Below are 169016 nucleotides of genomic sequence, written 5' to 3' on the forward strand. Positions count from 1 at the left end.
GCGATTTCATACTGCCCTCGTGGAAGCCAAGTGGCCAGGCGCCGCTGGTAGACGGTGTCAGTATCGGGATCTGCATCTCTCTGTTATATCTCACAAAATAATCTCCTGAAATACTAAACTGTCCTTTGAACATGGTCATGTCCAATCCAATGTTATTCGCAGAAATATTTTCCCAACCTGTAGCCTGAGGTAACGGGTTATGATATACGAATTTTTGTAGTGCGTTAGGCGTAAATGTAAAGGTCTGCAAACGCTCGTCATTACTGATAGTATTCCAGCTATTCACATTACCCAGAGTACCCCATGACCAACGTACTTTAAATTCATTGAAGAACGGCAAGGCTTCATAAAACCAGGTTTCATTGTTTAATCGCCAGCCTGCAGAAAAAGAAGGAAATACTTTCCATTGGGTAAGACTTGGATAAAAGTTAGCAGCCTGGTAAAGTCGCGCACCAATTAAATTGGCTTCCAGTAAATATCGGTTATCATAATTATAATTGAGTTTGCCAAAGAGAGAAGTTAAAGAACCCGTAATAGCTAGCTCCCTGGCTAGTTGTGGTGTATTGCTGAATCCTTTATGCGCTATATCATCTGCACTGATATCATAGGATGCTGTGGTATTCTGGGTGGTATTATATGTTTCTTGTGTAAGACCTCCCAGCAGATGAATCGCATTTTTCTCTTTTATTTTCAGATCGTAATCAGCCAGCAGTTGCAGGTTTCCACCTTTTGCATTCAGTTTATTTATCTGCAACATATTATCTGGCTGCACTGCACCGGCAACGCCTACACGATTATACAATGGCACTGTTTGTCTGCCTAGCTCATCACGCAGCGTTTGCAACTGCGGACTATAGATCAACCTAAGTCCGAGGCCTTTTACCAGGCTGTCGGCCCTTAATGTAAATACTGCATCTATATAATTATTTGTTTCTTCTCTGTTACCACCGCTATTAAGTGTAGCATAAACAGGAGCGCCACCGTAAGCATAATTATTGGTGCCAGGAACAAAAACAGGCACGTAGCCAGGGCCTCTGTAAAGACCAGCCAGCAAGCCATTCGGGCCTTCTACCATTTGAGAAGGAGAGAGTGTTTTACTTTGTGCAAACGACATCCTGGTTTCCAGGCTGAAATGTTTATCGAACTTATTATTGATACTAAATCTTGCGTTGGCGCGATTCGTTTTATCGGGCCCGATTGCAAATAGCCCTTGTCGCCCGAAATACCCTACAGACGCAGTAAACTGATTCTTCTCGGAGCCACCTTTTACGGAGAGATTATAGTTCTGTACCGCAGTTTTATTTTTGGTAAGCAGTGCTAACTGGTTGTAGTTGTAATAGTATTTGTAGTAATCAGGGTTGTTATAATCGATGGTGTATTTATTGCCTTGTTGCATCATTGCAATCTCAGCAGGCTGCCATGGTGCTGGAAGTCCGGCGTTTTCCGCGGCGATATTAGCCATGGTGGCGTCTTGTGCAGAGGATAAGCGCTGAGGGAGGCGTATCGGTGTTTCAAAGCCTGCCAGTGTATTAAAATCGATGGCGAGTTTCCCTGGTTTTCCGGTGCGTGTAGTTACTAATACCACGCCGCCAGCGCCTCTGGCGCCGTAGATGGCCGCAGCGGCAGCATCTTTCAGGATTGATACAGATTCAATATCATCTGGATTTAAGACAGCCAGGGAGCCAGGAACACCATCTACAATGACGGGTGTATTGGAACTACTGCCAGAGCTAACGCCGCGTACTTGTACATTGAATCCTTCTTTCCCTGGTTGGCCGTTGCTGCGTGTTACCACCAGGCCGGTGGCAGTGCCTTGCAGGGCAGCCATTACATTGGCTACTGGCCTGCTTTTAAGCCTGTTTCCCTCTACCTGTGCAATGGCGCCAGTGATATTGGCCCTCTTTTGAAGGCCATATCCTAGTACCACCAGCTCATTTAGTTTTTTGAGATCGGGTTGTAAGATGATATTGATATTATGTCGTTCGCGGACTGTGATTTCCTTAGGCTGGAAGCCTATCAACGATACTTGCAGCGTGGCTTGTCCCGATGCCAGTTCCACCTGAAATTGGCCCGATTCATTGGTGGCCGCGCCATTCTGCGTACTCATTTCACGAATAGAAACGCCGCTGAGCGGTTCCATACCGTCCGTTACAATGCCTGTCACCAGCCATTTATTAGGATTTGCCGGACGGTTATTGCCAGGAGGAGGTAAGTTATTGTTGTTGCTACCAACAGGGAATACGATAATCTGTCCGTCCCTTATTTCGAAATTATATTTGGAAGAAGGGAAGAGTTGTGGAAGTACGGAAGATAGAGGCGCGTTTTTAACGCGAATACTAATACCTCTGCGGTTTTCCAGTTCATCTGAGGAGAGTGCGAACGTATATTTTGTTTGTTTTTCTATTTCCCTTAGGATGGATTTAAGGGAAGCGTTTCTATACTGAAGTGTAACATTTTTAGGAATAGAAGATTGGGCAGATGCGTTTGCACCGGCCAATACCAGGATAACAAAAAAGAGGGTAGCAGACGACAGGCTTAACCTGGTAACTGAGCGTAGCGCCTGAGAAATGATTTGCTGCATAGGCAGATTTCACCAGGGCTATTAGTAGAATTGAACCAGGTTATCTTCGTGTTTAATATTTATTTGTAATGCTTTTCTGATGATATCCAGTACTTCATCCAGTGGAAGATTCCTGAAAGTAGCCAGCAGTTTAGCATCCGCGAGTTGTGGATTGCTAATGGTCACTTTTACATGGTAATAATCTTCCAGGGCAGAGGCTACATCTGATAAAGGTGTTTCATCAAATACGAGGCATCTGGTTTTCCAGGCCAGGATATTATTAGATTTTTTATGCAGGGTAGTACTGATATCTGATTTGTTGTGCACCAATAAAGCTTCCTCGCCAGGGGTAAGGATTACGTTTTTGTCGGCGCCTTTATATGCGGCGCTAACTTTACCTGTTTGCACAAAAACTTTCACATCATGATCAGCAGATTTTACATTGAAGGAGGTGCCGAGTACTTTGATGTCAACGTTTTGAGCGGCCACCGCGAAGGGTTGCGCATCATTTTTAGTGACGTCGAAGAAGGCTTCACCTTTCTGAATGGTGATCTGACGATCTTTTTTACCATAATCGCGAGGTACCTTAATGATGGTGTTGGCGTTAAGGTATACCATGGAGCCATCCTGAAGCTTTACACTGTCTATCTGCATTTGGGTGGCATATGTTTTATAATTGCCTGGCCCCAGCAGCGTGAGTGTAGCAGCGATGCCTGCTACAGCGGCAGCGGCCCACCAATAGCGTCCCTGGATCTTTCTTACTTTAGTGGTAGTGGCAGCATTTTTTTCTGATGAAGCTACTGAAAGCGGTGCTGTAGCAGTAATTGGCGCTGCAACACATGCATTCGCTGGTAGTTCGTCCAGTGTGGTGCTGAGTTTTTGCCATTGCCCGTGGGTATCGAAGGCAGAGGCAGCAGGGAGAGGATCTCCGTTCCACATATCCCTCATATCCAGGAAGATGTCGAGATTTGCCGGGTCCTGCTGAATCCAGTCATTGAGCAGTCGCTTGTACTGTTCATTCTCCGGACTCTCCAGGTAACGGATCACAATATCTATGTCGGTTTTGCTATTCATGGCTACTTATTGATAATACAACCAGGGGGCTTGTTACCATTAGTCTATTTCAAAATTTTTTTTTTCTGTCGGATTTACTGCTTATTAATTAGGACAACCCTAAGTTTTTTCAGCGCGGTAGTCAGGTGCGCATATACAGTATTAATAGAGATATCGAGTTGTTCGGATATTTCTGCGGGAGATAAGCCATTAAATCGGCTCATTTCAAATACGCGACGACACTGATCGGGCAGTTTCTCCAATGCATAGCGGTATTGTGTTTCCAATTCCTTATGCTCGAGGAGCTGATGGGTTGTTTCAGCAGGAGTGGCGACATGCATCTGTTCTTTAGTATATGTCTCCTTTCGCTGTTCTTTCTTAATACAATTCAGACAGGTATTCACCGTGGCTCTGGACAGATAGTGTTGAATAGGTGCTCTTTCGTCAAGGTTTTCCGCATTCTTCCACAAGTTGAGGAATACATCTTGTACCATATCATTGGCGGTATCCTCATCTTTTACATATCGCACAGCGATATTGTACATAGAAGGGGCGAACTGTTTAAAAACAGCCTCAAATACATCTTTCTTTCTATTCCTGATGCCTTTTACTATTTCTTCATTACTCAGTTGCAACATGCGCTGATCTTTTGTTTCCGCCGATGCGAAGATAGATGATTATAAAGTTTTTTTCACTTTAACATTTTCTTCACTAATGGTAAGTGTTGTTTCGGGTGTATTGTTATTATACGGCCGCCAACAAGTAGGGCATAGTTACAAAAACCATGCACAACGAAAGCCGTAGGACAGCATCATTATTTTTAACCATATCAAAATTTGAATGCCATGAAAAAAACAATGACAGGAATGTTCGCATTAGCCGCAATGATCTTAGGTATGTCTGCCTCAAAAGGTAACGCTACTCCGGTAAAAGCTATTGACAGCATAGCTGTAATCAGTGCAGATTCACTGGCAAGTGCTGATAGTCTGAAAACTTTTTCCGTTGATTCATTAGCTGGCAAAGCATTTATCAGCGCCGACTCATTAGCTGGGTTAGATACTGCAGCAATGCGTACACACATCAGCGTTAGGCTCGATTCGCTCAAAGGTACTGATTCTCTCCGCGCGGCAGAAGCCGGATCAATCACCGGTAAAATCACTCCCGCAGACGGAGCTACCGAAGTAGAAGCGGTAAATGCAGAAGGTAAACTCAAAGCTGCTGTATCTCAGGGTACTTTTACTATCCCTGGTGCTAAAGCAGGTAACTATGTAATCACCGTAGTAGGCAAACAACCATACAAAAGCGCCATCGTAAAAGATGTGAAAGTGGAAGATGGTAAAGTAACCGATATCGGTGAAATCAAACTCGAACAATAATATTTAAAATACTAGCAACCAACAACACACTCATCCTAACTGAGGACCCTATTGGTTTGATCCATGAGGCTATTCTATTCTTGGAATGGCCTCTTTCTTTTACAGCAATTTACCCTGTATATTCGTAGCTGTAAATTTGTACAATGCGCACCATATTATTACTGATTGTCTCCAACTCCTTCATGACATATGCCTGGTACGGGCATCTAAAACACACTGAAACTGCCCTTTGGAAAGTTATCCTTATGAGCTGGGGCATCGCCTTCTTTGAATATTGCTTTATGGTGCCCGCCAACCGCCTGGGATACATGGAAGGCTGGAGCGGCTTTCAGCTGAAAACTATCCAGGAAGTAATCACCCTTACCATCTTCAGTTTATTTGCCATCTTCTTCCTGAAAGAACCACTGCGCTGGAATTACCTGGTATCTTTTACGCTGCTAATAGGAGCAGTTTATTTCATGTTCAAGAAATAATATACCGCTTCTGTGCCGTTCAACCTTTTTCCTTTGGACAGCCTCTATTAATTATTATTTTTGAAGATCCGTAAATCTCGCAGTCTTACATGTTTCAAAGAATCTATACCGCACTGACGTTGCTGCTGTTGCTGAACAGCTCCCAGGCCTTTTGCCAGCCTTCACCTGTCTGGAACGCTGCTGATATTAAACTGCAGCTCAAAAAACTGGATACCCTCGGTAGTGTGCTCTATTTTGCCGCTCATCCTGATGATGAGAATACACGTTTGCTTGGATATCTTGCGAAAGAAAAATTATACCGTACCGGCTACCTCTCCCTGACAAGAGGCGATGGAGGCCAAAACCTGGTTGGTAATGAACAAGGAGAACTGCTGGGCCTTATCCGTACCCAGGAATTGCTCGCTGCTCGTCGTATAGACGGTGCCGAACAATTTTTTACCCGGGCACAGGACTTCGGCTTTTCCAAGAACCCTGAAGAAACCTTCAGCATCTGGGATTCCGCTAAAATCATCCGTGATGCTGTTTGGGTAATCCGCAAGTTCCAACCGGACGTGATTATCTGCCGCTTTCCGGCGGATAGTCGTGCTGGACATGGCCACCACACTGCCTCTGCAATGATTGCTGCCAAAGCTTTCGACCTGGCCGCTGATCCAAATTATGCGCCCGAACAGCTGGCATATGTAAAGCCATGGCAGGCAAAACGACTCCTGTGGAATACTTTTAGTTTTGGTGGCAACAATACTACTGCTGAAGATCAGTTCAAGATTGACGTAGGCGTTTATAATCCATTACTCGGTAAGGGTTTTGGTGAAATAGCAGCTGAAAGTCGCTCCCAACACAAAAGTCAGGGCTTTGGTGTACCTGCATCGCGTGGATCTGCCCTGGAATATTTCCTGACCATAAAAGGTAACAGTCCGGTGCAAAGTCTCCTCGATGGTGTAGACCAATCCTGGAACCGTCTTCCACAAGGCAGCGCTATTGGCGCCCTAGTTGATAAAGTTATTGCCTCCTATAACATGGATAATCCCGCTGCTTCTGTGCCTGCACTGCTGGAAGTACGCAAAGCCATACAACAACTGCCGGAAGGTTACTGGAAAAATCAGAAACTAAAAGAAACCGAACAGCTGATACTAGCTTGTGCCGGTATCTGGGCAGAAGCCTATAGCAATAATCCCGTAGTGGTGCCAGGGCGCCCGATGACCGCTAGTGTTCAGGTGATCAATCGCGGCAATATTCCGGTAACGCTTAAAAATATTACCCTGCCTGGCAAAGGAGACAATAATGTAGGTCAACAATTACCATTTAATAATCTCTATAACTTAAATACTACGCTGGACGTACCTGCGAATATCCCAGTTTCACAACCATACTGGCTGATTGGCGCACATCCTCTCGGCACCTACAACATTGAAAATCCATTGCTGGTAGGTAATCCCGAGAATACCCCCGCTTTACAGGCCAGCATTCAACTGCAAATAGGTGGACAGGATTTCATCATCCAACGTCCATTCCAATATAAATTTACTGACCCGGTGAAAGGTGAGCTATATGAGCCACTGGTAATAGCTCCCCCTGTAATTGGTAACCTTACCAACCAGGTATTTATTTTTACCGGCAACAACTCACAGGATGTAGCCGTTAAAATGCAGGCGATGACGGATCATGTGAACGGAGAGCTTTCATTGAAACTGCCTCCAGGCTTTACTTCAACTCCTGCTACTATCACTTATAATTTCGATCAGAAAAATGATGAGAAAGAATTTCATTTCTCCATCAAACCAATAAAAGCAGAAAATAATAACCGGGTTGATACCTTTAGCGTAGCTATGACCTATAACGGTAAAGCCTATACGGATGGGTTACAACGTATCAGCTACGATCATATTCCGGTAATCACGCTTTTCCCGCCAGCACAGGCCCGACTCGTTACCGTAGCGCTGAAGCATAATGGTAACAACCTGGGATATATTCCTGGCGCCGGTGACCTGGTAGCCGCCTCGTTGCGTCAGGTTGGATATAACGTTACTGAACTGACAGAAAAAGATATCATGTATGGAGACCTCTCCAGATATGATGCTATTATTGCTGGAGTTCGTGCCTATAATACCATCCCACGTATGAAGTTCTGGCAACCGCATCTGATGGAGTACGTGAAAAATGGGGGGACTTATTTGGTGCAATACAACGTAAATTCGCCGCTGGTAATGACAGATCTCGGGCCTTTTCCTTTCAGTCTTTCCCGCGACAGGGTTACAGATGAACATGCAAAGGTCGAGTTCCTGAACCCTAAAGATCCAGTATTACAATATCCTAACGCCATTGTACCTTCAGACTTTAGCGGTTGGGTCCAGGAGTTGGGACTGTATTATACCTCAGGGGCAGACAAAGCTTATGATAAATTATTTGCCATGCACGATAAGGGAGAATCGCCATTGGATGGTTCTACATTAGTGGCTAGCTATGGCAAAGGCAGATATGTATATACATCTTTGTCTTTCTTTAGACAGCTGCCTGCGGGTGTACCAGGTGCATACAGGCTGTTTGTGAATTTGATTTCAGCAAAAAAGTGATAGCAGGAATATATGAGTAAGGATAAGTATGTAAAGCAAAACAGACCAAGACTGCGCATAGCAGCCATCATGTGTATTGTACTCGGCCTTGTAATCGGGTTTGAAATAAAGCGCATACATATTGGATTGCTGATAGGCATAGGACTTGGTCTGCTGACCGGTAGTATGTGGAGTAAAAGCACGCACGACTGATCAGCTGCTGGCAAGCGCATTTAAAATATTTAAGGACCTGTAATTCTACCTTTCCATGTCACAAAATATGGAGGAAGAAAAGCCACCATTATTTCCATCCTGGAAATATTGGTACATATTGGTAATAGGCTGGTTAGCCTTACTGATTGTGCTTTTCTATGTATTCACCAAAACATTTTCATGAGTTCATTAGACTGGATCGTACTGGTTGCCACGCTAACCATTATTGTGGTATATGGCATTTGGAAGAGCCGTGGTAAACAAAATATGGAAAGTTATTTCCTGGGCAATCAGTCTATGCCCTGGTATATTGTATTGCTTTCTATAATAGGTACACAGGCAAGTGCCATTACTTTTATTTCGGCACCCGGCCAGGCTTATACCGACGGGATGCGTTTTGTACAATATTACTTTGGCTTGCCACTAGCCATGGTGGTACTCTGCATCACCTTTGTACCCATCTTTCATAAACTGAAAGTATATACGGCGTACGAGTTCCTGGAGCAACGCTTCGACCTGAAAACACGAACACTCACTGCCGCATTGTTTCTCATTCAACGCGGATTATCCACCGGTATCAGTATTTGTGCGCCTAGCATTATTTTATCCTCTTTATTAGGCTGGAATCTTTACTGGACCAACCTGATTATGGGAGGCTTACTAATTATCTACACAGTAGCTGGTGGTACCAGGGCAGTGAGCTACACACAGACGTTGCAGCTGGCAGTGATCTTTGCAGGCATGTTTCTGGCAGGCTGGATGGTGATTCACTTGTTACCTCCGGATATAGGCTTTAAAGAAGCATTACAGGTATCTGGTAAGATGAATAAGCTGAATGTAATCGTTACGAAGTTTGATTGGAATGATAAATATAATATCTGGAGTGGCTTGATAGGAGGTTTTTTCCTGGCGCTATCTTACTTTGGAACCGATCAGTCGCAGGTAGGCCGTTATCTTACCGCCAAATCCGTTAAAGAAAGTCGTTTAGGCTTGCTGATGAATGGTCTGGTAAAGATTCCTATGCAGTTTCTCATTTTGCTGATAGGCGCATTGGTATTTGTTTTCTATTTGTATTTCAGAGCACCGTTATTTTTTAATGAGGCACAACTGGCACGGGTACACGAAACAGCTCAAGGGCCTGCTTTACGCCAGCTGGAAGGCAAGTTTGAAGAGCTGAGCACTGTCAAACAACGCCAGGTAAAGCAACTGGCAACAGCATTGGAAAAAGGAGAGGAGAGCAGTATTGCTACTGCACAGCAAGCGTTACAGGCCACAGAAGCACAGGCCCAGCATGTACGTTCTGAAGCAGTAATGCTGATAAAAAATGCTGATCCTGGTGGAGATGCCAACGACACTAACTATATATTCCTTCACTTTGTGGTTAACAGTTTGCCCAAAGGTTTGGTGGGCCTGCTCATAGCAATCATATTCCTTGCTGCCTGGGGCAGCATCGCTGCGGCCTTGAATTCTTTGGCTTCTACTACCATTATTGATGTCTATAAGCGTTTGTATAAGTCAGAAGAGACGCCGGAGAAATACCTGCGTATGTCGAGGGTATGGACGCTGATTTGGGGTTTGTTCTGCATTGCAGTAGCTCAGTTTGCAAGTGGCCTCGGAAGTTTGATTGAGGTGGTAAACGTTCTAGGCTCCTGGTTTTATGGCGTCACATTAGGCATCTTCCTGGTGGCATTTTACCTGAAGCGTATAGGCGGCACAGCTACATTTTACGCTGCTATTATTTCGCAGGTCATGGTATTAGTTTTATTCTGGATGGAAAAAGTAAGTTTCCTCTGGTTAAATGCTATCGGTTGCATATTGGTATTGCTTATTGCTTTAGTTATACAGTCTTTTATTCCTGCTAAATTGAAATATGATGAAATAGTCAGGGATCCTAAGAAGGGTTAGTTTTGGATTGTAAATAACATAAAGGGTAGGTGAACCATCGAGCGGTCAGCATTGTTCCTTGTCTTATCATGTATTTACTCAAATTAACCAATTCCTAAAACTTCATCAAAATGGCCAATCAAATTGTCATCATTAAGAGTGATGGTACTTCCACTCAACCCATGAATCAGGCACAAGCCGAAAGTTATCTCGGAAACCTGATCACTGCTGATCGCATAGCTAATTTAAAACAAGCTTTGAACGATGTCACCGGTGGAAAGGGCAAGCCTACTGGAAAGTATAAGTTCAACAACTTCCCGGTGCTGCATGCTTCCTCTGGTGTTATCGGTGTCAAAAGCGTATCGTTGTTTTTCTATGACAACGGTGGCAACCACCACATCTTCGCGATGGGCGAGCATGTTGCGGCCTCTTCTTACAAATTAACGGACTACGGCCAACCTGCCGGTGATTTCAAGAAAAATGCAACCATTACCATTTAAGGAAGCATCCGTATTTTAACTTACTACCCCATTATTTTCCTCAATTAACCGAACCCCTAAAATTTAAGAGCAATGGCAAACATGTTCATTCTTATCTCTAAAAATAACCAGTACAGCAAACCAATGACGCAGGCTGAAATGAAAAAAGAGCTGGAAGGATATATCAATAAAGAAAGCTTTGGTAATTTAAGCCAGGCGCTTAATGATGTAGCAGATGGAAAGGGAAAAGCAACTCAGCCTTATACCTATCCTCATGGCACCGAAAATTTTCCTGTGCTTCATGCTTCCTCTGGTAAAATAGGCGCTAACGCCAGTATATCCTTGTTTTGGTACGATAAACCCAGAGATAAAGAGAAAGACCATTACATCATTGCAATGGGAGAGCATACAACTTCCACTACTTATTACCTGGCACACTATGGCCAAACGGAAGGCGACTTCAAGTTAAAGAAGACAATAAAGCTTTCCTAGTCAAATAATAAAGATTTTATTGTTACTGACAACAACGGCATCATCACATTTTCGTGATGTGGTGAGCCGTTGTTGCCTGCAAAAGAAGGAACACACCTCACAAATACGTGATGTGAGGGAGAGCGTTTGCTTCAAATTATGGCCGCACAAGCTTAATGTCAACTACAAAAATGTATTCATCGCCAGTGAAAGCAGTCGCTTTCCTTGGGACATATATAATCATAATTATCTTTTTCAACCAAACTTTAAAATTAAAAACAATGGCAGACAAATTTATTAGGATTTACGACAACGTCAATCAAACTGGAGAGATGAACCAGTTTGAAATGCAGGCAGAGCTGAAAACTTATATTGACAGGGAGTTGTATGCCAATTTAAGTCAGGCGCTTAATGATGTGGCAGATGGGAGAGGATCAGCTACCGGAAGTAAGACTTTTAATGGCTATCCTGTCCTCCATGCTTCAGCAGGTAAGATTGGTCGGAGTAGTATTACGCTATTTTGGTATGAGAAAGACCGTAATCACTACATCATTGCAATGGGCGAGCATGCAAATTCTACTACCTATGATTTGACGCACTATGGCCAGATAGAGGGGGATTTCAGATTAAATAACAGGATAACGATTGTTTAATTTAGATGAATCCGGAGGAATGTATTTCCAAAAAAAAGAGGAACCAGCGTAGGTGCATGGTTCCTCTTTTTTATAGTAGCAAGTCTTATTTCAGGGTTGCCAGCAGTTTGTTGTTCAGTGCAATATAGTCATCACTTTTAGCTGCTTTTGAAAGTTCCAGCGACTTCAGTGCTGCTGCTTTAGCAGTGGCATTATCTTTTACCAGGGAGTGGATACGTGCCTTCTGGTAGATGATATAGAAAGCATCTGAATTCTGCTCTGCTGCTTTATCGATATATTCAACCGCTTTTTTCAGGTTGGTATTGAGATCAGCATAGTAGAGTGCTGCCTGGAAATAAGGTTTTTTGTCTGACTGTAATGCTGCATCCAGGTCCGCTTCAATTTTTTTGTCTACATCAGCGGTGATGGTTACAGGAACTACGGTTTTGTCCCAGGCCAGGGTCAGTACCATTGAATTATATTTGATGTTATCAAAGCCGATGGTGAAGCTTTGGAGCGCTGTAGCACTACGTTGAGGCGTCACAGTTACACGCGCAACATCATTCTCTTGTTTGTAATCCGCTGGTTTGGTAACATCCAGGCTGGTGGTGAGGATCACAGTCCATTTCTGTTGGCCAGGGATAGTGAGCAGACCATATTTACCAGCTTTTACAGCAACGTCGCCAAATTTTACATCTTCACCGAAGGTGATAGTGGTTGCTTTATTGGCGCCGGTCCTCCATACTTTGTTATAAGGAACGAGGTCACCCATGATAACGCGGCCTTTTGCATTAGGACGGGAATAATCTATTTCCACACTGGATAAAGCAAATTCCTGTTTAATGGTTTGAGTAGGGCTTGGAGCAGGTACTTTCACGCCTTGAGCCATAGATGCGCCAGCATACAGTAAAAATGCGCAGCTGCTTGCTGCAACAAAAGTTTTCAGATTTTTCATGATTTATGTAGAGAAAATTGGTGGCGTATAATTACGATATTACTCTATCAGGCCGTTTCTGAATGCATAAAGAACAATACCGACACTGTTTTTTACATTCAGTTTCTCCAGTAATTTCTGGCGTATACCTTCCACTGTTCGTGGACTGAGGAATACTTTCTCAGAGATTTCCTGGGTAGTGAACTCGTTACAAATTAGCTTCAGTACTTCCAGTTCACGGTCGTTGAGCTGGACTTCATTTTTAAGCGTAGGCTTGATTTGTTGTTTGGTCTTGTGCAGGACTTTTTTGAGTAAGGCCAGGTTTACATTCTCATTGAAATAAAACCCTTTATCATAGGTAGTGCAGATAGCTTCGTAAATTTCTTCCGGTTCGGCATTTTTGAGCAGATAAGCATTAGCGCCGTTTTCCACCAGGTGTACTATGAAGTTATCATCTTCATACATGGTTAGAATGATCACTCTTACGTCCGGGAATTTCGCTTTCACTTTGACAGTAGCTTCAATACCATCCATGTTGGGCATTTTAAGGTCCATGAGGATGACATCGGGCTGCTGTGTTTCCATGATATCAAGCAGATGTTGACCATCTTCTGCCTCAAAGATAACGCTGATATTTTCGTAAGGTATAAGAGTGTTAATGACTCCACTGCGGAAGATCTTATGATCATCGGCAATTGCCACTTTGATATGGTGTGTCATTGGAGGACAGTTTATAGAGAATTACTTATTAATATAGGATAAAATTGTGTATAAATCGGCTTCCGGTAGGATGAAAATGATAATACCATTTTTATCCTACCGGACGGCAATTTAAGAATAAAACTAAATAAGTAAGCACTATTTCTGCTCAATGGCTTGATAATGTTCTACTTGTATTCGGGCAACGGTACCTTGAGGGCTTCGTTTGTTAAAGGATATTGCCCCACCTATGATGTTTAATCGGCTTTCTATATTTTTTAGTCCGAGGCTGTTGACTTTTTGCCGGGAAACATCCAGGGTCTCGAGTAGCTTACCATTTCCATTGTCTGCTACATCGATAGTAAGCAATGATAGGGTATTTGAATAAGACACAATTACTTCACTAGCTTGTGCGTGTTTTATAATGTTATTAATCAGCTCCTGGACCACCCGGTAAGCATGCAAGGCTTTACTTTTATCAACCTGGAAAGAATCATCCGGGGCTACAAAAGTTATTTTTACCTGCTTATTCTTATTCATCAGATTACAAAAGGAATCCAATGCGTGCACCAACCCAAGGTTTTCGAGTGCTTGTGGATGGAGACTCTGGGATATATATCGCAACTGTTGAATGATGGTATCTGTGAAGTCTTTGGTTTCTTTTAATCGCTCAGTCTCTCCATTTCCTGTTTTTAATAATGGTTGTAACCCGCCGATTGTCAACTTGAGTGCCGACAGCTGCGCACCCACCTCGTCATGGAGATCTTCTGCAATTCTCTTCCTTTCCTGTTCTTGTCCTTCCAATACAGCTACCAGTCGTTCCTGTTGAAGCTGCAGATCTTTGTCCCGAATAATTAATTTATGCTGGATAACTTGTTTCTGTTGTAACATTACAAGGAGAATTACCACTACGGCGAGAACCAGCATAATGACACTCCCGATAATGATGATATCAACTATCCGCATACTGCAAATATTTTGTTTTTGTTAGACCAATATAATACAGAATCATGGACATAGATCCAACAATGAAGTTCATTGAGTACAAGGTTAATACAGCCTGGTAAAACTCTGATTGGAGTGCTTTGGTTGCAGGTGTATATTTTTGAAGGAGGTTCATGCTGATAGAAAAAAGGATAGTTGTGCAAAAGTAAAGGAACAATCCTGAATTATACCAGAAACTTGGCAGAGAATTGATATAAATAGAACGCTCAACAAGAGATTTATCTCCAAGTTGTTGAAGGAATAGGCTTATGGCATAGAAAATCATCAGACCAGACTTTATTCCAGTAGAGATAGAATCGTAGTATTGCCTGCCTTCAAAGCCTATAAAGTCTACCGAAAAAATTAATAGCATCACTAAAGGCAGCCACATGATTATATACCGCAGTCTGGGTGACTGTATACAGGTAAGATAAAAAAAGGAAAGGATTACAAATTGAAGAAAGTGCATGAGGTTAAAGAACCACATGTTATTACCAAAAAGTTTCATTAGCACCCATGAGCCACTGGAAAATATCAAAGAAGTAAGGATGTAATAAAACATCCACTTTGAGGAAGGGTCTAGTTTATTATATTTAAGTAAGAAGGGGATCAGAACCAACAGTTCGATCCCCATCATACTAAACAAAGCTCCGAGCATTGTTGTCGTTCCCACTAGTAGATTTTCTTTTTAATGCTTTATGGGATTAAATCAAGGTTGAACGCTGCCCGGATCATTATTACCGCAGTAAGTAGGGCAAGGTACGCCTTCATCGAGAATTAATCCTTGACCATTTTTTGATTGAATCAGATCGTCGCTGGTAACCCCGGGTGGGAGAATATCGACACCGTTAGCGTCTGTTGCAACTAAAACCATTTTCTTTTCTTTCAGATTCTCATCGTTGAAATGCATGCCATAATAAATACGAAGACCAGCTGCATTTTCCTGGGCAAGTAACTCTAAGACTTTGTCTTTAGAGAAACACATGGCTTTTACAAAATCAGGTGCTTTCTGATCACCATGGTCTTTTGCATAGTTGTCTAACAGCGTGTTCATTCTATCCATGGAAATAAAATTTCCAGCTTGTGTGATAGATGGGCGTTGATTTTCGCTCATACGTGCTAAATTTAAAGGTTACTGATTTAGGATAAAGTATGTGGTAAAATTATTATTATTTTTCTCTCTACCAAGATACATTACTGATTATTTTTTGATTATAAGCTGTGTTTTTTTGCTTGTATACTGCCTGCTGTAGCTAGTTTGAAGGTATATGCCACTGCGCTTTTTTTCTTGTTATGATGGCACAAATACTTAAAAATGCGTATTTATACGCATGCTGATTTTCAGTTTTTCAACGCTTGCCTTGTACCAATAACTTTTATTCCTTTGTAATATCGACCGAAAGGAACTATTCTATTTTATCATTTTTATAAAAGCCACATTAGGGCAGGCCTTTCTACCATGTTTGTTCTAACTGGTAAGCATGCAGCATATAATCTGTTCCCTGAAACGAAAGAATAATAATCCCGTTGACCCCAAACCTAAAAATTAAACTATGAGCTACCTATTAATTGGCAATATCTCGGCGCTGATCTGTGATGATTGTATTGAGCCGCTGGCTAATGCAAGGATCAGGATATATCTCCCGGAAAATAAATTCCAGGATGAACATCTGACAGTGGTGAAAGGCATTTTTAATCAATTAAGGCCGCTATCAGCGAGAGAAGTGCTGATGAAGGCGGATCGCCTACTCGCAGAAACTACACTGGACGAACGCGGTAACTTCCGTCTCAGCTGGGAGCAAGCACATTTATTTACGGAAGCTCTTGAAATAGATCTCTGTCTGGACCAAATGCCTGGTAAAACCGGTAACCTGCAATCCAGAAATTATCACCTGAGCACACTGGTACCTCATTGGAAAAAACAGCAGGCAGGATATGTTGCTGCCTATGCTTATGTTATCCCTGCAGATATTTGGGCTGAAATCTATCGTGGCGCAGGTGCATGGGTAATTACCGGTATCGTAAAACATACCACCGGCGTTGTGCAACCAGGTATGCGTATCGCAGCCTACAACGCACTTACAGATAAAAAAATAGCAGAAACATACAGCAATCCTTTTGGTAGGTATATCATGCACTTTTCACGTCGCGACCTATACGCAGGCCGATTACAACTGGTAAAGGAAGGTAGGCGGAATATGGGTCCTGATGTTTATTTCAAAGTTTATAAACATGATCAGCTGGTATGGGAAGAAGAGGAAATTCATGCTATGGCACCAGACCGTCAGGATATTGGACCATGCGCCAGACTCGATATTATTTTCAAACCAGGAATAATTATCCGTGCCACCAGGCAGATCGCACTCTGGCTAAATGCCGTAAAAGCATTCGGCGATAACAAAAAGGGTACGCTGAAACCCTTGTCTACCACCATGCATCATGGTATGGTATCCAGCAAGGAGCCGATGGCCGAGAAATAATGCAGCCAGTTAATGTTCGATAAATCCTGTAAGTCCGGTTAAAAAGTATATCCTGCTTTTTAACCGGACTTGCTTTTAAAATCTGGGATGGAACCTTGACAGTGTATCACGGAGATATTCCCGGTCCAGGTGGGTATAAATTTCTGTAGTAGTGATGCTTTCATGTCCGAGCATCTCCTGTACAGCACGAAGATCTGCACCACCTTCTACGAGGTGAGTGGCAAAGGAGTGACGGAAAGTATGTGGAGATACGTTTTTATGTATACCAGCTTCTTTGGCAAGTTCCTTAATGACAAGGAAAATCATGACCCTGCTCAGAGCACCACCTCTACGGTTGAGGAATAAAGTATCTTCTTCTCCATATTTAACGGGCATGTGTATACGAATATTCCGCCGGTACATGTCGATTTGTTTCATGGCTTCCTTTCCAATGGGCACCAGTCTTTCTTTATTACCTTTCCCGACAACACGAATAAATCCAACATCCATATGCAGTTGTGTTATCTGCAGGGAAATCACCTCGCTTACACGTAATCCGCAGCTGTACATTGTTTCCAGTATGGCCCTGTTTCGATGGCCTTCTGGCGTGTCCATCTTTATTTGGGAGATGAGCAATTCTATTTCTTCGAATGACAATACATCTGGAAGTTTGCGTTGCAGTTTGGGTGCTTCCAGTAGCTGAGAAGGATCTTCTTTTGCCATATCTTCCAATAGCAGGAATTTATAAAATGCTTTGATACCGGAGATAGTACGAGCTTGTGATGCAGGTGTCATGCCTAGTTTAGCAATCCATTGCACACAATCCTGAAGGTCGTTTAGGGTGATGTCCTGGGGGCGAAGTTTCTCTTTGCCATTTGTCTGGAGGTATTGTTCTAGTTTTTCGACATCGCGTAGATATGCTTCAATAGAGTTGGAGGATAATGATCGCTCCAATTGCAGATAGCCTTTGAATAATTTTCGGAATGATTCCCACATTGTGGCAAGTTAAGTGCATTTTTCAAATGCTAAATCGTTTCTCATTTGATAATGCCTAAATTTTTGCGAAGTTGAAAAGAGCTGCGCAGGATTGTCTATTTTTAATAATAGTACAGGCGTTCCCGTTAGAGCCAACAGGACAGTAAAGTTGTTACCCTCCGTTTTGGGAGCCGATGTAGCGTTATTTAAGTTATGATATCTTTTATTGAAAAAACCTCAATGCCATGTAGAAAAAAAGTAATGTATACCTTTTATTTAGAGTATTTGTTTAGATAGATGATTGTATACTGTTTGTAATCAATAATTTAATGTATTAGATATTTAACCAGGAAAAACCTTTTTATGTCTGTGAAAGGCTTAAAAGATTGAGTTTTGTGTGAAGATATTTATTTTATTAATTATATATAAGTGCAAATCCCCCTTTATTTATAGTTTTACTTTAGATAAAATGATATTATTTATTGTAGATCAATTACTTGTATCTACATTAAGCTTAATTCTTTTCCCTCATCTACATATAAAAAAAAGTCGGGGCTGACAGCCCCGGCTATATGGTATAATCTGTAAGTACAGATTAGAATTTCTCCAGACCACTGAAGAAGAAATCTCCTTCGATCTGAGCATTTTCGTCAGAATCAGAACCATGAACGGCGTTACGACCGATTGATTCAGCATACTTCTTACGGATAGTACCTTCTTCTGCGTTAGCAGGGTTAGTAGCACCGATCAGTTTGCGGAAGTCTTCAACTGCATTGTCTTTTTCAAGGATGGCAGCAACAATATGACCGCTACTCATGAACTCAACCAGCTCACCATAGAAAGGTCTTTCTTTGTGAACAGCATAGAATTCACCAGCTTTTGCAGCTGATAACTGCGTCATTTTCATAGCTACAATACGGAAACCTGCTTCGTTAATCATGTTCAGGATACCGCCAATATGCCCGTTTGCAACTGCATCAGGCTTGATCATTGTAAATGTTCTGTTACCCATAGTTTTTTAATTCCGGATTACTGATTTAGGCCGCAAAAGTAATTACATTTTCTTTAGCGGTAAAAAATTTTGAAATTCTGCACCAATTAAAGAACTTCGCACTTCATTTTCTGTTAAGAACACAGACTTATAAATTAACAATATTACAGTTGAATGAAGCCGATTGAGGAAATTAAGCCTTTACTGGAAAGCCCTAAAAAAGTGGTCATTACCATGCATCAAAAACCTGATGCCGACGCCATGGGATCGTCATTAGCGATGTACCATTACCTGATTCAGAAAGGCCACGATGTGACTGTAATATCTCCGACCAACTTCCCCGACTTCCTGAAATGGATGCCGGCCGCTGACCTGGTAGTCGATTTTGAATCATCGCAGGACAAAGCTATGCAGGCCCTGGAAGGTATTGATTTACTCTTCTGCCTGGACTTTAATGCCTTTTACCGCACCAAAAACCTGGCGCCGTACCTGGAAAAGCTGAACTGTACCACCATTCTGATCGATCATCACCTGGAACCACAGCCCACGTTTAACTATGGTGTCAGCGATACTACTGCCAGTTCTACTGCACAGCTAGTATATGAAACCATCTACAAAATGGGAGAGGAGAAGTACATTAACCTGGATATCGCCTCCTGCATCTACGCAGGTACTGTAACAGATACCGGATCTTTCCGTTTCGCCTCCACCAGCGCCCGCGTTCATCGCATGGTCGCCGATCTGATGGACCGCGGACTGAAACACGAAGTTATCCACCAGAATATCTACGATAACTTCCTGGAAAACCGCCTGCGATTCCTGGGCCATAGTCTGCTCAACCGCATGGAGGTTTACTACGAATACAACACCGCCATGCTGGCCATCCCTTATTCAGACCTGAAACGCTTCGACCTGATGACCGGTGATACCGAAGGCCTGGTAAATTTCCTGCTTTCCATTCAAGGTATTAAATTAGCTGCCCTGATAATAGACCGTAACGTAGAGGTAAAACTCTCTTTCCGCTCAAAAGGCAACTTTGATGTGAATACCTTCGCCCGCAAATATTTCGACGGTGGTGGCCACTTCAATGCCTCAGGAGGCCGCAGTTCAGACTCCCTGGAGAAAACTGTGGAAAGATTTCTTAAGGCTATTGAGGAAAATGAAGAACAATTACAATAACTTACCCGATAGATAGTACTTCAACCTACTAATACAGTCAAATGAAAAAAAACAATTATTTATTAGTCGCGGCACTGGGCCTGTTCGCCGCCAGCTGCGGTACAGGTGTGAAAAAAACACCAAGCGGTATTGAATATATCGTGCACAAAGCCGGTAGTGGCGCTCAGCTGAAAATCGGTGATACCGCTCTGGTAAACGTGACCCAGAAAATCAACGACTCTTTGCTGGGTTCTTCCCGTCAGATAGTGGGTGCGCCTATTCCAGTACTGGTTTCTAAACCAATGGACAAATTCGACCTCATGGAAGGCATCGCCCTGCTCCATGAAGGCGATAGCGCTACCTTTATTATTCCTTGGGATTCATTACCTCCAATGCAACGTCCTCCTTTTGGTAAAAAAGGCGACAAGCTGAAAATCACTTTCCAGGTAGACAGCAAATTCTCTACTGCTGCTCAGAAAGAGAAAGATGAAAAAATCATCAAAGAATACCTGGAGAAAAACAAAATCAACGCTACTAAAAATGCAGAAGGCGTTTATGTGGCTGTAAAAGAAGAAGGTACTGGTGCTACTCCAAACCCAGGTGATACCGTTTTCGTTCACTACACTGGTAAACTGACTTCCGGTAAAGTGTTCGATTCAAGCCAGGATTCTACCCTGCGCCCAGGTATGCCGCTGGAACCAATCAAATTCCCTATCGGTCGTGGTTTCGTGATCAAAGGTTGGGATGCTGGTCTGTCTCAGCTGAAAAAAGGTAGTAAAGCTACCCTCGTTATTCCTTCTACACTGGCTTACGGACTGCAAGGTTCACCTCCTGCAATCCCTGGTAACTCAGTACTGGTATTTGAAGTTCAACTGGTAGACGTTAAGCCAGGCGCTCCGGCTCCTGCTGCTCCAGTAGCTCCAGCACCAGCTCCTGTTAAGAAATAATCTTTCTTACCATAAATGAGAAAAGTCCCGGTATACACCGGGACTTTTCTTTTGTTATAAAGTCTAATACAGTCCTAATTTATAAAACGGCTACGTACTGCCGCCGTCGGTACCATGCATACCGGATTTTTACCCGCCCATCTGTACCTGTTTCTCGCCACCAAATCATACACACGATCACGGATAAACGAAGGTACCACAATAAACAAATATAGTAACCGGACAGGAAAGTTAAGTTTTGCTGCCACTCTTAAAGCAGCCGTACTCTTCGTGTATACATGTCCGTTCTCTATCAATATAAATGTTCCCATATCAAGGGTGGTAAATCCATATTTAGCTGCTAAGTCAGCCGCTGCAGCCGATTGTAATGCCGCAAACCGGAAGTAGCCCTTGCTGTCATGACGGATCACATAATTCACCGAAGAATTACAAAAGTTACAGATCCCGTCAAATAATATGATGCCATGATCCATGCCTTCCTATCGTTTGTACAAAGTTACTGCTTATTCACTAAACCAGATCTGACAGATATCAGCTTAAGCATACACATCTATCAATACTTCATAGAGCTTCACCTTCAGGTCTTCCAGCGATACATCCTGGGTAAGGTTGCCATCCTGCGCATAGGAAACAGTACCTCTTTCTTCCGATACAATAATAGCCAGGTTATCGCTATGCTCTGTGATACCCACTGCAGAACGATGTCTTAATCCTACCCGTGTTGGCAGGTCAGGATTTTCCGATACTGGCAGTATCACCTTGGCAGCAAGCATTTTATTACTTACAATGATCAGCGCGCCATCATGCAACGGACTATGTTTATTGAAAATCGATTCTATCAGCTTGGCGCTCACATTAGCATCAATAGGAATACTGGAGGCAGTGTCAAATTTCAGACGGTAGGTGGTAGCCACTACGATCAATGCGCCCGTATTTGTGCTCATCATACGGCTCACCGCAGTGATAATTTCATTGATGATATTCTCTTCATCTTTATAACTCTTAAACTTATCAGGCAGGAATAACTTGGTCAGGAAGCTATCCTTACTCAGAGGTGTTTTCTTGCCAAGCACCAGCAGAAATTTTCTGATTTCAGGTTGAAAGATGATGATGATAGCAATGATACCTACATTGATAAAGTTTTGCAGGATGTTGGTGAGTATAGGCATTCGCAGCGCCCTTACCAGGAAAAACGCAGCATATACCATGAGCAAGCCAACGAAAATATTAAAGGCCAGACTGCCTTTCAGCAGCCGGTATAGTTGAATGATCAGAAAGATTACGATAACCAGGTCTATTATTTCCAGCCAGCGAAACTCATATCCATAAAATTGTATTACTTCCCTCATAATTGTAAAAATAGCGTGTTAGTTTCCATTCAGTTTGTCTAAAATCCGCACCGCTTCCACTGCGGGCTTAACGTCATGTACCCGGAGTATGTGGGTACCTTGTTGTAACGCAACCGTATTTAAAATCGTAGTACCGTTCAATGCTTCTGCAGGCGTAGTATCCAATAATTTATAAATCATTGATTTACGGGAGATGCCTGTCAGTATTGGTGTTTGCAGTATGTCCGTAAACAGATGCAGGTTAGCCATCAGGCTGTAATTATGTTCCAGCGTTTTGCCAAATCCAAATCCCGGATCAGCGATGAAATCCTTGATGCCTGCTGCGCGACAGATAGCCAGCTTGCGGATCAGATAGTCCAGCACATCCCTGACTACATCGTCATATTGTGGATTGGACTGCATAGTTGCTGGCTCTCCTTGCATATGCATCGCAATGTAAGGCACCTGCAATTTGCCAACAGTCGGGATCATCTGGTCGTCAAGATCTCCGGCGCTGATATCGTTGATAATGCCGGCCCCCGCATGCACTGTTTTCTCCGCTACAGCTGCATACCAGGTATCTATTGAAATGATGGCCTCGGGATATTTATTCAAAATTGCATGAATGGCAGGTAACAATCGGTTAAGTTCTTCATCAGCGCCTATCATGGTGGCTCCAGGCCGGCTACTCTGTGCACCCAGGTCCAGGATAGCAGCGCCTTCTTCCAGATGACGGCCTGCCTTTTCAACAATGTGATGCAGTTCCCTCATGCGGTTACCTTCATAGAATGAATCATCGGTCACATTGATGATTCCCATCACCACTGGCTTTGCAAGGGATAATAACCTTCCCCGGCAATTGATGGATAGTGGTGTGAATGTACTGATATGGTTAGTTTTCATGGTAATTGTGCCGCCTGTTTATCTGAAATTCTTTATTTTGCCCCTGCAATTTACGTAATGTAAGCAAGGTGAACAGGAATATTCCCTGCTTCCTGCCTGCAATTTATGATTTTAGCTTCTGAATTATGGATACATTAGCACAATACCACAAAGCATTTGCCGACAGTAAGGATATTTTTATCAAGAAAACGAAGGACTACGGCACTTCCTGGAGAGTACTACGTACTATCTCCGTTGTGGACCAGATTTTTATTAAAGCACAAAGAATCCGCACCATCCAGGAAACCGGTGTACAGAAAGTAGCAGATTCTATTGAAGGAGAATTCAAGGCCATCGTAAACTACGGCATCATCGGTATGATACAGCTGCAGCCAAACGGTAACCCCTATACGGACTTACCAGTAAACGAAGTGGAAGAACTCTACACTAAATACGAAAAAGAAGTAGAAGAAACCATGCTGGCTAAAAACCATGACTATGGAGAAGCCTGGAGAGATATGAGCCAGGAATCCTTTGTAGACCTCATCCTGACCAAATTACTTCGTATTAAACAAATCCTTCGCAACCAGGGTAAAACGCTGATATCTGAAGGTATTGATGCCAATTACACTGATATAATTAATTACGCGTTATTCGCGTTGATCAAGATAGACGAAAGTCTCCACAGCTAACCTAAACCATTAAATCATGAAGATTATCCTAAACCTGTTTCGCATCCTCGTAGGGGTGCTATTCATCTTCTCGGGACTTATTAAAGCCAATGATCCGCTAGGCCTGAGTTACAAGATGGACGAGTTCTTTGAAGTATTACACCTGACCTTCTTGTCTCCATATTCCCTGGCGTTCTCCATTGTAATGAACGTTTTTGAAATTGTGGCCGGCGTAGCTGTATTGATAGGATACCGCATGCGTACCTTCTCTATTCTGTTATTGTTGCTGATCGCATTCTTCACCTTCCTCACCGGCTACGCATTATTCAGCGGTACTATCCGTGAATGCGGTTGCTTTGGTGACTGTATTAAACTTACTGCTACACAAACCTTCTGGAAGGATATTGCCCTCTTTGTAATGATCCTGCTGATCGTAGTGAAACGTAATGATATCAAGCCGTTATTTAAAGGGACTGGCGTTATTATGTTGCTTGCCACCGTATGCTCTTTTGGCCTGCAGTGGTATACCTTACGCCATTTGCCTTTCTTTGATTGTCTGCCATACAAAGTTGGCAATAACATCCCGGAGAAAATGAAACTGCCTCCAGGTGCCACTCCTGATGTTTATCAGATGACATTCATCTACGAAAAGGATGGCGTGAAGAAAGAGTTTACAGATAAAGATTATCCATGGAGTGATTCTACCTGGGTGTTTGTAGATAGAATTGATAAACTGGTGAAGAAAGGAAATGCGGAGCCAGCGATTAAAGATTTTATCCTTACGGATGCTGAAGGTGGAAATCAGACACAATCTATCCTGGAGGAACCAAAGCCTGTATACCTCTTCCTGGTATTGAATACAGATAAGGCAGGCAGCGGCTGGGACGACAAGCTCAAAGCCTTGCAAGCACGCCAGCAGAAAGGTGAAATCGAAATCTTTGGCGTGAGTGCCTCCACGAAAGAACAGATAGCAGCTTTCAAACAACAGCACGGACTGAATTTCCAGTTCTTCCAGATGGATGGAGTGGCTATTAAAACCGCTGGTCGTAGCAATCCAACCCTGATACTGCTGGAAAAAGGCACTATCATTGGTAAGTGGAGCTATCACGATATTCCATAATGCACTATTTTTAACGGTATGGCGTAAAAGGCCATTCCAGGGCTGACCAAAAAGTTAGGGTGCTGGACCCTCTTTCTGGTCAGCCCTCATTTTATAAACCAAATCTGTATGCTGCGCTTCTTGCTAAGAAAACTAGGATATGGCTTGCTGGTGCTACTGGGAGTGGTAACGCTGGTCTTCTTTTTATTTAACGTATTACCGGGCGATCCTGCCAGACTAACATTGGGACAACGTGCAGATGTCGCCTCCCTGGAAAACGTGCGCAAAGAACTACACCTGGACCAGCCAGTGAGTGTGCAATATATCTTGTATCTCAACGATCTTTCACCTGTATCTATTTATAATAAAGAAGAAGCAGCCGCTAACTTCCGCTATCTTCCGTTGCTACATTTCTCCCAAGGTAAAGCATTATTGCTGAAATTTCCTTATCTGCGCAGGTCTTATCAGGGCAAGAAGCCCGTAGGAGAAATGCTATGGGAAGCATTGCCCGGTACCTTATTGCTGGCCACTGCCGCTATGATCTTTGCTACCATTGTAGGCATTTCTCTAGGCATGTTATCAGCAGTGAAGCACAACACCTGGTGGGATACAGGAGCCGTATTTTCCAGCGTACTAGGTATTTCTGCACCTTCATTTTTTGCAGGTATAGTGCTGGCGTATATTTTCGGCTTCCTGCTGAGCGACTATACAGGTTTGCATATGACCGGCAGTTTGTATGATATAGATCCTTTCAAGGGGCGGGTACTAAATATTCGCAATCTGGTATTGCCTGCCCTGACATTGGGAATCAGGCCGTTGGCTATCATCGTGCAATTGACCCGCAGTGCCATGCTGGACGTACTGCACCAGGATTATATCAGAACGGCTTACGCTAAAGGACTAAACGAAAAGTTGGTATTATGGCGTCATGCGCTAAGAAATGCACTAAACCCTGTCATGACGGCCATCACAGGCTGGTTTGCCGAATTGTTGGCAGGCGCCTTCTTTGTTGAATTTATTTTTGGTTGGAAGGGTATCGGTAAAATTACCGTTGATGCCCTTGATAAATATGATTTCCCCGTGGTAATGGGCGCAATTCTTTTCACAGCTGGCATTTTTGTACTGGTAAATATCCTGGCAGATCTCCTCTATGCCGCCATAGATCCACGTATCAAGCTGGATTAATCTCCCCTGAAAAAAAATTTATAAATTTTTGTAACATCTGAATTAACCAGTCGTCTTCTTTTTAAACAGTGCTATTCCACATGTCATTAGAAATATTCCTTTCCCAGGTAGTACCCGTAAGAACAAAGCTTTTCCGCTTTGCTTACCGCCTGCTTGGCAACGAGGAAGATGCCAAGGATATCACTCAGGATGCACTGATGAAAGTATGGGCCATGCAAGGCAAGATGATGGAATTACAAAACCTGGAAGCCTGGTGTATGCGTGTTACGCGAAACCTGGCACTGGATAAGATCAAATCCAGGCAATACAGGATCGCTGACACGCTGGACAAAGCCATTGAATTGCCAGCCTTGCATCAAAACAACCCGCATGCTGCCACAGAACGGAATGAAGTGATGAATAAAGTTCATACAGCTATCAACTCGCTTCCTGAGAAATATCGCACCATCATGCAGCTCAGGGACATGGAAGGGTTGTCCTACCAGGAAATCGCTGATGCCCTGGACATAGATGTCAATGATGTAAAAGTGAATTTACACCGCGCCAGAAAATCGGTGCGGGAGAAACTACAAAATCAACAGGTATATGGATTATAAAACAATCAGTGCGCTGCTGGAAAAATATTGGAATGGAGAAAGTACGCTGGAAGAGGAAGCTTTGCTGAGAGCTTTTTATGCCGAGCCTCATCCGGATATGCCTGAAGATTTAGAAGAAGCAGCATCGCTGTTCCAGTATTTTGGCGCAAACGATGCCTTTCCTGCGGAACCAGCATGGGACCCGCTTCCCATAACAGCAGCCACAGCTCCTGAACCAACGAAGGTAATACGTATGCGATCTGGCTACAACTGGATGAAATACGCCGCAGTATTACTAATGACGGTGGGTATTGGATACGCATTACGCGAACATCAACATACAAAACAACAGGCAAATCAGCAGCTGGCGATGGAAGAAGAAGAGAGAAGAGCTTTCCAGGAAACAAAAAAAGCCCTGGCGCTACTTTCCCGGAACCTGAATAAAGGTACCGAGAAAATGCAGCAACTGTCTTATTTCAATACCGCAGCAGTTAGATTATCCGGAAATTAATAAACTTTTTTACCAACCATTTTAACTTAAACATTTCAACGATGAAACGATTCCTTTTGTTGCTCACGGCAGTTTTTCTGAGTCTGCAGCTATATGCGCAGCAGGGAAGCCCCGTAGAACGCTTCTTCCAGAAGTATGAGAACGACAGGAGCTTTACCGTTATCAGCATTACCCCGAAAATGTTCAGCATGTTCGGCAAATTCGATAGCGGTGACCCTGATGCCAAAACTTTCATGAAAGTGGTACAAAAACTGAAAGGCTTACGAATCCTTTCCAAAGAAACCACTAAAGATGGTGTACGACTCTTCAAAGAAGCCGCTGCTTACCTCGGCGGAGATTACGAAGAACTGATGACCATCCGGGACAAAAGCAATGACCTTAAGTTCATGGTCAAGGAAAATGCTAAAGGCAACATCAATGAGCTGGTGATGCTGGTAGGTGGTCCTGATCAGTTCCTGGCCATGAGCCTCGTTGGCGATATCGACCTCAATGAAATCTCACAGATAGCCGCCAACGTGGATATCCAAGGGATGGATAAATTGAAAAACGTTCGCAGAAAATAATTCACCCCTAAAATTTTTAACAATGAAATCACTACTATTTGGTTGTGCAATGATGCTCACGGCAATGTCCGCGGCCGCACAGGACAAAAGTATCCGCGAATTCACAGCTAATTTTAAAGGCAAAGCAGATGTAACCAGTGTAAACATTGGCAACTTAGGACTCAGGTTTGCAAACCTGGTTTTGAAAATGGGAGAGAAGGATGACCCAGATGTAAAAAACTATGGCAAGATCCTGAAGCATATTAGCCATCTGACGGTGTATTCTTTTGAAAACCTTGATAGCACAAGCATTTACGCGAATAATATATTGCAGCTGAAAAGATCATTAGAGTCAAAAGAAAATTTTGACCTGTTGATGGAAGTTCGTGAGAATAACAATCAGGTTTACGTGCTGAATAAAGGTAAAAGTGATGAGTTGGGAAAACTGGTATTATTAGTACAGGGAGATAAAGAATTGTCTGTTATCAGCCTGAGGACCAGTCTTAAAATGGCAGATGTAAATGACCTGGTGAAAGAGTTTGCAAGTAAAGACAAAGCAGTAACCATCAGGTGATGCAGTATCGACAGAATTGCCAGCCGGCAGCAATTTTGTTGAGATGTTTGTAACCTATGAAGTAGTTATCGTATACCCCTAACCGTGATCTATGTTATCTGATGATCACTTCCTTCACTACGTTTTCCCCCAGCTTTTCGTTTACCAGTTTGATAATTTTATCTTTAGAGTAGCTGAGTTCCTGCTTGAGCGGGGCCACGGTGGTAGTTATAATGAGTTTACCATCTATCAATTGTATACCAGACGTATATCTTGCAATTGTTTTGCCCATAATTTCTTCCCAGTTTTCCTGGATACGTACTTCTGTCAGGCGTGGTTTCATCCTGCTCTTATTCAAAAATTCCCGGAGGGCATCTCCTATACTGGTAGTTCCATGACGCATAAACGCGAAGGTATTAAAAATGTCTAAGACTCCTTAAATGTTTATCAGTTGAATAGGGCTGCCGGCGGCTTCAAAAGCATCACGCAGTCTTTCAGCATGAGTGTCTGTGATGAATACTTGTCCGTATTCTTTACCAGCTACCAATGCGATAAGTCGCTGTACCCTTTCCTGGTCTAGTTTTTCAAACACATCGTCGAGGAGCAGCAGTGGGGGAAAGGCTTTGAATTGTTTGATTACTTCATACTGTGCTAGTTTCAGTGCGAAGAGAAAGCTTTTACGTTGTCCTTGTGAGGCGCTGCTTTTCATGGGGTAGTCGTTCAGGAGAAATACCAGATCATCGCGGTGTATGCCGGCGCTGGTACGTTGCAGCTGCATATCCTTGAATCTGTTGGCTTGTAATTGTTTCGCAAAATCCTCTTCCTGTAAGGTACATTGGTAGCGGATATTCACGACTTCATGGGTGCCGGAAATATAATCGTATAGCCGTTGTACCTGTGGGATAAAGGAAGTCAGGAAATTGCGGCGTGCCTGGTAAACAGGGATGCCATGCTGCACAAGTTGTATGTCGAAAACATCTAGCAGCTGGTCTGCTTGGCTGCCCGCGGATTCCATGTTTTTGAGGAGGGTATTACGTTGTAATAATATTTTTTGGTAGATGATGAGATGTTCGAGATAATCGGGATATAGCTGAGATAGGAGGGTGTCGAGCCATTTGCGGCGTTCTTCAGAGCCGCCAGTAATGATTTCCGCATCATCTGGGGCTATCATCACTGCAGGAAACTGGCCGATATGGCGGGAGAATTTCTCGTAGCGATCATCGTTGAGAGCAAACTCCTTTTTACCTTCTTTAAGAGTACAAACTATTTTTTCGTCGTTGCCATTCTTTTCTATGGCTCCTTCGAGGCGGAAACCATTGGTCTGGTATTGTGTATTCTGACTTTCCTGTGAGCTGAAATAACTTCTGGTAAAACAGAGATAATAGATGGCATCCAGCAGATTTGTTTTGCCGGAGCCATTACGGCCGGTGATGCCAATGATCCTTTCCTGGAAGAGAAAGTCCCGGAAAGCGTAGTTTTTGAACTGTACGAGCGATATTTTTTTTATATGCAGCAAAGAAAAAAATTATTCGTAATAAATAATATGCAAAAATAGGATGATTTATAACTGATAAAAAACCGTGTCCAATGGTGATCTTGGGGGGATTTTACCCATCCGACTGCAAAACTCACTGAAATTGATGAATTTGCATAATTTAATCACAATTGGAATTCATATTTATATTTTACGATTTTCCTGTTATATTTGCGAACAAATTTAGAAAGAGTGCAAACTAAAACAGACGTGAAGACGAAATTCACCAAAGAGACGTATCTGTACTGGTATGAATTGATGCTTTTGCTGCGCCGTTTTGAAGAAAAGGCGGGCCAATTGTATGGTATGCAGAAGATCCGTGGTTTTTGCCATTTGTACATAGGACAGGAAGCAATTGCTGCAGGTGCAATGACTGCGACAAAACCAGCGGATAAATTCATTACTGCGTACCGTGATCACGGATTGGCGCTTGCGAAAGGTATTTCAGCTAATGCTTGTATGGCGGAATTGTATGGTAAGGCGACAGGTTGTTCCAAAGGTAAGGGAGGAAGTATGCACTTTTTCTCAGTGGAGCACAGCTTTTATGGCGGTCACGGTATCGTGGGTGCTCAGATTGGTACAGGCGCAGGTCTGGCTTTCGCTGAGCAATACAAAGGCACCGATAACGTAGCAGTATGTTTCTTCGGAGATGGTGCTGCTCGCCAGGGTATCCTGCATGAAACCTTTAACATGGCCATGCTGTGGAAACTGCCAGTAATATTTGTTTGTGAAAACAACATGTACGCAATGGGTACTTCAGTAGAACGTACTTCTAACGTACTGGATATCTACAAGCTTTCCAACGCTTATGATATGCCTTCTGATACCATCGACGGTATGAGCTGCGAAGCTGTACACGAAGGTTTCGACAGAGCTGTTAAGCGTGCGCGCGCTGGTGAAGGTCCAACCTTACTGGAAATCAAAACTTACCGCTACCGTGGTCACTCTATGAGCGATCCTGCGAAATACCGTACCAAGGAAGAGGTAGAAGAGTATAAAGATAAAGATCCGATTACACAGGTACTGAATGTAATCAAGAAAAATAAATGGGCTACTGAAGCTGATATTGAAGCAATCAACGAAAAAGTGAAAAAAGAAGTAGAAGATTGTGTTCAATTCGCTGAAGAATCTCCATGGCCATCTGATGACGAACTGCTGAAAGATGTTTACATGCAGCAGGATTACCCGTTCATCGTTGACTAATAAAGCATTATCGCATTAACAGTCCCTTCGGAGAATTTCCCCGGAGGGACTGTTAGTCACTTGCAGCTATTCATAAACCAAGCAACTACAATTACACATCAATGGCAGAAACTACAAATAACGCCACCAAGCCTCAAACCAAAAGTGAATTCAACCTGGAGGCTGGCATGCACAGAGCAGAGGATTTCTATACCAAGAATAAAAATATCATCAATATCGCCCTCATCGCTGTTGTTGCTGCTGTGGGAGGATTTTTCGCCTATAATCGTTTTGTGAAAGCACCTAACGAGAAGAAAGCACAGGAAATGATTTTCCAGGCGCAGAACTACTTTGCGGTGGATTCCTTTAAACTGGCACTGAATGGTGATGGTAACAACTTTGGTTTTCTGCAGGTAATCAACAAATACGGTGGCACCCAAGCCGGTAATATCGCTAAATACAGTGCAGGTGTTTGCTACATCCGCCTCGGCGAATTCCAGAAAGGAATCGAACAACTGAAAAACTTCAGCTCCAGTGATCTGATGCTGCAACCATCTGCCCTTGGCTTGATTGGTGACGCTTACATGGAACTGAACCAGGTAAACGACGGTATCGAGTACTACAAAAAAGCTGGTCATTACAACGAAAATGAAATGATCGCTCCTGTATATCTGTTCCGTGCTGGTATGGCACTGGAAAAAGCTGGTAAAGCACAAGATGCTATCGCTATCTACAAAGAAATTAAAGAAAAATACCCACTGAGCAACGAAGGCAAGGAAATGGATAAATACCTGGCTCGTCTCGGTGATGTAAGAAACTAATAATCGCTAATGTGGCTGGCTTTTAGCTGCCCCTATATAGATCCTGTTTATATTTTGGCGCTAAAAGCTATCCCCTACAGCATGAAAGCAACAGAATATGTCGGATAATAACAAAAGCTTATTAAATGATGCTGGCATTCTCAACCTGGAGGATGCCAGTGTTGTTATGGTCTATACCGAATGGAATGACCATATCATAAATGAACTCGTAGCCGGTTGTGAAAAATCACTGGCACAGTACAAGGTCTCCAAAACCAACAAGATTGTAGTCCCTGGCGCTTTCGAGTTGCCATATGCCTGCAAACAGTATTGGGAAAGCACACAAGGTACGGGAAACCAACCTGGCGCTATTATTGCTTTCGGTTGTGTGATCCGTGGAGAAACACCGCACTTTGACTACGTTTGTAAAGCCGTTACGGAAGGAATCCTCCAACTGAACCTTCAGTTACCCGTTCCCGTTATATTCGGTATTCTGACAGTAGACAACGAACAACAGGCCCTCGATCGTCTGGGAGGTGCACACGGTCATAAAGGTGAAGAAGCAGCTATCACTGCACTGAAAATGATAGCATTGCAAAGGAATCTGGCAAAGAGCTAAAACATAAAGATGAACGTACAGTTATTCATACCATGCTTTGTAGACCAAATGTTCCCGGAAACTGCTTTCAACATGGTGAAAGTCTTGGAGAAACTGGGATGCAACGTAATGTACAACACCGAACAAACCTGCTGTGGCCAGCCGGCCTTTAATGCAGGCTATCACGATGAATGCAGAACCGTTGCTAACAAATTTCTGAAGGACTTCCATACCTTCGACTATATAGTAGCCCCAAGTGGCTCCTGTACTGGTTTTGTAAGGAACTACTACGCAAAACTGTTTGATAACTCTGCTGCACATAATGAAGTAAAACTCCTGAAGAAAAACCTCTATGAGTTTACCGAATTCCTGGTAGATGTTTTACACGTAACAGATCTTGGCGCTACACTCAACGGCATTGGTACTTACCATGATGCCTGTGGCGCGTTAAGAGAATGTGGTATTAAGGAAGGTCCCAGAAAACTCCTGGAAAAGGTTAAAGGACTGGAATTAAAAGAGATGAACGATTGCGAGGTATGCTGTGGCTTTGGCGGTACTTTTTCCGTGAAATTTGAGCCTATCTCCATGGGCATGGGCGAACAGAAAGTAAATAACGCGGTTGCCACTGGTGCCGATTATCTTATCTCAACCGACCTGTCCTGCCTGATGCACCTCGACGGTTATATCCGTAAACATGGTACTAATATAAAAATCATGCATATTGCCGATGTACTTGCCAGTGGCTGGTAATCGGCAAATCATCTACCTAAAAAATAATACGAAATGAACTACTGGCTGGTGAAGTCTGAGCCTTTTAAATATTCCTGGGACCAGTTTGTAAAAGATAAAGTTACCTTCTGGGACGGTGTACGTAATTATCAGGCACGTAATAACCTAAAAGCAATGAAAAAAGGAGATAAGGTGCTCTTTTATCATAGCAATGAAGGATTGGAAATTGTAGGTATTGCCACTGTAGCAAAAGAGTTTTATCAAGATCCAACCACACCTGATCCTAACTGGGTAGTGGTAGACTTAAAACCCCTGAAACCATTTAAAAAACCTGTGACCCTGGCTGCCATGAAGGCCGAAAAAGCATTGGCGAACTTATCGCTGATCCGCCAGGGGCGCCTCTCTGTATGTAATGTTACTCCAGAAGAGTTTGAACAGATCATGGAAATGGGTGAAATGAAGTAAGGGAAGAGCGGAAACATCTTATACCTTAATCCCAAAAATAAAATTTCAATGAAAAAAAGATTGGTAGTACTGACCGGCGCTGGTATCAGCGCCGAAAGTGGCCTGCGTACCTTCCGTGATAGTGACGGATTGTGGGAAGGTCATGATGTGTACCAGGTGGCATCCCCCGATGGATGGCGCAAAGATCCTGCACTGGTACTCGAATTCTATAACCAGCGCCGCAAAGACGTTCTTCAGGCAAACCCTAATGAAGCCCATATTGGGCTTGCCAAACTGGAAGAGCACTTTGACGTTAGGATCATCACCCAAAATATCGATGACCTGCACGAACGCGCAGGATCTTCCAGCGTATTGCATTTACATGGGGAGATCTTCAAAATGCGTAGTGTCAAAGATTTTGATGAACAAGGCATCATGGATATCAAGGGTGATATCAAAGTGGGTGATCTGGGGCCTGATGGCGGACAAATGCGCCCACACATCGTTTGGTTTGGTGAAGCCGTACCAATGATAGAACAGGCGCAGCGAGAAGTGATATGGGCCGATATCTTTGTAGTAGTAGGCACGTCGCTGAATGTTTATCCAGCAGCAGGGTTACTTAATTACGCCAAACTGGATGTTCCTAAGTATATCATCGACAAGAAAATTCCTTCCGTCGATGATTACTATAAAAATCTGCATAAGATTGAAAGCCCTGCTACCACAGGTGTTGCAGCGTTAACTGAACTATTGCTGAAAGATGTTCAATCATAGTGATAGTTTTTCGTATATCCTTACACGTTAATCATCTGCATAAAAATAAAAAGCCCTCCCGGACAAGGGAGGGCATCACAAAATCCTTACGCACTGGTAGTGTTTACCATAGGAAATAATATCTTACTCAAACGTTTCTTCAAAACGTATATCGAATTCTTCCAGTTCTTTTAATACAGGATTATAGATCTCCGGCATCACGGGTATGTGTAATCCTTTCAGGCTGACTTTATCAGAGAGCATGAGTTTGGCCATGATACCCAGCGGGAGGCCCACTGTTTTAGCCATTGCCGTTCTTAAATTATCTTCACCCTGTACGATCATATAAGCATGCATACGCGTAGCCATACTGCGTCTTTCGAATTCAATTTCATGCATCATGACGATCATGTCTTTATCCGTAGGCTCCATGCGGAGTTTTTCTTCCACCACAGATTCGAGTACACCTGCATTTGTTTTTTCCCCAAGGTTGATCTGCTCACCATTGAGTAAGCCAAGGTATTTCAGCTGACGGATCACTTTAGATTTGCTGCTTACGCCCAGGTGTTGTGCGACGAATTCATCATGAGCTTCAGCCGTATTATCACCGTCCAGGTTTTGTGTAGCCCAGTTATAATAGGTGAGATGATCTGTCTGTACTTTTTTCGCATCATCCGTAAGGCCTAGTTTAATGAGTGCATTCCAGCCTTCGCAGAAATCCGGGAAACGCAAGGTGGCTCTCATAAAGGTGGCTATTTCCTGTAGTTTATATATTTCCATATAGGAGAGAGAATCTCTGTTGGGATAGTAGGCGAGTTTGCCTAATCCTGGTACCTGTATGGTTTTATTATGATCGAATAATTGTTCGTAGGTAAGTTCTTTTATTTTCCCCTTTTCTTTATAGGTAGCGCCTGAACTGCCTGACAGTACTATGTTTCGGGCATTCCATGAAATTTTGTATTGCCATGGATTATCGATACTATCCGGAGATATGAGGCCGCCGCAATAAGATTTAAAGGAGAAGATCTGTCCGCCTTTCTTTTCGATGGAGTGAATGAGTTTCATGGCAGACATATGGTCAATGCCGGGGTCGAGGCCCATTTCATACATGAATAACAGGCCTGCTTTTTCGATGTCTTTTTCGAGTTTACGGACTTCGGGGTCTACGTAGGAGGCGGTGAGCAGGTTTTTATGAAACTGCAAGCAGTCTTTGGCTACGAGAATATGCAGTGCAGGGGGTAAGAGTGAAATGACGAGATCAGTTTCCTGGATTAGCTGCTGACGAGCAGCCTGGTCATGAATGTTCAGTTCCACGGGGGTTGCATAATAAGATTTGCCAGTCTTGGACTTGATCTGTAATAAGTCTTGGTCGGCTACCGTCACATGCCATTTGTGTCTGGGGGCATTGGTGATAAGATAGTCGATGAGGCTTGTTGCAGATTTTCCTGCGCCAAACAACAAAATATTTCTCATGGTACGCTTTTCTTGGAAAAAGTGATTAAGAATCAGTGGAATAACATAAAATTTGATATATATGTTCGAATTCCTGGGGAAATTCGGATTTATCTATATAAAAAAAATATTATCCTCTAAAATTATCTCTTGATAATCAATGGTTATGGGGACAAGCGGACTGGTTTTTTCCATTTTTTACATATCAGGTAATTGGGACATATAAGAGATAAAGTAAAATTACATAAATTCGGATTATAACAATTCAGGGGGGATGAATGTAACTCGGTATATTGCTTTTAAACTATATAACGAACTTTAAATATCAGCTTTTATCCCTATGGCGAATTTTATTCACATTTTACTTTTTTCGGGCCGTTATTCGGGCTGAAAATGTTATATTTGCCTCTATTATTTTTCAGCAGAAAAATCTGTAAATCAATACTAAATGACAGAGCATACGGAAAATCAGCAGGAAGGGAAAATTGTTCAGATTAATATCGAAGAACAAATGAAAACTGCCTACATAGATTACTCGATGTCAGTAATCGTAGGCCGTGCGTTGCCCGATGTAAGAGATGGTTTAAAACCTGTTCACCGCCGCGTTCTATTCGGTATGAATGAGGCCGGGAACCACAGTAATAAGCCATACAAGAAGTCTGCACGTATTGTAGGGGATGTAATGGGTAAGTATCACCCGCATGGAGACAGCTCCATTTATGATACCATCGTTCGTATGGCGCAGCCTTGGAGTTTGCGTTATATGTTGGTGGATGGTCAGGGTAACTTTGGTTCGGTGGACGGTGACATGCCAGCGGCCATGCGTTATACGGAGGTTCGTTTGCAAAAGCTGGCAGAGGCTATGCTGGAAGACATTGAAAAAGAGACCGTGGATTTCACGCTCAACTTCGATGATACTTTGGAAGAGCCTACGGTATTGCCTACACGAATTCCGAATCTCCTGATCAATGGAGCTTCAGGTATTGCGGTGGGTATGGCTACCAACATCATGCCTCACAACCTGTCTGAAGTAGTTGACGGTTTGATTGCCGTCATCGATAACAGGGATATCACTATTGAGGAGCTGATCAAGCATGTGAAAGCGCCTGATTTCCCAACTGGCGGTATCATCTATGGTTTCGACGGTGTAAAACAAGGTTTTGAAACTGGTCGTGGCCGCGTGGTAGTACGTGGTAAAATCACTACAGAAACATCTAAAGCTGGTCGTGAAAGACTGGTTATATATGAGCTGCCTTACCAGATCAATAAGGCGGTGCTGCACCAGAAAATTGCGCAGCTGGTAAATGATAAAATCATCGAAGGTATTTCCGATGTACGTGACGAAAGTGATCGTGAAGGTATGCGTTTGGTAATTGATCTGAAACGTGAGGCAATTCCTAACGTTATCATCAACCAGTTATACAAATATTCTGAGCTGCAGACATCTTACGGTATCAACAACGTGGCGCTGGTAAAAGGTCGTCCGCGTATTTTGAACCTGAAAGAAATCCTGCACGAATTTGTTGAGTTCCGTCATGAGGTAGTAGTAAGAAGAACGAAATTCGATCTGCGTAAAGCGGAAGAAAAAGCGCATATCTTACAAGGCTACCTGATCGCACTGGATCACCTGGATGCTGTCATTGCACTGATTCGTGCAGCAGCTACACCTGAAATCGCGAAAGATGGCCTGATCAGTGAATTCGGCTTATCTGAGATTCAGGCGAAAGCTATCCTGGAGTTACGTCTGCAAAGACTGACAGGAATGGAGCGTGATAAGATCCGTGCTGAATATGACGAAATCATGAAACTCATTTCATACCTGAACGAAGTGCTGAACGATGAAGGTTTACGTATGAGAATCATCAAAGAAGAGCTGGAAGAGGTGAAGAAGAAATTTGGTGATGAGCGTAAAACAGAAATTCAGTACCTCGCGAGCGAGATGAGAATTGAAGATATCATTGCAGAAGAAGATGTGGTAATCACCATTTCTCACCTGGGATATATCAAACGTACATCTGCATACGATTATCGTCAGCAGAAACGTGGCGGCCGCGGTGCTATCGGTGGCAGAACAAGAGACGAGGACTACATCGAGCACTTGTTCGTTGCGTCTACGCACCATACCATGCTGTTCTTCACTGAAAAAGGTCGTTGTTACTGGCTCAAAGTATATGAGATTCCGGAAGGCGAGAAGAATGGAAAGGGCCGTGCTATCCAGAATATGATACAGCTGCCTAGCGATGATAAAATCCGCGCTATCATAGATATTAAAGATCTGGGTGATAAAGATTTCATCAATAACAATTATATTGTACTCTGTACTAAGAACGGTATCATCAAGAAGACGTTGCTGGAAGAATTCTCCCGTCCACGTCAGAACGGTGTGAACGCAATCACTATCAATGAAGGCGATCAGCTGTTGGAAGCTAAACTGACCAATGGCGACAGCCAGATCATGATGGCAATCCAGAGTGGTCGTGCGATCCGTTTCCCTGAGGCAACGGTACGTGATACAGGTCGTGGCGCCATTGGCGTACGTGGTATTGAGGTTGATAATGAGAAAGATGAAGTTGTTGGTATGATTTGTGTTGACAAAAACGACGAGTCAAGAACTATTCTGGTAGTATCTGAAAAGGGCTATGGAAAACGTACCAACATTGAGGAATATCGTATCACCAACAGAGGTGGTAAAGGTGTTAAGACGATAAATATTACTGAAAAAACTGGTAACCTAATTGCCATTCTGGATGTAACTGAACAGCATGACCTGATGATCACCTGTAAATCTGGTATCACTATCCGCATGGCAGTTGCAGATATCCGCGAAGCTGGCCGTGCAACGCAGGGTGTGCGCCTGATTCGCCTGGACGATAACGACGAAATCGCAGCTGTAGCACGTCTGGACGAACAGGAAGAAGAAGATATCATCTCTGAAGATATCACTGGAGAAGAAGGTGGTGAAAATACAACTACCACTGACGAAAATGCCAACGAAACTTCCGCAACTGAAGAACCAGCAGCAGAATAATCGTTCAATAATATTTAATTTTTATGACCGCATTCCATTCCTGAAAAGGAGTGAAATGCGGTTTTAAGAAAATTACAGCGCCCGCTTTAGTGGTAGCTGTCTTTCTGATTGTATAGTAATTAATAGCACCATACTCTTACAAAGTAATCAGCAACTTAAAAAAACAAGACATGAAAAAATTACTGGTTTCTTTTCTCCTCTGCTCCGCGACATTTACTGTAATGGCACAACGAGCGAAAGTGAGCAGCGCGGAGGAAAACCTGAAAAAGCCGGATCTGGAGAAAGCTAAAGCCGATATTGATGCAGCGTTACAGAACGACAAAACAAAGAACGATGCTAAAACCTGGCTGGTAAATGGTCAGATCCTGGAAGCAATGGGTACTAAAGCAAAGGATCCTGCTTTGGCATTACAAGCGTATGATTCTTACAAGAAAGCGCTGGAAATCGATCCTAAAATGAAAGAAGCAGTACTGGTGATGAACCAGTCTATGTACAACATCTATGCTGTTGTTGCGAACGCCGGTTATGCTGCCCTGAATGAGCAGAAATGGGAACCAGCTTTCACCAACTTCACCAAAGCAGAAGATGTAGTTTCTTTCTTCAATAGCAAAAACCTGGGCAGTACCATTCCTACGGATACCAGCCTTGTATTCTATACCGGTTACGCTGCAAATCAGGCAGGCCAGAAAGATCAGGCCCTGACTTACCTGCAGAAAGCTGCTGATCTGCAATTCAAAGCTGAACCTGCACTGTATGTGATCCTGGGTCAGCTGTACGAAGAAAAAGGTGATAACGCTGGTTGGTTGAAAGCCATCGAACAGGGTAAAACAGTTTTCCCTAAAGACAAACGTTTCAACGATATGGAGATGATGTACTATACCAAAACTGGTAAAACTACAGAACTCCTTAGCATGCTCGAAAAGAAAATTGCTGAAAATCCTGATGATCAGCAACTGCAACTGGATTACGCTATCCGCCTGGACAACCTCGCAAACCCTCATGATGAGAAAGGTAACGAAGTTGCTAAACCAGCAAACTACGATGAGCTGATCGGTAAAGCAGAAGCAGCGTATAAAAAAGTACTGGCTGCTAACCCTAGCGACGCTATCGCTAACTTCCAGCTCGGTGCACTGTTCTTCAACAAAGCAGTAGTTTATAACAAACAACTGAATGATCTGGATAGCAAACAACAGACTGGCCCTAAAGCAAAAGAACTGCAAGGTAAAATGGAAGAACTGATGAATCAGTCTTTACCTTACTTCGAAAAAGCTGATCAGTCTTTCGCTGCTAAAGGTGCTAACCTCGAAGCAAGTGACAAACAATCTTACGAAAGCTGTCTGTATGCATTGCAGAAAATCTATGCAATCAAAAACCAGACTGCTAAAATGGAAGAAGTGAAAAAGAAATTAGATGCGCTGAAATAACCGCAGCATTCATTATAATTCACACTACGTTATAGGCCCTGCAGCAATGCAGGGCTTTTTTGTTTCTTGTCTCTATCAGTCAGCAACTCATAGAGATGTTTGTTGTCCCAAAGCAGTATAAGATCCAACAATGTAAAGACCAGCACTTTGTTGTTTAAATGGGAGACAGCATAACATCCACTAAAACGAGATCCCAGTATCTATTGTTGCTTATGCTGTCCCTTTTAGTAGAGATGAATTTGTATGGCTACGTTCTTGGCAGAAAACAAAAATCCCGTCCTGGAGACCAGAACGGGACAATTAACTCAAACGCTGTATAAACTTGATTAAGCAGCTTTCTTAGGAGCTGGTTTCTCAGCTTTCTTAGCAGCTGGTTTAGCAGCTTTCTTAGTAGTGTCAGCAGCTGGTTTAGCAGCAGGAGCTTCAGTTTTAGCTTTTTCTTTTTTAGCTGGTTTAGCAGCAGGAGCTTGTGCAAAAGAAGCAGCAGAGATAGTCATTACTGCTACAGCGGCGATCAGGCTTTTTTTCATGATGTCTGTCTTTTAAAAGATTAAATAAAATTAGTTCAGAGTTTGTACAGCTAAATTAAGGCGCGGTACTACCTTTTTATGTGTTGTTTCGGTGAATAGGTTATTACTGTCGTTGAACGCGGGAAAATGAACGGTCATACTACCTGCACATGCCCTGTTCTTTTCAAAACTCCCCATCCTTGGGCGTTTCCCTGGATTGCTTTTTTGATGGAACGGAATAAAACTACGTACATCAGTTGACGGTAGACAAACTTCTGTGGTACCATCCAGATCAGTTTCCTCAAAGGTGCTTTTTCGAATATAAAGGCTACCATGGCCACTAAGATGTCTACAAGGGTGAATAATACGTAGCAGAAAATTATCTTGTGCATGCCCGCAGGATCATGCCTGTTCCAGATGAGACTCCAAACCAGCATGATATCTGCCAGTGGCGCAAGGATTGGCAACAATACCTGGAAGATGACGATATTAGGCAGAGAGATCATTCCCAATGCTTTATAACGTGGATTGAAGCAGGCATCCAGGTTCTTACGGCAGCTCTGCATGATACCATAGCTCCAACGGAAACGTTGTTTCATAAATTGTTTCAATGTTTCAGGCGCTTCAGTCATTGCAATAGCCTCTGTGCAGTTACGGATAATATAACCTCTTCTCAATATTCTGATGGTGAGATCACAATCTTCTGCCAGGGTATCAGTTGTAAACCCGCCAGCTTCATCGATAGCGCTTTTTCTGAAGGCGCCAATGGCTCCTGGAACAACGGTGATACCATTTACCAGATCCAAAGCACGGCGATCGAAATTTTGTGCGGTGATATATTCGATAGACTGCCACCTGGCAAGAATAGTATTTTCATTACCTACTTTCACATTACCCGCTACAGCTCCAACTTTATCATTATTGAAACGGGTCATCAGGTGTTTCACCGCATCAGGATATAACTGTGTGTCTGCGTCTATACAAATTACAAAATCATATTTCGCATAGCCGATACCGTAGTTTAACGCACTGGCTTTACCTCCGTTAGGTTTGGTGAACACCTGTACCTGTGCATGCTTACCATAAGCTTCCTGCATCAAGGTATAGGTATCATCTTTTGAACCATCATCCACAAAGATGATTTCGAACAGTGGATACTGTTGCTGCAACAAGCTTTTTACGGTATTCACCGCGTTGACAGACTCATTATAGGCAGGTACGATGATAGATACGCCAGGGAGTTTATCATCTGCAGGCACCACTACTGGATTTTTCTTTTCCCTGAAATACTGTATGGTAGCCATAATTAGCATAGACAATATTTTCAGCAAACCAAGGATGATGGCCACCCAGAAGGCTGCCTGCAAGAACTGTTGAATACGGAAGAATACCAAAGCAACAGTGCCATTCATTGCAATAACAGGATTCTGTACCTGTGGCATTACGGCTGCACGATTTTTATTGAGCAATGCGGAAACAGTGGTGAACTGTACTCCATGTGATTTGAAATAGTGTATTATTCTTGGTAAAGCCGCTACGGTAGCACTTCTATCACCACCCGCATCATGCAGGAGGATAATGCCTTTTTCTGGATTAGCTTCATACTGATCCACTACGCGTTGATAAATTGTATCAGCGCTCACACCTGGTTCCCAATCTTCCGGATCAATACTTTCACCAATGGTATAGTAATTACTTTTTTTACTCAGCGCCACTGGTTTTAGTTCTTCTGGTGTGGTAGGCTCTGCATCGGCGTTATAAGGCGCACGGAATAAAATAGTACTATGTCCGGTAGCGGCTTCAATGAGCAGCCTGGTGGCATTGATCTCGGTATTTGCCCTGTCTTCACTGATGGCGGCAATATTAGGGTGGGTAAAGGTATGGTTACCAATTTCTTCACCACTATTATAAATCTGTTTCAATATGGGCAGGTTATTTTCTGCGTTGATACCGATTACAAAGAAGGCTGCTGGTACTTTTTCATCTTTTAATATATTAAGCACCTGTGGTGTATAAGTAGCATCAGGCCCATCATCGAAAGTGAGTATCACTTGCTTTTTAACCTGTCCGGATTTGCGGATAACATAGCCGGTTGGGAGTGTCTGGTAGTCTTGTGAGGCCACGAGGTTATGTGCATCAGGTGTAATTTTGATGAGTCCATCATGTGGATCACTAACTACGTTTAATACTTCGCCATCACCGATATAGTCGGGTTTTGCAGCAGCTGCTTGAATACCAGATAAGTTAGTAAAATTATAAGGCTGTTTGGCTAATGACTGGTTATCGAGGCGACGGTCGTAAAAGCTCCACAGACGTGCATCTTCAGAGCCGAGGCGCCAGATAGCGGTACCTGCAGCGCCATATTCATCTGAGAATCTGAGTGTGTTGAAGTTACCTGCAGCATCCATGAACTGAACATGGTGTACTACATTATCTTCATCTGTATAATCAAAGTGACAGTTGTAGGTATCTTGATCAAAATTGATTTTAGCATGATACTGGTTGGCAAGCTGTAAGGCTTCCTGGTAGGTAACAGTAGTACCTTCACTATTGGCAGGCCAATCATAGCCATAAGCTGCGATGCAGAGTACCAGCCTGTTTGCAGGGATTTTATGTGCTGCTTCGTCTAATACTTTTTCTATCCATCTTTCTTCACTAACGGGACCGGCGACACTGGTTCCGAAGTGCTGGTCATATCCCATCAGAAAAATATAATCGTTGTATTTACCTAATTTATTTAGGTTATAGTCTTCGTTATTAGGTGTTACATCTTGGGTAACCAACAAATCTTCTTTATGTAGTTTGTCATACAACTCGTGCTGGAAGCTGATCAGCGGCTCATCGCTTTTCTCAGCATATTCTTCAAAATCGATATTGATACCTTGTAGATGATATTGATGTAATGTGTTGATAATATCAGTGATCAGCTTTTCTTTTTTAGCTGGATTAGTGAGTATGCGGTGTAATATTTTACTATCGAAGTCACCGTTTTCTTTGTCTGCATCTATATTGTTGAGCAGTGGTAATATGGCAACATGATGCTGTTGCATCAGTTGTAATGCAGGCTGGTCGATCTCTGTACGCAGTGTATCTGTTTTCGGATCAATAAAAAACCATTCAGGTACCACTGTATTCATCTTATCAATGTTTGTTTGTAGTGAATAGAATGATTGTGGGTCCCAGTCTACGTAGAAACCGGCGCGGATGGTTTTGACAGCTTGTCCGTTTATAACGGCGTTCATACCGGATTTACGGTTCTTATCGGAAATTATATCTTCGAAACCTTTGTAGGTTTTAGCTTCTTTTTGGTTCAGGGATACCGGCTGAACAGGGTGTTGTAATTTTTTATAGTTAAAGGTGCTATTATCCTGGAGGGTTGGAAGTCCGGGAGTATAGTTATTTCGCAAAGCCAGCCATACGATAATTACCATAAACAGGCCAGCTACCAGGAGTAGTCTGGATACCCACTGAAACGTGCGCCAGCGGAGGGGGGAGGTGGTTTGGAAAATCTGTTTGCTGTTACTCATAATCCTATTTTTATCAATACAAAATTACTTGTAACAGGTGGTGTTGATGGGCGTTTGTCGGTATATAGGCAGGAGCTGTCGGTGAGTGGGCGGTGCTTATCGATTGTTAACATTCCTTTAGCAGTAAGGATTTTAGGCCTTTAGGAATGCTTTAACATTATCAGATCATGATGGCGATTGCTTCCTGAATAGCTTGCATGGAGAGTTGTTTCAGGGATTCGAACTGTTCTTTTACAACAACAGGATCATAGGCAGCTGGTGTGAGGTCTTCCAGCGGCTCGAGGATAGGGTATAGGTGAGATTCCAGGCCAATGAAGCTGACCGTGGTTTTGAGATTATGTGCTGTACTTCTGATACTGGCAATATCGTCGCTTGTAATAGCCTTTTTAAGGCTGCTTAAATCCTCCGGGAGCTGGGATATGAACTGCTCCAACATCGTATTCTCAAAACCTTTATCGCCTTTGGAGAGGTCGTGCAAGTATTGCATATTAAGGAGATGACCGCCGTTTTCGCCATTCAGCAAAGGACTGGTGACACTCGTGTCTGGCCCTTGTAATTTCCCGGTGAATATCTGTATGAGTCGGTAGAGTTCTTCCGCACGAATAGGTTTGGCTATGTATTCGTTCATGCCCATTTGCAGGCACTTTTCTCGTTCTCCGGCCATGGCATGTGCGGTCATGGCTATTACTGGAATATTGGAATGCAGATCGTTCCTTAGTTTTTGAATGGTCGTATATCCGTCCATGTTAGGCATCTGGATATCTAATAATAGCAGATCATAATTAGATTTTTCCAAGGCCTGCAAGGCTTCCAGGCCATTGTTGACGATCTTGTAAGGTAATTTCCAGGTAGTGAGCAGATGGCGAAGTAAACTTTGGTTCAGGCGATTATCTTCAGCTACGAGTAAGCGTACATCTTCGTGGCGTGACTCCAGGTCCTGGTCTGGCGAGAGTTTATCGCTATTTTCAGGAAGCGCTTCGCCAATAGCGTATGGTAGTTCCACTTTAAAGGTGGCGCCTTCTCCGGGTTTGCTTTCTACGGAAATAAATCCATTCTGTAGTTCCACTAATTGTTTTACGATGGTAAGTCCAAGGCCGGTGCCACCGTATTTACGTGTGGTGGAGGCTTCTCCCTGGTTAAAACGATCGAAAATAGACTGCTGCTTTCCAGGCTCTATACCTATGCCGGTATCGCTGATATTAAATAATAAGCGTACGCCCATCTCATCTGCCCAAACTTTAGATACATGAATACTTACTTCTCCACTGTCTGTAAATTTGATGGCATTGCTGGTGAGGTTTACCAGTACTTGTGTAAGTCTGGTTACATCTCCATAAAGGATATCAGGTACCTGGTCGTCTATGGTTGCGTGCAGCGCGAGATTTTTCTCTTCTGCTTTAGGGCGGAAGAGGGTGTATATATTATGTAATACGCCATGGAGGCTGAAAGAACTGCCTTCAATGCGCATCATACCTGATTCGATTTTAGAGATATCGAGGATGTCATTAATGATTTCCAGGAGATTTTGTCCGGCACCTTCGATGGCGGAAACGTATTCTTTGGATTTATTATTGAGTGGCTGGGCTTTTAGTAGATGTGTAAAACCCAGCACCGCGTTCATGGGGGTACGGATTTCATGGCTCATATTAGCCAGGAACTGGTCTTTGACAGCAGTTAGTTTTTTTTCTTTCTGTCTGGCTTCATCCAGTTCATCAATCAATTGTTCTTGCTTATGAATGCGGCTGGTGATATAAAGAAATGCGAGCAAACTACTCAGACATGCGAAGAATACCAGCACGGTGCCCCAGCTTTGGGCTTTCTGGCCACTGGTATCGATGAGGTGTGTGGTACGGTTTACTTCTGATTGCCGGGTAGTATCCAGTTGGTGAAGAATGCTGGTGATAGCCTCTCCAAGGCGTTTACCTTTCTGGTTATTGATCATCTTTTCAGCGGCCCATTTGCCTTTGCTGTAAAAAGTATCCAGCACCTGTACGTTGAAACTGTTTTTCTCATCCACGAGGTAATTGAGTTGGGTGAGCAATTTCTCGGTACTATCATTTCTGACTATTTTATTGATCTCTTTAAGATCAGCTTTGATAACTGCGATCTCGGCCTCAATGCCGGTGATGTGGAGTGTATCCTGGGAAATAACAGTGCCGCGGACTTTACTATCCGTTTTGGCCATATTTGTTTGGAGCTTCTGTAATTCATTTTTTACGTTCAGCTCCTGGAGTAGTTGTTCATTTCCAGAAATAAGCTTCTGAATGTTTTTAGCGGAGTTAAACTGCAATACAATAAATAGTATCATGCCTAGTATGAATAGGCCCAGGAGATAATATTTAATTCGTTTAGGTTGCATGACAGTTTAGTACATATAAACGCTGATATAGGAAAGCAGGTTCAATTTACAAGATAATAGTATAATATTTTAATCCAAAGCTAATCCGGATGATTGACAGACTATACTTGTCTGTTCATCCTGGAAAAGGTGATAATCGCTCCAGTTACAAAGATAAGGCCTGCTGTAAGTAATAATACAGCTTTCAGCAGATGGTGTTGCATTTCGCTGTTCCATTCATACAGTGAGCAGTAAGTACATAACGCCATCGCCGTTATAAAGATGCAGAATAATACCAACAACTTCGTTTTCATCTTGCAGGGCTTTTATAAATGGGTAGATATTTAGTCTCCACTCATTATTTCTAATGGCAGGGACTAAATATCAGGGAGCTATATTGACTGAAAAAACTATTTGGTAGTACCAGCTGGTTTAGCTTCTTTTTTAGCAGCAGGTGCTTTATGAGAAGCTTTATGGTGATGCGCTGTTTTCTTCGCTTCAGCAGGTTTTTCAGTTTTGGTTCCTTTTTTTGCAGGCTCCTGGGCTTGCGCAAATGTTGATGCACTCATAAACAACATGGCAGCTGCCAGCATAATTCCTAACTTTTTCATGATTGTTACAGATTAAATGTGGATCAATTGTTTTAACAACCTAAAGGTACGATCCCACATAAGGCTGATAACGTACATTTGGTTCAACAGGCATTTGCTGTCGTTCAACAGGTGAAATCTGTCGGTGGTGATATAGATTAGTATTATAAACGACAAACGACGTCCGTAGACGTCGTTTGAAAACATAAAATCAGTTATAGCTGTTTATAATAGTTTCAGCCTATTGTTGAGGGCCGATTTATAAGCATCTGCAATAGGTATACTATTTTTCTGAATGAGAATAGTACCATCTTCAATCGCTTCGATCTTATCCAAAGCTACTATATAAGAGCGATGTACACGCATGAATTTACCTGCGGGCAATTTTTCTTCCAGCGATTTTAAGGTAGAATGGATAGCGTGAAATTTTTGAGCGGTAAATAACTTCACATAGTCGCCCATCGCTTCCAGGTACAGAATTTCATCTGTACGGATGCGTTTCAGCACACCATTATCCCTGATGAATACAAACTCCAGGTCGGAGACTTGTAGTTCACGATTATTACTTTCGTAGATCTCTTTTGCACGTTCTATTGCTTGTATAAAACGGGCCGGGCTCACTGGCTTGATAAGATAATCTGCAACTTTTAGTTCAAAGGCTTCAACCGCGTAATCTTTTTTTACCGTAGTAAAAATAATGATCGGGGCTTTGTTGCCAAGGTTACGGGTCAACTCCAGTCCGCTCATGCCGGGCATTTCAATATCGAGCAAAAGGAGGTCAACTTTTTCTTTCTGGAGTAGGTTATAGGCCTCCATGGCGCTACTGCACTCATCCAGCACCTGTAGTTGCTCTACATGGCTCGCTAGCTGACGCATAGCCGTTCTGGCCAGTTTATTATCGTCTACGATCAAACAATTCATGTGGCTAATTTAATAACAAATCGGAAATTTCAAAGCGTTTGCGCAACGTAGATGCAGTTTTTTATTAGTGAGATATAAGGAGTTATCTTTATTTTTGTAGAGATGAAATTATTCGTTTACATATTCAGTATATACATCGTGTTGTTGTCATGCCTGCCATGCAACGATGCTGCTGCAGTAAACGACCAGTTGAAACAGGAGTTGGTGCATAGTACAGATACGGATCATCCACATTCCCAACCAGATTTCTGTTCACCGCTTTGTATTTGCAGTTGCTGCAATGTGCAAGTAATGCCAGTGACTATTCATACATACGTTCCTTATCATATTTCATCTTCTCATATATTTCCTTCTTTCCAATCTGATCTTTACACTGCCAGATCTATGGATGTTTGGCAGCCTCCACGCACCGTTATAGGATAATTAGTTTACTTAATTCTATTACCTATAACCCATCCACATAATGGATAAAATCATACTGTTTTCCGTCAGGAACAAACTTGCTATTGCCATATTTACCCTGGCACTTGCCGCCTGGGGTATTTGGTCGCTGACCCGGCTGCCCGTAGATGCAGTGCCGGATATTACGAATAACCAGGTGCAGGTTATTACACTATCACCATCGCTGGCTGCCCAGGAAGTAGAACGATTAATTACTTTTCCTGTAGAGCAGACCATGGCAGTGATCCCGGAGTTGAAAGAAGTGCGTAGCATTTCCAGGTTCGGACTGTCTGTTGTTACCATCGTTTTTCATGATGATGTAGATATATATTGGGCCCGGCAACAGGTCAATGAAAAACTCACTGAAGCCAAGAGTAATATTCCACCAGGAATAGGAACACCAGAGATGTCGCCTATTTCCAGTGGCCTTGGTGAAATTTATCAGTATGTACTGCACCCGCAAAAAGGCTATGAATCTAAGTTTGATGCCAGAGAGCTGCGTACAATCCAGGATTGGTATGTACGCCGTCAACTATTAGGTACGCCCGGTATTGCTGAAGTGAATAGTTTCGGCGGTAAGCTGAAACAATATGTGGTGGCTATTAACCCGGACAAGCTGCGTAGCTATAACCTCAGTATAGCAGATGTATTCAACGCGATGGAGCGGAATAACCAGAACACAGGCGGCGCTTATATAGATAAAAAACCTAATGCTTATTTTGTCCGCAGCGAAGGCATGATCGGCAGTATTGCAGATATAGAGCAGATAGTGGTGAAAAATACTAGCAACGGTACACCTATTTTAATTAGAGATATAGCCACGGCGCGCTTAGGAGATGCCATCCGCTATGGCGCCCTCACCAGAGATACATCCGAGGCTGTAGGCGGCATTGTGATGATGTTGAAAGGGAAGAACTCCAACGAGGTAGTACAGGCCGTGAAAAAGCGCGTAGCCGAGATTCAGCAAACATTGCCTGAAGGCGTGGTGATAGAGCCATTTTTGGATCGCAGCGACTTTGTAGGGCGTGCGATAGCAACAGTGAAGAAAAACCTGTTAGAAGGGGCGCTGATCGTCATTTTCGTGCTGGTAATTTTCCTGGGTAACTTGCGTGCGGGCCTCATTGTAGCATCTGTTATTCCACTGTCTATGCTGTTTGCCATCGCCATGATGCACCTGTTCGGTGTTTCAGGAAATCTGATGAGTCTCGGAGCCATTGATTTCGGGCTGATCGTAGATGGCGCAGTGATCATTGTGGAAGCCACGCTGCATCATCTTGGCAGCCGACTCAAAGGCGCTAATTCCTTGCAGCTGACGCAAGCCGAAATGGACGAAGAAGTGTTTACCAGTGCCCGTAAAATCAGGTCAGCAGCAGCCTTCGGGGAAATTATCATCCTCATCGTTTATTTGCCGATACTGGCATTAGCGGGTATAGAAGGTAAGATGTTCAAGCCAATGGCGCAGACAGTTTCTTTCGCCATATTAGGCGCTTTCGTATTATCGCTCACCTACGTACCGATGATGTCGGCACTTTGTCTTAATAAACATATATCCGTTAAAGTTACCATCGCCGACAGACTGATGGCCTTTTTCCATAGAATCTATGACCCGGTGATTCGTGGCGCCTTAAAAGTGAAAATATGGGTAATTTCTTTTGCCATCTTGCTTTTCGTAGTGGCGTTACTGTTATTCCGGAATATGGGTGGAGAATTTCTACCAACCCTGGAAGAAGGTGATTTTGCAGTAGAAACGAGGTTACTGACAGGCAGCAGCTTATCAGAAACCATTGATAAAGTTACATTAGCCGCTGGCATACTGAAACAACAGTTCCCAGAGGTAAAAGAAGTGGTAGGAAAGATAGGCGCCGCCGAAATTCCTACCGACCCTATGCCACTGGAAGCCTGTGATCTCACCATATTACTGAAGCCACAAAAGGAATGGACCAGCGCCCGTAACCGCGAAGAGCTGGCCAATAAAATGCAGGAAGCATTGGAAGCCATCCCTGGTGTTAGCTTTGGTTTCTCACAACCTATTCAGCTTAGGTTTAATGAACTCATCTCCGGCGTACGCCAGGATGTAGGTATCAAAATATTTGGCGAAGATCTGAATACACTATCATCACTATCCAAGCAGGTAAATGCGATCGTTTCCAAAACGGCAGGCGCAAAAGATATCTACCTGGAGCAGATGGACGGCTTACCTCAGATTGTGGTTAAAATCAATAGGGACAAGGTAGCGCAATACGGCCTCGATATCGAAACTATTAATCAAACCGTGAACACCGCCTTCGCAGGGCAATCAGCCGGTATCGTTTATGAAGGTGAAAAACGTTTCGATCTGGTACTGCGACTCGATAACAATGACCGTCAGCAGCTGGAAGATGTGCAACGTTTGTTTATCACCACACCTGGTGGTAACCAGGTGCCATTGGAACAATTGGCCACTGTAGAAATGGCGACAGGTCCTAACCAGGTACAACGCGAAGATGCCAAACGTAGGATCATCGTAGGTTTTAATGTACGCGGCCGGGATATCGCCAGTGTCGTGGATGAAATCGAAAAGGCTGTAAAAGAAAAAGTAAAACTGCCACCAGGATACTTTATTCGTTATGGCGGACAGTTCGAAAATCTGCGTGAAGCCACAGAACGACTGTCTATAGCTGTACCAGTGGCGTTGCTGCTGATCTTCGGGTTACTGTATTTTACCTTCAGCTCTGTAAAGCAATCATTGCTCATCTTCACGGCAATTCCTATGGCAGCTATTGGTGGCGTATTCGCACTGCTGTTGCGTGGTATGCCATTTAGTATATCCGCTGGAGTTGGCTTTATTGCCCTCTTTGGGGTAGCAGTGTTGAACGGCATCGTACTGATAGGAGAGTTTAATAACCTGAAAAAAGAAGGTCTAACGGACCTTACAGCCATTGTACTGAAGGGAACGGCTATACGTTTACGTCCGGTATTGATGACAGCCTGTGTGGCATCACTTGGCTTTTTGCCAATGGCGCTGGCCACCACCGCTGGCGCAGAAGTGCAAAGGCCACTGGCAACGGTGGTAATAGGCGGATTAATTACTTCCACCTTACTCACCTTGCTGGTATTGCCATGCCTGTACATCTATTTTGAAAAATTCTTTTCATCCAAAACCCCGCCATCACAATCATGAGAATATTAATAATACTGACGCTGCTGCCTTTTATGGCAGCAGCCCAGACAAACGATAAATGGACTATGCAACAAGCTGTACAGGCGGCATTGTCCAATAACAAAGGGCTCCAGGCCGCTGGTGCTAAGGTGAAATATTTCCAGGAGTTACTGCCAACCAGTGGCGAAATAGGAAAGACAGAGGTAAGTATGCAATATGGTCAGTATAACAGCTATATTAAGTCTGATAACAATTTTTCTATATCTCAGTCTATTCCATTTCCCACCACGTTTGCAGCTAAAAAAGAACTGGGAAAATCACAGGTGGCTGCCGCTACTTTTCTGAAAGCCAATAATGCGAATGAACTGGCTTTCCAGGTAAAGGAAGCCTGGATGCAGCTACTCTTCCTGAAAGATCAGCGGACATTGTTACAGCAGCAAGACAGCCTCTTTGGCACTTTCGCTGGCAGTGCCGACCTCCGTTATAAAACGGGAGAATCTAAAATGCTGGAGAAAACGGCAGCGGATACACGAAAACAAGAAGTGGTAAACCTCCTGCGCCAAAACCAGGCAGACATCACGATTAATCAATCGAGATTACGCGCCCTGTTAGCATTGCCGGAAACAGAAGCATTACCTCTTCCCGCTGAAAGTAGCATCAGCGCCGTACATCTGCAGCCATTAAACGATACGTCTGTGGTAAGCGCACATCCATACCTGCAGTATCTCCGTCAGGAAGTAACTACCGCACAGAAACAGCGACAGGTATACAATGCAGCCATTCTGCCAGATATTACGGTAGGTTATTTTAATCAATCGTTGATTGGTACGCCGGTGAATGCAAGTGGGACGACACTGGCAACAGGAGGGGATCGATTCCAGGGATTCCAGGTAGGACTCGCATTACCGCTATGGGCACGTCCGTTAAAGGCCAAAGCTAAAGCAGAAAAGCAACAGGAAAATGTTGCTGCACTTACCCTGGAACAAAATAGTATTCAGTTTAGAAGCCTTTACCAGCAAGCATTGCAGCAATATGCAAAACAGCTGGATAACCTGCATTACTATGAAAGTACTGCCTTGCCAAATGCAGCCTTGATTTTAAAACAATCATCGCTGGCCTATGGCGCTGGAGAAATTGGTTATGCAGAACATTTTCTGAACATGGAACAAGTCCTGGGAATACGTCAGGGTTATCTGAAATCGTTGCTGGATAACCAGCTGGCAGCGTCTTATATCGATTATCTGGCAGGTCGTCAATAATAAATATCTCAACATGAAAACTATCAAACAAGTTATATATCTCGCTGCAATCCTTTTCTCTGTGGGCTTTTTATCTGCCTGCAATAATAAATCTGAAGCTGGAAAAGCAGCAGAAGAACATGATCATGATGAAACACCTGGCATGGTGGAAATTACGAGTCTGCAATATAAAACGGCGGGTATCCAGACAGGGAAGCTCGAAGACCGTGAAATCAGTAGCGCTGTTAAAGTAAGTGGACTACTGGACGTGCCACCGCAGCAGCTGGTAAGCGTTTCAGTGCCTATGGGTGGTTTTATCCGTCAAACAACCCTTTTACAAGGCATGCCAATAAAACAAGGTCAGGTAATCGCAGTTCTCGAAAATCTTGATTATATTCAATTACAGCAAGACTACCTGGATACACGCAGTCAGCTGGAATATGCTACTGCCGAGTATCATCGTCAGGAAGAACTGGCAAAGGAAAATGTAAATGCACTAAAAACGTTGCAGCTGGCAAAAGCATCCTGGCAGTCGCTTACTGTAAAAGAAAATGGGTTACGCCAGAAATTGGGCCTGTTAAACATTAATATGACTGCTTTGCAAAAAGGAGATATTCAGCGTAGTATCAATGTTTATGCGCCTATCAGCGGATTTGTTACCCAGGTAAATGTAAACCTCGGACAGTTTGTAACACCGTCGGATATACTTTTCCGGATCGTAAATACGGAGCATCTGCACGCAGAACTGACCGTATTTGAAAAGGATGTTCCAAGATTGAAAGTTGGACAGCTGGTACGATTTACACTGGCAAATGAAAGTGGTACCAGAGAGGCTACTGTACATCTTATCGGCAGAGAAATCAGTGCTGACCGTACCATCCGTGTACACTGTCACCTTAATAAAGAAGATACCCAGCTGTTACCAGGCACTTATCTGAAAGCAGTTATTGAAACCGGCGCAGCTAAAGTAAAAGCATTACCCGAAGCAGCTGTAGTGAACTTTGAAGATAAGAATTACGTATTTGTTAAAGCTGAGAGCAGCGACAGTTTGCATACCTTCAGAATGATGGAAGTCACAAGAGGTAACACCGAATCAGGTTATACAGAAGTGGCCTTTGCTGGTGCTATACCAGAGAATGATTTCGTGGTAAAAGGTGCTTATGACTTGCTAGCTAAAATGAAAAACAGCGGCGAACACGAAGGACACTAATAATAATATTTTCAGGCAGTATTAAATCGAGTGTATATGTCAAAAGAATGTTGTGGTAATGAGCAAACGGCTGTTAAACAACAGGCGCATTCACACGGAAAAGAACAACATGATCATGACCATGATCATGATCACAATCACGATCATGGCGGTGGAAGTGTTGCCTGGTACCGGACGTCGGAATTCATCATGTGTGTTGTCAGCCTCGTATTATTGTTGACTGGCATTTTACTGGATCATACCTGGTTGGGCTTTAAAGGCTATATCCGGCTGGGTTTCTATCTGCTGGCCTATATACCGGTAGCATTACCTGTAGTGGTAAACGCCTGGCGTACGGTGATTAAGGGAGATATTTTCAGTGAATTTCTATTGATGACAATTGCCACCGTAGGTGCTTTCTATATCGGACAATATCCTGAAGGTGTAGCTGTAATGCTGTTTTATGCAGTAGGAGAAGTATTCCAGGATGCTGCGGTATCCAGTGCCAAAGGGAATATTAAAAGTCTCCTCGATCAGCGCCCTGATGAAGTGAACGTTTTAGAAAATGGTATACTGGTACGTAAAGCAGCTGCCACGGTGCCTGTTGGTACTATATTACAGCTGAAGCCAGGAGAGAAACTGGCGTTGGATGGTACCTTACTTTCTGAGACAGCCACCTTTAATACAGCCGCTCTTACCGGCGAAAGCAAGCCTGATACCATGGTAAAGGGAGATGATGTTTTGGCCGGTATGATCAACCTGAATACCGTAACGGATGTCAAGGTTACTACACCTTATGCCGATAGTAAACTTTCGCGTATTCTGGAGCTGGTGCAAAATGCCAGCGCACAAAAAGCGCCAACGGAGCTGTTTATACGGAAATTCGCCAGAATATATACACCCGTAGTAGTATTCCTGGCTATTGGCATTTGTTTGCTGCCATATTTCTTTGTAGCCAATTATGTGTTTGATGAATGGCTGTACCGTGCCTTAATATTCCTGGTGATATCTTGTCCATGCGCTCTGGTGATTTCCATACCACTGGGCTATTTTGGTGGTATAGGCGCTGCCAGTCGCAATGGTATATTGTTTAAAGGCAGTAACTACCTGGACGTAATGGCTAATGTCAAAAATGTGGTGATGGATAAAACAGGCACCCTTACCAAAGGAGTGTTTGCAGTACAGGAAGTATTGATACAGCCGGGTTTTGAAGAGAAAGAGCTGTTGCAATGGGTAAATGCCATTGAAGGAAAATCTACCCATCCAGTGGCAACGGCTATACGGGAATATCTCGGGGATACCGCGCAGCCACTGGAAGTAACAGGGCTCACAGAGATAGCGGGTCATGGCCTGCAAGGGCGTGTAGCCGGAAAAGAGCTGCTGGTAGGCAATTTCAGGCTGCTGAAGAAATTCAATGTCAGCTTTGATATCAGCGCAGAAAATATACCATTGACCGTTGTTGCCATTGCTGTGGATGGACGATATGCCGGATTGATCACCATTGCAGATGAGATTAAGGAAGATGCCCAACAGGCTATCAAGGAATTGAATGACATGAGGATCAATACTGTCATGCTTTCCGGTGATAAGTCCAGCGTGGTGAAATATGTTGCGGAGCGATTAGGTGTTGAAGAGGCCTATGGCGACTTACTTCCGGAAGATAAAGTGGCGAAAGTAAAAGCGATACGTGCAGAGAAAGGCAGCGTAGCCTTTGTTGGCGATGGTGTTAACGATGCGCCTGTAATTGCGCTCAGTGATGCAGGCCTTGCAATGGGTGGTCTTGGTAGTGATGCAGCTATTGAAACCGCCGATATCGTTATTCAAAACGACCAGCCTTCCCGTATATCCATGGCCGTGAGAATAGGCCGCGCAACAAAGCAGATCGTATGGCAGAATATTACCCTGGCCTTCATCGTGAAGGGAGTCGTACTGCTATTAGGTGCTGGCGGCCTTGCTACCATGTGGGAAGCCGTTTTCGCAGATGTGGGCGTAGCTCTCATAGCTATTATGAACGCCATTCGTATCCAGCGTAAACAATTTTAATAATTATATCCCCGGTTATCATCGTTATACTAATTAATAAATTTTATATATTTGAAATTATTAATTAGTATAACGATGATAAATAACAGCCGGACATTGGCCCTGTTACTGACTTTTTTAATCCTGGCGGCGATCAAATTGCCAGCGCAGGTACCTATAGTAAAACTGAGCAATGAATTTAATGTTCCCGGCGACGGCTTTGATAAATTATTGCAGCTGAGAAATGGAAATACATGCTACCTGCACTTCGGACAGAAATCCGGCCTGGAAGTAGCCATGTATAACAGACAGCGTGAACTACTCAATCACGATACCCTAAATCCGCAACGCTGGAACAGTACTGATCTTGACAACACCGAAATCGATGCGATCTACCAGATCAATGGTCAACCAGTCGTCTTCCTGCAACAGATCGTAAAAGACACCCCTAATCTATACCGCCTTGTACTGGACCCAAACAATGGGCATATCCTCAAAGAAGATAAACTTGGCGAACTGCCTTCCATCCGCCTTCGTACCATGTATAGCAATAACAATGTAGCCAGTCATGATTGCTATGTAGAAAAGGACACCCGCAGTGATTATTATGCCGTGGCTTTCTTCAATGGTACCGAAATACAATATGGCGATGATCCTAAAAAACGCATTACCATACAACATTATTCTCCCGATCATAAACTCATCAACACTGGTTATTACTATATGCAGGATTCTGCGTATAACTATTTCAGTTATATCAATATGGCGGTACAGGACAAATCACATATCTACCTGGCTACCGTTGGCTTCAATGGAAAACGTAAATCCGGGGAGTCCAGCTCCAAGGTAGTATTCAGTGTATTATCGCCGGATTCCGTTACTTTCTCAAATCACGTTATCGCCTATACGGGAAATTACAGTCAGGTGTCTGGCCTCGTAAAAGTAGTGCCAGCTTATAAAGAAGTGCGTCTACTGATACATGTACCCGACGAGAAACGCAGCGGTAACTCTGGCACCATCTTAAATATTTTTACAGAAGATGGTAAACTGAGAAAACATCCCATCCTTACCAATCCGGAACTGAGCAAGAACGTGGCTATCAATCTTAACTATAAAGATGATTATTCCGGTATCCCACAGAACTGGATTATTAATGATGATGGCAGCAGCACTATTATGTGGGAGACATTGAGTTTCTTTAAGCAAGGCAATAATCAGATAAGCAATCTGCATACGAATATGGGCGATGCGGGTGTAGCGGAATTGGATACCACGGGTAGGGAAGACGTGACCTGGTCGTTGAACAAATACCAGGTAGTAACAGGTGTGGCACAACCATTCTTTCAGCATCGTAGAAGCAAGAGTGAGTGGGTTTTCAGGAATAAAATTGCAGCGTTGAACCTCAGTCCATATGTTTCTTATGACTTCATCAACAAACCTGATGTGACTTTCATGTTATTTAATGATTACCTGCAATACCTGGATTCAGGTGGGGCGGATAAAACAAAGAAACCGCTGAAGTTCGCTGATGACGCCAGTTTTGTATGTTACAGGTATTTGGATAAGCGCATTGAGCGCTTGTATATTTTTGGTATGCCAGAGGTTTCCAAACGTTATTCCTGCATATTGGGCGCCTCAGACTACAATGAAGGATCGCATACTTATGCGACGATATTACTAACCAGGAAAGGAACTGTAAAAACAGCTGCCCTGGCCTGGATTGAGTTTTAGAATTAAAAGGTGGTATAACCTTCTGACAGGGTGCCCAGCCTGAATTGGTTTACGATGGCGTGGGCATGCCTGGTAGGTTCCGGTAGTCGGTATTTGCTAACACATTTCATGATCAGTTCCCGGCTGCTGTTTACATCGCTCAGATGTCCAGGAGATATGAAAACTGGTTTCACGTTGTTCTTCGTTCTTAGCACACTTCCAATCACTGTTTCCTGCTTATCATATAATGGCGTATAGTCGCCAGCGTTAGTGCCCGGTTCTTCATAAATACCGAAGAGTTTTTTCTTTGCGCAGCCTAGTGTCGGTTTGTTGATCAATACCCCGAAATGCGAGGCAATACCCATTCTGCGTGGATGCGCAATGCCGTGTCCATCCAACACTACTACATCTGGTTTGATGATTAATTGTTCCCATGCATCGAGTAGTCCGGGCACTTCCCGGAAAGCAAGGTAGCCAGGCACATAGGGGAATTTTACTTCTTTCTTTATCAAACTACAAGCCACCAGTTTTAAATCTGGGAATGATAGCAATACAATACCTGCAAAGACATGTGTACTGAATTTATCAAAAGAGATATCAGTGCCTGCTATGTAGTTGATTTTTTCGGGAAGTGGCTGCAGCACTACCTGTTCCTTTAATTCTTTCTGCCGTATGGTAGCTTCCGGAACGCTCAGTGTATTATAGTCGATGTAATTGATAGCGGTAAAAATTTATGGTTAAAACAACAAAAGCTGATCGCCGCCTTTTGGCTTTGGAGCCTTACCGAAGACGGTCCTGCCATTATGCCGCCATGAGTTACGTCTTTCTTCTTCGATCAATTTATCAAAATTGGTGTTGGGAATAAAATTTTTTTCTATTTCAGCAGACATTGCGGAGAGTTTACCAATAGCTTCCTTTTTATCGGACTCGCCTATCTTAGCCTTATATAGTGCGTCTTTCAGTGTAGAAATGGTTTCATCATAAATTTTCAATGGCACCGGAAAAGGATGGCCATCTTTACCGCCATGTGCAAAAGAGAACCTGGCTGGGTCTTCAAATCGGGAAGGAGTGCCATGTATTACTTCACTTACGAGTGTCAGTGACTGTAACGTTCTTGGGCCTACGCCTTCCAGCATCAATAACGATTCAAAATCCGCAGGGTTGGTGTCGTGTGCTAATGCCAGCACGCTTCCCAGGCGTTTTAGGTTTACGTTTTCTGCGCGCAGTTCATGGTGGGATGGCATGATCAGGTTCCTGATTTCAGGAAGCAGGTGTACTGGCTTTTCCTTCAGCAGCTCCATGATGCCATCTTTTGTGACATTCGCCGCTGTATCTGTAAGATTGAGGATCAGTCCCTGGTTTTGTCCGTAGATAAAAGTATGTGGAGATTCGGTAAAAGATTTGAATGCAGAAGAATGCCAATGATATCTCCTGGCCATGCTGGTAGCGTCATTCATGCCTTGCTGTACCACGGCCCATTCGCCCTGGTTGCTGAGTACAAAAGAATGCAGGTACAGCTGAAATCCATCTTGTATGGCGGTGTTATCAACCTTCGCGGTAAGTTTGCTGCTATATATCAGCTGATCACCGGGAAGACCTGTTTTATCAGCTATCACCCTGAGTTCATTGGGTGTTTCTTTACTGTGTTTTCCTTTGCCACCGCAGATATAAATACCCAGTTCAGCAGACCTTGGGTTGATGGCTTTTTTCAATGCGCCCATCACGCTGGTGGTGATGCCGCTGGAGTGCCAGTCCATACCTAGTACGCAGCCTAAAGCCTGGAACCAGCATGGGTCGCTCATGCGCCTTAAAAATTCTCCCTGACCGTAATCCAGGATGATGGCCTCTGTAATGGCGCCGCCTAATAAACTCATTCTCCTCGCCAGCCACTGTGGTACATGACCATAGTGTAATGGTAAATCTGCATACGAAGGCATAACTACATCGGGTTATATTGCACCTGGTATTGCCAGATGCTTCGGTTCTTCATCAAATAATCATCCAGCTCGTGCATCCTGCTTTTCGGGCCCCGGATTTCATAATTCACTTCTATCACTTCATCTTTCTTCATTAACAACATACGCCTGATCTGAAGATTGTATTGTCTGATACTCGCCTCCAGTACGGCTTGTGTTAATTCAGCTTCTCTATATTGTATGACGTAGATACGTTTATCGTTTCTTTTCGCCACGAAATGCTCTAGATATTTTAATATTAATAAGACAACCATAGCGCCTGCCAGTGCAAATGTAGCAAGCATATACTGGCTCATGCCTATAGCCATACCGATGGCGGAAGCTATCCAGATACTAGCGGCAGTGGTGATACCATCAATCGCAAATTCACCTTTGAAGATAACGCCAGCACCCAGGAAACCTACGCCAGTGAGGATATTGGAGGCTACTCGGTCAGGACTGCCGGGGTTACCAAGTTCGGCAGACAAGATAGTAAAGACGGTGCTACTCATACAAATCAGTGCCATGGTACGCATACCAGCGGCCTTACGTTTATATTCCCGCTCTATACCAATTACACAGCCCATAACAAGGGCCACTAACACTTTGAGCACCTGGTCTTGTCCAACTATCTCTATGATATGTTTCATCGGTTATCTTATATATGCAAATGTAAGGTTTGGCTCCTGAAATCGTTTAATTGAAAATTTTCTAAAAAAGTAAACTTTTGTGTTATATAAACGTTATAAAGTTGGAATATTTTTTGAATCAACCAATATCCTAAAACCCTTATATGAAACTTATCCTTTATAAAGTTGGCGTAGCAGTATCCCTGGCAGCAATTTTCAGTCTCATAGCTTATAGTTGTGCACTGGCTGCCAATTATTAACCGTTGATAAACATTTTATCTGTGCGAATACAATATATTTGTTTCACAAACGCCTCCATTTTTGTGAAACCAATAGCACTGATACATGGGTAATGAAACCAATTCCACGGCGGAACAGAAGCAGCCGCTTAAATTAGCATCCCTGAAGAAAACATTCCGTCTGTTCAGCTATGTTAAACCATATTGGCCCCAATTTGCACTGGGCCTCGTTTTCCTGCTGGTATCCAGCCTTGCAGGATTAGCCTTTCCTAAATTGCTGGGAAACCTCGTTGATCCAAAGAGTGCTGAAAGCCTCTTTCATGGAATGAACTCCTCTGCGGTATTATTGCTGGCTGTCCTGATAGGACAATCAATATTTTCATTTTTCCGCATCATCCTCTTTGTAAATGTTACAGAGAAAACACTGGCAACACTCAGACAGGCGGTATACAGCCACCTGATCAAACTGCCAATGAAATTCTTCCTGGAACGCAGAGTGGGTGAGCTGAGTAGCAGGATATCAGCAGATATTTCCTCCTTACAGGAAACATTTACCACCACACTCGCCGAATTTATACGGCAGATGATCATTATAGTTGGTGGTATCATTATTCTTCTCAGCACTGCATTACAGTTAACTGGCTTTATGTTGGCGGTATTGCCGGTCATGATGCTGGCAGCAGTATTTTTTGGAAAATTCATTCGTAAGTTTTCCAAACAGGTGCAGGAACAAGTGGCAGCATCCAATACTGTTGTGGAAGAAACGCTCGCCGGAATCCTCAATGTGAAGGCATTTGCCAACGAATTCTTTGAAATCGGCAGATATAAAACCCGAACCAATGAAGCCGCACGTATCGGTATTAAGGGTGGTAAATATCGCGGCGCTTTTTCTTCCTTTATCATACTGGGAATTTTCGGAGCCCTGGTGGCTGTAATCTGGAGAGGGGTAGCTTTAGGTATGGAACCTTCCCAATTATTAACCTTCGTAATGTACTCCGTATTCATTGGTGGCTCTGTAGCCGGCCTGGCAGAAGTTTATACCAACCTGCAAAAAAGTATAGGCGCTACAGAACATCTGCTGGAAATACTGGATGAACCGGTAGAAGATATTACGCCCGTAACGGTTATCTCTGAAGAGAACCAACTGGAAGGCAGTATCAGCTTCAATGATGTATCATTCCATTATCCATCCCGCCCGGACCTCACTATTATGAATGGTGTCAGCTTTGATGTGTCGCCAGATCAGAAAGTAGCCCTGGTAGGGCCTAGCGGCGCCGGTAAGAGTACCGTGGTTTCCTTATTACTTCGTTTATATGATCCTGTTAGTGGAGAGATAAAATTTGATGGTCGCCCTGCGAAGAGCATTCCGTTGTCGGAGCTGCGTTCGCAAATGGCGGTAGTACCACAGGATGTATTCCTGTTTGGTGGCACCATCCGGGAAAATATCGCCTATGGCCGTCCAGACGCCACAGATGCGGAACTGGAATCGGCTGCGCGACAAGCTAACGCCTGGGAGTTTATTCAACGATTCCCTAATGGTCTTGATACCATCGTTGGTGAAAGAGGTATTCAGCTCTCTGGTGGCCAGCGCCAGCGTATAGCCATCGCCAGGGCGGTGCTGAAAAATCCTCGTATACTGATCCTCGATGAAGCCACGTCGGCACTGGATTCTGAATCAGAAAAACTGGTACAGGATGCCCTCGACAAACTGATGGAAGGGCGTACCTCAATCGTCATTGCTCACCGATTGGCAACTGTCCGTGAAGCAGATAAAATTATTGTATTAGATAAAGGACGTATTGTGGAAGTAGGTACCCACTGGGAATTAATTGAGCTGGAAGGTGGGCTGTACAAGACTTTGAGCGAAATGCAGTTCAGTCACTAGTCAATATTCTCCCAAAAGTCCGCAATGCCCGCAGAGAAAAAACCTTCGGCTTTTGTTCCGCCTTCGGCGACCACGCAAAGCAGCATAAGAAGCAAAGCAGCATAAGATCTACATTATATTTGTTAAAAAGGAATCCCCCCGCCATTGGCAGGGGGATTCCTTTTTAATCTTTATTATTATTAGAATATAACATAATCCTTTGCTGCTTATGTTGCTTAGCGAGAAAAAAAGCTACATATACGGCTTCATCTCCTCATCAATATCTTTTCTTAAATCCATCAGCTTTTTAGCGTATGCTTCCATACTGATCTCATTCACCGTTCTGGGCATCCACTTCGGTACAGATGTGGTTTTACCTGTATCATCTACCGCAGCAAAAACCATTACACAGTGCGTGGTCTTGGTTTTTGTTTGCTGACGTGGATTGCCTGCAAATACATCTATGGAAATATGCATGCTGCTGTTTCCTGTATAGATGATATTAGCGGTAATCTCTACCAGGTCTCCAATCTGTATTGGTTTAAAAAAGCGGATCCCCCCAACATAAACTGTTACGGCATATTGTCCGCTCCAATTGGCAGCACAGGTATATCCCGCCTGGTCAATCCATTTCATAACGGAGCCCCCGTGTACCTTTCCACCGAAATTTACATCTGAGGGCTCTGCTAAAAATCTTAATGTTATTGTGTGATAAATGGAGTCCATAGAAATTGAAATAATTTAAGCCGACTCCAAATTACGAATTAATAATTATCTCCACCGCCCATTTCTCCATTGCTATCCTGCTTGCCATTTTTACGTTTGAACAGATGGGTATCCATCTTGCCAAAACGCCATGCAGCATTGAGTCGCAGTTCACGGGTGAGACGCTTGCGATAGTTTTCCTGTTGGGAATAAGCAGTATTTGTATAGCTCAGGTTCCTGTCGCTGTTGAAGATGTCGTTGATACCAAGAGAAATGCTCAGGGCTTTGTTCTTCAGCATGTCTTTCTTGATAGCGGCATCCACAGACCAGGAAGGCATACGCTCACCTTGTGGCAAGATTTGTTTGGATTCATACACGCCATTTGCCTGGAAAGTCAGGTTCCATGGGAGTTTGGTGTTACTATTCAATTTACCGAACCATGTGAAGCCCTGGTTAGTCAGATTGCTGTTATCCTGAGACGCATTGATTTTAGTTTGTGCCAGGTTAGCATTGGCAGTGACATCCCAGAATTTTGTCAGTTGTGTTCTTAATGTCAACTCGGCACCGTAAGAATTACGGGAGCTGGCATTAATTGGATAAGACAACAAGATATGCTGAGATACGCCATTTACAGTCATGAGGGTATCTTTATAGAAATCAGTGATCGCATTAGTGGTGTTACGGTAGTAAACAGACATTAATACATTCACTTTATGGTTGAAATCTTTCAGGTAGGAGAACTCGAATGAGTTAGTAAACTCAGGACTCAGGCTCGGATTACCTGTGCTGGCGCTGGTACCATTCAGATTGATGGTAGGCAGCAAGTCCATAAACCATGGACGACGAATACGACGGCTATAGTTTAACTGGATCTCATGATCCCCTTTGAACTTCTGAGACAAGAAGAGGCTAGGGAACAGGCTTATCGGGTAGTTTACTTTGTAAGATTGATATTGACCTAATAAAGATTCTCCTTTATAAAAAGATTGTTCTGCTCTCATACCCACCTGGTAGCCGAAATTGTTAATGGCATTAGTATAGGTAGCATAAGCTGCATTGATCTGTTCAGAGTAGCTGTAGTTACTGGACAATGATGAATCCAAAAGATAATCCGTAGAAGGATAAGTCAGTCCGAAGGTATTTGTATAGCTGGTAAACTTACGTGTGTTAGTACGTAAACCTGCTTCAATTTTAGATTTTTCTGTCAAGGGATTTACATAATCGATCTGGCCAGTGATATAAGTGGTATTACCACCACCTGTGCCATAGCGCTGTTGCGGCTTAGGATCAAAGATGTTGTCACCATTTTGATCATGGTACTGCAGGCTATAGTTAGAGGAGTTGTCACCGTTAGAACGGTTGTAGGTAAAGTCCGCGGTTAGTTCATGGCCTTCCTTTGCGAAGGTATGTTTATAGCCAAACTGTGTAGCATAGTTACGGAAACCGTTTTTGGAATTATCAACGCCTGTACTGGAATTGACGATGCTGCGATGATCGTCCAGGTTGTTGATAGTTTGATCATTATAACGGTTAAAGTTACCACCAGTAATGTTTTCAGAAATGCTGATGGTATTACGGTTATCAATGAACCAATCGAAACCTATGCGGCCATTCTGGAAGCGGCGATAGAAGTCACCATCTTGTAATTGTTCGGTATAGTTAGTCGTGTCGCTGCTAATATTTTTTCTGAACAGACGGCTGGTCATTGGAGAAACTCTGTTACGGAAAGAGTAGTTAACGAAGAAATTGAATTTCTCCTGACGCATGTTGAAATCCACGCTACCATTGCTACTGCCGAGGTTAGATCCACCAGCGGTGATCATACCATTGATACCTGCTTTCCTGTTTTTCTTCAGTACGATGTTGAGGATACCACTCATGCCTTCTGCATCATATTTAGCAGATGGATTGGTTACCACTTCGATCTTGTCGATGGCATCAGCAGGGATTTGATCCAGTGTAAGCGTGGTTGGGCGGCCATCTACAAAGATAGTGGGCGCACCATTACGAACAGAAACATTTCCGTCAATATCTACATTTACAGAAGGTACTTGTTTTAAAACATCAGTTGCGGTACCGCCAATACTCGATAAATTTTTATCTACGTTGAAGACACGTTTATCTATAGACATGCTGTAGGCAGGCTTTTCACCTACTACATTTACAGCAGCCAGCGTTTTAGAATTTGATTTCATTTTGATATTCCCTACATCTACATTACTGGCTTTAGGTGCCAGCACGGCAGATTTGAAGAAGGTTTCATATCCGATGAAATTGATTCGCAGGATATATTTTCCCATGGGCAAAGTTTCAAAAGCGAAGTCGCCATTGGGTTTAGACAACATGCCCGTGAGCACGGAGGAATCAGCTTTCAATACTGCGACAGAAGCGTATTCAACGGGTTTTCCAGTCTGTGCATCGATTAATTTTCCATACAGCGATCCTTGGTTGTCGCCACTACCTTTGGTCCCTGGTTGCTGGGCAAATAGCGGTGATTGTAACAGCAACATCCATCCTGTTAGCAACAAAACAATTTTTCTCATAATAACTTTTACTAGCTTCCAACATTAAATAGCAGTGGCTAAAATAGTTCATGATCACTTACAAAATCGTTTTTTTAGGATGAGCGGAAGTATGGAAATCAATGCTATTCAGTGTTTTAACTTTGTCATCTCATGAGATTCTTTGTAGTGGCAGGTTTAGGGAGATGATTGCCATACGCTGAAGTAGTGTTAATTAATGTTAACCAGTTATCAGTTATACATGATTATTTAGTCAGATGGATTAAATAATATAAATGTGATATATGTTTGAATAGAGAAAAGAAATTCGTATTGCCTATACCGTTGTACTTGTCAAAGTGCTGAGAAAAAAGCATTTGTGGATAAAAAAGCGTCAATATGGGCTTTATTCTTTTCCGTGATAACGAAGAGCGACGTATCTTTACAGCCAGCTGTTGCGTTATTTTAATTTTTTTATATGCATAAGGATTACCGACCGGACTGGGATATTTACACGTGCCATATTGAAGAAAGTCCAGCAGTAATAGGCCTTGACCTTGATCTGAGACGATTCGCACCATTGAAGGAGAAGCCGAATGCCATATATATAACAGTTTATCTGAACAATCCACGTGAAGACGGATTTCCGCATAACGATGAATTTGCACTCATGGGTGAAATTGAGGATAGATTGGTGGAAGAGCTGCAAAACAAGCTGGAAGCGCATTTTGTAGGTCGTACCTTCTCAAATGGTGTAAGGGACTTTTATTTTTATACGGACAACACCTTGTTGCACGACAAATATATTACGGATGCCATGCAGGCATTCCCGCAGTATCGATATGACTATGGTGTGAAAGAAGATAACAATTGGGAGCTTTATTTCGATTATCTCTTCCCAGATGTTTATGAATTTCAGCGTATCCAAAACAGGAAAGTATTAAGAATGCTGCGTAAGCATGGTGATAATGCTGAATTAGAACGTCCCATTGAGCATTGGATACATTTCAAAACCGAAGAAACCAAAGATATTTACTGGAAGCATATCCAGGAAATTGGATTCACGCTTTTGCATGATCTACGTGTAGAGGATAACCCGGAATATCCATTCCGCCTTTGCATCGTGCGCCCAGATAAAGCAACAGAAGCCGTTATTGATAAAGTAGTCATGACACTCTGGGAAGTTGCACAGCAAGTAAATGCCGAATATGATGGCTGGGAAACCAGTATTATGAAATAACTGACTGCGCTTGTATTCAGCAACAAAGCCTGCGGATATATCCGCAGGCTTTGTTTTTTAGGCTTCCCTCTCTAATTAACAGAGATGGTATACCAGAACGGTTACTATTTTAAATAGTCCGTTTCATCATATCAATTACACAATAATCCAGAAACAAACTTGTTATTATCTCCGCATCATACCACCAATCAGAGAGATGATGAACATAATAAGGAAGATAAAGAACAGAATTTTAGCAATGGAAGTAGCGCCTGCGGCTATACCTCCGAACCCAAAAATAGCTGCAACAATTGCTATTACCAGGAAAATGGCTGCCCATCGAAGCATAACGTACAATTTAGGTGAATAATAGAGTGGCGATCGTTCCCACCTGTTTACATTCTACAACTTTCAAGAATCATTCCCGTTAAGTAAAATAGATACTGCTGTTTACAAACCATTTTTTTTATTTATAATTGTTTACCGGGATTTCATTTGAGGAGGATTTTTAAAATATTATTGACTATAACTGTTACCTGCCTGCTGTACATACCGCCGGCAGGGCTTCTTGCTGCCACTTTTCAGCAGCAACAGCCCCCCGTTTGCCGGCCATTACCCTATATAGGCGACACAGTTATCCCTCATTTAGCGAGTCCTCCGGCAAAACGCCCCCCTTTAGGTGATACTGCGGTTAAAACACATAATGGACTATTCAGGCGCATTTTTGAATATGGTGATTCCTTGAAAAATAAGGCATTCAGAGATTCTCTGATCCGCAGAATGACCAAACAGAACGTTCCAGAACCCAATCCGGTCAATACTGACAGCGCCATCGTAAAAAGTGAGGCATATTTTACACCATATGCGGGCAAAGTGATACGGGATATCCACTATAAGCGTGTGCCGGTATTTGGCCCCAGCAACATTAACGATACAACCTTCACCACTTCTATGAAGCTCCTGAAGTTCGCCAACCGACTTCATTACGACTCCAAGGAATGGATGATACGCCAAAACCTATTCTTCCGGGAAGACCAACGGCTGAACCCTTTTGACATGGCGGATAATGAACGTTACCTGCGTAACAGGCCATTTATCCAGGATGCACGTATCTACGTAATTCCGGGAGATCCCATGTCTGATTCCGTAGATATAGAAGTACTCACCAAAGATGTATTTGAGTATGGTGCGGATGTTTCTCAGGTAAGTGCCAGCGATATCGCAGCAAAAGTATATAACAATAACCTCCTGGGTGCCGGACAAGGGGTGCAGGTAGGCTTCAACTGGCGAAGTAATTACAGCCCTACCTGGAATACAGAATTCCGTTATACGAAAAGTAACATCGCCGGTTCCTTCATTGATTTTGCTGCCGGCTATAGCACGTTGAATAATACCAACCAACTGGATTCCAATGTTTATGAAGGTACCTACTATATAAGTTTTAACAGGCCCCAATACCGCAACTCCGCGAAAATTGTTGGCGGGCTCACTGTCGCCAATAACTTTTCTATCAACATCCATGGAATGAATGATAGCCTGTACCGCGACTACCGCTATTTTATTTTTGATGCCTGGCTGGGATATAACTTTATCAATAACTACGACCATAATGGAAGGTCGGGGCGTAAACCTAATGTGGCAATACTTGCCCGGCACTATAACCTGGACTTCCAGCGAAAGCCTGATCAGCCCCAGTTTAAGGAAGACCCGGTGTATAATAACCATCGTTATTATATTCTTGAATTACAGGCGTATCGACTCGATTATTTCAAGGCTCACTATTTCTTCGGCTTTGGAAGAACAGAGGATATTCCACTGGGATATAATGTCAATATTTCCTCCGGTTGGGAAACCTGGAAAGATCGCCGGCGTATTTACACAGGTACGGAGTGGCAGAAGTTCTGGTTAACAAAGAACCAAGGTCTATTTAATACCACAGTGGGTTTCGGAACTTTTTGGTTGCAAAACAAAGCTGAAGATGCCGTGATGCATGCACGTGTGGAATATTACAGCAGACTACTAAAAATTTTCAAAGGTCGGTTCCGTCAGTTTATAATTACAGATTATCTGAATAGCCCGAATCCGTATTTCTACAAACCACTTAACATTAATATGGAGCAGGGGATATGGGGCTATAGGAATACTACGCTCAATGGCTACCAGCGCCTGAACTTCAGCTCAGAAACCGTGTATTACAGTCCGCTAAAAATACTAGGTTTCAAATTTAATTTCTTTACTAGTCTGCAAGCGAGTATGATCTCCAATAATAGTCCTGACCTGCTGAATAACCCAATCTACTTTGGTGTTGGGGGGGGGATGCGTATCAGGAATGAAAACCTCTCGCTGAATACCCTCAAGCTATCAGCATATTATTATCCGAATGCGCCGCCACCGATGAATAAGCTCCGCATAGAAATTACGACTGTGGTAGATTTCAGATTTGATATCTCTGCATTAAAAGCACCATCGTTTATAAGTTTCCGCTGATATCCGAATCGATTGTCTTAAATTTAGATACAGAAATAATGGAAACTCATGGAATGGAAAAATAACCTCAGCAGCATGTTGGGTATCATTTACCCCATTGTTCAGGCCCCCATGCTGGGCATCACCACACCAGAAATGGTAGCTGCAGTATCGAATGGTGGCGCACTTGGTTCTCTTCCCATAGGAAACATTGCGCCAAGTACTGCCAGGACGCTGATCCAGCAGGTTAGAAAACTTACCACAAAGCCATTCGCAGTAAATGTCTTCGCTTACGATATTCCTATATCTCCGGATCAAACATCATTTGATGCCATGCAGAATATGCTGCAAGGCGTTTATACACGCAATGGATTAGGAGTACCGCCCATTGATCTTAAAACACTTTCTTTCTTTTCTTATAAAGATCTGCTGCCGGTATTGATAGAAGAGAAAATTGATATCATCAGTTTCACCTTTGGCATTCCCGATGCAGCAGGCGTTTCTTTACTAAAACAAAGTAATGCTAAACTCATTGGTACCGCCACCAGTCTGGAAGAAGCGGTATTGCTGGAGCAACGTGGCATGGATGTAATAGTAGCGCAAGGTATTGAAGCGGGAGGACACAGAGGGTCCTTCCTGGCCGATAGTTTCCCGCAAGTGGGTGTAATGGCATTGGTGCCACAAATAGTAGATCGTGTAAAGGTACCTGTTATCGCCGCTGGCGGTATTGTAGATGGTCGTGGAGTAGCCGCTGGCTTGATGTTAGGAGCTTCAGGCGTGCAGCCAGGCAGCGCATTCTTATTGTGTAATGAAAGTCAGGCCACTGGCGCTCATAAAGCAGCTATCGCAGCAGCTACGGACACGACTACACGATTGACGCGTGCGTTTTCTGGCCGCTGGGCAAGAGGCCTCACCAATACATTAATAGCAGCTGTGGAAGATGCTAATGTAGATATTCTCCCTTATCCATACCAGGATGCATTGACGCAGCCAGCACGAAAGGCTTCCAGGGAACAGGATAATCCTTCCTTTGTGGCGATGTGGGCCGGACAAGCCGCTGGCCTGGCGAAAGAGAGACTCGGCGCTGCAGAAATCCTTCAGCAAATGATCTCACAAACGGAGCAGCTGATACCTTCATTAGCTGCTACTACTAATAACGCCGCTGCAGGTAGCCCGGGTAATCATTCATAATTCCATCTTCATCAAAATATAACTGCGCACTGAACCCGCTTTCCAGGTTTTCATATAACCAGGAATCCGTGTTCAGTCTCGTATATCGTTGTTGCATTTTATGGAGCTCAAACTCTGGTAACAAAATATAGATGACGGAAATAACTTCACTCTCGCCATCTTTTAGATGCGCAAGTCTTTTTACGGGAAGCGAATTCGTAAAAGGGGTAAGTGAAATATCTATATCAATACAACCATTAAGGGCGCTGATTTCATTGCCTTCCCGATCGTACCATTCGCCATGAAGATTTGATTGGAGCTTCAGCTCTCGTTTATCTGCACCCTCGGCACGAATCGTGAAAGCTTCTGTTTTCCAATCATTCGTAATTTCTACTTCATAACTAATTGAAAAGGGCGTATCGCGGATTACACCAGCAATATGTCCATGGGCTAACTGAAATACCCCTTTGTTTTCTAAAGTAAAATATTCGGTGGCAGTCCACCGGAGCGCCTGCCATACTGCTAGTTTCATACTATCTGTTTACTATCGAAGGTTTAACTTTAATGATAACAAGTTTTGAGGTGGGGGTATTGCTTTTTTCAGCAACACTGTTTACAGGCACCAGCACATTCGTTTCCGGAAAGTACGTGGCAGTACAGGTTTCCGGAATATTGTATGGTATCACTATAAAGCCATAAGCAACCCTGGTTATATTATCATAATAATTGTACAAATCTACTAAGTCTCTTTCTTTTAAACCAGCTTTTATCATATCGGCCGGATTCATCAGAATTACCCGGCGTTCATGATAGATACCTCTGTATCGGTCGTCAAGGCCGTAAATTGTAGTGTTGAATTGGTCATGACTACGTATAGTCATCATCATCAATTCATCAGCTTCCAGTTTAGTATAAAGTGGATCAGCTACCTGAAAGTTTGCTTTGCCAGTTTGTGTATTAAACTTGCCAACGCGAGAGCCATTTGGCAGATAGAAGCCCCCTGGATGTCTTACGCGTTTATTATAATCGTCAAAGCCAGGGATCACCTGCTGAATATCATCCCGGATATTATCATAATGCACTGCATATTGCTGCCATGGTGTGGCAGTTTTACTTCCCAGCAGCGCCTGCGCTAGCTCACAAACAATTACGGGTTCACTTTTCAGATGCTCTGATACCGGATGCAAGTTACCTTTCGACATCTGTATTACGCCCATCGAATTCTCACAGGTAACAAACTGATGTTCCCCGTTGACCATGTCTTTATCGCTACGCCCCAGGCAAGGCAATATGATGGCCTCTTTGCCATGTACCACATGACTCCTGTTAAGTTTGGTAGAAACATGGACAGTCATTTCACAATTGCGTAGGGCCTGGGCGGTGTATTCGGTATCTGGTGTTGCGGAGAGGAAATTTCCTCCCATAGCTAAAAAGAATTTAGCGTCACCTTTGTGCATGGCCTTAATGGCATTGACAACATCGTAACCATGCTGCTGTGGTGGTTTGAAGCCATATACTTCTTCGATCTTCTGTAATAAGGAAGGAGCAGGTTGTTCGTAAATACCCATGGTACGATCACCTTGTACATTGCTATGTCCACGGACCGGACAGGTACCTGCACCGGGTTTGCCAATACTTCCTTTCAGCAGTAGTAGGTTTACCACCTCACGAATGGTATCAACAGCATTTTTATGCTGTGTGAGGCCCATAGCCCAGCAGGCAATGATCCTACGTTTATTCATGAGCGCTGCAGCTGCGGCCCTGACTTCATCCTCCCGTACGCCGCTGGCTTGTACCAGTTGCTGAAAGTTTTGTGTGCGGAGATGTTCAATATAGGCTTCAGCACCGTACGTGTTGTTTGCGATGAAGTCCTGATCAAAAACTGTCCCGGGGTTTTTATCTTCTTCTGCCAGCAGTAGGATACAGATGGCTTTTATCAAAGCCATGTCTCCATTAATTTTTACTTGCAGGAAGATGTCTGCCAGATGTGTTTCAATATTTAAAAATCCCTTGACGGTTTGTGGGTTCAGGAATCCCAACAGGCCGGTTTCGGGAAGAGGGTTTACAGCAATAATGTGCGCGCCGGCGGCTTTTGCTTTCTGCAAGGCCGTAAGCATGCGTGGATGGTTGGTGCCAGGGTTCTGGCCAAGGATGATGATGATATCTGTTTCGTAGAAGTCTTCCAATGTAACAGAGCCTTTTCCAATACCAACGGCTTCTCCCAGGGCTACGCCGCTGGATTCGTGACACATATTGGAGCAGTCAGGGAGATTATTCGTACCATATTCTCTGACCAGTAGCTGGTAAAGAAATGCTGCTTCGTTGCTGGTGCGCCCCGAGGTATAAAAAACAGCTTCATTGGGCGATGCCAGTGTATTGAGTTTATCAGCAATTTTGCGATAGGCATCTTCCCAGGAGATAGGTGTATAGTGAGTAGCGCCAGGGGCGAGGTACACTGGTTGCGCTATCCTCCCTTTTTTGCCGATTTCATAGTCTGTTAGTTCACCTAGCGACTGTATACTATTAGCGGCGAAGAATTCGGGAGTAAGTTTTTTGGTGGTAGCTTCTTCTGCTACGGCTTTGGCGCCGTTCTCGCAGTATTCTGCAATCGGGGAGCGCTCATCATCCGGATCGGGCCATGCGCATCCCGGGCAATCGAATCCATGTTTCTGGTTAACTTTCAGTAGTGCTTTCATTCCTCTGAAGGCATTCATCTCTTCGAGGATATGTTTCATACTGGATATAACAGCAGGAATCCCTGCAGCTACTGTTTTGGGTTTGCTGAGTTTTAGCCCTGTGAATTTCACAGGGTTTTGATCTCCCTGCATGCTCGAATATTTTTAATGATCAAATCTTAACACGATGTGCGCCTGTATAAATATTGAAGCGGTTTTCCCGGAGGAAGCCGATCAGCGTCATATTCCAGGCGGTAGCCATTTGAACGGCCATACTGGAAGGAGCGCCTACGGCAGCAATAAATCCTATGCCTGCCATGGCGGCTTTCTGTATTAGTTCAAAACCTGCACGTCCGCTGAGTAATAACATATATTGTTGTAGGGGGTATAGCGTTGTTCTTAAAGCTGCACCTATAATTTTATCTACTGCGTTGTGCCGGCCGATGTCTTCCTTCATTAAAATCAGCTCGCCTTGCTGGTTAAACAGTGCGGCGGCATGGATACCTCCGGTGCTGTCGAACAGCGATTGCTGTACCCGTAAGGATTCCGGCATTTTAAGTATGGTAGATGTATTGGCCTGAAGAATAGCATTACTCACGTTAACGCCTGTATGAATACTGCCGATTTCCTGTTTGCCGCATACCCCACAGGCGGCGGTAGCGGCAAAGTTACGTTGACTTCCACTTAACTGGGGAAGAATATTTTCTTTTAATGATACTGTAATGATAGTGCCTGCAGCGGTATCTTCTGTTTTCATATGTGCGATGGCGTTATACTGCTGAATAATGCCTTCTGAAAACAGAAAGCCGGCGGCAAGGTCTTCATCGTCACCAGGTGTGCGCATGGTAACGGAAATACTTTGCTGCCGGCGATTATGCGTAGGGCCGTGAATAAGCCTAATTTCCAGCGGTTCTTCTGCTGCCAGGATATCATCAGTGTCCAACATTTCCTGCTGGTCCACCTTTCTTATGCGGGTATGTATTACAGGCTTTGTCATCCCTAAAAATAAGTAATCTTACTGCAAAAATACCATCATACTTTCACAATCATTTTCCCGCTGTTCTTTCCTGAAAACAGCCCTAACAGCGCCTCTGGTAATTTATCAAATCCTTCTGTCACTGTCTCTGCATTCTTTATTTTTCCTGCCTGTATCCAGGTAGCCAGTTGTTTAATGCCTTCCCCAAACCGTGGTGCATAATCACCAATGGTAAAGCCCTGCATAAGAACGCTCCGGGTAACCATTAATGGTTGTACGCGTGGGCCAATGGGTTGCTCTGTATTATTATATACAGAGATCTGCCCACATAGTACCACTCTGGAATGGAAATTCAAGTTAGCCATTACAGCATCTGAAATATCTCCACCTACGTTATCAAAATATATGTCTACGCCATTAGTACAAACACTGGCAATGGCGCTTTTGATGTCTTTATTGTTCTTATAATCTATTGCTGCATCGAAGTTGAAATTATCGGTCAGCATTTTCACCTTTTCTGCTCCGCCCGCGATACCTATTACTCTGCATCCATAAATTTTGCCAATTTGCCCGACTACAAGGCCGACCGCTCCGGCTGCCCCTGAGATCACAATGGTTTCACCTGATTTAGGCTTACCAATATCTGTCAGGCCGAAATAAGCGGCGAGTCCTGGCATACCGGCAATTCCCAGATAATAGGTCGGCGGCAGGGAAGGGTCCAGCTTACGCAGATTGTTGGCAGGGTATACAGCCGCTGTTGTCCAGGGCATTAATGGACGGCTGCTTTGCAGCATGACATAATCGCCTTCCTGAAAGGCCTTGTCGTTGCTCTGTTCTACAATAGCGATTGCACCGCTTTCAATAGGAGCGCCTACTTCGAATGGAGGGATATACGATTTGGCATCGTTCATGCGTCCGCGCATGTATGGATCCACGGAATAGTAAACGGGTTTAATCAATACTTCTCCGGGCCCTGGATTGGGCAGGTCGGTGGTAATAAATTCAAAAGTGCTGTTGTCGGGTAAGCCATGTGGTCTTGCGGCTAAAATGATCTGCTGAATTTTCATGTCCGTGAATTATAGATAGTTCTGGTGTAACTGTAATTTACAGAATCCGGTCTAACTTGTAAAAATTAAGATCAGGCAGAAGCACATAAATCAATGGCAATAATGTAATTTCGGTTTATTAATGAACATTAAACCCTAACACAACTATGCGTTTAGACGATGAACAAATGAGTGATAACGTCGAGAAGCGGTCTGGCGGAGGTGCTCGCACCGGTATAATCGGCGGAGGTATCGGCGCTGTCATCATTTTTGTTATTGCGCTATTCCTCAAACAGGACCCTCAAACCGTTATGCAGGCCGTACAACAGGTCCAAGGCAACGGCGGCGGAGAGGGCACTTCAGAGCAGCTGACCAAAGACAACAGCAGTGCTATCGAACAGTTTTCTGCCAAAGTATTGCACAGCACCGAAGATGTATGGTCAGATCAGTTTGCCAAAATGGGCATGACCTATTACAAACCTAAAATGGTACTATTCACAGATGCTACTGTTTCTGGTTGCGGTGGTGCTGAATCAGCCATGGGCCCTTTCTACTGCCCGGCAGATAAAAAAGTTTACCTGGACGTTTCCTTTTTTAATGAGCTGGAACAACGTTTCCGCGTACAGGGCGACTTCGCCAAAGCCTATGTGATAGCTCATGAAGTTGGCCATCACGTACAAAACCTGTTAGGCATCAGCAATAAACTTCATTCTTTACGCGGTCGCGTGAGTGAAACTGAATACAATAAATACTCCGTAATGCTGGAACTGCAAGCAGATTTCTTCGCAGGCCTCTGGGCAAACCACGCAGATAAAATGAAGAAAATTCTGGAATCAGGTGATATTGAATCCGGTCTGAATGCTGCCAGCGCTGTAGGCGACGATAAACTACAACAAGCCAGTACAGGTCGTATTGTGCCAGATGCATTTACTCACGGTACTTCTGCACAGCGTATGTCGTGGTTCAAAAAAGGCTATGAAACCGGAGATATCCACCAGGGAGACACCGGCATAGGATTAGGCACTGCTGCAAATGCGAATTAATATTTTGCTATAAATAAAAAGCCATCTCCCTTGACAGAGATGGCTTTTTTTATGTCTTTACACGATCTATTCTATTCCCAATATCTCTTTTGCCAACGCAATCATCCTCGGATCTCCGGTATATTTCCCGCTTACATCGCTTAGTTTAACCACTGGCGTCCACTTTGGTGCATCTTCGGGATGAGCCTCGTACATCTTAATGACGATATTCAATGGCTCCAGTCCTACATCATTCGTGAAGTTGGTGCCAATCCCGAACGATATACCAATTCTACCTCTGCAATAGGCCGCTATTTCAGCCACCTTTTCATAATTAAGGCCATCAGAGAAAATGATAGTTTTACTCAATGGATCTACACCTTTACTTTTATAATGAGCAATAGTATTATCAGCAAACAGCAGCGGGTCGCCACTGTCATGACGCACTCCGTCAAATAGTTTCGCGAATTTCTTATCAAACTGCTCGAAGAAAACAGCGCTGGTATAAGTATCAGACAAAGCAATTCCTAAATCGCCGCGATATACATTGACCCAGTGCTCCAGCCCCAGCATATTCGCCATTTTGAAGCCATATTTGGCCGCATGGAACATGAACCACTCATGTGCATGTGTGCCTACTGGAATAATGCCATTACGCATGGCCAGATGTACATTGCTGGAGCCTATGAAGCATCCTTCGCCGTACTTACGTAGTGTTTGTACAACCAGCTTGTGTACGGCCAGGGAATGCCTGCGTCGACTACCAAAATCAGCGATGGTGATTTTCAGCTTAGCATAGTTCTGAATTTTTTCTTTTGTTATAGAGATGACCTCTTCATCTGAAACTCTTTGCTGACCTGTCTGTTCATAGTATAGCTCACATATGAGCGACATCAAAGGCACTTCCCATAAGATAGTCCTGTACCAATAACCATCTACGATTACCTCCAGCTCGCCGCCATGCTGAGAAATATGTACTTCTTCCTTATTATATCGGTAACCCTGCAGGAAATCGAGATAGGTAGGATCCAGGTAAGGGCAGGTAACACTGAGATATAGTTTTTCTTCTCTGGTAAGATATAACTGCTCCATTTCATCTACTGCCTGACGCAGCACCTGGTCGAAACCAGGAGGGAAAGCATGTTTACCGCGGTTAATAAATTTATATCGTGCCTGTGCCTTGGGAAACAGCTTCACCACGCAATGTTGCATGGTAAACTTGTAAAAGTCATTGTCCAGTATAGAAGTTATTTTCATTCCGTTGCTCATGTCACTGATTTGATTTTTATAGATGATGACCACAGTATTTACAGTATTCGGCATCGTCGTCGAAGGTATCCTTATGGCAGTTAGGACAGTTGCGAACAGCCACACTGGCGCCAGCGCGAATCCTGCTCATCTCTACGGTTACAATGCCGGTAGGTACCGCAATAATAGCATAACCCATTATCATGATGATGGCCGAAAATGCTTGTCCCAGCGGAGTTACAGGTGCAATATCGCCGTAACCTACAGTTGTTAGCGTTACTACTGCCCAGTAAATACTCACGGGGATACTCGTGAACCCTGAATTATGTCCTGTTTCAATGACATACATAATAGAACCCAATACAATGGTCAGTAGTAAGATGAAGAAAAAGAAAACGGCAATTTTTCTTCTGCTTCGCTGTAATGCTAAGGTTAGCTGCTTGCCTTCATGGAGGAATGGCACCAGTTTGAATATACGAAAAATACGAAGCAGTCGTAGTATACGTATGGTGATCAGATAATGCGCTCCGCCTAATAAAAACTCCAGATAGGTAGGTACTATACACAGCAAGTCGATGATGCCATAAAAACTAAGCATATACTTTTGGGGTCTGGGTGAACACCACACCCTGAAGATATATTCAATTGTAAATAAGACGGTAAATACCCATTCTAATATATGCAACACTTGGTGGTACTTTACTTCCAGCTCTTGCACACTCTCCATCATTACGATCGCCACACTGGTAAGAATTGCCAGTAATAGCATCGTATCAAAAAATTTTCCGGCATGGGTATCTGCCAGAAATATTACCCGATAGAACTTCTTCTTTAACCCAGGCTTGGGTTTTAATGATTCGTTAGTCATCCTCCTGATTTCTTAAATTGAAACAAATGCTATATAATATATGTTTAAATTGCATCATTATAAGCGTTAGCTCTAAAAGAAGTCTTATATTAATAGTACCGATATTCTTGATTAAACCCGATGATTACAATGAGTGAACCTGAAATGGCGGACATACTGCGCTCAGCAGTAAGTCGCAATATTACGCGCGCGCACACAGCTTACAGGCTTAAATTGCTTTCTCTGTTTATGGAAAAAGGAGTTGATCTCACCCCAGACATGTACTTTATTCTCCGATACTTATGGAGTGAACGCGATGGTTGCCGGCAACAGGAGCTTGCCGACAAAACTGACAAGGATAAGGCCAGTTTAACAAAGCTGGTAGATAATCTGGAGAAACGCGGACTTGTTACCAGAACCGCAGACGGTGAAGACCGCCGAAGTAAACGTGTTTGGCTGACACCCCATGGCAGACAATTAAAAGAAATAGTATATCCGTTGGCGTTATCTGTTGTAGAACTGGCAGAAAAAGGTATCCCACCAGAAGATATTGTAAAAGTAAAATACACCTTGGAGGCGTTATGCCATAACTTAAGACGATGAACCTTAAATCATATGAATGGCCAGCAACTCACCTTTCTATGAATGGGTGCCCAGACCCCTGGAGGATGTCTGCATCGTAGGCATGCTGCTGGCACAAACGCTTATTAGTGGCGTTTCTTCCTATTCTATTAATGAGGTGACTGCTGGATTAGGCCAGGAAAATGAAATCATCCGTATCGCCTTTTATGGCAGTAGCATCGGATTGGTTACCATGTTACCCATCTATTACCGCCTGCGGCAGTTCTGGATTCGAAAGCGGCTGCTTATGATTTTCCTCACCCTGGAGCTATTGCTCTGCTTTATTGCACCCATGATGCACTATGGCTGGGAATTCGTAGCCGTTAGCTTTTTTATGGGCGTAGTCAAATGTGTCTGCCTGATAGATGGAATTGGGATGTTGATGGCAAGATTCAATAAACAGAACAGCCGTGGCCTGTTCTATGGACTATACTATCCCATTTCGTTTATAGGCGGCCAACTGGCGGGTTTCCTTGCAGCATGGGGTATCATTCACTATAATTGGTCATTTACCTATTATATAGCTATTCCAGGGGTTACCTGTAGCCTGGCAATAGCGACCTTTCTGTTGCATCCCAAACGTGCAGGACATAAGATCCCGCTATATCAGATGGATTGGACAGGATGTTTCTTTTTTATACTTTTCTGCTTTGCTCTCAGTTATGTTTGTGTATTTGGAGAAAGACTGGATTGGTTTGAATCGCCTGATATACGACTGGGAGCCGGGATATTCCTATTTGGGTTTGTATTTTTTATCCTGCGGGAACTTACTGTGAAAAGGCCTTTCATCAAGCTACAAACGCTGAAGTTGTTTTTTCAGGTTAGAGTAGGTGTTGTATTTATGTTGATGTTATACCTGGTATATAATACTAACGCCATCCAAACAGCCTTTATGGAAAGAGTACTGCATTATGACCATGAATACGTAGCCAGTATCATGTTGTATATGATACCATCTTTCCTGATTTTTATACCGCTAACGGGTATACTATTACATAGGCATTATTCCGTCAGAATTATTTTATTTATTGGATTTACACTCTTTACTATCTATTATTTTATTACGGCTCATTTGTTCTATCCAGAGCTGGCAGAAGAACTGCTGATACTGCCACAGCTATTGAAAGGCGCGGCTTATGGCATTACCATTACTACGTTATCCTATTATGCATCTACCAATGTTACCAAAGAATATAATGGCAACAGGGCCTTCTTTAGTGTTGGCGCCAGGTATGTGATTGCATTCCCGATTTCGGCGGCTATTATTGGTGAATGGTTTTTTCATGCCCAAAGAAAACAAGCGATGTTACTGTCTGAAAAAATAGGACTCGACAATAACGCACTAAATAGCTTTTTAGGAGGAATGCGACATACATTTCAAACACGGGGATTTGATGTAGAACAATCTCAGGCCGCCGCAACAGCCATACTGCAAAGCAAGCTACAGCAGCAATGCATTATGCTTGCTGGTCAGGATCTATACACCTGGCTAGGTATTATTTCTCTGATGATGAGTGTGCTGGTACTGTTGATTAAGAAACTGGATGCACATTATGAATGGAACCGGAACAGGTATTCCCTGTTAGACAGCTAGCATCGGTATATATATTCTTCGTATTTTACAAGCCTTAAACCCTAGTTATGCTACAGGAAATATTACCACCACTTTTTAATAAGGAGTTGCTCGCTTTAGCAGAAGAAATTAAAGCTTATAGTTCAGATGAGTTGATATGGAAAGTGCCGGAAGGCGTTTCTAATTCGGGAGGAAACCTTTGTTTGCATATATGCGGAAATATTCGTCATTTCATTGGTGCACAGCTGGGAAACACCGGTTATATACGTGACAGGGATTATGAATTCAGTGCAAAAGGATTACCAAGAGAAACATTACTAGCCGATATTCAGGATACTACCAATGTTATCTGGACCGTTATCCATGGTCTTACACCTGAGTTTCTAGGAACTGTTTATGCAGAAAATCCCTTGAAAGATCCCGGTTTGACTTATGGTGGGTTTCTTACATATATCTATGGACATCTTCGTTATCACCTGGGACAAATTAACTATCATCGCAGGTTAACACATTAATACCTTGAAGACATCATCGCATTTTAACGGGAAGCAATTTGTCAATACGTTACCTACTAATGTAGGTAGCGATAACATGACTAAAACTTTATGGCGCTTCCTAACGGAGAAGGGCAGACGAATTCCCGAGAAGCCGCTGGGACCTTTTACTATTGATCCGATAGCCTTGTCGGCAGTACCGTCGCAGGAGCTGCAATACACCTGGCTCGGGCATTCCAGCTACCTGCTGGAAATGGAAGGCATCCGGATATTGGTAGATCCGGTGTTTACACATAGGGCTTCGCCATTTAGCTGGATGGGGCCAATACGCTTTTTCAAATCTCCTGTAAAGAAAGAAGACCTGCCGCCATTAACGGCGGTGGTGCTGACGCACAACCACTGGGACCACCTCGACAGGCATATGATACATTACCTGGGGAGCCGCGTTCCAAGGTTTATTTGTCCGCTGGGCGTAGAGAAGCACTTGAAAGCCTGGGGCGTGCCGGTAGAGAAAATTACTGTGGTGGACTGGGGGGATGTCACCGATCTGGCCACTGGTATTACGCTAACAGCTACGCCTGCACGACATTTCTCTGGCCGCTGGCTCAGAAGAGATCGTACCCTTTGGACATCCTATGTGCTAAAAGGAAATAGGTATAATGTATTTATTGGCGGTGATTCCGGCTACTTTCCTGGCTTTGCTGATATCGGTAATACTTACGGACCTTTCGATTTGACAATTCTTGAAATTGGCGCCTATGACGCTGCATGGCCAGATATTCATATGGGGCCAGCGAAAGCAATTGAAGCACATCAGGCTTTGAAAGGGAAGATCATGCTGCCTGTCCACTGGGGTACCTTCAATCTGGCATTGCATGCTTGGGATGAGCCGGCAGAAACTATTTTGCCACTGGCCCAAAAGAACAATGTTACCCTATGGATGCCGGAGCCCGGGGCTACAGCCACCTTGCCAAATAAAGAAACGATCAGCTACTGGTGGCGTAAATATCAATAGTACTAACAGACATTTAAAGAAAGGTATATGACACGGATCAAAGAGGTCCTGAAGGAGCTGAAATTATTACTGTGGCTGTTTATCCCTGTCTTTATGGGGATGCTGCTCATTAAAATGCTGTATAGCAGGGAAGATATTTATTTTTATGTCAATGGGCTACATACGGCTGTTGGCGACTGGTTCTTTCCTAAAATCACACAGTTAGGCAGTACCGTTGGTGCGGTGGCGTTAGTAGCTATATTGTTTTTTATCAATAAACGCCAGAGTTTTGTAATGGCTACGGCCTTTGTGTTTACTGCTGTGGTAAATTTCGCCTTTAAGTTTATAGTGGCCTTCCCAAGGCCGCATAGATATTTTGAACAGCAGTTACTTGGCGGCACGACAGATCCAAGGCTGCATAACATTTACTATGTCCCGGGAATAGATGTATTGGATAATTTCAGGAGCTTTCCTTCCGGGCATACGGTATGTGCCTTTACGGCGGCTACGGTATTGTCTTATTATTGCCGGAATAAGGTATGGACGATACTGTTTTTCGTACTGGCGTTACTGACAGGTTACTCCAGGATGTATATGAGTCAGCATTTCTTTGAGGATGTGACCGCAGGTTCTTTTGTGGGCATATTTCTTTCTATCTGCTGGTTAGCGTATGTGCATGACCGTGGGTTTGGTGCAGGTACGGGTCATTTAAGGCCATGATTCCCCTGGAAAGGGTTTGTGCTGAGGGATTTTGTTCATGAAATCCTTATTGAGTTTACGTCGGGCTTCATCGTATATTTCGGCAGGAGATGGGTATCGTTGGCCTTTGGGTTGATACCAGGCTGGTTTATCGGTATATCTGGCCCATAAAATCTCATACCCAATATAGATCTTATATTTTCCTTCCTGGACATCATCTACATGTCCTAATCTACGCTCTTCGCCAGGTGCCAGGTTAGTTATCAGCCTGGTATCCTGGCTGGTGCCAATATCTGTTTTGATAATCTGGCTGATGGCTACTGTCATCCATTTCGTGGTGGAATTATTACGAATGCTGCGCAAATATTTTGATGAGTTAAACATATTATTGTTGACGCCAACGATCCTGGCGTCTTGTAGGGCATCTTCTCCTTCAAATGGCAGGAAACGCTTGTCTGTGCGGCTTAGCTTCCGCAATGCCTGAATCCTGTACAACAGGTATACCGCAAGGCACCCAGCAAGGAAAATAAAAGGTCCGTACATATCCTGGTAAAGTTAAATAATGGCCTACAGCATTAAAGTTGAATGGTTCGGATTGCTACCTTTGGTGGTTTACAAGTGCTCGCACTAAATATATGTTTATTTTTTGGGGCATTCCTTTATTAGATGTTAATGAAACCTGTTTTATTGAACTTTCGATTTGAAAATCTCTAATTAACCAACAGTTTACAAAATATTCCAAATGGTTGTAGGATATTTGCCGAATGCTAATTTTTCGAAAAGGTGTTCATTACCTTCGTTTTACTTTAGGGTGATACAAATTTAGAAGTGTGGATGTGAGAGAACCCCTTAATAAACCAGGCAACAGGACCCCTTAGAATGCCCCAGCATAAAGCCTTTGCGCTTTATTATTTTTTTATACAGCAGTTGTTTTTTGGTTTATGTAGCATGGCTGAATGTGAGATTGCTCACAATCCAAGCAGAAGGCTATGCATTTTTTTAGAAACTTGTCAGCGAAAAACTTAAGCCTGTGCTTTTCCACTGCGCATCATAGTAAGGCAATACCACCATGTCATGTTTAGAAGGAAATAACTTACGCTGAATAAACGGATAGATCCAGTACGCCGCCTTAGTACTTAAAATGCCAATTCCCGCTCCCGCTACCACATCACTTAACCAATGCCTGTTATTATACATTCTTAGTGCACCCGTTGCCGTTGCAGCAATGTATCCACCTACGCCATACCAAGGCGATACATCTTTGTATTCCTGACGCAGAAACTCTGCTGCGGCAAAGGCTGTTGCAGTATGGCCACTCGGGAAACTCAAAGTATTAGAACCATCAGGACGCTCTTCATGGGTCTGCGTTTTAAGCGTCTGCACTGTTCCTCCTGTAATCAATGCTGAAATGCCCAGAATGATTGTTCTATCACGCAGATTATGCTTTCCATGAATACCTGCGGCGTTCAAAATATACACTGCTGCCACCGGGCTGTATTGCAAAAAATTATCTACGCCGGTATTAAAGCGCGGATGATCTTCCAATATCTCAGCTTTGGTACTCCTGTTAAGATCCCGAAGGGAATGATTATTCAACGCAATAAAGCCATAGCCTATCATAGCCGCTGGTACGATCACGCCTGATAACGAAGTATGAAATGGTGGTAAGTTGGTGGCCGTAGGAACCTTAATTGCTGGAACACGAAAAGAGGTAGTATCTCCTGTTTGATCAGCGGTTATATCTCTTGGTAGCTTAGACGAGTCAGGTATCTGTGCTACGGCCATTTGTACGCAGGCCAGGGACAGGCCTGTCATTAGTATCAATTTCTTCATGCAACACTCCTTGTTCATTCAAAACTAAAGAGCAATTCTGGAGCAATTCTGTATTAGGCTTCCTGGTGCGTATCTACCTGATCTACGGTTCGCTGTGTGAATTTGTTATGAAAAATAAATGTGATAACCAGCCCCAATAAGCATCCTGCCACCACAGAGCTCACACGCCCAATGGCCGTATCCCATACATGCAATCCCGCTTCATGTGTCATCACAATGATGGCTGCCGCCAGTGCTGTACGGGTAGCCGCTTCTAGTTTTAACAAATTACAGAGCACAACTGTTATTACCACGGCAATGCTCATCATCAGCAGCTGATTAGGATGAATAGCGATGAGCAGAAAGCCAGATAATGCCCCGATAAGGTTCGCTTTTATACGTGTAACCGCAAGCGTTACTGCATCAGAACCATCAGGAGATAATACTAACATGACGGAAATAAGTACCCATACTATATCTTTGTAGCCGATTAGCCAGGAAAGTAAGCTTACGATCACCACACCAGTGACACATTTAGCGGAATAGATGCTTATTCTTTTTATTCTTTCTTTATCAGGCATGGCGCAATGTTAGTATTTTTTTGAACAATAATAGATATGATGATGACTTTTAGGAATCTATGTGTCGCCGCCTCTCTCATTACAGTGCTGTTTTCTGCCTGTATTAAAGATGTACCATTAAACCCGGAAGCGGATATCGACTCGTTCATCGTGGATAAGAAATATCTTACCAGCGATGTGTTTATTGACCACGCAAATGCGAAGATACTTTTGTATCTGAAGCCTAGCGCATTTAACAGTGGCATCGTGCCACGTATCGTTGTAACGGAAGGCTCCACCATTAGCCCAGCCTCCGGCGATTCGCTCCGTTTTGATAGTACCGGTATCAAACAGTACACGGTTACTTCTCAAAACAAACAATACCAAAAGGTATACACCGTTTCTGTTGTTAACGTTGGTATCTGGGCTTGGGATTTTGAAAACTGGATAGTACAACCCACCAGTAAGTACATGTATCCGATAGAGCCAGACTCCACACAGTTATGGTCTTCCGGTAACCCAGGCGTAGCGCTTGCAGGTGTTACCAAGGATCCTTTGTCCTATCCACTGCGTGATACCACAGATGCCTACCATGGTAGTTACTCCGCACTGCTTCAAACCAGAGGTGGTACTGCACTATCAGGCCTGTTAGGTATTAAACTGTTTGCCGGTTCTCTCTACCTTGGTGTGTTTGAAAGCTCTTTTGCGCTGACAGCTCCACTCAAGGCTACACAGTTCGGACAGCCATACAGAGGCCGTGCATTGCGTTTTACTGGTTATTATAAGTATGCTCCCGGACCTGTATATATCAATAAAGCAGGTACACCACAACCTGGCATTACTGACTCTTGCTCCATATATGCTGTGCTTTACCGCGGAACCACCCGCCTGGATGGTACCAATATCCACACCTCGGACCGCGTGATTGCTACCGCCCAACTGCCTGACGGCTCTGCCAGAGGCAACTGGACAAAATTTGATCTGCCATTTGTATACAATACCAATACACTACCTGACAACATGATGCTGGCCATCGTTATCTCCTCCAGTCAAAATGGGGACAGTTACGCCGGGGCCGTAGGCAGCCGTTTGCAGGTAGATAGTCTTCAGATTATTCACGAATAAAAAGATCAATTGTATATGAATAGCAAAGTTGTAAGTTATATAGCATTAATACTGTTCCTGGCTATTGGCCGGGTACAGGCACAGGATTCAACCACCTTCAAGCCTCATTTTGAACACCGTATAGACGCTGGCTTTAATTTTGGCGCCACCGCGCCAGTAGGTATTCCGGCAACCATTCGTTCTATTGATGCCTTCTGGCCGCTATTTTGCCCGTCGTTGGGTTATGAGCTGAGTTATATGACCAGTCCTAAATGGGGCATATCCGTTGGCGTTAAACTGGATTATAAAGGTATGGGCACCAAAGACCATGTGCAGTATTTCCCTACCATTATTACCGTGCAGGATGGCTCTTCCACCGGTACCTTTGAAGGTATCTTCACCGGTCAGAATAAAACCACTATCAAAAACACCTATTTCACTGTACCTGTTGGCGCAGTATTCCATCCGAATAATAACTGGCGTTTCACTTTAGGTGGTTATGTTGCCTGGAAATTCAGCAGCAACTTCTATGGTGATGTATCCAATGGCTATATCCGTAATGGCGGCCCTACCGGAGAAAAGATCCTTGTTGATCATGCCACTTTCGATTTTAGTAACGAGGTTAGAAACTTTGACTTTGGTGCAAATGGAAGTGCAGAAAGACGTGTAGGTAAAAGATTGAGCGTTATGGGCGACCTCTCCTGGGGACTCAGACCTATCTTCCCAAGTGATTTCAAAGGACTTGATTTTCCACTCTATAACATCTATCTGATGTTAGGGGTGAGCTATAAGATCATGTAATAAATAATCATCTGCATAAAAATAAAAAAGCATTATCTACTCAGATAATGCTTTTTTATTTTGCCCTGCGGGCAGATATGAAAAGGCGCTAATAGCCTGTTAATATTTTGCTGGCTGGCCCTCTTTTGGAATCGCTGCCTTGATAAACGAACGAATATCATCATTTCCCTGGGCCAAATCTCCCTTACGTAGGTACATCATATGACCACTTCTGTAACCCTTCCAGGATAAACGGTCTTTCAGTCTGCCACCTGGGTCCAGCTGCCACATACTATACTTGGCATTGAAATAATCACAGGCGCCATCGTAGTATCCCGACTGTATCATTACATGCAGGTAAGGATTCTGGGCCATCGCCTGGCGCAGACCTTCACCTGTATGATCATTACTGCGGTCCCATGGATGCACAGGGCCAAACATATTATATTTCAGATCAGTTTTAAAGCCCAGTTCATCACGCAGGTAAATATTGATAGCCGGTGTGAATGCATGTAGCCACGCAGTCAATTCCGCATTATAATCCGGACCATCACCTGCCAGTTGCTTGTCTATACCACGATAACGGCTATCGAGGCGGCCTACGGTAAAGCCTTGCTCTCTCAATAATTCTTTCCAGAAGAAATTCGTAGGTATGTCCAGGTTATACTGGAGGATTACTTTATCGGAGATGCCGGAATACTTAGACATCTTAGCAGCGATATCTTTTCTTTTCTGTTCATCAAGGAAGCCGCCCTGGCTAATAGCCGGGATCAACTCATTAACAGTAAAGGATTCTACCTCTGGCAGAAAAGCATTCAGGTCTTTCTGCTGGTACTCTGGCGCCAAGGCTTTATGGTACCAGGCAGTAGCTGCAAAATAGGGGAGTCGGAGCGCCGCATCCACTGGGCCACTACGGTCGATACCCAAATCCGTTGGCGACACCAGAATAACACCATTCAAATACATCCACTGTGCATTCTGCAATTCCAGCGCTAACCCGGAAACGCGCGTAGTACCATAGCTTTCGCCAATCAGGAACTTAGGAGAAGCCCATCTGCTCTGGCGCGACACAAAAGTATTGATCCATTCGGCGAGGTAACGAATGTCAGCATTGACCCCAAAAAATTGTTTGGAAGCATCTTTTGCCAAAACTCTTGAGAAGCCAGTATTTGCCGGATCTATATAGAGGATATCTGCGATGTCAAGAATCGACTGGCTATTTTCGTGTATGCCATAGGGTTGTACGGGATAACCTTCATCATCAATATTCAGGAGGCGAGGGCCTGTATAGGCAATCTGCATCCATACCGAAGGCGTACCCGGGCCACCGTTAAACGAAATCACCAGCGGTCGGGTGCTACGGTCTTTTACATCCGTTCTTTCGTAATAGGTATAAAACAAACCTGCCAGTACTTTGCCTTCTTCATCCCAAACGGGCTGCGTTCCTGTAACTACCTTATAAGGAATTCGTTGGCCCTTGATCGTTACTTCATGGTTAGAGACAATGGTCGTATCCGGATTTAGTCTTATAGACGGGGTGATCTTCTCCGTAGCCACTGGTATAGGTTTCGCGGGCTTCTGCTGCGCCCTGGCCGCTGGCATCGCCAATCCTGTAAGCAGGAGAGGGAACAGCCAGCCCTTTTTCATTGTTGTCATCATGTTTAGACCTTGATTGAAAGATCAAGATCAAATATTTCAATGAGAAATGCAATGGTTTTTATCTGAACGGCAGTATTACAATTCTTCTTCCATGTCTGCATCCATATTCTTATTCAAATGCTGATAATCCGAAGGACGCTTACCCACCAGTTTAAAAAATGTATTACTAAAGGCGGATACGCTGTTATACCCTGTATCCCAGGCTATTTCAGAGATGGTCTTATCTGTCTCAATAAGATATCCCATCGCACGGGCCATCCTGGCAAGTTTCAGGTACTGAAAGAATGAGATATCCATCGTTGAGCGGAATAATCGTGTTAAGGTCCGTTCACTGGTATTAAATTGATGACAGACAGACTCCATCGTTAATGGCTCCGCGAGATTTTCCTGTATAAATCTCAGAATGGGTTGCATACGCGGATTTTCACTGGTAGGGAGCGTAATAGGCAAGGGGCTGGTACTGATATCCGGTAAAATGATTTTCATCGCCTTAAGAAAAGCAAATTCCTTTGTACCTGGCATGATATCTCCTTCCCAATGCGCCGTGTAAAGAATCATTTCCAGCAAAAGATTAGTGACCGGATAGATGCCGGTAGTAGTATAGAATGGGTTCTTTACATCCTCCTGTTCTGAATAAAAATATATACTCCTGACAAAGTTTGCCGGATACCTATGCGTGAAATAATGCTCCACACCAGCCGGTACCCACATGTAATGGCGTGCCGGCAAGAAGTATGTTTTCTCCCTGGTATACAAAAATGCAGCACCTCCCTCAACATACGTTAACTGTCCTTTGTTATGCTTATGAAAGGGAAAGTGATGTTCTGTTTTCCAATGCCATACATAGGCCGATTGTGGTATCGCATCAGTCTGTTCCAGGATCAGGTCATATTCATTTTTTTTCATTTGGCCGGTTCTAACAATTTAATGGCAATTTATAGAAAAAATAATTAATCATCTGAATGGAACTTTGCAGCTTCATTGACACAGGTATGTTTACATTTATTAATAAGTTGCTGGCGGGTGTGTTCATTATCACACTGTTAGGCAGCATGAAGGCTAATAGCCAAAACCCTGAACCTACAAACACCCTAACACTTTCAGAAGTTTGGAAAAAAACGGCCACCTATAATAAACAGTTGCAGATGCAACAATTGAAGGTAGAAAGTTCAGATGAACGTGTGAAAACAGCAAAGACGGAACGACTCCCGGAGGTATCTGCGAAAGGTTCCTATGGTAGATTCTCCAATTTTGCTTTATATGAAGATGGTCTGTTCAAAGCTCCCACACAAGTACCTATAGAAAAAAAGGCTACCTATCAATTTGGTGCAGAAGCATATCTCAATCTTTATAACGGAGGTAAAACAACGCGCGAAATCACCGCTGCACAAACAGAAAGTGAACTGGCAAAAGATCAGAAGAATCTCAGTGAACAAGAGCTGAGATATAAAGCCGCAGCCTATTATCTCGATATCTATCGTAATTACAAATATGAAAAGGTAATGCTCCAGGATATTGCGGAGCGGGAGAAAGAACTGGAAGAGATCCGTCAATTGCTGAAGAACGGTGTAGTATTGAAGAGTGATGTACTACGTGCAGAGCTGAAACTTTCCAAGCAGAAAATGACACTGCTTGAAATCCGCAACAGTCTTAAGATTGCCATGCAACGCCTCAATATTATGATGGGTGATCCTGATTCTGCCATCATCAAAATTGCTGCTGATACAATTGACGCAGCAGCCTTACCCGAACGCACCTACGAAGATTACCTGCATCAGGCATATGATAACTCTTACGAGTTTAAGATTTCTGAAAAAGAAACAAAACTCAGTGAGCTGAAACTCAAGCAGGTAAAAGCTAACATCATGCCTAAGGTAGGCCTCTATGCAGAATATGCATACACCTATCCGCAGATCATTCTGTACCCATATGCGTTTACGTTATATGGACTCGGACAAGCAGGCGTAAAGGCAACCTTGCCCATCTCTCAGCTATATATGAACAAACATCGAAAGGCAGAAGCGAAGATCAACCTGATGCGGCAAGAAGTGGAACATGAAGATACGCAAGACAGAGTAAGAGAAGATGTCAGAGCCGCTTACCTGCGTTTCACCGAAGCCGTTACCAGGATACAGGTGGCTAAAGAGAACATTGCACAGGCACAGGAAAATTTCAGGATTGTCAACAACACCTATTTTAACCAGCTCTCACTGATGACAGATCTGCTGGACGCAGAAACGCAATTACTGCAGTCCCGCTTCGATCTTACAACAGCAGAAGTAACGGCTCAATTACAGTACTATCAATTATTGAAAGCAACAGGCAACCTATAATAATATGAACAAGACTACAAATACAGACACCAGCACCAACAGAACGGATAGAATAATCTCAAGAGTGACCACCATCGTAGCGTCTATCGTGGTTATACTCCTGGCTATATGGGGTGTTAAAACCCTGCTGCGCCAGTCTAAATTCGAAGAAACAAACGATGCACAGGTAGATGAATACATCAACCCAGTTGTTGCCAAAGTAACTGGCTATGTAGAGGAAATCCGCTACGAAGAGAACCAGGATGTAAAAAAAGGAGATACCCTTGTGGTGATCGACAACAGCGAGTATGCTGCTGCTCAGCAAGAAGCGGAAGCGGCCTTGATGAATGCCCGCGCACAGATCGCCGTTATAGAAAGCAGCGTTAAAACAAGTGATCAGAGCTCTAAAGTATACCAATCACAAATCGCGGCCGCCAAAGCTAAAATGGTAAACCAGGAACAGGAATATGATCGTTACAAAAAGCTGTACGACGTGGAATCAGCTACCAAGCAGCAGCTGGACAGAGTTACCGCAGCCCTGGACGTTTCCCGATCTGATTATAAAACGGCTATCAATGCTTACGATGCATCCCTCTCTAAAATAGAGGACGCTAAAGTACAGCTGAAAGCTTTACAGGCAGAGATCCAAAGGAGAGAGGCTGTAGTGAAAAGAAATGACCTCACTGTTTCGTATACTGTTATACTGGCGCCTTACGACGGTAAGATGGGACGTAGGACCATTCAGCCAAAGCAGCTGGTACAGGCAGGTCAGACGCTGGCCTTTATCGTTGACAGAGCATCTGGTAAATGGGTGGTTGCCAATTTTAAAGAAACACAGATCCGCCATATGAAGGTGGGAGAGAAAACAGATATTGCCGTTGATGCTTTCCCTGGAAAGAAATACACCGGTACGATAGAATCCTTATCTGGCGCCACTGGCAGTAGATTCTCCTTATTACCCCCGGATAATGCAACCGGTAACTTCGTGAAAATCGCACAACGTATTCCTGTTCGTATACGCGTGAACGGTAGTGCCGACGAACTGAGAGATCTTTCAGCTGGTATGAGTGCTGTAGTATCTGTAAAAAAAGAGAGGAACTGAGTATATGGCTAATGACGGAACTTTCAGACGCTGGGTACCGGAATGGCTCATACGATTGACAATCATTCTGGTAATGCTGCCTACCGTAATGCTGTTCGCATTGTCTACCGCAAACGTAAACGCTGCCACAGGCTTTTATGGTGTAGAACCTGCAGACATCCAGTTTTCAATGTTGGTATATTATTCCGCACTGGCGGCTTTTACACCCCTGGAGAGGAGATTTTTCAGTCGTATTTCCACCAAGGAATATTTTTTAATATGCCTGGTGCTACAGGTATTTGTCACTTATTGTATCTATAATACCAGGGAATTACCCATCCTTTATATTTGCCGCTTCCTTCAGGGAATACTTAACTGTGGGATCACGAGCATTTGCCTTACCCTGCTGTTTTCCAGGCTGAAATCAAATCATGCGAGGGAGATAGGCTATGCATTTTTCTATGCCCTGATTTTATGCGCATCTTCATTCACTTCCTTAATTACTGCACCAATAATAGATGATTATGAATACAATGTATTATATAAGGTAATGATATACTGCTTTGTTCCAGGTGCAGTTTTGCTGCTGCTACTAATGAACAGGATACACCTGGTGCGTAGGGTGCCGTTGTATCAACTGGACTGGGGCAGCTTTTTCCTATATGCACCGTTGTTGATTTGCCTGGGCTATATCTTAGTATATGGGCAGCAATACTATTGGCTGCAGGATGCAACTATTGTCTGGAGTTTGGTAGCAGTACTTGGATTGGGATTGTTTTTCGTGGTGAGACAGCTTAGCCTTAAACGACCGTTAATACACATGGAAGTCTTCAGGTACAGAGGATTTATTTTCGGTATTGCGCTGGTAGGGTTACTATATATTATACGTGGGGCCTTCAACGTTACTACCACTTATTTCTCCACTGTACTTGGTATGGACCCGCTGCATATCTATGAATTATTCATTTACAATATACTGGGCATTGCTACCGGAACTATTATTTCTGCAAGACTCATCATCAAACAGCGACCTACACAATTCATTTGGCTGGTGGGCTTTTTCCTGATGTTCTTATTTCATGGCTGGATGTATTTCCTGTTTGCATCTGAGGCAGACCAAAGCACTTTTATTATTCCACTATTTATACAAGGGGCAGGAGCTGGTTTGTTGATGACGCCTATTATCTTGTTTACTATATCTTCTGTTCCTTTTGAGTTGAGTCAGAGTGCGGCGGCTGTCGGGGTATTTATCAGGTTTGCGTTTTTCAGTGGTAGTACGGCCATGATTAATTTCTTCAGTATTTACTTTAGTAAGATCCATGGTACGCGTATGAGTGATCATGTGACAGCAGTAGATGATGGATTGCAAACGCGGCTACATACTTATCAATCTGCTTTACAGGGAAGGGGGCTGCCTGCGGATCAGGCGGCAAAAGCTGCTACTGGCTTGCTCAGCAGAGCTATTCAGAAGCAGTCATTTTTACAATATGCCATGGATTATTATGCGCTGATTGCTATCATGATAGCAGTAATAATGCTCATTATTGTGATGGCGCCATTCATTAATCGTACAATCATTAACGTTAGGGCCAAGCAACCAGCAGCTGCTACGTTTTAAGGGCAGTTATTTGCTGTTTCTTTTTAGGATGTAAGAACCGCCTTAGGGCGGTTTTTTTATGAGAATTAATTAGGTAGATGATTGTCGGGAATTATCATGCCACCAATCATTAAAAGAAAGGTATTGTTTATTTAACTGTAGATGCTCGTCTATGGCTGCTTTCAGTTTTTTCTTTGAATGAAGGTAGGTAGATAGATCAATAACTCGTGTTGTTCTCTGATTTTCGAGGCTATTTAGTTGCTGTAGCAACTGTTTATTTGTTTCATGCCATTGATAGTCGGGCGATCGTATGTAATCTTCCCAGGCGAGCAACCTTCTTTTATTATAAGGACTTGTTTCTACGATGGATTCCATCTCGGAGGAATAGCCACGTTGCACCCATTCATTAAATGAATAGGCCAAAATGTAGCTGTCGTCTGTGGAGAGCGCGCCTAACGCTGTCAGATATACGAAATTGTCAGGAGTGGAGCTACACTTTATTAATATGGCATAATCTCCGCTGTCGGAACCTATCATGAGATAATCAGCCATCCATTGCTGGATCTGATAAGCCGAATTCATTTCTTCCAGGTCATGCAGGCCATAGAGGCAGGTCAGCTCATTGAAATATCGAGTAGTATCGAGCTGTTGCTCCTGTAAAAAGGATTTATAATAAGCTGGAAAAGTGAGATGCAGATTGGCCTGCACCTCCTTAATTACTGCATCATTCATGGTCAAAATCAATTGTTAACGTGACGGTACCAACACGACGCCTGATAGCTCTCTAAGAGAGAGTTATTGGTGATATTCAAATTCTACACGAATTGGGCCGATGATGTTAGCATTGAATGCAGGCAAGTCTTCTGCAGGAATCCAATATTCGTTGTGCAGGTCAGCACCAACATTTTCAACGCGGTAATTAGCCAAAAAATCAGCATTCACGTCAAAGGCTGTTACATAGCCGTTACCGTAAGCTGGAACATTCCAATCAACTGTGATCTGTTTGGCGTACTCAAAATTTGTAACGGGGTAGAATATGGGTTGGTCTGGCAAACGGGGAGGAAATCCTTTCCAATTTGTTGCTTCAATTAAAGCCAGTTCCACTGCATTAACAGGACGATATAAGGTAATGGTCTTCATCAAAATATATTTAAGCGATTCTCAGGGGCTGCAAAATAGAACATCTTGAGAAAATGTAACGATCCATATCAACGTGGCGCCGCAAAAGTTTAAACGTACCTGACTATAGACGGGAAGAAGGGTCTTTAAGGATGATTTGTGTAATAATATCTATTTAACATAATATAAATTATAGGACAATCAGAGACACAAAAAAAGACGGATTTTTCCGTCATTAATGCCTCGGGGCGATTGCTAAAATTCCGTCAGTTTCCAAATCCACACCTTTTTATCCTGTTCCAGCCTACGTACAAATATTCCCATGCATTAGAGAGGTTATGTTTAAGCTGCGTGTATCAATAGTGCGTTAGAAAATAGTATAATAATTGAAAATCAGTTACCTAGGTCTTAAACTAGGTCATATACCAAAAGAGGGTTTCCCCTACTAAGGAGCGCGTAATAACTCCATGCGACAAATTTTTATACTGACAATAAATCAAAGAGCAACTAATAAATAATCGCCCCGAATGTATGATAATTTTTTTCCCCGCCAAAAAAAGCACCCTGGCACCACTACAATACCCTACTTGTCCATTTCAGCCTTTTTTACTCAAACTTATCTTGTGTACGGATAAAAATCACTCCTGCAGCCCGATTTTTTCAAGGCAGTACCTGGTCAATTTGCTGACCCCTATCAAGATAAATTTGTAAAAATGTATTTCTATAATTAAATCTGGTGGTATGTTTTAGGGTATCGCACCAGGTGTTGAAGGAATAAAAAAACGCCATGTGGAGACATGGCGAGATCGTAACACAAAAAAATAATTAGATGTTATGTTGTGAAAAGGCATGCACCTGGTCGACACCTGGTACAGTATTTATATTATGGAAAAAGTCATCGCACATACCTTTTATATATGCAGATGAATCGATAAGATAGAAAGGGCAACACAACCGTGCTGCCCTCTGGACTTTACCCCCAGGCCGTTCCTGCCTGTTGTTCTACATCCAATAGTTAGGGTAAAAGCTTGAAAGAACTTTATCATCTCCGTGAACCTGTAAAAAGGGGGCCTGTTGGAAAACAACCCCCCGCGACCAAAAGGCCGCTCGCCTGGCTTGGTGCTTCAGCGTTTCTCCAGTCATCCTACGACCAAATAATTTTTCATTTCGGGGGGAGGGCTGCTGCCGCCGAGCCACTCCCCCTGCGACCCCCTCCCCGGCGGGGGTTTCCAAACAATGGGGGCCTACAATAAATCATATTCCTCGTGTATACGCACGGCGAATGCTTCTATCCCTAGAAACAATTTTTCCATTGCATCCGTACTATCTAAAATATAGCCCGCCTTTTGTGCAGGAGGTCTATTTTCTAAATCAGTCCTAATGTTCTGTACTATCTTCAGTAAATCTTCTAAAGGGAATAAATCAGTAAAGGGCTGTTGCTCGGAACCAACTGTTATAAGAAAGTTGTGAACTTTTCCAGTCTCGAAATAGCGTACTACTGCCATTCCCAGAGTAAGTAAGAAAAGTGAGTTCTCAAGCTGTGTATTTGAAGGTTCGAAGTCAAACTCAACAGGCATAGCAGAAAGATTGCCTATAGCTTGAACGACCTGGCTAGGTTCCAGGTCAGCGAAAAAGACATCGTGATTCGGTTGTTGCTCAGCCGCTGTAGCCATTTAAATAGGGGTTTGGTCACTGAAGAACAACATAGCACCGAAGCACCAAGAGTTGGCGGACTTACACCGCCGTGCCAAACCCCGTAAGTTAATGCTTTGCGGGGCTGGCGGTTCGGTGTGATTATTATACTTGTTGTTCTTCGGGAGCAAATATAGAAATTACACACATCGCAGCAAAATATATTTCCCGCTTTTCTCTACTGTGTAACTTCCTGCCGTTCTGTGTAGTATACTAAAATCCCACGTTCCGGGCCAGCTTAGGCCGCTTAAAGCAGTTATAACATCTTCATTGTCCTGGATGCGTTTAATGTATATGTGTTGATAATCGACGCTATACTGTATATCATCCTTATCTTCAACACCTGGTGGAATATCCAAATCGGGAAAGACGACTCCAAACCTAATTACACCGTGATGCGATTCTCCTTCATTGCCGTGGCTATCGCGGGAGGAATGAATCATTTGAACATAGCCATTCCCTATTGACTCGTACCCCTCCATGTGATGCATATTCCCATCCATGCCCATCGAATCCCAGGCGGTAATACTGTCCGCGATCGCCTCAGGGATAATAAGCCCCTTAACCGATAAGACATTAGGCAAAGCATCTGGAAGTTGCAGCCACATCGTAGCATAGGCGTTATTTATACCATAGCTGGCCAGCTCCCGTTTAAAAATAGTTAAACCTAATTCACTACCTGGGCGCCATACGCCTGGCTTATCTACAAATTCAAAATATACCTTCTCTAATGGAGGAAAAACAGATAGGCTTTTCACATCCGGACTGACTACCTCTAGTTTGTATGTGGGAGCCTTGATGTGTTTAAAAAAGCTATCAGTAAATGTAAAGTTACTCATGGGCTATATAATACAACCTGCAATGTAGTACTAGTTCTATAGTGCAGGTCTATTTATTAAGAAATAGAGTTAATGACTGTTGGATTAATCTGTGCCTGTTCGCCTGCATTTAAGTACTTGCGTACATCCGCCAGAAGGCTGTGACCCTTCGCTTTTTGTGCATAGAATTGACTAGTCAATGCCGCTTCCTGGACAGTATTCAACCTATTCAGATTTGCAATTACTGCATCCTCATCTTCTCCTATACTGTAATCAGAGATGGGAAGAAATCCAAAAGCATCGTGGAAATTCCAGATTGCTTTTTCGCACTTTTCGGCTACATCTTTACATACGGCGATCCTCTCAGTACTTACATTACTGGTTTTCGCAAGTGTTTCCAGCTCCGCAATACTACTTACCGCGTCCCCAGCTGCATTGATGCCTTTGTAAACCTTGTAAATCACAAAGGCTATAGCACCAAAGACCAGGTATTTTTTCCATTTGTCCGATTCTGTACTCCTGCTCATCGTGGCATACTTAAAACGTAATACATAGCCAGGAGGAAAACCGCCAGAGATATAGCTATAAAGCCCCTAGCCGTCACCGTGGTAATAGGAATTTTGGAACTCTTCAGGAGCTTATTAGTAGCCGCTTCCCACTTCTTTTTAACCTCACCTTTGGAAATGGTGCCGTTGTGATCCAGGTCGAAACCTTTATTCCAGTCATAACGTTTGGTACCCTGGACAGCAAAGACTGTATTATCGTCCTGATTGTATAAAGGTGGATGCAACATCAGGGCATACACGTCAAAAGCCGTACGGGGAGGCTTTTTGTAGACTTTCAAAAACTGTTGAAAGTACTTTTCTACGTATACAAGTTGCTCCGTTACTGACATCAACGGTAAGCGTTGATACAAACCCTTTTCAAGTCCTTCGGCTGTACTTTCCAGAAATTGAATTAACCCAACCGCGCCACTGGTGCCGTTCTTAATGGAGGTACTAAACGTACCCCCTGTTTCAAATGCAATGCTTCGCACCAGGGAAAGCTCAGGAAAATTGAGGCGCTGCTCTATTGATAAAATTAAACTCAGCTCGTAGTTACTCAGCATCGGCGATCGCTTTTTTGTTCTTCTCTGGTGCTGGTTCAAACAGTTCCGGATAGTCATCCGATACTTTAGTAACAACGGTTTTAACGGCTTCCAGTACAATAACGGCAACGCCTGCATATTTTAGTAATCGCAATAAACTTTTCATGTTACTTCCTTTTTCTGTTCGTTCCAAAATAGCCACCATTGGGCGCGTTAGGGTTGGCTACCATCTGCAAATCAGGGATGGTTAGCCTTTTGGTGTTTAGGTTATAGAAACCGGTAAATGTCTTTTTACCCGTACTAAACTGGACGGTTACCACCCAATGTTCATTATGTGGGCTGGCGGTTTCTCTCTCCTTCCTGGGGGAAGCAATGAACGTAATAAACCCGCGGGTCATGGATTTGTTCCAGCCAGTGATATAGTTATCATCAACCCTTTCCCCTGTTTTACGGCTTGTCCACCCGGACCGCATCCTGCAGCCTGATTTCTTGCGGGGTTTATCGGAGAAAAATTTTCGCCTCGATGCGGTGCTGTAGCTGTAATTATTTCGTGTATACCTGGTGTATGCCATTATCTACGCTTGTTTGATTTCTTCCAAATAAATACCGCTACCAGAACCGCCGCCAGTGCCGCAGAAACTTTGCCTGGTGTGGTCGTTAAAAATTCTTTTATCTTGTCCATGTTATCGACGACGTTGTTTTTTGTTGTTATAAACTCTATAGATCAGGAAGGCCAAACCCACCACAGGCAACCATTTAAGGTATTGCCACACTCCCGCCTTGTCGGCGGCTTGTTGTGCTTCAAGGCCAGCAATAGCAGTATTAGCCCCTGCGATGGCACCAGCTCCCGCAGTAGCAAGTAAAGTTTGTCCGGCAGAATTAAACACCTGGGGAACACGCCCGTCCTTTTGGACACCATATTTTGCGATGTAATCAGCGTCGGATAAATCGCGTTTATCTGCGTCCTCCTGGCTAATCATCATTGCACCCTGGCCGACAATTTTTGAGGCAACGCCGCCCACGAATGGAATCACCCCAGCAACTGTATTAGCTGTTTTACGCAGGATATTTCCGAGGACAGTACCGCCTGGCTTACGTTTAAAAAGATTTCCTAAAAAAGACATAGGCTAAAAATTTTTGTGTTTTTCCGTATAGATCACAAAGGGGGTGTAATCACGGGGGGTTATTGCCACCTTCATAGCATCATAGCAACTCAATGAAATGTAATTTTCATAGCCTGCGACCACGTTAGTACCAGCGCTGTTAACTGACACCAGGTCATTAATAGCGCGTGCCAGGTATTCCAATTCCTGACCGGAATACTTCACGGTTTTGGTTGGATACATGATGTCAATCTCATCGATTTTGGCAATAGGCAGATGTAGCATAACGCTATCGGCTACGTTCAAATCCTTTGTCTGACCGGTGATAGTAACCGCAGATATGGCCTTATAGGTGGCGGATAAGATTGGCGCATCGATGGAGCTAATGTTTGTTACGGTTGTAGCGCTTGCCCCTTCGAATGCGATTTTGATATATTCGCCTTCTTCCAGGTGCAACGAACCATCCGGACTTAATTTAATTAAACCCTTTACCAGCTTGTCATCGCGCAGGTAAAACCCCTCCTCGAATGTGTTCATTTCAAATGCAGTCGCAAGAGACATGCGCGGGTAAATCTCTTTACTGCCGCGGTTCTTCGAAAAGAAATCGATTTTAATATTGATTTTAGATAAATCAATTGGGGCTGCATCTGCCAACGAAATCCCGATTCCATGTGCGGAAGATTGCAGATAAATGTCATCTTTAGAGGCACCAGTAAAATTTGATAATAGTTTCATGAATGATATTTGATTCAAAGAAACTGTTATCTATCCACCGCCTTGCCCAACCTCCACCCTTTCTTACCCCTTTTTAGCCCTATTTTGCCCCTCTAATAACTCCAAAGGAATTCCATAAAGGGAACACAGGTGATATTGCGTAATTCGCTTTAAATTCAATTCTTTCCTATCGCCTGCTATCATTCGTTTAGCTGTTTTTTCGCAAACAGCAAACAACCGCTGGTAATCCTTGTAGGTAAGCAGCCTAATAATACCTCTCATAGCTAAAAGAATGCTGCTTGTTCGAACTCGTCATTTATTAGCCCCGCCTTTATTCCCAATAAGGAAAGCGCTGCTGAACCTCCCGGAAACTGCTTTAAATACCACATCACCAGATCACGTTTTATAAGAAACTCCATAAGGATACGCGCCCCATATAGGAAGTAATTTTTGTCTATCACCCTAGCAGATTGGTTTTCAGCCTCCAGGCGCTTAACAAAAATCTTGTCCATCCTGGAAGATTCTGCCTTCTCTGTAAGGCGCATTAATACAGTATTGGGTTTGTCAAGATGTAGCAGGCAGACAGGCGTCAGGCGGTCTTTCCGTCCCCCCCTGCCTGATTCGAAAAAGGAAAAATGCTTATGAAAAAGGGTACTTAAAAAAGTGAAAGATTTTTCAGGCTCAATAATAGTCAAAGCCTTTACAGGCGTAATTTCTCCGAAGTCATACTCTATAAGCTCTTTACAGGAAGATTTGAGGCTAAATTCTAAGCGCCATACGGTGGCATCTTCGGCAAATCCTGCCTGCTGCCACATTTCACGTATCCAGGGCTTGTTTTTCCGGGCGTTTAGCTCCACCGTCTTGTTGTACAGGTAATAATTCACCTCACTGGTTTTGCTACCAAACCTGATATAATTAAACAGGTTACACCCGTTCTGATGGCTACCCTGAAGGGAAAAATTAGCCCTATGCTTTTTTACATACTCAGCTGAAAGGAAGCCCTTAATAAAGTCGGCGGGGTTTAAATTGTTTTCGAAGCTCGTAAAATCAATAGCCAGGTCTAAACGGCTGATGGAGTGAAATTTTAAGTGGTACTGACGCAGAAGCTCAATAACAAAGGCTTTCAGCTCAGATTGGTACAAAAACTTGTTTTCTATTTTCAATAATCCCATATCACCGCCGAGAAAGCTCGCATGTGGTTTGCAAACCAGGGTTGCGCATTTTTCAAAGTCTCCGGAAGGCATAAGAACGGAGATTTCGTATACCTCCCGGAATTGCCTTGTCTGATAATCTAATTTTTCTGTGTGATACCTGAAGGTATCAATTGCCCTGATCTCTACCGGGCATTTAACATGAATTTGCAGCCAATCGACCGCGTGTACGTACTTCATTTACTGAACATTCTAAACTTGAATGCTCATGTGATTTGTCAGTGTTACTCCCGTTCTACTTTACGGGAGTTAAAAATCTGCCTCGATTAAACATTTAAGTACGGGAAGGCTAAAATACTTTACCAGCCTGCGATATAGATAACGGCTCTCATAAAATAAAATCCGGATTTCGAAATCTTTACCATCCATAGACACTTTTACAAATCCGTCTTCTGTGAAGTTTAGATGAACAGTGGTACGGGCATTGACATCATCGATTACTGGTACTTCCAGTAAATCAATACCCAGACCATACGAGACATCGTGAGGTACCTTATAACGTCGAAGGAACTTGATAAACGTGCTTTTGTTAAATGCGCGTTTATTATCCCAAGGAATGAGGCTATAAACCGCTTCTAGTCCAGTTGGCCCTAAATCCCAAACATCAATGTTTAGTATCCTTTCGATATTGAGTAGGTGCGGCGGTATCTTCTGCCGCCTGCGTTCTAGGGATTCACGAACCTTGTTAACATCTACTTCTTCAGAATCTGTTGTGTTACTGTTAATCTTACGTGGGTTATTACCGCAGTTTAGGCACACTGCCACTGTGGAAGTAGGCACTAAATGCCTCCATCTCTCGTTTCCGCTCATAAATACAGGTTATTAAAAATCAGTGTTATAACGTTGATTATTAATAAACCCTCTTTAAAAGTATATTGGAGAACTTTTTATATATTCGTGAAAAGTTTTAGACAATAGGATAACTAACTAATTATCAGATTATTATAGTTGCAAATACTTTCTTATTTTGTTAACGTATCGTAAATTATAGGATAATCTGAAACACACTAAACCCAACCTCAAGCGAGTCCGTTTTTAGAAAAATTTTTTTAGGCGCTTCGCGCCGGGCCTGCCAAAATCCCCCTTAAATGAGTGCGCTGAGAATGCGATATTTGAAATCAAATCGACCTATATCCCAGTCAGGAATTTCTCAGCGCGACGCAAACAAGTGAGAATTTCTTTGCGGAATATTTTTACGCTGTGTATACGATTACAGTCAGAAATATTTTCAGTTTATCATCATCAAGCACCTCTCCTGCGATTTAATTCCGTTCAACATTCCGTTCGCCATTTATTCTATCAATAACATAAGTTGTCAGATTTTTTTATCCAGAGATAGTTCAACTTTTTTTCAACCACGCGATTCTCAGCGCCTTCAGATTCAGCTAATCCTACCCACCAGACCAGAATGATACAAAGCTCCCGAGGACATCATATTTGTGCCATTCTTTATAAATCGTACAGCTATTCAATCCTGACACAGCTCAATAATTCCCATTTAACGCAGGATTTAAAAGTTGACACCAGGGGCGCATTGAAATTGTATGCGAGGCACCAGCCGCTTTAAAACAAAGATGCCCCAGGATAATATCCCAGGGCATCAATTATATTGTAGGAGAAAGGAAGTCTATTTATTATCAATACTGGTATCTCTATAGGACAGAATTCTATTTAACATAATCTAACTAGATAAGATAAATTACTCATCGCTTCTTCGGTACCGCCAGTCGCTGCGCACTATAAATCCCCGAATGTCCACTGAAATAATAAGCCGTAAAACAAGCCACCGCAAAATATATCACATGATGCGTACCGAATAACTCGACTCCCATAATTGTACAAGCCAACGGTGTGTTAGTTGCTCCGGCAAAAACTGCGATGAAACCAAGTCCGGCCATCAGGTCTACAGGTGCACCAAGGATATGTGCCAAAGAATTCCCCAGCGCGGCGCCCATAAAAAATAATGGAGTCACCTCGCCCCCTTTAAATCCCATCCCTAGCGTGATAGCGGTAAATAACAATTTCCAGAACCAGCTCATATAACTGATATCGGCATCTGCACGAAATGCATTCACTATACTTGGCGCCAAACTATTCGGGTCTTTTGTAGTGACACCCAAACCAAGATAAGCATCTGTACGGAGTATCCAGCAGAGACCTATTATTATTATGCCACCTACAAATGGAATTAACCATGGTATTTTAATATAGGCGTTGGCGGTAGATTTGATTTTATGCATCAGCCAGGAGAAGAGAAAGCTTGTCAGACCAAATGCAACACCGCCAGCAATTACTTTTGCCAACAGCAATAAATCAGTATGGATAAATGGAACACCAATAGTAGAAGCTACTGATTCATAATCAATATGGTAATGTGTATGTGTAATTCCCCAGGAACTGCAAACAACATCTGCTAACACCGCCGCCACCAGACAAGGTATCAGGGCATCATAACGCATTACTCCAATTGCTAGTACCTCCAAAGCAAATACAGCACCTGTTACTGGCGTCCCGAACACCGCACCAAAACCTGCTGCAATACCTGTCATCAATAATATCTTTACATCTGCCTCACTCAACTTCAATACACGTCCTATCCATCCGGCCATGCTGCCACCAATCTGCACTGCAGTTCCTTCACGCCCCGCAGATCCTCCAAATAAATGGGTGATGATTGTGGTGATCAATACCAAAGGCGCCATACGTGCAGGAACACCACCACCTGGCTGATGTATCTCATCCATGATCAGGTTATTACCCTTGTCGGCCGATTTCCCTGCCCACTTATACAACCAGTAAATTAATATACCAGCAAAAGGTAAGAAGTATAAAATAAAGGAATGCTCCCAGCGTATATGCGTTACCGTATCAAGCAACCATAGAAATAACGCTACCAGAGAACCAGTAATAATAGCAACGGGTAAGATGAGTAATGTCCAGCGAAGCAGCTGATAAACAATCGATAATTGATCTTTAGGGAAGCTCTGTGTTTGTTTCATAATCCTACAAATAAATAAAACATGGAATCAACGATTCCTTTTCATTTAACTATCTGTAGGCGCCATCAGCTCCGGCGATGCGAAACGGTTGGATTATACAGGAAGACACCATTTCCTGTCTGTTGGCAAAAGTAATATTTTATTTTAATAGTTGTGCATAATATGCTGCACCCCAAAGTGCTGCCTTGTCATTATCAACAATATGAAGTGGGACGCTGGCCAGCAATTCTGCCATACGATCGCCCTGAATATAATGATTATAGAACTCCCCGGTTTCCAGCAGCCCCGCTATCTTCGGAGGAATCCCCCCACCGAGGAATAATCCGCCCACCGATTTATATTTCATGGCAAGATCTGCTGATACTCTCGCCAGATATCTCACAAATAACTCCATCGTTTTTTTGGTGATACCTGCATCTCCTGCCAGCGCCGACTGACTGATCACCGCAGATGGATTCCCGTTCTGCATAGCTTCTCTCAAAGTGCTACTTTCTTCGAGGCCTTCCGCATCTCTTAAAAAAGTATAGATGTCATGAATACCTGGTCCTGAAATGACACGTTCCCAACTAACAATTTCATATTTCTCTTGCAGGTACTTTAATAATTTAATATCCAGATCTGTACGCACGGCGAAATCAGTATGCCCACCTTCTGATGCAAACGGATGATGATACTCCCCGTCCCAATAAAGTCCGGCCATACCCAAACCAGTGCCAGGCGCTATAATAGCCATATTGCCAAAATGACTTCCCGAGCCCCGGTGTAAGGTGGTCAGTTCATGTGGAGATAAAGTTGCTAATCCATAAGCCGTAGCCTCCAGGTCATTGATGAGTGCCACCGTCTGAACCCCGGTAGCCTGGCGGATCTCATCCACCGTCAACTCCCTGGATAAATTGGTTAACTCTACTCTCCCATTAAAAACTGGTCCGGCTACGCCAATGCATATACGTTCTACTTTCCTGTCGTTACTCTCCGACAAAAACTTCACGAACATATCTGTTACATTCGCATAATCTCTTGACACATATGTTTCTTCCCTTAATACGTCCAGCTTTCCGTCTTCAGCCATGAATAAAGCCAGATTGGTTTTAGTTCCACCTATATCACCGGCCAAAAGATATACCCGCTGCATACCTGTTGCAGCCTGAGGGAAACTGGGCAAATACTGAAGTCTTTTTACTGTCTGGGTCATCGCATCAAGAATTATCTCGCCAATAAAAGTAATTATTATTCCCCGGTTATCCCAGGGCATGTTTCTCTCCTAATTAATCTTAACTCCCATATCATCAGATACAATATATAATAATACACCTCCTATCAGCCCAAACGGAAACCTGTGCAGCAGTATCAAAGTGCCAATAGTTTTTTATGAAAACCGGAACACGATTTGCAACCATCAAACAATTTGGTAAAATTAACTGTAGTTCATACAAATCATGCTTATGGAAAGACATACTTATCAGACTGGCATTATAGGTAACTGCTCGTTCATTGCGCATATAAACTTAAATACCAACGTCGACTGGCTCTGCTGGCCCCGGATGGACAGCACGTTTACCTTTGGAGGATTGCTGGACACAAAAAAAGGAGGTGAATTTTCACTACTCCCCGACGATCATTATACCTCGCATCAGTACTACCTGGAAAATACCAATGTGCTGTGTACTGAGGTAACGACCGCAGAAGGCAGCTATCGTATCACCGACTTTGCTCCCAGGTTTTATCAGTATGAAAGGTTCTTTAAGCCGCTGATGATGATCCGTAAAGTGGAGCCTATCGATGGCTCGCCGCGTATTCGCGTAAAGTGTAAACCTGTCTGCGATTATGGCGCACGCTTTCTGCATCCGCTCCGGGGAAGCAGCCATATTGAATTTACCGGTTGTGAAGCTGGTATCCGCCTTACTACCGATATTCCCATCAGTTATATTATCGACGAAGAATTATTTGTGTTGAATGATACCAGGTATCTCCTATTAACTTACGGCCTTCCCCTTGAGGCGCCACTACAAAGCACTGCAGAACGCTTCCTGCGGGAAACTACGCTCTATTGGCGTAGCTGGATCAAACAATCCAGTATCGCTAATTACTTTCAGCCCTTTGTTATCAGATCGGCGCTTGCGTTGAAAATCCATCAGTATGAGGATACCGGCGCTATCATTGCCGCCAGCACCACCAGCCTGCCCGAGTTTCCTGACAGCGGCCGTAACTGGGATTATCGTTACTGCTGGATGCGGGACAGCTATTATATATTAACTGCACTTAACCACATCGGCCATTTTGAAGAGATGGAACGCTACTTTGGCTATATCACGGATATCTCCTTCTCCGGCGATTTTCGATACCAGCCACTGTATGGTATTACCGGTAAAAAAGATCTGATAGAAAATATACTGCCACATCTAAGTGGATATATGGGTAACCAGCCCGTAAGAATTGGTAACCAGGCTTATGAGCATATCCAGAATGATATCTATGGTCAGGTGTTGATCTCTATGCTTCCGCTGTATACCGATCATCGGTTCATCTTCTCAGAAAGAAAAGACTCTGACAGATGGATCAACCTTTTGCTAAAAAAGATCGAACGTACCATCGATGAGAAAGATGCAGGCATCTGGGAGTTCCGTAACATGGCTAACATTCACTGCTATACGAATTTGTTCCAGTGGGCAGGATGTTCCGCAGCAGAGAAAATGGCTCGCACCATTCAAAACGACGACCTGGTAAAGAAAGCAGTAGCCTTAAAGGAAAGAGCCGCCGCGCATATCGAAAGCTGCTATGATCCTGAGTTAAAAGCCTATACGAATGCGGCAGGCAGTAAGTACCTGGATGCAAGCACGTTACAGCTGATCATGATGAATTACCTGGATCCCTCGTCGCAACGGGCCCGTGATCATCTGGAAGCATTGGAGAAGGAACTGAAAACAGACGATGGTCTATTCTATCGTTACCTACATTCTGATGATTTCGGGAAGCCTAAAACAACTTTCCTCGTTTGTGCTTTCTGGTATGTAGAGGCGCTAGCCTGTGTAGGCCGACTGGAAGATGCGCAACGGGAGTTTGAAAAAATATTGCAGTTCAGTAATCACCTGCTGTTATTTAGTGAAGATGTTGAATCGGGTACCGGCAGCCAGTGGGGTAATTTCCCGCAGGCATACTCCCATGTAGGATTGATGAATGCTGCCTATCGCATTAGTATGAAACTTGATCTACCTATCTTTATATAAACAATGAGGGCTGTACTCAATGGAGACAGCCCTCTGTTTTATTTTTTCAAGGTACGCAAGAAATGCCGCACCTCATGATAACTTCGTAAATAGTACCTGGCGGCTGAGACCTGGCTACCTACCTTAATTGTATATGCCGATGGTGGCAATGCTTTAAATATATCTTCGTCGGTTACGTCATCTCCCATGGCCATAATAAAATCATAATCTCCCTGATGTAACCAGCTGTCTGCTGCCTTTCCTTTGTTAATCTCTACATTCTTCACTTCTATTACCATATCTCCCGGCAATATCTGTAGCCCTTTCTCCTGTGCATAGTATCGCAGTGTTGCCATCAATTCATTGGCGCGCAGTTCTCCAAGTCCCTGTTCTACCTTACGATAGTGCCACACCAGTGAGTATGTTTTCTCTTCAATGAAAGATCCCGGCGTACGATCGGTGGTAGTTTCCAGGATAGGTCTGATCTCCTGCTTCCATTTGTCGCTAAGGCCCGGAAGCTGGTACCACTCCCCGTCTTTCGTTTTCTGCCAAGCGCCATGTTCTGCTACAAGGTCCAGTGGCAGATGGCCAAACCAGCGGCCAAGCGTATCATGGTTTCTGCCGCTGATCATGACGAGTTTATTTCCGGGAACTGCAGCCAGCTCTCTTAATAGCTGATAAAGATCCGGATCGGGCGCCGCCTGATCTATATTTCCCTGGAAACCAACCAGCGTCCCATCGTAATCGAGGAATATCATACGATTCTTCGCCTTACGATATTCTTGTCGTATATACATAGCCGTTTCTGGACTTACTCGTCTTGCCAGCATATTCTGTTGCATGACATTCACTTCCTGCAGTCGCGTCATAAACAATTTCACCCAGTGGTTAATATTGAATTTAGACACCACCTGACGCATAGCCTTCATGCGGCGTTGCTGCTCTTCCAGTGGCATATTGAAGGCTTCCACAATTGCGGCCGTTATAGCGCTGATATTATTGGGATTGACGATGATGGCGTCGATCAGTTCTTTAGATGCACCGGCCATTTCGCTGAGAATTAATACACCGTCGTTGTTGTTACGACTGGCAACGTATTCTTTACTAACGAGATTCATACCGTCGCGCATAGGCGTTACGAGGCAGATGTTAGCGCAGTTATAGAGCGCCGACAGCATTTCTACCGGGAAGGAACGATAGAAGTATTGTATAGGATGCCAGTTGAGCGTACGGTAACGCGCATTGATATGTCCCACCTTACGGTCTATGTCTTCTCTTAGTTGCTTGTATTGCGGTACCGAATCCCTGGAAGGCACTACGATCATATATAGCACTACCTTGGAAAGCGTTTCCGGATATAGCTGGAAGAGCTGTTCAAAGGCTTCGAGACGTTGTAATATCCCTTTACTGTAATCCAGCCGGTCGATAGATAACACCATCTTCTCCGTATTAAACGTCTCCTTTAACTCATTGATATTCTTTTGTACTTCCGGATCGTGACCTAGCTGGGAGTATTTCTCGTAATCTATTCCCATCGGGAATGTTTCCACTACAACCGCCCTGTCATTATAGGAAACTACATTGGCAGATGTTTGAGCTGGGAGCAATCTGTTTACCGCATCCAGGAAATAGCGGGTATCATCGAAGGTATGGAAGCCCATGAGATCTGCGCCAAGCATTCCTTCCAGGATTTCGGTACGCCACGGAATGAGACGAAACAATTCAAAGGAAGGGAATGGTATATGCTGGAAGAAACCGATAGAGATTTCCGGCATTTCTGCCCTAAGCATTCCAGGAAGTAATAGCAATTGATAGTCCTGTACCCAGATGATATCTCCTTGTTCGGCTACGGATAATACGATATCTCTGAATTTTCTGTTTACCTGGTAATAGTAATCCCAGTTAGTTTGCTCATAGCGGGCATAAACGGACATATAGTGGAAAACAGGCCACAGTGTTTCATTAGAGAACCCCTCATAAAAGTAATTAATCTCGTCTTCGGTGAGGAAAACCGGCATAAGATTCATCTTTCTAAGCTGGGCGGTGATCTTTGTCTGATCCCCTGGGTCACTGATTTCTTGTCCTGGCCAGCCTATCCAGATGTTGTTTCCCTCTCTGTAAATAGATCCTAAACCGGTTGCCAGCCCCCCTTCACTGGTTTGCAACGTATAGTTGCCTTCTTGCTCTGTGATCTTCACCGGTAACCTGTTCGATACAATAATAGTTTTTCTCATAGTCTTATTATATATCTATTTTCAAAATACATGCTAATGGATACTGCACCATTTAATCAATAAATGTACCCGGAGAGCGGAACCTTATAATGCAAGTCTAAAAATGCTGTAATAGCGGTGATGGTTCATCTTAAGGGTGTGGGGCTACAAAACGAAATAGGCATCCTTTCAGAAGGAGCGAGTTTACAATATAAAGAAAATGAATAAGATAGACAAACTAAAGCAGAAAGAGAGGCCAATAAAGTCCGGCCTCTCTCCTTTCTATTAGTGATTGCTGGTCATAAAGGGCGCCTCACCAATATAACTGGCATCAGATAGCATCTGGGTCATTTGAAAGGCTATATCGCCCGCATATACGTAATTGCCCGGGCAATCCATCAGATCTATCCTAAACGCTTGATTACCCGCTTCAAAGCGTATATAGGGTACACGTAGCATTGTCCAGGACAGGCTACTTGATTGTAATAGCTGGACTGAGAGCTGCCTGTCGTGATGTACCAGTGGATAAGTTTGCTGCATCCATAGTGTGGCTTGTAGCGTATCCGGCCCCTTATAGTCCGTAGGCGCATCTACGTTAAGGCCTGCAAGAACTATATAGCGGTCTATATCATGGAAAGCCATTGCACGCAACAGATGTTCGGTAACCTTAGCGGCAACCAGCGGCTCACCGGATCTTTGTCCAATAGTACTCATAACTGCTTGTGTACCTGCTAATAGCGCTTCGATGACTTGATAATCAAGGGCATCGCCAATTACAAATCTCAGATTTGGATGACGGATTAGGCAGGTTGGAGGGTTTCGGACCAGGGCTTTGATATGGTAACCTTCCTGAAGTAATTGCATCAATAAAAATTGGCCTGTACGGCCTGTGCCGCCAAGAACGGCTATAGTGGAGTATTGCATCATTGTAAATATTAAATAGGAAAACTAGCTGTCTGAAATAAGGACAGCGTTTATACAAGCACGTAGTACCTGACTAACTAATATTTACAAGTATCTTTTAATGAGATGAAGATAACGAAACCTAATTCATTTTCCTTTCTTTTGCTTCTGCTGAAACCGGGTTACCTTATTCAGATCGCCACAGGTAGCCATGCTACACCAACGTCTGGAGCTATTCTTACTCTTATCCAGGAAGAGCTTACCACAACGGGGACATTGCTTCACTTGGTTCACCTGCGACGAGGCCAGCAGCCCAGCGGCTGATTGCACTATCTTCCAGATGGGCAGCTCCAGTCCCGGCGCATTGAGCGACAGTTGCCCGTAGCCCAGTTGCTTGTCCCAGGAGAATTCCATATTCGTATAGGCTTCACTGATATAGGTATTGAAAGACAAGAGATCATTGTCTGCCAGTGGCTTACCTAATGTAAGCTGCCTGAAAATAACGTATAGGAGTTCCCGTAGGCGAATGGATTTGTCAAAAGCCTGCACTGCTTTCACCGGGAAATCCTTGGCGAGCCTTTCCAGCGTCTGAATAGTTTTGGGAGAAATGATACCCGTATGCAGACTCCAAATACAGATGTCTTTATAATGCTGAAGGTAGTCCTGCTGGTCCGCTCTGAAACGTTCACTAATGGTGTTAACGAAGTCGAGGCAGCAAATGCCGCCGTCTAATCTAATAGTAGATATGGTCACTGGGGTAGACATAACGATGCATTTAAATCGGGTGTTTTCCTAAGTTAAGCAATTGCCTTTAACCGGTAAAATAAGTTTTGCTGGTTAGTAGTTTCAGCGCGTTTTCAACACAAAATCATTATCTAAAGTGATACTTTATAATAATATGTTTATCTCATTAAAAATCAAATTATTAAAATAGAAAAATATCGTATAAAAAATAGGCTTCCAGTGGCTGGATTGATATAATTTTATCTATTGGAAGAAGTTGAGCGGGGCTTTAAAAAAAATTGCATTCCAGTGGCTAACCGGAATGCAATATATAGATATAATTAATTTTAAAGTTAGAATTTATTTAGATGTGTTTATGTAGATTTCGATAACGGCATTTGTCGGGCGACGAGGCGCCAAAAAGGTATCTACTCGCTGATAGTTCGATTGGAGTACCGGCCTTAAAGCGAACGGATAGAAGTTATTTAACGTTGGTGCATACTCGTAAAGGATCAGATCATAATGGTGGGCTTTGATCTTTTCTTCGAAGGTATGGAGCTGTTTGTTAAACATCCCTACGCCCAGATGGTACCATAACGGATAGTCTGGCCCTGTTTCCAATTGATAAGGCATGGCTTCGGCCAGTGGGGTCAGTTCCGTCATATTCAGGACTTTTAATGCCTCCTTCTTCTCCTTGACTACCGGCAACGCCAACACGCTTTCTATTCCCTTTACCGTACTAACGGGCATATATATACGCTCAAACACCGGCAAATTGGTAAAGGTCCAGTTGCCTACCGGCTCATCTACAAAACTGGTATCTGGCTTAACAACCATATAGTTATGTCTGGATACAATATTCTCTCCTGTGGCTTTCATCTCTGCGGCGATATCATGCTGCGGGAAAATGCGCTGTGTAAGCCTGTCTACATAGCGCCAGTAAGAACCTGACCACCACAACACCACCAAGGCAGCAGTAACCAGGACAAATTTGCCTGACTCGGTATTGAATGCCAGCTTATTACAAAGCTGGTGTGCGATGAATGCGAAACAGAAGGCATGAAAGAAGATGTTATTATCCAGCGGCGTATAGCTGGTTACCTGGAATATGGCTGCTTCGGCCAGAATGCCTAGCGTCAGGATCGCAAAGCTAACTGCCTTACGATCTTGTAACCAGTCCTTCCAGCGGCTAACGCCAGCGGCTATACTAAAAATGACCAGGAGGAAGTACGCTTTGATCCATGCGGACCAGGCCATGATCTCTGTAAAAATATCGTATAGGTCTAACCGTGAGCTATGTGGCGCCTGCCCATGGTTAAACCAGTAGCGGAAGCCACTGCCTAAAGGCACTATGATTAACAGGGCTATAGCGAGGTAGGCCCCAATGAATACCATAACATCCGACCAGCGTTTGGAGACAATAGCATTATATAACAGCAAAGCCAATGCAATCAGCAGTGCCATTCCTCCCCCGTCTTGTTTGGTAAAGAAAGAAAGGAACAGGAAAAATGCGGCAATAATCATAGATAGCCATCCCGCTATCTTGTTCTCCATAAATAAACCTCTTACCAAAAAGCTAATTCCTACCAATTCATATACAATAACAGTATGGTTATACCAAGGCCAGAAGTTGTTCAGGGAATAAGAAATAAGAAATACCAGTAATGCCGACATACGGATGCCGGGTCTTACATCAAAGGATTTCAGTATCGCTATAAAGGAAAGGCCTGCAAGGATATTCAGGAAAGCCTGTGCTTTTACCAATGTAATCATAGCCGGACCAAACAGCTTAAAGAACAATGCTGGCACTATCCAATAGCCATAACCCAGCGGCATACCGAAGTCTTTGTAGGGCTGTTGTCCCAGGTACAGTCTATATGCACCTTCCCACGACAAAAAGATATTCACCCTATAAGGGAAAGTCATAAACAACGGGATACTGGCAAAACCTATGATCAGTAAAATTTCAAGGAGGGCCCATTTACGAGCAGAAAGGGATATTGATGGCATAGAAGAAATTGGGATTCGCTACTTTGTAATGTTATCGTAACATATAGACAATCAAAAATAACTGAATTAATTGTATCTTGTCGCGTCAACTTTAGTTCCCCCCATGAAATATTTGAAATTACTCCGCCCCAAGCACTGGGCTAAGAATGCCTTCCTTTTTATCCCTTTATTTTTTGCAGGGCAGTTGTTTAATCTTGATAAGATCCTTGAACTTATTGTAGCGTTTATATCTTTCAGTTTAGTAGCCAGTAGTATTTATGTAATTAATGATTACCAGGATATTGAGGCTGATAGGAAACATCCGGTGAAATGTAAGCGCCCATTGGCTTCTGGTGAAGTTTCCAAAACGGCAGCGTTGATAATCTTTGCCTTATGTATCATGGTGGGTTTTGCTGCAGCCTGGTATGTGCGTCCTAAGTTTGCTTTTGTAGTAGCGATTTATTTCGTTATTAACCTCTTCTATTCCTTTGGGCTGAAGAACATCTCTATATTGGATATTATCATACTTGCTGTTGGTTTCGTACTGCGTGTAAAGGCAGGTGGCGTAGCAACAGAAGTCGCTATGTCTGAATGGTTGATGATCATGGTTTTCCTGCTGGCATTATTTATGGCTATTGCCAAAAGAAGAGATGATGTACTTATCAAGTTATCCTCCGGACAGGAAATGCGTAAGGCGGCGAAAGGTTATAACCTGGACTTCATGAATGTAATGCTGGCCCTTGTATCCGCAGTGATTATTGTGTCGTACCTGATGTATACCATGGCACCGGAAACGCAGCAACGTTTTAATACTTACCGTCTATATTATACCTCCCTGTTTGTTATTGGAGGATTATTACGATATTTGCAAATAACCTACGTGGAGAACAACACTGGTTCTCCCACCAAGATCCTATATAAAGACCGTTTTATTCAATTAACCATTTTCCTGTGGGTCCTGAGTTTTTATGTATTAATTTATTTACCCACTAACGTTAGATTTTTTGAATAATGCAAAAACGGTTAGCAAACTGGGGGAACTACCCCGCTATTGCCAGTGAAGAAAGTTCCTTTACACAGGAAGATCAGCTGCGCAGCTTTGTAAGCACGAACCATGAGTTGATAGCACGCGGAAACGGCCGTTGCTATGGTGATGCCTCTTTGGGCAAGCATAGCATCTCCATGCTTAAATACGATAAGATACTGGCTTTCGATACGGAAAAAGGTATCATGGAGTGTCAGGCAGGCGTTACGCTGGATCAGCTCCTGGATATCCTTGTTCCTAAGGGTTGGTTCTTACCAATTACCCCTGGTACCAAATTCATCACCGTTGGTGGCGCAGTAGCTTCTGATGTACATGGAAAGAACCACCACGTAGATGGTGCCTTCTCAAACCATATCATTGATATGGACGTGATCATTGGTAATGGAGAAACAATTACCTGCGGTCCTGATCAACATACAGATCTTTTCTGGGCTACCTGTGGTGGTATGGGCCTTACCGGCGTTATCACCCGCGTGAAATTTGACCTGAAAAAAATTGAAACAGCATATATCCGTCAAACACAGATCAAGGCTAAAAACCTGGAGGATGTGATCCGCCTGTTTGAAGAGTATAAACATTATACCTATTCCATGGCCTGGATCGATTGCCTCAAAAAAGGCGATTCCTTTGGAAGAAGTATCCTGATCGTTGGTGAACATGCTACCAAGGAAGAACTGAGTACTAAACAGCAGCAGGCCCCATTAACGTTGCCGGCTAAACGTAAATTGACGGTTCCTTTTAACCTCCCTTCCTTCATCCTCAATACACTGACAGTCAAAATCTTTAACTGGCTGTACTACAATAAAAATCTCAAACGCGAAATCAATAACGTAGTTCCTTATGAGCCATTCTTCTATCCGTTGGATGCGATCCTTCATTGGAACAGAGGCTATGGTAAAGCAGGATTTGTACAGTACCAATTTGTGTTGCCACTGGAGCATAAAGATGGACTTGTAGCTATATTGAAACGCATTTCTGATAAAGGCTGGGGGTCTTTCCTGGCGGTGCTGAAAGTATTTGGTAACCAGGATAGTCTGATCTCTTTCCCAATGGAAGGATATACCCTTGCGCTGGATTTCCCTGTACGTAAAGGTCTATTCGAATTCCTGGACGAGCTGGATGAAATTGTACTACAGTATGGTGGCAGGTTATATCTTTCCAAAGATGCCCGTATGAAGCAGGAAGTATTTTGGAAGAGCTATCCTAATGCAGAGAAATTTGCGGCCATTGTGAAGCAATATAACAGTGATAACCGCTTTACTTCTTTACAGTCAGCACGTTTATCACTGACTAAATAATACACCTGCTAACCAAACACCTTCGCAATCCCATGCCATCCGTACTAATATTAGGCGCTGGGTCTGATATGGCTGTTGCCATTGCCCGTGCGTATGCCTCCCAAAAATTTGATATTTTACTCGCTGCCAGAAGTGGCGCCGCGTTGATCCCTTTTCAGCAGGATTTGCAGATACGTTTCGGCGTACACGCAACTGTTCATGATTTTGATGCCACTACATTTCACAGCCATGCCGCTTTTTATGAGCAGCTCCCCGTTATTCCTGATATCACCATCTGTGTATTTGGCTACCTGGGCGACCAGGAAAAGGCTGAAACCAACTGGCTGGAAACAGAACGTATCATCAACAGTAACTATACAGGGGCTGTAAGTATTCTCAATATCATCGCCGAGAGCTATATCGCCAAAGGTAGCGGCCTGATTATAGGTATCAGCTCCGTTGCCGGTGAGCGTGGACGTATGAGCAACTATATTTATGGCAGCGCTAAAGCAGGATTTACGGCTTACCTCAGCGGCTTGAGAAACCGCCTTTTCCATAAGGGGATACATGTCATGAGTGTACAACCAGGTTTTGTAAATACCCGCATGACCCAACATCTCACACTCCCACCTTTGCTGACAGCCCAGCCCGAAGACATCGCTAAAGCGCTGTTTAGAGCGGCGGCCAAAAAGAAAAATACCATCTTCATAAAATGGCATTGGAAATATATTATGCTGATCATCAGGAATATTCCTGAAGGTATTTTCAAAAAACTGAAGCTGTGATAATTGCATTCTTTGATTTCGACGGTACTATAACGAATACGGATACACTCTGGCAGATTATACGCTACCAGAAAGGTCCCGGGGCCATGTATCGCGGGATATTACGATTGCTACCGGCCTTGCTTCAATTTAAATTGAAACAGATTCCCGCTCAGAAAATGAAGGAGAAAGTATTACGGCATTTTTTCAGCGATATGAAAGAAAGCGATTTCCAGGCAGGGTGTAATGCTTTTTGTAAAGATGCTCTCCCTAAAATGATCCGCATAAAAGCATTAGACGCGATCAGGGAACACCAGCGATCAGGACACGAAGTGGTCGTTGTTACTGCATCTGCCTATAACTGGGTAGCTCCCTGGTGCGAGCAACATAATATCCGTTGCATAGGATCAGTAATGGAAGTAATGGATGAGGCTATAACAGGTAAGCTACAGGGAATCAACTGTAATGGAGAAGAAAAGGTAAATCGGATCAAACAGGTTTATAACCTGAACGACTACACGGAAATCTATGCATATGGCGATAGCAGCGGAGATAAACCGATGCTGGCCTTAGCGGGCAACAAGGCGAACTTCAAGCCATTCCGGAATTAATAAGCTATATTCGCTGTGACTTCTTATATAAACAGAACGACCTGCCAATTGGCAGGTCGTTCTGTTTATTGATACGGATTGATTGTTGGTGTACTTAGGCAGCATTTGCTTTCTTCAGCTGGGCTGGTGTAACCATAGCTGGTTTCAGTTTAATGATACCGATGACATTCAACAGTTTCATTACCTGATAGCTAGGATCCAGTTCATACCATTTCTTAGCGAAGTTAGGGCTGTCTTTAAATTTGTGGTGGTTGTTCTGGAACAGTTCACCCAGGAGAATGATACCCCATGGAGAAGTGTTTTTAGATTTATCACCATTATCGAAATTGCTATAGCCATATTTGTGACCGCACCAGTTAACTACTGCACCTTGTACAGGCCCCATCAGGAAGTGGATAGGCAGCAGTAAATAGAGGTACCACATACCAGTTGGAACGAAGGCTACATAGAAAGCAACATATAAGGCCATCCATGCAAGACGAGTGAAGTTATTATCACCGAATTTGTCCATCGCGTCCCATTTAGGTAATGGCTCCTCCAGGAATTTCTTATCTACCTTGCTGGTATCATGTAAGAATCCATTGTAAATAGTACGGGTATGTACCATCATACTCCATACGTCTTTGAAGAAGTGTGGTGAATGCGGATCATGTTCTGTATCACTGAATTCGTGGTGCATACGGTGCATTACACCATAAGCTCTCGGAACCAGGTAAGAGGAACCCTGGAAAAACCAGGTACAGAAGTAAAAAAAGCGCTCCCAGAATTTACTGGTAGTATACATCTGATGAGAAGCGTATCTGTGTAAATAGAATGTGTGAAAGAACAAAGATGCGAACCAATGCACACAAAAGAATATCAGGATTGCTGTCATTTCTGTTTTTATAAAAGTTGACAATAATCACCAAAGGTAGGCTAATAAACTGTAAGTCAATCCAATTTATCTACTTTAATACCCAACAAAATGTTAAAATAACATTTTTATATTCTTTTCTTGACCCTGCGTAACTCTAGCAGGTTCAATCCATTACTTTTTAATCCTTCCACATTTGGCTGGATAAGATGGATCACCTCGTCATAAAACAGCGGTACCACAGGCGCCTCCTCCACTATGATCTTATCCATATCTTGATATAGCTGATATCTTATACTGTCCTGCTGTTCATACATTGCCTGTACATACAGCTTGTCGTAGTTATTGTTAAAGAACCGCGTGTAATTTGGAGGCGCTGGATTTTGTCCGTAAAACATAGCCAGGTAACTTTCGGCATCTGGATAGTCCGCGATCCAGCTGCCACGGAAAAACATCGCCTGTGATTTGGCTGTCTGTTCCAACAGTAAACTTTTCTGTATAACTTCTACCTGTATACGAATTCCAATCTCCTGTAACTGATTGGCCACATAATTGGCCAGGTCCGCATAAATAGGAATCGATAAGAGCTTGATTACCGGCAGCCCCTGTCCATCAGGGAAACCAGCTTCCTTGAGCAAAGCCCTCGCTTTTGCCGGGTCATAATTATAACCTTTCACTTTTTCCGCATCAAAGGAAGGCAGCCCGGCGGGTACAAAACCAGCAGTGGCCGGCTGGCCGATGCTGTTACGCAGATAAGTCATCATCTTCTCCCGGTCGAAGCCATAGTTAATGGCCTGCCTTACTTTTTTATAACGAAGTGGCGAAGCCTTTACCACTGCAAGAGAACTATCATGTAGTATGCCCAGGTATTCTACATTCAGATAAGGATGTTTATCTAGTATCATTTTTCCCTTCCATTCAGGTTTCAGGTTGCCTGTTTTCGACAGTACTTCATCTTTAAAACTGGCGTCGAGATCGTTCATAAAATCCAGCTGTCCTTGCCTGAATAGTAAGAACTCTGTAGCCTTGCTTTCCAGGAAACTTATCTGTACCGCATCCAGGTATGGCAATTGCTTCCCAAGGCTATCCTTTTCGAAGTAGTGTGGATTTCGATGTAATACCAGCGCCTGACCTTCATCCCAGAGGAAATACTGGAATGGTCCGGTACCACATGGATGGTTACGAAAATCTTTGCCGTATTTCTCTACTGCCTCATGTGGGATCACTGAGCAATACTGCATACTAAGTATGCCTAAAATGGGATGGAATGGCTGGAACAAGCGAAGCTGGAAGGTGGAATCATTCAATGCCACGAAGCCGCTGTCCTTATCCAGGCGGCTATTAAAGATCCAGGCACCCGGTGATGCGGTAACGGGATCCATTATACGACGTAGGCTATAAACCACATCCGCTGCGGTCATCTTCCTACCTTTTCCGTCCGGAAAAATATCATTGTCCTGGAAATATACATCTGTGCGTAAATGGAAGGTAATCACCCTATGATCTTCAGATTCTTCCCAGTGGCTAGCCAATGATGGACGCATCTGTAATTGATCATCTGGTTCTACCAAAGTATTATATACCTGACGTACCGCCCAGATAACAGATTGATTACGGGCAAAGGCCGGATCCAGGCTGGTAATTCCTTCCACCTGGTTATAACGAAATACCTGCTTGCCATTGTTGGCCTGCGGCCCACAACCGGTCATCATGCCCACCAATAGGGCTATAAAAAGAATTCGGACGATAAATGCCTGACAATAATAACTTTTCATTTGGCAGTAAATTAATATCTTTCACCCAAATAAATAGACACAATTATGCGCGGCATTAAATTGCTTTGCCTGGCTTTATTAACTTCCAGTGCTGCATTTGCTCAGAAACAATACACCCACGCCGATACGCTTCGCGGTAGTATCACTCCGCAGCGTGCCTGGTGGAACGTTGAATACTATGACCTGCATGTAACTGTAGACCCTCAGGACAGCACCTTTACCGGTTTTAACACCATTACCTATAATGTACTAAAAGTCGATTCTACCATGCAGATAGATCTGCAGGAACCGATGATAATAGATAGTGTATTGCAGGACAAACATAGTCTGACATTTACACAAGATGGGAATGCCTGGTTTATTAAGTTGAAGAAACCACAATTACTCAAGAAATCCGATAAGATCACTATTTTCTATCACGGTAAGCCTAAAGTAGCTGTGAAAGCGCCATGGGATGGCGGTGTAGTATGGGGCAAAGACAAAGAAAATCGTCCATGGATAGCCACTGCCTGTCAGGGTTTAGGCGCCAGCGTATGGTGGCCCAATAAAGACACACAAAGCGACGAACCAGATAACGGCATGACCATCGCCCTTACCGTTCCTAACGAATTGAAAGCCGTTTCCAATGGCCGATTGAAAAAAACGTTCCCAAATGCTGACGGAACAACCACCTACACCTGGCTGGTTACCAACCCTATTAATAATTACGACGTAGCCGTTAATATCGGCAACTATGCAGAAATAAAAGATTCCTATAACGGAGAAGGCGGAAGACTGGACCTTAGCTATTGGGTGCTGGACTATAACGTGGACACGGCCAAGGTACACTTTGAGGTGGTCAAACCTATGCTAAAATGCTTTGAATACTGGTTTGGTAAATACCCTTTCTATAAAGACAGTTATAAATTAGTAGAAGTACCTTTCCTTGGCATGGAGCATCAGAGTGCCGTAGCTTATGGCAATAAATTCAAGATGGGCTACCTGGGCAAAGATCTTTCTGCTACCGGCTGGGGATTGAAGTGGGACTTTATCATCGTCCATGAAAGTGGCCACGAATGGTTCGGAAATAATATTACAACCAAAGACCTCGCGGATATGTGGGTGCATGAATCTTTTACCAACTATTCTGAAACGCTCTTCACTACTTGCCAATACGGTGTGAAGGCAGGCAATGAATATGTTCAGGGCAGCCGTCATAATATCGCTAATGATGAACCAATAATTCCAGCTTACAATGTAAATGCAGAGGGTAGCGGCGATATGTATTATAAAGGCGCAAACATGATACATATGATACGCCAGATCATGGGTAATGACGAGGCTTTCCGCCAGTTGCTACGTGGGTTGAATAAAACCTTCTGGCATCAGACAGTTACCGGCAGAGAGGTACAGGAATATATCAATAGTTTTGTTGGTATCAACCTCGACAAAATGTATGAGCAATATCTCACTACCACACAAATACCTACCCTGGAATATAGGATTACAGGGCAACAGCTGCAATTCCGTTGGACGGATGCGGTGAAGGATTTTAATATGCCAGTAAAAGTAAAGCTCAATGCCAGTGGCTACACCCTTATCTATCCGGGCACTTTATGGCATACAGCGGTGCTTACATTGGATAAGCCGGAAGAATTTGAGGTCGATAAGAATTTCTATATTAATGTGAAGAAGGTTAAATAGCGTATTCCCGAAGAAGTTATACAGAAGAGGGCAACCGGCGACAAAGGCTGGTTGCCTTTTTTATTGGAGTTATTTTTTGAGCAGTTTAAAAGCATGTTCCCGGCTGTTGTTGAGGAAGGCATAGGCTTCCCAAAGTATTGCCAGTGGCTCAATGTTGCGGCTCATTTCAATGCTACCCATATCTGCCACGTCGTGCCAGCCCATTTGATGAAGCAGGTTTACAACAGTTCTTTTGGCAATATGATTATTACCGGCAATAAACATGGTGGGAGCGCCGTCTTTAAATTGTGGCAGGAGCATATGTTCGTGGCCTATGCAGCTGAGTGCTTTTACTACGGAGGAATCTGGCGGCAGCCAGGCTTGTATTTGTTCCCCTGCGGAGTGATTATGGCCGATGATAAGCGTTATACGCCCATTTTCGTCGGGACCTTTGCCATCAATAGGATTGGTGACATCCACGACCGTTTTATTTTTGAAATTCCAGACGCCTGCAGCTTCAATAGCTTTCTTGGTTCCCGTCCAGCGGGTACATATAAGCATCAGATCCCCGAATTCGGCTGCCTGCCTGAATGTACCAATGGTCGCCTGGTTACCCATGCGTTTGGCCCATTGTTGCAACGACTCTTTAGCCGGGTTTCTGGTACCAATAGTAATATCATGACCTGTCTGAATAAGGCCTTTACCGAGTGTGAGTCCAACAGGACCACTTCCCAGGATGCCGATCTTCATAGCCCGTAAAATATTGGGTGAACCATGAAGTTACTGAAAATTCCTGTACCGGCAAAAGGTATTAACAGGACATAGCAATAGCTAATGGAACACTTACTAGTACCCCATTAGCTAAAAACTAAAATGCATTAAAATCAGGCTGGTTGTTCTGCCAACAGGTAACCAAGGAATTTCTGCATGCCCTGACGCTTAGCCGGGGTCAGCGGATAACTGATATTCTGCACATAATAGGTTGTGAGATCATATACGTCATATGGGTTCTCTGCTACTACAGCAGGAATATTCTGGATACCAATACCAGTGGCATTATTAAAGGCATCCGTAAATTCTTTTGGTAATGCCTTGTTGCTTATCCATGCTGCAAAAACAAAAGGAAGGCTGGTAAAGCGCATCCAGTGTTCTGCCAGGTCATAGATAAATGGAGAGATATGTCTTTGTTTCAGTGCACGGTCTCCTATTACCAGTCCGGCATCGGTGCCTTTGATATTGGACTCATAGTCACCATTGGTGGCTACAAATTCAACATCCAGCTTCCAATACTCACGTACCAGCACTTTCAGGAGTGCTACAGACGTACGGCTCTGGTAATCCAGATAAATTCTTTTTATTTCATGTAATGGCACCTCGCTGTACAAACATACCGAGGCTACCGGTCCTTCAGCGCCGATACAATAATCTGCGATGATATGATATTCCTTGAGTTTAGGTATAATGGCTACTGGTACCAGCGCCACGTCTACGTCTCCATCTATCAGTTGCTGTGCTATCTTAGCCGGATAATCCATGGACAATTCCATCATTTCCAATACAGGATGATTCCTAAATCCAAACAATAAAGGCTTCGTATTCAAATAACTTACAGCCGCTACTTTTACTTTCCGTTCCAATTTCTGTAATTTTGAAGCTGCAAAAGTAACTAATTATGCAATTACAACCATTAACTGCCATTTCTCCGCTGGACGGGCGCTATCGCAAGCAACTGGACGAGCTGGCTAATTATTTCTCTGAATTTGCGTTGATCCGTTACCGTGTGATGGTAGAGGTGGAATATTTTATTGCGCTGTCAGAACAGAAAATCTTTACCCTGCCAAAGGCTAAAGTACCTGCCCTGCGTAAGATTTACCAGGAGTTCACGGTTGAGAATGCACAACTGATCAAAGACACTGAGAAGATCACCAATCACGACGTGAAAGCCGTGGAGTATTTCCTGAAGAACGAAATGAAGAACCTGGGTCTGGAAGACAAACTGGAATGGGTACACTTCGGACTAACCTCTCAGGACATCAACAACACCGCTACCCCACTGTTTTGGAAAGATGCTATTGAGCATGTCTATATGCCTGCTCTAGCAAACCTTGTCCTGGAACTGGGTAAAATGGCTAAAGCATGGATGAAAATCCCTATGCTGGCTCGCACACACGGACAACCAGCTTCTCCTACCATCCTTGGTAAAGAAATCCAGGTATTCGTAGAAAGACTGGAAGGACAAATTAAACTGCTGGGTGAAATTCCTTTCGCAGCGAAGTTTGGTGGTGCTACCGGTAACTTCAATGCCCATCACGTGGCCTTCCCTAAAATCAACTGGGAAAAATTCGGTGAGAAATTCGTAAACAATACCCTGGGCCTTCAACGTATGAAGTTTACCACCCAGATCGAACATTACGATAATATCTCTGCACAGTTTGATGCCCTGAAACGTATCAATACTATTCTGATTGATTTCTGCCGTGATATCTGGACTTACATCTCCATGGATTACTTCAAGCAGAAAATCAAGAAGGATGAAGTAGGATCTTCCGCAATGCCACACAAAGTAAATCCGATCGACTTTGAAAATGCAGAGGGTAACTTGGGTCTGGCTAATGCCATATTTGAACACCTAAGCGCGAAGCTGCCTATTTCCCGCCTGCAACGCGACCTGACCGATTCAACTGTATTGCGTAACCTGGGCGTTCCTTTCGGACATACCCTGCTGGCTACTAAGTCTATCCAGAAAGGATTATCTAAACTGATCCTGAACGAGGCTAAACTCCACGAAGACCTGGAAAATACCTGGGCAGTGGTAGCTGAAGCTATTCAGACAGTACTGCGTCGTGAGAATTATCCGCAACCATATGAAGCGTTGAAAGCACTGACCCGTGGTGGCGAAGGCATTACCAAACAGAGTATGCACAAATTTATCGATGGCCTCAAAATCAGTGCAGCACTGAAAAAAGAATTAAAAGCCATCACACCGCATAACTATACTGGTATCTGGTAAGTATCTGTACAAATTATAATGCTACAAAATAGCAACGGGGCCATGGCTGATGCCTGGCCCCGTTGTCTTAAATAACTCTCGAAAGCAACTGAACAGATTCCTATAACTGTTCTATAACGAATAATTTTTCTTCGGCCCTGTCGGCCATGGTTACACGAAAAATATATTTACCTGAGGGTATACCTGTCAGCTTCACTGATTGCACGGTATACAAACTTCCTGGTGCAAACGGTATGATTCGCACAGGAATCCGCTGCTCATCCAATACAGTCAGCGTTGTTGTCTGCTCTTGATCCCTACCCGCGTCTGAACGAATAAAAAACATACGCTCATTACCACGCTCCTGCCACATTGTACAAACAGTATTCCTGTTTAGCGAAGTTACTGTTGTCAACTGAAATGTCATTAGTACCAGGTTCCAAAAACTCATCATTTATCATTGTTTAGAATGATTCAATATTGTGACGAAGTTTTTCTGAGGAAGATGGATCAGGATGAAGACAGGGTTAAATTTTTTTGCAACGCAAAGATAATATCTCTATCGAATTAAATAAATTTTAAAGATAAGTTTTTTGTTAAGTGTTAGTTAACGTAGATCCTCCATTACACTGGGTTTGCTAACTAATTAAAACACATCCCTTAAGTGAAAGAGTTCCACCTCGTTCCTATTATTTATGACGATGGATATAATGTCAAACCTGATCTCCTTAGGAAATAATTGGTAAAACTCCAGGTAATGTTCCGCAGCCTCCCGGATATGTTCTTCTTTAGATTTATTCACTGCATCTTCCGGATACCCGAAAAATGTCGCTCGCCTTGTCTTCACTTCTATAAAATAAATACAGTCATTACGCTTCGCTACAATATCCAATTCCAGTCTGCCGGATTTCCAATTGCAATGCATTACTTCGCAATACCTTGCTACGTAAGTCAGGGCCATGGCTTCGCCTTGTTTGCCGAGGAGTAGATGGTTAATCATAACAATGTTGATAAATGGGTTAGCAAATCAGTTGGTTATCAGTTGATATCTATTACTTTTGCAGCGCAGCATGCAAATAATTTAATAAACCGAGTTACTCGATATGAAACTATTCAGACTGGACGGAAAAGTTCAACACTATGCCTGGGGCGGATATGAATATATCCCTGCTTTGCTGGGAATTCAACCCTCTGATAAACCTAGCGCTGAATACTGGATGGGAGCTCATGAGAGCGCACCTTCTGCCATCACTACTGCCAGCGGCCAGGTACCGCTGAATACCCTCCTGCAGCAAGATCCAGAAAACCTTGTAGGCAAGGATGTCTGGAATGCTTTCGGGCAATTACCTTACCTATTCAAAATATTGGATGTAAGAGAAATGCTTTCTATTCAGGTGCATCCTAATAAATCTGAAGCAGAAAAAGGATTTGCACGTGAAAACGCTGCGGGCATTCCCTTAAATGCACCTAACAGAAATTATAAAGATGCCAACCACAAACCTGAAATTATGGTGGCATTGAGCGAATTCTGGCTGCTGCATGGCTTCCTACCGGAAGCACAGCTGAAACAAGTGCTGCAAGACACACCTGAATTTACCTCACTAGTTAGTATATACGAAAATGAAGGATATTATGGTTTATATAAAACTGTAATGGAGATGCCGCAACAAGTGGTAAATACCTTATTGCGCCCACTCACTGACAGAGCAGTTCCTTTATATAAAGAAAACAAATTGTCTAAGAGCGATCCTGCTTTCTGGGCTGCCCGCGCGGTTTTGAATGATCCTGCATCCGCTGAAAAAATCGACAGAGGTATCTTCTCTATCTATTTCTTTAACATCATGCATGTTCATCCAGGACAAGCGGTATTCCAGGATGCAGGCATTCCACATGCTTACCTGGAAGGCCAGAACGTAGAACTGATGGCCAATTCAGATAATGTGCTTCGTGGTGGACTCACGCCAAAACATATAGATGTGGAAGAGTTGCTCAAGCATACACGCTTTGAAGCGGTACATCCGCACATTATTACCGGCGATGTGATCGCACAAGGATTGGAAACGATCTATCCTACGCCAGCACCGGATTTCGTGGTAAGCAGCATTCAAGTAAAAGCAGGCCAGCAATACCAACATACTGCTGCTGCACCTGAAATACTGATTGTAATGAATGGTGAATGTGAAGTGAAAGGAGAAGGAACAACATTGGCTTTACTCAAGGGCCAGTGCGTATTTGCGGCTTATGGCGCCAACTACCAGATTACTTCCAACAACGAAGTAGCTATCTATAAAGCTACTGTTCCGGTAAAATAATCATACAGTTATACCGGCCTGAAATGCTTTATTTTATTATAAAGCATTTCAGGCCGGTGTTTTTTATTAAGATGCTATTTCAATTACTGTCTTACCTTTCGCTCTGCCATGCCTGCTCTGTAGAATAGCTTCCGGCACTTGAGACAAGGTAATTCTGGTTTCTACTGGAATCGTCAGATCTCCGGCATCAATGAGCTCAGTTAACTTATCCATGGAAGCAGCAGAGCCTTTGGTTTCGAAATTACCGCCACGGAAGCCTTTGGATTTCATCTCTTCTTCATTAGCAACGAAAACTGTTGTAAGCGCAGCTCCACCAGGTTTCAGCAGTTCCAGATTTTTACTGAAACCAGCGGCCTGACTCACCAAATCAATGAAACCATGAATGCCATTAGGATATAAAGTCTTCACCTGCTCAAACAAAGGCGCTTCTTCATAGTTGATTGTCTTGCTGGCACCCAGGCGCTTCATACGAGTAGCACCTTCTGCACTGGAAACTGTGGCGATCACATTTAACCCTTGTGCAGCGGCCATTTGCGTGGCAAAGGAACCTACGCCGCCGGTAGCCCCATTAATTAGCAATACATCACCTTTGTGCAGTTGCAATGTCTCCAACAGCTGTAAAGCCGTCATGCCGGCGGTTGGCACCGCTGCAGCAGCTACGGCATCAACAGATCCCGGTGCGGTGGTGATCCCTGCTTTTTCCGGTACTACAATATATTCTGCGAAAGCGCCTTCTCCAATTGGTGCATGAATAAACTGACCATATACACGGTCGCCCACTTTAAAGCGTGTCACTCCTTCTCCCACTTCCTGTACCACACCAGCGCCATCTACACCAATGATCATCGGAAACTGATGACGCATGGAACCATCCAATATGCCATCAATCATCTTCCAGTCGAAAGGATTTAAACCAGCGGCTTGCATCTTAACTATTAATGCACCTGGCCTGACATTGGGTTTAGGAAGATCCATGACCTGTGCCGTTTCTTTGAAGGCGTTTATCGCTACTGCTTTCATGTTATTTTGGGTTTATGACTTATTACTTGGAGATAACTTTCTTCTGATTAAATGTAACGAATATTAGTCATTGTCGCCGCGGCCCATTTTTATTTTGACCTTTCCATCAGGCCCATCCACAGCATGTAGGTGTAGAATAATTCCTTTACGGCTCCTCCGCATTCGCTCCTCCTTATCAGTTATGGAAGAGTCTTTGGCAGGATTACGTAATGGCACGTCCAGCTGAATGTTGGTGCCGCCACCAATACCATATACGCCCTGCATATCTATATTCAATGCACTTGAAGCGATACGCATTGGTGGAATGATGATTTTACCACTCTGTACTTTAAAATTATTACTGAGACTTTCAAAAGTAATACTGTCCATTCTTCTTCGCTTAAATAAAAAATCACCGATATCTACCAGCGGCTGAAAATCCAAAAGGGCGCCACGTTTCATGCTAAAATCGATATTTCCGTTCAGCGTTCGGTTCATCACTGTTCCATTATCAAGGATGTTACCCCGGATAATTGTTTTAGCAGTAGCTATACCACGTATATTCTTTGACGTTAGTCCTGTCATACCGAAGTTATCAAAGGCATAGAACAATTGAGAAATATTCACGTTTACGAAACTGGCTGCCAGATCGAAATAGTTATTAACGCTTACCTGGTGAACCTTTCCTTTGACAGAGAGTGACCCACCTGCATGTTGCAGGGAAATCTGGTTTAACAAAATATCAGATGCGGTAAGTGCCACTATTGCTTTTACATTATCTGCTGTAAAATGCCGGAATGTGGTTCTGTTCAATTGCACATTCATGTTTACGTTGCTGGATGCAAGCACATTATCCAGTTGCTTGGCCACTCTACCCATTTTCACCTTTCGACGTGCAGTAGCGACGGCCTTGCTTTGTTTTCTTGGCATCAGGAAAGATTTGAACTCATTCAAATCTACCAATGGACTCTTAATATTCCAGTCCAGCACAATTTTATCAGGTGCGGTAAAATAGAAATTCAAAACATTCTTCATTTTGCCATCCATCGTCAGTGTGCTACTTTGCGTTTGCAGACTGATATTTTCCAAGAGCAGATCTTGCCCTGTAAAACGCAGCGTGGCATTACAGTTTTTGAATTTCAGATCGCGGGGTGTATATGAAAAAGCAGCATTCGTAACTTTCACATCTCCTATCAATGCTGATGGAGTAGGATCGTCTTTCATCAAGGGGCCCGTATAATTCAAGTCTGCCACCGCATTACCACTGGTGAATTCCAGCGGTAAGGGGTCATCATTTTCATTTAGATTCTCCAGTGGGAAAGATGATTGGAAATGTCCATGTAGCAATGGCGCTTTCAGGTTGACAACCCGAATAGTATCTGCCTTCACAGGTACTGCGCCAAACAAGGCAGACAGTCCAAATATATTTACGGAGGAGTTTTCATCTGTGTGCCCTGCGCCTACCAACACTTCATTATTGAATCTGCCACTGAAGCTACAGTTGCTCCATTGGCCTAACCCACTGTTCAATATATTGTTGGTGGTTTTCCATGTTACTACTACATGCGGCGTATCACGGAATTTCATATGTCCGGCGAGGTTAGCCTCTGCGTCCAGTGGCTTTTGCAGATCAATTGTGTTCAGTTTCCCGGAGATATTTGGCGGCAACCAGGTGGCGGCCTCTTTTAGCAGCAGTTGGTTAGCAATTATTTTTAACTGAAAAGCCGGTGGTTTTTCTGAAAACACAAATTGACCGCCGATAAATACTGGCTTGTCATCAATTTTGATAGGCTGCTGCGGCACATCCAATATCTTGGTTTTGCGATTGAATGTAACATGCAGGGGCATGTCCATCTCTTTATCTTTCAGGTAACTACCTTTGACCGTATTGAATTCGAAATGCCGGGAAAACATATGTGCGTAGAGGTTAATATCCATAACATCCCCCACTGTTTTGATTTTGCCAGCCATTTCCCTGATCAGTAGTTCAAAGAGTTTCTGCTTTTGTTGATTTTCTATGGAGAAGACCATATTAGAGAATACCAGCCTGCCTATATCCGCTTTTTTGGATGGCTTCTTTTTATTGATTGGCTGCTCTTTCAGCACATTGGTATTCGTATAGCCGGTGGAGTCAGTGTACAAACAAATCTGACCGTCTTTCAGTGTTACTTCTTTAATATCTGCGTGCTTACGCAACAGCGACCAGCTGTTAAGCCGGATATAAATAAATTTTACATTCAGCAAGGGCCGATGATGTACAGGATACAGGCTGTCTAACAGCTGCACGTCTTTGAGGGCTAGTGATACATTGGGGAAACCGGAAAAAAGAGAAGGTTCAACATCACCAATTTTTAAAGTGCCATTTATCCTTCCATCTATTTTTTCAGTAATCTGCTTCAGCAAATCCGCTTTATTGGCCTTGATGTACCATACAAGGCCCAATAATAGTAATATCCCCAACGCTACCACTGATCCTGCTGCAATAAGTGAAATCCTTAGCCATTTTCGCATTTGATCTTAATGGGTTTATTGGTTAAAACAGATAACAGGTACGGGATGTTTAACCAATATAGCATTAATTGTGCCGGGCGATTTCGCCAAATCGTTTTTCTACTGCTGTAAGTTCAGTGGCAGACATATGTGAGGAGGCTTTTAAAATTTCGAGGAAATGAGCAATTTCTTCAGGCTGAGCGGGACATCCGATATTATGCAGCAGACCATCTGCGCCTTTCATGCGGCTGTCGGCAAGCAGTTTGCCATCGGGCTGAAATACCAACCAAAATGGAATACCTTCTTTCTCACCGTGGTATTTTGTCAGCAGTTCCATTCCACCAGGATTTTCGGTGCTCTTCTTATCGCCATATTCTTTAACGGTGATATGCCTGATGACGTAATTCTTTTCAAAGGCATTTTTACAGGCAGCATCATTCATGGCCATATCCATTTTGTGGCACCATCCACACCAGGATGCATGAAACATCAGGAAAACATTCTTCTGTTCTTTGGCAGCCAGAGCGCTGGCCTCTTTCAATACCTGATCTGCCGGTAACATTTGCTGGGCTTGGCTGGCAAAGGCCAACAGCATTAAAATCATACCCAAAAATAGCTTTCTCATAATATCGATTTTACCAAATATACAAGAAAAAAAGCCGTCTCTACTGAGTAGAGACGGCTTTATATCAGGTAGATAATTTTAGATCTTTTCTGCAACGAAACCAGCTTTTGCTACGATCGCTGCTACTTCTTCTGCAGAAACACCCGCTGCTTCTACTGTTAATACCTTCTGTGGATTTGCAGTATCAACGTTCCATTTTTCAACGCCTTCTGCTTGATTTAAGTGTGGAGTTACTCCTGCCACACATCCGCTACAATTGATATTGGTTTTGAATTTGTAAGTTTCCATATTGATTGATTTATATTATTGTTTATGAATAAAATTGTTTAAAAATTTGTTTAAAGTTTGCTCCATTTTAATCGCAGACTATTTGCTACCACAGATACAGAACTCAGTGCCATGGCTGCTCCTGCGATCATTGGATTTAAAAGAAAACCATTTACAGGATATAATATGCCTGCGGCTAAAGGAATACCTATCAGGTTGTAGATGAATGCCCAGAAAAGGTTTTGACGTATAAGCTTCACCGTTTGCCTGGATAGTTTAATTGCTTTAGGTATCATCAACAGGTCTGAAGAGATGAGCGTCATGCGGGCCACGTCCATGGCAATGTCTGTACCTTTACCCATCGCGATGCTCACATCTGCCTGTGCCAGTGCGTGGCTATCGTTGATACCGTCGCCGGCCATCGCTACCACGTTACCTTGCTTTTGCAGTTTCTCTACAAAGGCCGCTTTATCGGCTGGCAGTACGTTTGCTTTGAAGTGCGTGATACCTGTTTTCTCAGCTACAATTTTTGCCGTCTGTTCATTATCACCGGTGAGCATGTAAACAGTTACACCCATGTTCTCCAGTTTTTTCACAGCGGCAGCGGAGGTTTCTTTAATCTGATCCGCGATAGCCACAGCAGCCAGTGCTTCTCTTTCATCCGCAAACCAAATAACGGTTGCTGCATCTGCTAGCCAGCGGTCAGACTGTGCTTCCAGCTGTGCGCCTACTTTTACACCAAGACTATTAATATAATTTCTGCTACCGGCGTAGTATTTTTTACCACTGTAGGTGGCTTCAACGCCTTTACCTGTAACGCTATTAAAGTGTTCCGGTTGTATGGTTTCATTTACGTTTAAGTATTTAACAACAGCTGATGCCAATGGATGTTCGGATTGTTGTTCGATGCTGTAAAGCAGTCTGGCAGCTCGTTCTGTGTCGATGCCTGCTTTCCATTGGATGCCAGTTACTGCTGGTTTGCCAGCGGTGATAGTACCAGTTTTATCGAGTACTACAGCGTTGATTTTGTGTGCTAATTCAAGGCTTTCTGCATCTTTAATAAGCATACCGTTCTCAGCTCCTTTTCCTACACCTACCATGATAGCGGTTGGTGTGGCAAGACCTAAAGCACATGGACAAGCAATGACAAGTACTGTTACCATGGCCAGCATACCTTGTGTGAAGCCATTGTCGCCACCGAAGATCAGCCACGCGATCAATGTTAGTATAGCCAATCCCGTTACAACGGGAACGAATATACCAGCGATTTTATCTACGAGCTTTTGTACCGGCGCTTTACTACCTTGTGCTTCCTGCACCATTTTGATGATCTGTGCCAGCATGGTATCACCGCCTACTTTCAGGGCTTTGAAACGTAATACACCTTTCTGATTAATAGTGCCAGCGAATACTTCCGCGCCGTTCTCTTTCAGTACTGGTAAAGGTTCTCCGGAGATCATGCTTTCATCTACATAAGAACTACCAGTGGTTACTGCACCATCTACAGGGATTTTTTCACCTGGTTTCACCAGTAATAAATCACCCACTTTTACTTGTGACAGCGGTACTTCTACCGTTTCACCATTGTCCTGGATGAGTTGTACTGTTTTAGGTTGCAGTCCTATTAATTTTTTAATGGCTGAAGAGGTATTTGATTTCGCTCTTTCTTCAAGGAGCCGGCCTAAGAGGATAAAGGTTATCACTACTGCGGCGGCCTCGAAGTATACGTGTGCGTGTAATCCGCGGCTGTGCCAGAATTCAGGGAAGAGAGTGTTGAAAACGCTGAAGATATAAGCGATACTGGTGCTCAGTGCTACCAGCGTGTCCATGTTAGCAGCTCTGTGTTTGGCCTGGCGCCAGGCATTCACATAAAACTGGCGGCCAAAGATCAATACTACTGGTGTAGCGAGTGCCCACATAATATAGTTAGCGTAAGGCATATTCATATATATCATGCCAATGATTACCAGTGGTACAGAGAATATGATAGACCAGATGGCTTTTTTACGCAGTGTTTCAAATTTATTGCGATGCAGATCTTCCAGGGCTGCAGTAGCTTCTTCGGATTCTTCTGTTACAAGGTCATAACCGATAGACTGTATAGCGGCTTTTAAGCCATCAGGGCCTACTACCCATGGTTGATATTCCACGGTGGCGCTGGAGTTGGCGAAGTTAACGCCTACATGCACTACGCCTGGTGTGGCGCTCAGCATAGATTCTGCGCTAACAGCGCAGGAGGCGCAGCTTAAGCCGGTGATAGGGAATGTCTTTTTTATGATTTGTTCCTGTGTTTCCATATGATTCAAATTGATAGATCAAAGGTCGGACACAACAGGTGCGGAATTGTTATACAATCATGGATATGATTTATATAATTATCAGCGGGGATTGGTATGCGGATCGTATTCCTCCTACGGCGCGAGGTTTGAAAAGCGAATGCAACAGCGGCCTTACGGCCGCTGTTGCATTCGCTGACGGCAATAAAAAATGCCCTCTCTGCAAAGCAGAGAGGGCATTTAAATATGATAAAGTGTACTACTTAATCGTCGAGTTTCAGCACTGCCAGGAATGCTTCCTGTGGTACTTCTACGTTACCGATCTGGCGCATACGTTTTTTACCTTCTTTCTGTTTCTCTAACAACTTACGTTTACGGGAGATGTCACCACCATAACATTTAGCAGTAACGTCTTTACGCATAGCAGAGATATTTTCACGCGCTACGATTTTCGCACCTACAGCAGCCTGGATGGCGATGAGGAATTGTTGACGAGGCAACAGTTCTTTCAGTTTTTCGCAGAGCTTACGACCGAAGTCCTGTGCACGGCTACGGTGAATCAGTGCGCTCAATGCATCTACTTTATCGCCATTCAGCAGGATATCCATTTTCACGATATCGCTTTCACGGAAACCAATTGGTGAATAGTCGAAAGAGGCGTAACCACGGGTCTGGCTTTTCAGTTTATCGTAGAAGTCAAACACGATCTCTGTCAGTGGTAATTCAAACATCAGCTCTACACGGGTGGTGGTCAGATAGCTCTGGTTGAGCAGGAGACCACGTTTACCCAAGCAGAGGGTCATGATATTACCGATATAATCAGGTTTGGTAATGATCTGCGCACGGATCCATGGTTCTTCAATGCGAGACATCCTAGTTGGGTCAGGCATTTCAGAAGGATTGTTTACAGTGATCTTTTTGTCTGTGTCCTTATGATCATAAGCAATAAAGCCTACGTTCGGAACAGTGGTGATTACTGTCTGGTTAAACTCGCGTTCCAGGCGCTCCTGGATAATTTCCATATGCAGCATTCCAAGGAATCCGCAACGGAAACCGAAGCCGAGGGCCTGGGAGGTTTCCAGTTCATAAGTCAGGGAAGCATCGTTGAGTTGGAGCTTATCCATACAATCACGCAGCTCTTCGAAATCTTCAGTTACAACAGGGTAAATACCGGCAAATACCATTGGTTTTACTTCCTGGAAACCTTTGATCCCTTCTTCGCATGGATTATTAGCCAGGGTGATGGTATCACCTACTTTTACTTCTTTGGCGTTTTTGATACCGGTGATGATGTAGCCTACGTCGCCACAGAACACTTCATTTCTCGGTTCAAGGCCCAATTTGAGGATACCTACTTCATCTGCCTCATATTCTTCACCAGTATTAACAAATTTGATTTTATCTCCTTTCTTGATACTACCGCTGTATATTCGGAAATAAGCGATAATACCGCGGAAAGAGTTAAATACAGAGTCAAAGATCAGTGCCTGGAGTGGAGCCTGAGGTTCGCCGGTTGGCGCCGGTATACGGCTAACGATTGCTTCGAGGATTTCCTCGATACCGATACCTGTTTTGCCAGAGGCCAGCAGGATATCTTCGTCTTTCACACCGATCAGCTCAATGATCTGGTCTTTTACTTCCTCGATCATAGCACCAGGCATATCAATTTTGTTGATTACCGGGATGATTTCGAGGTCATTTTCCAATGCCAGATAGAGATTGGAGATAGTTTGTGCCTGGATACCCTGTGCAGCATCTACGAGCAGTAATGCACCTTCGCAGGCGGCAAGTGCTCGGGATACTTCGTAGGAAAAGTCAACGTGGCCGGGGGTATCAATCAGGTTGAAAATATATTTTTCGCCGTTGTTGGCGGTATAATTCATTTGAATTGCATGGCTCTTGATGGTAATCCCTTTTTCACGTTCCAGGTCCATGTCGTCCAACACCTGCGCCTGCATGTCGCGATCAGAAATTGTTTTGGTGTGCTCCAACAAGCGGTCAGCCAGGGTACTCTTACCGTGGTCAATATGGGCAATAATACAAAAATTGCGAATATTCTTCATATGATAATTTACTGGTCCAATGGTGATCCTGACAGGGACCGGCCATTTCAGCCCGCAAAGGTATTAAAATTAGTTGGTTTATTTGGTGAATGTTTAATTTATCTGCACCTTAGTAAAACAACGATCATTTCTTCATTACAAAAAACAATTCTCCATGGAACTCACACAACAATTTGAGAATGCGGTAGCTGAAAGCAAAACCTTACCAGAGAAGCCTTCCAATGAAATTTTGCTGCAGTTGTATTCCCTTTTCAAACAGGCAACAGAAGGTGATGTCACTGGAGAAGGACCATCCAATCCTTTTGATTTTGTGGCTAAAGCAAAACATAATGCCTGGGAAGAACAGCAAGGAAAATCAAAGGAAGATGCCATGACAGAATACGTTGCCCTGGTGCAGCGATTAAAAGGATAATTGAGTTAATTTTGACGTATGATACCCACAAATACAATGACTGAAAGAACACAGCATTTCCTGGACCTGGAAGAACAGTATGGCGCACATAACTACCACCCGCTCCCAGTAGTATTGGAGCGTGGAGAAGGTGTTTTTTTGTGGGACGTAGACGGTAAAAGATATTACGATTTTTTATCGGGATACTCGGCTGTAAACCAGGGCCATTGTCATCCTGAAATTATCGCCACCCTGATACAACAGGCCAGCAAGCTTACATTAACCTCCCGTGCATTCCATAGCGATCTGCTGGGAGAATATGCTAAATATATCACCGCTTATTTTGGTTATGATAAGGTACTACCCATGAACACCGGTGTAGAAGCCGTGGAAACAGCGCTGAAGCTCTGTCGCCGCTGGGGATACCAGGTGAAAGGTATACCGGAAGATAAAGCCAAGATCATCGTTTGCAGCCATAATTTCCATGGCCGTACGCTGAATGTCATCTCCTTCAGCACCGACCCTGATGCACGTAAGAACTTCGGCCCTTACATGCCAGGCTATGAGGTGATTGCCTTCAATAACCTTACAGCACTAGAGCAGGCGTTACAAGACAAAAACGTAGCAGGCTTCCTGGTAGAACCCATTCAGGGAGAAGCTGGCGTAGTAGTACCAGATGAAGGTTATCTGGCCCAGGCCTACCAGTATTGTAAAGATGCCAACGTATTATTCATAGCTGATGAAATCCAGACCGGCCTTGCCCGCACCGGCAAAATGCTGGCCTGCGACCATGAAGGCGTACATCCAGATATCCTGATCCTCGGAAAAGCATTATCTGGCGGCACCCTACCTGTAAGTGCCGTACTCGCTGATGACGACATCATGCTAACCATCAAACCAGGTGAACATGGTTCTACCTATGGTGGTAACCCCCTCGCTTGTAAGGTAGCGATAAAGGCATTGGAGGTGTTAAAAACTGGTAAAATGGCCGAAAACGCTGCCGCTATGGGCGAGCTGTTAAGGAACGGATTATTGGGTTTACATTCACCCTATATCACTACTGTACGCGGAAAGGGCTTGCTGAATGCAATCGTTGTAAAACACAGCGATCCGGAAGCGGCCTGGGATCTCTGCCTGACACTGAAAGATAACGGACTGTTAGCCAAACCAACGCATGGCGATAAAATTCGTTTCGCTCCCCCATTAACAATTACGGCGGACCAGGTCAAAGACTGCGTAGACATCATTCAGCGCAGTATGGAGACAACCTTCCACCGCTAGTGCCATCATTATAAACTGTAAAAGAGATATTTCCCATGGCGAGCAGCCAAAAGGCCATCCGCAGCTCAGGATGGACCACTGATTTTTTAATAGGATTCCCAGACGGATTGTTTCTGCTCTTCTTCTCGACGCAGGTCATGCAGGGCTTTGCCATGGAAGTTCAAACCTTCTATAACACCCAATTAATCATCTGGATCGTTGGCGCGCTACTCGTCATGTTCAGCGTATTCAGTGCTAATCGTGGGGATACGCAGCATGATACTCCTCTGCTTACACCAGAAGAAAAATCCAAATTGGAAAATCTGGATATCCACGCCAGCACTATAGCACATATAGCCGATGAAATGAAGAAAGATGCGGACCTCTGGGAACGCACGCTGGAAGCGGAAAATGTTAAGGAAACTACGTTTAGTCGTGGCCGTGCTATCAGAAGCGCTTTCTTTACCGGCTTCTTTTTCCTGGGTGGCGGTGCATTATCTTTTGGGCCATATTTAGCAAATGAAAATTTCAGTGCGGCTGTACAAACAAGTATGATGCTGGTTTTCCTGGGATTAACTTTTTATAGCTTCTTCAAAGCCAAGCTAACAGCACAGCGCCCATTGCCATTAGTAATTCGCTACTGGCTGATGGGCGCTGGTATATTAGTGGGAGCCTGGATACTCCACAAAGTATGGTAATTTAACTATTGCTGCTTGTCGACACGTGTAACCAGCACACTCACAAACGCGATCAGGGCTGCTACCACAGAAACGTAAAGGGCAGCCTTGGAATCCGGACAAACCCCAATCTCACATCTGGAGAAAATCATCACATTACGGAATGTCCATGCCAGCATAAACCCACAAAAGAATAGATTTACACGCATGGTCCATTTACGCCTGATAGCGAAAAAAATAATGGCACCAACTGCAAGGAAAATATTCAGCTTTCCAGGTTCACCATAATTCGATCCTACCGTGTTTACACCAGTAAACACCATATGCTTCAGATGCGAATCATTGATCTCCGACCATGGCAAAAATGCACATATAATCACTACTACTGATGCTATAAGCCCTACAATCCTGGTTTTAGACATATCTGTTATTTTTGGGTTGCGAAGGTAATCAATAAATAGCATTGTTACCTCCGCCCCTGTTAAAACGCTAACTAACGAACCTTACTAATTATTTTGCGCCAGGCTCACAATGAGATTTTAAATATTGTGTGTACAATGTGCTCAAATGAGAAGTAGTGCCCTCGCCCTCCGAAATGCTGTGGGTACGGTTAGGATAAGACATAAACTGAAACTGCTTGTTGTATTTGATCAATTGATTCAACATCATCTCTGCATTCTGATAATGTACGTTATCATCTCCTGTACCATGTATCATCAGCAGACTTCCTTCCATATCTTTCGCATAAGAAATAGGTGAGCCTTTCTTGTATGGCTCCATATCTTCCTGTGGTAAACCAGTATATCTTTCCTGATAGATATTATCGTAGGTCAGCAGATTGGTCACTGGTGCAATGGAAATACCTGTCTTAAATACGCCTGGGAATTGACACAGCAGGTTCAATGTCATGGTGCCTCCACCACTCCATCCCCATACAGCTGTACGGTTAGGGTCAATAAACGAATATTTCTGCATCATTGCTTTTGCTGCCAGGGCCTGATCTCTGGTATCTATCACACCAATATTTTTGTAAATGCTTTTACGCCATTCACGGCCTTTAGGCAGCGGAGTACCACGGTTATCGAAAGATACATAGATGTATCCATCATCACCCATATTGCCCTGATACAGCCTATTGCGGCCTGCATAGCCATTATCCAGGGTAGTAGCGGTTGCTGGGCCTCCGTAAACATAAAACACCATCGGATACTTTTTGGTAGCATCAAAATTTGCAGGCTTTACCATCCAACCATCCAGTGTAATACCATCAGCTGTAGTAACCTGAATGTATTCGAGATTATTATTTGTTTTGGCAACACCAGCCATTTGCTTTTTCATGTCAGCATCCGTTTCCTGCGGGTTTGCCAGGTTTACAAACTGGCCGATGGTGCGGGTTTGTTTGCTGGACGACAGGGAATGAAATCCGCGCAAGCTATATGGAGAAATTTCATAGCTGTGAAAACCTTCTTCATCAGCAGGGCTAACACGGGTAGCATTGCTGCCAGTTAATGATGAGCTGTAAAGGTACTGCTGTAAAGGGTTTTCAGGAGAAGCCATATAATAGATCTTACCAGCTTTCTCATCTACCTTTATCAATTTAATGACATCACTTTTACCAGGAGTCAGTAAGGTACTTGTACCATCCGTCATGGAAACCTTGTATACGTGGCGCCATCCATCCTGTTCACTGAGCCACAGGAAAGACTTGCCATCAGCGAGGAAGTCCCAGCCCATGATACCCGCATCGTCCCAGGCAGACTTCACATCTATCCAGGCGTTATCTTTTTCGCTATACACCGTACGTGCATTACCGTTAGCCGCATTGCAGATCATGATTTTACTTTCCTGCTGACGGCGGTTCAGTTGCTGAATAATAAGTTCCTGTTTACCAGGCACCCATTCCATTCGAGGGATGTAGTGTTCGCGGGCATCTCCCGGAACCTGCATCCAGGTTGTTTTAGCAGTCTGTATATCCACTACGCCCACTTTACATGGAGAAGGGCTTTGTCCTGCTTTAGGATATTCTACCGGCACTGTAAAAGAATAAATAGAATCGGTGTTATCGATCATGAGAAAGTCACGGATTTTCGTTGCGTCTATCTGCCAGTAAGCGATATGTCTACTATCATCGCTCCAGCGGAACCCATCCCTGCAATCGAATTCTTCTTCATAAACCCAATCGAAGGTACCGTTGATCATTCGGCGGGAGCCATTGGTGGTCAGCGGTTTGATGGCACCAGTAACCAGGTCTTCTACATAAAGATTATGTTCACTTACATAGGCTACCTTTTTACCGTCAGGGGAAAATTTGGCGAACATGAGAGAAGAGGCAGGGCGGCCTTTACCCAGCTGACGGAGTTTTCCGGTGCTGATATCCGCAACATAATAATCACCACGGGTTTCATAACGCCATACTTTTTTTGAATTGGTGTAGAGCAATGCTTTGCTTTCGTCCGCAGAGAAAGAAAAATCTTTCAGGTCAAGCGGAGCTGTTTGTCCGGCGGGCGTGAGCAAGGAACCTGGCACTTTAACGGTGGCAGATTGAGCGCGGTCAAAAGGGACAAAGAGGATGTCCTTTTCCTGGAAATCATAGTATCCAAGGCCATTCTTACTCCAAACAGGATGCTGGCCGGGTTGGGCCCATAAGCACTGGCTAGCTGCCAACAGCAGCATTAAAAACAGGATGAGTTTCTTCATAAAAATAAATAAGCTGCAATGGTAAGGAAAAAAATATAAGAAAATGAACAAAGGGAGGATGGTACTGTTATTGAGTTGCAACGACCTGGTAAGGTAAAATATTTTTCATCCTTTTTCCGTTAATGTGGATAAAAAAGTATGCGTAATAAAAAAATATTCATGTCTTTTTATCTATTTTTATGCAAGAAATAACAATTAGTTAATGAGAATCAGGTGGTTAAGAAATCTAAATCTCGAACTACTATTCTGAAAATTTTATCCTGTAGAAAAACCATAAATTTTTATGATACAAGTTGCTCTATCTTATAAGAACCGCGAATTCGTACAATTAGAAGATACCTTTCTGGCACAGATTGCTGAAAACACCAAAAAGCTCCTGTATGCACTGTTAGAAGATATCTATGACCTGCTGGCTTTAGAAAAAGGCCGTTTCCTGATCAACCTGGACAATCACCCTAAAATTGAAGTAGAAGGATTCACTCCTGATTTGCAAAATCAAATTGAGCGTACCCTGCGTGGCGAGTACGACTATGATTACTGATTTGCAGTAAAAGCAGCTTATAGCTGTATTGCCGGACGGTAATGTATTCCTATCTTTGCAGCCCAAAATTAATTTTTTAGCGGAATGCAGCTCAACTACATCCAGGTATTAGAGTTACTGGGAACATTTGCTTTTGCCATTTCCGGGGCAACGGCAGCAATTAACAAATCATACGACGTAATAGGACTCCTTACGCTGGCTTTTGTGACAGCCATCGGTGGAGGAACCATCAGAGACCTTCTTATCGGGGCCACGCCAGTTGCCTGGATGAGAGACGGATTAACTAACACAGCGATCATCATTGCCGCCGTTATTGCCGCCCTCTTTTTTTCCTATGTGAGAAAACTACATCAATGGATTACCTTCTTTGATGCCATCGGATTAGCCTTATTCACTGTAACAGGGATCAATAAAGGGCTGGCAGCGGGACTCCCCCTGCCTATTTGCGTTGCACTGGGCACCATCACCGGTACTTTCGGTGGATTGCTTCGTGATGTGATTTCAGGAGAACAACCCATACTTTTCACCAGGGAGGTTTATGCCGTAGCCTCTATTGCTGGTGGTGTAGTATACGTTTCCAATGCCTACTTTCATTTCAACCCTGATATTATTCAGAGTGTAGTCGTTGCCGTTATAGTTTTAACACGATTGGTCAGTTTACATTACAACTGGCAGCTGCCTCGTTTAAAAGGAAAATAATATCTGCCATCATTCTATAATTTTTTTATATTGCTGGTATGAGGGAAATATTCGATAATTATTTTGCTTTTGCTACAACTGTTTTCATGGGCTTACTTGCCATTGTAAATCCCATCTCCTCCATTCCAGTTTTTCTGGAGCTGACATCCAACATGGATAAGCCAGCCAGAAAGAATATTGCCACAAAGTCGGTGCTCATTGCCTTCTGTATTATCTGTGTCTTTTCTGTTGCAGGTAAGCTGATCTTCCATGTATTCGGTATTACACTCGCCGCACTACGTGTAACAGGTGGTATTCTCGTATTCGTTATAGGATATGAAATGGTGAGAGGTAAAGACGAAGATAAAAATGCCAATCCCAAACTGGGCGACCAACCAGTTAAAGCGGACAAAGGTATCAGCGCGGCCATTACACCATTGGCAATGCCACTGCTGGCAGGTCCGGGTACTATCACCACTTCCATGAGTTATTCCGCTGCAAAAGATGTTTATCACCTTGGTATTGTAATCGCAGTTTATGGACTGATATGTTACATTACTTATCTGCTGTTTATCGCGGGCGACAGGATCGTAAAAATTATCGGTTCTAACGTAATGATGGTGATAACCAAAATGATGGGGCTGATATTAGCCGTGATAGGAGTACAAATGCTGGCGCTGGGCGCAATGGAACTCTTCAAGCTCTAAATATTTCTTTTAAACAATTAGAACAATTTAGAATTTTTCTGTGTTAAATACACATAAATAAGGCTGGTATAATACATGTAAGAATTCGGCCCCTACCCGATCCTAGCATGTTCGCCTTTTTTCAAGACATAGCTGGTAGCAATGTTAATGATAGTTTAAAATACTGTAAAAAAACATTCCTGACATTTATTGTACACAATAAAACGGATCGTCATCTTAGTATGATGTCTGTAAACTTTTTTTTCGATTAACAACAGGTAAAATCCGTTATTGATTACTAGGTGGATGTTATCGTTCCCTTTTTTCAATAGGAACATTAAAATCAATATAGACGGAACAGTTAGCAGAAAAGCCGCCCCGATTCTTCGGGGCGGCCGGTTTTTATACATAATCCTGGCAGCTATTCAATAGCGCTACCTTCTTTAATATCATCCGTTGCATTGGTGATAATACGATCGCCGGCAATCAAACTACCAAAGACTTCTGTTGAATCATTGTGATGATTTCCTTCTTGCACATCTATCCATTTTGTATGATGATCTTTTATCGCAATCACATATTTTCTTTCTGTAGACATTACCACAGCGCTGGCTGGTACTACCATCGCCTGTGCGGATCCACTAACAGGAATACTCACTTCTGCATACATACCAGACTTCAAAATATGTTTTGGATTTTCAACATCTATCTCCACTGCTTCTGATCTGAATTTATCGTTTAGCGTACCAGCTTCTCTACTGATAACTCCTGTAAAGTTGCTACCTGGTAATGCGTTGATATTAAAATTCACCTTTGCTCCATCTGCAAGCTGGGCACTCAGAATTTCGGGCACCTGTAATACCAGCCTTAACTTATCTTCCTGTTCCAGCATTAGCATCGGCTTATCATCCACTTTAGTGGTAGGCCCAACCAGTGCGCCCGGATGGATATTACGTTCTGTTATTACGCCATCAAATGGTGCGGTTACCGTAAGATAACTTTTCATCACTCCTACAGCTGCAAGGTTAGAACGCTCACTGTTCATCAATGCGCTATCAGCCATCATCTTAGCTTTTGACAGTTCCAGATCATGCGCCGCAATAGTTCCAGGCGTTTCGCTGGTTGCCAGCATACGCTCATAGTTGTCTTTGCTGGCCGCAAATAATGCAGCTGCCTGCAAGTATTTGGACTGTGCAGCTAGATATTGCTGCATAATCTCAGGCGCTTCCAGTTCCAGCAACAGCTGGCCTTTCCTCACTTTACTTCCTCTATCTACCGTTATTGTTTTTACAAAACCATTTACCCGGGGAAAAATGCTCACCTTTTCAAAAGCCTGTAATACACCAGGGAGTTGCATATTGGAGGACAAAGGTTCCTTCACCACCGTTGCCATTGCATATTTAGGTTGATGATGTACAGCAGCTTTTTTCTGTTCCGCACCATGGCAGGCGGCGAGTCCAGCGGCTAACGCGACGAAAGCCAGGTAATGTTTTTTCGATTTATATGTTTGCATGATGTGTTGTTAATTGTTGATGATGAGAAGAAGTTTTTTCAGATGGCATTAGTGAAGGTGATTGATATCCTTGTTTACGCTGTGTACGTGCATAGACCAGTGGCAAAACGAGTAATGCCGCCATAGTAGATGCGACCAGGCCACCAATAACCGCACGCCCCAGCGGAGCGGTCTGATCGCCTGCTTCACCTAGTCCGGAAGCCATTGGAATCATACCTGCAATCATTGCAAGACTGGTCATCAATATTGGACGTAGTCTTACGCCTGCACTAGTGATGCCCGCCCTGAAAGAATCTCTGTAATCTATTCTTAACTTCTCTGCATTTGTTACAATGAGGATAGCGTTGGCAACGGATACACCGGTAGACATGATCATACCCATATAAGATTGTAAATTGAGCGTTGCACCGGTTATTAATAAGGCGATCAACGCACCAGCTATTACCGCTGGCACGGTCGACAAGACCACAAAAGATAGTCGGAACGACTGATAGTTAGCCGCCAGCAAAAGGAAGATTACTATTACTGCAATGGCAAGGCCATTCTGTAAACTGTCCAGCGTTTCCACCAGCAAGCTGGATGCGCCTTTTACTTCCGTTACAAGACCCTTTGGTGGCGTTCCGGCATCATGTACCGCTTTCTTCACGGCTTCTGTAGCCGTTCCTAAATCTACACCGCTGATGTTTGCACTAACGGTTACGAACCTACGTGGACCAGCACGGTCATATTCTCCCGGCATTTCACCAGTGGTAAAAGTGGCTACATCTGCCAGCACTGGCCTTGGCTGGCCTTTTACCAATGGTATCTCTTTCAGGTCATTGATAGCGGTCATGTCATATTCCGGAATCTGCACCTGAACCTGGTAGGTATACGCCACCTTTTCATCCAGCCATTGGTTTTTCTCTGAGAAACGACTGGAAGAGGTGGACGCAGTAACAGAGCGGGCCACCTGACTGATATCCAGACCCATCTGCGCTAATTTGAATCGATCGATGTTGATATTAATAACTGGGAAATGTAGCGGCTGTGCAATCTGAACATCCCTCAAATAAGGAACCTGTTTCATATTGGCGACCACCTTATCTGCGAAGGTGGAGATCTCTTTCATGTCCTTACCGGCTACACGAATTTCTATTGGATTGGATGCGCCCTGACTCATAATCTTCTCTGTCAGGTCAATCGGTTCAAAGGAGAGTTTCATTTCCGGGAAGGCCGCATTCAGCTTACTACGCAGCGTATCCTTGAAAGCATCCATATTTACTTTATAGTCCTCGTCCAGGTTTACCTGTAACACAGCTTCGTGTGTACCACTATTGAAAATATACAGGTTACTGGCACCATAGCTACTAGGAATAAGTCCAACATACGCAGAGCTGATCGCCACATGGCCTTCAGCAGTACTGTCAATCATATCCAGCACCTGGTGTACACGTGCTTCCGTTCTTTCCAATCGGGTGCCATCCGGCTCTCTCAGCCGAAGTTGAAACTGTCCACCATTTATATGCGGCATCAAATCCTTTCCTATCCACATGTAGCAACCAGCGGCTATCAGTATAGATCCAATAGCATAGGCCGTTACGATTAGTTTTGACTTAGGCACCGCTTTTTCCAGCACATTGATAAATGCCATTTTAAATTTCTCAAATCCGGTCAGTTTAACGCCTGGTTTTTCTTCATGTTGTAAATGATTATTGATCTCTGCTATCTCTTCTTCGTCAAGGGCCAGGCCCGCGTGGGCATGTTGGAATTTCTCTGCTTTCAGCCACCAGTTTGCGATTACGGGCACCAGTGTCTGTGCAGCAAAGAAGGACGCGATCATAGCAAAACCAATGCTGAGCGCCAGTGGCAAAAACATTGCTTTTGGAACGCCCGTCATAATAAAGGAGGGCGCAAATACAGCGAGTATACAGAGCAATATCAGGATGAGTGGAAAAGAAATCTCTTCACAGGCATCATAAATAGCCCTGCGCTTCGATTTGCCCATCTCCAAATGTTGGTGAATATTTTCTATTGTCACTGTGGCCTGATCTACCAGGATACCAATGGCCAGTGCGAGCCCGCTCAGGGTCATGATATTTACCGTCTGGCCGCTTAGATGCAGGAACATCACGGCAGTGAGTACCGCAATGGGAATGGTGACAACTACCACCAGGCAGCTCCTCAGGTCTCTCAGAAACAGTAACACCATCAAGCCTGTTAGCAACGCTCCCAGGACACCTTCTGTCATCAGGCTTTTCACGGCGTTGATCACAAACACAGATTGGTCAAATTCGTAACTGAGTTTTACGTCGTCGGGGAGCAGACTTTGCATCTCCGGCATTTTTGATTTTAGTGTTTTCACAACGTCCCAGGTAGAAGCATCAGCTGTTTTTACGACCGGAATATACACGGAGCGTTTACCGTTTACCAGTGCATAATCTACGGTAACATCGGAACCATCTACCACTCTTGCTACATCTTTAATGAAAATATTAGCGTTGCCATTGCTGGTAATAGGAATATCACCAAAGGCCGCCACCTTATCTTCCAGGGAATTTACTGTAGTCACGAACATGGTGTTATTGATACGGATATTACCCGAGGGCGTCATGACGTTATTTTTCGCGATGGCCTCTACAACCTGGTCTGGCGAGAGGTTAAAGCTGCGCAGCTTTTCCGGGTCTACGTTTACCAGGATGGACCTGGAGTTGGCGCCAAACGGTGGCGGTGCAGATAACCCCGGCACTGTTGCAAACATAGGCCTGATACGTGTTGCAGCCAGATCAGCGATTTCTTTGAGAGATTTCGTAGGGCTGCTTAGTACTAACTCTCCCACCGGCAGAGACGATGCATCAAAGCGAACTACCTGAGGAGGCAAGGCTCCCGGCGGGAAGAATTTCAATGCCCTGCTTACCTGTAATGCTACCTGGGCGGAGGCTTCCGCCATGTCAGTACTTTCGTAGAAAGTTAGCTTCAGCAGTGTAAGCCCCTGGATGTTTTTACTGGTAATGTTTTTAATACCGTTAATGTAGAGGAACTGGTCTTGCAAGCCAGTGGCAAAAAAACCCTCCATCTGCTTGGGCGACATCCCGCCATATGGCTCTATCACATAGATAGTGGGCAGATTGAGTTTGGGAAATATATCTATTGGAATTTTGAATATGGACAACACGGAAAACAGCAGCACACCGATAGTAATTACTACTACCGCGATCGGCTTTTTCAGTGCAGAGGATACTAACGACATGTTCTTCTGTTTTTAGATCTGCAAAAAAAATCAATGATGACTAGTTCAGTTCAGGCAATAACTGTTGAATACTATTACCTGCATAAGCGGCTCTGAACAAGGCTTTCCAGGCAGTATCCCTGGCTTGCACGAGGTCTGTTTCTGCCCTGTTTAAGAGGAATAGTGCGTTAGTGACTTCAATGATGTTGGTCAGCCCTGCTTTATATAAAGCAGTCTTCTGTGTGGCGGCGGCCCTGGCAGCATTGAGTTGAGAAGGTATTTCCTCCAGGCGTTGTTCTGAAATCATCATATCAGATTGCGCCTGTTCCAACGCCTGCTGTAGCCTGGTACGTGCTGTTTCCATTTCCGCCTGGGCGGCTTCCGCTTTGTATTGCTGAACGGCCACACGTTCGCGGGTATGTTTTATATCTGTAAGATTATATGTTATACCTAATCCAAGGAGATAGTTGGACCTGCTATAACCCATGCCGCTCCAAAGATTTTTATTGAAGTAATCGTTGTATTCACCACTGGATCCACGCATCCAGCCAGCGGCCATGAGACTCACTTTGGGCAGATTGCTTTTCTTTGTAATCTGTTCATTAGCCAGCTGATTGAGATATTGCGCGTTGTAGTATTGCAACAGCGGATGACTACCCAGACTATCTGCCATCTGTTGTTTTGCTGGCAGGTATTCATTGAGCAGCGATAGCAGCTTCTCTTCGTTCACTGTATCAGGTATTACACTGGCAGTGTCCATGCCGGTGAAGTTGGCGATTTCAATACGTACACGGTTATACTGACTATTGACGTCTATCAGGTTCAATCTTGCTCTGGAGAGTTCTGCCGCAGCGATCGCGCTATCAACGCCAGGTTTTAATCCATGCTTAACGATGGCATTAACGGCGCGTTGTATTTCGGCTGTTCTGCTGATGTTGTCCTGTTGAATTCTGCGTAGTTCTTTGAGCCGGAGTAATTCCAGGTAGTCCTGTATAACAGCCGCTGTAAGTTGATTAGCTTCATTAGCCATATCAGCGGTGTTGACACGAAGTGCAGATGTAGCGGCATCTTTCTGGGTGCGGTAAGCGCCGAAATTATAGATTTCCCATTGCATTTCTGCCATGGCTATATTGCCGCTCATGGCCTGGCTGGTATTCTCTTCACGGATACCACCAGAGGTGGATGGGATCATTCCCAATGTGAAATAAGAACCATATATACTATTATCAGTACCCAGGTCCAGTTGCTCATGCAATTTGAGGTTTGGGTACCAGTTGTGTTTGACGTCTGTCAGGTTTGCTTGTCCTGCCTTCACTGTAGCAGCCTTAGCCTTTAGTGTGGGATAGTGGGCAAGCGTCCGGTCTATAGCTGTATGCAGCGAGAATGAATCCGCTGACTGTTGCGCAAGGAGTTCACCTGTGGTTGCTAATAAGCATAGCAATGCCACACAGTAGATCCTCACGTTCATAAATATCTTCATAAATCGTGATAAAAACTGAGAAATAAGAATACTGGGATAGGGGAAATCAGGCTACAGGCGGGCCTCTCCAGCTTCTTAGCGGGGGATGTACACTGAGGTAACGATTATGGAGAAATCCTCTGCAGGGTTTCTCTACATAAATAAATCTGTCTTTAAGATTGATAACGGAAACAACACAGGCATGATGAATACAATCATTTAATCCTACCGGACGACGTTTATGATGTTCCTGGGTTGTTTTGATCAGGTACTGATCGGGGGGCGCAACTACAAAACGGTTCTGAAGGTTGGTGGTAGTAGTATACCTCGCTGCATGATGATACAGCGTTACCGAACCACTTTCTCTCGTAATGGGTATTAAGAAAGCGGTAAGGATAAAAAGTAATACTAGCCTGGCAACAACCTTCACTGTTTGGTTAATTTCGTGCTACTAATTTATTGATAATTAGCGGGAGACACTAAACCGTTTGTAATATTTAAGGGAATTTTAATGGCCTGTTGTTATTAGTAAAGTGTAACCAGACACAAGGCAGCCATATGTTTGATGGCATTTGAAAAGCGTTGATCTGCTACAGACAGGCAGGTAAATGCCTGGAATTCATCCAGTGCTGTGCCCACTGCAACGATTTTCAATTCCGCTTCTTCCAGTTGCATGTTTACATAATCCAATGCAGCCTGTGCAAAATCTTCTGCTGCTACTATATCTTCATAATCTTCTTCAGAAGGTACATCTAACACAATACCGGCCAGCTGTATAGGCTCCAGTTCATTCAATGCATAAATACCGGTATCGGTGAGGTCCGACCATTCGAATTCGGCCAGGTTGCCATTATTCTGCAATGCAACTGCCAGCTCCTCCCAGATAACACCTGGATCAGGCTTTACGAATTCTGATAGCTCATCAATTGCCAGAATAGCCTGATCTTCTTCAAAAATTTCATAGAACAACTGGGATAACGCCTGACGTGCATTGCCGCTTCCTTGCAACTTTTCTTTGGCACGGATGTTTTTCAGCAAATCATTCCAGCGACTTTGCAGTTCTGCTGTATCTATGTCCGTCATGGGATCAGCAACCAGCGGGCTATCCTCATTGGCAGGGTTCTCCAGTGCAAATTTATTTACTTCCAAATCCGGCCCATCGAAGTAGACCTGATAAGTAGCACAGTTCACAAAGGCAGTCCCGATAATAACCTTATCCGGGAAGATCTCATGGGTAACATTTTCCCTGCTATCGAGTACAGAACTACCGTTAATCTTTCCATACGTGGAGGTAAGCCAGTCAAAATCTTGTTTTAATATATCTACAGGCATGTTTTCGCTTTATGATGCCACAAAAGTAGTTAAATTAGAGGAGCAGCAATAGGATTAACTTAAACACTTTAAATATGAAAAAACGTAAACTCGGACAATCGGAACTGGAAGTTGCTCCATTAGCATTTGGCGGCAATGTATTTGGATGGTCAGCAGATGAAAAAACATCTTTTAAACTGCTGGATGAATTTATTGCACAGGGATTTAATCTGGTTGATACTGCGGACGTATACTCGCGCTGGGTGCCTGGCAACAGTGGCGGCGAGTCCGAAGCTATCATAGGCAAGTGGATGAAAGATCGAGGCAATCGTGATAAGGTGATCGTTGCAACCAAAGTAGGCGCTGATTTTGGAGAAGGGATCAACGTGAGCAAAAAATATATACTGAAGCATGTAGAAGATTCACTGAAGCGACTGCAATCAGATTACATAGATCTCTACCAAACGCACTACGATAATGAATCCACACCTGTGGAGGAAACACTGGAAGCCTATGCACTGCTGGTCAAGGAAGGGAAAGTTCGTACCATAGGTGCATCTAATATGACTGCGGCACGACTGCTGGCAAGTTTACGTGCCAGCGAACAACATGGATATCCAAGATACGAAACGTTTCAGCCTGAATATAATTTATATGATAGGGAGAAATACGAACAACAATATGCAGACATCTGCGTTAAAGCAAATATCGCTGTGATCAATTATTATTCTCTTGCAAGTGGTTTCCTCAGCGGAAAGTACAGAAATGAAGGGGATGTAAGCAAGAGCAGTGCCCGCGGCAAAAAAGCCCTATCCTACCTGAATCCGCGTGGCCTGAAGATACTGGATGCCTTGGATACAGTATCCAAAAAACATACAACCACACCATCTGCTATATCATTGGCCTGGCTGCTGACAAGGCCTGCCATCGCTGCGCCGATTGCCAGTGCCACCAATATAGAACAGCTGCATGAACTGACCAATGGTGTACAGCTGCAGTTAGATAAGGAAGATATTGACCTGCTAAATAGAGCAAGCGCATATTAAGATCTTATGCTCATCAAAAAATGAATGCCGCTCAGCAATTTGCTGGCGGCATTCTTCATTTATACAGTTGTTGTATCAGAGTCTGAATTTGATGCCTGCGTTTACACCCAGGCCACCAATGTTGATATATGATTTCAGGTCATTGGCAGGCGCATTGTCGTTTTTATAGTGAACAACAGTACCTGTTTGTCCGATAGGTGTATTGGAGTTCTGGTCAAGGGTAGTTACATAGTCCGTATTTCTTTCCGCATTGCTCAGGTCACCGAGGCCTCTGCTGCTAACTTGTGTGATAACAGCGCCGGTGCTTGCATTAACAGCAGTATTGACTTCGCTGTATTTGGTGACTTCTTTGGATTTGCTTTTTACCGGAACGTTTCTGTATTCTGCCTCTACGAAAATATCGAAGCGGGAAGAAACGTTGAAGGATACACCGAGTGCGCCCTGCATACCAATAGTAATGCTAGGCTTAATTTCTTCCTTACGATGTACCTCTGTCTGGATAAGGGTACCCGGAGGTAAAGGTGCTCCAGCGGGAGGGCTGGACAACTGGAATGCATCTGTTTCAATATACAGTCGGCCCCAGAGTGGTACTACCACTCCAAAACGCACATAAGGATTTATTTTCTCCAGGCCCGGACTAAATACAACACTAGGTGCAAAGTCAACAGCATTCACATAACCATGCGAATCAATGCTGCCCATCACCTTATTGGTGCTCACCATGGTACTCAGGTTACGGGTCATGAGGTTTTTAGCGCTGTGGAAATAATTGAATGTTGCTTCCACGGCGATATACTTATTAATATTATAACCAACGGAAAGTCCACCACGAACGCCCTGACCATAAGAACCTGTCAACACTTTTCTGCTAAGTGTATCCAGTGGATTTGCATTTGCCGGGTTATACTGCGTATGCAGATCCTGTGGAGGATATGGGCCAACATTGGGAAACTGACCAGGTGTAATACTAAAAAAATAACCTCCTGCAGCTTTGAGATACCATTTGGAATGTGGAGGTCTGGAAGATTTGGAGTCCTGCGCGTGTACGGCACTTGATACAGCCAATGACAATGCCAGGGCTGATAACAGGATAGGTCGTTTCATAAACAGTGGTTTTGGTGATTCGTAACTTGCTGTTGCTTGATTAACAACATACTGGAAGTTAAGGAAATGTTAGCACATAACAATCAAAGAAGTGCAACCGTTGAAATAAATTATTTCAACAGTTGCACTTCCTCGCACCAATATGGCGACCAGCTATTATATATTAAAAGGCTTCTGCCAGAGAGAGATAAAACCCTTGCTGGCGGGCTTCTCCAGGACGCTTCTCTCCTACGCCATAGTCTATACGAACTGTGAGCCTGGAGTTTTCGTCGTAGAAATATCTGATGCCACCACCATAGTTAGGTTTGAAACCATCGAAGTGGAAGTCTCTGTTAGTAAATACAGTTCCTGTTCCGGCAAAAGCAGCCAGTGCAAACTTAGGATGTAAGTCTACAAACCATACCTTAATCCTAATCTTAGGATCTATCAGGTAACGATATTCCGTCTGGAGTGCTAAGTAATTCTGATTCCTGTAACGTCCCTGATAATAGCCACGCATCAGGTTATCATTCCCCATTTCGGGTAACAGATAAAACGGTAGCTGACTTCCCTGCAAGGAACTAAAATAAGCATTGAAGCCCAGCGTACTCTTACGGGATAATGCCAGGAAATGCGTGCCTTGCGCTTCTATTTTCACCAGTTGTTCTGAACTCAGGAAAGATGGCGCAAAAGCGGTATTTAATTTCAGCCAGGTTCCTTTACGTGTATAGTTCTGGTTATCGCGCGTATCATAGATACCGGTCAAACCAATGAAGGTGACATGCCCGCCGGTTTTGCCTACCAATGGCATGGTATTGTAAATACCTTTGTTGTCTTCACTGCTATAGCTATCGTTTTGGAAAGAGGCAGTAGCGCCTACATAGAAATGATTACCTACTTTTCTTTCTGCTTCTGCCTGGAATCTATAGCGTACATTGTTCAGCAGAGATTTATCAGCTGCATGGGTGGTATCGCCAATGCCATAAAAATACAGTGGGAAGTTCTGATAACGCATGCTACCCTTGAAATGCCACATGTTATCACGTGTCCAGATATCTGCTTTCAGATCAACTTTATACTGATTTTTTGTGGTAATAGCCGGGATCAGATAGAGTGTAGAGTTGCGGGTGCTGGCGCTTGGGTTCTTTTTATCTGCATAAAAAGAGTATAGCATGGCTGCACCTATTTCCAGACCTTTCTCCTGTGAATATCCCAGTACTGGCAATGGAAAAAAACTACGTTTACGCAATACCGTATCTGACTGACCAAACAGTGGTTCTTCATGTTTATATACCGAATCCTGCTGTCCCTTGGCGCTCATCCCTATTATTGTAAGCAACGCCGCAGCATATAGTTTCCTTAGCATAGTTTGCAAATGTAGTTGAATTTGATATTCAACTCATTATCAATGAATTTTTAATCCGCTTACAATCTTGCTGGTGTATGGTTCTTTTTAAAAGAAATAGCAGCGAGCACAATACTTGGTACCAGTAATACCGCTCCTGCCAGAAAAGGCGCACCAGGAAAATAAATTGGTGCAGATGCTTTGGTAAACCAGGTAAAGATACTGTTCATCATCAGTGGCCCCACGATCATGGTAAGACTCACCAGTCCTGTCATGGCGCCCTGTAATTCACCTTGTGCATTTGGCGGAACAGCACTACTCATAATACCCTGCAGGCTTGGTCCGCAAATACCACCAAGGCAATACGGTATCAGATATACGAACATTTCCCAGCCAGTGGAAGCAAATGCAAACAGCCCTAAACCTAAAGTGTAAAGCACCAAGCCTAAGATCACTGACTTCTTTTGTCCAAGCCAGGGAATAACGATGCGGATAAGGCCACCCTGCACTAAAGCTACGAGCAGACCTACAAACATTAGTGAATAACCTACCCACTTTTCTGTCCAATGGAATTTTTCCATCGTAAAGAATGACCAGGTGGATTGCACCGCGAAGTTGGCCAGGTAAATCAGTACCAGCGAAAAAATCAGTCCGGAAATTACCGGGTAATTACGCAATTGTTTCAATGCGCCGAAAGGGTTTGCCCTTTTCAGGTCGAATGGACGTCTGTTTTCCATTGCCAAGGATTCCGGCAACACAAAAAATCCATAGAGCAGGTTTAATAGCGTCAGGCCAGCGGCTGCGAGGAATGGAACTCTTGGCCCCCATTGGCTCATTACACCACCTAATCCTGGTCCGATAATAAATCCAAGTCCGAAAGCTACGCCTATCATACCAAAGTTCTGCGCACGTTTTTCAGGTGTGCTGATATCGGCAATATATGCGGCGCCAGTACTCATACTTGCACCAGTGACGCCCGCAATAATACGGCCTACAAACAGTAAAGCAATATTAGGCGCCCAGGCCAGGAACAGATAATCTAAACAAAAAGCGGCCAGGCAAGACAATAAAACAGGTCTTCTGCCATAAGCATCGCTCAGGCCACCAATAACAGGGGCCATAAAAAATTGGGTAATAGCATAGGCAAATGTTAACCAGCCGGAATACCACGATGCCCCACTCAGTCCCTCACCTGTGAGCGACTCGATAAGTTTAGGCATTACCGGTATAATAATACCGAAACCGATTACATCGATTAATAGGGTAACAAAGATGAAGCCCAGCGCTGCAGATTTCTTGACAGCCATGTTAAAGGAAATTTTCTTGTTAATACAAATGGAGTTGAATACCAGTATTTCAGGGCCGCAAAAATACCCAAATTAAGAGAGATTTCTATATCAATTTTTGAATCATCATGCATTATGATTATTTTTATCATAATTATGTGGACAGGCCCCAAGACCGTTCCACGGAAAATGCCAACAATAATAACGTCATATGCTGCCCGCCAATCCTTTGAAAAAATGTTTACTCATCCCCCTGTACATGCTATTGCTGTCGCCGGTCAGTAAGGCGCAACCAGCGCCGCAAGACAGCTTTGAAATTGAACTGTTTCATCATACAGCAAAGGATTCTGAACGGGTAGACATTCTTAATAAGGCCTCCAGGGCATACTTCACAAAAGATGCACAAGTAGCAGAAAAATATGCCAATGAGGCACTGGGACTCAGTTCACAGCTTCATTATATGAATGGAAGGATCTGGGCCCAGCGGAATCTCGCATTGGTAGAAAATACCAGGGGCCACCTGGACAAACAAATGCAGCTGACACTCAGCTCCCTGAAACTGGCAGAAAGCATTAACGACCAGCACACCCTGAGCATTCTGTATAATGATATGGGCAATATCTTCACCGAACAAAACAGTCCAAGAGATGCACTGCCCTACCTTCTCAAGTCTCTACAAATAAAAAAGAACCTGCACGAACTGTCTGAAATCAGCAAAACCCTCAATAACATTGGATCTGCCTACCTTGCACTACATGTACTCGACTCCTCCCTGCTATACCTGCACGAAGCTGAAGCACTGAAACTTTCTCAGAACGACAGAAGAGGCCTGGCATATACGTATGAAAATCTGGGACTGGTTGCCATGTTGCAATACCGCCTGGAAGACGCGTTACATTATCATCAGCTGTCGGCAGAGTGCTACCGGGAAGCTGATAACCAGCTGGGAATGGTGAAGTCCAGTCTCAACCTGGCGGAAGTACAAACATTTATGGGTGATCTTGCCAATGCAGAAAAGAACCTGCAACATGCGCATGCTATCAATGGCGTACTCAAAAACGTCAAAAATGAAATGATCTATTACAAGATCAGGTATGAGCTAGATAGCGCCCGCAACGATTACCGCGCTGCACTGAATAACTATAAAGCCTATACGGAGCGAAATCTGGAGTTCTTCAATCTCGAAAAATCAAGGCTTATCTCCCGTAGTCAGGAAAAATATGAGGCAGAGAAAAAACAAAAGGAAAACATCTTACTAAAAAAAGAACAGCAGATACATCTGGCAACCATACAACAGCAGCGTATCCTGGTAATCTCCGCCACCATACTGTTTATAGCATTGCTTGCTATTACGTTTATGCTGTATCGTATGTTTAAAAAACAAAAGCAGCTCACCAGAGAACTCAATAGCAAAAACCAGGAAGTTTCTCTGCAAAATCATATCATACTCGAACAAAATACAACGCTGGAAAGTCTGAACCAGGTGAAAGATAAAATCTTCTCTGTTATTTCGCATGACTTGCGTTCTCCGTTGGCTATCCTGGAAGGTTTGCTTTTTCTCCTGCGCGATGAAAGGATTACCCAGGAGCAGTTTAAATTTTACGCAGATGAGTTATGGAGAGATGTAAAAAACACCTCCTATATGATGGACAATATGCTGCAGTGGGCCAGCAATCAGATGAAAGGCATCGGTGTTAAAGCAGATGATTTTGATATTTTATTGCTGCTCAACCAGGAGTTCGAGTTGTTGCAGACATTGGCGAAACAGAAAGAGGTTTCCCTGCAACATGAGCTCAGCGGCTCTTTGACGGTATATGCAGACCCGGAGATGATACGCATGGTATTGCGTAACCTGATCAGTAACGCAATTAAATTCACACAAGGTGGCGGGAAGATAAATGTGAGTGCAAGGATTGACCGGACATTTGCAGAAATTATTGTAAGGGATAACGGCACAGGCATTCCATTAGAAAACCAACATCGTATTTTTTCTAATATTTATTACAGCACTACTGGTACCAGAAATGAGAAAGGCTGCGGGCTAGGGCTGCATCTCTCCAAAGATTTCGTAGAACGCAACAGAGGCCGTATCTGGTTCCATAGCACACCAGGAAGTGGCAGCAGCTTCTCTTTTACCGTTCCCCTATCCGATGAGGCCGACACTAACCCGCGCGGCTATACGGTAATTATTCAGGACCAGGGCAGCAATGGTATGACCGTAGTGAAGTAAATTCGCTTACAGCGGGAACGCAGTACTATACTTAATCTCTGTCATTACAAAGGAACTGTGCACATTGGCGATATTCTCGATAGCAGCCAATTTGGTAGTAATAAACAGCTGATAACTTTTCATATCATCTACCACTATCTTCAATAAATAATCATAGTTCCCTGCCACGTGGTAGCATTCCATGACCTCTTCATGTTTATGGATAGCAGCTTCAAATTTCCGCAGCAAGGGCAATGAATGCAGCTGCAGCGAAACGTTGCAGTAGGCCACCATCGACTTCCCCAGCTTTTCGCCATCTAGTAATGCCACATTTTTTTTAATGATCCCCAGCTTCTCAATTTTCTTTAGGCGCTCATAAGTGGGTGTTACTGATAAGCCAATTTTATGCGCGATCTCTTTTGTATTCAACCGGGCATCCTGTTGCAGCACTTGTAATATCCGACGATCTGTTTTATCCAGTGATTCCATAATATTAAAGCCTTTTTATGTAGTTAGATTTATCTGTTTTAGATCAAAAAGGAGATCCAAAGCAGCATTATTAAACTATTTTCATGTCTAAATTAGTGTATATTTTCTTAATTAATTGTATTTACAGATACATTCAACCATATATTCATAGCTTCGCAGGATCATACACCTGTAATTTCAAGAGATGAACGACTTTATGTTGTCTGCGGCCGACACAACGCGGTTGCAGGCGCTATTAGATACCGTTGCAAGTGGTACAGCCGGCTTTTTAGGATATCCAGTGGCTAAGGATTTTGATTATTCTCCGCTGATGCCTTTCCTACAATATCCACTGAACAACTTGGGCGACCCTTTCATTCCATCTACATACGCAGTTGGTTCCAGAGACCTGGAAAAAGAGGTAGTCGCATTTTTTGCGCAGCTTTTCCGGGCTCCGGCCAACGATTGGTGGGGATATGTTACCAACGGTGGTTCTGAAGGTAATTTGTATGCCTTATACCTCGCCAGAGAGTTATATCCCAAAGCTATGGTCTACTACTCTGCCGCCACGCATTACAGCGTGCAGAAAAACATTCATTTGTTGAACATGCCTGCCATCGTAATTCGTACGCAGGACAATGGGGAAATGGATTATGAAGATCTCGAAAATACCATTTCCATGAATCGTCAGCTGCCAGTGATTATCCTGGCTAATATCGGCACCACGATGACGGAAGCAAGAGATGATGTAAAACGTATCAGGGCCATACTAAACAAAACGGCTATACGTCAATTCTATATTCATGCGGATGGCGCGTTATCCGGCAGCTACAGCGGTTTCCTGGAAAACAGGCCGGCGTTTGATTTTGCGGATGGCGCGCATAGTATCGCAATAAGCGGACATAAATTTATTGGCTCACCGGTTCCATGCGGTGTTGTAATTGCGCATAAGTCGTACCGCGACCGGATAGCCCGTTCAGTGGCTTATATTGGCACTTTAGATACAACTATTACCGGCAGCAGAAATGGTCATAGCCCACTCTTTCTCTGGTATGCTTTGAAGAGATATGGTATTGAAGGGATGCGTGCAAGGGCCGTGGCAGCGCTGGAAGTAGCCGCTTATGCCACCAATCGTTTACTTGAAATCGGCGTGGCAGCCTGGCGAAACCCGGATACATTAACAGTAGTATTTCCGGAGCCGCCGGCTAGTATCAGGCTAAAATGGCAGCTGGCCTCTGAAAATGGCTGGTCACATATTATCTGCATGCCAGGGGTTACGAAAGCGCTGATTGATACGTTTATAAATGAACTGGAAAATGCGTTGCCTGAAACACCACAACAACCATCTTACAATTTGAATTTTGCATAAAGCTCATTAAAAGCAAAATCGCCTGAAAGACAGTATTACACTACCTTTCAGGCGATCGTCACTTATATTATTACTATTGTATCTCAATCACAAATTCTTCTACCGGGATACGTACTTTCTTCATGTTTACGAGCCAGTCAGCTGCCTCTTGTCGATAGCCCAGTGGCAACATCGTTACACTTCGGAGTCCTTTGGAACGCAGGTCCAGTAATTCATCCAGGGCATTGGCATCAAAACCTTCCATCGGCGTGGCATCTACTTGTAATTCCGCTGCCTGCGCGATCGCTAGTCCAAAACCTATATAGGACTGGCGCGCAGTATGTACGAAATTATCATTCTCCTCTTTAGGCAGGTACATGGCTTTGATCTTATCGGTATAACTGGAAAAACGTCCACGTGGTAAACCTCTTTCGTCAGTAGTTCTGTCGTAGACAGTATCGATCCTTTCTTCTGTATAGTTATCCCAGGCTGCAAATACCAGCAGATGTGAGCAATCCGCTACAATTTCCTGTCCCCATGCAATAGGAACGATTTTCTTTTTCAGTTCCTCGTTGGTGATCACTAAAACCCTGAATTGCTGTAACCCAGATGAGGTGGGCGCCAGACGTGCGGCTTCTACAATATTCCTTACGTTTTCGTCGCTTACTTTCTTCGTTGGATCATAGCTTTTAGTGGCATATCTCCATTTCAAATCTTCAATTAATGACATATTTCTGCTAGATTAATGCGCAAAGATAGTACATGAAGAATGGCCACAGACAATGCAAACACAGTAAAAATGTTAAAATAAAACGCCAATATCAGCCACTACACTACATTCCACCTATACAACCACATAATACATTCCATCAAAACCAATATAGATAAGGATCAGACGAGAATTATAAATTCATCATCTTTATAATATATCATAAAAGCAGTATAAATAAAAAATCATCATTTGATAAAAAACATTATCATTAATAGTATAATAAAAAAAGCGGGATGCAATAATTGCATCCCGCTTTTCTAATTCATAGTGCTGTTTTACTTTTTAGGTATATGCAGCGGTATTAATTCGTCGTTGGGGAGATTGTATTCATATACTTTTCTGGATAGTGTATCGATGTACAACCAGGCGGCGGTGCCGAATACCATGCCCTCACCGTTATTTTCATCTGCGCCCACCTGCAATACCACATAGGTTGCGGAATCCGTTTTACGCAGAGAATCCCAGATCCAGTTGATAGAGCTATCTTTCAAGTGCACTTTGACTAATTCGTTTGCTGCTGGTGATTTCACGTAGGCGTCAGCAATATCATTTACCCATGCAAGGCGTTTCATGATGGTAGTATCCATATCAATGGTTTCGCCATCATCGTTTCTGTCATCTTTGTTAGCGGGAGTTGCACTGTCGCCGGGAGCGCTGGCTAATTTAACGGAGTCGGATTCGATGGTCTTTTCAGAACCGGAGAACCAGCTGCAGGAAGCTAGGAATACCACTGCGCAACAGGGAATCAGGTACTTTTTCATAGTATAAGGTGCTATTGTTGTCGTTCGCTTTTGTAAATAAAATGACGGCGAATCTACTGAAAATCTCTTGAAAAAAAGCCGTTTTCAGACACCTTTTTCAGCGATGGAAATTATCTCTGTATTAAGGGTGCGACGCAGTTGCTGTTCCAATTGTTTGTCTGCCACAGGAAGGGTGAGTTGCAGTTTAAACAAGACATGATCTTTCTTTATTTCCATGGTACGAAGCAAGAAACTTCCTTTGGCATAATGGCTTTCGAAGGCCCTGATGGCATTGTTCAGGCGTTCTTCCAATTGGTCTGGTGTAAAGGTCAGCTTTCTATCCAGTTCAAACTCTATGATCAGCTTTTTAATATTTTGTTTGGATTGGTTAACCACAATGGCGGTAAATACCAGGGAATTAGGTACTATCATGATTTCATCGTCATCATTTTGCAAGACAAGATTAAAAAGGGTGATGTCCAGTATTTTGCCTTTATAATCACCAATCTTTACATGATCGCCCAGGGAGAGCTGGTCGGAGAACATGATGATCAGGCCATTGATGATGTTGGTGATATAGTCTTTAGACAAGAGTGCTATTGCCGCAGCAACGATGGTGATACTGGTTACGAATTTCAGCAGATCGATACCAAAAAGTATCATGACGGCCAGTATAAAAAAGACCGTATTAAGCACAGAGCTGATGCGATTGAGGCCCAGCATGAAGTTATCTTTTTCTACGGGTTTATTGAGTCGGCGGCGGGTATACCAGGAAATGATGAGGATCCAGGCTAGGGAGATAACCAAATTGGCGCCCAGGAAAAAAGAGAGCGCGTTGGTTATTCTGAATAGCCAGGGAAATTTATTATAGGCGACTGCATGATCCAGATTAAAATATACAATAGCCAGATAGGCCAATAATTTGGCTAAGAACAGGATTCGTACCTTCCGGTTTTTCCGTTTATAAACTGCGTCGGTTAGCATCATAGTTTTGTAAAAGTACAAACCGGGCACATTACTGCCAAATGATTGCTAACCAGTGCAATGCGGATGAAGGCATTAACCCATTTTACTGAGGATTTCGCTCCATATGATTCGTGCAATCTGTTCAGTTTCCACGATCCGTAACCTTTCGGCCACAGTGTCAGTATGGTCCGCCGTGAAGTTGTTATTCTGCGGCTGGAAATCCTGTAAAACAAAGGGTCTTACATCGGGGACTACCTCATACATTGTTTCATGTATCTGGCTATTTACCGTGATGTTAAGTCCGTATGCTTTACCATTGATAATAACTGTTACATGATGTTCTTCCATACTTAAAATAGGACAAGGTGTGTGCCATATAAAAAGACCGGTGCTATACGGCACCGGTCTTTATTTGTATATAGTTTGTCTTTGTTTGGTAAGCACTTAGGCATGCATAGCTTTACGCTTGCTGGTGGCTCTTTTTCCGGAAGCCATTTTGCTCCGTCCGGCAGATTTTTTAACAGTAGTTTTAGAAGATTTTTTCGGCATTGCTTTTTTGGCGGTTGCCTTTTTGCCGGTCATGGATTTCGCAGTAGCTTTTTTAGGACTGGCAGATTTTTTCGCCGTGGCTTTTTTAGCTGTGGCACGTTTGGCAGTTGTATGTTTTGCCATTGTTTTTTTAGGGGCTGCTTTTTTTGCAGTTGCTTTTTGGGCAGTTGCTCTTTTAGCAGTCGCTTTTTTGGCGGTGCTATGTTTTGCTGTTGTAGTGTGAGATGATTTCTTAGTTTTTGAACCCGTAGAAGAAGTTTTTCTAGGTGGAAGTTTATCGCCTTCAGCGCGGGCTTCTGATAATCCTATCGCAACTGCCTGTTTTGGATTTGTTACTTTTCTACCGCTTCGACCACTTCTTAATTTACCTTCATGCATTTCATGCATTACTTTTTTCACCTTCCGCTGTACAGCGCTGGAATACTTTGCCATAATAGAAGTTTGAATGGGTTATTAAAAGTTAATTGCTCCATATATAACGCAAATCATAAGCCAATGCAGATCAGGTATTTCAGGGGTCAAAACTGTGGAATCGGGGCTTTTATTGTGTGTATTTTTCTATGCATTGGGTAATGAATTGCACTAATACCACAGTGAGAGGATGGCGGAAATGCTGTATTGCATTGACTTACAGGCGGTGGCACCATAGTTGTATAGTTGAGCTATACATAATTTGTTCACTACACTATAAAAGTTGCATTATGGAAAACATGAGGTATCAATCATTTCCCAATGGCAATCCGCAGGATAGTGCGGTAGAAAAACCTAAGCACAGCAAACGCGGTTTTGCATCCATGGATCCGGAACAACAGAGAGCCATATCCAGAGAAGGTGGACGAGCAGCCCACAAACAGGGCGTTGCACATAAATTCACATCTGAAGAGGCAAGAGCTGCCGGCAAGAAAGGTGGAGAAGCGGTTAGCCGAAACAGGGAACATATGGCTGCCATTGGCCGCAAAGGCGGTACAAATCGTGGCAAAAATAAACACAAGGAACAGCAACAACATGTGCTGTAGCAGCCAGTGAAAGATATTTTAAAAGAAAAATCCTGTCATTATAATGGTGACAGGATTTTTTGTATATTTTATAATCATGTTATAACAGGCTTATTCTCTATTGAGCAATAATACTAAAATACGAGGCACTGTATTGATATTATCTTCGTCAAAATATTCATTGGCATTGAATACCTGCAACCCATGTCTGGCAGCCGTTTGCACGAACTCCGAAATGTGATGGGTATAAGTCTGCAATTCCTGTACTCCCTCACTGGTTTCATATTTCGCTTTACTTCCTCCGTACTGACGGAATGGATGCAACTCCCCTATATATAGCAACCCATTCTGTTGTAATATCTCGGATACAGCCGCAAAAATGCTATCCAGGTCACGGATATGTTCCAACACAAGGCTAAAAGTTACCAGATCATACTTTTTACCTGCTGCAAATGTCCACGGAGCGGTAATATCTGCCTGAATAAAACTAACATTGCTATGGTCCTTGAATTTCTCTCTGGCCTTGGCCAGCATCTCTTCTGAAAAATCTACGGATGTAACGCTAATGGCATTATCTGCAAACCAGGCGGTATTTTTACCTGTACCACTGCCGATTTCCAACACATGTTCTATAGTAAATGGGGCGAGAGCTTCGCGTAATGCAACGGCTTCAAGGTCTCGGGTTCTGTTGATATTGGTATCATATTGTGATGCCCATTCATTGTAAGCTTCTCTGATACTCATGGTTACCTTGTTTTCTGGGTTATATGTAAATCTAATATTTTTTTGGTCGTAAGACAAAAACCTACGTCATTTACTACCTTGTCAAGGGTTTTAATTGGGGCATATTCAGACTTTTGTGGGATGCACATCATAAATTCCAACAGCCAAATTCATGGTATTACACAATAGGAGCTGAACTATAATTTTTGCAAAGGTTATAAGTTGCAACTACTATTGAATAAAATAAAAAAGCTGTCTTACTAAGTAAGACAGCTTTCCTTTTGTGACCGCGTCAGGATTCAAACCTGAAACCTTCTGATCCGTAGTCAGATGCTCTATTCAGTTGAGCTACGCAGCCATTTCCCTTGTTGGGATTGCAAAAGTAGGAATTATTTTATTTCTAACAAATTTATTTTCAGTTTTTTATACGTTTTATATAAAATAAAAGATTCGGAAGATGATAAAACGGTCTGCTGATCTATTTGCGGCGATGAAAAAGAGGCCGTAGTGCGTTGTTGCCATTTAGATGTTTAACGACGCCTACGGCCTTTAAAATATGCTTACAGATCAAATTTAATCCCCTGTGCCAGCGGCAACTGGGTACCGTAGTTGATCGTATTTGTTTGTCTGCGCATATAGTTTTTCCAGGCATCGCTGCCACTTTCGCGGCCACCGCCTGTTTCTTTTTCACCTCCAAAAGCACCACCTATCTCGGCGCCAGAAGTACCGATATTGACATTGGCAATGCCGCAATCACTACCAGCGGCCGATAAGAAGAGCTCTGCTTCCCTTAGGTTCATCGTCATTATGGCGGAGGAGAGACCCTGTGGAACATTATTCTGGATAGCAATCGCCTCTTCAAGCGTGCTATATTTCATCAGATATAGAATGGGTGCAAATGTTTCGGTTTTCACAATCGCGTAATCTGGCTGTGCTTCTGCAATGCATGGTTTTACATAGCAACCGCTTTCAAATCCGGCACCGCTTAACACTCCACCAGGCACGATAAATTTACCACCTTGCTGCTCGCAAGCTGCAATTGCTGCCAGGTAAGCATTCACTGCATCTTTATCGATCAATGGGCCTACGTGATTATTTTCATCCAGTGGATTACCGATGCGAAGTTGACCATAGGCTTTTACCAGTTTTTCCTTGAAGCTATTGTACACGGATTCGTGAATGATGAGTCGGCGTGTGGTAGTACAACGTTGTCCAGCAGTGCCTACAGCGCCGAACAGGCTTCCTATCAGGGCCATGTCCAGGTCTGCATCCTTAGAGATGATAATAGCATTATTACCACCCAATTCCAGGAGGCAACGTCCCAATCTCGCTGCTACGGTAGCTGCAACTGCTTTACCCATACGGGTAGAGCCAGTGGCTGACAACAGCGGAACCCGCGTATCATTAGCCAGCATCTCTCCTGCTTCACGGCCTCCATTCACTAAACAGAGTACTCCTTCCGGAACATTATTACGTTCCAGCACTTCTGCAATAATATGTTGGCATGCGATGGCGGACAATGGCGTTTTTTCACTAGGCTTCCAAATGCATATATCGCCGCAAACCATTGCCAGCATAGCGTTCCAACTCCACACTGCCACGGGGAAATTGAATGCGGAAATAATACCCACAATACCCAGTGGATGCCATTGCTCATACATTCTATGTGAAGGGCGTTCACTATGCATGCTCAAACCATATAACTGACGACTCAATCCTACTGCAAAGTCACATATATCAATCATCTCCTGTACCTCTCCTAATCCTTCCTGCAGGCTCTTTCCCATCTCATAGCTAACCAGACTACCTAAAGCCTGTTTCTTCACACGAAGCGCCTCACCTATCTGGCGTACTACTTCTCCTCTACGAGGCGCAGGTACAGTACGCCATTGTTCAAATGCTTTGGCAGCGGTGTCAATTACAGTCGCATAGTCTTGTACTCCAGACATGCCCACCTGACCTATCAACTGACCATCTACCGGCGACCAGGAAGATATTTTTCCTTCACTACCCTGCATCCATTTTGTGCCGGTGCTTACACCAGGGTTCTCTGCTTTTATCCCGAGTTCTTCTAAGAATTTCATTGCTACTTGTTGGTTTGTGATGAATAGGTACTTTCAAAAATCTTGTTGGCATTGGCTGCTTCAAAGCCTTCCCGGCGATGTTCCCTGCGCACATCTATGTCGCTTAGTTGCTGGTATTCTGGTAATAACCTACGTTCTGCAAACTCCACATAGGAGCCGGAAATACGATGGGCTACGCCGTCTGCAAAATCGGCTGCTATCATACCCGCCACAGTGGAACTTTGCAACAACAAGCCATCCGGGCTTTTCTTGAATTTGCCACCGGCATCATTGAGCTTCAGTCCATGCTTTTCCAAAAACTGGTTGAATTGTTCAATGTGATTATAGCCTTCTTTCAGGTTGTGTACACTAATGGTAAAATGATTCAGGTAGTAGCGGTTATAAATTGTCCAGGATGCGTACTCGCTTTCTGCTGCCAGTGCTGAGAAATCAGCATAGGTTGGGAGTCGCCAGAGGCCACTGTGCAGGAAATTATCTACTTGTGCGGGATTGTCCAGGTTTAGTGCATCCACCGGATCTGCTGTCACCTCATCGGTATAGCTATGTATGATTTGTTGGGCATCTTCCGATAAATCCTTTACCCGTAATTCACTGATGAAAATCCGTGGCAGCGCAGGATGCGGTGGTGCATACCAATAGGCGTCCAATTTCTTTTCTTCAAAATAGTAATAGTCTTTTTTCGTATAGCCGTGATGGATAAAAATTTTTTCCAGCGACTGTATCCCGAGATGTGGTACACCGATGGTACGAAAAGCGATATGATCGTTTTCAATTTCCTGTTCTTCTTTTATCAGTCCTTCCACTTTCATGGCTGATATTACCCGGTTCACATCCGGTACGCGCTCTTTATAGCGGCGCATCAACCCATCCAGGATCAATTCCAGATTATTCATGACAATGATTTATTAGAAATTAAGTTCAGTTAATACTTCATCGAGATGGCGTACCATATCGGTAGCGTTTTGTTTACTGAAAACCATCGGCGGTTTTATTTTCAGCACATTGTAGAGTGGACCGTCGGTAGATAGCAGGAAACCTCTTTCTTTCATTTTCTCTACTACTGCATTGATTTCATCAACGGCAGGTTCCATGGTGGTCCTATCTTTCACCATTTCTGCCCCAACAAACAATCCGAAGCCGCGTACATCACTAATGACAGGATGTTTGCTCATTACCTCCCGCAGGCCATCCATAAGGAAGTTACCTGTTTCCAGGGCATGTTGCTGCATTTGTTCGGATTGGATTACCTGAAGCACTGTTCTGCCGGTAACCATAGAGACTGGGTTAGCGCCGAAAGTGTTGAAATATTCCATACCGTTATTAAATGCGTCAGCGATTTCCTGGGTTACAACCACGGCTGCCAGCGGATGACCGTTGCCGATTGGCTTGCCCAGTACAACAATGTCTGGCTGTACATTTTGGAGCTCAAAGCCCCAGAATTTTTCCCCTACTCTACCAAAACCTACCTGTACTTCATCAGCGATACACAAGCCACCAGCGGCACGGATATGTTTATAAACGTTTGCCAGGTAGTTGTCTGGCAGCGGAATTTGTCCACCTACACCCAGCAATGTTTCGCAGATAAAGGCAGCAATTTTTCCAGGATTTTTTTCAAGAATTTGCTGTACGTCAGCTGCATATTTTTCGCCTGCCAGTGGATCATCGTAGCGGAACTCCCCGCGGTATAAGTCTGGAGATACTGCTTTATGTATATAAGGCATTTGCCCAAAACCTCCCTTGCCATCGAACTTATAAGGACTCATTTCCATGGCTACCGTAGAAGTACCATGATAGGCATGATCCAATACCATGACATCTTTACGACCGGTAAAATGGCGGCTCATGCGGATAGCCAGGTCATTCGCTTCACTACCAGAGTTGGTAAAATATACCACCGCGAGGTTGGAAGGCAATGTTGCTAACAGGTCTTTAGCATATTCCACGAGATGATCGCTGAGATAACGGCTATTGGTATTAAGTGTGGCGATTTGTCTTTGCATGGCTCTTACCACCACAGGGTGACAGTGTCCTACATGGCTGGGATTATTTACACAGTCGATGTAGGTATCTCCCTTATCATCATACAAATATTGCAAAGCGCCTTTAATAATCTTCAGCGGTTTGCGGTAGCTGATGCTGAGATTGCGGCCTATCACTGATTTCCTTTCCCCCAGGAGCTGACTATAATCATCTTCAATGTTGATCAGGGAAGGCATACCACAGGCTTTGCGGAAAGTATCGGCAGCACGGAGAGGATTGACACGAATAAGCGTATGTAGTAGATCCCAGGCATCTACCTCTGTAACAAAGTGATGACTGTTGGAAGACCCCAGGGAGGCCTGGTAGGCAGATTGAGTAACGCTGATGCACATACGTGCAGCAATCAGGTAATAGATCAGGTCTACTTCCTGTTCTGTCAGTGGAAACGCCTCATGGTAGCCTTGTATCACCCAGGCAGCTGCCTGCAGCGGATCTTCAGCTCTGAACATGGCATAGGTGCAGGCAATAGCCACATTATTTACGAGGGCGGTGTATACCATGTCGCCAAGATCTATAAGGCCGCTGATCTTTCCATCTTGCACCAACACGTTATAATCGTTGGCATCTCCGTGTATACATGCATGCCGTAATTCCTGCAATACCGGCGCCACTTCTGTATCAAAAGCCAGCAGGAAATAGCCTGCCAGTCTTCTCTTCTCATGGTCATGGATATGTTTCAGCAGTTTATTACAATCTGCTGCAGTGCTGATATCCCAGGTGTAATGACGATGTAGTGCATCGTGCTGGAATTCTCTCATCGCTTCATCTGTTTTGCCGATGAAGCGGCCCAGGTCAAGGTACAGCTCTTTTGTTTTCACGGGAACCTTTGCCCAGCAATCACCTTCCAGCCAGGTGAGGATACGTACATAGTATTGTTTGCCGTCTTTGAAAACAGGCGTTAGTTCCTGGCGATTTTTATTACGTAGTATCTGTTGAAATTTCCAGGCTACATCGGTCACGGTAAGATGGTCCAGTATACGCAATTGTGCGTCCAGGAAGGAGTATTGTTTTTCCTCTCCTGTTATTTTGAGGATAAATTTCCGCCCGGAGGTATCAGTAATCTTGTAATTAAACTCATCGTAACCCTGGAGTGGGTCCACCTCTACTGCCAACAGGTAGTTTTTTTGTACCAGCTGCCTTACTTCGTTTGCTGTAAAATCCATGACGTTATTTATTTTTCAGTATCATTAACAAATGTGCTGCGGACCAGCTGAAATTTTTTGCATTCAAACCTTTCCCAGTAATGGGATGATAATTTTCACATATTGGTCCGTCAGAAAGTAGTCCTGCTGCGTTGTTCAGCAGTTGTTGCTCAAACTTCTTCGCTTCTTTGGCATATCCATACCGGCGCAATCCCTGCGCACCGTACGCTACCTGGTCCAGCCATACGGGGCCGCGCCAGTAACCTTTCATTGGATCGAATGCTGGATGATCAGCTGCCAATGTAGGCAGCGGTACTTTGGTATTGAACTTCTTCGGATCATTCATCTTCTTTAATACCTGCGTAGCTTGTGCCTTTGTGGCAATACCTGTCCACAGTGGTATCCATCCTTCCGGGCCATC

The 169016-nt window shown here is 43.6% G+C and carries 154 protein-coding genes, 1 tRNA gene and 1 riboswitch (1 of these 156 cut by a window edge); of the genes, 65 read left to right on the top strand and 90 right to left on the bottom strand.

Going from position 1 to position 169016, the window contains the following annotated elements; all coding sequences use genetic code 11:
* The 3 genes from ACE38W_RS21865 to ACE38W_RS21875 form a co-directional block, all read right to left on the bottom strand.
* Nucleotides 1–2581 carry the 5' portion of a SusC/RagA family TonB-linked outer membrane protein gene (locus ACE38W_RS21865; RefSeq protein WP_375834709.1) on the bottom strand. It extends 812 nt beyond the left edge of the window, so the window shows 2581 of its 3393 coding nt (coding positions 1–2581); the start codon lies at nucleotides 2579–2581; its stop codon lies beyond the left edge, outside the window.
* A gap of 21 nt (nucleotides 2582–2602) precedes the next feature.
* Nucleotides 2603–3634, bottom strand: a complete 1032-nt coding sequence (locus ACE38W_RS21870) for a FecR family protein (protein ID WP_375834712.1) — start codon at nucleotides 3632–3634, stop codon at nucleotides 2603–2605.
* Nucleotides 3635–3708: 74 nt separating this feature from the next.
* Nucleotides 3709–4251 carry an RNA polymerase sigma-70 factor gene (locus ACE38W_RS21875; protein ID WP_375834714.1) on the bottom strand — a complete coding sequence of 181 codons (543 nt, stop codon included), beginning with the start codon at nucleotides 4249–4251 and terminating at the stop codon, nucleotides 3709–3711.
* A 207-nt stretch (nucleotides 4252–4458) separates the two neighbouring features.
* On the opposite strand from ACE38W_RS21875, the gene ACE38W_RS21880 reads away from it, so the two are divergent.
* The 8 genes from ACE38W_RS21880 (at nucleotide 4459) to ACE38W_RS21915 (ending at nucleotide 11711) form a co-directional block, all read left to right on the top strand.
* Nucleotides 4459–4989, top strand: a complete 531-nt coding sequence (locus ACE38W_RS21880; protein WP_375834717.1) for a carboxypeptidase-like regulatory domain-containing protein — start codon at nucleotides 4459–4461, stop codon at nucleotides 4987–4989.
* Nucleotides 4990–5132: 143 nt separating this feature from the next.
* Nucleotides 5133–5462, top strand: coding sequence for a DMT family protein (locus ACE38W_RS21885; protein WP_375834719.1), 330 nt, complete (start codon nucleotides 5133–5135; stop codon nucleotides 5460–5462).
* A gap of 89 nt (nucleotides 5463–5551) precedes the next feature.
* Nucleotides 5552–8032 carry a PIG-L family deacetylase gene (locus ACE38W_RS21890; protein WP_375834722.1) on the top strand — a complete coding sequence of 827 codons (2481 nt, stop codon included), beginning with the start codon at nucleotides 5552–5554 and terminating at the stop codon, nucleotides 8030–8032.
* A 12-nt stretch (nucleotides 8033–8044) separates the two neighbouring features.
* The gene (locus ACE38W_RS21895; RefSeq protein ID WP_375834725.1) at nucleotides 8045–8224 is read left to right on the top strand and encodes a hypothetical protein; all 180 of its coding nucleotides are present in this window, start codon (nucleotides 8045–8047) and stop codon (nucleotides 8222–8224) included.
* Nucleotides 8225–8404: 180 nt separating this feature from the next.
* On the top strand, nucleotides 8405–10129 hold the full coding sequence (locus ACE38W_RS21900; protein WP_375834728.1) for a sodium:solute symporter: 1725 nt from the start codon (nucleotides 8405–8407) through the stop codon (nucleotides 10127–10129).
* 110 nt (nucleotides 10130–10239) lie between these two features.
* A complete protein-coding gene (locus ACE38W_RS21905) occupies nucleotides 10240–10608 on the top strand; it encodes a hypothetical protein (RefSeq protein ID WP_375834731.1) in 369 nt (122 codons plus the stop codon).
* A 72-nt stretch (nucleotides 10609–10680) separates the two neighbouring features.
* Entirely contained in the window at nucleotides 10681–11079 is a 399-nt protein-coding gene (locus ACE38W_RS21910) for a hypothetical protein (protein WP_375834733.1), read from the top strand.
* A 260-nt stretch (nucleotides 11080–11339) separates the two neighbouring features.
* Nucleotides 11340–11711 carry a hypothetical protein gene (locus tag ACE38W_RS21915; protein ID WP_375834735.1) on the top strand — a complete coding sequence of 124 codons (372 nt, stop codon included), beginning with the start codon at nucleotides 11340–11342 and terminating at the stop codon, nucleotides 11709–11711.
* Between the two features lie 85 nt (nucleotides 11712–11796).
* Here the strand turns inward: ACE38W_RS21915 and ACE38W_RS21920 are convergent, their stop codons facing one another.
* From ACE38W_RS21920 to ACE38W_RS21935, 4 genes are all read right to left on the bottom strand, one after another.
* Nucleotides 11797–12645: a DUF2911 domain-containing protein gene (locus ACE38W_RS21920; protein ID WP_375834738.1), complete on the bottom strand. Its 849-nt coding sequence runs from the start codon at nucleotides 12643–12645 to the stop codon at nucleotides 11797–11799.
* 39 nt (nucleotides 12646–12684) lie between these two features.
* On the bottom strand, nucleotides 12685–13344 hold the full coding sequence (locus tag ACE38W_RS21925) for a response regulator (protein ID WP_375834740.1): 660 nt from the start codon (nucleotides 13342–13344) through the stop codon (nucleotides 12685–12687).
* A 138-nt stretch (nucleotides 13345–13482) separates the two neighbouring features.
* Complete coding sequence (locus ACE38W_RS21930) at nucleotides 13483–14289, bottom strand: sensor histidine kinase (RefSeq protein ID WP_375834742.1); 807 nt, start codon at nucleotides 14287–14289, stop codon at nucleotides 13483–13485.
* 727 nt (nucleotides 14290–15016) lie between these two features.
* Complete coding sequence (locus tag ACE38W_RS21935) at nucleotides 15017–15421, bottom strand: hypothetical protein (protein ID WP_375834745.1); 405 nt, start codon at nucleotides 15419–15421, stop codon at nucleotides 15017–15019.
* Nucleotides 15422–15860: 439 nt separating this feature from the next.
* Between ACE38W_RS21935 and ACE38W_RS21940 the strand changes: the two genes are divergently transcribed.
* On the top strand, nucleotides 15861–16787 hold the full coding sequence (locus tag ACE38W_RS21940) for a hypothetical protein (RefSeq protein ID WP_375834748.1): 927 nt from the start codon (nucleotides 15861–15863) through the stop codon (nucleotides 16785–16787).
* Nucleotides 16788–16862: 75 nt separating this feature from the next.
* On the opposite strand, the gene xerD is transcribed toward ACE38W_RS21940, so the two are convergent.
* Together xerD and ACE38W_RS21950 are read right to left on the bottom strand one after the other, a co-directional pair.
* A complete protein-coding gene (gene xerD, locus ACE38W_RS21945; RefSeq protein ID WP_375834751.1) occupies nucleotides 16863–17762 on the bottom strand; it encodes a site-specific tyrosine recombinase XerD in 900 nt (299 codons plus the stop codon).
* Between the two features lie 574 nt (nucleotides 17763–18336).
* Nucleotides 18337–18753, bottom strand: a complete 417-nt coding sequence (locus tag ACE38W_RS21950; protein ID WP_073080495.1) for a nucleoside-diphosphate kinase — start codon at nucleotides 18751–18753, stop codon at nucleotides 18337–18339.
* Nucleotides 18754–18906: 153 nt separating this feature from the next.
* Here ACE38W_RS21950 and ACE38W_RS21955 point away from each other — a divergent pair, with 153 nt between their 5' ends.
* Both ACE38W_RS21955 and ACE38W_RS21960 read left to right on the top strand, forming a co-directional pair.
* On the top strand, nucleotides 18907–19911 hold the full coding sequence (locus ACE38W_RS21955; protein WP_375834753.1) for a bifunctional oligoribonuclease/PAP phosphatase NrnA: 1005 nt from the start codon (nucleotides 18907–18909) through the stop codon (nucleotides 19909–19911).
* A 41-nt stretch (nucleotides 19912–19952) separates the two neighbouring features.
* Complete coding sequence (locus ACE38W_RS21960) at nucleotides 19953–20837, top strand: FKBP-type peptidyl-prolyl cis-trans isomerase (protein ID WP_375834755.1); 885 nt, start codon at nucleotides 19953–19955, stop codon at nucleotides 20835–20837.
* A 74-nt stretch (nucleotides 20838–20911) separates the two neighbouring features.
* On the opposite strand, the gene ACE38W_RS21965 is transcribed toward ACE38W_RS21960, so the two are convergent.
* From ACE38W_RS21965 to folP, 3 genes are all read right to left on the bottom strand, one after another.
* Nucleotides 20912–21310 (bottom strand): thiol-disulfide oxidoreductase DCC family protein, encoded by a 399-nt coding sequence (locus ACE38W_RS21965; RefSeq protein ID WP_375834758.1) that lies wholly within the window; start codon nucleotides 21308–21310, stop codon nucleotides 20912–20914.
* A gap of 63 nt (nucleotides 21311–21373) precedes the next feature.
* Nucleotides 21374–22186 (bottom strand): diadenylate cyclase, encoded by an 813-nt coding sequence (locus ACE38W_RS21970; protein ID WP_375834760.1) that lies wholly within the window; start codon nucleotides 22184–22186, stop codon nucleotides 21374–21376.
* 18 nt (nucleotides 22187–22204) lie between these two features.
* The gene (folP, locus tag ACE38W_RS21975) at nucleotides 22205–23068 is read right to left on the bottom strand and encodes a dihydropteroate synthase (RefSeq protein WP_375834762.1); all 864 of its coding nucleotides are present in this window, start codon (nucleotides 23066–23068) and stop codon (nucleotides 22205–22207) included.
* A 125-nt stretch (nucleotides 23069–23193) separates the two neighbouring features.
* Between folP and ACE38W_RS21980 the strand changes: the two genes are divergently transcribed.
* The 7 genes from ACE38W_RS21980 (at nucleotide 23194) to ACE38W_RS22010 (ending at nucleotide 28204) form a co-directional block, all read left to right on the top strand.
* Nucleotides 23194–23739 carry a DUF1599 domain-containing protein gene (locus tag ACE38W_RS21980; RefSeq protein ID WP_375834764.1) on the top strand — a complete coding sequence of 182 codons (546 nt, stop codon included), beginning with the start codon at nucleotides 23194–23196 and terminating at the stop codon, nucleotides 23737–23739.
* A gap of 16 nt (nucleotides 23740–23755) precedes the next feature.
* The gene (locus ACE38W_RS21985) at nucleotides 23756–24838 is read left to right on the top strand and encodes a BT_3928 family protein (protein ID WP_375834766.1); all 1083 of its coding nucleotides are present in this window, start codon (nucleotides 23756–23758) and stop codon (nucleotides 24836–24838) included.
* 108 nt (nucleotides 24839–24946) lie between these two features.
* The gene (locus ACE38W_RS21990; protein WP_375834769.1) at nucleotides 24947–26002 is read left to right on the top strand and encodes an ABC transporter permease; all 1056 of its coding nucleotides are present in this window, start codon (nucleotides 24947–24949) and stop codon (nucleotides 26000–26002) included.
* Between the two features lie 80 nt (nucleotides 26003–26082).
* On the top strand, nucleotides 26083–26598 hold the full coding sequence (locus ACE38W_RS21995; protein ID WP_375834771.1) for an RNA polymerase sigma factor: 516 nt from the start codon (nucleotides 26083–26085) through the stop codon (nucleotides 26596–26598).
* The gene (locus tag ACE38W_RS22000; RefSeq protein WP_375834773.1) at nucleotides 26588–27088 is read left to right on the top strand and encodes a hypothetical protein; all 501 of its coding nucleotides are present in this window, start codon (nucleotides 26588–26590) and stop codon (nucleotides 27086–27088) included. Before ACE38W_RS21995 ends, ACE38W_RS22000 begins: the two co-directional genes overlap by 11 nt.
* Nucleotides 27089–27129: 41 nt before the next feature.
* Nucleotides 27130–27651 (top strand): DUF4252 domain-containing protein, encoded by a 522-nt coding sequence (locus ACE38W_RS22005; RefSeq protein WP_375834775.1) that lies wholly within the window; start codon nucleotides 27130–27132, stop codon nucleotides 27649–27651.
* A gap of 22 nt (nucleotides 27652–27673) precedes the next feature.
* Nucleotides 27674–28204, top strand: a complete 531-nt coding sequence (locus tag ACE38W_RS22010) for a DUF4252 domain-containing protein (protein WP_375834778.1) — start codon at nucleotides 27674–27676, stop codon at nucleotides 28202–28204.
* Nucleotides 28205–28298: 94 nt separating this feature from the next.
* Here ACE38W_RS22010 and ACE38W_RS22015 read toward each other — a convergent pair whose 3' ends face one another.
* A complete protein-coding gene (locus tag ACE38W_RS22015) occupies nucleotides 28299–28586 on the bottom strand; it encodes a DUF721 domain-containing protein (RefSeq protein ID WP_375834781.1) in 288 nt (95 codons plus the stop codon).
* A 33-nt stretch (nucleotides 28587–28619) separates the two neighbouring features.
* The gene (gene recF / locus ACE38W_RS22020; RefSeq protein WP_375834783.1) at nucleotides 28620–29699 is read right to left on the bottom strand and encodes a DNA replication/repair protein RecF; all 1080 of its coding nucleotides are present in this window, start codon (nucleotides 29697–29699) and stop codon (nucleotides 28620–28622) included.
* A 228-nt stretch (nucleotides 29700–29927) separates the two neighbouring features.
* Between recF and pdhA the strand changes: the two genes are divergently transcribed.
* The 6 genes from pdhA (at nucleotide 29928) to ACE38W_RS22050 (ending at nucleotide 34244) form a co-directional block, all read left to right on the top strand.
* The gene (gene pdhA, locus ACE38W_RS22025; RefSeq protein WP_375834786.1) at nucleotides 29928–30920 is read left to right on the top strand and encodes a pyruvate dehydrogenase (acetyl-transferring) E1 component subunit alpha; all 993 of its coding nucleotides are present in this window, start codon (nucleotides 29928–29930) and stop codon (nucleotides 30918–30920) included.
* 101 nt (nucleotides 30921–31021) lie between these two features.
* On the top strand, nucleotides 31022–31720 hold the full coding sequence (locus ACE38W_RS22030; protein ID WP_375834789.1) for a tol-pal system YbgF family protein: 699 nt from the start codon (nucleotides 31022–31024) through the stop codon (nucleotides 31718–31720).
* Nucleotides 31721–31817: 97 nt separating this feature from the next.
* A complete protein-coding gene (gene ribH / locus ACE38W_RS22035) occupies nucleotides 31818–32318 on the top strand; it encodes a 6,7-dimethyl-8-ribityllumazine synthase (RefSeq protein WP_375834792.1) in 501 nt (166 codons plus the stop codon).
* Between the two features lie 9 nt (nucleotides 32319–32327).
* The gene (locus tag ACE38W_RS22040) at nucleotides 32328–33047 is read left to right on the top strand and encodes a (Fe-S)-binding protein (RefSeq protein WP_375834795.1); all 720 of its coding nucleotides are present in this window, start codon (nucleotides 32328–32330) and stop codon (nucleotides 33045–33047) included.
* A gap of 33 nt (nucleotides 33048–33080) precedes the next feature.
* Nucleotides 33081–33491 carry an EVE domain-containing protein gene (locus ACE38W_RS22045; RefSeq protein ID WP_375834797.1) on the top strand — a complete coding sequence of 137 codons (411 nt, stop codon included), beginning with the start codon at nucleotides 33081–33083 and terminating at the stop codon, nucleotides 33489–33491.
* A gap of 48 nt (nucleotides 33492–33539) precedes the next feature.
* A complete protein-coding gene (locus ACE38W_RS22050; RefSeq protein WP_375834800.1) occupies nucleotides 33540–34244 on the top strand; it encodes an NAD-dependent deacetylase in 705 nt (234 codons plus the stop codon).
* Nucleotides 34245–34367: 123 nt separating this feature from the next.
* On the opposite strand, the gene ACE38W_RS22055 is transcribed toward ACE38W_RS22050, so the two are convergent.
* Nucleotides 34368–35696: a saccharopine dehydrogenase C-terminal domain-containing protein gene (locus ACE38W_RS22055; RefSeq protein WP_375834803.1), complete on the bottom strand. Its 1329-nt coding sequence runs from the start codon at nucleotides 35694–35696 to the stop codon at nucleotides 34368–34370.
* A 427-nt stretch (nucleotides 35697–36123) separates the two neighbouring features.
* Here ACE38W_RS22055 and gyrA point away from each other — a divergent pair, with 427 nt between their 5' ends.
* Both gyrA and ACE38W_RS22065 read left to right on the top strand, forming a co-directional pair.
* The gene (gene gyrA / locus ACE38W_RS22060) at nucleotides 36124–38703 is read left to right on the top strand and encodes a DNA gyrase subunit A (protein WP_375834805.1); all 2580 of its coding nucleotides are present in this window, start codon (nucleotides 36124–36126) and stop codon (nucleotides 38701–38703) included.
* Nucleotides 38704–38873: 170 nt separating this feature from the next.
* Complete coding sequence (locus ACE38W_RS22065) at nucleotides 38874–40127, top strand: tetratricopeptide repeat protein (protein ID WP_375834808.1); 1254 nt, start codon at nucleotides 38874–38876, stop codon at nucleotides 40125–40127.
* A 326-nt stretch (nucleotides 40128–40453) separates the two neighbouring features.
* Here ACE38W_RS22065 and ACE38W_RS22070 read toward each other — a convergent pair whose 3' ends face one another.
* The 6 genes from ACE38W_RS22070 to ACE38W_RS22095 form a co-directional block, all read right to left on the bottom strand.
* Nucleotides 40454–40657 (bottom strand): hypothetical protein, encoded by a 204-nt coding sequence (locus ACE38W_RS22070; protein ID WP_375834810.1) that lies wholly within the window; start codon nucleotides 40655–40657, stop codon nucleotides 40454–40456.
* 134 nt (nucleotides 40658–40791) lie between these two features.
* Nucleotides 40792–44163, bottom strand: coding sequence for a glycosyltransferase (locus tag ACE38W_RS22075; protein ID WP_375834813.1), 3372 nt, complete (start codon nucleotides 44161–44163; stop codon nucleotides 40792–40794).
* 160 nt (nucleotides 44164–44323) lie between these two features.
* A complete protein-coding gene (locus tag ACE38W_RS22080; protein WP_375834815.1) occupies nucleotides 44324–46471 on the bottom strand; it encodes an ATP-binding protein in 2148 nt (715 codons plus the stop codon).
* A gap of 152 nt (nucleotides 46472–46623) precedes the next feature.
* The gene (locus ACE38W_RS22085; RefSeq protein ID WP_375834818.1) at nucleotides 46624–46815 is read right to left on the bottom strand and encodes a hypothetical protein; all 192 of its coding nucleotides are present in this window, start codon (nucleotides 46813–46815) and stop codon (nucleotides 46624–46626) included.
* Nucleotides 46816–46911: 96 nt separating this feature from the next.
* A complete protein-coding gene (locus ACE38W_RS22090) occupies nucleotides 46912–47112 on the bottom strand; it encodes a hypothetical protein (protein WP_375834820.1) in 201 nt (66 codons plus the stop codon).
* 204 nt (nucleotides 47113–47316) lie between these two features.
* Complete coding sequence (locus tag ACE38W_RS22095; RefSeq protein ID WP_375834823.1) at nucleotides 47317–48012, bottom strand: LytR/AlgR family response regulator transcription factor; 696 nt, start codon at nucleotides 48010–48012, stop codon at nucleotides 47317–47319.
* Nucleotides 48013–48114: 102 nt separating this feature from the next.
* Here ACE38W_RS22095 and ACE38W_RS22100 point away from each other — a divergent pair, with 102 nt between their 5' ends.
* The 6 genes from ACE38W_RS22100 to ACE38W_RS22125 are packed head-to-tail and all read left to right on the top strand — an operon-like array spanning nucleotide 48115 to nucleotide 57772.
* A complete protein-coding gene (locus tag ACE38W_RS22100; protein WP_375834826.1) occupies nucleotides 48115–48435 on the top strand; it encodes a DUF6660 family protein in 321 nt (106 codons plus the stop codon).
* 40 nt (nucleotides 48436–48475) lie between these two features.
* Nucleotides 48476–51613: an efflux RND transporter permease subunit gene (locus ACE38W_RS22105; protein WP_375834828.1), complete on the top strand. Its 3138-nt coding sequence runs from the start codon at nucleotides 48476–48478 to the stop codon at nucleotides 51611–51613.
* Nucleotides 51610–52851 (top strand): TolC family protein, encoded by a 1242-nt coding sequence (locus ACE38W_RS22110; protein ID WP_375834831.1) that lies wholly within the window; start codon nucleotides 51610–51612, stop codon nucleotides 52849–52851. Before ACE38W_RS22105 ends, ACE38W_RS22110 begins: the two co-directional genes overlap by 4 nt.
* 13 nt (nucleotides 52852–52864) lie before the next feature.
* Nucleotides 52865–54040 (top strand): efflux RND transporter periplasmic adaptor subunit, encoded by a 1176-nt coding sequence (locus ACE38W_RS22115; protein WP_375834834.1) that lies wholly within the window; start codon nucleotides 52865–52867, stop codon nucleotides 54038–54040.
* Nucleotides 54041–54076: 36 nt separating this feature from the next.
* Nucleotides 54077–56062: a heavy metal translocating P-type ATPase gene (locus tag ACE38W_RS22120; RefSeq protein ID WP_375834836.1), complete on the top strand. Its 1986-nt coding sequence runs from the start codon at nucleotides 54077–54079 to the stop codon at nucleotides 56060–56062.
* Nucleotides 56063–56113: 51 nt separating this feature from the next.
* Nucleotides 56114–57772, top strand: a complete 1659-nt coding sequence (locus ACE38W_RS22125; RefSeq protein ID WP_375834839.1) for a hypothetical protein — start codon at nucleotides 56114–56116, stop codon at nucleotides 57770–57772.
* A gap of 2 nt (nucleotides 57773–57774) precedes the next feature.
* On the opposite strand, the gene nfi is transcribed toward ACE38W_RS22125, so the two are convergent.
* The 3 genes from nfi to ACE38W_RS22140 are packed head-to-tail and all read right to left on the bottom strand — an operon-like array spanning nucleotide 57775 to nucleotide 60356.
* Nucleotides 57775–58482, bottom strand: coding sequence for a deoxyribonuclease V (gene nfi, locus ACE38W_RS22130; RefSeq protein WP_375835091.1), 708 nt, complete (start codon nucleotides 58480–58482; stop codon nucleotides 57775–57777).
* A 6-nt stretch (nucleotides 58483–58488) separates the two neighbouring features.
* The gene (locus ACE38W_RS22135) at nucleotides 58489–59688 is read right to left on the bottom strand and encodes a DUF763 domain-containing protein (protein ID WP_375834841.1); all 1200 of its coding nucleotides are present in this window, start codon (nucleotides 59686–59688) and stop codon (nucleotides 58489–58491) included.
* A 2-nt stretch (nucleotides 59689–59690) separates the two neighbouring features.
* Nucleotides 59691–60356 (bottom strand): MgtC/SapB family protein, encoded by a 666-nt coding sequence (locus ACE38W_RS22140; RefSeq protein WP_375834844.1) that lies wholly within the window; start codon nucleotides 60354–60356, stop codon nucleotides 59691–59693.
* A gap of 324 nt (nucleotides 60357–60680) precedes the next feature.
* Here ACE38W_RS22140 and ACE38W_RS22145 point away from each other — a divergent pair, with 324 nt between their 5' ends.
* Entirely contained in the window at nucleotides 60681–62459 is a 1779-nt protein-coding gene (locus tag ACE38W_RS22145) for an ABC transporter ATP-binding protein (RefSeq protein WP_375834846.1), read from the top strand.
* Between the two features lie 231 nt (nucleotides 62460–62690).
* Here ACE38W_RS22145 and ACE38W_RS22150 read toward each other — a convergent pair whose 3' ends face one another.
* On the bottom strand, nucleotides 62691–63164 hold the full coding sequence (locus tag ACE38W_RS22150; protein WP_375834849.1) for an acyl-CoA thioesterase: 474 nt from the start codon (nucleotides 63162–63164) through the stop codon (nucleotides 62691–62693).
* A 38-nt stretch (nucleotides 63165–63202) separates the two neighbouring features.
* Nucleotides 63203–65686, bottom strand: a complete 2484-nt coding sequence (locus ACE38W_RS22155; RefSeq protein WP_375834851.1) for a TonB-dependent receptor domain-containing protein — start codon at nucleotides 65684–65686, stop codon at nucleotides 63203–63205.
* Between the two features lie 436 nt (nucleotides 65687–66122).
* Between ACE38W_RS22155 and ACE38W_RS22160 the strand changes: the two genes are divergently transcribed.
* Entirely contained in the window at nucleotides 66123–66884 is a 762-nt protein-coding gene (locus ACE38W_RS22160) for a DUF695 domain-containing protein (RefSeq protein ID WP_375834854.1), read from the top strand.
* A 165-nt stretch (nucleotides 66885–67049) separates the two neighbouring features.
* Here the strand turns inward: ACE38W_RS22160 and ACE38W_RS22165 are convergent, their stop codons facing one another.
* The gene (locus ACE38W_RS22165) at nucleotides 67050–67211 is read right to left on the bottom strand and encodes a DUF1328 domain-containing protein (RefSeq protein WP_375834857.1); all 162 of its coding nucleotides are present in this window, start codon (nucleotides 67209–67211) and stop codon (nucleotides 67050–67052) included.
* 147 nt (nucleotides 67212–67358) lie between these two features.
* On the opposite strand from ACE38W_RS22165, the gene ACE38W_RS22170 reads away from it, so the two are divergent.
* A complete protein-coding gene (locus ACE38W_RS22170) occupies nucleotides 67359–69350 on the top strand; it encodes a hypothetical protein (protein ID WP_375834860.1) in 1992 nt (663 codons plus the stop codon).
* 48 nt (nucleotides 69351–69398) lie between these two features.
* Complete coding sequence (locus tag ACE38W_RS22175) at nucleotides 69399–70520, top strand: NAD(P)H-dependent flavin oxidoreductase (protein WP_375834863.1); 1122 nt, start codon at nucleotides 69399–69401, stop codon at nucleotides 70518–70520.
* Here the strand turns inward: ACE38W_RS22175 and ACE38W_RS22180 are convergent.
* From ACE38W_RS22180 to ACE38W_RS22195, 4 genes are read right to left on the bottom strand one after another with little or no spacing between them, the layout of a single operon-like run.
* A complete protein-coding gene (locus ACE38W_RS22180) occupies nucleotides 70480–71031 on the bottom strand; it encodes a putative glycolipid-binding domain-containing protein (RefSeq protein WP_375834866.1) in 552 nt (183 codons plus the stop codon). The two genes, ACE38W_RS22175 and ACE38W_RS22180, sit on opposite strands and share 41 nt — an antisense overlap.
* A 1-nt stretch (nucleotide 71032) precedes the next feature.
* Nucleotides 71033–73327 (bottom strand): FdhF/YdeP family oxidoreductase, encoded by a 2295-nt coding sequence (locus tag ACE38W_RS22185; RefSeq protein WP_375834868.1) that lies wholly within the window; start codon nucleotides 73325–73327, stop codon nucleotides 71033–71035.
* A gap of 19 nt (nucleotides 73328–73346) precedes the next feature.
* A complete protein-coding gene (fdhD, locus tag ACE38W_RS22190) occupies nucleotides 73347–74171 on the bottom strand; it encodes a formate dehydrogenase accessory sulfurtransferase FdhD (RefSeq protein ID WP_375834870.1) in 825 nt (274 codons plus the stop codon).
* Between the two features lie 35 nt (nucleotides 74172–74206).
* Nucleotides 74207–75217, bottom strand: a complete 1011-nt coding sequence (locus ACE38W_RS22195) for an NADP-dependent oxidoreductase (protein ID WP_375834873.1) — start codon at nucleotides 75215–75217, stop codon at nucleotides 74207–74209.
* A gap of 146 nt (nucleotides 75218–75363) precedes the next feature.
* Between ACE38W_RS22195 and ACE38W_RS22200 the strand changes: the two genes are divergently transcribed.
* Nucleotides 75364–76239 (top strand): neutral zinc metallopeptidase, encoded by an 876-nt coding sequence (locus ACE38W_RS22200; RefSeq protein WP_375834876.1) that lies wholly within the window; start codon nucleotides 75364–75366, stop codon nucleotides 76237–76239.
* 66 nt (nucleotides 76240–76305) lie between these two features.
* Here ACE38W_RS22200 and pncB read toward each other — a convergent pair whose 3' ends face one another.
* Together pncB and ACE38W_RS22210 are read right to left on the bottom strand one after the other, a co-directional pair.
* The gene (pncB, locus tag ACE38W_RS22205; RefSeq protein ID WP_375834878.1) at nucleotides 76306–77487 is read right to left on the bottom strand and encodes a nicotinate phosphoribosyltransferase; all 1182 of its coding nucleotides are present in this window, start codon (nucleotides 77485–77487) and stop codon (nucleotides 76306–76308) included.
* 16 nt (nucleotides 77488–77503) lie between these two features.
* A complete protein-coding gene (locus tag ACE38W_RS22210; protein ID WP_375834881.1) occupies nucleotides 77504–78334 on the bottom strand; it encodes an ion transporter in 831 nt (276 codons plus the stop codon).
* 129 nt (nucleotides 78335–78463) lie between these two features.
* On the opposite strand from ACE38W_RS22210, the gene ACE38W_RS22215 reads away from it, so the two are divergent.
* The 5 genes from ACE38W_RS22215 to ACE38W_RS22235 are packed head-to-tail and all read left to right on the top strand — an operon-like array spanning nucleotide 78464 to nucleotide 82715.
* The gene (locus tag ACE38W_RS22215) at nucleotides 78464–78916 is read left to right on the top strand and encodes a MarR family winged helix-turn-helix transcriptional regulator (RefSeq protein ID WP_375834883.1); all 453 of its coding nucleotides are present in this window, start codon (nucleotides 78464–78466) and stop codon (nucleotides 78914–78916) included.
* 16 nt (nucleotides 78917–78932) lie between these two features.
* Nucleotides 78933–80528 carry an MFS transporter gene (locus ACE38W_RS22220; protein ID WP_375834885.1) on the top strand — a complete coding sequence of 532 codons (1596 nt, stop codon included), beginning with the start codon at nucleotides 78933–78935 and terminating at the stop codon, nucleotides 80526–80528.
* A 47-nt stretch (nucleotides 80529–80575) separates the two neighbouring features.
* A complete protein-coding gene (locus ACE38W_RS22225; RefSeq protein ID WP_375834887.1) occupies nucleotides 80576–81022 on the top strand; it encodes a DinB family protein in 447 nt (148 codons plus the stop codon).
* Between the two features lie 4 nt (nucleotides 81023–81026).
* Nucleotides 81027–82016 (top strand): MBL fold metallo-hydrolase, encoded by a 990-nt coding sequence (locus ACE38W_RS22230; RefSeq protein ID WP_375834890.1) that lies wholly within the window; start codon nucleotides 81027–81029, stop codon nucleotides 82014–82016.
* A gap of 27 nt (nucleotides 82017–82043) precedes the next feature.
* Nucleotides 82044–82715, top strand: a complete 672-nt coding sequence (locus tag ACE38W_RS22235; protein ID WP_375834892.1) for a phosphatase PAP2 family protein — start codon at nucleotides 82044–82046, stop codon at nucleotides 82713–82715.
* On the opposite strand, the gene ACE38W_RS22240 is transcribed toward ACE38W_RS22235, so the two are convergent.
* From ACE38W_RS22240 to ACE38W_RS22250, 3 genes are all read right to left on the bottom strand, one after another.
* Nucleotides 82704–83237: a hypothetical protein gene (locus ACE38W_RS22240; protein WP_375834895.1), complete on the bottom strand. Its 534-nt coding sequence runs from the start codon at nucleotides 83235–83237 to the stop codon at nucleotides 82704–82706. The two genes, ACE38W_RS22235 and ACE38W_RS22240, sit on opposite strands and share 12 nt — an antisense overlap.
* Nucleotides 83238–83693: 456 nt before the next feature.
* Entirely contained in the window at nucleotides 83694–84527 is an 834-nt protein-coding gene (locus ACE38W_RS22245) for a phosphatase PAP2 family protein (protein ID WP_375834898.1), read from the bottom strand.
* A 53-nt stretch (nucleotides 84528–84580) separates the two neighbouring features.
* On the bottom strand, nucleotides 84581–85087 hold the full coding sequence (locus ACE38W_RS22250; protein ID WP_375834900.1) for an FUSC family protein: 507 nt from the start codon (nucleotides 85085–85087) through the stop codon (nucleotides 84581–84583).
* Nucleotides 85088–85129: 42 nt separating this feature from the next.
* Here ACE38W_RS22250 and ACE38W_RS22255 point away from each other — a divergent pair, with 42 nt between their 5' ends.
* Both ACE38W_RS22255 and ACE38W_RS22260 read left to right on the top strand, forming a co-directional pair.
* The gene (locus tag ACE38W_RS22255; protein WP_375834903.1) at nucleotides 85130–86191 is read left to right on the top strand and encodes a PCMD domain-containing protein; all 1062 of its coding nucleotides are present in this window, start codon (nucleotides 85130–85132) and stop codon (nucleotides 86189–86191) included.
* Nucleotides 86192–86206: 15 nt separating this feature from the next.
* Entirely contained in the window at nucleotides 86207–86971 is a 765-nt protein-coding gene (locus ACE38W_RS22260; RefSeq protein ID WP_375834905.1) for an outer membrane beta-barrel protein, read from the top strand.
* Nucleotides 86972–87070: 99 nt separating this feature from the next.
* On the opposite strand, the gene ACE38W_RS22265 is transcribed toward ACE38W_RS22260, so the two are convergent.
* Nucleotides 87071–88597 carry a S10 family peptidase gene (locus ACE38W_RS22265; protein WP_375834907.1) on the bottom strand — a complete coding sequence of 509 codons (1527 nt, stop codon included), beginning with the start codon at nucleotides 88595–88597 and terminating at the stop codon, nucleotides 87071–87073.
* 87 nt (nucleotides 88598–88684) lie between these two features.
* Entirely contained in the window at nucleotides 88685–89515 is an 831-nt protein-coding gene (locus tag ACE38W_RS22270; RefSeq protein ID WP_375834910.1) for a helix-turn-helix domain-containing protein, read from the bottom strand.
* 86 nt (nucleotides 89516–89601) lie between these two features.
* Between ACE38W_RS22270 and ACE38W_RS22275 the strand changes: the two genes are divergently transcribed.
* The 3 genes from ACE38W_RS22275 to ACE38W_RS22285 are packed head-to-tail and all read left to right on the top strand — an operon-like array spanning nucleotide 89602 to nucleotide 93620.
* Nucleotides 89602–90942, top strand: a complete 1341-nt coding sequence (locus tag ACE38W_RS22275; protein ID WP_375834913.1) for a TolC family protein — start codon at nucleotides 89602–89604, stop codon at nucleotides 90940–90942.
* Between the two features lie 4 nt (nucleotides 90943–90946).
* Nucleotides 90947–92023 carry an HlyD family secretion protein gene (locus ACE38W_RS22280; RefSeq protein WP_375834916.1) on the top strand — a complete coding sequence of 359 codons (1077 nt, stop codon included), beginning with the start codon at nucleotides 90947–90949 and terminating at the stop codon, nucleotides 92021–92023.
* Between the two features lie 4 nt (nucleotides 92024–92027).
* Nucleotides 92028–93620 carry an MFS transporter gene (locus tag ACE38W_RS22285; RefSeq protein ID WP_375834919.1) on the top strand — a complete coding sequence of 531 codons (1593 nt, stop codon included), beginning with the start codon at nucleotides 92028–92030 and terminating at the stop codon, nucleotides 93618–93620.
* Between the two features lie 69 nt (nucleotides 93621–93689).
* On the opposite strand, the gene ACE38W_RS22290 is transcribed toward ACE38W_RS22285, so the two are convergent.
* The 14 genes from ACE38W_RS22290 to glk all read right to left on the bottom strand — a co-directional run bounded on the left by ACE38W_RS22290 (nucleotide 93690) and on the right by glk (nucleotide 105534).
* The gene (locus tag ACE38W_RS22290) at nucleotides 93690–94331 is read right to left on the bottom strand and encodes an SMI1/KNR4 family protein (RefSeq protein ID WP_375834922.1); all 642 of its coding nucleotides are present in this window, start codon (nucleotides 94329–94331) and stop codon (nucleotides 93690–93692) included.
* 63 nt (nucleotides 94332–94394) lie between these two features.
* Nucleotides 94395–94739 carry an ADP-ribosylation/crystallin J1 gene (locus ACE38W_RS22295; RefSeq protein WP_375834925.1) on the bottom strand — a complete coding sequence of 115 codons (345 nt, stop codon included), beginning with the start codon at nucleotides 94737–94739 and terminating at the stop codon, nucleotides 94395–94397.
* 1223 nt (nucleotides 94740–95962) lie between these two features.
* Nucleotides 95963–96391, bottom strand: a complete 429-nt coding sequence (locus tag ACE38W_RS22300; protein ID WP_375834927.1) for a hypothetical protein — start codon at nucleotides 96389–96391, stop codon at nucleotides 95963–95965.
* Between the two features lie 159 nt (nucleotides 96392–96550).
* Nucleotides 96551–97249, bottom strand: a complete 699-nt coding sequence (locus tag ACE38W_RS22305; protein WP_375834930.1) for a hypothetical protein — start codon at nucleotides 97247–97249, stop codon at nucleotides 96551–96553.
* Between the two features lie 56 nt (nucleotides 97250–97305).
* On the bottom strand, nucleotides 97306–97755 hold the full coding sequence (locus ACE38W_RS22310; protein ID WP_375834933.1) for a hypothetical protein: 450 nt from the start codon (nucleotides 97753–97755) through the stop codon (nucleotides 97306–97308).
* Entirely contained in the window at nucleotides 97752–98336 is a 585-nt protein-coding gene (locus ACE38W_RS22315; RefSeq protein ID WP_375834936.1) for a hypothetical protein, read from the bottom strand. The genes ACE38W_RS22310 and ACE38W_RS22315 overlap by 4 nt, the downstream gene beginning before the upstream one ends.
* Complete coding sequence (locus ACE38W_RS22320) at nucleotides 98326–98481, bottom strand: hypothetical protein (protein WP_375834938.1); 156 nt, start codon at nucleotides 98479–98481, stop codon at nucleotides 98326–98328. The genes ACE38W_RS22315 and ACE38W_RS22320 overlap by 11 nt, the downstream gene beginning before the upstream one ends.
* 1 nt (nucleotide 98482) lies before the next feature.
* Nucleotides 98483–98887, bottom strand: a complete 405-nt coding sequence (locus ACE38W_RS22325) for a hypothetical protein (RefSeq protein WP_375834940.1) — start codon at nucleotides 98885–98887, stop codon at nucleotides 98483–98485.
* A gap of 111 nt (nucleotides 98888–98998) precedes the next feature.
* Entirely contained in the window at nucleotides 98999–99439 is a 441-nt protein-coding gene (locus ACE38W_RS22330; protein WP_375834942.1) for a hypothetical protein, read from the bottom strand.
* Nucleotides 99440–99442: 3 nt separating this feature from the next.
* Nucleotides 99443–100153, bottom strand: coding sequence for a hypothetical protein (locus tag ACE38W_RS22335; RefSeq protein WP_375834945.1), 711 nt, complete (start codon nucleotides 100151–100153; stop codon nucleotides 99443–99445).
* Nucleotides 100154–100416: 263 nt separating this feature from the next.
* A complete protein-coding gene (locus tag ACE38W_RS22340; RefSeq protein ID WP_375834948.1) occupies nucleotides 100417–101523 on the bottom strand; it encodes a hypothetical protein in 1107 nt (368 codons plus the stop codon).
* Nucleotides 101524–101592: 69 nt separating this feature from the next.
* Nucleotides 101593–102153 (bottom strand): hypothetical protein, encoded by a 561-nt coding sequence (locus ACE38W_RS22345; protein WP_375834950.1) that lies wholly within the window; start codon nucleotides 102151–102153, stop codon nucleotides 101593–101595.
* Between the two features lie 893 nt (nucleotides 102154–103046).
* Nucleotides 103047–104342, bottom strand: a complete 1296-nt coding sequence (locus tag ACE38W_RS22350; protein WP_375834953.1) for a voltage-gated chloride channel family protein — start codon at nucleotides 104340–104342, stop codon at nucleotides 103047–103049.
* Nucleotides 104343–104391: 49 nt separating this feature from the next.
* Nucleotides 104392–104467, bottom strand: a riboswitch (Fluoride riboswitch).
* A 14-nt stretch (nucleotides 104468–104481) separates the two neighbouring features.
* On the bottom strand, nucleotides 104482–105534 hold the full coding sequence (gene glk, locus ACE38W_RS22355; protein ID WP_375834955.1) for a glucokinase: 1053 nt from the start codon (nucleotides 105532–105534) through the stop codon (nucleotides 104482–104484).
* Nucleotides 105535–105784: 250 nt separating this feature from the next.
* Between glk and ACE38W_RS22360 the strand changes: the two genes are divergently transcribed.
* Nucleotides 105785–107566: a glycoside hydrolase family 15 protein gene (locus tag ACE38W_RS22360; RefSeq protein ID WP_375834957.1), complete on the top strand. Its 1782-nt coding sequence runs from the start codon at nucleotides 105785–105787 to the stop codon at nucleotides 107564–107566.
* Between the two features lie 38 nt (nucleotides 107567–107604).
* Here the strand turns inward: ACE38W_RS22360 and ACE38W_RS22365 are convergent, their stop codons facing one another.
* The 4 genes from ACE38W_RS22365 to ACE38W_RS22380 form a co-directional block, all read right to left on the bottom strand.
* Nucleotides 107605–109779, bottom strand: coding sequence for a bifunctional alpha,alpha-trehalose-phosphate synthase (UDP-forming)/trehalose-phosphatase (locus ACE38W_RS22365; protein WP_375834959.1), 2175 nt, complete (start codon nucleotides 109777–109779; stop codon nucleotides 107605–107607).
* A gap of 264 nt (nucleotides 109780–110043) precedes the next feature.
* A complete protein-coding gene (locus ACE38W_RS22370; RefSeq protein ID WP_375834961.1) occupies nucleotides 110044–110685 on the bottom strand; it encodes an NAD(P)-dependent oxidoreductase in 642 nt (213 codons plus the stop codon).
* 123 nt (nucleotides 110686–110808) lie between these two features.
* Complete coding sequence (locus ACE38W_RS22375; RefSeq protein ID WP_375834963.1) at nucleotides 110809–111426, bottom strand: CGNR zinc finger domain-containing protein; 618 nt, start codon at nucleotides 111424–111426, stop codon at nucleotides 110809–110811.
* Nucleotides 111427–111744: 318 nt separating this feature from the next.
* Nucleotides 111745–113394, bottom strand: coding sequence for a hypothetical protein (locus ACE38W_RS22380; RefSeq protein WP_375834965.1), 1650 nt, complete (start codon nucleotides 113392–113394; stop codon nucleotides 111745–111747).
* A 103-nt stretch (nucleotides 113395–113497) separates the two neighbouring features.
* On the opposite strand from ACE38W_RS22380, the gene ACE38W_RS22385 reads away from it, so the two are divergent.
* Genes ACE38W_RS22385 through ACE38W_RS22400 form a run of 4 tightly spaced genes read left to right on the top strand, consistent with a single transcriptional unit; the run spans nucleotide 113498 to nucleotide 117070 of the window.
* On the top strand, nucleotides 113498–114385 hold the full coding sequence (locus ACE38W_RS22385) for a decaprenyl-phosphate phosphoribosyltransferase (RefSeq protein ID WP_375834967.1): 888 nt from the start codon (nucleotides 113498–113500) through the stop codon (nucleotides 114383–114385).
* Entirely contained in the window at nucleotides 114385–115716 is a 1332-nt protein-coding gene (locus ACE38W_RS22390; RefSeq protein WP_375834969.1) for an FAD-dependent oxidoreductase, read from the top strand. The genes ACE38W_RS22385 and ACE38W_RS22390 overlap by 1 nt, the downstream gene beginning before the upstream one ends.
* 32 nt (nucleotides 115717–115748) lie before the next feature.
* On the top strand, nucleotides 115749–116480 hold the full coding sequence (locus tag ACE38W_RS22395; RefSeq protein ID WP_375834972.1) for an SDR family oxidoreductase: 732 nt from the start codon (nucleotides 115749–115751) through the stop codon (nucleotides 116478–116480).
* Complete coding sequence (locus ACE38W_RS22400; protein WP_375834974.1) at nucleotides 116477–117070, top strand: HAD-IB family hydrolase; 594 nt, start codon at nucleotides 116477–116479, stop codon at nucleotides 117068–117070. Before ACE38W_RS22395 ends, ACE38W_RS22400 begins: the two co-directional genes overlap by 4 nt.
* Nucleotides 117071–117164: 94 nt before the next feature.
* On the opposite strand, the gene ACE38W_RS22405 is transcribed toward ACE38W_RS22400, so the two are convergent.
* Both ACE38W_RS22405 and ACE38W_RS22410 read right to left on the bottom strand, forming a co-directional pair.
* The gene (locus ACE38W_RS22405; RefSeq protein WP_375834976.1) at nucleotides 117165–117944 is read right to left on the bottom strand and encodes an acyl-CoA desaturase; all 780 of its coding nucleotides are present in this window, start codon (nucleotides 117942–117944) and stop codon (nucleotides 117165–117167) included.
* A gap of 107 nt (nucleotides 117945–118051) precedes the next feature.
* Complete coding sequence (locus ACE38W_RS22410; RefSeq protein WP_375834978.1) at nucleotides 118052–119698, bottom strand: ABC transporter substrate-binding protein; 1647 nt, start codon at nucleotides 119696–119698, stop codon at nucleotides 118052–118054.
* Nucleotides 119699–119743: 45 nt separating this feature from the next.
* Between ACE38W_RS22410 and ACE38W_RS22415 the strand changes: the two genes are divergently transcribed.
* Entirely contained in the window at nucleotides 119744–121381 is a 1638-nt protein-coding gene (locus ACE38W_RS22415; protein ID WP_375834980.1) for a M1 family metallopeptidase, read from the top strand.
* A gap of 69 nt (nucleotides 121382–121450) precedes the next feature.
* On the opposite strand, the gene ACE38W_RS22420 is transcribed toward ACE38W_RS22415, so the two are convergent.
* Nucleotides 121451–122110 (bottom strand): NADPH-dependent F420 reductase, encoded by a 660-nt coding sequence (locus ACE38W_RS22420; RefSeq protein ID WP_375834982.1) that lies wholly within the window; start codon nucleotides 122108–122110, stop codon nucleotides 121451–121453.
* Nucleotides 122111–122244: 134 nt separating this feature from the next.
* A complete protein-coding gene (locus tag ACE38W_RS22425; protein ID WP_375834985.1) occupies nucleotides 122245–122997 on the bottom strand; it encodes a menaquinone biosynthetic enzyme MqnA/MqnD family protein in 753 nt (250 codons plus the stop codon).
* A gap of 35 nt (nucleotides 122998–123032) precedes the next feature.
* Here ACE38W_RS22425 and purB point away from each other — a divergent pair, with 35 nt between their 5' ends.
* Nucleotides 123033–124370 carry an adenylosuccinate lyase gene (gene purB / locus ACE38W_RS22430; RefSeq protein WP_375834987.1) on the top strand — a complete coding sequence of 446 codons (1338 nt, stop codon included), beginning with the start codon at nucleotides 123033–123035 and terminating at the stop codon, nucleotides 124368–124370.
* Nucleotides 124371–124470: 100 nt separating this feature from the next.
* Here the strand turns inward: purB and ACE38W_RS22435 are convergent, their stop codons facing one another.
* Entirely contained in the window at nucleotides 124471–124803 is a 333-nt protein-coding gene (locus ACE38W_RS22435) for a hypothetical protein (protein WP_375834989.1), read from the bottom strand.
* 192 nt (nucleotides 124804–124995) lie between these two features.
* Nucleotides 124996–125349, bottom strand: coding sequence for a YraN family protein (locus tag ACE38W_RS22440; protein ID WP_375834991.1), 354 nt, complete (start codon nucleotides 125347–125349; stop codon nucleotides 124996–124998).
* Between the two features lie 103 nt (nucleotides 125350–125452).
* Here ACE38W_RS22440 and manA point away from each other — a divergent pair, with 103 nt between their 5' ends.
* Nucleotides 125453–126661, top strand: coding sequence for a mannose-6-phosphate isomerase, class I (gene manA, locus ACE38W_RS22445; RefSeq protein ID WP_375834993.1), 1209 nt, complete (start codon nucleotides 125453–125455; stop codon nucleotides 126659–126661).
* Between the two features lie 66 nt (nucleotides 126662–126727).
* Here the strand turns inward: manA and ACE38W_RS22450 are convergent, their stop codons facing one another.
* From ACE38W_RS22450 to lepA, 6 genes are all read right to left on the bottom strand, one after another.
* Nucleotides 126728–127681 (bottom strand): NADP-dependent oxidoreductase, encoded by a 954-nt coding sequence (locus ACE38W_RS22450; RefSeq protein ID WP_375834996.1) that lies wholly within the window; start codon nucleotides 127679–127681, stop codon nucleotides 126728–126730.
* A 63-nt stretch (nucleotides 127682–127744) separates the two neighbouring features.
* On the bottom strand, nucleotides 127745–130171 hold the full coding sequence (locus ACE38W_RS22455; protein WP_375834998.1) for an AsmA-like C-terminal region-containing protein: 2427 nt from the start codon (nucleotides 130169–130171) through the stop codon (nucleotides 127745–127747).
* A gap of 64 nt (nucleotides 130172–130235) precedes the next feature.
* The gene (locus ACE38W_RS22460; protein ID WP_375835001.1) at nucleotides 130236–130775 is read right to left on the bottom strand and encodes a thioredoxin family protein; all 540 of its coding nucleotides are present in this window, start codon (nucleotides 130773–130775) and stop codon (nucleotides 130236–130238) included.
* Nucleotides 130776–130853: 78 nt separating this feature from the next.
* On the bottom strand, nucleotides 130854–131063 hold the full coding sequence (locus ACE38W_RS22465) for a heavy-metal-associated domain-containing protein (protein ID WP_375829707.1): 210 nt from the start codon (nucleotides 131061–131063) through the stop codon (nucleotides 130854–130856).
* A 50-nt stretch (nucleotides 131064–131113) separates the two neighbouring features.
* Complete coding sequence (locus tag ACE38W_RS22470; protein WP_375835004.1) at nucleotides 131114–133339, bottom strand: heavy metal translocating P-type ATPase; 2226 nt, start codon at nucleotides 133337–133339, stop codon at nucleotides 131114–131116.
* A 242-nt stretch (nucleotides 133340–133581) separates the two neighbouring features.
* Complete coding sequence (lepA, locus tag ACE38W_RS22475; protein WP_375835006.1) at nucleotides 133582–135381, bottom strand: translation elongation factor 4; 1800 nt, start codon at nucleotides 135379–135381, stop codon at nucleotides 133582–133584.
* A 154-nt stretch (nucleotides 135382–135535) separates the two neighbouring features.
* On the opposite strand from lepA, the gene ACE38W_RS22480 reads away from it, so the two are divergent.
* Genes ACE38W_RS22480 through ACE38W_RS22490 form a run of 3 tightly spaced genes read left to right on the top strand, consistent with a single transcriptional unit; the run spans nucleotide 135536 to nucleotide 137730 of the window.
* Nucleotides 135536–135793 (top strand): acyl-CoA-binding protein, encoded by a 258-nt coding sequence (locus ACE38W_RS22480; RefSeq protein WP_375835008.1) that lies wholly within the window; start codon nucleotides 135536–135538, stop codon nucleotides 135791–135793.
* An 18-nt stretch (nucleotides 135794–135811) separates the two neighbouring features.
* Nucleotides 135812–137053, top strand: a complete 1242-nt coding sequence (gene rocD, locus ACE38W_RS22485) for an ornithine--oxo-acid transaminase (protein WP_375835011.1) — start codon at nucleotides 135812–135814, stop codon at nucleotides 137051–137053.
* 35 nt (nucleotides 137054–137088) lie between these two features.
* Nucleotides 137089–137730, top strand: a complete 642-nt coding sequence (locus tag ACE38W_RS22490) for a VIT1/CCC1 transporter family protein (RefSeq protein WP_375835013.1) — start codon at nucleotides 137089–137091, stop codon at nucleotides 137728–137730.
* Between the two features lie 5 nt (nucleotides 137731–137735).
* Here the strand turns inward: ACE38W_RS22490 and ACE38W_RS22495 are convergent, their stop codons facing one another.
* Nucleotides 137736–138131, bottom strand: a complete 396-nt coding sequence (locus tag ACE38W_RS22495; RefSeq protein ID WP_375835016.1) for a hypothetical protein — start codon at nucleotides 138129–138131, stop codon at nucleotides 137736–137738.
* An 88-nt stretch (nucleotides 138132–138219) separates the two neighbouring features.
* Nucleotides 138220–140406, bottom strand: coding sequence for a S9 family peptidase (locus tag ACE38W_RS22500; protein WP_375835018.1), 2187 nt, complete (start codon nucleotides 140404–140406; stop codon nucleotides 138220–138222).
* Nucleotides 140407–140689: 283 nt separating this feature from the next.
* Between ACE38W_RS22500 and ACE38W_RS22505 the strand changes: the two genes are divergently transcribed.
* The 3 genes from ACE38W_RS22505 (at nucleotide 140690) to ACE38W_RS22515 (ending at nucleotide 142332) form a co-directional block, all read left to right on the top strand.
* Nucleotides 140690–140947: a hypothetical protein gene (locus tag ACE38W_RS22505; protein ID WP_375835020.1), complete on the top strand. Its 258-nt coding sequence runs from the start codon at nucleotides 140690–140692 to the stop codon at nucleotides 140945–140947.
* Between the two features lie 84 nt (nucleotides 140948–141031).
* Nucleotides 141032–141646 carry a trimeric intracellular cation channel family protein gene (locus ACE38W_RS22510; protein WP_375835023.1) on the top strand — a complete coding sequence of 205 codons (615 nt, stop codon included), beginning with the start codon at nucleotides 141032–141034 and terminating at the stop codon, nucleotides 141644–141646.
* Between the two features lie 38 nt (nucleotides 141647–141684).
* Nucleotides 141685–142332: a MarC family protein gene (locus ACE38W_RS22515; RefSeq protein ID WP_375835026.1), complete on the top strand. Its 648-nt coding sequence runs from the start codon at nucleotides 141685–141687 to the stop codon at nucleotides 142330–142332.
* Between the two features lie 400 nt (nucleotides 142333–142732).
* On the opposite strand, the gene ACE38W_RS22520 is transcribed toward ACE38W_RS22515, so the two are convergent.
* From ACE38W_RS22520 to ACE38W_RS22540, 5 genes are all read right to left on the bottom strand, one after another.
* Nucleotides 142733–143824 (bottom strand): efflux RND transporter periplasmic adaptor subunit, encoded by a 1092-nt coding sequence (locus tag ACE38W_RS22520; RefSeq protein ID WP_375835029.1) that lies wholly within the window; start codon nucleotides 143822–143824, stop codon nucleotides 142733–142735.
* A complete protein-coding gene (locus ACE38W_RS22525) occupies nucleotides 143811–147050 on the bottom strand; it encodes an efflux RND transporter permease subunit (protein ID WP_375835032.1) in 3240 nt (1079 codons plus the stop codon). Before ACE38W_RS22525 ends, ACE38W_RS22520 begins: the two co-directional genes overlap by 14 nt.
* Before the next feature lie 40 nt (nucleotides 147051–147090).
* The gene (locus ACE38W_RS22530) at nucleotides 147091–148509 is read right to left on the bottom strand and encodes a TolC family protein (RefSeq protein WP_375835034.1); all 1419 of its coding nucleotides are present in this window, start codon (nucleotides 148507–148509) and stop codon (nucleotides 147091–147093) included.
* A 46-nt stretch (nucleotides 148510–148555) separates the two neighbouring features.
* Entirely contained in the window at nucleotides 148556–148918 is a 363-nt protein-coding gene (locus ACE38W_RS22535; protein WP_375835037.1) for a hypothetical protein, read from the bottom strand.
* Between the two features lie 95 nt (nucleotides 148919–149013).
* A complete protein-coding gene (locus tag ACE38W_RS22540; RefSeq protein ID WP_375835039.1) occupies nucleotides 149014–149820 on the bottom strand; it encodes a hypothetical protein in 807 nt (268 codons plus the stop codon).
* Nucleotides 149821–149894: 74 nt separating this feature from the next.
* Here ACE38W_RS22540 and ACE38W_RS22545 point away from each other — a divergent pair, with 74 nt between their 5' ends.
* The gene (locus ACE38W_RS22545) at nucleotides 149895–150845 is read left to right on the top strand and encodes an aldo/keto reductase (protein WP_375835042.1); all 951 of its coding nucleotides are present in this window, start codon (nucleotides 149895–149897) and stop codon (nucleotides 150843–150845) included.
* Nucleotides 150846–150920: 75 nt separating this feature from the next.
* On the opposite strand, the gene ACE38W_RS22550 is transcribed toward ACE38W_RS22545, so the two are convergent.
* From ACE38W_RS22550 to ACE38W_RS22560, 3 genes are all read right to left on the bottom strand, one after another.
* Nucleotides 150921–151949, bottom strand: coding sequence for an outer membrane beta-barrel protein (locus ACE38W_RS22550; RefSeq protein WP_375835045.1), 1029 nt, complete (start codon nucleotides 151947–151949; stop codon nucleotides 150921–150923).
* A 163-nt stretch (nucleotides 151950–152112) separates the two neighbouring features.
* Nucleotides 152113–153294: a hypothetical protein gene (locus ACE38W_RS22555; protein ID WP_375835048.1), complete on the bottom strand. Its 1182-nt coding sequence runs from the start codon at nucleotides 153292–153294 to the stop codon at nucleotides 152113–152115.
* Between the two features lie 59 nt (nucleotides 153295–153353).
* A complete protein-coding gene (locus tag ACE38W_RS22560) occupies nucleotides 153354–154580 on the bottom strand; it encodes a TCR/Tet family MFS transporter (protein WP_375835050.1) in 1227 nt (408 codons plus the stop codon).
* 190 nt (nucleotides 154581–154770) lie between these two features.
* Here ACE38W_RS22560 and ACE38W_RS22565 point away from each other — a divergent pair, with 190 nt between their 5' ends.
* Entirely contained in the window at nucleotides 154771–156789 is a 2019-nt protein-coding gene (locus ACE38W_RS22565; protein WP_375835053.1) for an ATP-binding protein, read from the top strand.
* Between the two features lie 6 nt (nucleotides 156790–156795).
* Here the strand turns inward: ACE38W_RS22565 and ACE38W_RS22570 are convergent, their stop codons facing one another.
* Nucleotides 156796–157257 carry an Lrp/AsnC family transcriptional regulator gene (locus ACE38W_RS22570; RefSeq protein ID WP_375835055.1) on the bottom strand — a complete coding sequence of 154 codons (462 nt, stop codon included), beginning with the start codon at nucleotides 157255–157257 and terminating at the stop codon, nucleotides 156796–156798.
* A 184-nt stretch (nucleotides 157258–157441) separates the two neighbouring features.
* Between ACE38W_RS22570 and ACE38W_RS22575 the strand changes: the two genes are divergently transcribed.
* Nucleotides 157442–158605 (top strand): histidine decarboxylase, encoded by a 1164-nt coding sequence (locus tag ACE38W_RS22575; protein WP_375835058.1) that lies wholly within the window; start codon nucleotides 157442–157444, stop codon nucleotides 158603–158605.
* Nucleotides 158606–158678: 73 nt separating this feature from the next.
* Here the strand turns inward: ACE38W_RS22575 and ACE38W_RS22580 are convergent, their stop codons facing one another.
* The 5 genes from ACE38W_RS22580 to ACE38W_RS22600 form a co-directional block, all read right to left on the bottom strand.
* Nucleotides 158679–159314: an NAD(P)H-dependent oxidoreductase gene (locus tag ACE38W_RS22580; protein ID WP_375835061.1), complete on the bottom strand. Its 636-nt coding sequence runs from the start codon at nucleotides 159312–159314 to the stop codon at nucleotides 158679–158681.
* Nucleotides 159315–159631: 317 nt separating this feature from the next.
* Entirely contained in the window at nucleotides 159632–160117 is a 486-nt protein-coding gene (locus ACE38W_RS22585; RefSeq protein WP_375835063.1) for a hypothetical protein, read from the bottom strand.
* A gap of 84 nt (nucleotides 160118–160201) precedes the next feature.
* A complete protein-coding gene (locus tag ACE38W_RS22590) occupies nucleotides 160202–161083 on the bottom strand; it encodes a mechanosensitive ion channel family protein (RefSeq protein WP_375835066.1) in 882 nt (293 codons plus the stop codon).
* Nucleotides 161084–161155: 72 nt separating this feature from the next.
* Nucleotides 161156–161410, bottom strand: coding sequence for a hypothetical protein (locus ACE38W_RS22595; protein ID WP_375835068.1), 255 nt, complete (start codon nucleotides 161408–161410; stop codon nucleotides 161156–161158).
* Nucleotides 161411–161506: 96 nt separating this feature from the next.
* Nucleotides 161507–162043, bottom strand: a complete 537-nt coding sequence (locus ACE38W_RS22600) for a DUF6496 domain-containing protein (RefSeq protein WP_375835071.1) — start codon at nucleotides 162041–162043, stop codon at nucleotides 161507–161509.
* A gap of 269 nt (nucleotides 162044–162312) precedes the next feature.
* On the opposite strand from ACE38W_RS22600, the gene ACE38W_RS22605 reads away from it, so the two are divergent.
* The gene (locus tag ACE38W_RS22605) at nucleotides 162313–162627 is read left to right on the top strand and encodes a KGG domain-containing protein (RefSeq protein WP_205195526.1); all 315 of its coding nucleotides are present in this window, start codon (nucleotides 162313–162315) and stop codon (nucleotides 162625–162627) included.
* A gap of 90 nt (nucleotides 162628–162717) precedes the next feature.
* Here ACE38W_RS22605 and ACE38W_RS22610 read toward each other — a convergent pair whose 3' ends face one another.
* The 6 genes from ACE38W_RS22610 to ACE38W_RS22635 all read right to left on the bottom strand — a co-directional run.
* Nucleotides 162718–163350 carry a class I SAM-dependent DNA methyltransferase gene (locus ACE38W_RS22610; protein ID WP_375835075.1) on the bottom strand — a complete coding sequence of 211 codons (633 nt, stop codon included), beginning with the start codon at nucleotides 163348–163350 and terminating at the stop codon, nucleotides 162718–162720.
* Nucleotides 163351–163613: 263 nt separating this feature from the next.
* A tRNA-Arg gene (locus ACE38W_RS22615) sits at nucleotides 163614–163687 on the bottom strand.
* 202 nt (nucleotides 163688–163889) lie between these two features.
* A complete protein-coding gene (locus tag ACE38W_RS22620; protein ID WP_375835077.1) occupies nucleotides 163890–165413 on the bottom strand; it encodes an aldehyde dehydrogenase family protein in 1524 nt (507 codons plus the stop codon).
* 2 nt (nucleotides 165414–165415) lie between these two features.
* Entirely contained in the window at nucleotides 165416–166306 is an 891-nt protein-coding gene (locus tag ACE38W_RS22625; RefSeq protein WP_375835080.1) for a DUF1338 domain-containing protein, read from the bottom strand.
* A gap of 12 nt (nucleotides 166307–166318) precedes the next feature.
* The gene (locus ACE38W_RS22630) at nucleotides 166319–168616 is read right to left on the bottom strand and encodes an aminotransferase class III-fold pyridoxal phosphate-dependent enzyme (protein ID WP_375835083.1); all 2298 of its coding nucleotides are present in this window, start codon (nucleotides 168614–168616) and stop codon (nucleotides 166319–166321) included.
* Between the two features lie 4 nt (nucleotides 168617–168620).
* The coding region (locus ACE38W_RS22635) for a hypothetical protein (protein ID WP_375835085.1) at nucleotides 168621–169016 on the bottom strand (396 nt) is incomplete at its 5' end.

This window comes from Chitinophaga sp. Hz27 (assembly GCF_042263525.1).
In the GTDB taxonomy this organism is placed as follows: domain Bacteria; phylum Bacteroidota; class Bacteroidia; order Chitinophagales; family Chitinophagaceae; genus Chitinophaga.

Coding starts and splice junctions, on each gene's coding strand:
- ACE38W_RS22065 (WP_375834808.1), top strand. CDS start 38,874: ATGAAAAAATTACTGGTTTCTTTTCTCCTCTGCTCCGCGACATTTACT.
- ACE38W_RS22225 (WP_375834887.1), top strand. CDS start 80,576: ATGCTACAGGAAATATTACCACCACTTTTTAATAAGGAGTTGCTCGCT.
- ACE38W_RS21905 (WP_375834731.1), top strand. CDS start 10,240: ATGGCCAATCAAATTGTCATCATTAAGAGTGATGGTACTTCCACTCAA.
- ACE38W_RS21895 (WP_375834725.1), top strand. CDS start 8,045: ATGAGTAAGGATAAGTATGTAAAGCAAAACAGACCAAGACTGCGCATA.
- ACE38W_RS22350 (WP_375834953.1), bottom strand. CDS start 104,342: ATGAAACAAACACAGAGCTTCCCTAAAGATCAATTATCGATTGTTTAT.
- ACE38W_RS22300 (WP_375834927.1), bottom strand. CDS start 96,391: ATGGCTACAGCGGCTGAGCAACAACCGAATCACGATGTCTTTTTCGCT.
- ribH (WP_375834792.1), top strand. CDS start 31,818: ATGTCGGATAATAACAAAAGCTTATTAAATGATGCTGGCATTCTCAAC.
- ACE38W_RS22380 (WP_375834965.1), bottom strand. CDS start 113,394: ATGCCATCAATATCCCTTTCTGCTCGTAAATGGGCCCTCCTTGAAATT.
- ACE38W_RS22145 (WP_375834846.1), top strand. CDS start 60,681: ATGGGTAATGAAACCAATTCCACGGCGGAACAGAAGCAGCCGCTTAAA.
- ACE38W_RS22440 (WP_375834991.1), bottom strand. CDS start 125,349: ATGATTAACCATCTACTCCTCGGCAAACAAGGCGAAGCCATGGCCCTG.
- ACE38W_RS22235 (WP_375834892.1), top strand. CDS start 82,044: ATGACACGGATCAAAGAGGTCCTGAAGGAGCTGAAATTATTACTGTGG.
- ACE38W_RS22185 (WP_375834868.1), bottom strand. CDS start 73,327: ATGCAGGGAGATCAAAACCCTGTGAAATTCACAGGGCTAAAACTCAGC.
- ACE38W_RS22620 (WP_375835077.1), bottom strand. CDS start 165,413: ATGAAATTCTTAGAAGAACTCGGGATAAAAGCAGAGAACCCTGGTGTA.
- ACE38W_RS22220 (WP_375834885.1), top strand. CDS start 78,933: ATGGCCAGCAACTCACCTTTCTATGAATGGGTGCCCAGACCCCTGGAG.
- ACE38W_RS21985 (WP_375834766.1), top strand. CDS start 23,756: ATGAAGATTATCCTAAACCTGTTTCGCATCCTCGTAGGGGTGCTATTC.
- ACE38W_RS22285 (WP_375834919.1), top strand. CDS start 92,028: ATGGCTAATGACGGAACTTTCAGACGCTGGGTACCGGAATGGCTCATA.
- lepA (WP_375835006.1), bottom strand. CDS start 135,381: ATGAAGAATATTCGCAATTTTTGTATTATTGCCCATATTGACCACGGT.
- ACE38W_RS22470 (WP_375835004.1), bottom strand. CDS start 133,339: ATGGAAACACAGGAACAAATCATAAAAAAGACATTCCCTATCACCGGC.
- ACE38W_RS22135 (WP_375834841.1), bottom strand. CDS start 59,688: ATGCCTTCGTATGCAGATTTACCATTACACTATGGTCATGTACCACAG.
- ACE38W_RS22630 (WP_375835083.1), bottom strand. CDS start 168,616: ATGGATTTTACAGCAAACGAAGTAAGGCAGCTGGTACAAAAAAACTAC.
- ACE38W_RS22370 (WP_375834961.1), bottom strand. CDS start 110,685: ATGATGCAATACTCCACTATAGCCGTTCTTGGCGGCACAGGCCGTACA.
- ACE38W_RS22050 (WP_375834800.1), top strand. CDS start 33,540: ATGAAAAAAAGATTGGTAGTACTGACCGGCGCTGGTATCAGCGCCGAA.
- ACE38W_RS22405 (WP_375834976.1), bottom strand. CDS start 117,944: ATGACAGCAATCCTGATATTCTTTTGTGTGCATTGGTTCGCATCTTTG.
- ACE38W_RS22435 (WP_375834989.1), bottom strand. CDS start 124,803: ATGATGAGTTTTTGGAACCTGGTACTAATGACATTTCAGTTGACAACA.
- ACE38W_RS22500 (WP_375835018.1), bottom strand. CDS start 140,406: ATGAAGAAACTCATCCTGTTTTTAATGCTGCTGTTGGCAGCTAGCCAG.
- ACE38W_RS22040 (WP_375834795.1), top strand. CDS start 32,328: ATGAACGTACAGTTATTCATACCATGCTTTGTAGACCAAATGTTCCCG.
- ACE38W_RS22075 (WP_375834813.1), bottom strand. CDS start 44,163: ATGAGTAACAGCAAACAGATTTTCCAAACCACCTCCCCCCTCCGCTGG.
- ACE38W_RS22505 (WP_375835020.1), top strand. CDS start 140,690: ATGATACAAGTTGCTCTATCTTATAAGAACCGCGAATTCGTACAATTA.
- ACE38W_RS22160 (WP_375834854.1), top strand. CDS start 66,123: ATGCATAAGGATTACCGACCGGACTGGGATATTTACACGTGCCATATT.
- ACE38W_RS21930 (WP_375834742.1), bottom strand. CDS start 14,289: ATGCGGATAGTTGATATCATCATTATCGGGAGTGTCATTATGCTGGTT.
- ACE38W_RS22410 (WP_375834978.1), bottom strand. CDS start 119,698: ATGAAAAGTTATTATTGTCAGGCATTTATCGTCCGAATTCTTTTTATA.
- ACE38W_RS22210 (WP_375834881.1), bottom strand. CDS start 78,334: ATGACTAACGAATCATTAAAACCCAAGCCTGGGTTAAAGAAGAAGTTC.
- glk (WP_375834955.1), bottom strand. CDS start 105,534: ATGACCCAGACAGTAAAAAGACTTCAGTATTTGCCCAGTTTCCCTCAG.
- ACE38W_RS21955 (WP_375834753.1), top strand. CDS start 18,907: ATGAAGCCGATTGAGGAAATTAAGCCTTTACTGGAAAGCCCTAAAAAA.
- ACE38W_RS22335 (WP_375834945.1), bottom strand. CDS start 100,153: ATGAAACTATTATCAAATTTTACTGGTGCCTCTAAAGATGACATTTAT.
- ACE38W_RS22340 (WP_375834948.1), bottom strand. CDS start 101,523: ATGAAGTACGTACACGCGGTCGATTGGCTGCAAATTCATGTTAAATGC.
- ACE38W_RS22295 (WP_375834925.1), bottom strand. CDS start 94,739: ATGAAGACCATTACCTTATATCGTCCTGTTAATGCAGTGGAACTGGCT.
- ACE38W_RS22345 (WP_375834950.1), bottom strand. CDS start 102,153: ATGAGCGGAAACGAGAGATGGAGGCATTTAGTGCCTACTTCCACAGTG.
- ACE38W_RS22115 (WP_375834834.1), top strand. CDS start 52,865: ATGAAAACTATCAAACAAGTTATATATCTCGCTGCAATCCTTTTCTCT.
- ACE38W_RS21875 (WP_375834714.1), bottom strand. CDS start 4,251: ATGTTGCAACTGAGTAATGAAGAAATAGTAAAAGGCATCAGGAATAGA.
- ACE38W_RS21940 (WP_375834748.1), top strand. CDS start 15,861: ATGAGCTACCTATTAATTGGCAATATCTCGGCGCTGATCTGTGATGAT.
- ACE38W_RS21910 (WP_375834733.1), top strand. CDS start 10,681: ATGGCAAACATGTTCATTCTTATCTCTAAAAATAACCAGTACAGCAAA.
- ACE38W_RS22625 (WP_375835080.1), bottom strand. CDS start 166,306: ATGAATAATCTGGAATTGATCCTGGATGGGTTGATGCGCCGCTATAAA.
- ACE38W_RS22275 (WP_375834913.1), top strand. CDS start 89,602: ATGTTTACATTTATTAATAAGTTGCTGGCGGGTGTGTTCATTATCACA.
- ACE38W_RS21900 (WP_375834728.1), top strand. CDS start 8,405: ATGAGTTCATTAGACTGGATCGTACTGGTTGCCACGCTAACCATTATT.
- ACE38W_RS21925 (WP_375834740.1), bottom strand. CDS start 13,344: ATGACACACCATATCAAAGTGGCAATTGCCGATGATCATAAGATCTTC.
- ACE38W_RS22320 (WP_375834938.1), bottom strand. CDS start 98,481: ATGAAAAGTTTATTGCGATTACTAAAATATGCAGGCGTTGCCGTTATT.
- ACE38W_RS22265 (WP_375834907.1), bottom strand. CDS start 88,597: ATGAAAAAGGGCTGGCTGTTCCCTCTCCTGCTTACAGGATTGGCGATG.
- ACE38W_RS22310 (WP_375834933.1), bottom strand. CDS start 97,755: ATGAGCAGGAGTACAGAATCGGACAAATGGAAAAAATACCTGGTCTTT.
- ACE38W_RS22415 (WP_375834980.1), top strand. CDS start 119,744: ATGCGCGGCATTAAATTGCTTTGCCTGGCTTTATTAACTTCCAGTGCT.
- ACE38W_RS22605 (WP_205195526.1), top strand. CDS start 162,313: ATGGAAAACATGAGGTATCAATCATTTCCCAATGGCAATCCGCAGGAT.
- ACE38W_RS22195 (WP_375834873.1), bottom strand. CDS start 75,217: ATGAAAATTCAGCAGATCATTTTAGCCGCAAGACCACATGGCTTACCC.
- ACE38W_RS22260 (WP_375834905.1), top strand. CDS start 86,207: ATGAATAGCAAAGTTGTAAGTTATATAGCATTAATACTGTTCCTGGCT.
- ACE38W_RS22240 (WP_375834895.1), bottom strand. CDS start 83,237: ATGTACGGACCTTTTATTTTCCTTGCTGGGTGCCTTGCGGTATACCTG.
- ACE38W_RS21920 (WP_375834738.1), bottom strand. CDS start 12,645: ATGAAAAATCTGAAAACTTTTGTTGCAGCAAGCAGCTGCGCATTTTTA.
- gyrA (WP_375834805.1), top strand. CDS start 36,124: ATGACAGAGCATACGGAAAATCAGCAGGAAGGGAAAATTGTTCAGATT.
- ACE38W_RS22305 (WP_375834930.1), bottom strand. CDS start 97,249: ATGAGTAACTTTACATTTACTGATAGCTTTTTTAAACACATCAAGGCT.
- ACE38W_RS22545 (WP_375835042.1), top strand. CDS start 149,895: ATGAAAAAACGTAAACTCGGACAATCGGAACTGGAAGTTGCTCCATTA.
- ACE38W_RS21970 (WP_375834760.1), bottom strand. CDS start 22,186: ATGAGGGAAGTAATACAATTTTATGGATATGAGTTTCGCTGGCTGGAA.
- ACE38W_RS22385 (WP_375834967.1), top strand. CDS start 113,498: ATGAAATATTTGAAATTACTCCGCCCCAAGCACTGGGCTAAGAATGCC.
- ACE38W_RS22315 (WP_375834936.1), bottom strand. CDS start 98,336: ATGCTGAGTAACTACGAGCTGAGTTTAATTTTATCAATAGAGCAGCGC.
- ACE38W_RS22540 (WP_375835039.1), bottom strand. CDS start 149,820: ATGCCTGTAGATATATTAAAACAAGATTTTGACTGGCTTACCTCCACG.
- ACE38W_RS22375 (WP_375834963.1), bottom strand. CDS start 111,426: ATGTCTACCCCAGTGACCATATCTACTATTAGATTAGACGGCGGCATT.
- ACE38W_RS22610 (WP_375835075.1), bottom strand. CDS start 163,350: ATGAGTATCAGAGAAGCTTACAATGAATGGGCATCACAATATGATACC.
- folP (WP_375834762.1), bottom strand. CDS start 23,068: ATGAAAACTAACCATATCAGTACATTCACACCACTATCCATCAATTGC.
- ACE38W_RS22215 (WP_375834883.1), top strand. CDS start 78,464: ATGAGTGAACCTGAAATGGCGGACATACTGCGCTCAGCAGTAAGTCGC.
- ACE38W_RS22580 (WP_375835061.1), bottom strand. CDS start 159,314: ATGTCATTAATTGAAGATTTGAAATGGAGATATGCCACTAAAAGCTAT.
- ACE38W_RS22005 (WP_375834775.1), top strand. CDS start 27,130: ATGAAACGATTCCTTTTGTTGCTCACGGCAGTTTTTCTGAGTCTGCAG.
- fdhD (WP_375834870.1), bottom strand. CDS start 74,171: ATGACAAAGCCTGTAATACATACCCGCATAAGAAAGGTGGACCAGCAG.
- ACE38W_RS22090 (WP_375834820.1), bottom strand. CDS start 47,112: ATGAAAAAGTTAGGAATTATGCTGGCAGCTGCCATGTTGTTTATGAGT.
- ACE38W_RS22175 (WP_375834863.1), top strand. CDS start 69,399: ATGGAATGGAAAAATAACCTCAGCAGCATGTTGGGTATCATTTACCCC.
- ACE38W_RS22575 (WP_375835058.1), top strand. CDS start 157,442: ATGAACGACTTTATGTTGTCTGCGGCCGACACAACGCGGTTGCAGGCG.
- ACE38W_RS22200 (WP_375834876.1), top strand. CDS start 75,364: ATGCGTTTAGACGATGAACAAATGAGTGATAACGTCGAGAAGCGGTCT.
- ACE38W_RS22270 (WP_375834910.1), bottom strand. CDS start 89,515: ATGAAAAAAAATGAATATGACCTGATCCTGGAACAGACTGATGCGATA.
- ACE38W_RS22495 (WP_375835016.1), bottom strand. CDS start 138,131: ATGTCTAAAACCAGGATTGTAGGGCTTATAGCATCAGTAGTAGTGATT.
- ACE38W_RS22165 (WP_375834857.1), bottom strand. CDS start 67,211: ATGCTTCGATGGGCAGCCATTTTCCTGGTAATAGCAATTGTTGCAGCT.
- ACE38W_RS21950 (WP_073080495.1), bottom strand. CDS start 18,753: ATGGGTAACAGAACATTTACAATGATCAAGCCTGATGCAGTTGCAAAC.
- ACE38W_RS22550 (WP_375835045.1), bottom strand. CDS start 151,949: ATGAAACGACCTATCCTGTTATCAGCCCTGGCATTGTCATTGGCTGTA.
- ACE38W_RS22045 (WP_375834797.1), top strand. CDS start 33,081: ATGAACTACTGGCTGGTGAAGTCTGAGCCTTTTAAATATTCCTGGGAC.
- ACE38W_RS22085 (WP_375834818.1), bottom strand. CDS start 46,815: ATGAAAACGAAGTTGTTGGTATTATTCTGCATCTTTATAACGGCGATG.
- ACE38W_RS22390 (WP_375834969.1), top strand. CDS start 114,385: ATGCAAAAACGGTTAGCAAACTGGGGGAACTACCCCGCTATTGCCAGT.
- ACE38W_RS22455 (WP_375834998.1), bottom strand. CDS start 130,171: ATGCGAAAATGGCTAAGGATTTCACTTATTGCAGCAGGATCAGTGGTA.
- rocD (WP_375835011.1), top strand. CDS start 135,812: ATGATACCCACAAATACAATGACTGAAAGAACACAGCATTTCCTGGAC.
- ACE38W_RS22080 (WP_375834815.1), bottom strand. CDS start 46,471: ATGATACTATTTATTGTATTGCAGTTTAACTCCGCTAAAAACATTCAG.
- ACE38W_RS21965 (WP_375834758.1), bottom strand. CDS start 21,310: ATGGATCATGGCATCATATTATTTGACGGGATCTGTAACTTTTGTAAT.
- ACE38W_RS22395 (WP_375834972.1), top strand. CDS start 115,749: ATGCCATCCGTACTAATATTAGGCGCTGGGTCTGATATGGCTGTTGCC.
- ACE38W_RS22095 (WP_375834823.1), bottom strand. CDS start 48,012: ATGAATTGTTTGATCGTAGACGATAATAAACTGGCCAGAACGGCTATG.
- ACE38W_RS22600 (WP_375835071.1), bottom strand. CDS start 162,043: ATGGCAAAGTATTCCAGCGCTGTACAGCGGAAGGTGAAAAAAGTAATG.
- ACE38W_RS22010 (WP_375834778.1), top strand. CDS start 27,674: ATGAAATCACTACTATTTGGTTGTGCAATGATGCTCACGGCAATGTCC.
- ACE38W_RS21880 (WP_375834717.1), top strand. CDS start 4,459: ATGAAAAAAACAATGACAGGAATGTTCGCATTAGCCGCAATGATCTTA.
- ACE38W_RS21980 (WP_375834764.1), top strand. CDS start 23,194: ATGGATACATTAGCACAATACCACAAAGCATTTGCCGACAGTAAGGAT.
- ACE38W_RS22110 (WP_375834831.1), top strand. CDS start 51,610: ATGAGAATATTAATAATACTGACGCTGCTGCCTTTTATGGCAGCAGCC.
- pncB (WP_375834878.1), bottom strand. CDS start 77,487: ATGAGCAACGGAATGAAAATAACTTCTATACTGGACAATGACTTTTAC.
- ACE38W_RS22515 (WP_375835026.1), top strand. CDS start 141,685: ATGAGGGAAATATTCGATAATTATTTTGCTTTTGCTACAACTGTTTTC.
- ACE38W_RS22150 (WP_375834849.1), bottom strand. CDS start 63,164: ATGGACTCCATTTATCACACAATAACATTAAGATTTTTAGCAGAGCCC.
- purB (WP_375834987.1), top strand. CDS start 123,033: ATGCAATTACAACCATTAACTGCCATTTCTCCGCTGGACGGGCGCTAT.
- ACE38W_RS22560 (WP_375835050.1), bottom strand. CDS start 154,580: ATGGCTGTCAAGAAATCTGCAGCGCTGGGCTTCATCTTTGTTACCCTA.
- ACE38W_RS22155 (WP_375834851.1), bottom strand. CDS start 65,686: ATGAGAAAAATTGTTTTGTTGCTAACAGGATGGATGTTGCTGTTACAA.
- ACE38W_RS22590 (WP_375835066.1), bottom strand. CDS start 161,083: ATGATGCTAACCGACGCAGTTTATAAACGGAAAAACCGGAAGGTACGA.
- ACE38W_RS22030 (WP_375834789.1), top strand. CDS start 31,022: ATGGCAGAAACTACAAATAACGCCACCAAGCCTCAAACCAAAAGTGAA.
- ACE38W_RS22325 (WP_375834940.1), bottom strand. CDS start 98,887: ATGGCATACACCAGGTATACACGAAATAATTACAGCTACAGCACCGCA.
- ACE38W_RS21995 (WP_375834771.1), top strand. CDS start 26,083: ATGTCATTAGAAATATTCCTTTCCCAGGTAGTACCCGTAAGAACAAAG.
- ACE38W_RS22365 (WP_375834959.1), bottom strand. CDS start 109,779: ATGAGAAAAACTATTATTGTATCGAACAGGTTACCGGTGAAGATCACA.
- ACE38W_RS22520 (WP_375835029.1), bottom strand. CDS start 143,824: ATGCAAACATATAAATCGAAAAAACATTACCTGGCTTTCGTCGCGTTA.
- ACE38W_RS22530 (WP_375835034.1), bottom strand. CDS start 148,509: ATGAAGATATTTATGAACGTGAGGATCTACTGTGTGGCATTGCTATGC.
- ACE38W_RS22105 (WP_375834828.1), top strand. CDS start 48,476: ATGGATAAAATCATACTGTTTTCCGTCAGGAACAAACTTGCTATTGCC.
- ACE38W_RS22420 (WP_375834982.1), bottom strand. CDS start 122,110: ATGAAGATCGGCATCCTGGGAAGTGGTCCTGTTGGACTCACACTCGGT.
- ACE38W_RS22015 (WP_375834781.1), bottom strand. CDS start 28,586: ATGCGTCATGGAACTACCAGTATAGGAGATGCCCTCCGGGAATTTTTG.
- ACE38W_RS22460 (WP_375835001.1), bottom strand. CDS start 130,775: ATGAGAAAGCTATTTTTGGGTATGATTTTAATGCTGTTGGCCTTTGCC.
- ACE38W_RS22290 (WP_375834922.1), bottom strand. CDS start 94,331: ATGAATGATGCAGTAATTAAGGAGGTGCAGGCCAATCTGCATCTCACT.
- ACE38W_RS22000 (WP_375834773.1), top strand. CDS start 26,588: ATGGATTATAAAACAATCAGTGCGCTGCTGGAAAAATATTGGAATGGA.
- ACE38W_RS22570 (WP_375835055.1), bottom strand. CDS start 157,257: ATGGAATCACTGGATAAAACAGATCGTCGGATATTACAAGTGCTGCAA.
- ACE38W_RS22330 (WP_375834942.1), bottom strand. CDS start 99,439: ATGTCTTTTTTAGGAAATCTTTTTAAACGTAAGCCAGGCGGTACTGTC.
- ACE38W_RS22450 (WP_375834996.1), bottom strand. CDS start 127,681: ATGAAAGCAGTAGCGATAAACGCCTTCAAAGAAACGGCACAGGTCATG.
- ACE38W_RS21960 (WP_375834755.1), top strand. CDS start 19,953: ATGAAAAAAAACAATTATTTATTAGTCGCGGCACTGGGCCTGTTCGCC.
- ACE38W_RS22510 (WP_375835023.1), top strand. CDS start 141,032: ATGCAGCTCAACTACATCCAGGTATTAGAGTTACTGGGAACATTTGCT.
- ACE38W_RS22055 (WP_375834803.1), bottom strand. CDS start 35,696: ATGAGAAATATTTTGTTGTTTGGCGCAGGAAAATCTGCAACAAGCCTC.
- ACE38W_RS21915 (WP_375834735.1), top strand. CDS start 11,340: ATGGCAGACAAATTTATTAGGATTTACGACAACGTCAATCAAACTGGA.
- ACE38W_RS21870 (WP_375834712.1), bottom strand. CDS start 3,634: ATGAATAGCAAAACCGACATAGATATTGTGATCCGTTACCTGGAGAGT.
- ACE38W_RS22255 (WP_375834903.1), top strand. CDS start 85,130: ATGACTTTTAGGAATCTATGTGTCGCCGCCTCTCTCATTACAGTGCTG.
- ACE38W_RS22180 (WP_375834866.1), bottom strand. CDS start 71,031: ATGAAACTAGCAGTATGGCAGGCGCTCCGGTGGACTGCCACCGAATAT.
- ACE38W_RS22490 (WP_375835013.1), top strand. CDS start 137,089: ATGGCGAGCAGCCAAAAGGCCATCCGCAGCTCAGGATGGACCACTGAT.
- ACE38W_RS22280 (WP_375834916.1), top strand. CDS start 90,947: ATGAACAAGACTACAAATACAGACACCAGCACCAACAGAACGGATAGA.
- ACE38W_RS22480 (WP_375835008.1), top strand. CDS start 135,536: ATGGAACTCACACAACAATTTGAGAATGCGGTAGCTGAAAGCAAAACC.
- ACE38W_RS22555 (WP_375835048.1), bottom strand. CDS start 153,294: ATGCTAAGGAAACTATATGCTGCGGCGTTGCTTACAATAATAGGGATG.
- ACE38W_RS22565 (WP_375835053.1), top strand. CDS start 154,771: ATGCTGCCCGCCAATCCTTTGAAAAAATGTTTACTCATCCCCCTGTAC.
- ACE38W_RS21885 (WP_375834719.1), top strand. CDS start 5,133: ATGCGCACCATATTATTACTGATTGTCTCCAACTCCTTCATGACATAT.
- ACE38W_RS21990 (WP_375834769.1), top strand. CDS start 24,947: ATGCTGCGCTTCTTGCTAAGAAAACTAGGATATGGCTTGCTGGTGCTA.
- xerD (WP_375834751.1), bottom strand. CDS start 17,762: ATGTGGGAATCATTCCGAAAATTATTCAAAGGCTATCTGCAATTGGAG.
- ACE38W_RS22585 (WP_375835063.1), bottom strand. CDS start 160,117: ATGAAAAAGTACCTGATTCCCTGTTGCGCAGTGGTATTCCTAGCTTCC.
- ACE38W_RS22595 (WP_375835068.1), bottom strand. CDS start 161,410: ATGGAAGAACATCATGTAACAGTTATTATCAATGGTAAAGCATACGGA.
- ACE38W_RS22070 (WP_375834810.1), bottom strand. CDS start 40,657: ATGAAAAAAAGCCTGATCGCCGCTGTAGCAGTAATGACTATCTCTGCT.
- ACE38W_RS22120 (WP_375834836.1), top strand. CDS start 54,077: ATGTCAAAAGAATGTTGTGGTAATGAGCAAACGGCTGTTAAACAACAG.
- ACE38W_RS21890 (WP_375834722.1), top strand. CDS start 5,552: ATGTTTCAAAGAATCTATACCGCACTGACGTTGCTGCTGTTGCTGAAC.
- manA (WP_375834993.1), top strand. CDS start 125,453: ATGAAACTATTCAGACTGGACGGAAAAGTTCAACACTATGCCTGGGGC.
- ACE38W_RS22465 (WP_375829707.1), bottom strand. CDS start 131,063: ATGGAAACTTACAAATTCAAAACCAATATCAATTGTAGCGGATGTGTG.
- ACE38W_RS21935 (WP_375834745.1), bottom strand. CDS start 15,421: ATGAGCGAAAATCAACGCCCATCTATCACACAAGCTGGAAATTTTATT.
- ACE38W_RS22100 (WP_375834826.1), top strand. CDS start 48,115: ATGAAATTATTCGTTTACATATTCAGTATATACATCGTGTTGTTGTCA.
- ACE38W_RS22360 (WP_375834957.1), top strand. CDS start 105,785: ATGGAAAGACATACTTATCAGACTGGCATTATAGGTAACTGCTCGTTC.
- ACE38W_RS22140 (WP_375834844.1), bottom strand. CDS start 60,356: ATGAAACATATCATAGAGATAGTTGGACAAGACCAGGTGCTCAAAGTG.
- ACE38W_RS22525 (WP_375835032.1), bottom strand. CDS start 147,050: ATGTCGTTAGTATCCTCTGCACTGAAAAAGCCGATCGCGGTAGTAGTA.
- ACE38W_RS22250 (WP_375834900.1), bottom strand. CDS start 85,087: ATGCCTGATAAAGAAAGAATAAAAAGAATAAGCATCTATTCCGCTAAA.
- ACE38W_RS22245 (WP_375834898.1), bottom strand. CDS start 84,527: ATGAAGAAATTGATACTAATGACAGGCCTGTCCCTGGCCTGCGTACAA.